Origin of the sequence: Haloarcula sp. JP-Z28 (assembly GCF_011440255.1) — an archaeon.
GTDB lineage: Archaea > Halobacteriota > Halobacteria > Halobacteriales > Haloarculaceae > Haloarcula > Haloarcula marismortui.
The window spans coordinates 1-227,794 of the sequence record NZ_JAAOHT010000001.1 but is presented as its reverse complement, the minus strand read 5'-3'; the positions used below and the strand labels follow the sequence as shown (position 1 = coordinate 227,794).

Below are 227,794 nucleotides of genomic sequence, written 5' to 3'. Positions count from 1 at the left end.
GGTTGAAGTCCCCGCTGACACCCGCGAAGTTGACCACGTCGGCCTCGGTGATGGTTCGTCCTGAGGTGGTGAAGCTATCGCCAACATCGACCGTGTCGAACTCGCCGGCCATCTTACCGGCTCCCGCAGGTGCTCGTGGGACAGCGCTTCGGTTGCTGGTCGAGTCGCCACTGCCGCGTTCGCACCCGCTGGCCCCGGGACTGCAGTCTGCTACTGTTGCTGGACATACACATTGTCACCGTGTCCCGCACCGGTGTTAATGCTATCGGGGCTCGCCGGTTACTCTCGGCACTGCCACAGGGAGACGTAGCGGTTACAGGCTGCTCTGACTGTTCAACTATATTCAACGGAACCCGGCAGAGAGCACGCAGGACGTAGCTTTATTGCGGATGCCCGAGATGTCTGATGCGATGTCAAAGCCACACACGGAGCGGTTTCGCCTGGAGAATCAGCGGGCGATTATCACGGGTGCATCGAGCGGCATCGGCCGGGCAATCGCAGAGGAGTTCGCGGCCGACGGGGCCGACGTGGTTGTCTGCTCGCGCGAGCAGGACAACGTCGGACCGGTGGCCGACGAAATCAACGATAGCGACCGGCCCGGTGAGGCGGTCGCTATCGAATGCGACGTGACAGACCGCGAGGCCGTCGAGGCGCTGGTGGAAGCGACCGTCGACGAGTTCGGCGGACTGGACGTGCTCGTGAACAACGCCGGCGCGAGCTTCATGTCTGGGTTCGACGACATCAGCGAGAACGGCTGGAAAACCATCGTCGACATCAACCTTCACGGGACCTACCACTGCACACAGGCGGCCGGGGACGCGCTGGCCGCGGACGGCGGTGGGACGGTCATCAATCTCTCCAGCGTCGCCGGGGAACAGGGCGCGCCGTATATGAGCCACTACGGGGCTGCCAAGGCCGGCGTCAGCAATCTCACGTCCACGCTGTCGGCGGAGTGGGCTGACCGAGACATCCGAATCAACTGCATCGCGCCGGGGTTCGTCGCCACGCCGGGCGTGGAGTCACAGATGGGCGTCAGCGCCGACAACATCGACCGTGAGGCCGTCGAGCGGCGTATCGGCCTCTCGGAGGAAATCGCCGACATCGCGCTGTTCCTTGCCAGCCCGGCGTCGTCGTACATCGTCGGTCAGACCATCACCGCCGCCGGCGTCCCACGGCTCGAAGAGACGCCTGACATCTGAGCGCGGGGAGTTCCAGTACCGACGGTCGAAGCCGCAGTTTCACTCCAAGACGCCAAGCCAGTCCGGCAGCTCTCGGAGGTCGTCGAAGGCGATATCCACGGCGGGTCCGTCCTCGGCCCCGTAGGCGACCGTCCACAACCCGGCCCGTGTCCCGCCGTCCATATCGTGCTCGTAGCGGTCACCGACCATCACGGCCTGTGCCGGTTCGACCCCGGCCTTCCCAAGCGCCGTTTCGAACATCGCCGGGTCAGGCTTGGTTCGACCGACGGCCTCCGAAGCGGTGTACGAATCCATCGCGTCCCAGACGCCGAAGGTCCGCAACAGTTCCTTGCCCTCGTCGTCGTCTACATCGCTGATGACGCCCTGATGGAGCGGCGCGTCTGCCAAGTCCTCGATGGCCGCGACGGCGTCGGGGTTGGGCTCGACCTGTTCGGTACGGATTTCCTGAAACAGTGCTTCCCACTCGGTTTTCTCGGGACTGACTGTCAGAATCTCATCGATTGCCCGCCGGTAGCCCTCGCGGGCTGGCCGGAACGCTGTCCCTTCGCGTTCACCGAAGTACGCTCCGAGGACATCCCGCCATTGTTCGAGGGCCGCGTCGGAATCCCCAGTCGCCGGGTACTCGGCACACAGGCGGTCGACAAACTCGCGGTGGGCCGCCCGGACGGACGCCATCCGAAGGATGACGCCCCCGATGTCCCAGAAGACGGCCTCAACGTCTGGACTCTCGCTCACGGCAGCGGCTTGGACTGGCCCGGGTATGAAACTACCGCCGACGCCCGGCGTCTCCCGGATGCGTCGCGGTGGGCGTGTCGGAGCACAGCGCCGGGAAATAAACAACCGACCACGCGTTCGCTGTGCTCCAACACTTATGATGTCGACGTGCGAGAACGAGAATGTGCCATGATATCGTTCACCGATTCCGAGGCCGCGACTGCGCTCGCCGAGCGTGCCCGAGCGTTGATCGACGAGGTCGTCATTCCGCGGGAGCGAGAACTCGCGGGCGGGACGGCCATCTCCGATGCAACAGTCCGTGACCTCCGCGCTGCCGCACGGGAGTACGACGTGTACGCCCCACAGATTCCTGAAGAGCACGGCGGGATGGGCTATGACTTCCGGGACGTGTTGCCGACGTTCGAAGAAGCCGGTCGGAGTCTGCTCGGTCCACTTGCGATGCGCGTCGACGCGCCCGACGAGGGGAATATGCACCTGCTGGAGATGCAAGGGACTGACCTCCAGAAATCGGAGTACCTCGACCCGCTCGTCGAGGGTGAGATTCAGTCGGGCTTTGCGATGACCGAGCCGATGCAGGGCGCGGGCTCTGACCCGAAGATGATACGCACCACGGCACAGAAGGAGGGTGACGAGTGGGTCATCGACGGCCACAAGTGGTGGACGACCGGTGGCGTCGACGCCGACATCCTGCTCGTCTTTGCCCGGACGGACGAGGACGTGCACCCGTATGAAGGGTGTTCAGTGTTCATCGTCCCGGCCGACGCCGACGGCGTGGACATCGTTCGGAACGTCCCGCATATGGGCAGCCAGGGTGACCCGAAGGGCCACGCCGAAATCGAGTTCAACGGCGTTCGCGTCCCCGAAGAACACCTGCTGGGCGAGGAAGGCAACGGCTTCCAGCACGTCCAGCAACGGCTCGGCCCGGCGCGACTCACCCACTGTATGCGTTTCTCGGGGATGGCCGAACGGGCGCTGTCCATCGCCAAGGCCTACACCACCGAACGGCAGGCCTTCGGCGACTCCGTGGCCGACAAACAGCACGTCCGCTTTGAAATCGCTGAACAGGAGACACAGATTCAGGCCGCGCGGGCGCTGGTCCGGGCCGCCGCAGACGCCATCGCCGCCGGCAATGAAGCCCGCGTCGAGGTGTCGATGAGCAAAGTGTTCGCCGCGCGGGCGACGCAGGACGCCATCGACACCGCCGTCCAGTTCTGTGGCGGCAACGGCATCGGCCGGGACCTCCCGCTGGCGGATTTCTACGAACTGGTCAGGACGTTCCGCATCGTCGACGGGGCCGACGAGGTCCATCTTCGGACCATCGCCCGCGAGGCGTTCGAGGACGTGGACAGCGAGGAACTGGAGCCGGTGCGTCGCTACCGCGAGTAGGGCAGAGCCGTCAGCGGCAACGGCCGCTACTCTCCCTCGAACTCCGGTTCGCGGTCGGCTGCAAAGGCCGCCGTCCCTTCCGCTGCGTCGTCAGTGGTCAACAGGAGCGCAAAGGCCTGGCTCTCCATTTCGAGGCCGGCGTCGAGATTCTCGTCGGCCCCCTCGTTCATCACGCGCTTGGCCTTCCGCAGGGCAATCGGCGGCCCTGAAACGAGGTCATCGACGAACTCCCCGACCACGTCATCGAACTCGTCGGCGTCGACGGTCCGGTTGATGAGTCCCCAGTCGGCCGCCCGCTCGGCGGAGATGTGCTCGCCGCGGAACACGAGTTCCTTCGCCCGGGCGTCGGTCAACATTCGGATCGCGCGCTGTGTCCCACCGCCGCCGGGAAGCAGGCCGAGCGTGATTTCGGGGAAACCGAACTCCGAGTTGGTTGTCGCTAACCGGAGGTCACAGGCAAGGGCGAGTTCCAGCCCCGCGCCGAGACAGTAGCCGTCGATGCGCGCCAGCGTCGGTCGGGGATACTCCGCGACGGTCGTGAACACTTCCGTCGGTTCCGAAGTCTGTGCGGGGTCGCGGTCCGCAAAGCCGGAGATGTCGGCCCCGGCAGAGAAGGCGCGGTCGCCGGCCCCTTCGAACACGACGGCCCGGACTTCGTCATCATCGACCGACGAGAGCAGGTCAACAACCTCGTCCGCGAGGGTTTCGCTGATAGCGTTCATCCGCGACGGGCGGTCGAGTTCCACTTCCAGCAGGCCATCGTCGTCGAGTTCCCAGTTGATGGTGTGGTAGTCGCCCGGCCGGTCGCCGGTGCTGTATTCGTGGAAGCCCCGGCCCGCTTCCGTGCCGGTGTGGCCGGCCTCGACGAGTTCGACGAGGTAGTCGGCCGGCTCGTAGCGGTCGTCACTGTGTTCGTCGGAGAGCGACCGGAGCTTTTCGAGGACGGTGTCGAGACCGATGTCGTCGGCCCGGCGGCAGGTCCCCTCCGGGAACCCGGCCCCGAGTCGCATCCCCGTGTCGATGGCCTCCGCCGTCGCCACGTCGTCGCCGACGAGCTTTGCGGCCTCGTTCGCCATCACTGCCTCGACGCGGCGGTGGTCGAACCCCTCGCTGTCTTCAGGGACGTAGTCCGAGCCGTCCCCGTCGTCGTAGTCGTAGTAGCCCTCGCCGGTCTTGCGGCCAAGGTTCCCGTTCTCGACTTTCTCCGCCATGATGGGCGGGACCGGCCTCCCGGCCTCCGTCCGGACGTGGTAGCCGATGTCGATGCCGGTCAGGTCGCCGAGTTCGAACGGGCCCATCGGGTAGCCCCGCTCGTGGACCATCGCGGCGTCGGCCTGCCGGATGGTCGCCTCGCCCGCCGAGACCATCCAGGCCGGCTCGCTCATGAACGGCCCGAGGACGGAGTTGACGACGAACCCACGCACGTCCTTGCGGACGTATATCGGCGTCTTGCCGAGCGATTCGATGAACTCGTAGCCGCGCTGGGCTGTCTCGTCGGTCGTTGCCTTGCCGTAGATGACTTCGACGAGGTCCATCTTCACCGGCGGATTGAAGAAGTGCAGTCCCAGCACCGAGTCCGGCCGTTCCGTCGCTGCGGCAATCTCTGTAATGGACAGCGAGGAGCTGTTCGTCGCCAACAGTGCATCCGCGGGCGCTGCGGCGTCGACGGATTCGAAGATGTCCTGTTTCACCGAGAGCTGTTCCGGGCCGGCCTCGATGACCAGATCCGCGTCGCTCACTGCCGCCTCAAGATCGGTCGTCGTCGCGACCCGCGCCGCCACGTCGTCGGGGTCCTCGTCGAGTCGTCCCTTCTCGGCGAGCTTTTCGAGCGACCACTCGATTTCGTCGTAGCCGTCTTCGACGATGGCCGCATCGATGTCACGCAGCACGACATCGTAGCCGGCGATTGCCGCGACCTCGGCGATGCCGTGGCCCATCGTTCCCGCACCGAGCACTGCAACTGTCGCTATCTCTGGCTGGTCAGCTCGCATACGTGTAGTGTCTGTTGCAACACATATCAATCATCCCCATAGTATCGACTGTGTCTCGTGGGACGACGAGGATTATTCCCAGCCAGAAAGCCCGGTGGGCTGTGTATGAGGACTCCGATGCCATCTACGGGGACTTCGACACGAAAATCGGCGCTTATTTTGTCTCTGTTAGAGCGGTTCGTCGCCCTCAATAATCCGAACCGCACGGTTGGCCAGCGCGGGGACGCGGTCCTCCATCAGCGGGTAGAACGGGTCGTCGGCGTTGCCCTCCAGATAGCGGCGGTAGAACATCTCACCAAGGGCGGCGAGCTTGTACACGGCGAGCGTCCGATAGAACCGCTCGTGTTCAAACGTCAGGCCGGTCTGGGCTTCCCAGCGGTCAACCAGGTCCGTCCGGGTCAGGTAGCCCGGTGCTTCGATGAACTCCATGGCGAGGTCGGGGATCTCCGGCTCGGGGTCCTTGGCGTCGCGCCAGTACGAGAGCAGCCAGCCGAGGTCGGCCCGTGGGTCACCCAGCGTCGCCATCTCCCAGTCGAAGACGGCGGCGAGCTCCGGGTCGTCACCGGGGCCGAACATCACGTTATCGAGCTTGTAATCGCCATGCACGAGTGTCTTGGGGTGGCCGTCAGGGCACTCGTCCTGTAACCACGAGCCAACCCGCTCCAGTTCAGGGATGGTGCGGGATTCGGCCGTCCGCTCGAACGCCCAGGCCAGCTGTTTCCCCCAGCGTGCGACCTGCCGCTTCGCATACCCGTCCGCACGGCCGAGGTCGGATAGGCCGACGGCTGTGGGATCTACCTCGTGGATGGCCGCGAGGGTGTCGACCAGCTCGGTGCCGACTGCCGCCCGGGCGTCGTCGCTCCCGAAGCGCGCCGGCTCGTCGTCTCGGATGACGGTCCCCTCGACGCGGGCCATGACGTAGAAATCGCTGCCGATGATCGTCTGGTCGTCACAGGCCGTCACCGTCGGCGGGACCGGGACGGCTGTGTCCTGCAGCGCGTCGATGACGCGATACTCCCGCAACACGTCGTGGGCTGTCTCGGCGGTCTGGCCCGGCGGGGGCCGCCTGACGACCAGCTCTCGGTCGCCCCAGGTGACAAACAGCGTCTCGTTGGAGTGGCCCTGCTCGTGGCGCGCAACGTCGAATGTCTCGGCCGGGCCTATTTCCCTTGTGAGAAATTCTTCGAGCGCACTTTCGTCGACCAGCCGCTGGTAGTAGTCGCTGCTGTGTTCAGTCATAGTGTCTGATTTGGCTCCGTGTCATGAAAAACTGCGGGTCGTGTCACCGTCCGACGAACTCCGGTCGGCGGTCGGTCAGGAACGCCTCGACACCCTCCTCATGGTCGGCCGTCTCGAAGACGATGCCCTGTGCCGTTGCCTCGTCGCGCTGGGCGCGGTCGAAGGACTTCTCCAGACCGTCCTGAAGCAGCCGCTTCGAGTGCCGGAGGGCAATGGTGGGCCCATTGGCGATACGGCTGACGGTCGCCTCGACTTCGGACTCGAACGACGCGGCATCGTAGACGTGGTTGAACAGGCCCAGTTCTGCGGCTCGCTCGGCATCCAGTATCTCGCCAGTGAATACGAGTTCCTTTGCGACGTTCGTCCCGACAATGCGGGGAAGCAGATACGATGTGCCGGCATCGACGCTGAGGCCGACCTGCCGGAACACGAAACCGATGCTGGCCGACTCGCTCGCCAGCTGGATGTCACAGGCGATAGCGAGGTTCGCGCCGGCCCCGACGGCCGACCCGTCGACCTTTGCGACGGTCGGGACCGGCAGTGCGACGACTCTGGCGATGGTGTCGCGGGTCCGACGAGCCAGTTCGCTGACGGCGTCGTCGGTCGGGTCGTCGTTCGTGAGCCGCTCGCTCATTCCCTCGATGTCGCCGCCGGCCGAGAACGACTCGCCGGTGCCCTCGATGACGACACACCGAACATCGGACGCAGTCTCGATGGTATCGAGGTGGCGCTCCAAGGCGTCGTATACGGGCTGTGTGAGTGCGTTCCGCGTTTCCGGTTCGTTCAGCGTCAGCGTGGCGATGCCGTCGGTGATGGAGAGCAGTACGGACTCGCTCACTGGATATCACTCCGTTGTCGCTGCATGGGGTCGCTTCACATGGTTCCGGTATAAATTTACCGCTGGTTCACAGTTTCAGACAGCGCTGGCCACGAACTGTGGGTGGCACGTCAAGAGTTACCACAGCGAGCAGGGCTAGTTTTAACATATCGGTGTGTGTTGACACGGAGTATGCCAGGTGGTGCACCACTCAACCTCCGGTCATTCCTGTGGCGTGGCGAAAACGTGTTCCCCGACAGCGAGATCGTCTCGCGGACACATCAGGGGATTCACCGATACACAATAGCGGAGTACGCCGAGCGCGTGCGGAAGCTGGCTTCGGCCCTCGAACAGGCAGGTATCGAACGTGGCGACAGGGTCGGGACGTTCGCCTGGAACAACCACTGGCATCAGGAGGCCTACTACGGCGTCGCCTGCATGGGCGCGCAGGTCCACATGATTAACCTCCTCCTGCCCGACGAGCACATCCAGCACATCGTGGCCGACGCCGAGGACGAGATTCTCATCGTCGACCCCGTCATGCTGGAAAAGCTGGAAGGGGCCTACGACGAGGAGGCCTTTGATTCCGTCGAGCAGTACATCGTGATGGGTGACACCGTCCCCGAAACGTCGCTGGAGCCGGTCGTCGACTACGAATCGTTCATCGCCGACGGCGACCCCGATTACTCCTTCCCGCAACTGCCCGAGGACCAGCCGGCGGGGATGTGCTACACGTCCGGGACAACAGGCAAGCCCAAAGGCGTCGAGTACACCCAGAAGATGTACTGGACGCAGGTCATGTCGCTGATGACCAGCGAGGCCGGTATCAAGACCGACGACGTGGAACTGACGTACGTCCCGATGTTCCACGTCAGCGGCTGGTGTCGCCCGTTCACGACTATCGCTGCCGGAGCCAAGACGGTCCTCCCCGGGCCGAACCCGTCGGCCGAGGACCTGGCGAAACTTATCGAGGAAGAGGACGTGACTGTCTCCGCAGCGGTCCCGACCGTCTTCATGGACCTGCTCGAGTACGCCCGCGAGAGCGACGTGGACTTCTCGTCGGTTCGGTACTTCACCAGCGGCGGGTCCGCGACGCCGCGGTCACTGATGGAGGATTACAAGCAGGAGTTCGACGTGGACCTCATCTCCGGCTACGGTATGACCGAAACGTCGCCGGTCACCCACGCCTACGAGCCAAAGCCCGGGCTGGCGGACCTTCCGGAGGAGGAGCTGTTCGACCTGCGGAGCCACTCCGCGGGGCTTCCGATTGCCGGACTGGAGTTCAAAGTCGTCAACACCGACGGCGAGGAAGTACCCTGGGACGGCGAGTCGCTGGGCGAACTCTGGATGCGTGGCCCGTGGGTCACACAGGAGTACTACAACGCCCCCGACGCGACCGAACAGGCCGTCACCGACGACGGCTGGTTCAAGACCGGTGACATTGTCCGGGTGAGTCCGGAGGGGTACGTCGACGTAGTCGACCGGATGGACGACCTCGTCAAGAGCGGCGGCGAGTGGATCGCCAGCGTCGAGGTCGAAAACGCGGTTATGGGTCACGACGAGGTCGTCGAAGCCGCCGTTGTCCCTGTCCCCCACGAACGGTGGGACGAACGCCCCGCCGCGTTCGTCGTTACACGCGATGCTGTGTCCGACGAAGCCGCGCTCCGGCAGGAAATTAAAGACCTCGTCGCCGAGTCGTATCCGTCGTGGTGGGTCCCCGACGCCATCCGTCTGGTCGACGGGATTCCCAAGGGTGCGACCGGGAAGTTCTCCAAGCAGACGCTCCGTGACGAGTACGTCGACGAGTCGGTCATCGAAACCGTCGCCGAGAACGCTCCGGCGACGTAACTCGGCCATACCGTGGCAGAGCGTTCTGGCTGTCAGGTATCGTTTCGACGGCGGCGTTCTCGATACCGTGCAGCCACCGCCACTGAGCCAGCCACAACAGGTCTGCCCGTGGATAGGTATTTATGATAGTCCTGTGACTATTGTGGTATGCGAGCAGCTGTCATCGAGGAGCACGGCGAACCGCTCACGATTCAGGATGTGCCCTATCCGGAGCCCCAGCCGGATCAGGTCGTCATCGAGACCGAAGCCTGTGGAGTCTGCCGGAGCGACTGGCACGCTTGGCAGGGGGACTGGGAATGGTTCGGCATCCAGACCGGTCCCGGGCAGATTCTGGGACACGAGCCGGCTGGGATCGTCGCCGACGTGGGCGCGGACGTCGAACAGTTCTCCGAGGGGGACCGCGTTACGGTCCCGTTCCACCTCGGCGACGGGTCGTGCCAGTACTGCCAGCGCGGGCACGCTAATATCTGCGAGACATCGATGCCGCTCGGATTCCTCGACGCCGCACCGGGAGCGTTCGCCGAGGCGTTCCCTGTCCGCGAAGCCGACTTCAACTGCGTCACGCTGCCGGACGCAGTCGACTTCACCGAGATGGCTGGGCTTGGCTGTCGGTTCATGACGGCATACCACGCGCTGACCGACCGGGCGGACCTCAGGCCGGGCGACGCCGTCGCGATCCACGGCTGTGGCGGCGTTGGGCTCTCGGCAGTCCATATCGCCGATGCGCTCGGGGCCGAACCGATTGCGGTCGACGTCCAGGACCGCAAACTCGACCGGGCGCGGGACCTCGGCGCGGCGGCGACAATCAACGCTGCCGAGGCGGACAACGTCCCCGGTGAGGTTCACGCAGTCACGGACGGCGGGGCCGATGTGGCAATCGACGCGCTGGGTATCCCGGAGACTTGTCGCAACGCTGTTGGCTCGCTGGGCAAGCAGGGCACCCACGTGCAGGTCGGGCTCACGACTGACGAGGAGGCCGGGGAAATCTCGCTTCCGGTGGATACGATGACCCTGCAGGAAATCGATTTCCACGGCTCCTACGGGATGCCGCCGGTTCGCTACGACGAACTGTTCCGGCTCATCGACGCCGGGACGCTCGACCCCTCTCAGATCGTCGGGGAGACGCTCGCACTCGAAGACGTGCCGGCCACTCTCTCGTCGATGGGTGAGTACGAGACGGTCGGCATCCCCGTTATCGACGAGTTCTGAGACACGCCGGCACTGCTCCGTGGTCGCTGATACCTACGAACGATTTGCTGTCAGCCACTCGACAGCGAAGTCCACCATCGGCTGTTGTGTGAGGAGTTTCGACTCGCCGACGCCGACAGTCCCCGTCTCGACGGCGCTGGGGTGTGCACGCTCGAACGCATCGCCGCAGGCCTGAAAATCCGTATCGGTGAGTTCGATGTCCGTCCACTGGCGCCATTCGCGCTCGCCCTCAGCAAGTACGGCACTGGCGTGTTTTGTCGTGTCGGCGTCGATATCGGCGCGGTACTCAGCGAGGTGCAGCGAGGTGTTTGTCGCATGTGAGGTTCCAAGAAACAGGACTCTCCCGGCACGGTCGTAGACCGCTGACAGCGGTGAGGCTTCCCCGAGCGAGTAGTCGTAGGCGTGCCCGCCAGCGATGGCCTCGGCGTCGGTCCCCCATGCGGCGAATGAATGCTGTGGGTGGTCGCTCCGGTGGACAGCTGGATACGTGCGAAAACACTCGGCGATTGCACCCATTCCCTGCGTTGGCGTCACTGCTGGTCGGTACGGTGGGAACTGCTCGCGAATTGTGTCGGCCCACGAGTCTGGGACTGGTGGGTTCCCCATATTATCGGGGTCCCTGTTGCCGGGTGAGTGCGTTGGCATCACTACCGTCCCGCTTTCGGTGACGACACGCTGCAGGGCGTCTACCACCGCTGGTGCGCCACCACAGACCCATCCCAGCTCGGACAGCGACCCGTGGACCAGTACTGTTTCCCCGCGTTCGAGACCCAGCGTCCGGAGGTCATGTGCTATCGAATCCACGGTGACCGGTTCCGCTGAACGGTCGCTTGGTCGCGGCGTATCCATAGGCGATGCTAGCCGAAAGCGGGCATAAGTTTCGTGTTCCCGGAGACACCGAGCCGCTGTTGTGGGTTACTGCCGTGGCCCCGAATCGACTGGCTTAGAGCAGCTGGTAGTCGCGCTCTTCGTGCTGGACGGAGATCCACTTGGTCTCGGTCAGTTCGTCCATGATCCACTCGCCGTTGTACCGGCCGAGGCCGGAGTTTTTCATCCCGCCGAACGGGGCGTTGGGTTCGTCCTGAATCGGGTGGTCGTTGACGTGGACCATCCCGGCGTCGATCTGGTCGGCGATGGACCGCCCGTGTTCGATATCGTCGCTGTACACGCCTGCAGCGAGGCCGTACTCGGTGTCGTTTGCGAGTTCGACAGCTTCCTCGTCGGACTCGAAGGGGATGACTGGAGCGACGGGGCCGAAGTGCTCGTTGCACGCCGCGGACATATCGTTGGTACACCCCGAGAGGACGGTCGGTTCGAGGAACAGGTCCTCGACCTCGCCGCCCGTTTCCAGCGTCGCGCCGGCATCGACAGTCTGTTCGATGAACGAGGTAAGCTGGTCGACCTGACTCTCGTTGATGATCGGACCGAACTCCACGTCCTCGTCCAGCGGGTTCCCGATAGTCAGTGACTCCGCGTGTTCGACGAGCTTCTCGACGTACTTATCGTAGACATCCTCGTGGACGAGGTGGCGGTTAATCGAGATACACACCTGTCCCTGATGGCCGAACGCGCCGACAGAGCCGGCCTTGGCGGCTGCCTCGATATCGGCGTCCTCGGTGACGACGAACGGTCCGTTCCCACCGAGTTCAAGCGCCGGGAGCGCGAGCGCGTCCCCGGCCTGACTGGCCACAGACCTGCCGACTGCCGTCGACCCGGTGAACGACATCACGCGGGCGGTCGGATGGCCGGCCATCCGGTCGCCGATGTCGGAGCCGTGGCCCGTGACGACGTTGACGACGCCGTCCGGGAGGCCGGCTTCCTCGGCAATGTCGGCCAGCAGGAGCCCGCCGGTAATCGGCGTGTCCGTTGCGGGCTTGATGACGACAGTGTTCCCCAGTGCGAGCGCGGGACCGAGCGCTCGCGTCGTGAGGTGCAGCGGGAAGTTCCACGGGGAAATAATCCCGACGACGCCAGCGGGCTCGCGGACGATGTGATGGTCCTTGTCCTCGTGATACATCGAATCGCGGACCTCCTCTTCCGGCGGGACCATCTCCAGAGCGCTCTGGAAGTCCGCCATGGCGAAGTTGGCCTCGGCAGTCGCTTTGGCCTGGACACTGCCTGACTCCGTCGCAAGTAGTTCGACGATTTCGTCGAGTCGGTCCTGCATCACCGCAATCATCGACTGGACGTACTCGTTGCGTTCCTCGCGCGACAGCGCCGCCCAGTCGGACTGGGCCGCCTCGGCGGCCTGATAGGCATCGTTGACATCGCCTTCCGTTCCGGCGGGTACCGCCGCGATTTCATCGCCTGTCGCGGGGTTAGTCACCGGAATCGTCTCAGATGTGCCAGCGTCTCTCCATTCACCGTCGATGTACAGTCGGTCCCACGCCGTCTGGCTATCTGGTTGTGACATTCCATAGTATCGACAGCGCCACGGACTTTTAGCACTTTGGCACCAGGCAAACGCTTAATTGAACCCCGGCCACAGGTCCTATATGATCGATTACCTCGGTCTCGAAGGCGACCTCGGCGAGGAAGAGCGGATGGTCCGTGACACAGCCCGGGACTTCGTCGAGAACGAAGTCAAGCCGGATGTCGGGCAGCACTGGATCGACGGCACGTTCCCGACGGACCTCATCACCGAGATGGGCGAACTCGGGTTCTACGCCCCGAACCTCGATGGGTACGGCCTCCCGGGGCTCAGTGAGACGGCGTACGGCCTTCTGCTGCAGGAACTGGAGGCTGGCGACAGCGGCCTGCGCTCGATGGCCAGCGTACAGGGTGCGCTCGTCATGTACCCGATTCACGCCTACGGTAGCGACGCCCAGAAGGAGGAATGGCTGCCGGCGCTCGGCAGCGGCGAGCGGGTGGGCTGTTTCGGTCTGACCGAGCCCGAACACGGATCGAACCCGTCGGCGATGGAGACGACGGCCGAGCGCGACGCTGACGGCTACGTCCTGAACGGCTCGAAGACATGGATCACGAACGCGCCTATCAGCGACCTCGCAGTGGTGTGGGCAAAAGTCACGTCCGCCGACGGCAACCCCGTACGGGGCTTCCTCGTCGAAACGGACCGTGACGGCGTGACGACGAACAAGATCGACGAGAAGCTCTCGTTGCGGGCATCGATTACCGGTGAGATCAGTCTGCAGAACGCCCGCGTCCCCGAGGAGAACGTTCTGCCGGGCGTCGAGGGAATGAAGGGGCCGCTGTCCTGTCTCACGCAGGCCCGCTACGGCATCGCCTGGGGGACGGTCGGGGCCGCGATGGACTGTTTCGAGACCGCCCACGAGTACGCCACCGACCGCGAGCAGTTCGGCAAACCGATCGCCGGCTATCAGCTCCAGCAGGAGAAGCTCGCGGAGATGGCGACCCAGATATCGCTGGGCCAGTTGCTCGCCCACCGGCTCGCCGACCTGAAGGAACGCGGTGACCTCCGCCCGGAACAGGTGTCGATGGCAAAACGCAACAACGCGCGGATGGCCCGCGAGCAGTCACGGGTGGCCCGCGAGATGCTTGGCGGCAACGGCATCACGGCTGATTACTCCCCGATGCGGCACCTGACGAACCTCGAAACCGTCTACACCTACGAGGGGACGCACGACATTCACTCGCTCATTATCGGGCACGATCTGACCGGCATCCCGGCCTTCGAGTAGGGACTGTCCGACATATTCCGGTATGCGGAACGACCGGGCCGGCGTGAACCAGCACTTCTCAATCGTACGTGAGGTCGATCTTCAACTCGCTGGCTTTCCGTTCCAGCAGATCGGGGTACGTCGATTCGATGTCGTCCTGGCTCACCCGGCCATTCGGCCCGAAGACGCTCAACGCGCCGATGAGGTCGTCCTCGTGGTTGTACACCGGCACGCCAGCCGCCCGCAGACCGTCCATGTGTTCTGACATGTTGGTCGCATAACCCCGCTCGCGGACCTGTTCGAGTTCCTCGAACAGCACGTCTCGGTCGGTGATCGTGTTCTCCGTCAGCCCGTCGAGCGCCGTGGTTTCGGCGAACTCCTCGATTCGTTCGTCAGACCACTCCGCGAGAATGGCTTTCCCTGCGGCGAGCGCGTGCAGTGGCCGGCGTTTGCCGATCATCGTGTCGCTCTGGAGCGGATTCCGGCCGCCGGCCCGGTGCAGGTACACGCCCTCGAACCCCTCCTCGACCAGAAACAGGGCTCGCTCGTCGGTCTCTATCGCCAGTTCGATGACTTTCTGTTTGGCGACGATATAGCCCGGCCGCCGTATCCGCGGCGGTTCGCTGAGTTGCAGAAACCGCAGCGAGAGTCGGTACTCCCCGTCCTCCTCGACGAGATAGTCCATGTCGTGCAGCGTCTTGAGGTGCCGATACACCGTGCTCTTGGCCAGGTCCGTCTCCGCCCGAATCTCCGCAATTGTCGCGCCTCCCGCGTCCCGAATCAGCGCCAGAATCTCGAACGACGTCCGGGTCGTCGATACCTCGGACGTTCCGTTCTTGTTTTCGAGCATACGGAGTTGTGACCGCTTAGTGACATCAACGTTTCGCATAATCGACCATAATGGTCTGACAACTCGAACGCAATCAGTAGCCGTCCGCTGCTCGATTCCGCGACCGAACAGAACCTAACTTCTATTATCTCGCCGGAGCCAAGACAAGGTATGCCACAACTCAGCGCAGACGCCATCGAACAGCTCCGGGCTCAGTTCGACCGACAACTCGAGGTCGGACTGCACCACGGCGCACAGCTGGCGGTGTACGTCGACGGCGACCTCGTCGTCGACTTCGCCGGCGGCTCTACGGGCCCCGACGGCGACGAAACGACGCCCGAGACACGCCATCTGCTGTTCTCCTGTACGAAGCCGTTCGCCGGCGTCGGCCTGCACCAACTTGTCGAACAGGGTGCACTCGACTACGACGACCGGGTCGTCGAACACTGGCCGGAGTTTGCCGACGACGGCACGCAGAAAGCAGCCATCACAGTGCGGCAGGTACTCAGCCACACCGCCGGCCTCCCCTTCGGTGAGTTCGACGACCAGCCCGAGCGATGGGGCGACTGGGACGCCGTCGTCGCGGCGATGGAGGACATCGAACCTGTGTTCGAGCCCGGAACGACGCCAGCGTATCACGTCATCAACTACGGCTGGCTGGTCGGCGAACTCATCCGCCGCTGTAGCGGCCAGCCGGTCGAGGAGTACGTCGCGGAGCACGTGTTCGAGCCGCTGGGGATGGACCACACCGGTATCGGTCTGCGGGATGACGAGTCCGACGACGTGGCGACTCTGGCCGGCTACGAAGCGTTCGAGCGGTGTCACGACGTCGAAGAAGGGCTCGAGGACCCTGCCGCATACGCCGGAGCGTTCAATCAGGAAGCGATGCGCCGGGCAGTGATCCCCGCGGCTAACGGCATCGGTACGGCACGGGACATGGCCCGGTTCTACGCCTGTCTCGCCAACGGCGGGTCACTGGACGGGACGCAACTGCTGACCGAAGCGACCGTCGACGAAGCGACCACGACTCACGCCGAAACCGAGTCCGACGGCACGCTGTCGCGCCCGGCCCGCTACGGCCTTGGCGTCTGGACCGGCGGGCTCGCCGCCGACATGTTTGGGGCCGCCAGCAAAGAGCGGATGTTCGGCCACGCCGGCCTCGGGAGTTCCTTCGGATGGGGCGACCCTGAACTGAACGTCGGGTTCGCGCTCGTCACGAACGGTATCCGCGACGAGTCCTTCGAACACGCCGCTCGCGTCGGCCAGCTTTCCGACGCCGTCCGGCTGTTGTTGCAGGACTGAACGCGGCACCCTCTGACACCTGTCGCTACCGGGATTTCCTGCCCTTCTGGAACGAGATTCGCACACCCAGCCACGGTAGCGACGGGTGACCCCGGTTTTTGTATGGCCCGCGGTTAACCCTCTGATATGAACTTCCCCGACCGAGGCGACGTGGACGCCCTCATTGACCCACAACCGCTGCCGGACTTCGCTCGTGTCCAGTACGAGCCAGAGACAGCCGCCGTTGACGACCCGTCTGCCGCGGCGCGGACCGAACTCGACCGCCTCGACTTTGACGGGCTGGAAGCGGGTGCGACTGTTGCCGTTGCCGTCGGCAGCCGTGGCATCCACCGTATCGACGACATCGTCGAGACTGTCGTTGCGGATATCCGTGATCGGGGCTTCGAGCCGGTCGTCGTCCCGGCGATGGGGAGCCACGGCGGGGCAACGCCCGAGGGCCAGCGCGAAGTGCTGGAGAGCCTGGGCATCACGGAGTCGCGCCTTGATGCCCCCATCGACGCCCGGATGGACACTGCACAGGTCGACACCGTTACTGTCGGTGACACCGAGTTTCCGGTCCACGTCTCGACGGCGGCGCAGGAAGCGGATGCCGTGGTCGTCGTGAACCGGGTGAAGCCCCACACCAACTACAGCGGCCGCATCGAGAGCGGCCTGACGAAGATGACCGTCGTCGGGCTGTGCAAGCAACACGGCGCGAAGGCGTTCCACTCGACAGCCATCAAGGAGGGGTACGTGGAGACGCTGGAAGCTGCACTCCCGGTTGTTGAGTCGGCACTGCCGCTGGTCGGCGGCGTGGCGCTGGTCGAGAACTTCCACGAGGAGACGGCCCACGTCGAGGCGATTCCAGCGGGCTCGTTCACCGACCGTGAGCCAGCGCTGCTGGAACAGGCCTACGACGAGATGGCGACGCTCCCGGTCGACGACATCGACCTGCTCGTCGTCGACGAGCTCGGCAAGGACGTCTCCGGCGCGGGAATGGACACGAACGTCATCGGCCGCTACCGCGTCCTCAACGCGCCGGACCCCGACGAGCCGTCGATCAAGCTGCTGTACGCCCGCGGGCTCACCGAGGCGACGAAGGGCAACGGCAACGGCATCGGGCTGGCCGACATCACCCGACAGGCTGCCCTCGACCAGCTGGACCTGCAGAAGACGTACGCGAATGCACTCACCAGCGGGTCGACGGCGAAGGCGAAGCTCCCCCTCGTTGCGCCGGACGACGAGTTTGCTATCCGGACGGCGCTGTCCGCGCTCGGCGGCTACGATCCTGACACTGTCCGCATCGTCTGGATACAGACCACACAGGACCTCTCGACGCTCCACGTCTCCGAGCCGCTTGTCGATGAGTTGCCAGCCGCCGCCGAAGTCACCGATCTCGAGTCGCTTGCGTTTAGCGACGGGACAGCGTCGTTTACCCGGGAGTGACCCATCGGTATCGGCGGCCCCGTCATGCCGCTGAAACAATTTCTAACAACTGTACATCCGTTTCTCTGACCGGCTGTGTCGCTGTGCTCCGCTGTGGCTCAGACCGGACTGCAATCCGTACCAGTGTGAGAGCTAAAGCAGGGATGGATACTGAATTTCCACGCCGATACTGTGTCATAACAAACTTTTATATACTATGTGTGTGTGCACATAGAACCTATATCTCAGTAAAAGCCGTCTTCTGAATACATTGGCGAGCGTTAAGATGCTAAAACTCAAAATAAAATTTCAAATCCCGAGAAAAGAGATGTATCTCCTATTGGTGTAAGCCTGGAAGTAGATACCCAGTCTGAAAACACGGTCGTCTCCGGCCGGCAGCCGGCGATATCATCGGAGTCCGCCCGCGACAGCGCAAGCAGTGCATCCGGTGTTTAGCTTATCGCTGCCGTTGTGCTCCAGCCGGCTTCCGGCAGGGAACGAACGTCCAGATTCCGCGTCCAGCCATCGCGATGTCCACCCCTGTTGCCGAGAGCGCTCAGCGAGTTCTCGCGTTGCCGCGAGATTATGATGTCGTCGTCTCCGGCACGCGCTCGGCGACGACTTCGATAGGATGGGGCGGAATCTCGTCGACGCCGTCGCGGTCACCCAGCTGCGAGCGGCAGGAGCCGCCCGGAGCAACGACACGGTCGCGATCGCTTTCTTCGACCTTGTCGAACAGCAGCCGCCCAATCGTTTTCGAGAGGTCGTAGTGCTCGTCGTGGTAGCCGAAGCTTCCGGCCATGCCACAGCACGTCGAGTCCAGCGGGTCAACCTCGTAGCCGACGCGGCGCATGACGCCGACGGCGTGGTGGTCCTTGTTGGTCCCCTTCTGGTTACAGTGGCCGTGGTAGCTGACCGCGCCGGCAGCTCCCAGTGAGCGGTCCTCGACCGGCAGCGCGTCGTCGAGTCGGAACGTGTCGAGGTATTCCAGCACGCCGTAGGCGCTGTCGGCCACCTGCGACACTGCCGACCCGTCGAGTAAGTCCAGATATTCGTCCTGGAACATCACGGCGTCGGAGGGCTCGACGAAGACGATGTCCCACCCCTCTGTGACGCGGTCCGCCAGCCGGTCCGTGTTCGTCTCGGCTCGGTCGCGGGCCACGTCCAGCATTCCGGTGGAGTACGCCGCTCGCCCGGACGGCGCGGTGTTGTCCGGAATGGTGACGTGGACGCCTGCGGCTTCCAGCGTTTCGACGGCGGCCTTGCCGGCCGTCGGGTACGAGTAGTTCGTGTACGTATCGGGGAACAGCAGGACTTTGCGGTCGGCTTCGGCCCGCGAGACAGTCGAGCCACCGCGTGCATCGAACCAGTCTTGGAGTGTCTCCCGGCTGAAGGTGGGGAGTTCGCGCTCCGGCGCGATGCCGAACAGTTTCTGCATAACGGCCCGCGCGCCCGGAATGTCTGTCGCCCAGTTCGAGACCGGTGCCAGCGCCGACCCGAGCTTCGAGGCAGTGTCGATGTTAGCAAACAGGCGTTCCCGGAGGCTGGCCCCCTCCGCTTCGTGGTGCTGGTGTTTCAGCTCGGTCTTGAGTTTCGCCATATCGACGCCGGTCGGGCAGTCGCTCTTGCAGCCCTTGCAGCCGACACAGAGGTCGAGCACTTCCTCCTGGAAGCGGTCGGAGTGAATCTCGTCTTCGTCTAGGTCGCCACTAATAGCCGACCGGAGGAGGTTCGCGCGGCCCCGCGTCGTCTGGACCTCCTCCTCCGAGGCGCGGTATGTCGGACACATCACGTCTCCGTCGGTCTGGCGGCAGGTCCCACAGCCGTTACACAGTTCGACGAGCTCCGAGAAGCCGCCTTCGTCCTCGAAGTCTAGCGTCGTCTGTGGCTCCAGAGACTGGTAGTCGGGCCCGTACCGGAGGTTCTCGCGCATGTCCGCACCGACCCCTCGGTCGGCATCAGGGCCGATATCCGCCGGCCCGTCGCGGTAGACGACGTTGCCCGGGTGCATCCACCACTGCGGATCGAAGGCCGTCTTGACCTGTTTGAACGCATCCCAGAGCGTCTCGCCGTACATCTTGGGCGTGAACTCCGTTCGGGCCATCCCGTCGCCGTGCTCACCGGAGAACGACCCATTGTGTTCGAGCACGAGGTCGGTCACGTCGTCGGTGATGGAGTGCATGTCTTCGATACCGGATTCCTCCTTCAGGTTGAGAATCGGGCGGATGTGGAGTGTTCCGGAGCCGGCGTGGGCGAAGTACGCGGCCGAGGTGTCGTGGTCGGCCAGCACCTCCTCGAACTTCTCGACGTACTCGGCCAGTTCGGCGGGCGGGACCGTCGCGTCCTCGATGAACGGGTACGGTTTGGGGTCGCCGTCCATGGACATCAGGAGCGGAATCGCGGCTTTGCGGAGCTTCCAGAGGTCAGCCTGGTCGGCGTCGGTGTAGGCTTCCACCACGTCAAAGGCCGCTCCGTTATCGAGGAACCGTTCGTTGGTCCGCGCGATGGCCGCCTCGAAGTCATCGTGCAATTCCGAGTCGTATTCGAGCATCAACGCCGCGGCCGCTCGGTCCGGAATCGGGTCGACGTACTCGGCGTAGCCGTCGGAGCCGGCTGCGAGCCTGAACATCTCGTCGTCCATCAACTCGACCGCGCTGACATCGTAGTCAAGCGCGACCGGGACAGCCCGCATCGCATCGGGAAGCGTGTCAAAGCAGTACAGCGCCAGCGCGGTCTCCTCGGGGACGGTCACCAGCGAAAGTTCGGCTTCGACAATGACCCCGAGGGTCCCCTCGCTCCCGACAAACAGCTTCGCGAGGTTCAGCACGCGCTCGCCGTCGTCGTTTTCGTAGATAACGCGGTCGAGGTTGTAGCCAGACACCCGGCGCTTGAGGTCAGGATAGCGGTCCTCGATTTCGTTGGCGTTCTCCTCGACGACTTCGCGGACCGTCTGATAGATGTCGGCCTCGCGGTCGTCCTTGCTCACGATGTCGTCCCACTCCGGTGAGTCGATAACGACCTCCCGGGCGTGGATGAGCGAGCCGTCAGAGAGGACAGCTTTCACTGCATCGGTGTAGGCATCGGTGATGCCGTACCTGACGGAGTGTGCGCCGGTAGAGTTGTTTCCGATGCCGCCGCCGACCGAGGCGCGGTTCGACGACGCCGGGTCCGGCGCGAACTTGAGACCGTAGTTGGCCAGCGTGTCGTCTAAGTCGTCCTGCACCACACCGGGCTGGATGTGCGCCGTCTGCTCGTCCGGCCGAATATCGAGGATATCGTCCATGTGCCGGGACATGTCCAGAACGACACAGCCCGGGCCGACGGTCTGCCCGGCGAGCGACGACCCGGTCCCGCGGGGCAGTATCGGAACGCCGTGGCTCGTCGCAACCTCGACAGCCGCCCGCACGTCGTCGATATCCGTCGGATACACGACCCCTGCCGGTTCGGCACGGTAGATGCTCCCGTCCGTTGCGTACAGAATCCGGGCGTATTCGTCGAACTCAACCCCACCTGTGACGCGTGCACGGAGCGCTTCCGCTAGATCCCGATACGCGTCGACATCCGGTCGATTCAGGTCCAGTTCCTGTGCTGACCAGGTGTCCTCGATATTTTCGATCGCCATACGAGCATTCAGGAGTAATAATCATTAAAGTCTGTGGCATGCGGTCACAATTCGCTTTACGTAGCCCGCCAGCTATTTGACGCAGGGCACTGGAAGCGATGTATGGGCAATGCAAGCATCCTTCATATGTGCCTGAACGTGGCCGACGCCACAGCATCGATCGCGTTCTACGAGCAGTTCGGCTTCGAGGAGTCCTGGCAGTTCACCACGCCCGACGGCGAGACGACGAACTACTACGTGGCCGACGACAGCGGCGTCGAACTGCAACTGGCAGAAACGGACGGGGAGACGAGCTTCGAGATGGGGTCCGGCTGGGACCATCTCGCTCTCGGCGTGGACGACGTCGACGCAACGGTCGACCGCATCGATCATCACGGCGTCGTCAAAGAGCCCGGCCCACAGCCGGAGGCCGGCGCGTACACGGCCTTCGTCGCGGACCCTGACGGCCATCACGTCGAACTCATCGAACCGCTGGAAGACTGAATCGCGCCCACGGCGTTTCGAGTGACGAAACGGTACGTATCCGTCAGTTCCCGACGGCCGTGGCGCGTTCGACGATGTCAGCGCCGTACATCTCCGCCAGTTCCTCGTGCTGGTCCGGCCGGTGCTCGTACACGTCCTGGAACAGCGTAATTGGCGTCTGGGCGGCCTGATAGGTCGCTTCGTCCCACATCCGGTCCTTGCTGATGTCGACTTCGACGCCGTTGATGACCAGCGTGGCGGCCTGAGTCATCGCGATGGCTCCCTTGCCGGCCTCCTTCGCGGCCTCGAACTCCTCCATCGAGTCGACGATGTCGGTCATGCTGGGGATGTACGCGGTGCGGTCGAGCAGTTCCTCGGTGAGTTCGTCCTCGTCCAGTTCCAGCCGGTCACCGCCCGCCTGCAGAACATAGCCGCCGTCGCTGACCTCCTCAAGCGAGAGGTCGTCGCCGTCGTACACCTGCTTGCCGTCCTGTGCCTCGAGCTCGACCTCCTGACCGCCGGCTTCGAGGAGCCAGCTCCCAGTCTTCGGCGGGAGCGGAGCAGTGTTCGCCTCCACGACTTGCCCCGGCGTCAGCGACCAGATGCCAGTCATCCCCTTCGCGCGGTTGTCCCTCATCCGCTCGCGGTACCCCTCGACGTCGCGGATATCGTCGTAGGGGCCGTCGACGGCGATGAGGCCGGCAGCGCTGGCACCGCGGGAGGTGTTGTGGCGCAGTTCCGGCCACGGCGGGAGTTCGCCGGTAGGCGTCATCGCGCGCATGTCCTTCGTGTAGTCGACCTCGCCGTCGACCAGCAGGAACATGCGTTCGAGGTTGTTCGAGGGCTTGCCCATCTCATCGCGGAGGTCGCCCATCGCCAGTTCGGCCTCGCCGCTCTCGACGATGACCGACATGGAGAGGCTACCCTCTTCCAGCCCGTGTTCGTGCTCGATGATGGTGAAGAACTCGTCGGCCTTCTTCCAGTCGTCGATGTCGCCGACTTCCGGGATGACGAAGCCGTCGATGTGTTCGACTGCGCCGTTCTCAGGGTCCGTGATCTCCAGCATCTGCTGGAAGCCTTGGTAGCGGGTCGCCGGGGACTCGCGGTGCCAGACGACGCGCGGGTGGATCTCACCGGGGAACTCAGCGCCCTGGTTGGCGACGACGTCGATGATGTTCTCGACACCCTCGGCGCGCATATTCGGTGCCGTCGCGTCCTCGTTATCCGGGACCCAGACATCCGGGGCCTGCAGGCCGCGGAGCTGGCCGGCGCTTCGCAGCATCTTCGCGGAATCCTCCTCACCGTCCACCGCTGTCGGCGAGGTAAAGAACGTTCTGACGAACTCGCGGTCGTAGTGTCGCGTCACACTCATAACTCATCTCAAAAAACCCAACGGAGCCGCTTAAATCTACCGTCCACCATCGACCGAATCATCAACGAGAGTGGTCGCTCCACCGTCTCTCAGCAGATTCGAAAATACGAAATACCTATGCTATGTTACCTTTCATTACTTCTCCGTTCGGACGACACAACGGTCAACGGCGTACACTGGTCTGTTGGTATCTCGTGGTCGTTCGGTCGCCACATTAGGGAGTCCCCGGCGACTTCAACCGGTGGTTTCGCGCCAATGACCCGATTTTCTGTTTCGTCTTTTCGAATACCTGTGCCGGTCGAAAAGCTCGATGACGCACACTTTGCCGTACGTGTCGCCCCGGAAGATACCGCAGAGCGGTTGTCACAGTCGATACGGCAATTTTATTCGAGCGGCGGCAGAACTGATGACTAATGACACGGGCAAAAACGGACTCGGTCCGGGCGACGCAGACTTCGCTGGCGGTACTCTCGGGTATCAAAGACCTCGGTGGGAGTGCGACGCTGGTCGAACTCGCTGACTCGCTGGAGCCGGCCAAGAGCACGATATACAAACACCTGGTGACGCTGGAAGACGAAGGACTTGTCGTCGAACGGGACGGCGAGTACCGAATCGGGCTCCGGTGGCTGGAGTTCGGCGGCATGGCACAGCGCTATGACGGTATCTACGAAGTCGCAAAGCCCGAGGTCAGACGGATGGCCGTCGAGACTGGCGAACTGGCGAACCTGATGATCGAAGAGCAGGGCTACGGCATCTACATCCACACGACCAGCGGCGACCAGGCAGTCGCGCTCGATACGCGCCTCGGGAAGCGCATCCACCTCCATAAGACCGCCATCGGCAAAGCGCTCCTGTCGAGTTTCGATGACGAGCGGGTCGCAGAAATCATCGAAACTCGCGGGCTGCCGGCCGAGACGGACAACACTATCACAGACCGCGAGACGCTGTTCGCGGAACTGGAGACGATCCGAGAACGCGGCGTCGCCGACGACACCGAGGAGCGGGTTGACGGCACCGGGTGTGTCGGGGTTCCTATCGATACCGGCGACCGCCGCGAGGCCGCCATCAGCATCACCGCGCCCATCAACCGGTTGCAATCGCCGGGCCGCAAGGCACAACTCATCGACACGGTACAACAGGCTGCTAACGTCATTGAGGTCAATCTGGCCCACGAGTAACCACTCTGTCTATCGTCAGGTCAACCGAGTTCCATTGCCGACACCTGGCCGATACCGGTCGAATCTAATACTCGTACAGCTGTTATTCGACAGCCGAGTACCCGTCCCGTGGTGGACAGGTCGGACTGCATCAGAGAAGGACACTCCGCTCCAGATGTCTCCATACAACCCCAGATTCTGACTATTATAATCCTGAGTAGTGTCTTGCAGCCTATTTTGTGGAGAGAAATTTACTAGATAAGAACAAATAGCTAAAAATAGACTTTTATAGGTGTAATATGGATACAGAAATAGAGTCAGACTGTAAATTGGCTATAAAACTCGAGTAAAGATTTTGAGCGCTGAAATGAGATGCATATCTGCCAGATCTATCTATCTATCAACACGCATCGGTGTCATTTGTCGCTACCCAGAGTCCTAAACAGAGTTGCTGGAAGACCACCGGCTGGTGTTGTGACTGGACTGTTCTTGTGAGGAGCGAACGATTATGGGTACCACAGACTCACGGCGAGGATACCGAAGTACGTTGTGAGCCCCCAGCACGCCGCAGCGACGACGATTGGTCCCAGAAGGACTGCGAACCCGCCAGCAATACCCAGAAGCGCGACAGCCGAAGCCGTCCGCACGCCGCGGCGCTCCCACAGCGACGCCACAGGTGTGTCGAGCACAAACAGCGCTTCGACACCTAGTGCGCCGATTACCCCGACAGCGACGGCGGATTCGGCCCAGAGCGTGTCGAGTGCGCCGGCCCGGCGCAGATACGCGACGAGCACCAGTCCACAGAGCAGCGTAAACCCGGCATCGCGTCGGTAGTCGGGCACAAAGGTGGTACACGCCGTAGTCAGAAAGCGGTGCTGCCGGCGGCGGGACGCTCGCGGCTACCCCAAGTACAAAGACACTGTCAATCGCAGTGAACCTATGCACCATCCTGGACCGCCGCGGTTCGTGGCGACGGGTGACGAGGTCGAACTCGCGCCCCGCGACCCGGACCCGTCGGCGACCTACACGTGGCGACTGACGCAGGCACCAAAGGAATCAACGGTATCGCTCGGCGACGACCCGGTCGAGCACCTCGTCCCCGACGCGCCGGGCAGATACGTCATCCGACTCACTGCACCCGACGGCGAACACGACCTCACCGTGCGCGCGTTTCCGGGGAGACTCCAGCCGAGTGGCACACACACGTCCGGCCGCTCTGGCGGTCACAGCGGCGTCTCCAGCGGTCGAAGTGGCTCAGGTCACAGCGGGAGCGGCGAGTACACCTCGGCAAGGGACAGCGGCGACGAAGACGGTGGCGGCGGGCAGCCCCGCCTGACGTTGCGACCGGAGATCGAGGGCGACGAAGCCGTCGTTCGAGCGGACTGCAGCCCCCACCCGGAGGGAACCGAGACGGCCGGCGACCTCACCGTCGAGTTCCTGCTGGATGACCGTGACGACATCGACGCCGACGCGGTGACCCGCGATGGAACGGCCCTCCGGATTCCGCTGGACGCGCTCCCGGACCGCGCTCGCATCCACGCCGTTGCCATCGGAGACCACGGCTACAGCGTGCCCGACGCCGTCGAGTTTAGCCGCAACGGGGGCGGCATCGAGACCGTGACGAGCGGCGACGGGGTCGCTGCCAGTCGACCGTACGACGCGCCGGCCTGGGCTGAGGACGCTGTCATCTACGAGATCTACGTCCGCACGTTCGCCGGCGAGAGCGACGCCTCGCCCTTCGACGCGATCATCGACCGGCTGGACTACCTCGACTCGCTCGGCGTCGACGCCATCTGGCTCACGCCGGTGTTACAGAACGACCACGCGCCCCACGGTTACAACATCACTGACTTCTTCGAAATCGCGTCGGATCTGGGCACCCGCGCGGATTACGAGCGGTTCATTGAGGCGGCCCACGACCGCGGGTTCAAGGTCCTGTTCGACCTCGTGTGTAACCACTCGGCGCGGACCCACCCCTACTTCGAGTCCGCCGTGGAAGGACCGGACGCCGACTACCGGGAGTGGTACGAGTGGCGAAGTGACACCGAACCGGAGACGTACTTCGAGTGGGAACACATCGCGAACTTCAATTTCGACCACCTGCCGGTCCGCCGACACCTGCTCGATGCGGTCGCCCAGTGGGCCGAACTGGTCGACGGGTTCCGCTGTGATATGGCCTGGGCCGTCCCGAACGGCTTCTGGCGTGAGATCCACGATTACTGCAAGGACCGCGACAGCGAGTTCTTGCTACTGGACGAGACCATCCCGTACATCCCCGACTTTCAGGCCGGGCTGTTTGACATGCACTTCGACTCGACGACCTACGCCGCGCTCCGGCAGGTCGGGGACGGCGGCGATGCTGAAGCCGTCCTCAGTGCCATCGAGGGGCGGGCGGAGATCGGCTTCCCGGAGCACGCGTCGTTCATGCTGTACGCGGAGAACCACGACGAGACGCGGTACATCGTCGACTACGGGCGGGACGCCGCCGAGGCCGCTGCGGGCGCGCTGTTCACGCTCCCTGGCGCACCGTTGCTATACGCCGGCCAGGAGTTCGGCCAGCGGGGCCGGCGCGACGACCTCGCGTGGGACCACGCCGACGAGACGCTCCAGTCGTTCGTCAGCGACCTTTCGGCAACCAGACACGACCAGCCGGCGTTGTCGGCGGATGCGGACCTCGTCCGAATCCCGTACGAGGTCCGGGACGGCCCGTCCGACCGTGTCGTCGCGTACGCACGGGCGACTGACGAGGACGCGGCCGTCGTAGTACTCAACTTCGGCAGCGAGCCGACGACGGTCAGGCTCCCGGCCGGGACTGACGATACCGACCTCGTCTCCGGGGAGCACCGTGGGGCTGCTGGTGACGGAGGCGCGACCGTGACCGTCGATAGTGTGAGCGTGTTTCCGGCTGACGAGAGTGACCTGAGCCAGTAGTCCGCGCTGGTGGGTCCGTTCAGCAGTAACAGCTTCGCTCTTCGGCGATATGCAGCCACGCCCTTCGAAGTATCACTAATTTGTCCGAACCACAGGAGTTTATAGAGATTGGTCTGCTTTGATGTGTATGCGGCTTTCGACAGCGCTCAACGAATACAAACGGACTCGTCATGAGCGCTTTCCAGAGGAGCGCAGGACTGTTTCAGGCTCTTTCTCCGGGCACGGTGACCGACTCGTACACGTCGGCGAAGACGGCACGCTGAAGGACTACTCCGATTCGCTCTCCGGGCTTTCCGGTATCGACCGCTCCCGACTCGGGGTTATGCTTGGGGACGAAACACGGTGGTTCAGTGACCTGGAGACGATCAGACAGCACTACTACCGCGAGACGCGGCTCGTCGAGACCGAATACGACGCAGGGTCGTTCACGGTCCACCAGTACGACCTGACGCTGGGGCGGGCACACGTCACACACGTCGCGATGCGCGGGGCTGTGCCTCAGAACGCCAAACTCGTAGCGTTCGTCACACTGGCCCCCGACAGTAGCGACAGCGGCGTCGGCTCGCTGATTCACGAGGACGCCGGACCCGACAACTCGCGGGTGCTTGAAGTGTACCACCGGCGAGAACACGATTACCTCGCCTCGTCGACCGGGCTGGACGCCGTCGCCGGACAGCGACCGGAACGCCTCGCCGAGATACTCGAGGACAGCCCGATCGAGTTCCCGCGGTCGGAGCCGGTCGAGCGACGCGACCAGACCCGACTCACCGGCGACTTCCTCGTGACTGCGCCGCTTGACCGGTCCGGGCGCAGCAAGGACACGACGCTCGTCAGTCAGCTCTCGAACCACGACGAGGTCGACCGGGAGACGGCACTGCTCGACCTCGCTGACTGCGTGACGGAGCATACGACGTCTGACGACCTCCGGCAGGCTGGACGGGAGCGAACGCGCATCGACGTGGCCGAATCCATGCCACGCTCGGACTTGATACGGATGGACCTGCGGGTGCTCGACTTGCTGTCCTCGCCGACCGGCGGCCGCATCGCTGCCCCGGAGTTCGACCCGTTCTACTCGAACTCCGGCGGCTACGGGTACGTCTGGTTCCGCGATGACGCCTCGGTCTCTCGGCATCTGCTCGAAGCCGGCGACCGACTTGATATCGATACCGTAGAGATGTTGACCGAGAGCGCGGCGTTCCTCTGTGACAGCCAGCTTTCCGACGGGCGGTGGCCCCACCGCGTCTGGGCCGACACCGGGGCTATCGCGCCGGGCTGGGCCAACGCCAGAGTCGAGCACAACGCCGAATCGCCGGAGTATCAGGCCGACCAGACTGCGACCGTCACCGCCTTCCTCGCGACACTGTTGCGAACACACCGCAGCAAGATGGACGCCGAACTGACGGCGATGGTTCGGGAAACTATCCAGACAGCCGTCGATACGCTCATCGAAGACATCGCGGCCAACGACCTGCCCGAGCCGTGTCAGAACGTCTGGGAGGACTCAATTGGACAGTTCACGCACACTACTGCGACGTTCATCGAGGCCTTCGCTGCGGTGGGCCGTGCCCCGATGCCCGAATCGGTCTGTGAGCAGAGTCTGGCGGCAGCCGACCGGCTGCTAGACGGGCTGGATACGCTCTGGGACAGTGATCTGGGCGTGTATGTGATGGGGCTGACAAACGGAACGCCGGACCACCGCATCGACGCTGCAGGGCTCCACCTCGCGGACGCGCTCCAGGAGTACGACAGCGTCGAGCGGACGGCGCTCTCTGACCAGCACCTCACACGTCTGGCCGACCATGTGAGCACGACGCTCGACACGCTCTTCCGGAACCCCACCGAGAGCCGGGTCGCGGGACTGGCCCGCTACGAGGGCGACCGCTGGCGGACCGGCCATCAGGACAGCGAGAAGGTCTGGACCGTCACGACGGCGATGGGAGCACTCGCCGCCGCTCGCGTCGGCGACATGCTGAACGACCGCGACGAGCGCGGCGACGCCTACCTCGACCGTGCGAGCGACCTGTACGAGCTGCTCGAGGAGGACGGACCGCTCACGACCGACGCCGGCTACCTCGCCGAACAGGCCTTCGACGACGGCGCTCTCGACAGCGCGACGCCGCTTGGCTGGTCCCACGCGCTGCGGCTCCACGCGACGGCCCGGCTGGGTGAGCTAAACGCGCTCCCGACGACGTCTGCCGGAACCGAGGGGCCGAGCGAGCGTCCGACGTGGACGACCGGAGAGAAGTATGGCATCGGCACCGTCGCCGACCACGACGAGCAGGACCCCTCGCGCGTCTGGTTCACGCTCACCGAGGGCGCGCTGACGGAGGCCCGCTATCCGCAAGTCGACATGATGAATCTGCGGACGCTGGATTTCCTGGTCCGGTGTACGGACGAGACGGATTATGCCGTCCGGACCCACCGCGAGAACCGACGGACCGACGACAGTGTCAGGCGACGTGTCGAGCCGGTCGACGACGAGGCGCTGCTCTACCGCCACGTTTTCACCGAGACCGGCGACGGCCAGGGTCACGAGTGGACGCTCACCGTCGACTACGCGACTGACCCCGAACACGACGCCATCGTCGCCGATGTGTCGTTCAGCTCAGCGGACGACAAATCCTACGACGTGTTCTCCGTCGCCGACATCGCGCTCACCAGCACGATTACCGAGGACCGCGCTATCAGATACGGCCAGCCCGGGAGCTACCACCTCGTCGGTCGGAACCCCCGCGCCTACACCGACCAGACCGACAACGACCTGCTCGTCGACGAGAACGGCGACGCCTACTCTATTGCCGTGGCGATGGCCGCGGCCGGGCGCTTCGACTGGGCCACCGTTGGTGCGGCCGGTAGCGACCGCCTCGATGGGCTGTACTCCGACGGCGACCTCCCGGACCCGGTCGAATCCATCGACGGGACGAACCTCGTCCTCATCGGTCGGCTGGATTCGGGAACCAGAGTCAGGGACACGGTCGCGCTCGGCTTCGCGCGACAGGCTGACACCGCCGCCGCGCTGGGCGAAGCCGACGGTGCGCTTGACCGCGGCTACGAGACGGTCAGTGCCGAGTACGCTGACAGCTGGGGCGACTTCCTTTCGGACAAACAGCTCCCGGACTCGGTTGCTGACGACGAAGCGCTGGCGAACCAGTACAGAACAGCGCTGATGACACTTCTAGCTGTGGAGGACAAGACCTACCACGGGGCGTCTATTGCCTCGCCGTCCGTGCCGTGGGGCGAAGCCGTCCACGCCGAGGAGCCAAAAGGCTACGGCTACAACTTCGTCTGGTCACGTGACCTGTATCAGGTGTTTAGCGTGTTCGACGCCATCGGGTCGCTGGACATCGCAGCGGACCAACTGGAGTACATCTACGAGTACCAGCAGGACGACGCCGGCTTCATCCCGCAGAACACCTACGTCAACGGGACGACCCGCTGGGGCGGCGAGCAGATGGACAACATCTCGTTCCCGCAGGTGATGGCCTATCGCCTCGCCGAGAGCGGCGTCGACTTCGAGGATGTCGAGTACAGCTACGAGAACGTCCGGCGGTCGGCCGAGTACGTCGTCCGCCACGGCCCCGAGACCGCACAGGAGCGCTGGGAAGAGGAGGCCGGCTTCTCGCCGTCCTCGATTGCGGCCGAAATCGCGGGGCTCGCGTGTGCGGCGAAGCTCGCACTCGATACCGGCCACGAGGCCGACGCGCTTGTCTGGCTGTCGCTGGCCGACCAGTGGGCGAACAACGTCGAGGCCTGGACCGCGACCGAGACCGGGACCGAGCGCCACACCAACACGCCCTACTACGCGCGGGTCACGCTCGATGGGAACCCCGAGATGGGGCACCTCCGGACACTCGCCAACGACGGCCCGACGCTGGACGAACGCAACATCATCGACGGCGGCTTCCTCGAACTTGTCCGGCTGGGCATCAAGCCCGACGACGACGAAACTATCCGGAACTCGCTCGTCGAAGTCGACGACACGATCAGCGTCGACACGGAGTACGCACCCGGGTTCTACCGGTACAACGGCGACGGCTACGGCGAACGCGGCCGGGACGACCAGGGCGCGCCGTGGACGGTCGAACACAAAGGGAAGGGCCGCCTCTGGCCGCTGCTCACCGGCGAGCGCGCCGAGTACGAACTCCACCGTGACGACCCGGACATCCCGCCGGAGAACGCCCTCCAGATGATGCAGGACGTGGCGAACTCGGGACGGATGATCGCCGAACAGATCTGGGACCGGGGCCACGCGACCGAGTACGACTGGGAGTTCGCCGAAGGGACCGGCTCGGCGACGCCGCTGGCGTGGTCGATGGCCCAGTACGTGCGGCTGGCCCACGGCATCAGCGCCGGTGAACCGGTCGAAACGCCCGCGTTCGTCGACGACCGCTACCGCAAGCGGCGGGCCCACACGCCCGACCGCAGCCCCGCGCTCCGCGTCGACACGCAGTTCCGCGGGAACGAACTGGTCGTCTCCGGCGAGACGACCGGCGTCTGTGTCGTTGTCAAGACGCCTGCCGACATCACGTACATCCCCGTCGATGACCGTGAATTCGAAGTCGCCGTCGACGTCGACCCCGGTGAGAATCAGGTAATCGTTGCCGCCGCGGACGACGAAGATCTCGTCACTGCCGGGACAACTGTCTGGCAGCTCAACCTCTAGAGCCGCCGACAATTAGTTACCACTTTATAATTCGGGTCTGACTGTGGGATATGGACGCAATAGTTCTAGCTGGCGGCTACGCGACACGGCTGTGGCCTATCACTCGGCGTCGGCCAAAGATGCTCCTCCCGGTCGGCGAAACGACCGTCATCGACGGCGTTCTCCAGTCACTGGAAGACGACGACCGGATCGGGACGACGTACCTCAGCACGAACGAGGCCTTCGCCGACGAGTTTGAGGCCCACATCGACGAGATGGGCTATGAAAAAGTCCAACTCTCCGTCGAGAGTACGGCTGACGAAGACGAGAAGTTCGGCGTCGTCGGCGCGCTCGCGCAACTGATCGACCGCGAAGGTATCGACGACGACCTGTTCGTCATCGGCGGCGACAACCTCATCGGCTTCGACCCCTCGGAGTTCCTCGACTTCTTCGAGGAGCACGACGGGCCGGCACTCGCTGCCTACGACGTGGGCTCGCGGGAGAAAGCCAAGTCCTACGGGCTAGTCGAACTCGACGGCGAGCGCGTCGTTGACTTTCAGGAGAAGCCCGATAACCCCAAGAGCACGCTCGTCTCGATTGCCTGCTACGCCTTCCCGGCCGACTCGCTCCGCTTCGAGGAGTACCTCTCGGGCGACAACAACCCCGACGAACCGGGCTGGTACATCGACTGGCTACAACAGCAGGAACCGGTGTCTGCATTCACCTTCGACGATGTCTGGTTCGACATCGGGACGCCCGATTCGTATTTCGAGACCGTCGAGTGGAAACTCGACGGCGGGTCGCTCATCCACCCCGACGCGACTGTCGAGAACTCTGCTATCGGTGACACCGTCCACGTGATGGCCGGGGCGGAAGTGACCGACAGCAGCCTCGACCGGGCCATCATCTTCCCGGACGCCGAGGTCCACGACTGCGATCTCGACGAAACGATTCTCGGCGAGGACGTCCACGTCGAGGGGTACAATATGTCGGGGTCGCTCATCATCAACCGCTGATGGTTCGTGACCGTGGACCCACCGCTCGAATGCAGGGCTCGCCACCAGCCACCGCACTGCTGGCGAAGGACTAAGTGACACAGCGCCGTCTACTCGCCGTACGAAAGTTATCTGACAACATGTCACAATCAAAAACGGAGCCAGTCACGTTCGAGATGACAATCGACGACGGCCGGACCAGAATCGATGTTTCAGGCGACCGCGACACGGCCGTCGTGGTCCGCTCGAAATCGGGCGAGAAAATATACCTGCCACCGGAGGATTTCGACCGCCCGCCGGAAGACAGACAGACGCCGTACGACAGCCCCTACCAGTCGGCTGACGGGACCGCTGACAGTCCCTATCGGACGCAAACGGATACGACGTCCGTGACAGGGCTGGAGCCGACCGCTGACGGCTATCTGATCGTCCACCCGGAGCCGGTCACGGACGTTCGCTTTCTCCGGTGAACGCACGGCCGCAGGTCAGGCTTCGTCCAGAACCTCGTGGTAGAACTCGACGTGTTCGTCAGCGACTTCGCCCCAGGTTCGGACGTCGTACTCGATCGGCGTCGACAGCGATAGCGCGTGCTCGATTCCCTCGGCGATGGAGTCCGAATCGGGTTCGACTTCGATGACGCAGTCCTCGTTGAGGAGTTCCGCCGCCCCGCTCTCGCAGGCGACGACGCGCGTCCCGACCGACAGCGCTTCGACGATGGTGATGCCGAACGGTTCCGCAAGCGACGGCGAGACGAACAGGTCGGCGCTGTTGTAGTAGTCCCCAAGTTCCGACTGAGGGAGATACCCCGGGAAGTAGACCCGGTCCTCGACGCCCAGTAGCTCCGCGAACCGTTCGAGCTGTTCGGTGAGGTGGCCTGAGCCGCCGAGTACAAGGCTCACGTCGTCCTGACCGAGCTTCGAGAGCGCGTACAGCAGGTACGACAGCCCCTTCTGGTCGGTGTGTCGACCGACGAAAAACAGCATTTTCCCGTCGATACCGAGCTCCGCTTTGATATCCCGACCCGTCGGCTCCACCGACGAGAACCCGTTGTAGATGACCGTCGAGTCGGCGTCGTACTGCTCGCGAATCCGCCGCTGTGTGAACTTGCTCACCGCGACGACGTGGTCCGAGCGGTTGGCGACCCGCTGCTCTGTTTCGACCTCACGCTGTGGTGGCGTCACGTTGCGGTCCGCCGATAGCGAGTGGAAGGTCGAAATCCACTCCACATCGTGGGACGATTTGGCCCGCGAGCCGGGGTTGTAGCCGAACCAGTCGTTCGTGTGGATGATGTCGGCGTCGGCCGCTTTGTCGGCGAACTCCCCAGCTAGCCGGCCAATACGGGTGATGATGTCACCGCTGCCCGTCGAGACGCCGTGGATGCCGTCGCGGTCCGGCGGCGCGTACTCCGCGGGCAACACCAGTTCGAACTCGATGTCGTCTCTCGGTTCGAGCTGTTCGAACAGCTCCCCGATAGCGGTATCAAGCCCGCCGGTGATGTTGGGTGGGAACCCCCAGCCAAGCATCAGAACGTTCGGTGGCATCTCTGTAACTGACTCTCTCGTCATAGCATCAAATGGATACAATATATATGTTTGCGTACCCCCGCCGCCGCGTCCTGACACGGATACGACGGCGCTCACTGCTCACGGGTCGTTCCTCCCCGCTCGCTTTGCCGAGGGCCGCTCACTTCGTCCGCGCCCCTCGCCCAGAAAAACCCCGCCCATTGAAATGCCTGTCAGGGCAACAGGTGCGTATGCAATTCGAACGGCAGAGTGGCGTGTTTCTCCACCTGACGTCGCTTCCGGGGCCACACGGCATCGGTGACCTCGGTGCTGGCGCGCGGGCGTTCGTCGATTTCCTCGACCGGGCTGACCAGTCGCTGTGGCAGTTCTGTCCGCTCGGTCCGACGGCGAGCATCCACGGGAACTCCCCGTATCAGTCCTCGTCCGCCTTCGCGGGGAACCCCTTGCTCATCGACCTGCGGGACCTCACCGACCGCGGCTATCTCACGGAGGCCGACACTGAACCGCCCGACGACTTCTCAGGACAGCAGGTCAACTACGACCGCGTAACCGAGTTCAAGGAAGCCCGGCTCCGGGACGCGTACGCCGCCTTCGAGGAGAGCGCAAGCGACGCGGACCAGCAGTCGTTTACCGAGTTCTGTGAGCGCGAGGCCGGCTGGCTCGACGACTACGCACTGTTCACGGCACTGAAAGCCGAGTTCGACGATGCCGGCTGGATGGACTGGCCGGACGATATCAGAACGCGCGAGCCAGCGGCCATGGAGCGATATCAGGACGACCTGGCCGACAACATTCGCTATCACAAGTTCGTCCAGTGGTGTTTCGACAGCCAGTGGCAGGCGCTGGCCGACTACGCGGCCGAGCGAGACATCGGCCTCGTGGGCGACCTGCCGATCTACGTCGGTCTCGACTCGGCGGATGTCTGGGCATATCCCGAGGTGTTCCGACTCGACGACGACCACCACCCTGCAGAGGTGGCCGGCGTGCCGCCCAACCCCGGCGACGACGGCCAGCGGTGGGGGAATCCCGTCTACGACTGGGACGCTCTCCGTGCGAACGACTACGGCTGGTGGGTCGACCGATTCGAGCGGCTGTTTGACCTCGTCGACATCGCCCGCATCGACCACTTCAAAGGCTTCGACGAGTTCTGGTCGATTCCGGCCGAAGCGGACGACCCGGCCGCCGGACAGTGGCGGGACGGCCCCGGCGCGCATTTCTTCGAGACGGTCAGAGACAGGCTCGGCGAACTCCCGTTTTTCGTCGAGGACCTGGGCTTTCTCGACGAGAGTATCGTCGCGCTCCGAGACGAGTTCGGCTTCCCCGGGATGCGCGTGCCGCAGTACGCCGACTGGTGCGAAGAGGGGCACATGTATCAACCGATGCACTACCCGGAGTCCGCCGTCGGCTACACGTCGACCCACGACACGGACACCATCGTCGGCTACTACCGCGACCTTGCGGACCGACAACGGGACTGTCTCCACTACAATCTCGGCACTGACGGAGATGAAATCAACTGGGACCTCATCGAGGCGGTGTGGAACTCGAACGCAATCGTTGCCATGACCACTATGCAGGACCTGCTCGGCCTCGGTAGTGACACCCGGTTCAACGTTCCCGGCACGGCGACCGGGAACTGGCAGTGGCGGGTGACCGATACGGCGCTTGATGCCGATATTGCCGAGCGACTTCGGCGCGTCACCGACAGAACAATCCGCTGAGTACCCTCAGAACTGCAGGATACCGTCCTCCGTGACGACCGTGTCGAGCAGGCTGGTCGGCGTCGCGTCGTAGCCCGGGTTCCCGATATCGAACCCCTCTGGCGGTTCGAGCATCACGTCAGAACCTTGCCGGAACGTGTTCCTGAAGGTGAAGCCGCTTCCGATGAACTTTGAGGAGGTTCCGACGACGGTCACGGGAACATCCATCTCGTTAGCCGTCGCGGCCAGCGGGAGCGTTCCGATACGGTTGTACACCACGTCGTCGATGAGGCAGTTCATACCGACGAAGACGCGGTCGGCCTCCGAGAGATAGTGGCCAACTGCGCCGTCGACGATGAGCGTCACGTCGGCCCCGTCCCGGTCGGCCAACTGGCGGGCGGTTCGACGGCCAAGGAAATGCGGCCGGGACTCGCTCGCGTACAGGTGGAACTCCTTGCCGTCGTCCAGTGCCGCCATGAGTGTCGCCATCACTGTCGAGGAGTTCTCGTGTGTTACCAGCACATCGCCGTCGTCGATGAGCGTCGCTGCTCGCTCCGCTGCGCGGTCCTTACTGGTCTCGATTTCCGTAACGACCTCGTCGATTGTGTCGAGCAATCGCTCTTTGGCCGCCGAGACAGAGTCGAGGTCAGCGTCTTTCAGGTCTGTGACGATACGTTGCTGTGTAGTGTAGAGCGGCGCGTGCGAGCGGTTCGCCCGCTGGAGTGCGCTGCTGTTGCGCTCGACAACGCGGCAGAAATCCTCAACCGTGTGGCACTCGCGGTCTGTCAGTTCGCGGAGCGCTTTGGCGGCTTTCACGGCGGCAATCGAGGAACTCTGTGTCTCCATTTCCTCGATCTGCCGAACGGTCTCGTTTATCATGAGAGCATGTGCGGCTGCCACCCTTATAACGGTACAGTCAGCCGATAGTCCTCTCTCCCGGTTTGAATCAGGGCAACGATGGGCGTGGTTACGCTGACCCGACCACGTCTTCGTCAGTCGGGCCCTGCCCGTCGAACTCGGCCACGAGCGCGTCCAACTGCGCCGGGTCGTCGACGCTCGGGAGCGTCTGGTCTGCAGTCCGGCAAGCGGCGTCGACGCCGAGGTCGTCACAGACGAGGTCGGCCGTCGCCTCGGCCATCTGCCGGTAAGTGGTCAGTTTGCCGCCGACGATGCTCGCCATGTTGTCGACGCCGTCATCGGCGTGGTCGAGCAAGAAGAAGCCCCGCGAGATGCCGCGGCCGCGCTCGGCCTCGTCGGGCGCGTACAGCGGCCGGACGCCCCACCAGGTCCGGACCTCGGGGGCGTCCGCGACTGAGGGTAGCATCGCCGCACATTCCTCGATGCTCTCTTCGACTTCCCACTGTTCGGTCTCGTACTCGTCCGGGTCACGGACGGGCACGCTTGTCGTTCCGAGGACGGCCTCGCTTTCGTGTGGCACGACGATATCGCCGTCGTCGGGGTCCCGACAGCGGTTGAGCACCGGCCCGAGGTCGTCGTACTCGACCGAGACCATCACACCCCGCGTGGGTTGCATCTCGACGTCGAGGTCGGCCATCGCGGCGAACTCGCCCGCCCAGGCACCGGTCGCGTTGACGACGTAGTCGGCTTCGATGGTGTCCTCGACCGTCCCGCCGACCTGCACGCCGGCCACGTGCCCGTCCTCAACGAGTACGTCTTCGACGGGCGCGTGTGGGTGTATCGTTGCGCCGTGGTCGCGGGCGTCTGCGGCGTTCGCGGCGACGAGCCGCGACGGATAGATGACGGCGTCGGGAACCTCGAACGCGCGCTCGACATCCGATGCGAGGTCAGGGACTCGCTCGCGGGCCGCGTCGGCGTCAAGTGTCTCTACCGGGATGCCGATCTCCTCACAGGCCGCCCGCTTGGTCTCGAAATAATCGGGGTCGTCCCCGGCGAGCTGGACGAACAACCCCCCGGTGTCGCGGATGCAGGCCCCGGCGATTTCCTTGAGTATCCGGTTTTCGGTGATGCACTCCTCGGCACCGACCCGGTCTGCCTCGGCGTAGCGGGCACCGCTGTGCAGCAGTCCGTGCGAGCGCCCGGAGGTGCCACTTGTCAGGCCGTCACGCTCGACGAGTGTCACGTCGATACCACGGAGTGCCAGGTCACGAGCGACGCCAGCGCCGGTCGCGCCACCACCGACGACGAGGACATCCGTCTCAATTGCCATGTGTACGGTTAGGGTAGCTGACGTAAGGGTCCTCCGATACCGGGGGTTTCGGCAACTGTGCGACCCGTTTCAGTGACAGTCCCCCCTCTCAAACGATGGCGACGCACACGGCTAACAGTGCTACTGTTTCGAGCAACTAACGGCCGGTCTCAGCGGTCAGTACGTCGGCCGTGCGCCCAGTAAAAACAGCAGGGACGGCGTTTCGACCCGACAATCGCTACGTCGTGTCCGACAAGAACAGCGCCCGTTTCAGATATCCTGGCCGGTCGGTCTGATCAGGAGTTCGTTCACGTCCACACGGGCGGGCTGGCTCGTTGCGTACACGATGCCGCGAGCGATGTCGTCGGGGTGGAGCATCGGGAGGTCCATCTCCGCGAACCGCTCCAGCACCTGCTCGTCCGGCACGTGTGTTGCGAGTTCCGTATCGACAGCGCCCGGTTCGATAACTGTCGTCCGGATGCCCTCTGACGTTACTTCCTGCCGAACGGCCTCAGTGAACGCGTTCACCCCGAATTTCGTCGCGTTGTAACCGCTCGAATCGGCCGATGCGCGGCGTCCCGCGACAGAAGAGACGTTGACGACGTGGCCGCTCTCCTGCTCTTGCATGACCGGGAGTACCGCGTGGGTGAGGTTCATCAGCCCGAGCAGGTTCACCTCGACCATCTGGCGGAGGTTCGAGCGGTCTGCCCGTTCCAGCGGTTCGAGAAGCATCACGCCGGCGTTGTTGACAAGAATGTCGATGCGACCGTACTCGTCGGTCGTTGCATCGACCAGCGAGTCGATGTCGTCCTCGTCGGTAACGTCGGTCGGTACAACCAGTGCATCCCCGCCGGCCGACTCGATTCGGTCCGCAAGGGCCTCCAGTTCGTCAGCGCGCCGGGCCGCGAGCGCGACACTTGCGCCCGCGTCAGCGAGCGCCTCGGCAGTTGCCTCACCGATTCCCGATGACGCGCCGGTGACAATCGCAACGTCGCCTGCTAGTCGCTGTGTGCTCTGGTCGTCGTCTGTCTCAGATTTATCTGCCATCGTCGTTCAGTAGCTGCGACAGCCACGAGCGTGCTTTGCTTACTGATAAGCCCATTTATATACCGACGGGGAGCCAAAGTCGAACAGGAGAATGGCTACCCCGGCGTTCACGCCGAGAAGGATGTCATTGTGCGAGTGCGTTCCGGAACTGGTCGGGGCCGACCGTCGAACTGATGAGCTGTTTTTCAGCTCGGCGCAGGAGATCGGACGCTGCGGCGGCCGACACATCGAGCTTGTCGGCGAGTTCCGCCGTCGAACACCGACGCGGGGAGTCGTAGTACCCCGCAGAGAGGGCGACGGATATCGCCCGATACTGCCTGTCCGTGAGTCCAAACTGATCGCGCTCGCCAGGATTTTCGGGGTCTGAAGCGATGTTCAGCAGTTCGAGCGGGATGTCGTTGACCGCACACCGGTCCCGTAGCGCACTGAACGCCTCGTAGTCGGAGAACACCTTCTGCTCCCGTATTCCGTCGCTGGTGACCGTCGCGTCCATCGCAACGCCCTCGAACTCTTCCGGGTCGTGTGACGCGATGAGATCCGGTGCGTTGTCGACAACAATCTTGTAGAACCAGCCATCGGCCGTCTGCCCGATCTCCGCCGCATCAGTGATCTGTGGCTGTGCGCCCAGTTCGCGCTCGAACGCGCCGCGGGAGTCAGCGTTGACACTAACTGTAAGCAGCAGTTTTCCGTCTTCGAGGCCGACAGCGTTCGAAATCGAAAGCTCACCGCTCGGAATCGAATCCGCCACGCCAACCAGCGGAAGGGTCTCGTCCGCGAGGAGGATTTCAGCAACGATGGCCATAGCGTCCCATCGGATTCGACGTATAAAGTCGCCAGCATAGCGATTACGACACGCGCTGATAGCACCGCTCCGAGTTCGAAGACGCTCAGTCAGCGCTGGACGCTGTCTCACCTCCCAGCAATCGCTGTAGTTGTTCGATCAGGCCGTTACCCCTTGGATGTCCACGATACACCCGCACGGAATCGAAGCCGGCATAGCCGTGGTCCCCGGATTGGTCTCGCTCCCAGTACAGCCATGCTGTCTCCTCGCCACCGTCGAACCCCATCTCATCGACTGGGAACGTGAGCACGAGTGACGACTGGCCGTCCGCAGCATCGTCGTCTGGCTCCCTGATCTCACCATCGTCGACGGGTCGAGCGCCCTCGCCGTCTTCCAGTGCGAGACGCGAGCCGAACCGATAGCGAACGGCCCGCTCAGTGGGGTCGAACGTCTCGCTGTTTCCGTCGTTGGTGACGAACTCCGACTGCTTGACTGCGACGGTGACGGTTTCGTGTTCCGACAGGTCGATGAAGTTCTCCGCGTTCTCGGGCTGGATGTCGATCGCGATCTCAATCGGGAAATGGGCTGCTGCGACGCCGCTCAGGCTCGGAACCGCCGCCGCGGTCACCCCTGCACCAAGTGCTCCTTTGAGGAGCTGTCGGCGCGTGGTGGGTGTCGATTCTGGACTAGCAGTGCTTGTCGCTGGCTGCGTTTCTTTCATCCAGATGACTGATTTGCGGGCACAATTATGATAATTCTGGTACATATCTCGAAAGTCCAAATTTAGGTAGATGACAAGCGGACGCATCCGCGTTTACCACTCTATCTTTGTGCTTTTTCGACACTATTTGGCAGTCGACTATATTGCTACTGTAATATGTTAGCAAAGAACCCTCCTTGATCTACACCGACAATCCATATCCTATTCCTCTGCCTCTTATATTTTGACTAAATTACGCAAAATCAAGTCTACAACTTTAAGTATAATGGGTAGTTTAAAAGCGCGTATGACCGCACAGGCTGACACGGAGACTGCACCGGTGGTCCCCACACCGACGCCACCGGATGCCACCGGCGCTTGGTACGCGCCGGACGTTCGCGAGCAAGACGAGGTGTATCCGGGCGTCGTCGTGACTGTTCGACGTGGACGGAGCGGGTTCCGGTACGACGTCCGTGATCCGGTGCTTTCAGCGTCAGAAACCGACGCACTGTCGACTGTCGAGTCACACTTCGCAGGCGCGAACATCGAGCGGCCACGGACGCGTGAGGGGGCCGTAGAGCGAATGAACGGGGGGTTCGACGCGAAACACCGCCGGGTCATCGATCGGTTGGTCGATGCGTCGCCAGCGAGCCGTCGTCGAGTCGAGTACCATGCGCTCTCGTCGCTGGCGTGTTTCGACGACCTGACCCCATACGCGCTGGATTCCCGCATCGACGTCGCCGACGTGACTGACGATGGCGTCGTCGTCCACACTGACGATTACGCTCCGGCGGAGACTGACCTCGGACCGGACCCGGCGTATCTTAACCGGTTCGCGAGCGAGCGTGTCGAGCGCCACACCGTCCGGTTCCAGGGGTTCGAGATTCCCGTCGTCGTCTACCGCGAGCATCTCCTTGGTGCTGACCCGTTCACGACGAAGTACGCGGTTCGAGAGCCTGACCTGCTCCCCGGCGACGAAGAACTTATCGAAGTGTGCAAAGAGCGCGTCTGGGAGACCGGCGTCGACGGCGTCGTTCAGGACCGCGTCGATTTCGTCCGGGAGCGCGCCCGCTCGCTACTGGCTCGGCAGCTAACTGTCCGCAACACGACCGAGTGGGTCGACGCCGCCCGCTACCGGCTACGGTCGGCGCTGGCCGAGCTCGATCTGGCTGTGCCACCGGTCGACCATCGGTTCGCCGACGACCGCCTCGATGACCTGTTGTACTACGTACTTCGGGACCTGGTCGGCTACGGGAAGCTCACTGTCCCGATCCGGGACCACACGCTTGAGGACATCGAGGCGAACCGGGTCGACGAACGCGTGAAGGTTCTCCCGCGCGCTGACCTCGGCCACGACGGCCGCGTCCCGACCAACCTCGCCTTCGATTCGGAGGCCGCGTTCGTCAACGTCGTCACGCAGTTGGCCGCCGACGATGGCGTTGAACTCAACGCCTCGAACCCGAGCGCGAAGGTCAACATCGACCCCGACGGCGATGGCCTCCACGACGCCGACGACACCATCCGCTGTGCCGTTGCCCTCCCGACTATCAGCGAAGGCGGTCCCCACATCTCTATCCGGAAACAGTCGGGTGATGCGATGACACCGGTCGACCTAGTCCAGCGTGATTCGCTGCCGACGGAACTCGTCGCGCTGCTGTGGCTCCTGTATGAATCTCACGGCGTCGTCCTCTTTTCGGGACCCACCGGAGCCGGCAAAACGACCCTGATGAACGCGCATATGCCCTTTATCCCATATCGGGACCGTCCCATCAGTATCGACGAAGGGTCGCGTGAGGTCCGAATCCCGCACGAGACAGGTGTCTCGCTCACTACTCGGGACCACGAGCGGGACCACCGCCGCGTGACGATGGCTGACCTGATGACGCAGTGCAATTATCTGAACCCAGATATCGAGGTCATCGCAGAGATCAACACCGCCGCGTCGTTCGAAACCTTCGCTGAAACGCTCAACACCGGCCACGGCGTTATCGGGACGACCCACGCCGGCGACATTGAGTCGCTGGTCAACCGCGTTATCGAAAAGGGCCTGCCGACCTACCTACTCGAAGAGATCGACCTCGTCGTGTTCCCCCGGCACGTTGATGGGGAGCGCTATGTCGGCGAAGTGGTCGAGTTCGTCGACGACCCGTCCGTCGTCGAGAGCGGCAACGACCGAAGCGGGACGATACACAAGGACGGGACGACCATCCACTGGAACAGCGTCTGCTGGCGGCGGCCCGACGGGAGCTTCGAACTCGCCTACGACCACCCGCAGTTCGGCGACGACCGGCGGCAGGTCGACACCGGTATCTTCGACCGACTCTCGGATCTCCGTGACGAGCCGGTGTCGGCTGTCGAGGACGCGTTCCACCGTCGCCACCGCTACGTACAGTACCTCGTTCAGGAAGGACTGACCGACTTCGACGACCTGTTCGGCGTTCTGGCCGACCTGGAGACCAACGAGGCAGCGACCGTCGAGCGGCTGCGGCGACAGGCCGGCACCCCCGACAGTCCACAACTGGAGGTCGGTACGGGTGACGACTGAGGGCGGCGGGACGCTCGGCTTGCTCGACCGGGGTCTGTACGCCCTGTTCGCCCACCACGCCGAGGATGACAGCCATGCAAGCACGCGTGACCGCTACCGGGCCGCCTATCCAAGTGCCGGCTTCGGCGTCTACGTTGCCAGGGTGTACGGGCTCTCGTGGCTGGCACTCGTTGTGGGCGTTGTCGGAACCGCCACGGCAGCGATGCTCGTGCCGCCGGAGACGTTCGACTCGTTCATCGCGGTGCTCCAGCAGAGCCTCCCGGTTATCAATCGGCTGGCGCTCCCAGCGGTCCCTCGCCTTCTCGTGGCCACTGTGCTTGGAACCGGCGCTGGACTCACGCTCAAACGGGGCGTGTTCGTCGCCGGAAATCGGTATCTCTCGTGGGTCGCCAGCGCGCGGCGCGCGGACATCGCAGCCACGCTTCCCGGCGCAGTCAGATACCTCAGAGTCCTCGCCTCCGGAACGCACGACCGGCGTGAGATGCTACGCGCCGTTGCCGAACAGGACGCCTACGGCGAGACGGCAGTCGCCTTCCGGCGCGCGCTCAATCAAGGTATTCTTACTGGCAGTCTCGACACCGGTATCGAGCGGGTCGCCAGCGAGACGCCTTCGCGGGACCTGCTTGCGCCGTTTCTGCTGAAGTTCCGGGAACACGCGAACCAGAGCGCCGAGGCCCTGGAAGGATATCTGGAGATGGAGGGGCGCTTGCTGTCACACGAGCAGAGCCGACAGCACGAACGGGCGACCGGCTATCTCGAATTGCTCGCGGAACTGTTCGTCGTGTTGCTGGTGTTGCCCGCGCTCGTGGTACTCATCGTCACCGTGATGGGCATTCTTGCGCCCGGCCTCTCCGACCCGGTCGTGACGCCGCTGGGCGAGACGACCGTCCGTGCCATCGTCGTCTACGGGAGTGCGGCGTTCGTGATGGCTGCCGGCCTGCTGGCAGCCTTCGTCGTTGCTACGCTCCGCCCGCGGAACACGGCCGCCCCGAGCTACAGCCTGCCGGACAGCCCCGTCGCGATACTCGCGACGATTCCATCGAACCCTGCGAGCGCGCTTCTCGCCTGCGCGCCGCTGGGTGCGGTCGTCGCGGCAGGCCTCTGGTCACTGGGCTACCGGCCGGTCAACGTCGCGCTCCTCTCGTATGCCACCGTCGGCGTCCCAGTCGGTGTGGTAACGGTCCGCCGGGCCAGAGCAGACGACGCGAAGGACCGGGAGATTCAGGACTTCGTTCACGCGGTGGCCGGCCACGTCGCGCTGGGCCGCCCGTTTCCCGAAGCGGTCCGACGCGTTGCCGACGATGTGGAACTCGGTGCGCTCGCTAGCGATGTCCAGTCACTCGCGTTCACGCTCTCGCTCGGTGATAGCCCCGGTGACGCCGCGGCCGACCGCCGTGCCGCGGCACTGGACCAGTTCGTCGACCGCGTCGGCACGCCGATGGCTGAACAGACCATCGGGCTGGTCGTCGGTGCGCTGGATACGGGGAGTGATGCGGAGGACGTGTTCGAAACGCTCCAGACAGAGATAGGACAACTCTACCATCTGCGCAAATCAATCCGCTCAGCCCTGCTCGTCTACGTTGCCGTCGGTTGGACGACGGCGCTGCTCGTCATCGGCATCACCGTCGCCGTCAACATATACGTCCTTGATAGCTTCGCGCAACTATCCGCCGTCTCGGGCGGCGCGAACATCGCCTTCGACCCGACTGCGATCAAGCCGGCCCGGGAGCAACACCGGTTCTACGTCGTCACGCAGGCGACGATGCTGGCCTGTGGCTGGTTCGCCGGTACGGCGAGTCGCGGTGTGTACGAAGCGCTGTTGCACTCCTCGGGGCTGGTACTCGTCGCTTACGTCGTCTTCGCGGGGGCTGGTCTGATTTGAATCCCGACACCAGCGCCCAGTCACACGTCGTCGGCGTGGTGCTGTTGCTGGGGCTGACCGTCGTCGCGCTCGGTGGGCTAACGGCTGTCGTCGGGAGTGTCGTCGACGGACACACGACGACTGCCGACGAGGCCCGCGTTGCCGACACGTTCGAGACGGCGTTCCGGCCAGTAGAGCAGACGGGCCACCAGACGGCCCGCGTTCGGTTTACTGAAGGGCGGCTGACCACAGTGGAGCGGGAACTGCGCGTTCTCAACGACTCCGGGGTTCGGCGAACGGTCCCTGTCGATGCGGTGGTGTACGAGTCCGGGGATACCCCCGTTCGGTTTCTCGCTGGCAGCGTTGTGCGCGGGACAGCGGGGAACGCGTGGCTCGAAACTGACCCGCCGGTGACGGCGACGCGGGACGACACAGCGGTCATCGTCGGCGCACCGCTGGTCAACGCCAGCGGCGGCACAGTGTCCGGAACCGGCGGTGTGTCTGCAGGCATCCGACAGAACGTCAGCCACGAGCGCGAACGGCTCCCGACCGACAACTACAGCGTGGCTATCGAGACGGAGACACCCCGGCCGTTCACTGAGTACTTCCAGCGTGTCGGTGCAACCACGCGAGTCAGGGATATTGACGGCGACGGCGTCCAGAGCGTCGTGGCGACCTTCCCCGGCCGGCGGACGCTGTATCTGGTCCGCCACGATATGCGGACAGAGGTGGGACATGGATAACCGCGCGCTCAGCACGGTCGTCGAGAAACTGCTGAGCATGGGGATAGTGCTGCTGTACCTCGGATTAGTGACGACCACGCTGTACGGTGGCACTGTCCCGGCGTACCAATCCGCCGTCGGGACAGAACTCGGCGACCGAACACTTGCCGAAGCGACGGCTCGCGTCGAGCAGGCTGTCCCGCCGGATGCTCGGGCCGTCTCTACAACTGTTCGGGTGTCGCTGCCGGCCACCATTGACGGTGCAGGATACAGCGTCCGGACTGACGGAGATGCTCTCGTCCTCGACCATCCTGACCCCGAAATCGGCGGCCGAACACAGCCGTTGTTGCCCGACAGAGTCGATACCCTCGAAGGTGAATGGCAGAGCGGTAGTCCGACCGTGGTCGCTGTCTCTGGAACACGGGGGAGCGTGACAGTGACGCTGGAGGCAGAGCGATGACCGAACGGCGTTGCGTCCCTGCCAACAGTCCGCGTGCCCAGACATCGCTCGCGGCGCTCGGCATCGCGCTCGTGCTGTTGACCGTTGTCACTAGTCTGGGGATTGCGATTGCCGACACGGCGATTGCTGGTGCGGACAGAACTCCTGACGAACGACGGGTCGCCGCCGCGACTGCCGACCAACTCGTTGCGGCGGACGGACCGCTAGCCGCCCGGAGCAACGTGCTCAATCAATCCCAGGTGGACAACTTCGACCGGGCGGCGCTGGAGCGGAGCGCACCGCCAGCCAGTGAGTATGCGGTCAGCGTCGAACTGGCTGACGAGGAGATTGCACGCAGCGGCACAGTGCAGGGCGGCACGCGGATCAGCCGTCTCGTCGTAGTCGAGGCTCGGGAACGACGAACACTCACCCCCGACCTGACGACGACCGACGCGGTAACGCTCCCTCGCCGGAGCGCACAGGCCACCGTAACTATCGACCCGCCGGCCGGCACGACAGTCTGGACGGTCCGCGCTAATGACCGGGTCGTCCTCCATAACAGAAGCGGGCTGCATGGCAGCTACGAGGTCCCGCTGGTGCCCTACGAGACGACGGAACTGCGCTTCCAGCGCGCCGGCCGACTCGAACCCGGGAACGTAACCATCGGCTACGATGCCCCGCGGTCGACGAAAAAAACGCTTGTGGTGACCGTCGATGTATAGGGCACAACTGCCGCTGTCGCTCGTGGAAGTTGCCCTCGGGACAGTGCTGATTCTCGGCGTCGCGCTCGGGTTTGCGCTGGGGACACCAGCGCCGGACCGGCAGGGGCCGCAACTTGATGCGTACGCCTCGGATACGGCAGCACTCCTCGCTAACGACCCGCCGCGACACAGCGGAGCGACGCGGCTGCAGGAGATCGTGTCGAGTCCGACGGCGTTCGACCGCGAACGGGACGCGCTTTCGAACCGGGTCACCCGCATCCTGCCTGACAATGTCCTCTTTCGGGTCGAAACACCGCACGGGGCGGTCGGTACGCCGACGCCACAGGGTGTCAGCACCGGGACCGCAACTGTGCCGACGGGCCACGGGAGTGTCCAAATTATCGTGTGGTACGCATGACCCGGCGCGGACAGCTAGTCCTCGTTGCGGCCACAGTCGTGGCTGTCGCACTTGTCCCGATTCTCTTTGCGTCCCTGCAACTGGGGTATCATGACGACGTTCGCGCGACAGCAGACTACGATGATGACCCGTCTGTTGACGCGCTTCGGGTCCTTGAGCGAGCCGTCGCAACCGAGAGCGCATCTATCCCGAGTCAGTACGCCTGGGCCGTGAACGATTCGGCAGTGACGGCCCTTCGCACTGGACTAGGACCTCGGCTTGACCGACTCCAGACGTCCCGCATCGAGGACGGCATCCACTATAACATAACCTACAACGGTACTGCGACACAGCAGTGGAAAGACGCGAATTGTCCGTCGGGGCCGGACCGCCAGTTCGGGGACTGCACCGCCGACCGCGGCGTCGTCGCACAGGACCGCGTGGGCCGCACGCACGTTCTCGCCGTCGGCTTCGACGTGACGACGACAACCGAACGCGGCGAAACCACTGTCACCGTGGTTCTGGAAACCAGCGGTCGGTCTTCGTGGTGAGAGTCCGGAACAAAACTGCACCTCTCGGCACAAACAACGAGACGGTCCGGAGTGTGCGTTACTCCGTCGCGCCCGGCGTTTCGGTTCGAACCTGCGACCGGATCTGTTCGAACGTTGCTTGCGGGAAGAGCCCAGTGACACTGTCGACTGAGAGGGTGTCGATGAGACCAGCCGGCGGACCAGTGACCAACAGCGCACCCGCCTGGGAAATGGAATCGTCGATAGTGAGGCCGAGGTCAGATGTCGCACGCTCTTCGAACGAGTTGATTGCGTCTTCGGCAAGATTCTCCTGTGCGGTGCGGTATTCCGCCTGTGCCTCGCTTTGTGTGAGATTCCCTGCCTGAATTTCGGACTGGATCTCCTGCTGTCGTTCCCGCAACTGTGTCTGGTCTGGTTCCACCCCGACCGTCACCGTCGCAGGCTCCGTGCCCGCACTCTGGCTTTGTGACCCTGTGCCCGTGTTCGCTCCGTCGCTGTCGCCTCCCTGAAGGGCGTTACAGCCAGCGAGCGACACTGTCGCGCTTACTCCGGCGAGTTCCATGAACCGGCGGCGTGTGGACTCGAATTCCATTATTGACTAGCGCGGGTCTCGCGGTGTAATCCTTCTGGTAGCCAGATACGGCTGTTCGGTTCTGGCAATCACGACTCCTGTCCCGAGCGGTGTGGCCCTGAAAGACGAAAGACAGTGGTGTCTGTGGTCCAATACTGAACTAATAGCGCGTATGGCGGGACTGGAATCGGAAAAGACGCTGGAGACACCACGGCAAGACGCGATTCCGACGCTTGCCGACGACGAAGCTGGGACGGTCGTCTGGCATCGCGAACACCTGCGAATCCGCGACCAGGCTGCAGTAGCGAGGGCTACAATATCCGAGTACGTGCTCCCGCTGTTCGTGTTCGACCCGGCGTTTTACGGCGCAGACGGCCTCGCCTGTGACAGCCGTATCCGGTTTCTGCACGACTGTCTGGCCGACCTCTCAGACCGGTATCATACCGCCACTGGTCGCGGACTCACCTACGCCCACGGGGACCCAGTAGATGTACTGGGGCGGTTCCGCGAGGCCGGCTGGGATATCGTGACGATGGCCGTTCCCACAGGCCGCTACGGCCGTGACCGGGACCGCCGCGTGCGAGAACAGTGCGATGTTACTTTCGTCGACGGCGACGGGCTGGTTCGCGACCGAACAGAGGCCCGAGAGGGGTGGCAGGACGACGTGTCAGCGTGGTTCTCCGCCGACCAGTACGAGTGGGACCCGGGGACCGTTACTTCTCGAAGCTTCGACAGCGGTCTCGGCGTCGACGCAATCAAGGAGTACTACGACATCAGGCCGTCGAAATCCGACGTTCCTCGCGGCGGGACCGGCCCCGCCCGCGAGCGACTGTCGGCGTTCGCCGAACAGATCGACGACTACCCGGGGAACATCTCTGCGCCGACGGACGCACGAGACGGGACCAGCGGGCTCTCGCCGTATCTCGCCTTTGGCTGTCTCTCTGTGCGGCAGGTCATCCAGTACATCGACGAGCACGCGCCCGACGGCCGCGGGAAAGAGATGTTCGTCTCGCGGTTGTTCTGGAACAAACACTACGAGCAGAAGCTCGAAGACTGGCCCGGCTGGCTTGAGACGGCGGTAAACCCGGTTCTCGAGGGGTTCAACGCGGAGCAGTACGACCCCGATCTGGTGGCTGCCTGGAAACACGGACAGACCGGGTTTCCGATGGTCGACGCCTCGATGCGGTGTCTCAGACAAACGGGTTGGCTCAACTTTCGGATGCGATCGATGTGCGCCTCAGTCTACTACCACCTCCTCCAGCAGCCGTGGCGGATCGGCGCGGACTGGTTTTACCACCATCTCATCGACGCCTCGGCGGCGATCAACTACACGCAGTGGCAGTCCCAGTGTGGGCTGGTCGGCAAACCGGCCCTTCGGCTGTACAACCCCCGCAAGCAGGTCCGCGACCAGGATCCGGACGGCGAGTTCATTCGCCAGTGGGTGCCCGAACTCGAGTCGCTCCCTGACGAGTACCTCGACCGGCCCGAGCAGACGCCAGTCCACGTACAGGCGTCCTGTGGCGTCGACATTGGCGATGATTATCCGCACCCAGTCGTCGACTATGACGCGGCCCGACAGGCGTTCCACAGGCGGTACGAGGCAGTACGTCCCGATGCGGCTGATGCCCTGCATGACCCAACGATTGCACGTCGCGCCTCGTTTTCCGGTGGTCGCGAAGCCGCTGCACGCATCGCCGCGGAACACGGGACGGATGCCTCCAACGCCCCGGAAAGCGGCGGGACTCAGGCCAGTCTCGACTCCTTCGGCGACGAGTAGGCCTACTGTTCGGGCAGTGTTGCCAAACGCCAAAGAGGCTAAGATGATTGCCCACACAGACGTATCCAATGGCGGAGGGTCCAGACGACACCGGTTTCGAGGACTGCCAGTTCCTTACTGGGTCACCACAGCGGTTCGCGGTGTTGGCCCAGCTCCGGGAGCGACCGGCACGGCCCACCGACCTGTGTGATACAGTGGATGCGACGCGAACCACAATTCAGCGGATACTCGCGGGCTGCACCGAGCGGCAGTGGGTCGTCAAGCGGGACGGCGAGTATCAACTCACGGTGACTGGGCAACGAGTGTTCGACCAGTATAGCACGCTTCTCAGCGAAATCGACCAGGCACGGACAGTCGGCCCGCTGGCTGCCCATCTCGGCGCTATCGCAGTAGACCTCCCGCCGGAGCTGCTAGACCCTGAGTGTCTCACGACGAGTTCCGAACAGAACCCCCTAGCCGCGATTGATCGGTTCACGGACTGGCTGCACGAGGTCAATGGCGACGTTCGAGCCATCTCGCCTATCGTAACGTCGGTGTTCAACGATGCCGCGGTGGAGCTGCTCGAAACGGGGACACATATCGAGTTCATTATTGACCACAGTGTCCTCGAACGGTCCGCGTCCGACTTCTCAGATGCACTGGATCGAGGCCTCGAACACGAGAACATCGACACGTACGTCCACGACACCACGCTCGATATCGGTCTCGCACTGGACCGCTCGCGGGTCTGTCTGGCGGCCTACGACGACCGGAACAACCTCCGGGCGATAGCGGAATCTGACGCTACAGCAGTGTATCACTGGGCTGAGACAGTGTTCGACCGATACCGGGAGCGTTCACAACCGCTCGCGGCAGTTCTGTCTGTACAGGAAAAGAACTGATAACGCGCTGGTATGGAAGGGCCGAAGGGAGCACTGGTCGCGCTCCAGCACTTACTGGAGGGCGGGATGGCGTATCCCCGGAATAGAATATAGCTGGGGGGTGTCTATACTTATTCGCTGTAACTGTTTCGGGAGCCAACATATGTTACAGGGCCTGTAACAGCCCTGATTTTCATGCCTCTGTGCTCTGACGTTCCTGAATCTTTTTCGACAACAATAGGCTGTGTTTCTATACTTTCACCCAGAATGAAATAATAGCCGACAGTATAAGTATGTGGCAATCGTTGACAGAAGTATGTCTCCGCCTGGACGAGAGATCCAGTACACTGAATCGGACGTTATCGAGGTGTTCAAACACCGAAACGATTACGCGGAGCCACTCACGGCGTCGGAGGTGGCGGACAGACTCGGCTGCTCGCGCCGAACCGCACTGAACAAACTCCACGACCTCGAATCAGAGACAGATATCACGAGCAAGAAAGTCGGCGGACGGTCGCGGGTGTGGTGGATCCCGGTCCGAGCAGACTGATCTCGACTGGTGTAGAGTACGGCCGGACAGTGCCGACCTCGGCGGGTGTATCGAACTCCAGCTAGGCGAACCCCTCAGAAATCCCACTCCTGAGCGCGTTCGCGGGCCTCCGAGCGCGCCTGCTGTTTGATCGCCTCGATTTTCTCCGCATCGTCAAGGAACGCTTCGACAGCGCTCTGTTCTCCGGGTCTGGACTCAGTTGCTGTCGCCTCGTCGTCCGTTGTCGACAGCCGCTCGTCGGGGGCCGCCCGCCGCGTGCTGTCGGCCAGCGCCGGGTCGCCACCAAGCCGTTCGGCGGGCATCCCGGGCGGGACTCGCAGGTCGGCTGCTTCGTGTGCCGATTCGAGGTCGGCGGCGTCGAGTGCGTACAGTGAGACGTGATACGGGCCGGGAATGGCGAGGTCTGCAAGCGCCGGCGGGCCACCGCGGTCCGTCCCAGTGTGGTAGGCTAACGCCGGGACGCCGTCGGTAAACGTGATGACGCCCCGGCCCTCGCCGTCGAGCAGGAGCGTCTTCTGGGACTCGAAGACGGCGTAGCCGGTCAGCTCTCGGTCGAGCACGTCCGCGAGTGTGTCCCGCGGGTCCGTGACGACGCGTGACTTGTCGAGTCGGCCGCGGGGTAACTTCATAGTGACTCGGGGATGACAGCGCTCTGGAACCGGTCGGCGGCGTCGGCGGCCGTCCCGTTCTGGACTGTGAGCGTCTCTGCGGCCGCTCGGTAGGCTGTTGCCGCCTCACATTCGGGGGCGTGAGCAAGGAGTGGCCGGCCAGCACGGCGTGCTTCGCGGGCGCGCTCGCTCTCGGGAACTGACGCGAGCGTCGGCCCGTCGAAGTACCGCTCGGTCTTCTCGGAGACTTGTTCGATAGACTCGGACTCGCGGACCTTGTTGAACAGGAGGCCAGCAACGTCCGTATCGTAAGTCGTCGCGTACTCCTGAACCTTCAGCCCGTCCGAGATGGCTGGAATCGTTGGCTGGAGGACAACAACGATGCGGTCGGCCAGCACGATTGGCAGGACTGCGGTCCGGCTGTCTAACGCCGGTGGCGAGTCCAGCAGAATGATATCCGTGTCTTCTGCAAGCGCCGCAACCACGTCTCGAAGCCGGCCCGGGTCGGCGTCCCTGAAGCCGTCCAGACTCGTTCCGCAGGGGACGACAGTCATCCCGAACCGGTCGTACGTGGCTGCCTCGACGGGCGCGTCAGCAGCCAGTACATCGTGCAGCGTCGTCTCCGCATCTGAGAGGCCGGCGTGAAAGAGGAGGTTCGCCATGCCCGTGTCAGCGTCGACGACTGTCACGTCGTAGCGGTCGGCAAGCGCCATCCCGAGAGCGACGGTGCTCGTCGTCTTGCCAGTTCCGCCCTTCCCACTGGCGACCGCGAACACTTCGACCATTGGAGAATATTGCGAGCTAGCTGCATATAAATTTCCGGTATCTAAGAAAGTATCAAACACTCACTGGTCGGACAGTCCGAGCGGCCCGAGGTCGACGTGGTCGGTGATGAGACCGGCCGCTCGTTCGTACGGGTCGCCGTCGGCTCGCCCGGTTGCCGCCGGGAGGACAGTACCAGCACTCTCGAATGTATTTCTCACGAAGGCATCTCTGGCAGTGTCGTTGATGAAGAGGTCATGGAGGTAGGTTCCAAGAACGGTATCGGTGGCCGCGCCGTCACCGTCGAAGGGACGGGCCGCCGCACCCGTCAGCTTCGAGTCGCCCATGTGAATCTCGTAGCCCTCGACGGTTCCGCTTGCCCCGGAGAGTGGGCCGACGCCATCGATATCTCGCTGGACGTGTTCCACGGTCTTCGATTCGCTGAATTCCGTCGTCACCGGGAGCAAGCCCAGTCCCTCGACACGGTCCGCATCGCCGGTCCCCTCTATTGTGGCGTTCGTGATCGCTTCGCCGAGCATCTGGTAGCCGCCACAGAGGCCGACGACGGGGCCGTCAAACGCCCGTAGTCGGTCACCGAATCCAGCGTCGGTAAGCGTCAGCAGGTCGTCGACAGTGTTCTTACTCCCCGGCAAGACCACCGCGTCGGCGTCGTCGAGGGCGGCATCAGGCGGGATGTACGCGACCCTGACGCCAGGCTCGTGGGCGAGCGGCTGGAGGTCGGTAAAGTTCGAGATGCGCGGGAGCCGCGGGACCGAGACGGTGACGCTCTCAGCGTCGGGAACGGCGTCATTGTCGCCGACGACAGACCGCTCGCCGACTGGCGGCAGCGCGACGCTGTCTTCCTCGGGAAGCCCGGGGTCGTCGTGTGGAAGCACGCCGAGGACGGGAACGCCGGTTCGGTCCTCGAACGCATCGATGCCCGGGTCAAGCAGCGACTGGTCGCCACGGAACTTCGTGATGACCGCGCCGGCCACCTGCTTGCGGATGTCGTCGGGGACCAGTTCCAGCGTCCCAACGAGCGACGCGAACACGCCGCCGCGCTCGATGTCCGCGACGAGCAGGATGTCGGCATCGGCAAAGCGCGCCGTCTCGATGTTTGCTAGGTCGCGGTCGTGGAGATTGATTTCGGCGATGGAACCCGCGCCCTCGGCGACAATCACGTCGTGGGATTGCGCGAGTCGGTCGTGGGCCGCACGAGCGGTCTCCAGCGCGTCCTCCCAGTGCTCGTCGTAGTAGCCTCGCGCCTCGAAGTGGCCGACCGCATCGCCGTCCAGAATGAGCTGTGATTCGCCGTCACCCCGCGGTTTCAGCAGCACTGGATTGTGGTCGGTCGACGGCGCTGCGCCGGCTGCGCGGGCCTGAACGTACTGCGAAACACCGACTTCGCCGCCCGGTGTCGCCCGGGCGTTGTTGCTCATATTCTGGGCTTTGAACGGCGCGACCGAGACACCACGGTCGGCCAGATAGCGACAGAGCCCGGCCGCGACGGTCGACTTGCCGACGTGGCTGGCCGTCCCGGCGACCAGCAGCGTGTTGGCCATTACGACGGTCTGGGGCCGCCTGAAACATCAGTGGTTCGGCGAGAGTTCTTTGTCTCGGCCTGCCGAAGTTTGTCCGTGACCGACGAACGACTCCAAGCCCTCCACGAACACCTCACGAAAACCGGGGAGCGGCCGGTCGAACGCACGGCCAGCCGCTGGCTCGGGGAGGCGGAGGCCGTCGCCGCCGACATTGCTGAGGGAGACCCCTCTGAGGACGTGCTAACCGAGCGGCTGGCGACGGTCGACCACATTCTATCACACGTCGACAGCACCGACGATGCCGTTGCCGACGACCACGTCGAAGCGGCTCGCGAGATTGTTGATGCCCTGCTGGCCGAGCGGTAAGTACCTCTCTTGGACGCCGGGACGCTCAGAACTCCGTGCCCTTCCGCGCGCCCTGACCGGCGTCGATTGGGTGTTTCTCCTTGCTGACTTCCGTGACAAGGTCCGCATGGTCGGTCAGGAACTCCGGCCGCTCGTGTCCGCCTGTGAGGACGAGTTCGAGGCCGTCGGGCTTGGCCGCAATAAGCTCAAGTACGTCCTCGGGGTCGACGAGGCCGCGGTTCGCGGCGTAGAGAACTTCGTCGAGGACGAGCATATTGACCCCCTCCTCTGGCGGACCGTCGGCGTCCTGTGGCGTCAAAAGGTCGGCGTCGGCGCTGGCCTGCACAATCTCTTGGGCGCGGTCGAGCGCGCCTTTCGCACGAGCCTCGTGTTCGTCGTCCTCGCTCCCGTCGAGGAAGCCGTGCCAGCCGTAGTGGCCGGCGTTCTCGTAGGAAAACCCTGGGAGCGCGGCGATGGCGTTGTACTCGCCGCGCACGTCTTCGACGGTGCTGGTCCCGCCTTTCATGAACTGCAGGAGGTGGACGCGGTAGCCGTGACCGACGGCACGGGTCGCCATCCCCAGCGCCGCCGTCGTCTTGCCCTTGCCGTCGCCCCACCAGACTTGCACCAGCCCGAACTCCTCGGGCACACTCGGACTGATGGGCTCGGCGGTCGGTCCGGCCGTGTTGTCGCTCATATCCGTTTGTTCGGTTGGATTCTGTTTAGCCGTTTGGACTCCGGGACCGTCGTGGGATACACTGTCCTCTCACGGCTCGAAAATCTCGGTATCCCGGTCGGTGACGACGCCGTACTCCGCGCCGTCGACGGTCGGCAGGGCGTCGCCCCCATAGCGGGCGGCCAGACTCGCTCTGATAGCATCGCGGACACAGACGCGGGTAGCGGCCCCAATTTCGGTCGCACTCCCGGCGAAAGAGGCGCGCTCGGCGCTCGGGACACAGCCGACGATGGCCGCGTCCGAGGTGGTTCCGGGGACGCTTGCCGCGTCTAGCAGCGTCGCAGCCTTCGCCTCGACGGCGGTGGCGAGCAGCGTCGCCAGCGCGCCCTCGTCCAGCGCCCGGTCGACACCGACGATGAGATTGACCGTCCCGGGCCGCCAGTCGGGGCTGTCCGCCGGATTCGACGCAGTCCCGTCGGAGCCGTCGGCTGTCTCCGCTGCCGACATCGGCAACGCGGCGGGGTTCGAGAGACCCGCTGTTGCCAGCACCGACACCGACCCGCTCCGGGCACAGCGGGCGTGTTCCATGTGAACACCAGTGAGCAACGTCGGGCCGACGGCGAAGCCGGCACCAGACAGCCGCTCGGCGCGGTAGGCGTCGAGGTCGGTCCGCTCGAACCCCTCGGGGACGGTGACGTTGTAGACGGCGTCCGCGGTCCGGTAGCCGCCGTCCCACGCTGTCGAGAGCCAGCGTGCTCCCTCGCGGCGAATCTGGCAGACGCTATCCCGAACGGTCGTCTCAAACATCCAGCGCATCCAGCAGCCGGTCGTTTTCTTCGGGAGCCCTGATAGCAACGCGGATGTGCGAGTCCAGCCCCCGGAAGGTGCGGGCATCCCGGAGTGCGATACCAGCCTCGCGGGCCGAGGCGAGGATATCGTCGACGGACTCGTCGGCCTCGCTGACTGACAGCAACAGGAACGGCGCATCGGAGGGGGACACGTCGAAGCGGTCGCCGAGACGCTCGCGCATCCGTGCCCGCTCGTCAACGATGCGGGCTTTCGTCTCCGCGACGAACTCGTGTTGTCCGTAGCAGTGTGCGCCCACCGCGGCCGCGGCAGCGCTCATCGACCAGGCACGTCGCGCGGTGGCGAGGCGGTCCCCGGCGTCGCCGGTCCCGACGGCATAGCCCATCCGGATGCCGGGGAGGCCGAATAGCTTCGTCAGCGAGCGTGCGACGATGACGCCCTCACAGCCCGCCAGCGACTGCTCGTCGGTGAACCCGAGAAAGGCCTCGTCAACCAGTAGCGTCGTCCCGGCGTCGAGACAGTCATCGGCGAAGGCCCGGAGCGCCGCCGGGTCCGCTGTCTCGCCGGTCGGATTGTTCGGGTTGCAGACGATGGCGAGCGCGTGACTGTCCGGGTCGGCGGTCAGCAGTTCGTCGTGTGGAACAAACTCCGGCGTCCCGCCCTGAAGCCGGACTTCGCGGGCATACTCGCCGAAGCTAGGGTACGGGACGAGGACGCTGTCACCCGCTCGAACCGTCGTCTGAATCGCCAGCCGTATGGCTTCGAGGCCGCCGGCCGTGGGTATCACCTGCGCCGGGTCGCAGTCGACAAAGGACGCCGCAGCCTCGCGGAACTCGGGGTAGTCATCCGCCGGATACGAGCGGGCTGTGTCGAACGCCTCCCGGTACGCTTCCGCGGTCTCCGTCGGAACGCGGGGGTTCGTGTTCGCGCTGAAATCCAGGAGGTCCGGGTCGTCGCTACTGCCGTGTGGCACGCGTCCGTCCGGACCGATGGCGTCTCCGGGTCCCTCGCCGCCACTTGCCCGCAAGCCCTCGACCGAATCAGGGTCCATTGACAGTGGCTACGGTGGGCGATGTGGAGAAAGTTTCGTGGCGGCTCGGTGTCCACTGCATATGGTTACAGCCACTGTTCCGCTACGCGCGCATCAGCGAGCGTGTTGACGTTGACTGCGACACGTCGGTCCCATGTGAGCCAGGCGTCGTCGGGGCCATCGCCGACGACGTTGATGCCCGTCGGCGCGACTTCTCGGTTGCCGCTTTCGAACGTCGTGTCGTCGCTGACGCCAAGCTCGCGCTTCAGCGAGGCCGGGACCAGAACTGACAGCGAGCCACCGCTATGCCTGTCGAGCACGCGGTCAACTATCTCGCCGTCAAGCAGCGGCAGGTCCGCCGCGACCGTCAGCACCGGCTGGGAGAGCCGGTCGTCATTCAGCGCCGCGTTGAGGTCTGCGACGTACCCCTCTCCCGGCGTCTCGATGCAGGGAACGTCCAGACAGGACTGCGTTTCCGGTGCGTTTGGCGACGTTGCGGCGATAATTCTCTCGACGGCACTATCTTCGAGTGCACCGACGACACGGCCGACCATCGGGACGCCGCCGATTCGAAAGAGCGGCTTCTCGACCTTGGTGTCGAGCCGCGTCCCGCGACCGCCACACATCACGAGAGCGTCCACGCGAGCACCCCCCAGTCGACGAGCGGTATCGACCAGACGCCACCGAACAGCGACCACACGGCGACGCCGACGTGGAGCGCGACGGCGCGCGTGAGTTCGTTGGCCGCGCCGAAGGCGTCGCCGCTGACGCCGCCCAGTCGCTGGTCGGCCCAGTTTGAGAGACCTAGCGCCAGCAGCGGGCCGGTAAGAACTACGACTGTGGCTGCCGGAACAGCGATAATGGCGGCCGGGAGTGAGACGGCGAGTGCGCCGACGAGGTGGCGCGGGCCGTTCCCGTCGATGACCGTCGCGCCGAACCCCTCGTGGCTCGGGCGGCCGATGCAGGCCAGCGTCGCCATCGCCAGCTTCGCCCCTACCTCGGCGGCGAGGACCAGCGAAACGGCGACCAGCGGCGGGAGCCGGGCGACAGCCAGCGCGGCCAGTGCGAGCGTGAGGAGGACGGTCCCCAGCGCGAGGACGGCCCCGACGCCGATGGTCGTGTCCCGCATCACGTCGCGGCGCGTCTCGGGGTCGCCATGGACAACGGCAGCGTCTCCGAGGTCAGCGAGGCCGTCGGCGTGGTTGACACCGGTGACGAGGACGACGCTCCCGAGGTACGCCGCGGCGACGACCGGGGCTGGGAGCAGGCCGGCAGCGAGAAACGGGAGTGCGACGAGGCCGCCGACGACGTAGCCGGCAAGCGGGAACGCTGCCGGCGTCCCGACGAAGGCGTCCCACGCCTGTTGGCTGTGGCCAACCGGGAGCCGTGAGAGGAACCCGAGCGCCCCCCGGACCGCAGTCAGAACCACGCGACCACCCCCAGAGCGGCCAGCACGTACGCCAGCACCCCGGCGACGCCGACCCGCGTCACGCTGCGCTGGGCCGTCGCCACGTCGGGGAGTCCTCTCGCAGGGTTCAGGACGTACACGCCCGGCTTCTCCAGCCGAACGTCGAGCGCCGCGGCGGCCGTCCCCATCGGCCACCCGGAGTTCGGCGAGGGGACGCCGTCCAGCCAAGCTCGGGCGCGGGTTACGGACCCCGGCGACCCACAGGCGAGGGCAAGCAGGAGCGCGCTCGCCCGAGCCGGGAGCCACATCACGGCGTCGTCGAGCCGCGCCGCAGGTGTCCCGACGCGTTTCAAGCGGTAGCCCAGCATCGAATCCATCGTGTTGACGGCCTTGACCCACGCCGCTGCACCGGCAGCGACGGGAAGCGCTGGCAGGCCGACGCCCGTAGCGACGAGTCCCCCTCCAACGAAGGCGGCCAGCGACGCGACGAGGCCGTCGGCGAGGTTCTCCGACGCGCTCTCGACGGCGGCGCTCCGGACCTCGCCCGCAGAGAGAGCGCTGGCGTCGCGACCGGCGAGTGCGAGTAGCCCGTCCCGAGCAGCCGGGAGGTCGGTGTCGGTGTCAGCGATGACGCCCCGTGCGGTCGAAAGGAGACTGCGGAGACTCGTGGTCAGGAATAGCGTGAGGCCGGCGAGCGTGACGGCAGCGAGGGGCGCGACACTGGCGGCGAGTGCGACGCCGCCACCGACGACGACAGCAACTCCAACAGGCAACAGCGCCGCGGCAAGTCCCCCGACCGCAAGCGGGTAGTCCCACTCACGGTCGACCGCTCCGACGAGCCGTCCGAACCACGCAACCGGATGCAAGCGGGTCGGCGGCTCACCGATTGCGAGTTCCAGCCCGCCGGCGACGGCCACTGCCAGCGCGCTCAACACAGTTCGTCCTCCCGGAGTTGTTCGGCTATCGCCGGGAGCGAGTCGTCCTCAAGCAGTATCGATTGTGCGCCCACGCGACCCGCGCCGCCGTCCGTCCGGGCGTCGTCACCGACGTGGACGAGGTCGGCAAGCGCCACGTCGAGTGCGTCGGCGGTCGACTCGAAGATATTTGGATGGGGTTTTCGCCAGCCGCAGTCGATGCTGGTGATGACGGCGTCGAACGAGTGGTCGCTCCGGGCTTCGATGGTTGCTCGTTCCAGCGTTCGCTCGACCAGCCCTGGGACGCTGCAGTTCGAGCAGACAGCGACCGGGCCTCGCTGTGCGGCGGCGTCCAGCGCGTCGATGGCCCCCTCACGGACCGTGACCGGGCTGTCGAACGCGTCGAGGACGGCTTCGGTCGCTGTTTCCTCGGTGACCTCGATTCCACGGCTGGCAAGCGCTAGTCGAACGTGCTCGTCAAGCGGCGCTTCCCGACCGCGGTCGTACTCACGATGGGCCGAACGGTAAGCGTCCTCCCAGTCGTTCGGGACCCGAACCGACCGGGCCGCAAGCGACTCCGCGACGGCGTCCCACGGCTCCGACGGCCGGTCTGCCGTAACGAGCGTCCCGAACAGGTCGAACGAGAGTGCCACACCTGTGTGGTTAGTGCAAGCTCACTTGAACTGTGGGGTAGCTGCGGGAACGGTCGGGGTACGCGGTGCTGCTGTCGGGCGTTCTGGACGTGTGTGACCTACATTTTAGGCGAACTCGGCTACAGAGCGGGAGTCACGACGGGTCTGGCTTGCGGCATTCCAAACCGTTTATACCCAAACAGGGGTAATCCGGCGGTATGGCAAGAGAGCAGACCGAAGTTCGAGAGCTCGACGAAGGAAGCTACGTCATGATTGAAGACACACCGTGTAAGATCAACTCCTACAGCACGGCCAAGCCGGGCAAACACGGCAGTGCCAAGGCCCGAATCGACGCCAAGGGCGTCTTCGACGGAAAGAAGCGCTCGCTGTCACAGCCCGTCGACGCGAAGGTCTGGGTCCCGATTGTCAACCGGAAGCAGGGGCAGGTCGTCTCCACTGACGGCAACGACGCCCAGGTAATGGACCTCGACACGTATGACACGTTCACGATGCGCGTTCCGGAGGACATCGACCTGCAGCCTGACGACGAGATCGAGTACCTCCAGTACGAAGAGCAGCGCAAGATCACACGCTCGTAACGATGCTGCCCGGTGCGGGGGCCGACCGCAGGGCGGCCGACTACGCGATCGTGGGCGCGCCGCTTGACGCATCGACATCGTTTCGCCCCGGCGCACGCTTTGGCCCCGACCGCATCCGCAAATTCGGCCAGCAGTTCGACGACTACGACCACCGCACCGACCAGCACTTCACTGATTGTTCCGTCTACGACCACGGCGACATCGGTCCCACGGCCGACGTTGCCGAGTACCTCACGTATCTTCAGGGTACCCTCTCGGATTTCAGCAGCGACAGGGCTGTCCCGCTCGTCGTCGGCGGCGAACACACTGTTTCGGTCGCTGGCGTGCGCGCGCTCGCTCCGGACGTGTTTGTCTGTCTGGACGCACACCTCGACTTGCGGGAATCCTACGCCGGCGACGAGTACTCTCATGCGACGGTGACCAACCACGCGCTCTCGGTGGCCGACGAAGCGGTCGTACTGGGCGCACGCACTGGCTCGGAAGCCGAATGGGACCGCGCGAGCGAAGCCGACGTGACCGTGGTTCCGCCCGAAGACGTTGCCGACTGGTCGCCCGCGTTCGACGACGAGCGGGTGTACCTCTCTGTGGACATCGACGCCGCCGACCCCGGGTTCGCGCCGGGCACCGGGACGCCGGAGCCGTTCGGCCTCGACCCACGCGAGATGCACGACGTGGTCCGGGCCGTCGCACCCCAGGCCGTCGGTTTCGACGTCGTCGAGGTCAACGACCGCGACGACGGGCAGGCGGCGACGCTGGCCGCGAAACTCCTTCGGGCGTTCGTGTTCGCCCACGCGGACCAGCGCTAATCGAAAAGATATCCGAGTCTCTTCCAGCCGTCGCGTTAGCAGATGACCCGGTCGATATCTAGCGGAGATGCCCGCCGGACAACTGCGTCAACTGGGTCAGCGACCGCCGAGAGGTTATCCGAGTCGCCATCGAGGACCAGTAGCGCGGCCCGGCGACCGGGTTCGATGACACCGCAATCGAGACCGACTGCTTCCGCTCCAGCGGTCGTCGCCATTCGAAGTACCGTCCGCGAAGAGAGGTCAAACGTTTTCGCGGTGTACTCCATCTCACGGAACATAGACGGGGCATTCAGCATCACGTTGTCCGTCCCAAGCGCTACGTCTGTGTACTCAAGCAGCGTCTCAATCGGTGGCCGGCCGACCCCGAGGACGCGGTTTGCACGGGGACAGACCGCGATGGGGACGTTCTGGTCGGCGACCCGTTCGAGGTGCTCCGCCTCGGCATGGACCATGTGGACCAGCAGGTCCGGGTCCAGATCCAGCGCCGGGTGGATATCGGTGGCGTCCGGTTCGCCGGCGTGGATAGCGAACGGAACCGCGCGCTCCTCGGCAGCGGCCCGCTCGGTGGTGAAATCGTCGTCGTTCGCGCCACTGGCACCGAACCCGTCAGCCACATCCAGCACCGCAGAGTCGTCGCTCCCGAAGATGAAGTCCTCAATATCGAGTCCCGAAGCGGCCTCGCGGAGCGCGGTTGCGCCGTCGACGCCGAACTCCCGGAAGTCGAGAAACGCTGCGGTACCGGTTCGCTGCATGAACCTGAGTGTGCGGTGCATCGCCGCAATCAGCGTCTCGTCGTCGGCCGCTTCGATTTGCTGGTGTTTCAGGCTGTCTGGCGGGACCACTGCTTCCTCCAACCCAAGCCCGACGGCTGCCTCCTTCGCAACAGAGTCGCCAATGTGGGTGTGTGCGTTCACGAACGCCGGCAGGACAATGCGGTCGTGGTCGCTCTCACGGGCCGGCGTCTCCTCGATGGCCGTTATGTACCCGTCTTCGACGACAACGTTGCCGTCGACCGGTTCGAACGACCGCCCGGCAAGGATGGTGCCCTCGATTCGCTCCATGCGATAGCGAGGGAGCGGAGCTATATGTGTCTCATGGAGACACAATCTGTTCTGTGCATCGTGAGCCACGGTACACTGATACGCCCGGCGCTGGACAGTCTACGTATGAGTGGCGGTACCACAGTTCCCGAGGACCGCGCGCTGTCGTCAGACGACTGGCCCCATCCAGCCGAGCGACGGTACGCGGACGCCCAGGCCCGCCTCGCCGACCACTACGACCTCGCCGTCGAGTCCAGAGTAACCGAGACAGACGCCGCGGGTCGCGTTCACTATCTCACCGGTGGGAACCCGGACGGCGACCCTGTCCTCCTCCTGCACGGCGTTGGGACGCCAGCAGCGACGTGGCTCCCCCTGTTCCCGGCGCTCACCAACGAGTATCGCGTGTACGCTCCCGACCGACCCGGTCTCGGCCTTTCGGCCGCTCCGAGCTACCAGGACCGGGACCTCCGGTCGTTTCTGGTGACGTACCTGCTGGAACTGCTCGATGACCTTGGGATTGACCGGCCCCACATGGTCGGCAACTCTCACGGCGGCCTCCAGTCGTTCCTGCTCGCAATCGACCACGACCGCGTGGACCGACTGCAACTGGTCGGTGCGCCGGGCGGCGTCTCGCGGGACCTCCCGCTCCTGTTTCGTCTGCTGACGGTTCGCGGTCTCAACCGCGTGTTGCTGTGGTTGCTCAACCGCGGCGACCCGGTCGAGAACGCGAGGCAGTCGATGCAGCGGGTCAATGTCGTCGACGCCTCGGCCATCCCTGAAGCGCTGTATGAACTGCTCGCAGTCGGGCAGGCCTTGCCCGGCCGGCCGGAGAGCCAGCGGTCGCTGGCGACGGCACAGGGGTCGTACGGCCGTGCCCACCCCCTCTTTGATATCCGGAACGAAATCGTGCGAATCGACCGCCCAACGCAGTTCGTCTGGGGGACGGAGGATGCTTTCTATCCGCCAGCTGTGGGCCGTTCCGTTACTGAAAAGATGTCACACGCCGAGTTTCACGAACTCCCGGGATACGGCCACACGCCGTGGCTGGAACCCAACGACGACGCCGTGACACTGGTCCGTGAATTTCTCGCCTGACTTGTATACAAAAAATTACAAAGTATACGACAGGTGAGTGAACAGCACTGGTCTGTTTTGTGTCTGTTGACATCTGGGTGGACCTCGGCTATCCCACCCACGGACGGCTTGCTCGGCGACGAGTACCCAGCCAAGCATTTCTAGCCGAACTTCGCCGTCTTCGAGCGTTACCAAGTCGTTCTCGATTAGTTCCTTGAGGAGGGCCGCCGGATCAGCTGATTCCTGTGACAGTACGCTTTTGGAATCTGTGCGCCCCCCCGTGTGTGTAAAGTCTCGTCAGGGTTCTGACGACCGGGGGCGGCGGGGCGAGTTCCCGAAGCTCCTGCCGCAGACGGCCGTAGCTGCGCCGAAGGTACCGCCCGAGCAGATTGAGCTTCCGCGGGGGGTTCAGCGACAGGTCGACACCCACGACGACTCCCTGTCTGACGTACTGAAGGTCGACAGCCAGTTCCCGACAGCCCAGTAGTTCCTTTTTACTGCGACTAACGCCCACGATGGTTTCGAGGTCGACGTTGAGCGGCTGTCTGATACCGGTGCACCCGACTTTTCCGGGGGTGACTCGGAGTTCTCCGATTTCAAAACGCCGGTCTGTCACGCGCCCGCCGATTGTCGCGGGGTGGCACACAGCTACCTCTGTGCCGTCAAGCAACTGTCGGAACAATAGCCCGCTGACCCGGTCTAATGTCGACTCTGACCCGCCTATGAATAGGGCGACGCGCTGTCCACCGCGTTCGAACCCGATTGTGAGTACCGTTCCCGAGAGCGCTTCCACCGCGGCCCGTGGTGGTTGTCCCAGCCTGATGTCGAAAATCTCGTCTAGTCCGGCTTCCTCCGCCAGCTGGTCGCCTTCGACAACGACACCTGCGTTGTCGAGACGGAACTGTGCCTGACTCGGCTCCGCGGAAACGGACGGACAGAACACAGTCGTCGAGAGCTCGACTGTCCGGGTCACGGTTGATTCTCTCCCGGAGCGTATTCTGTGGTCACACGGACAGCAAAGGGCCTGACTGGGGAGTCTCGACGCGTCCAATTTATCGCAGACAGTAACAGTACACCCGACGGGATGGCCACGGTGTATGTAGCAGCTATACCGGCATAAGCATTTTAGTAACCAGCATCTCCACGTAGCGGGTATGAACCAGCTATCGTCGTGTTACTTCTGTGGTGGCGCGCTCGATGTCTCGCTCTCCGAATATCCGATTATCCCGAAATCGCTGGACCCGGAAGCTGAGAAACAGGGGACTGTCGTTCTCTGCTCGACCTGCCGGGAGAAGCTCGCAACTATCGTCGAACCGGCCGTCGAGGCGGCGAAGGCGGACGCCCGCGAGACAGCGGAAACGGCTGGCGATGCCGGGACCACGGAGCCGCCGGGACTGCTGGACGAATCCGAGACGCCGACGACCGGCGGGCGGACGACCGATGAGCCGACGACCAGCGAGCAGACGACCGATGAGCCGACAACCACCGATAGCGTAGTCGAGCCGGCCGATGACGGCTCGCTGTTGGGCGACGATAGCGCGAGTGCAGCGGGACAGGAACAGTCGGCGCAGTCAGCGGAGACAGCGGACGCGGCTGCGGAGTCCGATTCGACGAACGTGGCAGCGGCGGACACCACGGACAGGCAAATGGCGGAGCCGACTGCGTCGAGTGGCTCAGCGGCCAAAACTGAGAGCGGAGACACCGAACGTGGTTCGGACAGCGACGACAACGATAGCAGCGATGACGGCCCGTCGCTGACGAAACTGGAGTACAACAAGGTGATGCGCTTGCTCCAGAACCGTGAGATGCCCGTTGACCGCGCGGAAATCCGCGAGGTTGCGGTCAACGCCTACGATATCGACGGCGAGCAGTTCGACGCCATCATCGACGCCGCGGTGGACCGGGGCCTCATCGGGCAGGCGAACGGCCAGTTAGTCGAATCGGACGGGTAGCCAGACGCCAGTAGAGAAAAGCATACCACCGGCCATCTCGAAGCCCGCGTTATGAATGCCGGAGACATTGCGGCACGTCTTGACGATAGACTCGACATCGAGGCTTACGCCGACATCGACGCCAGTCCGAACGGTCTACAGGTCGGGCCGGCGAGCCAACCGGTCGAACACGTCGCCTTCGCAGTCGATGCGGCCGTCGAGACCATCGACCGCGCCGACGAGGTGGGCGCTGACCTGCTCGTAACGCACCACGGCATCGTCTGGGGCGGGATGGAACGCGTGACCGGAACCAACTACCGCCGCGTCGCGCCGCTAATCGACAACGACCTCGCGCTGTACGTCGCTCACCTCCCGCTGGACGGCCACCAGTCGCTTGGTAACGCTGCCGGTGTTGCTGATCTGCTGGACCTCAACAACCGCGCGCCGTTCGGGGCGATGGGCGGCGAGTACATCGGCCAGCGTGGAACGCTCTCGGAGCCACAGACGGTCTCCGAACTCGCAGGTTCGCTTGAAGGCCTAGATACTGGCGGACAGCCAGTTCAGGTTCTGGACTTCGGCCCGTCGACTGTCGAGGACGTCGCCATCGTGACCGGGAGCGGCGTCGACTGGCTGCAAGAGGCGGTCGAGGCGGACGCTGACGTGCTCATCACCGGTGAGGGGAAACAGAAGGCCTTCCACGAGGCGCGCGAGCAGGGGATGCACGTCGTTCTCGCTGGCCACTACGCGACCGAAACGTTCGGCGTCCAGTCGCTCCAGACCGTCGTTGAGGACTGGGGGCTGGAGACGACCTACATCGACTGTCCGACCGGGCTCTGAGGCGATGGACGAGGGCGTTTCGTTCGAGGGCATCAACTCGGATGCGGACCTTATCGTCTGGTCACGACAGTACTGCAAGCGAGTCCGCCGCGAGCATGGCGTCTCGGTTCGGTTCGACCTCGTCGACTGGGAGGTGTCACACCGAGCCAAGCGACGGGCCGCCGCGGTCAAGCGGCCGAAACTGGACGCCGCCACTGTCGGCCAGCGGTACGACTGGGACAGTGTCGAGGGGAGCGACGGCCGCCCGCTTCCGTGTACGGTGTCGCTGACCTGGGACGCGTTTTCGGCCTTCGAGCGGGCGGTCTGGGAGGCGACGCTGCGCCACGAACTCATCCACGTTGAGCAGTACCAGCGCGACGGGACGACCGACCACGGCGAGGCTTTCCGGGAGCGGGCCGACCAGCTTGACACTGATATTCACTGTCCGGCCTTCACCGACCCGAAGCACGTCCTCACCTGCGGGGCGTGTGGCGACCTCGTCGCCCGTCGTTATCAGGACTGTCCGCTCGTCGAGCAACGCGAGCAGTACCGGTCGGACTGCTGTGGGGCCTCGCTGGAACTGGCTTGACTACAGCAGGAACCTGATAGCCCAGAGGACGCCCATTCCGGTCACCATCGTCGCGAATACGTCCTCGGTCCGCCAGGCGACACCTGCTGCGAGCGCGCCGGCGATGAACTTGTCTGGGGCGAAACTACTGGCGTCGAGGGTCACGAACGACGGGAGGACAAGCGCAGCAAGGACGGCGGCGGGGACGAACCGCAACACCCGCTTGACGACCGGCGGAATCTCGTCGAGCCGACCGAACAGCGCGATAAAGGAGAGCCGACAGGCGTACGTCAGCACGCCGATGACAGCGATGACACCGGCGATCTCAACTGGGCCGTAGTTAGTCGCCATCGGTGCCTCCCGTGGCGGACTCGGTGAGAACGCCAGCGGTGATGCCAACGCCGGCCGCGACGAGCAGCCCGAGGTTGAGCGGGAGCCCAGCGCCGACCACGGCGATGGCTCCACCGACGGCGGCGGCGACAGCGGTCGCTGCGTCCTCGATTGCAGGGACCAGAATCGCGAGGAAGACCAGCGGGATAGCGAATTCGAGACCCCAGGCGTCCGGGACGCCGGTCCCGAGTAGCGCCCCCGCGATAGTCGTGACCTGCCACACCGCCCAGAGCGTCACGGCGACGCCAAGGTAGTACCACTTCCGGTCGGTCTCGCTGTCGGACCGGTAGCTGGCGACCGACAGCGCGTACGCTTGATCGGTCAACACGTAGGCGAGCATCGCTTTCCACCGGCCGGTGAAATTTCGGAAGTACGGCGCGATTGATGCCGAGTACATCAGAAGCCGGAGGTTGATGACGACTGCCGTTGCAACGACAACCGTCAGCGGTGCGTTCTGCCCCAGCAACTCTAGCGCCGCGAGCTGTGATGCGCCGGCGAAGACAACCACCGACAATCCGACCGCGGCTGGCAGTCCCAGCCCGGCGTTAACCGTCGCGATGCCGGCAACGAGGCCAAACGGGATAATCCCCAGCAGAAGCGGCGCAACATCACGAACGCCGCGCCGAAACGAAGCGGTATCCATAGCTCTCCATCCAACGCAGGGGCGTCTAAGCCCTCCGTTTCAGTTGCGGTATGTGACGGCAAGTCGACACATGGTCCGTGCCCGTCGTGGCGAACCACGACGTTGAAACCCGCCCGCGCTCGACTGCACAGCAATGAGCGACCACACCGACGAGCGAGAGACGTTCCATCACGACCCCATCGGGCACGCGGAAGCTCGGGCCGGAATGACGGTCGGCGAACTGGCTAACAGCTACGGCGAGGCCGGCATCGGCGCGAGCGACATCCACGAGGCCGTCGATATCTACAGCGAGATGCTCGATGACGACGTGACGACCTTCTTCGGACTCGCCGGTGCGATGGTCCCGACCGGGATGCGGGCTATCGTCAGCGAACTCATCCGCGACGGCCACATCGATGTGCTCGTCACGACGGGGGCGAACTGCACCCACGACAGCATCGAGGCCATCGGCGGCAAGCACCACCACGGCGAGGTGACACCTGAAGGGCAAACGGAACGCGAACACGACGAGACGCTCCGGGATGAGGGCGTCGACCGTATCTACAACGTCTATCTCCCACAGGAGCATTTCGCCCTGTTCGAGAACCATCTCCGGGACGAAGTGTTCTCGACGCTGGAAGACGAGGGCACGGTCTCGATCCAGCGCATGACGGAGGAACTGGGCCGGGCCAACAGCGAGGTCAACGAGCGCGAGGACGTGCCTGAGGACGCCGGCGTGCTGGCGGCGGCCTACGAGAACGACGTGCCGGTGTACTGCCCGGCCTTCCAGGACTCCGTGCTGGGCCTGCAAGCGTGGATGTACTCTCAGACCAGCGAGTTCACGATCGACGCGCTGGCGGATATGACACAGATCACGGACATCGCGTACGAGGCTGACAGCGCCGGCGCGATGGTTGTCGGCGGCGGCGTCCCGAAGAACTACGTCCTCCAGACGATGCTCGTCTCGCCCGACGCCTACGACTACGCCGTCCAGTTGACGATGGACCCCTCGAACACCGGCGGTCTCTCCGGCGCGACGCTTGATGAGGCCCGCTCGTGGGGGAAACTTGAAAAGGACGCCCGGAATGTCTCGGTGTATGCCGACGCGACGATTACACTCCCACTGGTCGTGGCCGCGGCCCGCGAGCGCCACAGTACGGAAGCGTAATCACTTCGACGGAGGCGGCTACAGACCCGGCCGTTGTGGGACACATCTACTGAGAGACATATATTCCACATATAAACGGTCTTTCACGACCGCTCGGCAGCCGTATTTAGCATGTCAGAGTACATCGGTCGACGGACATTTGTCGAAGGGACGGCGGCGACGCTGGCGAGTTCCGGGATTGCGGGGAGCACAGCAGCACAGGAATCCAATGGTGGTGAGTCAGGCACCGATGACGCCACCGACACGGAGGGCGAGGGGATGACCGACGACACGACGCTCATCGCTCACCGCGGGTTTGCCGGCGTCTACCCGGAGAACACGGAACTGGCCGTCGAGGCCGCTTCGTTCGGCGGACCGGGAACGCAGACGGCCCACCGGCGCGCCGACATGGTCGAAGTCGATGTCGTACCGACCGCCGATGGCACGCTCGTCACCTTCCACGACAACGGGCTGGCCGAACGCGACGGCGGCGAGCGCGGGCTGACAGACACCGAGGGCCTCGTTTTCGAGACCGACACGGATACTGTGACCAACGCGACTGTCTTGGGGACCGAAGAAACGGTCCCGACGCTTGAGATCGTCATGGACGCGATTCCACCGAGCGTCGCTGTCAATCTAGAGTTCAAGAACCCCGGGAGCGACGACCTCGCGTTCGCCGAGTCGCTGTCGGACCAGACACTGTCGACGCAGCGAGAACTGTGGCGACCCTACACCGAACGCGCGCTCGACCTCGTCAGCGAGTACGACAACGATATTCTCGTCTCGTCGTTCTACGAAGCTGCGCTTGCGACTGTCCGTGATTACGACGACTCGGTCCCCGTCGCCTTCCTTTTCTGGGATAGCATCGAGGAGGGGCTGGAGGTCACCCGCCGCTACGACTGCGACGCGATGAACGTCCCCCGGCATATGGTTCAGGGAACGCCCTTCTTCAACGACAGCGAGTACATCGACTCCGACCTGAGCGACATCGACCTCGTCGACATCGCTGCCGACGAGGACCGAGCCCTGAACACCTGGACCGTCGGCACGTGGTATCAGGCCCGGGAACTGGTCCAGGCTGGCGTCGACGGACTCATTTCCGACTATCCCACTGTGCTCTCGATTCAGGACTGATGAACGCCGATGCCGAATGTTGAAGGGCCGACCGGCCGACACCAATAGTATGGAAGCACCGACCGGGGACGCAGGAATCTACGCCCGTGAGTCGTCGTATCTCGACCGGTACGTCCAGCTTGGAGAAGCCGGCGACCGGATCATCTCGTTGTCGTTTCCGTCCCAGCCAGAGGCCGACGCTGGCGAGGACCACGCGCTGCTTGACCGCATCGACGAGTATCTTCAGGGGGTCGAAGACGACTTCGCTGATGTGACGGTCGGCCTCACGGTCCCGACGGACCAGCGAATAGTGCTGGAAGCTGTCCAGGAGATTCCGTACGGCGAAGATGCATCCGTCGCGCAGGTCGCGCGGATGACGCCGGACCTGAATGATGACGAAGAGGACGACCTCGCACAGGTCCGGGAGGCACTGGCCGCAAACCCCGTGCCGCTGTTGATTCCGGACCATCGGGTTCGAGACGGACCAAGCGCCGCGCCGCCGCCTGTCGAGCAAAAGCTCCGGGCTATCGAGGGTCTCTAGGCCCAGAGCCGGTCGACGCCCAGCCCCTCGTGGACAAGTAGTTCGAGGGCGTTGACGAGGTAGTGGGCGACGACGACGGCGAGTAAGCTGTTTGTCGCGATGAACAGGCCAGCGAGCGCCAACCCCAGCGTGCCGGTGACGACGATACCCACCCGGCCCTGTGCGCCGTGGCCCAGCGCGAAGGCGACAGAGGCGACGATAGCCATCGCCCACGCCGGCGCGTTGAGGCCGGCCACGGGGACGCCGATAGCCGCTGCCCGGAAGAGCAGTTCCTCGACGATAGCGATGACCGGCAAGACACCGCCCAGCAGGATGACCCAGCCGCCGGGCGAGTCCGGGGCGAGCAGTTCCCGTAGCGACTCATCGAAGGTGACGCCGAAGCCGTCTGCCAGCGCAGCGGCCCCCTCGTTCCCGACCCAGAAGCCGATTCCAGCGCCGATACCGATTGCCACTGCCGGCAACCCTGTCGAAAGTGCGTCACTGGTGACTCCAAACGCACTGGCGGGGATTTCGAAATAAAACGCGCCGGCGACTAGCAGCACGCCGAACAGCCCCTGTGTGAACGCGACGTTGGCAAGCAACGCCCCTGTCGAGACATCGCTCGGGGCGAGCGTGTCGCGCATCTGTTGTCGCTGGGCCGCCGCCCGTTGCGTTTCGAACCGTGGGATGGTCGGGTCCCTGTCGGCCATTGAGACGCCGTCGACTGTGGATGAGACGCCGCCGTCGGACCGTACGGCTCCCTGCGAGAGCCGTGCGAGACCGAGAAGCGCGGTTAAAAGAAACCCCGTCAGGCCGACGAATGCGGCCCACTCGGGCATTTATTGCGGACTTGGACTGCCGCCCTGCCGGCCGACCTCGTGGTCGAGTGCCTTGCCCGTGATGGACTTGAGGCGGTCGACCAGCGAGTCCTTCTCGGCTTCGCCGGCGAGTGCGACCTCGAGGACCTCTGAGATGTGCGAGACGGGAATGATCTCGATCATGTCCTCGTACTCGTCCTCGATCATCACGTCCTGCGTGTTCGCCTCGGGGATGATGACCGTATCGAGGCCGGACTTGGCAGCCGCCTCGATCTTGTGCGTGACACCGCCGACCGGGAGTACGTCACCCCGGACCGACAGTGAGCCGGTCATGGCGAGGTTCTGCTTGATCGGAACGTCTTCTATCGCGGAGATAACCGCGGTAGCGACTGTGATAGAGGCGGAGTCGCCGTCGACGCCACCTTCACCGGCTTGGACGAACTGGATGTGAACGTCCTTTTCGGAGATGTCCTCGTCAGAGAACTTCTTGATGATCGCCGAGACGTTCTGGACAGCCTCTTCGGCCATCTCCTTGAGCTGTCCCGTGGCAATGACCTGACCGGGGCCCTGTGACGGGCTGACCTCGGCCATCACGGGGAGGACGATACCGCTGTCCTCACCCATGACGGCGAGCCCGTTGACGCGGCCGACCACGTCGCCCTGGTTGACGGTGAGCTCGTAGTCCTTGCGGCGCTCGATGTAGTTGTCCGCGAGCTGTTGCTCGATGGACCGGGAGCGCCGTTTGGCCTGCAGGACATCTGCGCGCTCGGTGCGGTCGCGGTCCTCGGCGCGGGCGATGTCGCCAGCGACGCGGACCAGTCCGCCAAGGTCACGGAACTTCAGGCTGAGGTGGCCTTTTCGGCCGGCGCGACGCCGGGCCTCCAGGATGAGCTCCTGAACGGCCTCCTCGGTGAAGTGCGGGAGCCGCCCGTCGTTTTCGACCTCCTGGGCGATGAACCGAGCATACTTCCGTCGCATCTCGGGGTCGTCCTCGATGGTGTCGTCCATGTACACCTCGTACCCGTACCCCTTGATACGGGAGCGCAGCGCGGGGTGCATATTCTCCATCGCGTCGAGGTTCCCCGCGGCGATCATGATGAAGTCACAGGGGACGGGCTCGGTCTGGACCATCGCACCCGAAGACCGCTCGGACTGGCCCGTAATGGAGAACTCGCCCTCCTGAATGGCTGTCATCAGCTTCTGCTGGCTGCGGATATCGAGCGTGTTGATCTCGTCGACGAACAGCACGCCCTTGTTGGCCTGGTGGATCGCGCCGGGCTCGACGCGGTCGTGGCTCGGCGTCTCCATCCCACCGGACTGGAACGGGTCGTGACGAACGTCGCCCAGCAGCGCACCGGCGTGGGCACCCGTGGCGTCCTCGAACGGCGCGGTCTTCTGGTTGGCGTTGTTGACGAGCAGGTTCGGAATCATCGCGTCGCTGCCGCGCGAACCGTAGCGGAATGCGAGATAGATGACACCGGCCGCGAGAATCCCCAGCAGGACCTGCTGGACGAGGATCAGGGCGTAGCCGATGACGATGGCGATGATGATCCACATGAGGAAGGTCCGCATCTGGTTGCGCTTACGGGCCTCCTCCTTGTGGGCCTCGACAATCTGTTCCCCTTTGCCGCCGGGGACAGTGCGTACTTTCGGTTCATTGCCGTCGTCGGGATTGTGATAGACAAGAACGTCCTGCAGTTCCTCTCGTGGGAGCAGCTGAGACATCGCCTTCGCCAGCATCGACTTCCCCGTTCCGGGGGAGCCAATCATCATCACGTGACGGCGCTGTTTGGCCGCCTTCTTGATCACGTCACGGGCGTGGTCCTGCCCGATGACCTGGTCGACGAGTCGGTCTGGCACTTCGATGTCGGCGGTCGATTCGATTTCGAGACCGCCAAGGAGATTCTCCTCATCTCCGTCCAGTTCAGACTCGCCGTCAACTTGGACATCGCTTCCGAGTGTCGTTTCGGACGTTTCTCCCTCGCCGGCCCATCGGTCCTCGGACGGGTCGGATGGCTCGTCTGCCGAGGGCTCAGAGGCGGGTTCGTTGGGGTCCTGTTTGGCCCCGTTGGTCGACGCCTCTTCCTCCCCAGCGTCGGATGCCTCCCGGTCAGGGTCGGGAGTCGCGTCGGTGTCGGTGTTGTCGCTCATACAAACGTTGCTAACATACTCACGGAAGGCCTGTCGACTGATATACTTTCTCCCCGTGTCGGTTGTTGCAACACCCCGAAAACCGCAGTACAGCGCCCGAATTAGGTGGGGTTGTATTCCGGCAGTACCGCGTCGTCGGGTTTATCAAACCACCACACCCACTGGGGAATATGCGTGGGTTCTACATCGGTCGCTTCCAGCCCTACCACAATGGCCATCACTCGATGGTCGAGCGGATCTCGGAGGAGGTCGACGAGCTTGTACTGGGTATCGGGAGCGCCGACGATTCACACACCACACACGACCCCTTTACGGCCGGTGAACGGATCATGATGATCACGAAGGCCGTCGCAGAGTACGACCTGACGACTTATGTCGTTCCCCTTGAGGACATCAACCGCAACGCCGTCTGGGTGAGCCACGTCGAGAGTATGTGCCCGGACTTCGACGTGGCGTACTCGAACAATCCGCTTGTCGTCCGCTTGTTCGAGGAGGCCGGTATCGAGGTCCGCCAGTCGCCGATGTTCGACCGCGACCGACTGGAGGGCAGCGAGATCCGCCAGCGGATGATCGACGACGAGTCCTGGCGTGACCGGGTCCCGGCATCTGTTGTGGAAGTCATTGAGGAGATCCACGGCATCAAGCGACTCCAGCACGTCTCAGACAGCGACTCGCTCGAACGGTACGCCGCCACGGGCGAATCGCTCCCCGAATCACTCGACGACCTTGACGACTGATGATAACCCTCAGTTCTGACTTCGGCTCGCCCTATCCGGCGGCGATGAAAGGCGTCATCTGTCAGGCGACCGACGCGCGTATCGAGGATATCGCTCACGATTTCCCACGGCAGGACGTGCGGGCAGCGGCGTTCTGGCTCACGCAAACGCTCCCGTACTTTCCGCCGGCAGTCCACTGTGTCGTCGTCGACCCGGGCGTCGGAACCGACAGAGACGCCATCGTCGTTCGTGCGGGCGACCACGCGCTCGTGGGGCCTGACAACGGCGTCCTCCTGCCAGTCGCCCGCGAACTGGCTGAAACCGAGAACGACGCCCCGGACGCGTTCGAGGTGTTCACCTGGGCCTACGACGACCCGGCGAGTACGACGTTCCACGGGCGGGACGTGTTTGCGCCCGCCGCGGCGGCCGTCCACGACACCGGCGTCGACACCGTCGAAACCCTTTCTGAAATCGACCCAACTGAGGACTACGCTGATCTCCGGTTCCCAGCGGCCACAGTCGATGGTGACGGAGCGACCGGTGAGGTGCTCGTCGTTGATGACTTCGGGAACGCCGTGACGAACATACCCGGCGAGGTCCTCGCGGATCGGTTCGGCGGGGTGGTCTCGGTCGACGGTGTTGAGGCCCCAGTCCATCGAGCCTACGCTGCCGTCGACAAGAGTCAGCGACTCGTCACCGTCGGCAGTCACGGGAACGTCGAACTCGCCGTTAACCGCGGCCGTGGCGACGAAGCGTTCGGGGTCAGCACCGGCGACACAGTTACCATCTCACTGTGTTGACGTGTAGCCACACAGCGGTTTAGGCTCGCCAAAACATCGGTGGTCTTAAGTCTTTTAGGCAACCCTAATCGAGCGTATGCCACAGAGACGTGACTTGCTGAAGACGGTGGGGATCGCTGCGACGGGACTGCTTGCTGGGTGTCCCAGTCAGGGGTCGACAGAATCGAACACGGCGTCGGCGGACACCGACACGACAGAACAGGAAGCGACTGCGGGAACAGACGAGGGCGGCGAAAGCGGTGTTTCGGTCGGGCCGATGACCGCTGTCGCGACCGAGTGGAACGTCTACCGGGCGCGGCTGTACGATGCCGTCGCGCTGGGTCGGGCCGGTGCGCCCGGTGCCGGAGCGACCGTCGCACAGAACATTTTTGCCCGGTTCGAAGGCGCATCCGGTGAGTACGGGGCCCACGAACAGCTTGAGTCCACGTCAGAGTCAGCGTACGAGGGCTTTGAGGATGCCCTCGGGACGGTCCAGTCGTCGCTGTCTGAGGGCAACGTATCGGAAGCCGCGTCGGCCGCGGACAAAGCGTCGGGCCACCTCCAGACAGCGCAGCAGGCCGCTGCCGGACAGCAGGCCACCAGAGTGCTGGACCTGCTCTTGCTGGGCAGTCGGGCGAGCAATGCCGCGATGGCTGGGACGCTGGGCGCTTTCGAGGGGGCCGCCACGATCGCGGAAGAGACGATGACCGCGTTCGAGGACGCGCTGGTGTACAGCAAAATAGAGGCTGCGGACGCAGAATCCTACGAGGCCTTTGAGAACGCACTGGCCGGCATCGGTTCCGCCGCAGGCAGTGAAGACGCGAGCGGCGTCACCGAACAGGCCCGCGCCGCACTGGATGCGACCGTTTCGGGCGCGTATGCGCTGGTCCAGCCGGCGTCGGTCGCCGGTGCGGGCCACCTCGCAACGATGCAGGCCCGCGGCTGGGACGCGGCCGCGCTCGCCGCAGGCGGTGGTGCCGGGGCTGACTACGCCCACGCGACGACGCTGAACACGTACCGGGCCCGCGTCCACGACGCTGGGTGGCTGGCCCGTGCCGGCGAGACAGCCACCGCGGCGACGATGGTCGAGGACGTTTTTGCCCACTTCGAAGGCGCGGCCGCTCACGACGCCCTCGAAGAGGCGGACAGCGAGGCCTACGAAGCGTTCGAGTCCGGTTTGTCGGACCTCTCCTCAGCAATCGAGAACGGGAACACCGAGGGGGTCGCGTCGGCCGTCGAGACGGTCGACACCAATCTGGTCGCCGGCATCGAGGCGCTGGCCGGCGGCAACGCGCCGGTTCTCCAGTCGGGCTTCTTCAAAGCCCGCTTCGCCGACGCGCGCGAGCTGTACCGCCAGGGTCAGGCGGGGCAGGCAGCGACGCTCGTTTCGGACCTGTTCGCCCGGTTCGAGGAGAACCAGCTCGACTTCCACGAGACGCTAGAGGAGACCAGCGAGGACCTCTATCACCGCTTCGAGGAGGAACACCTCGTGGGGCTCCAGTCAGCCTACGAGAACGGCGACGACGACGCGGTCGGGACTCACCACGACGGTGTTCTCGCGGCGCTGCTGGAGTTCGAATCGGCCCACAGTGCCGCCGTCGCCAGCGGGTCCGGCGCGACCTACATGGCCGGCCTCGCCTTCGACGCCGCGGCGACGAACGCCCTCGGGAACGCCGACCGCGCAGCGTCGACTGCTCAGGGGGCGCTGGCGTTCTTCGAGTCCGGGGCCGCCGGCTACCATGAGGCACTCGAAGAGGCGAACGAGGACCTGTATCACCGCTTCGAGGACGAAGCACTCGGGAGCGTCATCTCCGCCGCGAACGACGGCGGTGACGTATACGCGGCCGCGAAGACGTTCTACGGCGCAGCCATCGAATCCGTGACGGCCATCGTCGGGTCGAGCGGCGGTGGCGAGACCGGTGCCGGGGCCGCGAGTGTCGTCAGCGACGTGTTCGCTACCTTCGAGAACGCCGCGGTGCACGACAAACTCGAAAACGCGGACGCGGAGGCGTACGAAGCCTATGAGGCCGCACTGAACGACTATGTCGCCGACTTGGAGAGCGGGTCGACCGACGGCGCGACCGCGTTCGCAAACGCCGCCCGGACCGCTTCTTTCGCCGTCGTTGGCGCTGTCGACAGCGCCCCAAGTGGGTCCGGCGGCCACGGCGGCGAGGAGTCCGAGGCGACCGAGTCGTCACTGTCCGGCGGCCCGAATGTCGTCGAAGGCGTTCCCGAGGACGCCGACCACGTCGTCGACATGCAGGCTGTGGCGTTCGCGCCCGAGGAACTCACCGTCAGCGTCGGCGACACAGTCGCCTGGAAACATGCCGGTGGCGAGGCTCACAACGTCGTCGCGTATGAGGAGGAACTCCCGGACGACGCGACCTACTGGGCTTCCGGCGGGTTCGAAAGCGAGTCGGCCGCACGCGAGGGCTGGGAGAACGGTGAGGGGGCCGTTCAGTCCGGCCAGAGTTACGTTCACACGTTCGAGACGGCCGGCGAGCACGGATACTTCTGCGTTCCGCACGAGGCTGCGGGGATGGCTGGCACCGTTATCGTCGAGGAGTAATCACGCTCTCTTTTTTGGCCCGCCTAGAAACCGATGGCTTTTTGTGTTTTAGGGTAGCCTAAACAATTGTATGCCGGACGAACAGGCCACATCGAGACGGGACATCTGTCGCCGTAGCGAGTCGGGTGCTGCCGTCCCTGTCGTCCGCGCAAACGCCGCCCTACAGGAGGTGAGAGCCTGGACGTGACCGTACATTGACCTGTCAGCTTCGACCATCTTTCGCGGCGACGACCACCGTGGGCATAGCCCGTCGCCGCACGCCACGAGCTTTTCGTGTCTGTCCCGTGGGCGTCTGCCCCAAGGACGCCCCATTTCAGGTCCTTTACTGTGGACCACTCTGGAATCACCACTTTTGATTAGCCGCCGGTAGGCGCTGAGTCCGCACTGGTAGCTGTTTTTCGGGGCAGGCGTTTTGAGTCCGCCAGCCCTGCGACTGGCTATGACTGACGAGGAACCAGCGGAGAACATCAGCGGCGGAACTGCTGGCGGTGGCCAGTCGGCAACGTTCGACCCGGAAACAGCGGGGACGCGGGCAGAAACCGTCGTGGACCGTCTCGGCGAGATGTACTGGACGAAAACCTACGGCGGCCGGGACGCCTTCGAGTGTCTCGTCCGGACGATTCTCAGCCAGAACACATCCGACAAAGCGAGCCAGCCGGCCCACGACGACCTGATGGCTCGGTATGGCGGCGGGGAGGACGCGAACAGCGAGGGAGACATTGACAGCACTGACCTCGCCCGCGCGCTGGCCGACGCCGACCAGCCCGAACTCGCTGAAACCATCTCCTCGGCCGGGCTGTACAACCAGAAATCCGAGCGCATCATCGCACTGGCACAGCGCATCTGCGAGGAGTACGGCGGCGAAGCTGGCTTTGATGCGTTTGTTCGGGACAGCGACTCCGAGAAGGTGCGGTCGACGCTGCTTGACATGAACGGCGTCGGGCCAAAGACCGCTGATTGCGTCCTGCTGTTCGCGGGCGGTCGCGGCGGCGTGTTCCCCGTCGATACGCACGTCCACCGCATCGCCCGCCGGATGGGACTGGCCCCGGCCGACGCCGACCACGAGACCGTCCGTGCGTATCTGGAGCGCGACGTGCCCGCGGCGAAATGCGGCTTCGGCCATACGGCGATGATTCAGTTTGGCCGGGAGTACTGCTCGGCCAGAAAGCCGGCCTGTCTGGACGACCCCGATGCGTGCCCGCTGGCGGGTCACTGTGACCAGATCGGCGTGTACCCGGCCGCTGATGATGTTGTCGACCCATCCGAAACTGCCTGACGCATTCCACAGTACACTGTCGGTACTGTCGATGTGTGCTGGTATTGAACTCTTCCCGTCAGAAATTAAACTGAAGTGTGTTTCTGGAAGGACCTTAGTCCCCCGAAAGTGACAGCGTCCGTATGTTCCGACCGGCATCCGGCCGCGGGTTAGTGCGCCGGTACTATCTGTACCGTGCCACGATCGCTGTCGGATTTATCACTCCCATCTTCACCCTGTTTCTCTTGCGAACGCTGACCTTCACGCAGGTCGGTGCCCTCTCAGCAATCTACGCATCGCTATCTGTCGTCGGCGAGATTCCAACAGGCTACGTCGGTGATCGGCTCGGGCGGCGCGCAAGCCTCCTTCTCAGCGTGCTGTTCACCGTTGTCTCCCTCGCGGGCTTCGTTCTCGCTTCGGGATTCCGCTGGTACGGCTTCCTCTATGCGCTGTGGGCGCTGGCGCTGACGTTACGCTCAGGGAGCATGGATGCGTGGCTATACGATACGCTGACTGAACGACTCGATAGCGAGCAGTTCAGCCGTATCCGTGGCCGGGGCGACGCAGTGCAGAAGTGGACTGCAGCGGTTTCGATGGTTGCCGGTGGCCTGCTGTATGGGCTGCACCCAACCTATCCGTTCGTTGCTGCGGTCGGTTTCAACAGTCTCGGCTTCTTTGCCCTGCTCTCACTGCCGAAGAATCGGCAGTACGCCGACCGGGGCAGTGACAGTCGCTCCGCCGACCGTCTCGACCCACTGGAAACCGTCTCGGTCATCCGAACGTATCTGGCTCGACCGCCGCTCCGAGCACTGGTCCTGTACATTGGGTTGTTCTATGCCGTTTTGGGCGTTTCCCACACCTACATCCAGCCGATGGTGGTCGAGACGCTGGGGCCGTACGCCGCCGCTATCGGCGTTCAGGTTCCTGCTGGTGTTCCGACCGCGGCGGCACGAGTAGGCGAGGCCGGCGCGGCACTTGCGCTCGGACTGGGTGTGCTGTACGCTGCCCTGACAGCAGTGGCATCCGCTGGCGGCTACTACGCCGGCGCAGTTGAGGACCGTCTCGGCGTCCGCAGAGCCGTGGTTGTCGTGCCAGCCCTGACGGCTGTCGCACTCGTGGGACCGCTGTGGCTCGCGCTGGTCGTACTCCCGACGTTCACGACGATGCGAACCGCGAAGCCGCTGGTCCAGCCTATCGTCAACGGGTACATTAACGACCATGTCGAGTCGGTCGGACGGGCGACGTTGCTCTCCGCGGTATCGATGCTGCATATGATTCTTCGGACGCCGCTGGCACTTGCTGCTGGGATGGTGGCGGATGCAACCACGGCGACCACAGCAGTTGCGGCGCTTGGCGGCCTGTTTCTCGCCGCTGGCGGCGCAGTCTGGCTGTTCGGGGAGATTGCGCCTGAGACAGTGGCTGCTTCCGGTGACGGGGCCAGCAAATCAGCGTCATAGACCCATCAGCGGCCGGCCGGAAACCCGACCCGGCCACGATTAGACCGAACGCTTCCGGGGCGACAAGGGCGTGCCCCGACGACAGCGCGGTTCTGTCAGTTCGTCTCCCGATTACGCTCGGTGGCCCCAGCGCTCGCCGTCCTCGGCGTAGCGGGCGCTCACAATCCGGTTGAACTGGTCGTCGGACAGCGAGATGTCCGTCGCGCCGACGTTCTCGTCGAGCTGGTCGACAGTGCGAGCGCCGACGATGGGGACGCAGGTGAAGTCCGGCTGTTCGATGAGCCAGCGGAGCGCGACCTGTGCGGGCGTGGCGTCAAGTTCGTCCGCGACAGCGCGGAGTTCGTCAAGGACGTGCCAGCCGCGCTCGGAGAGGTAGAAATCCTCGAAGCGGTCGGACAGCGAGCCTCGGGAGCCTTCCGGCCCCTCGAAGGCCGTCGGGTCGTCGTCGTCCGTGCGCTCGTACTTGCCCGTGAGGAAGCCGCCGGCCAGCGGCGAGTACGGACAGACCGCGATGTCTTGGTCGGCACACACATCGAGATAGTCTTTCACGTCGTCGCGGTAGCCGGCGTGGAACAGCGGCTGGGTCACCTCGAAGCGCTCGTAGTCCTCGACGTCGCTCTTCCACAGGGCTTTGGTCAGCTGCCAGGCGGCCATCGTCGACGCGCCGAGGTGGTGGACCGTCCCTGAACGGACGAGGTCGTCAAGCGTCGACAGCGTCTCCTCGATATCGCTGTGCTCGTCCCAACGGTGGATGTAGTAGAGGTCGAGATAGTCCGTATCGAGACGGTCCAGTGTCCCCTCGATCTGGGCGCGGATGTGCTTGCGGCCCAGGCCGGCGTCGTTGGGACCGGGCTCGCCGCGACCGTCGAAGGGGAAGTACACCTTCGAGGCGATGACGAAGTCCTCGCGGTCGTAATCGTCGAGCCACTCGCCGATGTACGCTTCGCTGGTCCCGTTAGGATTGCCGTAGACGTTGGCAGTATCGATGAAGTTGATGCCGCGCTCCCACGCCGCATCGAGCAGGTCGTGGGCCTCCTCGCGGTCGGTCTCGACGACGCCGCCGGTCTCCCGGCCGAAGCGCCAGGTACCGAAACAGAGCTGTGAAACCGTTGTTCCGGTCGAACCAAGTCTGGTGTACTCCATATCGGGGGCACGACGGGCGACCGGAAAAAGGGGTGCGGTCCCGGCGAAGGCTGTCCGGTATCGGCCGCTCACTCGCTCTGTCGCACCCGCGAATCAGAACTGACTGCCAGACGCTCGGGCGGCCGCGACGACCAGCCCGGTCACCAGCACGAACGCCACCAGCGAGAGATTCGGCACGGTCAGGCCGACCACGCGGTACTGAATCTGCGCACAGCTGATCGCGCCGATGCCACAGGTCGTCTGGCTCACCTGCAGCCAGGAGTGGTAGGCCGCGATGGCCGCTCCCGGCACCGCAAGCGGCAGTGCTGTCCGGACGACGCCGAGACGGCGCTCGACAGCAGCGACGCCAAGAACGACCACTAATGGATACATCAGAATTCGCTGATACCAGCAGAGCCGACAGGGCGTCAGCCCGAGGCCCAGCGAGAGATAGAGGCTGCCGGCCGTCGCAACGGTGGCGACGGTAGTCGCCGCGGCCAACAGGAGCCGAGGTCGGTCGGAGACAGATCGGGAGTCGACCACAGGAAAGCCAGCGTCTGCCGGCCGAAAAAGCGTTCCGAGAGCCGCCCTCTTTCTCGGCTCCCGCCTGACCGGAGCGCCAGCGCTCGCTTTTTCAGGCCTGCCGCCGACAGCCAGCGTATGCCCGACGATTCGGACCCCGAGGCGAACCTCGAACAGTGGAAGTCCGCGATGCAGGAAGAGCACGCTGAGGCCATCGCAAACCCGGACCCCGACGAGTCCCACCAGATAGAGGGCGTGGCACAGGTCACATATCGGGTGACGTTCGACTACGACGCCGACGAGGACGCACTCGACCGGGCCAGCGCCGAGGAGGTCGACGACCTGACCGACCCCGACCTGCTCTCCTGTGCGTGTGGCGTTCGTGGGATGACCCCCGAAGAAGCCCGAAAGCACATGGCTGCCGCTGTCGAGCAGGGGTAAACAGGGGCCGCAGTCACTCTCAGTCGTGGATAGTCACGCCGTCCTGGTCGACCGAGATGTCGAGCAGGCTGGTCACATCGTAATCAGTGTCGTCAAGCGCCGACTCGCCCTGTTTCCGGAAGACGACGACGATATCAGAGATGTCCGCCCCGATGTCGTCAAGCGCCTCACAGATGGCGGCCATCGTTCCGCCGGTCGAGAGCAGGTCGTCAACGATGAGCAGGTCGTCGCCCGCCTCGATGTCATTGATGAACATCTCCGATTCGGAGTAGCCGGTGGTCTTGTGCAGCGGGACCTCGTCGTCGAGACCGTAGGAGCGCTTACGGATGACCACAAGCGGAATGTCCGTCTGCAGCGAGAGTGCGGTCGCGATGTGGATACCCATCGCCTCAGGCGCGACGATCTTGTCCACGTCGAGGTCGGCCGCCCGCGTCACACCGACGACGACCTCGCGGAGGAGTTCCGGCTCCAGCATCGGGACGCCGTTGCTGAGCGGGTGGACCAGATAGGAGTATCCGTCCTTATCGATTATCGGGGCCTCGTGCAGTGAATCGCGGAGCTTCTCCATGCCTCCGTTACCTGAAGGGGGACAATAAACCGTTCGAGGCTGGGCTGCGGTGTGCGTGTCACGCTATCGCGTCGTGATTTAGGCGGTTTGCGTGAACTGCCAATCGAGCACGGCAGCGTCAATCCGCCGTCGAAGCCGAGCGGCCCCTCTTCGTTTCGAACGGGCTGTCCTCAACGATGTCCCGGGCGGTGTGCTCGCCGCTGATAAGACACATCGGCATCCCGATGCCGGGCGTCGTGTAGGCCCCGGTGTAGTAGAGCCCCTCAAGCCCGGCGCGGTGGCTGGGACGGAGTGGCCCGGTCTGGAACAGGGTATGCGCCAGCCCGAGCGCCGTCCCCTGCGGGTCGCCATAGCGCTCGGCAAACTCGCTGACACACGCCGTCTCTTCAACGACGATGCGGTCACGGAGGTCCACGCCGGTTTGCTCGGCGAGGTCGTCCAGCACGAACGCTCTGTATTCCTCGCGAATCGCGGGGCCGTCGTCCAGCCCCGGCGCGATGGGGACAAGGACGACGATGGCGTGGTGGCCGTCGGGGGCGACCGTCTCGTCGGTCTTCGACGCCACCGAGAGGTAATATGCGGGGTCGTCGGGCCACCCCGGGCGGTCGAATATCTGCTCGAAATGGCCGTCCCAGTCCGTCGGCAGGACCAGCGAGTGATGCGCCAGCGGGTCCACGTCGCCCTCGACACCGAGATACAACATGAATGCCGACGGCGCGTAGGTCTGGTCGTCCCAGTGGTCCGGGTTGTGGTCGCGGGCAGCGGGGTCAAGCAGATGCTGCTCGGTGTAGGCGGGGTTGGCGTTGCTGACCACGACATCGGAGGCGACGACGCCGTCCTCGGTGGTCAGTTCGAACACCCCCGCCTCGCCGGCGATGTGCTGGACCTCGGTCCCGGTCTGAATGTCGACGCCGAGTTCCCGAGCCAGCGACCCGAGGCCGTCGACGACGCCGGCGATGCCGCCTTCGGGGTAGAACACGTTCATGTTCAGGTCGACGTGGCTCATGATGCTGTACAGCGCGGGAGTGTTGTGTGGCGCGCCGCCGAGAAACACCAGCGTGTATTCGAGCAACTGCCGGAGCTTCGGGTGGTCGATGTAGCGGCTGACGTAGTCGTCCATCGAGCCGAACAGTCGCGCCCGCGGTGCGAGCGGGAGCAGGTCGGGGTCGACGTAGTCCCGGAGCCGTTCGCGGCCCTCGTAGACGACCCGGTCCATCGCCAGGTCGTAGTTGCGCTCGGCCGTGTCGAGGTAGTCGACCAGCGCGTCGCCGGCCCCGTCCTCGTAGGACTCAAAGACCTCGTACGCGTTCTCGCGGTTTGGCCGCATCGTCACGCGGTCGCCGTCCTTCCAGAACACCCGGTACTGGGGGTCCAACCGTTCCAGTTCGTAGTAGTCCGCGGGCTCGCGGTCGAAGTGCTTGAAGAAGCGCTCGAACACATCGGGCATCAGGTACCACGACGGGCCGGTGTCAAAGCGGAAGCCGTCGCGTTCGAGGACGCCCGCGTGGCCGCCGAGGCGGTCGTAGCGTTCGAGCAATTGCACGTCGGCCCCGGCGTCAGCGAGATAGCACGCAGCCGAGAGGCCGCCGAAGCCGCCACCGACGACGGTCACCGTCCGGTCGCTTGGGAGGCCATCACGCATAGCCGTTGCTAACGACTACGCCTGAAAAAGGGTTCCTCGGATTCCCAGCGCTTCATAACAGACAGCTCATGATTCAAACCAGCGGTCTGTTCCCAGTTCGCTGGAATCGCTTGTTTCGTTTATTGTGAGTATTTCCCTAGCTCGCGATATGGCAACGACCGGCCTGGAGTCCCTCTGGCAGCGGCATCGGGATACAGACCGCCATCCGTCGCTCTTGCTCTCTCGGGCGAGCCTGCTGGTACTCGCTGTCACGTTCGGGCTCCTCGGCGCTGCCGAGGTCAGAGTTCCGCTCCGGGCCCAGATGGTGGTGTACCTCGTCGGGATGGTCGCGCTCAATCTCCCCCACGGCGGGTACGAGCACTTCGAGAACCTCCGCCGCCGCCGACACTCATTCCGCTGGCGCTACGTCGGGGTGTATCTGGCGGCTATCGGCGGGTTCGTCGGCCTGTTCCTCGCCGCGCCAGTCGCCGGCCTCGCGCTGGCGCTGACCGTCGCTATGGCGAAGGGCGGTCTCGGTGGCCTGCAAGTGCTGGAAGCTACGAGCGGTACCGACCACCTGCAGACCCGGTTCCAGCGCGGGCTGGCGGCGGCCGTCCGCGGCGGCGCGGTGATGCTCGTCCCAATCGTGTTCTGGCCGCAGACGTTCCACGCGTTTAGTTCGTTGATGGTCGGCCTCGTCGAACCCGGAGCCCTCTCGTCGTACGCGGGGTCGTTCGACACAACTCGGCTCGTCATCGGGTCGGGCTACGGGCTCGCCCTAACGGCGCATATCGTGCTGGGATACGTGCGCGGCGGCGGCCGTTCCTGGCTTATCGACGCCGGAGAATCGTTGCTCCTTGCGGTATTCTTCGCGTCTGTCCCGGTCCTCGTCGCCGTCGGCCTGTACTTCCCATTCTGGTACTCCGCCCGACAGGTGGCGCGGACGGCGGCCGTCGAGACGGAGCCGGTCGGCGACGAGCGCTGGGACCTGCTCGGCGGCGCGGACCCCTCGACTGTTGCACTCCGCGCCTGGGTCGTCCTCGTCGTTGGAGCGCTGGCCACCTTCGGCGTCTTCGTCGCCGTCTACTGTGCGTTCCCGAACCCGCTTGGAACGAGTGACCTGCTCCCCGGCGCGGTAGCGTTCTGGAGTATGTTTATTAGCATTGTTGCGCTCCCACACATCGTCGTCGGGTCACTCCTCGACCGGGACCGGGGTATCTGGTACGTGCCGTGACGCCCCACTCCCAGGAAGGACCGCGACGCCGACCCGCAGATGACTAGCTTTCTGTAGCTGGCGGACACCCGGGACAGTATGTCTGAATTCCGCCCCGTCCCGACGACTGACCGCGAAGCCTGCCAGCGGATACTTCAGTACGCGTTCGCGCCCGAAACAGGTCCGGTGCCGCCGGACCCGGACGGTGACTGGCCGCCGTCGCTGTTCGACCAGCGAGGCCTCTATGACGGTGACACCCTCCGGGCCGTCTGCAAGCTGTATTTCCTCGACACAACTGTTCGCGGCGCGGCGACGACGGTCGGCGGCCTCGGCGCGGTTGCAACACCACCCGAACACCGCGGACAGGGGCTCGCCGCCGACCTCTGCCGACACGCACTGTCTGCGTACCGCAAAGCCGATGTCGGGTTCGTCACCCTCTGGCCGTTCTCGACGCCGTTCTACCACCGTCTGGGCTGGGGGACGGCGAACACCTATCGCCGCTTCGACCTGCCGCCGTCGGCGCTCCCGGACGACGACACTGCCGGACAGCTGGTCCGCCTCGACGCCGACGACTGGGAGCGGCTCCGTCGGGTCGAGACGGCTGCAGCCGCCGGGACAGCGCTCTCGCTCCGGCGCTCGGAGGCGTGGTGGCGCGAGCGGACCCTCGCCGACTGGGACGACGACGGCGTCCCGTACTGCTACGGCTACGAACGCGACGGTGAACTTCAGGGGTACGTCGTGTACACCGTCGCGGACGATGCTAACAACACGCTCTCGGTTTCGAACTTCGCGGCTGTCGACGAGGAGGCCCGCCGCGCGCTGTTTGCGTTCTTCGGGCATCACGGCGCACAGATAGAGCGCGTCACGCTCCAGCTACCGCCTGATACTGACCTCTTCCATCGCGTCGACGACCCCGGGGCGGTCGACTGCACGGTCGAGGCCGGGCCGATGGTTCGGCTCACCGACGTGGACTACCTCGAACGCCTCGACTGGCCCGGGGGCGACCTCGACTGCACGCTCTCGGTGAACGATCCGCTGCTTGACCGCAACGACGGCCTGTTCCGGCTGTCAGTGAACGGCGGCACTGCGACGGTCGACCCGCTTCCAGCCAGCGACTCGAAAGCCGATGTGGCCGTCGACATTGCGACGCTCTCACAACTGGCCGTCGGGACGCACGGCGTCGACGCCGCTGAACGCCTGGCTGGGCTGGAGATACACGACGAGTCGGCCCGCAGTCCACTCGCTGACGTTTTCGAGCCCGAATCCGTCTACTTAGGCGAGTTCTTCTGAGACTGGTGGCTGTGACTGCGACGGGATACTCGCCATCCGTGATGGCGACATTCTCGAAAGACGGACAGCAGACCGTGTGAGAGTTACCCACTCGGCCGACAGTCCGAACGGTGCTCACTCAGCCGACGGCGAGTCGTCGATATCGCCCTCGCTGATCTGGACCGTTGAGATACGGGTGCCCTCGACGCTCGTCACCTCGAACACGTATCCGGCCGCTTCGGCGGTGTCGCCGACCTCCGGAGCGCGGTCGAGCTGACTCAGCACCAGCCCACCGATGGTTTCGACCGCGTCCCTGTCGAGGTCGACACCGAGCGCCTCGCCCGCTGTCGACAGCGGGACGCCGCCGTCGGCGTCGTAGCTCCCGTCGCTTTGCTTGCGGATGGCGTGTTCGCGGCCGTCGACATCGAACTCGTCGCGCAGGTCGCCGACGACGGCCTCGACCACGTCCTCGATCGTCGCGATGCCCTCCAGCGACCCCCACTCGTCGATGACCGCGGCCATCTGCCGGCGGTCCTGTCTGAACTGCAACAGGAGGTCGTTGATAGCTGTCGTCTCCGGGACGACCGGTATCTCGTGGGCGATATCGCCGGCAGTCGCGTCCTCGCTGCCTTCCTCGCCGGCCCGCAGCACGTCCTTGACATCGATGAACCCGACAATCTGACCGCTGTCGTCGGCATCGACCACCGGATAGCGGGTGTGTCCCTCGTCGAAAACGACTGCCCGGATATCCGACAGCGTGGCGTCGGCCGGCACGCTCACGACGTCGGGGCGCGGGACCATGACCTCCCGGACGACCGTATCGTCGAGGTCGAACACGCGCTCTATCATGTCGACCTCCGCCGCGTCGATGTTCCCCTCTTCGCCAGACCGGGCCAGTACTCGGCGTATCTCGCGCTCGCCGAGCGTCTCGTCCGTTTCCGAGGCCGGCGGGACGCCGAGCAGTTGCGTGAAGGCGTTCGCCGAGCCGTTGAAGACGACGATACCAGGATAGAACAGGTAGTAAAACAGCTTCATCGGCGGCGCAAGCAACAGCGAGAGCCGCTCAGTCCGAGCAATCGCAAACGTCTTCGGCGCGAGTTCGCCGAAGACGACGTGGAGGAACGTGATGATTGTGAAGCCGATTGCGAACGCCACGAGGTGGAGGAGGGTCTCGGGCAGTACCGGAGCGAGGACGGGTTCAAGCAGCGCTGCGACGGCGGGCTCACCGACCCACCCCAGTCCCAGCGAGGCAAGCGTAATCCCGAGCTGGGTCACCGCGAGATAGTTATCTAGGTCCGCCATCACTGCCTGGAGCGAGCCTGCGCCGGCCCGGCCTTCGTCAGCGAGCTGTTCGACCGATGTGCCGCGAACGCGAACGAACGCGAACTCAGCGGCAACGAAAAAGCCGTTCAGTCCGACGAGTATCAGCGCCACGAGAAGCTGCGCCGCCGAGAGCGCGAGATTTACCATCGTAACCTCCGGGCGGAGTGCGTCGATGTGTGCATACACACCCATCTCTGTCACCGTACTAAAGTGCTGGAATGTCCGCGCCCGTACCGCCGTCGACTCCCTCAGCGGTACGCGGCACGGACAGTGTCTGCGATGACACCCGGCTTCCGGTAGTGTTTGGTCACCGGGGGGACTTCCCGGTCGAGGTCGAGCATCTCGTAGACGGCTGTCATCGCCGACCGGACCGAGTACTCGACGGTGAACACGACATCCCGTGGCTGTTCGGCGTACTGTCCGAGGAACGCCAGATTGTTCGACCCGTCCGGAACGACATCGGGCCGGTCACCGGGTTCTCGGGGCTGGAAGTGCGCCGTGATGAACGGCATCATCGCCGGGATGCAGGTCACGTCGTCGAGTAGCTCCGGGAGCCGGTCCTCGCACTGCAGGTGGTAACACAGCTCCTGAAGAATCTCCCGGCCGGTACACTCGGACATCGGCTTCTCCACGTAGTTCCCTTCGCGGTCCGGGAACAGCGCGTAGCCCCAGAACACCTTCACGTCGTCCGGCTGGTTCGCGAAGTGGGGCTGTGCGGCGACGACCGTCGACAACAGCCAGTTCGACCCGAGGTAGGTGACGAGCCCGTTGCCCGGTTCCTCGTTCGTGAAATCGACGATGTGGTCGAACAAGTCGGTGTTGTGCAGGGTGACGGTGAACGACTCCCATTTCGTCTCCGTGACGTTGTCCGCGAACACCGACGGGTTGCCGAACTGTGGGTTGTCCTCGGCGATGGACTTCCACAGCTCCCACGACGCCCCGGTCTCGTTCAGTTCGGGGGCCTCGTCCATCCCGCCGATAGACGAGCCGTCGGTCATCGACCCGTTCGTCACGAACACGAGGTCGGACGGCTCAACTGGAACCGACTCGGTGCCGCTGTCGGTTTCACAGTAGAGCCGCTCGACGGTGCGCCCTGTCCGCGACGGGACGATATCCATATCGGTCACCTCGTGGCCGTACTCGAAGGAGACGCCCCTGTCTTCGAGCCAGCGTCGGAGCGGGAGGATCATCGAGTCGTACTGGTTGTACTTCGTCCGGTCGATACCCTCCATGGTGTGCAGTTGCGGGAACTCGTGGAGGAACCGGTACATGTATCGCCGGACCTCGGCGACGCTGTGCCACGGCTGGAACGCGAAGATGGTCGCCCAGACGTACCAGAAGTTCGTCTCCAGGAACGACTCGTCGAACCACTCCTCGATGCGCGTGTCACCGAGTCGCGGTTCGGGCGTGAGGAGCAACCGAACTATCGACTGCCGGTGCTGGCGCGTCAGTCCGTACTCGCCCGCGTCGATTCGTTCGCCCTCGTGCATCAGCCGTGTTTTCGCGTACGAGGGGTGCGTTTCGTTGAACTCGTCCATCACGTCTTTGACCGAGCGCGAGTCGTCTTCGAGCGACGGAATCGTCTCGAAGAGGTCCCACGTACATTCATACGCCGGGTAGTTGAACATCCGACCGCCCCGGATCAGGTACGCCTCGTCCGGGTCGCCAGCGCCGTCCATCGCGCCACCGACGACGTCCAGCTTTTCGTAGACATGGATGTTTTCGCCGGGCATATTGCCGTCCCGGACGAGGAACGCCGCGCCAGCCAGGGAGGCAATACCGCCCCCGACGAAGTGTGCGTCGCGGTCAGTGACGTGTGGGTGCTGGTGGATGGTCATATTGGGTCACCGTCATGTAGTGCTACGCAAGTCCCAGCCCTAACCGTTGCCAACATATGTACAGCAATTTATAAGAGGACGTCTCTTGCCGAAATAGCCGCGCTCTGGCTAGCCGGCTGTCACTGTTCGGAGCTGGCAATCGGGTGGTCGATCAGCCGGTCCGTGCCACGACGGAGCCGCTCCGAAATCGCGGACGTGGTCGTGTCGAGTTCCGCTGAAAGGTCCGTCAGGTCTGCCTCGCGAGGGACGGTGAAGTATCCCTGCCGATGGGCTGCTAGCAGTGCCTCTCGCTGTGGGGCGGAGAGTCCGTAGTCATCGCCGCCGTGTTCTGTCTCACAGAGCCGGTGCGGGCGGAACGTGACACTGCTGGACTGACAGGTGTCCCGGAACACTTCGAGGTCTGCCCGGTCGGCGAACTGCGTGCTCACCTTCCACCCGTGCTCGGTCACGAGCGCACCCATCGGATACGTCTGCCGGTCGACGAGCTGGGTGTACATTTCGACGTAGTCTGTATCGAGGACGACCCGATACCGTGATTCGACGATAGCAGAATCCATGGCGACGAACTCCACGACCGATTCGTCGCCGAGCAATGCTGATTCAAGTGCGTCCGGTTCGACGCCCGTCGCGGAGAACACGAGTGCCGGTTCGTCGGTCGTGCCAGAGACGACGGTGTCGACGATCAGTCGGGTGTTCAGTTCCGCAGCAACCGCACACAGCGGCATATCTGCGGACTGCAACTCAAATTCACAGATGACGCTCATGTGTGTTGCTCAGCCGAACAAAATAAAGGCATACTGGGAATTCTCACGCACCGAAACCGACCGGTGGCATCGGAGCCGCTCGACAGACACGCGTTGCTCCTTCCGTATCTGGCCGCCCGATGAGAACACGACCGAAACTCGTGCCGACTCTGGCCACAGCCAGATATAGTCAGAGCTGTGGTCTACTCTCAAAGATAGCGGCCTCGGCACTCACGACTCACCACATATCCATAGTGAATGCTTTAGGGCGGCTATAGACGCTTTTCAATCCGTAACCCGTTCACCCCCGCTTGCTACTCCTCTCGTATATGCTATGAGATTCGAGTGAACAACACCGCTGGCTCTGACCGAAGGTCGTGAAGCCGTCGTCTCTGGGTTCTGTTAGGACGTGCTGTGCAAGGTACAAGACGCATATCTTGCATTCACCCGTTTGTGGTGAGACCTGCTGTGTGAATCTGGGTGGCACCTTTTCGATGGTCAATTTGTACAGTTGCAAAGAGATGCCAAGCTTCGCACTCGTGCTTGTCTTGCCAGTCTCCAGCTCTCTTGATGCTATGGTACAGGGCTTGATAAAAAATATATAATCAGCTCTACAGATGCCAGCTGTGACCGACTTCCTTACTCCATCCCCTGTCGAACCTGGTGATCGGGTCGCGGTTGTCGCACCGGCATCAAACGCACCCGAGTCTGCACAGTTCATCTACGAACTCGGTCTTGAACGAATGCGCGAGGTTTTTGATCTTGATCCGGTTGCGTATCCGACCGCGACCGCCGACCCGGAGTGGCTTGCGGACAATCCAGAGGCGCGCGCCGAAGAGATTATGAAGGCCTTCCGCGACCCAGACATTTCAGCCGTGATCGCTAATATCGGGGGCCACGACCAGATCACGATGCTCCCGTTTCTCGATGGGGACGTACTCCGCGAACACCCGACTCGATTCTACGGATACTCAGACAACACGAATCTGGCTCTGTTCCTCTGGAATCACGGGATCGTTTCGTACTACGGCGGATCCACCCTGCTTGAATACGCGATGGATGGCGAGATGTTTGACTACACCAAAGAGTACCTGCGGCGTGCGCTTTTCGAGGATTCCGTCGGCGAGTGGACCGAAGCGGAAGTTTTCACTGATGAGTCCGGCAACTGGGAAGATCCGGAATCAGTCAAAACCACGCGCGAGATCGAACACTCTGATGGCCGACTCTGGCGTGGTGGTGAAGAGACTGTCTCGGGTCGAATCTGGGGCGGTTGCTATGCAGTCCTCGTTGAGCAGTTCCTCGCCGACCGCTACCTGCCTGATCCTGAGGCATTGAACGGCACTGTGCTTGCGTTGGAGACGAGCGAACTGATCCCTGACCCGGCTGTCGTCGGTGCGAACCTCCGGGCACTCGGCGAACGGGGTCTTCTCGAACGATTCGACGGTGTGCTTGTCGGACGCGCCTGTGCACGCTCACACGCTGAAGAAAACCCACAAGAATGGCGAGAGGAGTATCGAGAGCGCCAGCGCGACACGATTGCTGACATCCTCAAAACGTACAATCCGAACGCACCTGTTGTCTTCAATTGCGAGTTCGGACATACGTATCCGACGTGCCCCATTCCGATCGGTGGTGAGGTCGAAATAGAACCCGCAACCAAATCCATTCGCTTTCCTTGATTCACGGCGGTTAGAATCTCGTCGGCCGCTCGCTTGTTAGCAGTGAGTTTTTGATAGTTAACAGACACGAGATACCAACTGAGGTTAAATGCCAGATAGAGTCTCTATCCCTTGATTGGTTTCTCTGGCGTTCGTTCACTTCTCCTCGCAAATGTATGGATAGAACGCTGGCCTCGGTACTCATAGGGCTCGTCATCAACAGGGAGTCACCCCGGCTCGGCCCAGTGAGTCGTCGTCATCGGCCGGTAGATGCTACCGCTGCCGGCGACAAGACGGTTACTCATCGGGGCCACACAGTGGAACAAACGCTAAACCCACGCGGGCCAACCAGTCGTATATGAACAGACGACGCTTTCTCACACTTTCCGGGGTGGGTGTCGTCGGCGCAGTCGCAGGCTGCAGTAGCGAGGCGGACAGCGCTGAATCCGTCGACAACCACCCGGCAGCCGCCGACCTCGACGCCCAGCCCCGCCGCGGTGAGCTGGGTGGCCACGTCATTCTGGCGTTCGAAGACCCTTCCTGCCCCACATGCCGCCGCTTCCACGAGGAAACACTGCCGGATATCCGAGAGAACATCGTGGACGCAGGCAAAGGTGCGTATGTCGTCCGGACATACCCAGTCATCTACCCCTGGGGTGAGCCGGCGACACAGGCGCTGGAGTCGACGTTCGCCCGCGACAGCGAGGCGTACTGGGCGCTGTTTGAGCACTACTTCGCCGAGCAGTCGTCGTTCGACCCGGACAACGTCCTGGACCGGACGGCGATGTTTCTCACCGAGGAGACAGCGGTAGATGGCGAGGCGGTCGCACGCGACGCGCAAGAACAGGCACATAACGACGCTGTGCAGGCTGATATTCAGGCAGCCGAGGACGCCGGACTGGGCGAGACGACGCCGATTATTCTGCTGTTCGAGGACGGCGAGTTCGTGACAAAGGTCAACGGGAGCGTCAGTTACGACCTCATCGCGGAGGCGCTGGGAGAGCGCGACGGATGAGCATCGCACGCGGGCTCCGACTGCCGACGACGCGCGGCGACTGGCGACTCATGGGTCGGACGGTCAGGCTTGTGCTCACGCTGCCGGTCTATGCGGCGGTCGCCGTGATCGCTGCCATCGTTTCGCTGACGCTGTTCGTCGTCTCACTGAACGTCCCGCTGGTGCTTGACCTCGTGGTCGGCGGGTCGCTCCCGCTTGCTAGCCGCCTGCGCGTGCTCGCTGAACTGTACCCGTTCATCGGCACGTCGTTCAACCTTGCACAGGGAATCCTGCTACTCGTCGTCGCCGTCCTCACCGGCGTCGACATCGGTCTGGTGACGTACCACTTCCGCGAGCACGGCCTCGACCTCCAGCAGGGCGGTGCGGGCGTCGCGGGCGTTGTCCTTGGAACGCTCGGTGCGGGCTGTGCGGCCTGCGGGTCGGCGGTGCTGCTGGGGCTGCTGTCACTGCTCGGCGTCTCGACCTCGCTGCTGTTTCTGCCGCTGGACGGGCTGGAGTTCGCGCTGCTTGCGCTCGTGGTGTTGACCCTTTCCGTCTACTGGCTCGCCGAGGGGATGCGTGGCGGCGAAATCAACGGCTGTCCGGTCGACCTCTGACCGTGTCGTTGGCAGGCCCTCGTCTCGCTTCGGTCGTGGAGTGCCAACCATTCCAGCGGGAGAAAACGTATAGTGTCGTCAGCCGAACACTCCTGCCGAGAAGTATGCCCGAGACGGAGTCCCAGGTGACGGCCTCAACGGAGTCCCCCGCCGAGTACGAACACCTCCACCGGAAGCGGAAAGAGACGGCCGGCACGGTCGAACTGGCCGAAATCGTCGACGTGTGGGTCGGCGAGAGCGAACTCGTCTGTCGATTCCAGTTCGACTGGGCGACCGACGCGATACAGCGGCGCTACGACCTGAACAGCGACCGCGACATCGCCAAGGTCGAACGGCTCTGTGAAGCCAACGGCCTGCAGTTCGAGCAGGCCAGCCATCTAGAGGGGTCGCTGGTCGAACTCGAATACACGGGGTCACAATGGCTGCCACGGCCGGAAGCCGCCTACACCGACGGCGAGGGGTCGGCGGCCGAGACGTTCCGTGCGGAGTGGCGGTTACTGGTCGATGAACTGGCCCAATCGCCTGCATTCATCCGGCGGGGTATCGAACGCGTCCGGGCGCTCTCGACGACGCAACTGATTATCGGTGTTATTCTCGTCAAGAAAGTCGCCATCATTGCGTTGCTGGCACACCTCCTGTTGTAGCCCGGCTGTCGCTGGGTCGGAAAGCAGTGCCGACAGCGATCCGCTCAGTTCGTCGTCGTGATCTCGACCACGTCCCGATGGTCAAGTTCAGTGTCAGCACCGATCTGTCGCTCGGTGCGCACGTCGTGGGCGTGGAGGAATCCCTCGCCGATATCGGTGTGCAGGAAGTACGCGAAGTCCTCGGCGGTCGACCCGTCTGGGAGGACGAAACAGTCCTGCAGGAAGGTCCCGTCTTCCTGGGGCTTGCGAGCCCCGGGGAACACCGCGATAGCTCCCAGTTCCTCGAACAGCGCGGTTTCGAGGGCCTGCTGGACGCCCGTGCCGCCGAAGTCGGTGACGAACTTCCGGATCTGTTCGAGCCCTGCGGCCTTCTCTTCGGGCAGGTCTGCCGTCACGGTGAACTCCTCGTCGCCCGGCCGGTAGTCGAGTACCCCCTGCTCGTTGCCGTTTTTCAGTGCCTTCTCCGCGTGAGCTGAGACCGGGACAAATGTGAGATGCTCGTACTCCGGGTCCTCGGTGATTGGCTCCCAGTTTTCTTGCGCCGCTGGGGTGTCCATCTTGTTTGCCGCGATGAGCATCGGTTTCGTCCGGATGCGAATTTCCCGAGCGAGTGCCTCTCTGTCCTCGTCGTCCCAGGTGTCAGGGTCTAGTTCCAGGTCCAGCGCGAGGACGACCTGTTTGATCTCGTCAGCATTGATTTTGAACGCCGACATCTGCTCGGCGAGGTCGTCCTCAATGGCCTTGTCCTCGCCGTGATAGCCCGAGCGGTAGCGCTCGATACCCTTCTCTAAGATGTCGAGATACCACATATCCAGTTCGTCTTCGAGGAAGTCGATGCCCTCGCGCGGGTCGTGGTCCTCGGTGGGTTCACCCTCCAGATCAGTCTCACCGGTGAAGTCGACGACGTGGACGAGCACGTCGGCCTCGTTGAGGTCCGTGAGGAACTGGTTCCCCAGCCCCTTCCCTTCGTGTGCGCCGGGGACGAGGCCGGCCACGTCGACGAGTTTTGTCGGGACGAACCGGACGCCCTCCGTGCAGTAGCCGTGGTTGGGCGTGCAGGTGTGGTCGAACTCTGGAGCCGCACAGTCGACGCGGACGTAGGCTTCGCCCATCGACGGGTCGATTGTCGTGAACGGGTACGCGCCCTCCGGCACATCGTTCATCGTCGCCGCATTGAAAAACGTGGACTTGCCGACAGAGGGCTTGCCGACGAGTCCGATCTTGTAGCTCATTGCACCGACGAAGCGGTTTCAGCGGCTTAAACGCTGTTACACGAGCTACGAGAGCGTGTGAGTCACACACGTACTGTGGGCTGCGAATGCGAGCCGGCGTTTACAATCGCCGCTCGTACACGTTCACCGGATGCTCCTGTCCGCCGACCTCTGCGGTCCGCTGGCCGACTTTCTCGAAGTGAGCGCGGTAGAACGCGTTGCCGACCTCGTTTTCTGCCAGAACCTCGTCGCGGATTTTCCGAACGGACAGGTCGTGCAAGTGCTGTTCGCCGCGGTGTAGCAGCTCCGTCCCGATACCCTCTCCCCAGTAGTCCGGGTGGACGTACAGGTCGAGGTCGCCGAAGCCGGTCGCGTCCGTCATCCCACAGCTCATGTACGCCACTACGTCGTCGTCGGCTGTCGAGACGAACAGGCCGACCTCGTCGAGCTCGATCATCTGCTCCAACAGCGGCGGCGCATACCCCTCTTTGAGGTGTCCTTCTACTGTCTCTGCCCCGAGAATGTCGTCGTACACGGTATGCCACGTGGCTCTGGCGACCCGGCGGATATCCGCAATGTCCACCGACTCGGCTGGCCGGATGGCTGTCTGGAACGACATATGTGAACATGTAACGCGAGACATCATAGAACTGTGGCCTTATTGACAGCAAGCAGTATCCGCCGTGTCCCGCCCCTCTGAGAGAATAGGGCAACTCTTATGTACACTTCTGTACGTTAGTGTTCAGTAATGGACGACAGTGAGGAGATAGCACCAGCGGTTCAATCGATTCTCGACGCGGCGCGGGAGCGCGGTGGCGGCGGTGACCGGGTATCGGTGACGCCCCGTTCGCTGCCCGACGCCTTTGACGCGGCGGCAGACGCCGGACGGACACCAGTCGTCGCCGAAATCAAGCCGACGAGTCCAACCGCCGACGGCGAGCGGACCGACGACCCAGTCGACCTCGCACAACAGATGGTCGAGGGCGGTGCGGCAGCGCTCTCGGTGCTGACAGAGCCGGACCACTTCGGCGGGTCGACGGCGACCCTCGAACGGGTTCGTGAGGCTGTCGACGTGCCTGTCCTGCGGAAGGACTTCATCCTCCACGAGAACCAGCTGGATGTCGTCGAAGCGGACGTGATCCTGCTCATCGTCCGGTTTCTTGAAGCGGACGGGACCGACGACCTCGCGGATCTCCTCACGGCTGCGCGCGAGCGCGGCTTCCAGGTCCTCGTGGAGACTCACACCGCGGCAGAGGTCGAGAAGGCGCTCGACGCCGGCGCGGACATCATCGGCGTCAACAACCGCGACCTCGGCGAGCTAGCGGTTGACCTCGAAACGTTCGAAGCTGTCGCGCCAGATGTCCCGGAGGGCGTCACACTCATTGCTGAAAGTGGCATACAGACAGCGGACGACGTTACGCGGATGCGCGACGCCGGTGCGGACGCCCTGCTGATCGGCTCGGCTATCATGGACCACGACGCGGCGACGGACGTGGAAGCGAACACGCGGCGACTGACACGCGCGAACACTGATGCAGTTGAGACAACAACTACAGACACATGAGTACTGACGACGCATACGACCCCAAGTTCGGCGAGTACGGTGGACAGTACGTGCCCGAGGCGCTGATGCCAGCTATCGAAGAGCTGACCGACGCCTACCAGCGGTACGTGCTCGAAAACGAGGACGGCTTCATGGACGAATTCCGGGAACGGCTGGCCGACTTCGGTGGCCGACCGACGCCGCTGCAGTACGCGGACCAGCTCTCGGCCCGGTACGACACGGACGTCTACCTCAAGCGCGAGGACCTGCTTCACGGCGGCGCACACAAGCTCAACAACGCGCTCGGACAGGTCTTGCTGGCGAAGTACATGGGCAAGGAGCGGATTATCGCCGAGACCGGCGCGGGCCAGCACGGCACGGCGACGGCGATGGCGGCGGCCCACCTCGATATGCCCTGTGAGATCTACATGGGCGAGAGCGATATCGCGCGCCAGCGCCCCAACGTGTTCCGGATGCGCATCAACGGCTCCGAGGTCAACCCCGTCACGGTCGGCCGCGGCACGCTGAAGGAAGCTATCTCCGAGACGATGCGGGACTGGGCGACCACCGTCGAGAACACCCACTACGTCATCGGGAGCATCGTCGGTCCGCACCCGTTCCCGAAGATGGTGCGTGACTTCCACGCGGTCATTTCCGAAGAAGCCCGCAAACAGATACGTGAGACGACCGGTGGCCTGCCCGATTCCGTGATGGCCTGTGCTGGCGGCGGGTCGAACACTATGGGGATGTTCGCCGAGTTTATCGACGACCCCGAAGTCGACCTCTTCGCTGTCGAGGCCGGCGGCTCCTCGCTGCAGGTCGACGAGGAGAAGGGCGTCGCACCGAACTCCGCGACACTTTCAACTGGCGACGAAGGCGTGCTCCATGGCGCGCGCACGAAGCTCCTGCAGGATTCGGACGGCCAGATCATGGAATCCCACTCCGTTTCGTCGGGGCTGGACTACGCCGGTGTCGGCCCGGAACTCGCCCACCTTGTCGATGAGGAGCGCGTCACACCGGTCAACGTTGACGACGACGTCGCGCTGGAGGCGTTCCACCGCCTCTCACAGGACGAGGGTATCATCCCGGCCTTGGAGACAGCCCACGCCTTCGGTTACCTCGAAGAGCACCACGACGAAGTCGGTGACTCTGTCATCATCAACGTCTCCGGCCGCGGCGACAAGGACCTCGAAATCGCCATCGAGGAGACCGCGAAACGTGACCTCGATATCGCCCCGGACATGTCTATCTTCGAGCGCGTCGGCGGGGGTGGCCTCTGATGGGACTCGAACGCGCGTTCGCCGACGAGCCTGCTTTCGTCCCGTACCTTGCGGCCGGCGACCCGAACTACGAGGCGTCGCTAGAATACGTCGAGGCGCTAGCCCGCGGCGGCGCGGATGTCATCGAACTCGGCCTGCCGTTTTCCGAGCCGATTGCTGAGGGCAAAACTATCCAGAACGCTATCGTCCGCTCGCTGGAAGCCGGGATGACGCCTGACCGCTTCTTCCAGTTCGTCGAGGACCTCGACGTGGACGTGCCGCTGGTGTGTATGACCTACTACAACCTCATCTATCAGTACGGTGAGGGTGATAGCGAGTCGCGAAGCGACTCGGAAAACGCGAGCGGTGAAACCGCGAGCCAGGGACCCCGCCCCTTCGTCGAGAAGGCCGCCGCGGTCGGCATCGAGGGGCTCGTCGTCCCGGACCTCCCCGGAGAGGAAGCCGGCCCGCTCCGGACGGCCTGTGATGAATTCGACCTCGACCTGGTGTTCATTGTCGCACCAACGACGAAGGGTGACCGGCTCGAACGGATGCTCGAACAGGTGTCTGGCTACGTGTACGTGCAGGCCCGTCTGGGCGTCACCGGCGCGCGCGAGGACGTGGACGACGCCACCGAGGACTCGCTGGCCCGACTGTCCGATTGGGACGTGCCCAAGGCTGTCGGGTTCGGCATCAAGACCGGTGCCCACGCCGAACGAATCGTTTCTGCCGGCGCTGACGGTATCATCGTCGGCTCCGCGCTGGTCGATATCGTCGCCGAGGGCCACGAGAACGGCGATTCGACCGATGCTGTGGCCGACCGGCTCGAAGCGAAGGCTCGCGAACTCAAAGAGGGGGCGCTCCGGGGAGCGGCAGAACGACCGCAACCGGAACGCACATAATCGTACTTGCCACACTGTCTCATAACATGACTGCAGGAAAACGCGCACGACTCGAACGTATCGGGACAGACGACACATACGTCATCATCCCGATGGACCACGGCATCACAATGGGGGCTGTAAAGGGCCTCAAAGACATCGAAGCAACGATTGACGCGGTTACCAGCGGTGGCGCGGACGCCGTCCTTACCCAGCGTGGCATCGCCGGGCGGGTTCACCCCAACAAGAACGACGCGGGCTATATCACGCATCTCAATGGCTCTACTACTATCGGCCCGGACGAGCAGGACAAGCGGACCACGGGGACGGTGGAAGACGCCATCCGCGCCGGGGCCGACGCCGTCTCGTTCCATATCAACGTCGGCAGCCAGTACGAACCCGAACAGATCGAGGAACTCTCCGAGCTGACGACCGAAGCCAGCCAGTACGGCCTGCCGGTGCTGGCGATGGCCTACGCCCGCGGTCCCGACATCGACTCCGAGAACGAGGACTACAACGAATCCGTCGGCCACGCCGTCCGACTGGCCGAGGAACTGGGCGCGGACATCGTCAAAACCGGCTACACCGGCTCCGCCGAGACGTTCCAGCACGTTGTCGAGTCCACGTCGCTGCCGGTGGTCATCGCCGGCGGCTCGAAAGGGACTGACGAGGATACCGTCCGGATGGTCCGCGGGACGATGGACGCCGGAGCCTCTGGCGTTTCCATGGGCCGATCTATTTTCCAGCACGACGAACCGGAGAAGATTGCGCGCGCCGTCTCCGCCGTCGTCCACGACGACGCCACCACCGAGGAAGCGCTCCGCGAGGCCGGACTGGCTGTCGAGGCCTAAAGGCCAAACAGCGACCGCATTCTCTCGCCGAGACCAGCAGCGCCGCTGCCGCCGGCGTCGGCGTCATCGTTGCTTTGGGAGTCTGACGACGAGTCGATGGCCGGGTCGAGAGCAAACTCCGGTGCATCGTGGCCCGACCCGTCAGTTGTGGACTGCGATGTCTCAGCGGTCGAGTCCGACAGGGCAACATCTCGATCCGGCCTGTCGACCGGTCCCGGCTCGCTGTCGACGAGGTCAGTGCCGTCGATGACCGGCGCGGTTCCGGTGTTCTCCTTGGAGTCCGCTGGCTGCGGTCCCGAAACAGAAGCTGGCGATGTCGCTGTGTCGTCCGCCGGCCGGTCACCACCATCGTCGGCGATTCCATCCCGACGGCGAATCTTCCGCCCACCGTCGGTTGTTTCGACGGACTCAGTTGTGCGCCCATGTGCTTGGTCGTCCGTTCGATGAGAGGTTGGCACCGTGTCCCCCGGGGCCGCTTCCGTGGTTGCATCTGCTGTGGAATCAGTCGATGCTTTCGCTGTGTCGATGAGCTGTTCCGAGATCCGCTCGTAGGCTATCGCGGCGCCGCTGCTGGGCGCGTTCTGAACGACGGGCACACCGCTATCCTGAGAATGCGAGACCGCGTCGTCTTCCGGCACGTGGCCGAGCAGTTCGACGTCGAGGAACTCCGAAATCTCGTCGGCACCCGGCGATGCCCCTGTCCCGGATTTCGTGAGGATGAGGCCCCGAACCGGCGCTTCGACCCGCTCGGCGAGCTCTTTCGTGTTCGAAACGTTCCGGATCGACGCTACCCGCGGGGTCGAAACGAGCAACACGTCGTCGGCGAGCTTGAGCGGCTGAATCGTCTCCTCGCTCAGCCCCGCCGGTGTATCCAACAGGACGATGTCGTGGTGCCACCGAAGTGTTTCGACGAGACCGGGCAGCCGGTCGAGGTCGGTGTCCGCGTACCCTTCAAGCGTGGTCCCGCTCGGCACGATTGACAGGTCGGCGTCGGTTTCGTACATTGCCTCCGTGACCGACGCGTTGCCGGCGAGTACATCGTGAAACGTCGCGTCCTCGTCGGTGTCGATGTCGACATCGAGAAAGTCGACGATATTTGCCATCGCGAGGTCCATTTCCACGACGACGGTCGAGTATCCGGCTGCCGCCAGCAGTGTGCCGAGGTTGATGCTGGACGTCGTCTTTCCGACCCCCCCTTTCGCCCCGGCGATTGTGTAGACGTGGTTAGTAACCATCCGTAGCTGGACCGTAGTATTGACTACTTTGTTAGTGAGGTTCATTGATAAGTCTACTGGCTAACACTTAATTGCGATAACCTGGTGTGAATAAATAATAACTGTTGTATACTGCGCTTCTATGTTCAGGAAATCCAACCGGTGTCGCCTGCCGTACGGATATCCCTTCCCTGTCTGCCACTCAACAGACCCACCCGGGTTCCGCCACGTTCAAGCCCCGCCGTTGCGGACGTGGGCGTATGACTCGAAGCGTCTGGCTCAAAGCCGACAGCGAGGTCGGCGATTGGGAGACACGGAAACGCCGGATAACCGCCGGTATCGAGGCCGGCGTCGACTGGGTACTGGTCGACGAGGAAGACGTTGATCGCGTCTCCGAACTCGGCGAGATAAACATCGCCGCGTTCACCAACGGCGACGTCCACGTGATGGAGGCCGAGGCGGAGGATTCAGAGGCTGATGCGACCATCGTCGGGAAAGACGGTGAGGGCGACGGGACAGTCGACCTTCCGTCTGACTTTTCCGGCTCTGCGGACCTCTCGACGCTGCGGCAGAACGGGGCCGCCCCTGACGGCGGCTACGTCCGCATCTTCGACGAGGACTACGAGGCCTTCGCCGAAGCGGTCGCTGCCGAAGCCGACTTCACGATCGTCATCGGCGAGAACTGGCAGATCATTCCGCTCGAAAACCTCATCGCCCGTGTCGGCGAGGAGACGGACCTCATCGCCGGCGTCCGGACCGCTGAGGACGCCCGGACGGCCTACGAGACACTGGAACTGGGGGCTGACGGCGTCCTGCTGGACACCGACGAAGTCGACGAAATCCGCAAGACAGTGGAGGTCCGCGACGAGATGGGTCGGGAGTCACTCGACCTAGAGTACGCCGAGGTCACCGCTATCGAGCAGACCGGCTCCGCCGACCGCGTCTGTATCGACACGGGCAGCCTGATGGAACACGATGAGGGGATGCTCGTCGGGTCGATGGCTCGCGGCCTCTTTTTCGTCCACGCCGAGACGGCTGAGTCGCCGTACGTCGCCTCCCGGCCGTTCCGGGTCAACGCTGGCGCGGTCCACGCCTACGTCCGAACGCCTGACGGTGGGACGAAGTACCTCTCTGAACTCCAGTCCGGCGACGAGGTCCAGATAGTCGATGCGAACGGACGCACCCGCGAGGCCATCGTCGGCCGCGCGAAAATCGAGAAGCGCCCGATGTTCCGCGTTCAGGCTGAAACCGAAGACGGCGACCGAATCGAGACGCTGCTCCAGAACGCCGAGACGATCAAGGTTCACACTCAGGACGGCCGAACCGCCGTCACGGACCTCGAACCGGGCGACGAAATCCTCATTCACCACGAGGACACGGCGACGCACTTCGGCGAACGGATCGAAGAGAGCATCATCGAAAAGTAAGCTGACTTCGTTTGGGGCTGACCGCAACCCGCAGGTTACTGCTGGTCCGCCTCAACCGGTTCCAGTTGCGTCGTACACCAGTGACAGAAGTCGATGTCTTCGTCGAGTTCTTTGCCGCAGTTCGGACACGTCATGCCGGCTTCGACCTCCTGAGTCTGGTTCTCGTTGACTGCGAGCCAGTAGGCGTCGACAACGTTGAGCGTCGTAATCACGACCGAACCGATTGTCACCTCGGTGGGTCTGGACTGATACGACGACGAGATAGCCTCTAGGCTTAGCTGGGTGACAGGGTCGATAGCGCCAGTGACGACGAACACCACCGACAGCATGAACAGTAATCCGAGCCACAGCAGTCCCCGCACCCACTTACGGAGGTAGAAGTGTCCCAATCCAGGGAAGATGAACGCAAGCACCACGGCCAGCAACGGCCGCTTGCGTCCTGTGTCAGTCATACTCGGCGAATCTATCTCGCATACCCGTATATCTTCCGAAGGACCACTGTCCGGACGAAAGCCTCCTGACGGGCGGCTACCGGCTCAGGCGTCGCTCTGTAGCTGTCCGACCAGTGTCCGGAGCGTCGCGAGGTCGTACTGGCCCGGTGCGGTCGCGTCAGCAGGGTCGACCGGTGCGTAGCCGATGCGGGAGCCGTACACCGGGGCGACAGCCCTGGAGTGGCGGCCAGCCGCACCCATGCACATCGTGGCGACCTGTTCGCCTTCGGCGGTCAGTTCGCGGGTTGCCCCGAGCATCGCCAGCACGTCGTCCGGCGAGTGAGCTGTACTCGCCATCTTCCCAACGTCGCCGTGTGCACAGGCCCGTTCGAGCCGACTCACGATTGCCTCACGGTCGGGCGTCGACTCGAAGTTGTGTGTCGAGACGACGACGGATGCTCCGCGGTCGCGGGCAGCGTCGGCGACGCGGCCAGCGTCGTGGTCGCCAGCACCCTCCAGCGCTGCGAGTTCGAGGTCGACAGCCGTCACGGCGTCGTGTTCGAGCGCGGTTTCGAGCGCATCAAGACGACCCGCGGTGTCGGCGGCCTCGCCGCCCTCCCACGTCGGCCGGTTCGTGACGAGTATCGGGAGGTCGCCGTCGTAGGCGTCCAGCTGTGCCAGCGGTTCGTCGGCGAAATCCATCCGTAGCTCCAGTCCGTCGGCATCGGCGCGGGCGGCCGGTTCCACCCCGAGGTCGTCGGTGGCGGCGAGCAGGGTGAACGACTCGAAGTCCATAGGTCAGCTTCGGCGGAGCCGCACAAAAAGCCGCGCTTACTCGACCGGCTCGTGGACGGCCCGGAAGCCGTCATCGGTCGCCGTAACGGCGTCGACTGCGTAGAACTGAATCCGTTGTTCCTGTTTCGTGTTGACGGCGAAGTCGTACTGCTCGGCCTCGTATCCCGGTTCTTTCCCGTCGGCGCGCCGTTGTGCCACCCATGAGCGATGCTCAGCGAGACGCTCCTGAGCGATGGTTCGAGAACGCTCCGGGGCGGTGGCGACCCGTTCTTCGAGCGCCGACAACAGGTCCGGGTCGCGGTCCACACCTATCGAGTTCCGCCCGGCGACCATCGCCGCCAGCGTCGTCGTCCCGGTCCCGAGAAACGGGTCCAGCACCGTATCGCCGTACACCGAGAACATTGAGATAAGTCGGTACGGCACGGTCAGCGGGAAGGCTCCAGAGCGGTCCCGAAGCCCGTCGTCGAGGTCCTGCGTCTCGCCGGGGAGTTCCCAGAGGTCGGAGAACCACTCGTTGCGCTCCTCCCAGAAGTAGGCGCTCTCGTAGCGGCGGTCTGCGCCGGGTTCGAGGCGGCGGCGCTCCCCATTGCGGAACACGAGGATGTGTTCGTGCTCAAGCGTCGGATAGGCGTTCGGCGGGACCATCCCCGAGCCCATGAACTTCGCGCCGCTGTTGGTTGGCTTCCGCCACAGGATATCGGGCAACGCGCGAAGTCCGTGGTCGGTCAGCCGGTCGGTTATCTCCGCGTGGTTCGGGTAGGAACGGAACCCGTCCGAAAGCGACCGTGTCGCGTCCCCGACGTTGATGCAGGCGATGCCGCCGGGAACCAGCACACGCTCTATCTCGGCCCACACCGCATCAAGCACGTCGTGCATCAGCGTGAACGCGCGGTCGCCGTCGTCACTGTCCAGCGCCGTCCCGATGTCGGGGTCCAGTGCAGTGAAGATGTCGTCCCACATCTCGATCATCGGGTACGGTGGGGATGTGACCACCAGCTCGACGCTGTCGTCGGGGCACGCAAGCGTGCGGGCGTCACCGGTTCGAACCCGGTGTGTCGTCTCCATACCGGTCCCAGCAGATGAGACGACTCTAGTCTTGCGGTTATCGGTCGGTATCTGTGGCTATCGTCTGGTGTTGAACTACCGACCATAGACAGCCAGAAAGCCCCCGACACGCTCCGGTCCCGCGGCTCGTTGCGCTCCTCAGTTGCTGCACTCCCTGCGGTGCTTACGTCGTCGGGGTTCCCGGGGCGTGGGTGGTCGGCTCTGTCGACCACCGCATAACGTGGCGGCGATGCCGCCACGCTGTCGACCCCTTTCAGTCCACCCGTTTTCGGATGCCCAATCAGTTATGAGGTGGGACTGAAAGGGGCGGGCGGCTGAACGACAGCGGACGAAGCAAGGACCGCAGTGAGCAAAGCGAACGAGGACCACAGCGAGTCCCCCGAGTTCAGCCGGCCGGGGCTTTCTGGCTGTTCAGACTGTCCGCTGCAGGAGCGGACACTACGCTTGGAAACAGCAGTCAAAACCCGGTTCTCAGAGCAATACCAGACGAGAGTGGAGCTTACGCGACAGGCAGGTCCTGCTCGGCTTCCAGCAGTTCGTGATACCGGTTGCGGATAGTGACCTCGGAGATGTCGGCGACCTCAGACACGGCGGCCTGCGTCGTCTTCTCGTTGGTCAGCAGGGCGGCGGCGTACACTGCGGCGGCAGCGAGGCCGACCGGTGACTTGCCGGAGTGGACGCCCTGCTCTTTTGCGTTCTGGAGAAGTTGGCGGGCGCGGTGCTCGGCCTCGTCGGACAGTTCCAGCGAGGAAGCAAAGCGCGGAACGTAGCTCTCGGGGTCAGCAGGGCGCACTTCGAGCGAGAGTTCGCGGACGACGTAGCGGTACGTGCGGGCGATTTCGCTCTTTTCGACCCGGGAGACCTCCGTGATCTCGTCGAGCGAGCGTGGGACGCCAGCCTGTCGCGCGGCGGCGTAGACGGACGCCGTCGAAACGCCCTCGATGGAGCGGCCGGGGAGCAGGTCCTCGTCGAGCGCGCGGCGGTAGATGACGCTGGCCGTTTCGCGGACGTTTTCGGGGAGGCCGAGCGCAGAAGCCATCCGGTCAATCTCACCGAGGGCCTGCTTGAGGTTACGTTCCTTGGAGTCTCGCGTTCTAAAGCGCTCGTTCCACTTGCGCAGGCGCTGCATCTTCTGGCGCTGCTTGCCCGACAGGGAGTTGCCGTAGGCGTCCTTGTCGCGCCAGTCGATGTTGGTCGACAGCCCCTTGTCGTGCATCATGTTCGTCGTCGGCGCACCGACGCGGGACTTCTCGTCTTTCTCGCTGGAGTCGAACGCGCGCCACTCGGGGCCGCGGTCGATTTCGTCGGACTCGACGACCAGGCCACAGTCCTCACAGACCGTTTCGCCGTGTTCGTCGTCGATAACGAGCGAGCCACTACACTCCGGGCACGCTGTGCTCTCCGATTCCGTCGACTCTGTCGTCTGTTCCTCACGTTGCTGTCGCGTCCGTGTGTGTTCACTCATTGGTTGCGAAGGCGGGTGCTCACCGGGTGAGAGACATCACAGAACCCGGAGGCAGTCGGTAACACTGTATTCGAACGAAAGTTATTAAAATATTCCGGTATTGTAATGGAGACCGCCGATACACGTCACGAAACCCATGTTTGTTCATCAGTCTCATGACCATTCATATAACGACAGTGGCGACTCTTCCCGTCGCCTACCGGAAATCAGGTTATAATAGTGCGTAACAGCCGCTCTCACCACCCCACCTCCGTGGCTCAGAAACAGGTTACTGGAACGTCTCAACCACGGCAGGCATACAGCCCTCCTCTGGTTCGTAGTAGGAGTTGTGGTCCTCGACCGTTGCTGTTACCTCGTGGTCAGTGTAGTTCCCGGGTGCGTCAGATGGATTCTTGATGCCCTCTTCGCCGACCGCTTCGGCCCACTCGGCGGCACTGAAAGCGAGACTCAGAACGAGGTCGTCGTCCTTGTGGAAATTGTCGAAGGACGCCGCGGCGTACTCGATTGCGTCGCCGTAGGCTTCGTCTGTTTCGACGGCTGTTTCGCCGATTGCCCCACCAAGCAGCGTCGCGGATGTAACCGCATCATCGCGCTCACGTCCCTTTAGTGACGCCAGGGCTTCGACGACGACCCGCGCGCCCAGCGAGTGGCCAATGAGTCGGACTGGCAGGCCACCGCCGTCAACGTGGTCAATCACCCACTGTGCGAGTTTGGGGCCGTTCTGGGTGGCGATGTCGACTCCCGTCTCCCAGCCGATTCCCTCACCCTGGTCTGCATCCCAGGTAAATCCGACGGTGAACCCCTCGTACTCGTTCTCGTCAAGCCCGACCTCGCAGGTGTAGGCAGCATCCGTGGCGTCAGCCTCGTCGAGACTCCAGCCGTGGACGAAGACGACAATCGCCTGGTCGTCGTCACCGCGACTGGACTCCCAGTCACCGACCGTCTCGTACTCCGTCTCGGAATACTCATCCTTCAGTTCACCGTCGTCGGTGAACTGGTCTCGCGTCGATATTTCGGGAAACGACGGCGGGGCCGTGTAGTCGCCGTCATCACCACCTAGGTCGCCAGCCCGGGCGGAATCGCCCATCCCGATGCCAGCCGCTGCGGTTACAATGCCGGTCGAGACTTTCAGAAAACTCCGTCGCGTTCGTCGGTCCGATTCGTCGCAAGATGTGCTACGTTGTAACATAGCGAGCAGCGATAGAACTGTATCTTACAAAATGTTAATTATTATTGTTTACACTGTTGTTCGTACTGTCCCTTAAATATAATATTGTAAAATCCAGCGGTGATTTGTAAGGCCTGACACCCTTCGGCCAGACAGGAGACAAAGCGGCCAACACGCCAGACTGCTACAGAGTGCGCGACCCCCGCGCCTGAGATTCACAGAGCGTTAGTCGAAACTCAGTCGTTCGTCTCCGGCTCGATAGCGTCCGTCGACTGGGATTCCTCGACGGCCGTCGTCAGCGAGACGTTGAGCCAGCCCATCGACGCGACGCCACCGATGATAGTAACGACGTTCTTGACTGCGTGGTCGACGATAGCGACGCCGATAGCCGCAGCGACGCCAACCGGCGTTAGCGATGCGACGATGACGGTGAACGCACCCTCGTAGAGACCGACTCCGCCGGGCGTCAGTGGCAGAACTTTCGCGAGGTTTCCGACGCTGACCGCGAAGAAGCCAACAGCCACTAGCGACGGCGTCAGGCCGTAGCCGAACGCTTCGAAGACTATTAGAGCTGTTATGACGTCGAACGTCCAGATGAGAAGGCTTCCCAGACCGACACGGGTGAAGGCCGACCCATCGGCGGCCACCGTCTGTACGTCGCCGACGAACCCCTCGATGATGCCAGCGACGTAGTCAGCATAGGAGTCGCTGCTTAGCCGGCCGATGCCCGCTCGGACGAGGTTCCGGTCGCTCCGCGCACTGGCGACGATGGCCACCACTGCACCAATTGCTGCGAGGCCGACACCGCCTGCCACGGCCACGGCAGTCCGCCCGCTACTGGCCGCGTCGCCGCCGACGGCATCGCCCGTCAGCGCCGTCAGCAACTGTTCGGCCGACCCAGTCACGGCCAGCCCCATCATGACGACGCCAGCAAGGAGCGTTATCGTCAGCAGATCGAACACGCGCTCGACGGCCAGCGACGCGAATCCGGAGGGGTATGGAATCGAGCGACGGGCCTTGATAACGTACGCCCGGACCGCGTCACCAGCTCGCGCTGGGAACACGAGGTTCCCGGTCTGGCTGATGAATATCGCGCCCGTCAGGAAGCCCCACCGCTCACGATACCCCATCGAAACGAGGATGTCCCGGTAGCGGATGCCACGGAGCGGCCATGAAACAGCATAAAACACGGCACTCAGCGCGACGATTTCCGGTGCCGCCCCGGCCATCTCCGCGAGGACGCGGTCGGGGTCAAGATACTGTGTCATCAACAGAAGGGCAATAACGACGAGCATCGTGCCCGCGCCGAGCGACACCTCACGGGTAATCCGGGGGCTGACCGACAGTTCCCAGAACGTCCGGAGTATCTGGCTCCCCATGCCAAACACGTCCCGGACGATGTCGACCTTCGAATCGCCCTTGGGCGTCCAGTCGACAGGGAATTCCTGCACCCGGTAGCCGTTGCGCTGAGCCTTGACGAGCAGTTCCGTGTCCCAGAACCAGTGCTCGTCCTGAACGATGGGTAACAGCGTTTCCAGTGCCTGCCGGTCGAACGCCTTGAACCCGCACTGATGGTCCTTAAGATCCGAGCAGAGGACTGCTCTGACGAGCGTGTTATAGCCGAAGCTCGGAATGCCACGCTTTGCGGGCCGGTCGGCTCGGTTTTCAGGCATCCACCGTGACCCCGTCGCCACGTCGTAGCCGTCGATTCGGACGGCGTTGACGAGCTCTTCGAGATGCGACATATCCGTCGCCAGGTCCGTATCAAAATACACCAGTGTGTCGCCGTCGGCCTGGTCGAAGGCGTACTCTAACGCGCCGCCGCGTCCGAGGCGGTCGTCGCTGTGGACGTGTCGGATCCGGCTGTCCTCGTTCGCGAGTCGCGTCGCGATTTCGGGCGTGCGGTCCGAGCAGCCGTCCTCCGCGACGATGACCTCATACGTGTCGTCGGGGAGAAACGAGGCGAGCGTCTCGAGCGTTGTCGACACTGTCTGCTCGATGGTGTCTGCTTCGTTGTAAGCGGGGAGAACGACGCTCACCTCGACCGCAGTCATACGCTCTTGGTCATCCCCGGAGTGAAAAGTACTTTCCGTTCGGTATGCTTTCGGGACCAAACCGGCTGTTAGTCAGCGCCTTCCTGCGACTGGGTGGTTGCGAACCGCTCGATTGACGCGACGTCGATATCTCCGACCGATTCGTAGGGTCTGTTTACCACCACATCGCCGGCGGTGCTCCGGCCGATACCGGGAATCTCGGTGAGTTCGTTCATCGACGCGCTGTTGAGGTCCAGCGGGTAGGGGACGCCGGTGACCGACCGGTAGCCGTGGTCGGTGACCGCGATGTCGACGACACTGCCGAGTTCGCGTTCGCCCGGAATGCCCACAAGGAGCGGGTAGGTCCCCAGCTGCCGGCCGAACGTCTTGCCGTCCTGATGGTACTCTAGATGGACATCGGGCAGCACCGTTCCCGGCGGCGCGACCCGCTGGAGCATCGGGTTATCGATGGTTTCACGCACCTCCTGTTTGTACTGCTTGAACAGTTGTTTGTGGTCCTTAGCGATTTCTGCGCCGGTGTCGGCCATGTCGGTCCCCTCGAAGGCCATCACCTGCCGGATGTTCACCCGCCGGAGCATGAGCCCCTCGTCGTACACCCGCTGGAGGAACCGCTTGTTGTGCTCGAAGGTCTCCCGTGTCTCGCCTTTCAGCCCGTGGACGAGATTGATACCGGGCAGGAGTTTGGGGAGCCGCCGAGCGGCGTCGTCGCCAAAGTTGGGGGCAGTGTCTTTATCTCCTCCGGGTCGCCAGCCAGCCACCTCGTTGACGATTTTCACCGCCTCGAAACACTGGTCGGCGGTGACGTTGAGGTTGTTGTCGCTCATCACGTCCGGGTCGGCTGACTCCAGGCCGAAGGCGGCGGTATCGCCGGGCGTGTTGTGTTCGGCGATGATGCGAATCCCCTCGCGGGCCTTCTCGGGCCACTTCACAACCGTGATGGGATTCATATTGTCGAGATGCAGCGTCTCAAGGTCCGGCGCAACGTCGCGGATACCGCCGTAGAGCCGCCGCAGGGCGTCGGGATTCGGTGCTTCACCGTCACCGCCGTACGCGAGGATATCGGCCTGCCGGCCCAGCCGGAAGTGCTTCACGCCGCGGTCCGAGAGGGCATCGACTTCATCGACAACACTCTCGGGCGGCCGGAAGTCCGGGTTGCCGTACATCGGCTCCGTACAGAAGGAACACCGGTACGGACAGCCCCGGGAAGTCTCCATCTCGCAGATGAGGTAGTCAGGGTGGTTCGGATGCTGTTCGACAACGAACGCGCCGGCGCGGGCCCACCGTGTCTCCTCTTCGATGTCACGGTACCGGTCGTTGAACCCTTCCAAGCCGGAGTCCACGAGGTCGAACACTGCGGCCTCGACGTCCGCCATCGCCAGGAAGTCGAAATCGAGGTCATCGCGGGCCGTCTCGCTCGCTCCCTCGTTTGCCTCGCCGACGCCGAATCGGACCGGACCGCCCATGATGGAGGTCCCGTTGGCCGTCCAAGCCAGCTCGCGCACTTCGTCGGGTTCCGCCGGCGTCCCACCGACGTACTTGCCGGGAACGGTCATACCGCCAACGTATACCATGAGGTCGGCGTCCTCAACGTCTCGCCAGACCGCGTTGTCCTCTCGGAGTTCGTCGATGGTGTGATACGTTATCTGCTCGCGGGGGACGCCGGCATCGACGAGCGCGCCGGCGGCGTACCGCGGATACGTCGAGATGTACGGCGGCACCCCGAAGTGCGCGGGCTCGTCGACGTAGCCGTCGACGATGGTCACGTCGAGCGTCTCGGGGTCAGTCATACCCGTCGCTTGACGTTCGATACCTAAAACCGTGTCTGGTCGGCCGTGGAAACAGGAACGGTCATGTGCGAGCTAAAGAGGGCGTAGTCAGCACCACGGCCATCCATGGTACAAAATCACTTTCTCCCAGCCCGTGCCATGGATGTGTATGGAACGGGTCGAATTTACGGTCCGTGGCGAAGGGGCCAGCATGCTGCCCAGCGCGTTCCGCGATATCGCCGAAGATTCCCGCGAGCTGTATGACGGCAACGGGTTCGTTGTGGCGGTTACGGAGAACCACTACCGCATGGAACTCACTGAGGTACAGGCGACGACCGTGCTGGAGCTAATAGATGAGACAACTTGCGAGGTGACGATCATCGCTGGCGGCGGTGGATACGGACTGACAGCCGATGCGGGTGGCCGTGAATCCGAGGAGGCTCGAAAGGTCTGGCGTCGACTCGAAACGTTCTGTGAGGACCGCAATCTCACTGTCGAACGGATGTAGGCCAGCAGCGCTTCCGGAGGGGATGATGCAGTGACAGAATCACCCGGGGGCAGACGAACTCAGTCGTCGGCGACAGCGGACGACGTAGCTGAATCAGCCTGCTCGGACCCGTTATACCGTCCGCCAAACAGTGTTGTCGCAAACAGGATCAGCGGCGAGAGGAACGCGAAGAAGTAGTACGGGGCATAGGCAAGCGTTCCGACCCCGAAGACCGCAGACATGTAGACGGCACCGGCGTGCCACGGGAAGAGCGCGCCGGTCGGGGTTCCGGCGGACTCGATAGCCTGTGAGAGGTCGTCGCTGGCCAGACCGTACTCGTCATAGAGGTTCCGTAGTGTGAGTCCGGGGACGACGATGCTCATGTACTGCTGGGCCGAGAAGGCGTTGACGAAGATGGCCGAGACGCCGGTCCCGACGACTAAGCTGCGCGGGCCGCGGACAGCAGTTGCGAGATGGTGTGCGAGCACGGCGAGGACGCCGGTCCGCTCAAGGAGCCCACCGAGACTGAGAGCCGCGACGACGACGGCAATCGTCCAGGCCGACCCTGAGATACCACCGCTTGCCAGTAGGTCGTTCACGAGGGCTGTCCCCGTCTCAGGGGCCGTCCCATCGAGAAAGACAGTCCAGGCGGCAGTGAACGACCGGCCCTGCACGAAGATGGTCGTGAAGGCCCCGGCGAAGACTCCGGCGACGAGCGTCGGGAGCGCCGGGATGCCGTACAGTGCCAGCCCGAAGGTGACAATGAGTGGAAGGAGCACCAGCACTGAGAGGTCGTAGCTCCCAGCGAGTGCGCCCTGTATCTCGGCGACACGCCCGGTCGGGATTTCACCGACGGCACGCAGTCCCAGAACAGCGTAGAGCAGGACCGAGAGGCCAAACGCCAGCACAGTCCCGTTGCGCATCGCCCGGATGTGGTCGTAGAGGTCGGTGTTCGTCACGGCGGCCGCGAGGTTTGTCGTGTCTGAGAGGGGAGACTGCTTGTCGCCCGCGTAGGCACCCGAGAGGATAGCACCAGCGGTCATCGGTGTTGGCACGCCGAGACCGGAGCCGATGCCGATGAAGGCCACGCCAAGAGTGCCGGCTGTCGTCCACGACGACCCAATAGAAAAGGCGACGACCATCGCAAGCAGCGCCGTCGCCGGCAGGAACACGTCCGGCGTCAGTATCGAGAGGCCATAGTACATCAGCCCGGGGATAGTCCCCGCGCTCACCCACGTCGCGATGAGTCCGTAGATGATGAACAGGATGAGAATGGCCTGCAGCCCCATCAGCAGACTGTCCGCGAGGCCCTCGTAGAGGTCGTCCCACGAGTACCCTAACCAGTATTTGCCGACTGCGCCAGTCAGCACAATGCTCCAGAGCAGCGGCCCGTGTGGGGCCAGCTTCAGATATCCCGATCCGATGCCGAGGAACAGAACGACACCGAGTACGGGGACCAGCGCCTGCAGTACCCCCGGACGGCGCTCCGACGGGATGTCCTCGTACGTCAGCGGTTCGAGAGTGAGTGATGTCACGTCTACGCCGACCTAATAACTTGTGTGTATTAAAACGAGCGATAATATCTCTGTAGCGCATATGAGACACTGTCACTTTCAAGCCTATCGTTACCAAGCATCGATACAGCAGACCGGAAGCGGGGTTAACGTGCACCTGACTGGCGGCCATGCTGGCTGCTATCGAGGGACTTGAATGAGCAAATCAAGTATTTCTCGGCAGCAACTATTTCGAGACAGCGCAGTTGGTCGTGCCACTGGTACTACCTCCCTGCCGGAGACGTTTGGACAGCAGCAGTCTCAGTCGTCGGCGCTGACCGTTCGGTCGTCGGCTTGGGCGTGCCAGAGGTCGGCGTAATCGCCGTCCGCCGCGAGCAGGTCGGTGTGGCTACCGCGTTCGACGATTTTGCCGTCGTCCATCACGACGATGCGGTCCGCGTCCTGAATCGTTGAGAGGCGATGGGCGATGACGAAGGCGGTGCGATCCGCGACCAGTTGCTCGATACTCTCCTGAATGCGGTCTTCTGTCTCCGTGTCTACGTCGCTGGTCGCCTCATCGAAGATGATGATTTCGGGGTCGTTCAGCAGGGCCCGGGCGATGGCAACACGCTGGCGCTGGCCGCCGGAGAGTTTGATGCCGCGCTCGCCGATCTGCGTGTCGTACCCATCCGGCAGGTCCTCGATGAACTCGTGGGCCTGTGCGGCTTCCGCCGCGTCGCGGACGCGGTCGCGTGCGGTCTCCCAGCTACTCCCCCGCGCCTCGTCGTCCGACTGCTCAGCGTCAAGGACTTCGCGGTCGCCGTAGGCGATGTTCTCGGCGACGGTCCCCGAGAACAGGTACGGCTGCTGCTCGACGATTGCGATTTCGCTCCTGAGACTCTGGAGGCCGTATTCGCGCACGTCGACGCCATCCACTCGGACTGCACCGCTATCCACGTCGTGGAACCGCGGCACCAGTTTCAGCAGGGTTGATTTGCCGGCCCCGGTCGCCCCGGCGAGGCCGACGGTTGCGCCGTCTGGCACGTCCAGCGACACGTCGCGGACGACCGGCGGCTCGTCGCCGTAGCCGAAGGTCACGTCGTCGAACTCGACTAACCCGTCGATGCTATCGGGTTCGTAGGTGTCCTCGGGGTCGGTGACTTCGGGTTCTTGGCCCAGCAGGCCGAACACGCGCTCGGCGCTGGATTTGGCGAGCTGGTACTTGTTGGCCGACTTGCCGACCCGCCGCATCGGGGAGTAGAGCCGGCGGATGTAGAGGAAGAAAGCGGTAAACGCCCCTGCCGACAGCGCCGTTTCGCCCTGTGGATTCGTGATGAAGTCCATCCCGGCGACGTACAGAATCAGCACGAACACGATGCCGGTCAATAGCCGCAGGCCGGCGAAGAAGGCCCGGCGGATGCGGAGCGCGGCGACCTTCTCATCGTGGTACTCCTGGCTCTGGTCGGTCACTCGCTTGCGCTCGAAGTCGTACCGGTCGAATGCCTTGATGACCGGCGCGCCGCTGAGGTTGTTCTCCAGCCGCGTGTTGAGCCGCGACACCGTCTGGCGAATCGAGCGATACCGCGGCTCAATCCACGTAAGGAAGAAGCCGCTGGCGACGCCGATGATCGGGACCGGTGCGAGCGCGATGAGCGCTAGCTTCGGCGAGTAAGTGTAGAGGATGACGGCGATACCGCCGACGGTCGCCACCACCCGTATCATCTGGCGGAACTCCGTGTTCAGAAACGACTCCAGCCGGTTGATGTCGCTGTTGAGTATCGACATCATCCCGCCGGTCTGGTGGTTCGCAAAGAAAGACAGCGAGAGATGCTGGAGGTGGCCGTACGTCTCGTTTCGGAGGTCCCGCTGTATTTTCTGGGCGCTCGATTGCAAGAGGTATCTCGATGCGAAACGCGCTGCCGACCGGATGAGATACGCGATGGCCGCGATGACAACGAGTCGCTGGAGGAACGCGATACGGGCGGCTTCGCCCGTGATTTGGCCGGGCGGCAACAGACCGGCGTCGGTCAGCAACCCTGGTTCGCCGCTGTTGAGGACGACGCGGTCAATGGCCGCGGCGACGATTATCGGCGGCACGAGGCGGGCGAACCGGGTACAGAACGCCGCCAGAATGCCGACGAATAGCCGGAGCCAGTAGGGCGTAGCGTAGCCGACGAGGTTGACCATCGGGTGGCCGTCGACGTTCTCACGGACGCCTTCGAAGCCGCCCTGGTCGTCAGGCATAGACGGTAGTTGGGCCGGAAGCTGATATATGCCGGGCTTCGACCCAGAGACACTGCCGCCACTGCGTCGTCAAACGTAGATACAGCCTTCGCTCTGTGGGCCTGCCGCGGGCGGTCTTGCACCGTCGGCCAGTCGGCCCGCAGAGACGACAGCAGCCAACGAGTCCAGCGCGTCGTGGTTTCCGAGGTAGGTGTCGCGGTGGTCGCCGACGGTGACGCTACAGGCCTCAACCGCCGCGATGTTTGCTTCCCGACGCTGTCGGGGGTCGTCGACGTTCTTGTACCCCTCGCGGTAGCAGCCCAGCCAGCCGAACGTCGCAGCGGGGTACACCTCGGCGACGAGCGTCTCGGCGTCCCAGCCCTCCATCGGTACGACGGCTGTTTCCTCGTCGTCTCGCAGTTTTCCGAGCACGTCCCGGACGCCGTAGAAGGTCATACTGCGCGTCCGATTCGTGTAGGGACACAGCGCGCCGCGTCGGAAATCCGTCTCCCGGCGCAGGTCACGGCTGCCGGTTGCCATCTCGGCGGTGTGCCGACAGGCCTCCGAAAGCGACCCCGGGTCAGTCGGGCCGCTACCGCTCGCAAGCCAGTCGACGAAGCCGTCCCAGGTTCCGCCGCATTGTGCGTCAAGTAGCGCCTGTGGCAGACTGAACGGGAAATCCAGCCCGACCGTGCCGACATCATCGTCGGTAATGCGGTCGAGGAGGCCGGCGTGGGCCGCCTCGCGGTCCCGGCCCCATTCGTCCGTCCCGCGGTAGCACCGTTGAATCGTCAGTCCGTCTTCCGTCGGGATCGCCTCGGTAACCCAGAGCGCGTCACCAGCGCTTGCTGCGCCGCTGAAATCCGCCCCGAGGACGCGTTCACTCATACACCCGAGTACGCCGGTGACGGCATCAATGTTGGGACTGGCAGGACGGGGTAACCCCGGCCCCGTCCGTAAGGGGTTTGTCCCCGACGGACCAACGAAATAGTATGCCAGCCACTATGGAGGTCGTCTGCACGGACGACAGCTGCGAACTCGACATGTTCGAGATGCACTACACGTACGATATGCCGGACGATGTCGAACTCGCGGCGTTCTCCTGCCCGTACTGTGGCGGAACGGACTGCCTCGACGAAGTGGAACTATGATGCGAGACATCGGCTCCTCTATCAGCGACGCGATATTCGAGAACATCGGGCGGGCCGCCGGCCGGGTCCAGGAGAACAAGCCGCTGGCCTCGGACCTGCTGGAGTCAGACGATGCCTACCTCGTCGTCTTCGACGCGCCCGGCACGACGGCGTCGGACATCCAGGTCCGGTACGTCGACGACCGCGTGGAGGTCCGTATCGACCGCTTCCGCGATTTCTATGATGGATTCGAAATGCGCTACCCGGGCCGCGGGCTCGCACTCGACGGGAGCGTCACGCTGCCGAGCGATGCCGCTGTCGACCCGGAGACAGCGCAGGCGACGCTCAAGAGTAACGGCACGCTCCACGTCCGCGTCCCGAAAGCCGACACGGACCACGACGAGGACGAAGCAACGGATGTCGGCGTTGCAACCGATGATAGCGGGACTGCTGAGGTGACTGACGCGGATGCAGACAGCGAAACGGCTGATGTTGAAGACGTGACCGACGCAGCTGACGAGGGCGAAGACGACGACGCCTGATCCTTCTGTATACTCCTTCTCACAGCGTATTCAATCGTTCCAGTCACGCGTCGGGTCGTCCAGCGCGGCGAATTCTTCGGAGCCGTCGAACCGTGTCGGGTCGACGCGACCAGGCAAGTGTTCTGAAAGTGGGTTCGGGCGATTGAGAACGTCTGCGGCGAGATAGTTGCCCATCGCCGGCGCGCGCATGAGTCCGTGGCCCTGCCAGCCAGTGGCTACCCAGAGTCCGTCGGCGACCTGCCCGGCCAGCGGCGCGCCGTCGGGTGTCGCCGTACACAGGCCGGCCCAGGCTCGGTCACAGGCTGGCGTGAGCGCCGCCGTCTGCTCGACCCGGTCGAGGCTCCGAGTGACGAACTCGGCGTCCGCGTCCGGGTTCCAGTCCGTCGGGTCGACCTCGTGTGCGCCGTTACCGACCAGCAGTGCGTCGGCTTTCGGCCGCCAGTAGAACTCTCGTGTCGCGTCGTAGAACGAGGGCAGGGCGGCGTCGAACGGGTCCGTCACGATGGCCTGCGCCCGGTAGGCTTTCAGCGCGAGCGAGACGCCGACATCGGCGACGAGTGGCTTCGTTTGCGGGCCAGCCGCGACAATCACTGCATCGAACGCCCGGGCCTCGTTCGCTGTTTCGACGGTCGCCGGCGAATCGAGGGAGACCGGGGTACCAGTCTCGATGGTTGCACCCGCTTCGCGGGCTGTTTCGGCGAGCGTCGCCACCACCTCGTCTGGGTCGAGTACGCCGGCGTCGCGGGCGAGGCCAGCCACCTCGATGCCGCTGGTCTCGAGTGCGGGGTAGCGGTCGCCGAGTGCCGCCGGCGTGAGCGCCTCGACCCCGACGCCGTTTTCCTGCATCTGCGTGATCTGCTCGCGGACGGCCGTAGCGTCGCTTTCCGTGCGCGCGACCCAGACGTAGGGCTGGGCCTCGAACAGGCCCATGTCACGGTAGCGAGCGAGTGCGTCCGCGGCCACGGCGGCGTCCACGTCATCAGCGAACGCGTCGTAACAGAGGCCGGCCGCCCGGCCGCTCGCGCCGCTCCCGAGCGTATCACGTTCAAATACCGTGACCGATGCACCGCGGCGAACCAGTGCTAGCGCGGTCGACAGGCCAACGGCCCCACCGCCAACGACGGCGACGTTCATTTACGAGAGGAAGGGGTCGAGTCCACGCGCCGGGTAGCCGACAATCGTGTCGACACCGATGTCGTGGAGTCGCTTGGTTCGCTCGGCGACTGTCTCGACGGAGCCGACGAGCGCGTAATCGCGGATAGCCTGTTTGAGTACGTCTCTAGCCCGACCCGTCGCTCGGCTGTCCGTCGGCGCGCCGTCGGGCAGTGCGTTCCGAACCGGGCCGCGCCGGGCCGTGTAGTCGCCGACGGCGTCCAGCATCGCGTCCTCGCTGTTCGAGAGCACCAGCGGGGCGTACACGGCAATCGAACCGTCGAAGCCCGCCGTCCGGAGCGTCCGAACATCGCGGGCGGTCGTCCGCGAGAGAAGTTCGTACTGTGTGCCTCCGACTGCCAGCGCGAGTCGCTCGATGCCCTCGGTACCGACCCACGGATTGCTGGTATCGTCGACGGCCGCCCGTAACCGCGGTGCGACGGCCCGTGCGGCCTCATCATCTGAGAGATACGCGCTGTGGCCGGCAACCAGCACGTATCCCGCATCTGCCGGCAGCGTGTCGAACCCGCTGTCATCGCCCAGCGGGTCGAAGCCGTTGGCCCGGACCGGCGTGGTGACGCGTACGTTGGCAGTCGATGCAAGTCGCTCGATAACGTCCGTCTCTGGGACGTGGGCCGCTCCCTCGTAGTCGATTGCGAGCGTCTCAACATCGAGGGCTGTCGCCTGCGACACGTCCACTTCTGTCGGCTTGAGCGCCACCGCGTCGATGCCGGCGGCCGCCAGTGTCGCACCGGTAAGCGTGGTCATCCAGTACGCCACCAATGCCTCGGGGTTGGAAAATTCTGTCGCTCTCGGCCCCGCTCCAGCCGGCTCTGTGTTACTCAGCTTCGTCGCGCACGCTCGGCGGCAAATCGTCGTCTGGCTCCATGTACCGGTCCGGTTCGGGCGGCACCCGCCAGTCGGTCGCGAGTTCGAGCAACTGGACGAGCATCCGTGCCGTCGCACCCCAGACAGTGTAGCCGTCGACGTAGAAGAAGTGGAGCCGAATCTCGCCGTAGTGGGGGTGGTCGCGGTGCTCTGACTCGTAGTTGTCCAGATCAGTCAGCTCCGACACCGGGAGGGTGACTATTTCCGCAACCTCCTCGTCCGAGGGTAGGTAGTCGCGGTCTGGAATCCGCCCGACGAAGGGGCGAACGGAGTACCGCGTGATAGTTCTGATGTCGTCCAGCCGACCGACGACGTTGACCGCCAGCGGGTCGAGCCCGATTTCCTCGTTCGCTTCCCGGAGCGCAGTCCGCAGCAGGTCCTCGTCTTCGGGTTCGCGGCCGCCCCCGGGGAACGACATCTGTCCGGGGTGGTCCGACAGGTGGTCAGCACGTTTCGTGAACAGTATCGCCTCGCCCTCGGGTCGCGTGACGACCGGAGCGATGACGGCCGCCTCCTGTGGCTCGTCGTCCACGACGACTGGCTCGTGGGCCGCGACCCGGTCAAACTGCATAGCTTGTGATAGGTGATGGACTGTCTTAATTCGGGTGGCTCACTCGTGTGAACTAACTGATTTAATTATGTGGGATTTTGGAGCGTCGGGCTCACACGTCGTCCAGACGGTCGCGGAGGCCGTCCATTTCAACATTCTCCCAGGCTTCGATGTCGTAGCTCACGTCAAGCAGTGTCTCGACGCGGTCCTCGTCGCCGTTCTTGACGGCCATCACCGCATCCTCTCGGAAGCGGGCCTTGACGGCCTCAATGACGGCGTCGCGTGCGAGGTCGCGGGCCGGCACGTCCATAATGTGGGGGAGATCAGCCGCCCCGTCGGGCAGGGCCGGGAACGCGACCGGACCGACGACCAGCAGCGTCTCGTCGGTATCGGCGGCGTGGTCGTCAACGGCGACGAGGTGGTACGAGTCGATAGCGCCGTCGATGGCCGCAGCAACCGCGTCCGGGTCGGCGTCGATGCCCTGCTTGAAGGCGAGTTCGCCGCAGGCATCGACGAGCTCCGCGCTGGTGAGCGAACCGAAGAGGTCGACGACGCCAGCCAGCTCGTCCGGTGGCAGGTCCATACAGGTGACGCGGCACCGAGTGGCTTCAGCCTTTAGGCTCGGGCGGCACTCGGCAGCCGGCCATTGAGGTGTAGCGACACCATCGCGACGAGGACGACGAGCAACGCGACGCCCATGCCGCGAAGCAGCGTCGGAAACGTGACGCCGGCGTCAAGTAGCCGTCCGACAAGCGCACTCCCGGGGGCCTGCATCACCATCATCCCCGCGCCGTATGTGGCGTAGGCGCTCGCGCGGTGACGGTCCGGGAGCGAGCCGAGCAGGTACGCGTCCACCGCCGGGAAGATGCTGTGGATGACGTAGCCGACGATAACGCTGAACGCGGCCAGCGACCAGAACCCGGTCAGCGACGGCAACACCAGCACGCAGCCGGTAAGTGCCGCAAGTATCGTCAGCAGGTACGGAATCGACGGGAGCCGGTCGGCCAGCCGACCACTGACGTAGAAGGCCGGCACGCCGGCACCGAACGCGAGCAACAGGAGCGTCCGACCCGACCCCGCGGACAGGCCGACGCTCGTGGCGTATGTGACATAGAAATTGAACAGCCCGTTCCAGACCAATCCCGCGACGCCGATGGTAGCGACGCTGGTGACAATGATGTGCCACTGGGCACGCGCCGCGCCGAGGAGGTCGCGGTCTTTGCTCCCGGCGTCTGGAAGCTGGGCGCGTCTCGCGATGATAGTGAACGCGACGGTTACCACTCCCGCGGCGACAGCTATCCCTTGCAGCGCGGTTCGCCATGTCCCGACGACGAGCACGAACGAGATCAGCGCCGGCGCGCCGACGGCGGCGAGCTGGGCGGCGACGCCGTGTTGCCCGAGCGCGCGACCGGGCCGCTCCGGGAACAGCTCACTGACCAGCGTGTTCGCTGCGGTCAGGTAGACGCCGCTTGCAAGCCCCATAGTGAACGCGCCGACGAGCAACAACGTCGGGTCGAACGCGAACGCGGTGAACGTCGTTCCAAGCGTCAACACGACCCCGGAGCCGAAGATGACCTTCGCCCGCGATATCCGGGTCAGCAGGACGCCGGTGGGGAGCCGTGGGAGGGCGCTCCCGGCCCAGGCCATCGTTGCGAGCAGTCCGAGTGTCGCATCGGATGCTCCCGTTGTCGCCCGAATCGGCTCGATAAGCGGTGCAAAGACGACTCTGCCGAGGTTGATGCAGAACACCATCCCAAGCAGCGAGCCAAAGATGCGGCGACGTGACACGACCGGCGATAGAGCGGAAAACCTGAACAACGTTCCGGAACGCCGCCACGGGGTTTTTACACGCGGGTAGCACACTGGCAGGTATGGACTCAGTGAGGAAGGCCCTCCGGGCCGGCGATGTCGAGAAGGACAACTACGGACGGCTCTCCTGTACCAGCTGTGACGAGCCGCTTGCGACGGAGAACGACCCGGACGAGGTCGGGAAAGTGCGCGTCTGCCCCGAGTGCGACGGCAAGTGGAAGGAACTCAGCTAGCTACTCAAAGACGGCGTCGAACGCGTCAGCACCGAGTGGCTCGTATCGGCCCGCATCGACGTTCTCCCGGGCGTGTTCGACCGACCCCGTGCCGACCAGCGAGCAGGTCACGCCCGGCGCACTGCGTGCGAAGTTAATCGCGCGCTGCGCGCTCGTTTCACCCGAGAGCTTCGCCGCTACGTCGTCCGGGAGTTCCGCGGCTAGCTGTCCCTGCATGATGGAGGCGCTGGTGAACACGTCTAACCCGGCCTCGTGCGCGAACCAGAGCGCCGACTGTGGCCCCTCCGCGCCGTCGTGAGACTCGACCGTGAACGCGTCGGCCATCGCAACGTTGAACGGCAACTGAATCGCGCGGAGATGCGTCGCCGCGTTGCCGACCGTCTCTGCCGCGGCGCGGGCGCGCTCAACGATCTCTGGAAGCGAGAGGTGGCTGTCGTGGTCGGCGGGCACGCGGAACGCCTCCCACGTCGCGACGCCGTACTGGTTGATATCGCCGGCCGCCGCCCGTTCCTCCAACTGTTCGAAGGTCGCCTCCAGCTGGTCGTACACCGCTTCACGGGAGTTCACTTTCAGTTGCGTCTCCGGATTGTGGACGTAGTAGAGGTCGATGGTATCCAGTCCGAGATTCGTCAGCGACCGGTCGATCTGATCGTCAATGTAGTCGGGCGCAATGCAGTGCTGGCCGGCAACGAGGTCGTCGCGGTCGACGATGCCGGTGTCGAGGTACTCCGACCGGACGAACGCGCCGGGGTCAGCCGGGCGCGCCCCGTCAAATGGGATGAACCCCCCTTTCGTCGCAACAGCGATTGCCTTACGGTCCACGTCGGCGTCCGCGACAGCGTCGCCGACGACACGCTCGGAGCGCTGGTGGCGGTAGTTTATTGCTGTGTCGACGACGTTGATGCCGGATTCGAGCGCCGTGACGATGGCGTCGTGGTAGCTCGCGTCCCGCTCGTCGGTCGGGTCGCCGAGGTACGTGCCGATGCCGATGCTGGAGACGACGCCGTCGCCGAACCGGCGGTAGAACGTGCGTGCGAACTCGTCGTGGTCGTCCCGGTACGCCCAGGTCGCCTCCCGTGTAGCCATACCGGCTGTTGGTCGGGTAGTAACAAAAGGGCAGAGATTAACCCCGGTCGGCGACCGCGCACAGGTCGCCTGTTACAGTTCGCCGCTCATCGCATCGAACACCCGTTCGCGGAAGTCGTCACGGGAGACGCCATCGCTGGGACCGAGGCCGGCCATGTGCTTGACCGGGACTTTCCCGCCGCCCATCCGCGCGTGACCGCCGCCTTCGGCCATCGGGATATCGTTGACGACAGCCTCTATCGCCCGGCCGATGTGGACGCGGTCGTCCCGGGAGCGCCCGGCGATGCGCATGGTTCCCTCCTTCTCGCCGACGATGACAACTGCCGAGACGCCCTCTAACGTCTCCAGCTCGTCCGCCGCCTGTGGAATCGCATCCGTGTTTGACACCTCGCCCACATCGCTGAACGCGTAGGGCGCTCGCACCTCCCGTTTCCCGATGGCCCGGGATTTCACGTCGAGGACTTCGGCGTCGACCTGGGGGTTTGCGATGCGGTTGAGGAGGTCGCTGTCCATCCCATCGTAGAGGAACGCGGCAGCCGCGAAGTCCTCAGACTGACACCCGTTTGTCAGCGACCGGGTGTCCGACTGAATCCCGTACATCAGCCCCGTTGCCAGCGCACAGGGGACGGTTTCTGCCGGTGCTGCGTCGATATCGATACTCCCGGTCCCCTGTGTGTCGCTGAACTCAAATTCTAGCTGATTGAAGTAGCTTGCGAAGATGGTCGCACAGGCCCCGTAGTCGGACCGGATGTCGGTGAACTCGTCGCCGCTGCCGTTGCCGGGGTGATGGTCGATGACGGCGACAGGTTCGACCTCCTCGGCACCGGGGAAGCCGCGTGCCGTGTTGTGGTCGACGAGGACGACGGCCTCTCCGTCGATGTCTTCGACAGTTTCGATGTGGTCGAAATCAAGATCCAGCACCGTCTGGAAGGCCCGGTTCTCCGGGCGGCGTATCTCCCCGGGGTACAGCAGCGCCGCTGACGTCTCGGTGCCGGCGACGAGCTGGCTGACGGCCAGAGCAGAGGCCATCGCGTCCGGGTCCGGGTTCGGGTGCATCAACACTGCGATCCGGTCGTAGCCGGTCAGCGTCCGACGCAGTCGCTCGCCGGGCGTTCGGCTGAGATACCGACGCACCCAGATACCGGCACCGAGGAGGGCGAGGAGGACCACAGCGACACCAGCGATCAGCAGGGGGTTCTCGCTAGCGACCGCCGCGGCGGCGTCAACCTGGAGTCCGCCGACGGCAACGCGTGTCATACCACGCTGTTCGCCAGCCTATCAGTAATAAAGTTCGCCCCGATAGGGCTAATTTTGCCGGTATTCTCGGACGGCGTCGCGGTACCCTTCCCGGAATGTCGGGTACTCGAATTCATATCCCAGTTCGTGGAGCCGGTCGTTCGAGCATCGCTTGCTCGTCTGAATACGGCGCTTTGCGGTCTCTGAGAGGCTCTCGTCGGCGAGTCGTTCTTCGGTCGTCTGTTTCGGCGGGAACGAGACATCACACTGCTCGGCCAGCCAGTCGGCAAAGGCCCACTTTTCGACTGGTTTGTCGTCGACGACCAGCACGACTTCGTCACGGTGGTTCTCGGTCAGGAGGTGGCGCACGGCACCGGCTGCGTCGGCCCGGTGGACCATGTTCAGGTAGCCGGCCGTCACCGGCCCTTCCAGATACCGATCCAGTCGGTAGCGGTCCGGGCCATACAGGCCGGCGAAGCGAGCGACCGAGCCGTGGCCGCCGTATTCCACGGGACGCCCGCGGGCGACCCGCTCCGCTTCGGCCAGCACTTCGGTCTTCTCGGTCTGTGGGTCCAGCGACGTCTCCTCATCGACCCACGCGCCGCCGTGGTCGCCGTAGACACCGGTACTGGAAGTGTACACCAGTCGCTCGGGCGGGTCGGCCCGCGACCAGAAGTGGTCGATAGCTGTCCGGAGCCCCTCGACGTACACCTCGCGGGCGGCCTCGGCACCCCTGCCGCCGGAGCTTGCGGCGAAGACGAGCCAGTCGGTATCCGGCACCGCCGACAGCGACTCGGGATCGGTTACGTCGGCCCGGACCGCCTCGAAGCCGGCGTCCTCGATAGCCGCGATGCCGCCATCGGACCGGCGAACGCCAACGACCTCGTAGTCGCCTTGCAACTGCCGCCCGAGTTCGAGGCCGACGTAGCCACAACCCAGAATGGCGACGCGCTCCGTCACCGCTTTTCCCCCTCGATGTGACTGTGCAAGAGGGCATACTCGGCCAGTGTCACCGGGTAGCGCCCCTCGATTTTCTGCTGTATTTCCTTTGGCTCCAGTTCGTCGTCGATACCGGAGGCGAGAGACTCAACGTCCATGACAGCCGTCGTCATCCCCATAAGGAGGATATCCTGTGCTTCGGCCTGTAGTGCGTCCGCGTCCGGCCGGTTCGGCCCGGTCGCCAGCACAGCGACCGCCTCATCAAGCGTCCGGTCGGCGATATCGCCGTCGGCGAACGCTGTCACTGTCGCTTGGTCGAGACCGGTCTCGGCGACGATTTCCTCAACGCCGACTGTCTCGACTGTCTCGGCCAGCACGGTGCCGTAGGCCGTCAGTAACTCCTCGGGGGACTGCTCGCCAGCGTCCGGAAACTCGCCTCGAAGCATGGGCATCGGTATGGCCCCGGGGTATTTTACTTCGGTTATGCGGCCCGGGGTCAGGAGCCTGCGTCCGGCCACCCACTCGATTCTTCCACAGCGTTGCCGCCCTTGTCACCGACTCCGCGCGGTTTGGGTGGCACGACGACGACAACGCCCGTCTCGGCTTGGAACGAGACGCGGTCGGCGGTTCCCAATCGCTCGCCTGTGCCGTCGCCGTCCACGTCGAGCGTGACGTTGTGCCCATCACGCGCATAGGTGGTCTGTGCGCCGGGCTCGCTCGGCGGACCGTGACTCGCGGAGACGGCGAACCGTGCGTACTCGCCCTCCACAGTCACCCACCAGATGTTCGCCGTCGCGTACCAGGGGGTAACTGGCGGTGCCAGCGGGAGGCCCGCTGGGAGCCTGTCCGTTCCGAGCCGCTTCTTCGCGAGCTGCTGGACCTTCTGTTCGCCGGCATTCGCCAGAGCGCTGCTCAGTTCGTCTTTCGCAACGGACCGCACCGCCGAGGCCGTCCCGTTCGTCGACTCCAGCGTCGGTCTGGTCGCCGGCGTATCGACCGAAAGCAGTTGCAGGCGGAGGCGGTCGCGTTCGACCCGCGTGAGGTTCAGTCGGGCACCGGTGACGCGGGCGACCCGTTCCTGAGCGGAGCCGTTGGTCAGCGCCAGTGCTCTGGCCGCCGATGTTTCCCACGGCGACATCGCTTCAGTGACAATCGCCTTGCTCTCGTCCTGTTCAGCCTCAGTGTGCTGGGAGACTGCCAGCCAGAGCGTCGTCGTCATCTCCGTGTTAGCCGCCGCAACCTCCCGCTGGAGTGCGTCGCGTTCCGAAGCGAGCGTGGCGTTTGACCCCGCTTCGAGGGTTTCGTTTGCGGCCGCGAGTGTGTTCGCTGCCGTTGCGAGGCGTACCCTGTCACCACTCTCGAATGCACCGCCAACGACGGCGTCAGCGACGTCGCCGTACGGGACCGTGAACACGTTCACGTTCCGCGCTACCAGCGGGTGCTCTCGTCCGTCGAGAGCGCGATATTGGCTCTCGTTTAGTTCGGCCAGCGTCAGATACGGCGTCTGTGTATTGACCCGTGTTCTGACGGGGCCGGCCGGACCGACTGGCACCGGGCGTGACCGCGGAACGGGCGTCTCGCGTGCTGTTAACCCTTTCCGGAGATCACGCAGCGACCCGTCGGTGCGTTCCGTTAGCTGTGTGGCAACTCGTTCCCGGTTGCCGTCACGAGCCGTGGCCTGTCTGTCCAACTCCGCCGACACCGCATTCAGATAGGTCAGCCGGGCCGCGACGCGTGCCTTCTGGGCCGCGCTGTCGTAGGTGTCCGGCACGGCCGCAAGGGTAGCACGGCGTTGCGCGACCCGTTCTCGGAGTTCCTGCGGAGGATTCGTCTCGAAGGTCCCGACACGTCCGCGCTCAACGGTGACGGTCGTGTTACGGACTGACGCCCGCAGACTCATCAGGTCCCGATACACCCAGTTCCGCAGCTCTGGCGGTTGGTCAGCCGTCACTGTCGCCTCTGTCCGGCTGAGGCTGTCGTCGACGACTCGCTCGGCCACTCCGTCCCGACCCCCGGCGTGACTGACGAGCACGTCCATTGCTTTCGGCTCCACGTCGGCAAGGTTCGACCCGTTCAGCGGACTCGGGCTGGCATCGTGCGCGGTCCGAATCGAGCGGTTCGGTGCCGGTGAACGGCCGTGATGGCGGCCGACGACGGCGACGGTCACGCGATAGCGCATGGTGCTTGACGTCGTTGTGCGCTGGCGAACGGACCCGTTCTGCCAGACGGCGGTCCGTGTGTACTGGCGCTCGACAGTCCGGCTGAACGTCTCCAAAGTATGCCAGCTGTCCGGCGTTGCAACGCGACCGCTGGCGTTCCCGACTGTCTTTGTAGCGGTGGTCGTCCGGTCGGCGACCAGTGTCCAGTCGGTGCCCGGCGACGACGGCGTCCCCGGCGGCCCCCCGCCCAGTCGATGTTTGTCGGTTTCCAGCGCTACCTCGACCGTGTATGCGTCTTCGAGCGTCTCGTTGAGCGCTGACGGCTTGGTGACGGACCGGAACGCGGTGTCGGCCGTCTCGTTGACGCCAACGGTCATCGAATCGGTCGAGCTTGGACCCGTTGTGGATTTCGGACGCGGCGGTGTCTCACTGATCGGCTTGTACTGGGCTTGGCCGACCACGTCGCTGGAGACAGCGGTTCCCCTGCTGCCCCGAATGATGTCTTTGATTCCGGTCACCGCTGTTGCCTCTTTCAGCGCACGGCGACCCGCCGGGTCACTCCGGCCGAAGGTCGACCGCTGGACGCCGAGCAGTGCGCCGTTCGCCGCCAGCGAGACGTGCCGGTTTGCGACGACGTTTTCGATGCCAGCGCCGCCGTATTGCGCGTACCCCCTCGCCCACGCCATCGGGTACAGCCGCGCTGTCATCCGCTGGCTCAGGCCCGGCTTGTCCAGACCGTTGTTCAACCGCGTCTGGTAGGTTGACACCTGGTCGTGGAGCATGAGCGCCTGCGTCGGAACGACAACAGTCGGCGAAACGCGCCGCGTCGAAACCACTGCGCCGTTGCGCCGAACCGTCAGGACGACATCCTCGACCGTTGCCCGCATCGCGGTTTTGTTCGGTCCAGCACGTTCGACCGAGACGCGGTGTTTCGCCGCCCGGAGGTCGCTCGCGTTAGAAATCGCCGGCAGGCTGGCGGTCACGGTCACGTCACCGCTTCGGCCGGAGACGCGCTCCAGTCGGTCCGCGACCCGGAGATAGGCGCGGATTCTGAGCGCGTCCCGAAACGCTGTCGAGTCGTTCAGGACCCGACCAGCGGGTGTGTTGGCCGGCGTGATGACTGGGTTCGCCGCTGCCTGCTGGCCAGCCGTCGAGACGCCGTCCCGCACGGCGACCTGTGTCTCCGCCGTGGCCTCGTCAAGTGCCCGCTCAACGGCTGTTTCGCTTGGAGCCGGTTCGCTGACGAACGTTGGGGCCAGCGTGAGACTGCTCACCAGCAGGAGAACGCCGAGCAACGCGAAGGGGACGCGGCCGCGAGTGTCGTCTCTCACGGTGACCACGTCCTGACAGTCACGCGGAAACGACTCGTTCGGACGGCGCTGGCGGCGTCTGCTGGCGAGTCGTACCGCGACCGCATATCGGTCCGAAGCCGAGCGGCGAGGGCCGCGGTCAGGTCGCGGTTCATCTCGACCGTCGACTGTCGCTTAACGGCAATGTTCGTCCCTGTCAGGTCGGCCATGCGCTCGTACCGCGTGGCCATCAGCACGTCTGCGGGGTAATCGCCGCGGAGGGCGTACCGCGACTGTGTCGGCGGGAACAGGCCGTCGACAACACTCCGGGCCACGACCGTCGCTACGCCGTCGTAACCACCAGTCTTCGCCGCTTCCCGGGCCGGCTCCGAGACGTTCTCCATCCCGCTTGGGACCGTCACCGTCGCCGCTCGAACGTCTACAGTATCCGGCGGCCGGTTGCCGACGCGGTACTCCCCGCTGACTGGCGCACCGGGATACGGTGCCCAGGTGACGCGGGCGGACGTTCGATGCCCGCGGCTGTGGAGTCTGTCACGCGTCGCCGCAGCGACTCGTGACTCAAAGTCCATGCCGGCGCTCGATACCCGCTCGCCCCCCACGGTGACGCTGCTCATCGCCGCCTCACCGAGCAGTTCCGCGACGGTCCCGTGGCTCGTCCGTTGCCGTCGCGTGGCGTGGTCGGGCGGCCTGCGGTGCTCTGACGGTGGGACGAGCAAATCATACTCGACGCTCGCGGTACTCGTCGCCAGCGTCGACGCTTGCTCGGCCGCAGGGTTTGTGGTCGTCGCCGGGTTCTCGACCCCGACACCGCTCACAAGGGTCCCCGCGGCCGCACCGATGAGCAGGAGGAACACCGTCACGTCGGCGACGGCACTCATTGCTCGGGTCATCGCCACACTCGCACGGTGAGCGTTCCACGACGGACTGTCCCCGGCCCGACTTGTACGCTCACTGTTCTGGTTTCGGTGTCGGCGCTGGTCGGTGGCTCCCGGCCACCACTCCATCGCTCGCCGGTCATCGCCGTGATGGTCGCGTTCCCGTGGTAGTTCGCTGGCACCGCATTGAGCGCGTTGTCGAGCCCTTTGGGCCGAACGACACCGGCCGATGAGAGCCGTTGTTCCACAGCATCCGCGGTCGGCGTGGCGATGTTGCGGTCGTCGTCCAACGTTCCGAACGCATCGTCCAGCACGCCGGCATACAGCGATACGCCAAGCGTGACGGCGAAAACGGCAACGAGCACGGCGACAGGTTCGGTCGTCCCGCTATCCGACGATGGTGACATCGGTCCCTCCCCAGGCGACGTGCCTGACGGTCAGCCGGTCTGGAGCTGGTCGCCACCCGTCGTGCTTAGTCCGAGCCCGGCGGGTGTCCCGACGGAAAGCGTTGGGCGAATCGTACACCGCCTGTGGCCGCTCCCCGTTCACCACAGCCTGTAGTCGGTCGGTTCGCGCTGGGACAGCCGTTCGAATCAGTCGTGCGGTGGCTGTCCCGCCGTCGTTGCGAAGACGGACTTCACGGCCGTCGAACGCCCACTCCGTAGCGATGAGTCGTCGATGTGTGACGGACCCGGGCGGGCTAGTCGTGACTTCATCGATAGTTGCGGCCGCCGCCGTCGCGTCCGGCGGTGCGGTCGTCGGGAGACCGACAACGACCCCAAGGACGGCCACGCTTACCGTCCCCAGGCCGACCCAGAGGTACAGCGTATCGACGTGCGTCTCGAACATGGAACGGCTTGGCCGCGTTCTCCGATTTAAACACTCAGACCAGCAGCCCGGTGGCGACGACGGCGACAAAAAAAGTGGCTGTGGCCGACAGGAGCGCCAGGCCGGTTCGGTAGCCAACGAGCGCGCGGTCGAGACCCCGATGCAGGCCCGTCGATAGCGCCGTCAACAAAACAGCCAAAACGAGCACGTACCAGCCGATAACCGGGCCCAGCAACGCACTCGAAACGGTGGCGAACTGCTCGCCGCCGCCCATCGACCCAGCCAGCGCGACGGTCGCGCCGCCGACCAGTGGCCCGAACAACGCGGCGGTGTTCGATAGCGTCTCGGTAATCTGCGAAAGGTCGCGGCGCGTCTCACGCTCGATGGTCCGGAGTGCGTCCAGATGCTCACCCATCGTCGTCACGGACGCTCCCGCTGGTGGCCCGATTGCTGCGGCTGTATCCAGCAGCGTCGCCACCCGACAGGCTCGATGGCTCGGAACATCAGCGAGCGCGCCGCCGGAACCCAGAAACGCTCCCTCGACGCTGGTTCCGAGGTGCTCCTGTCGGGTGGCGGCGGCTTTGATGACGGCGCTGGTCGGTTTTGGAGTCTCGTCGACAGCCTCGACGAGCGCGGCTTCGACCGACTGGCCGCGGTCCAGCCGTCGACCGACAGCCGACAGCGCGTTCGGGAGGCCCGCTTCGATGTCGGTAATTCGATCACGGACCTCGGCGACGGGTCGGTAGTAGCTGACGAGCGCGCTCCCGACGCCGGCCCCGAGTGCCCCGATGGGAGACGCCCACGCAGCGACGAGCGCGCCGGCAAGGAGCCATCCCCCGATTCCGGCGACGATGCCGCCCGCGATTGACGGGAGCGCCGATGCCGGCACGTCCGGATGGCTCCGCGGGATTGTCGCCGGCGGGAACGCGACTGGTCGCTGTCCCAGGAGCCAGCAGCAAGCGACCAGCAGCGCGGCGGGCAAAATAACGCCGTAGGTCCCGACCAGCACGGGGGCGGTCACAGGCACACCCGCGGCAGCGGCGGCGGGCAACAGTGACGCCATCGCCAGCGGCAAGAGAACACCAAACGCGTACAGGCCAGTCGCCGGACCACGGAGTGAGGCCGCAAAGGCCGCCATCTCATCGCGCGTCCCATCAAGGATGCATCGTCGTGCGCGTTCGAGCACTTCGGGCCGCTCCTTGGCTGGAGCCGCTGTCGCGTTTTCGACCAGCCCGACCGAACGTTCCAGCGCCGGGAACCGGTCGCTCCATGACGCCGCGAACGTTCCCAGACCACTCTGTGGCGTACCTGCGGCTCGCTGTCGGTGGTAGTGCAGCCGTCTGGCAAGCAGGCTGTCTCCGGTCCGTCCAGCGAACGCCGCCGCCCGCTCAGCGCTGGGCCACAGCGTCGCGCCGAGCACTAAGGTCGTGACGAGCGACGGTGCGGCCCCCAGCGTTCGGATGCGCTTCGCCTCCGCGGCAAAGGGGACACCGTACCGTCCCAGCGCTCCGACACCCAGGGACAGGGCGAGGAACCCGAGACTGACAGTCGTCGCCAGCGGTCCGGTCACCGCCACAGCGACGAGCAATGCGAGCAGGGAGCCACACACCGCAACGGCGTAGCTCGCCGTCAGCAGTGTCTCAGGCGGAGCCGAAACCGAAAGCAACCGATACGCTCGTCGGTAGTCATCTGGCACCTCAACAGTGCCCGGGCAGGCCGCAACGAGCGCGGTTGTGAGCCGTGTGGCTGATGCCGTGTTCACGTCATCATGGGCGTCGTCTGAACCGCTGGCGTGGCTCACGGCTGGACCTCGTCTGTGTGTGGTTCGTTCCCACGAGTCTTGACAGCCACCGACTCCTCGAATTGTTCGGTTCGCGTCTCGATAGCGTCGAGCACCTCTGCGTAGGACTCACCGGGCGCGGCGAGTGACTCCACCAGACGGCTGTTACCCCGCTCCAGACGACCAGTTGCTGTCGCTGTCGACCCGTTACGCTCGTAGAGCATCTCAAAAGTGACATCGTCACTGTGAGAGACGATTTCCGCGATAGAAGCGATACCGCGGCCGTGTTCCGACGTGGGCGGAGCCAGCGTCACGACGAGGTCCGTCACGGCAAACGACTGGACAGGGACACCGAGGTCCGACACCAGTCGTTCCTGAACGGCGTTGGGGCCGTTGCCGTGAATCGTTCCGAGGACGGCCCCGTCGCCGCCACCGACACGCATCGCCTCGTAGAGAACGCTAGCCTCCTCACCGCGGACCTCCCCAACGGCGAGCGCGCCTTCGCCGAGTCGGAGCGCGGTCCGCAGGGCCTCTGTCGCATTGACTGACGGGCCGTCCCCGCTGGCGGTCCGAAGTGCCTGCACGTCCCGTCCGTCGGACTGCAGTGACGCCGCCGGAAGTTCGGGCGTGTCTTCGATCAGGATGGTCCGGACCTCGTGGGGAAGCTCCCAGAGCAACGCCCCGAGTGTCGTCGTCTTGCCCGCGCCGCGAGGGCCGGCGACGAGGCAAGCCCCGCCCCGCTCCGCGACGACAGAGAGCAATCCAGCGACGGCGGCTGGCATCGTCCCGTCGTCGACGAAGTCGGCCAGCCGCCATATGTCGCTGTCGTGGGCGCGAAAGGCGAAGGCAAGGCCGTCACTGACTGGTTCGCTCACACCGGCGACGCGAATCTGCCGGTCAGCCACCGTTGCTGTCGCATCGAGCGTCGGATTCGCTCGCGAGAACGCCCGGCCGCTCGACCGTCTGAACGTCGACGCCAGTGTGTTCGCGCCCGACGACGTCAGGCGGATATTCGTTCGCATGGTTTCACCGTCACAGCGCACTCGGAGCCGGGTGTCGCTCACCGGGGCTGTCGCGAACACGTCTGACACCCGCTGATCGGCGAAAATATCTTCGAGAATCCCGAGCCCGCCCGTGTGTTTCTCCAGTACTGCCCCGACAACGGTTGCCGTCGAGCCATCGTCGGCAACCGCGTTCGCTGCACTGTACGGGTGACAGCCGCCGTCGGCGGCAGCGGTCGCGACTCGCTCGTACGCCCTGACAAGCGTCTCCATCGTGTCCGCGTCGAACCGCTGTTCGCGGGGCTCGATATGATACATCGATAGTTGGTCACCGCCCGTGTTGTATCTCCGAACGACGGCCTCTGTCGGGAGCGTTTGCTGGTCCCGGAGAGTCGCATCGGCCGGCGGCGCTGCACCGACACGGGCGTCGCTAATCGTTGGCCCAGTGTAGGCAGTGAGTGCCTGTTCGCTGGTGTCGAAGCCTTCGGTGGCGACCGCCAGTCCAGTCTCCGCAGCCAGGTCAGCGACCGGTCCCGACCGACCGATTGCCTCCGACGCAGCAGCGACAGGGTCGCGGCGGGCGCGGTTTGCGAGGCGGTCGTCCAGCGAGGCAACTCTGGTTGCAAACCGGCCAGCCGCGGTGAGCACCGCCGCCGCCCGGTCGCTGTACATCCGCTCCTGTCCGGCTTGCTCCGTAACGACGGTATCGACACTAGCCGAAAAGAGCGAACCGATGACTGTCGCCCGGCAGTCAGCCGACGCGGCGAGGTCGCCACCGCCCGGACACTCGCCCGCTGTCATCACCAGCCGCCCGCCCTCGATAGCCGTTTCACAACGACACTCGGGCGCTGTCGATGATCCAAAGAGCCACTCACGCATGGCCACTCCTCGCCGCGGCTTCGGACTTAAACCGATGGACCATTACCACTCGCTGGCCATCCGACCGCGTCAGCACGAACACCAGCTGATGTGTGCCGGGTTCTTCCAGCCGGTCGGTCCCCGCTGTCGTTCGGATCGGGATACCGACCAGCTGTTCGGTCTGTTTCCGGGACTCAACTGTCCAGGTCGCGACGCCGACACCGGCCCGCTCTGTGAACTGCAGCCGCCTGACACCGGCGTTCGTGTAGGTACGTGCGGGGAGTCGTAACTCCACCGCGCGTCGGGCGTCGCCGTTCGGCGTCGCGTCGTCAGTCTCGACCAGCATCGTCAATTCGGCTCCTAGTTCGTCCAGTTGTCGCTCCATCGTACCGCTGGCTGCGTCCGCTCGGGCCGTCGACAGTGCCGGCGCTGTTGCACCGATAAGTGCTGTCATGACCGCGACAGCGAGGACCAGCCGGTATATCACAGCAGCGCACGGATACGTCCGATAACGCCCGCGTCCAAGTCCTCACTTTCGTCCGAGTCGCCGCCGTCAGTGATGGCAGAGAAATCAGTCTGTGCCTCCGCCGTGAGGCCAGTTGTGGCGCTCGTCTCTGTGTGGTCGTCGGCCGGCGAACTCGAAAGGGCCTGTGTGCTCCCCGTCCGTCGCTGGTCGGTCCCCGCCGCCGGGTCAGATACCGACGGCGATGCCAGTTCCTCGTCGAGTCGGACCTCCAGTCGGTCGGTCGCCGCCAGCGCCGCGTCAGCGCGCTGTTCGACATCTTCGTTGACCGAACGGATGTTCCCCACGTACCCGCGGAGGGCCTGCGTGGCTGCTTCGAGTTCCGCCGTCCGCTCGTCGATGTCGGCGAGACGCCCCTCGACGGTGTCCATGCGGTTCTCCAGTTCTGCGAGTTCCGTTACCTCCGGGAACTCCGTCGTTCCGTCCGTGACCGCGCGTTCGACCGTACGGAGCCGCTCCGCCAGCGTTTCGATATCTGTCATGCCCGGCGCTGGTCCCGTACTAGTATTTGAACGCTCGGACAGGGCACTACGGGAAACGCGTCGGCCACTGACTGACGGTACTCTTCCGCCTCACCCGCTCATGCCGAGGATGAACAGCGCGAGGACGACGGAGATGAGCAGGGTTGCAAGGATAAGCAACGCGACGACTGTGACTGACGAGAGCGCTTCCTCGTCGGAGCGGAATTTGCGCAGTGGCATGGTGGTGAAATCCGATAGTGGCTTTTCCTCAACTAGCACCGGCGCTGGGTCGGTAGCTGTATCAAACCAATCAGATTACTAAACTGTATGCGTTTTTACTCGGTTCGACTGAGTTGTGGTCTCGAACGCGCCAGTACCTGACCCGGAGCCAGTGAACGTTTATGTTGGATGCCGTGCCCACGCCGTCCTATGGCCGATAGCGACCAGGTGAAAGCGGCACTCTCGGCGCTCGCTGATGGAAATGGCGACAGCGACGACGGGGACAAATCGATCCGAGCGGCTGACCGAGAGGGCGATAGTAGCGCAGGCCGGATGGGGACCCACGAGACGGGCGGTAACGCTGACTACCGGACGGTCATTGAGCGAGCGACTCGGGCAACCGACGATCTAGACGAAGCGGTCGCCTTCGTCGAGACGCTCGGCGTCGGTCAACTCGAAGCGGCCGTCGCGCAGGCCGAACACGAGGTGAGCGGGTTGGCAGACGAGGGACGGGCGGCTTTGCGAGCGTTCCGGCGGTACCGGGACGCCGCGGCGGGACCCAGTGATGGGTCGTAGCCAGCGGATCGAACACAGCACAGTCAACCACTTTCACTCCGCTCACGATACCCCTTTAGGTGGCGCTGGCTTACGAGTGGGCAAATGACTCGGGTGATACACACCGGCGATACTCACGTCGGATATCAGCAGTACAACGTCCCCGACCGACGGGACGACTTCCTCGATGCGTTCCGGCAGGTGGTCCGGGACGCTATCGCGGACGACGCTGACGCCGTCGTCCACGCCGGTGACCTGTTCCACGACCGCCGCCCGGCCCTGACTGACATCATGGGTACGCTGACCGTTCTCGAAGAACTCTCTGAAGCCGGTATTCCATTCCTTGCTGTTGTGGGTAACCACGAAGCCAAGCGGGACGCCCAGTGGCTCGACCTGTACGAGTCACTCGGCCTGGCGACACGACTCGACGACGAACCGACCGTCATCGGCGATACTGCCTTCTACGGCCTCGACTTCGTCCCGCGCTCGCAACGCGACGACCTCGGATACGACTTCGGCCCCCACGATGCCGACAGCGCTGCGCTGGTCACTCACGGCCTGTTCCAGCCCTTCGACTACGGCGACTGGGATGCCGAAGAAATTCTGACCGAGTCGTCGGTCGAATTCGACGCGATGTTGCTCGGCGACAACCACGACCCCGGTAAACAGCAGGTCGAGGACGCCTGGGTCACCTACTGCGGGTCGACCGAGCGCGCGAGTGCAAGCGAGCGCGCGGACCGCGGCTACAACATCGTCACCTTCGACGACGAGGTCCAGATCACCCGCCGCGGTCTCGACACCCGCGAGTTCGTCTTTGTCGACGTAGACCTCGGGCCCAAGGAAGGTGTCGAGCGTGTCCGGAGCCGCGTCGGCCAGCACGACCTGGAGGATGCCGTCGTCATCGTCTCTATCAGCGGCGACGGCGACCCGGTCACCCCGGCCAGCGTCGAATCGTTCGCGCTCGATCGGGGGGCGCTCGTGGCTCGCGTCACTGACCACCGGGAAATCACGGCCGAGGAGCGAGAAACCGATATCAGCTTCGCCGACCCGGACGACGCCGTCACCGAACGTGTCCGCGACCTCGGACTGAGCGAGGCCGCCCACGACATCGACGAGACGATCCGGGCCTCGAAGGTCGCTGACGCGAACGTCAAAGACGAGGTCGAACGGCACGTTCGTGAGCTGCTCAGTGAGGATTCGGATGCGCTTGAATCCGACACGGATGCGGCTGCGAGCGGCGGGACGGCCGATACGGAAGCGAACACAGACACGGCTGAGGACGACACCGACGACGGAGCGGCAGTGAACGAGGCCGACGACAAGGCACCGGTAGACGGGGCCGATGACGACGGCCAAGCGAGCGTCGAGGAGTTCCTGTAATGGAGGGTCAACAATGAAATTCCAGCGCGTCAAGCTATCCAATTTCAAGTGTTACGACGATGCCGACCTGCGACTTGACAACGGCGTGACCGTCATCCACGGACTCAACGGGAGCGGGAAATCATCTTTGCTTGAAGCCTGCTTCTTCGCGCTGTACGGCTCGAAGGCACTGGATGAGAATCTCGGCGACGTGGTTACCATCGGAGCCGACGACTGTACCGTCGAACTGTGGTTCTCCCACGCCGGTGGCGACTATCATCTCACGCGCCGGGTCCGCGCGACCGGAGCACAACCGACGACGGCGAAGTGTGTGCTGGAGACACCTGAAGGAAACTATGAGGGGGCGCGCGACGTGCGCCGACGCATTACCGAACTCTTGCGGATGGACAGCGAGGCGTTCGTCAACTGCGCCTACGTCCGTCAGGGCGAGGTGAACAAGCTCATCAACGCCTCCCCCGGCGACCGTCAGGATATGCTCGACGACCTCCTGCAACTGGGGAAACTGGAGGCGTACCGCGAGCGGGCCAGCGACGCCCGCGTCGGCGTCGGTCGGGTACGCGACGACAAGCAGGGGGCACTCTCACAACTCGACGAGCAGATTCAGGAGAAAGAAGAAAAGGACCTCCACGAGCGCCTGAACGGCCTCGAAACGAAGGAATCAGAGCTGCAAGACGAGATCGAACACATTGAGGACCAGAAGGCCACCGCCGAGGAGACGCTCACGCAGGCCGAGTCCGTCCTCGAAGAGTACGAAGAGAAACGTGACGAACTGTCGACCCTCGAAGCCGACATCGAGGATCTGGAAGCGACTATCACCGAGACGGAGACGGAACGAACCGAGCTCAAAGAGCAGGTCAGCGACCTACAGGACCAGCGAGAGTCGTTGCGAGAGAAGCTCTCGGAAACAGTGGCCGAAACCGACCTCGACAGTTCGGAGCCGGACCCCGAAACCGTCGATGCGCGGCTTGACGAACTGCAGTCCCGCGATGACGAACTGCAGAGCCGCATCGAGGACCAGCGGGTCGATGCGAAGGATCACAGCAGCACCGCCGACGCGCTGGCCGAGAGCGCTGCCGACCTCGAATCCCGGGCCGAGGACAAGCGTGAAGAAGCCGTCGAACTGGAAACAGACATCGAAGCTGCGCGGGAGACTATCGCCGAGCGCCGGGAGCAGATCAGCGACATCGACGACCAGATCGCCGATCTCGAAGCCAGGTTCGAGAACGCGCCGACCGACCGTGACGGGTCGCAGTCGTACAAAGAATCCGTCGCCAGTGACCTCGATAACGCCCGACAGCAGGTGACCGAACTGGAGACGAAACTGGAGAGCGAGCGCGAGTCGCTCGCGGAGGCCGAGGCGCTGCTGGAGGCCGGCAAGTGCCCCGAGTGCGGGCAGGACGTGGCCGAGTCACCGCACGTCGACTCTATTGAGGACGACCGTGATCGGATTGCCGAGCTAGAGGAGTTGCTCGCGGACGCTCGTGAGGATGTCTCGGACCTGAAGTCTGAGCACGAGACCGCGACGGAACTGGTCGAGACAGCGGACGAGCTATCGACGCTTGAGAACAACCGTTCGAACATCGTCCAGCTCGTCGAAGAGAAAGAAGCGGGGCTGGATGCGGACCAGAAGCGCATCCAGACGCTCCGCGAAGAAGCAACAGAACATGAATCCGAGGCTGAGACGAAACGCGAGAAAGCCGCCGAAGCCCGCGAGCAGGCCGAGGACTGTCGCTCGGTCGTCGCCGAGTGTAATCAGGAGCGCCAGCAGGTCAAACAATCGATAGAGAACCTAGAGCGGGTCGAAGACCTGCTTGCGAAGATCGATGACTGCGACGACGACATCGAACGCCTGCGAGAGAAGCGCAGTCAGCAGGCCGAACTGAACGACCAGCGCCGCGACCAGCTCGCGGAGAAGCGCGAGCGCAAGCAGGATCTGGCTGAGTCGTTCGACGAGGACCGCATCGAAGCGGCTCGAAGCGAGAAGCAGCGGGCGAAAAAGTACATCGAACAGGCAGCGGAGGCACTGACGGAGAAACGCGAGAAACGCGACGAACTCCAGAACGCTATCGGTGGCGTCACGAACGAAATCGAGGAACTGGAGTCGCTGCGAGACCGGCGCGAAGACCTCGAAGCGACACTGGAGAGACTCGAAACGCTATACCAGGAAACCGAGGAGCTACAGGAGATGTACGGGACGCTCCGGGCAGAGCTGCGCCAGCGCAACGTCGAGACACTCGAACGGATGCTCAACCAGACGTTCGACCTGGTGTACCAGAACGACTCGTACTCCCACATCGAACTCGACGGGCAGTATCAGCTGACGGTGTACCAGAAGGACGGCGAGCCGCTGGAGCCCGAACAGCTCTCCGGCGGCGAACGGGCGCTATTCAACCTCAGCCTGCGGTGTGCCATCTACCGACTACTCGCCGAAGGCATCGAAGGGGCCGCGCCGATGCCGCCGCTCATCCTCGACGAACCGACAGTGTTCCTCGATTCAGGCCACGTCACGCAACTGCTTGACCTCGTGGAGTACATGCGCGATGAGGTCGGCGTTGAGCAGATTCTCGTGGTCAGTCACGACGAGGAACTGGTCGGTGCGGCGGACGACCTCGTCCGCGTCGAGAAAGACGCCACGACCAATCGCTCGCGGGTCGAACGGGTCGAAGCGACGGTCGCGGAACTGGCCTGACCGCAGTCACGACGCTGAACTGGCCTCAGTCGCGGAGATGTGCCAGTCCATCGCTGGCCGTTTCGGTCGTGTCGTAGCCTCGCTGGCCGTGGACCGTCGCCTCGGCGAGCAGGCCGGCGGCACGAAACTCGGCCAGCAGGCCGTGCAGGTCGCTCTCACAGAGGTCGTAGGCGGAAAGCAGCTCCGCCACGGAGAGCGGCCCGCGGTCGTCGAGTTCGACGAGCAGGCCCAGCGCACGCTCATCGTGAGCTGCTGTAATGACTTGGCGGGCGGCGTCAGGAACGCCCTCAGCGGCCGTGGCCAGCGGCGATTCGCCATCAACGGGTTCGAGATCAACGTTTGGGAGGTGTTGCTGTTCGCCGGTTTCGGGGTCACGGACCAGACTCGACTCGGTGGACTCCTTCAGCAATAAGTATCGCGTGCCGTCGTCATCCCGCACAGTACGCATATGGCTGTTTGTAGCCGACCGGGCCGGTTAGCCGTTGTGGTCGCTTGCCTCCGCGCCGTCTGGCTGGGTATCTGTTGTTTCGGTTGGTTCGTCCTCGTCGTCCGATTTGCGCTCCCGTTCGAACTGGACGTACCGAAACGTTCCGTAGCCGAAAGCGATGACGCCGACGAGGAAGATCCGGACCCCGAGGTCGACCTGTCCCTCGAAGTAGGCCAGCATCGGTCCGAGCGAGAGCGCCAGCAGCGCGACGTTGAAGACGATGACGAGTTTGACGAACAGTCCCGTGGCGTCACCGTCGTAAGCGCCGTCCGACGGCGATGGCACGTCCGGCCCGAGACTCTCCGGGTCGAACTCCTCGGGCTCGTACTCGCTCTTTTCCGAGAGGACGCCGCCGCTCTCGTTGGGGTCGTCCTCGCCGGGAATATCCATCACACTAGCTACGACGTGTGGACGCTAAAAGTACTTCCTGTCAGGCGATCTCCTGTAAGGTGAGTGCCGTATCAGTCTGTAGCCACGCGAGAGGGTTCTCTGCATCGTAAAACACTGTCCCCTCCTCGGTCTCGTAGGTCTCTGTCGTCTGGATGGCGTCCGGGAGCGCCGGCTCCGACCGCAGTTCTTCGGACCTATCCGCCTCGCCGTGGGGGGATGCGTGGTGCGACATTGGCCGTCAAACTTGGGTATGTTACTCGATGGCATATACTTTCTGCCTGTGGCAATACCCCGTCGACCGCCGGTGTTTTTATGCGGCATCTCGAAACAAGGCCAAGAATGAGTGACGGGACCCAGGGCACGCTGGGGGACTTCGAGCAAGATGCGGATGAGGATCGCCCGGTCGCCGACGAAGCGGCGGCCATCGCGGGCAACGGTGGGAGCGACGACGGTGACACGAGCGTCGTCGACCTCGACGAGCGCCAGTTCCCGCCGGTCGAGGAGACCGTCGAGTTCGTCGTCACGCAGGTCGACTACACCATCGAGGGGCAGGGCGATGATGAGTCACCGGTCGTCCACGTTTTCGGACGCACCGACGACAACGAGCCGGTCCACGCGCGAGTCTTCGACTTCCAGCCCTACTTCTACGCACCGACTGACAGCGTCACCGAGGACGGACTCCGCCAGTACGACAGCATCGCCGGCTGGGAAGAAGCCGACGCGGACGGCGACCCCTACGAATCGATTCGAGGCGAGCGTCTGACGAAGATATTCGGCCAGACGCCACGCGATGTGGGACAGATCCGTGACGACTTCGACCACTACGAGGCGGACATCCTCTTTCCCAACCGCCTGCTCATCGACAAGGACATCACGAGTGGCGTTCGCGTCCCCGCCCGCGAACTCGACGACGGGAGTCTGAAGGTCCATCACGAGGAAATAACGCCGGTTGAAGCTCACGCTGACCCGCGGGTCAACACCTTCGACATCGAGGTTGACGACAGACAGGGGTTCCCCGAGGACGGCGAGGAACCGATCATTTGTCTCACTTCCCACGACTCCTACCGCGACGAGTACGTCGTCTGGCTGTACGAATCCCCCGACGGCATCGACGGCCCCGAGGCGCTGGCTGGCTACGACCCGATTCGGGAGGACTTCGAGGCCGACGTGCGCGTCTTCGACGAAGAGGAGGCCATGCTGGAGGCGTTCGTCGACTACATCGTCGACACCGACCCAGACGTGCTGACTGGCTGGAATTTCGACGACTTCGACGCGCCGTACTTCCTTGACCGTCTGGAGGAACTCCAGAGTTACAACCACGACTTCGATCTCCAGATCGACCGACTCTCGCGGGTCGACGAGGTCTGGCGTTCGGGCTGGGGTGGCCCCGATATCAAAGGCCGTGTCGTCTTCGACCTCCTCTATGCCTACAAGCGAACGCAGTTCACTGAACTCGAATCCTACCGGCTTGACGCCGTCGGCGAGCAGGAACTTGGCGTCGGCAAGGAACGCTACACTGGCGACATCGGTGACCTCTGGGAGCAGGACCCCGAGCAGTTGCTGGAGTACAACCTCCGGGACGTGGAGCTCTGTGTCGAACTCGACCGCGAGCAGGACATCATCGACTTCTGGGACGAGGTCCGCACCTTCGTCGGCTGCAAACTGGAGGACGCGACGACGCCCGGCGACGCAGTGGACATGTACGTTCTCCACAAGCTCCACGGCGAGTTCGCGCTCCCCTCGAAAGGGCAACAGGAGAGCGAGGACTACGAGGGCGGCGCAGTGTTTGACCCCATCACTGGCGTCCGCGAGAACGTCACCGTGCTGGACCTGAAGTCGCTGTACCCGATGTGCATGGTGACGACCAACGCCAGCCCGGAGACGAAGGTCGACCCGGATATCTACGACGGCGACACCTACCGCGCGCCCAACGGGACCCACTTCCGGAAGGAACCGGACGGCGTCATCCGGGAGATGGTCGACGAACTCCTGTCAGAGCGCGAGGAGAAGAAGGCCGAACGAAACAGCTTCGACCCCGATAACCCGGAGTACGAGCGCTTTGACCGGCAGCAAGCGGCAGTTAAGGTCATCATGAACTGCTTCACGCCGGATACCGACGTGCTGACACCGGCAGGCGTTCAGAACATTCGCGACCTTGATATCGGCGACGAGGTGTATTCGCTGGACCCCGAGACGGAGGAGATGGAGGTCAAACCGGTGGTCGAGACACAGTCGTATCCGGACTACCGCGGCGACCTCGTGGATATAGAGACGAGCAAGATGGACTTCCGTGTGACGCCGAACCACCGGATGCTCGTCCAAAAGAACGAGACCAACGGAATCACTGAAGACGGGTACAGTTTCGTCGAAGCCGGTGACCTCGACGATGCCACGAACTACGAACTCCCCCACGACTGGGACGGACCGGACGGCGACCCGCTGGACACGGTGGATCTGACCGAGTACGTCGACGACTACGAGGTGTGGGTCCGGCCGTCGGTCCACGGCCACACGTTCGCCGCCGAGATTGGCCACTATCCGGACACAGTGTTGAAAAACGATATCGGCGAGGAAGGGTACGTCTTCGGCCCCAAGGAGTTCGAGGCCAACCGCGAGTATATCGAATCCGTCGCCGAACGGACGTATATCCACGCCGAATCGGGCCGGAAGTGGATACCGCGAACCTTCGACGGCGACGACTTCCTCGAACTGCTCGCGTGGTACATCACCGAAGGGAACGTCTACACCTCCGAGACGAAACAGTTCGGGGAGAAGACCCGCGGGGCATCGACCACGGTCAAAATCGCTCAGCAAGCCATCGCGGACGGCGGCGAGTCCGACCACGCGGCAATTGGTGACCTCCTCGACCGACTGGGGTTCGACTACTACGTCGACGACCGGAGTTACCAGTTCACGTCGGCGCTGCTGGGCGACCTGCTCTGTAACATCTGCGGCGAGGACAGTTTCGAGAAGCGGATTCCCGAGTTCGTCTTCGACCTGAGCCACCGACAGAAGCGGCGCTTCCTCGACACGCTTATCGCCGGTGACGGAGACCGACAGAAGAACTCCTGGCGGTACACCACCTCCAGTGACCAACTCCGCGACGACGTGCTCCGGCTCTGTGCGCATCTCGGACTGACTGCGAACTACAACCGTGACAGCGGCTCCTGGCGAATCTACGTCACGGAAGACAACAAGGACACGCTCCGGATGCATCGCAGCGGGTCACGGAGTACGGCCGACGACGGTGTCTACTGTGTCACCGTTGCGGACAACCACACGCTCATGGCCGGCCGCAACGGGAAATTCCAGTTCGTCGGTCAGTCGTTATACGGCGTTCTGGGGTGGGACCGGTTCCGTCTCTACGACAAGGAGATGGGCGCAGCGGTCACCGCCACCGGTCGCGAGGTCATCGACTACACCGACGAAGTCGTCGCAAACGAGGGGTACGAGGTCGTCTACGGGGACACCGACTCCGTCATGCTACAACTTGGTAATGTCGGTCCAGACGACGTCGAAGGCGACGTCGAAATCACCGACGAGATGCGCGAGAAACACCCCGAGATGGACGACGACGAGCTCGAACTCATCGCGACGACCATCCAGAAAGGGTTCGAACTGGAGGAGACGATTAACGCCTCCTACGACGAGTTCGCGATGGAGCGGCTTAACGCCCAGTTCCACCGCTTCGAAATCGAGTTCGAGAAGCTCTACCGCCGGTTCTTCCAGGCGGGCAAAAAGAAGCGCTACGCGGGCAACATCGTCTGGAAAGAGGGCAAGCACGTCGACGACATCGATATCACCGGGTTCGAATACCAGCGGTCCGATATCGCGCCCATCACCAAGCGGGTCCAGAAGGAGGTCATCGACCGCATCGTCCGCGGAGAGGACGCAGAGTCCATCAAGCAGTACGTCAGCGATGTCATCGAGGACTATCAGGACGGCAACGTCAACTACGACGACGTAGGTATTCCCGGTGGCATCGGGAAGAAACTCGACAACTACGACACCGACACTGCGCAGGTCCGGGGCGCGAAGTACGCCAACATGCTTCTGGGAACGAACTTCCAGAGCGGGTCCAAGCCCAAGCGACTGTATCTCGACCGGGTCCACTCGGACTTCTTCCAGCGTATCGAGGAGGAAGAAGGACTGGACCCCCAGCGGGACCCGCTGTACGGCGAGTTCCGGCGGGACCCTGACGTAATCTGTTTCGAGTACGCAGACCAGATCCCCGAGGAGTTCGAGATCGACTGGGACAAGATGCTCGATAAGACGCTGAAAGGGCCGATTGCCCGCATTCTGGAGGCAATGGACATCTCCTGGGAAGAGGTCAAATCCGGGCAGGAACAGACAGGACTCGGGAGTTTCATGTAACCAACAGAAGGCGGGCGCTTACTGCTGTGGGAAATATTATTTCTATATACTGAATTTGAGTTCACGGCAATGCGAAAGCTTCATGGGTGAAACGTACCTTCTTTCGGTTGACCTAAGAGATACCTATGGCGAAACTCGAAATCAACAATCTCCACGCAGAAGTCGCAGAAGAGGACGGTGAAACGATTCTTCGCGGTGTCGACCTCGAGGTCGAGTCCGGTGAGATCCACGCGCTGATGGGTCCCAACGGCTCGGGTAAGTCCACAACGGCGAAGATAATTGCCGGCCATCCCGCCTACGAAGTAACTGACGGGGAAGTACTCATCCACCTCGAAGAGGACGAGTTCGGTGACGAGGAGATCCCGGAGGACCTCCGCACCTGGAACCTGCTCGACCTCGAACCGAACGAGCGCGCCGCGCTCGGCATCTTCCTCGGCTTCCAGTACCCGGCCGAGATCGAAGGTGTCACGATGGTGAACTTCCTCCGCACCGCGCTCAACGCCAAGCTCGAAGAGCGCGAGGAACTCTTCGAGGACGACGAGGAAGAAGAAGCCGAGACAGAGGGCGGCGACACCAACGAGGACGCCGCCGGCTACGATACCTCCCCGATGGAGGGCAACGTCGAAGAGGGCGAAATCGGCGTCGCCGAGTTCCAGGAAATCCTCCAGGAGAAGATGGAGCAACTGGACATGGACGAGAAGTTCGCGTCCCGGTATCTCAACGCTGGCTTCTCCGGCGGCGAGAAGAAGCAAAACGAAGTCCTCCAGGCCGCGATCCTCGAGCCCTCCGTTGCCGTGCTCGACGAAATCGACTCCGGACTGGACATCGACCGACTGCAGGACGTCTCAAACGGTATCAACGCGCTCCGTGACGAGCAGGGCGCAGGTATCCTTCAGATCACGCACTACCAGCGCATCCTCGACTACGTCGAACCCGACCACGTCCACGTGATGCTTGACGGCCAGATCGCCACCTCCGGTGGCGCTGAACTCGCCGAAAAGCTCGAGGACGAAGGGTACGACTGGGTCCGAGAGGAAGCCTACGAGGCCGCGTAACGCCCTTCCGTATACAGCGATAACATAACACACACTATGAGTTCAGATCAAGACCACCTCAAGGAAACCGACACGGAGAAGCGCTTCGAGTTCAAGAAAGAGGAGAAGTCCGCCTTCGAAGCCGAGAAGGGCCTCACGGAGGAGACCATCCGGGTCATCTCCGAAGACAAGGACGAGCCGGAATGGATGCTCGAACGCCGCCTTCGCGCACTCGAGCAGTTCCACGAAATGCCGATGCCGGACGGCTGGCCGGGCGCACCCGACCTCTCCGAGGTCGACGTCGACGAGATCGTCCCGTACATCCGTCCCGACATCGAGACCCGCGGCGGGGTCGACGACTGGAACGACCTCCCCGAGGAGATTCAGGACACCTTCGACAAGCTCGGCATCCCGGAAGCCGAGAAGAACGCCCTCTCGGGCGTTGGCGCGCAGTACGAGTCCGAGATTGTCTACCAGAACATGCAGGAGCGCTGGGAAGACAAGGGTGTCATCTTCTGTGACATGGACAAGGCTGTCCAGGAACACGAAGACATCCTCAAGGAGTACTTCATGACCAAGGCCGTGCCGCCGAGCGACAACAAGTTCGCGGCGCTACACGGCGCTATCTGGTCCGGCGGGTCGTTCGTCTACGTCCCCGAGGACACCACGGTCGACATGCCCGTGCAGGCGTACTTCCGCATGAACTCCGACGGCATGGGCCAGTTCGAGCACACGCTCATCATCGCCGAGGAGAACTCCGAAGTCCACTACATCGAGGGCTGTTCCGCCCCGAAGTACTCTGAGTTCAATCTCCACTCCGGCGGCGTCGAAGTGTTCGTCAAGGAGAACGCCCACGTCCAGTACTCGACCGTCCAGAACTGGTCGAAGAACACGTACAACCTCAACACCAAGCGCGCCATCTGCGAGGCCGACGGCACGATGGAGTGGGTTTCAGGATCGATGGGCTCGAAGGCCACGATGCTGTACCCCTCGACCGTTCTCAAGGGGCCGGGCGCGACGGACAACCACATTACCATCGCCTTCGCCGGCGAGGGGCAGGACATCGACACGGGCGCGAAGGTCTATCATAACGCCCCCGAAACGAAGTCCACCATCGAATCCAAGTCCATCAGCAAGGACGGCGGCCGCACGAACTACCGTGGCCTCGTCCACATCGCTGACGGAGCCGAGGACTCTTCGACCTCCGTCGAGTGTGACGCCCTGATGTTCGACAACGAGTCGACGTCGGACACGATGCCGTACATGGAGATTCAGGAGTCCAAGGTCGACGTTGCCCACGAGGCGACTGTCGGCAAGATCGGCGATGAGGACGTCTTCTACCTCCAGTCCCGCGGACTGGACGACGACGACGCCAAGCAGATGATCGTCGCCGGCTTCATCGAGCCGATTACGGAGGAACTGCCGATTGAGTACGCCGTTGAGCTGAACCGCCTCATTGAGCTTGAGATGGAGGGGTCGCTCGGATAACCATGAGTACGCAGGTACACGCCAATCTCACAGAGGCCCAGGTAGAACAGATTTCAGACGACTTCGGCGAGCCCGAGTGGCTACTGGAGACGCGAAAGGACGCGCTCACGGCGCTCGAAGAGCTCGAAATGCCGGACGTTATCCGGACGCCGGGTCGGACGTGGACGAACCTCGACGCGCTCGAATACGAGTCGCTGGTCGACCCGCTCGACTACGCACAGGACAAGGACCGCGTCGATGCGGAGGGCGTCGAGGTCCTCTCTTGGAGCGAAGCGCTTGCGGACCACGAGGACCTCGTCAAGGAGCACTTCGGCAGTACCGTTGACCCGCAGCGGGACTACCTCACTGCGCTGTCGACGGCCCTGTTCTCTGCCGGAACGGTCGTCTACGTCCCCGAGGGCGTCGACGCCGAGGACGTGAAGATCCGGACGACGATGAACAGCCAGTCGCTGTTCAACTACACGCTCGTCCTCGCCGAGGAGTCCTCCTCGGTCACGATTCTGGAGCGCCAGCAGACGGGCGAGACGACCGACGCTGACCAGTACTACTCCGGCATCGTCGAGGTCGTCGCCGAAGAGAACGCCTACGTCCAGTACGGCGCGCTCCAGAACCTCTCGGAGGAGACCTACAACTTCCAGGTCAAGCGCGGCCACGCCGACACTTACGCCACGGTCAACTGGATCGACGGCAACATCGGCTCCCGCCTGACCAAGTCCAACGTCGAAACCCGACTGCTGGGTGACTCCTCCGAGTCACAGATTCTGGGGGCCTTCTTCGGCCACGAGGACCAGCACTTCGACATCGCGTCGCGTGTCTGGCACGAGGCCGAACACACCATCGCCGACCTCGTCACCCGTGGCGTCCTCGACGACGACGCCCGCTCGGTGTACGAAGGCGTTCAGGACGTCGGTCGCGAGGCCTGGGACACGTCGTCGTACCAGCGTGAGAACACGCTCATGCTCTCCGACGACTCCGAGGCCGACGCGTCGCCGAAGCTCATTATCAACAACCACGACACCGAGGCCTCCCACTCTGCGACGGTCGGGCAGGTCGACGCAGAGGACATGTTCTACATGACCTCTCGCGGTGTCGACCCCGAGAGCGCGAAGAACATGCTCGTCGAGGGCTTCTTCGTACCAGTGCTGGAGGAGGTTGAGGTGGACGAACTCCGCGAGGACCTCGACCAGCTGATCTACGAGCGGCTCAGGCAGTAACCGCCCCTGTCCGCAGTCTTTCCCGTCTACTGCTTCTTGCTACCGGCTCGTTTTCACCAGACAGCCGCTGTGAAACGTCTCACCGTCCATCAGGGTCAAACCGGACAAGACCGAAGAAGTCGCTGAGTTCCTCGAATCCGCACTTCCACAGGCTGAGGTCGAAGACCGACACGACGGCCACAGCCAATCGCAACAACAATGTCCGTATCGTGTGTTTCGGGGGTATGCCCTTCGAGACGCCGGACCTGCTCGGGCCGTCCGAACCCGTTCCGGACCAACTGTCGGCCAACGAATTCCTGCTCCGGCCGCTGACGCCCACCGACGCGGAAATAGATTACGAGGCCGTGACCGAGAGCGGTGACCGCCTCCACGGGATCTTCGGACCCGACGACGAGTGGCCGACGGGACTGACCCCCGAGCAGAACCGGATCGACGTGTGCTGGCACTATAAGGAACACCAGCGGCGTGACGCGTTCACATACGGTGTGTTCGACCCCGCCGAGACAACCGAACTGGGGTGTCTGTACGTCCAGCCGACACGGATAGAGGGGTACGACGCTGCGGTATATTACTGGACGGCGGCGGCCGCAGTCGAGCGTGGCCTTGCCGACGAGATCGAGACGGCCTGCAGGGAGTGGGTTGCGACCGAGTGGCCGTTCGGGCGGGTCGCCTATCCGGGGCGGGACGTGTCTTGGCAGGCGGTACTGGCGGCGGGGACCGAAGGCGACTGATAGTGACCTCTGTACGGTATCGACCGCAGTACGTCGGGCGGTCGTCTCGGGACGCAGGCACAGCAATCACGATACGTCGGAGCCGTCGGGTCGTTTCATACTGTCGGCTGTCCGCCCTGCAAGGCGCTTGCCATCACGGGGTGTATCGTGTCGCAGTGATAGCCGACAGTCTCAGTCCCAGTGGGGAAGCTGTCGCCGCGAAGCCAGACGCAGTCACACGGGTCCAACAGGAACGTGACGCCGCCGCTAGGGCGGCGACAGGGAACCGCTTAAGTCCGGCCCTCCCCGAACTACGTGTATGACTGCAGCACAGCGCCGAGTGGGGGTGTTACCGTGAGTCTTACACAGCCGGTGGCGTCTGACCATCAGCTCGCCCGGCTGCTACAGATCGGCATCGTCCTCGAAGAGGTCGTCGAGGCACGGTCGGCTAAGCACGCCGAAGAAACGAGCGGAGAGCACGAGCAGGCGGTCCTTGACCTCCTTGAGCACGCCGAGACAGAGTCTGCTGAGCACCGCCGGCAACTGGAGTCGCTCATCGACGACCTCGAAGCGGACACCGTCCCGTTCGAAGAAATCGAGATGCTGGTCGAAGCCCAGTACGAAGCCGACAAAGACTTCGATGGCGTGCTGTACGACCAGCTCTGTAACGAGGAGACGGCGTACAAGTTCTACGACGACCTCATCGAAGCGATCGAGGCGTCGGACGTGACATTCACAATCGACCGCGAGCGGTTGCTTGCCGTGCTATCGGACATCCGTGAGGACGAGGCGGAGGGCGTCGAAGACGTAACCGACCTGATGGAGGACTATCAATGAACACGCAGGCCCAGTATCTGAAAGCGATCTATCTCACGCAACAGCAAGAGGACGGTCCGGCATCTACCGGTGACGTGGCCGATATGCTCGACGTCAGCCCGGCGAGCGCAAACGAGATGATCGGGAAGCTCGAAAGCCGAGGACTGCTGAACCACGAGAAGTACAAAGGCGTCGACCTCACTGACGACGGCATCGCACAGGCTCGCGAGGCACTCCAGAACTACTGTATTATCGAGCGGTTCCTCATCGAAGTGCTTGAGGTCGAGGAGTTTCGGGCCGAGGCAAAGCAACTGGAGGGCGTTATCGACGAAACAGTCGCTGATCGCCTCGACACTATCATCAATCGCAAACCACAGTGTCCCGACTGTTTCGACTCCGAAGGAGATGTCTGTGGCCTGCTCGAAGTCGAGGCCGAAGTCACCAGCGACTGACCGCCCGCTCTCGAAGCGTTCAAGTGCGTTCCGTCGATTATTCCGAATACAGTGAGTGCAGTCCCGTGGTGGTGAGCAATTCCCCGGAATTGCGACTCTCACGGGTCAAGCGAACAGAGTGAGTGCAGTCCCGTGGTGTAGTGGCCAATCATAAGGGCCTTTGGAGCCCTTGACGGCGGTTCGAATCCGCCCGGGACTATTTTCGCGCCAACAAGTTTGTGAGCGCGAAATATCTCAGCGGTTCGAGCCCAGAGGACGAGAGGATTCGAGTCCTCGCGGTTCGAATCCGCCCGGGACTATCTTCTCGCGAACGTAGGTGAGCGAGAGATATCGCTGCGGATTCGAAGCAGGGAGTGGAGCAACGCGGAGCGACCGCGGTTCGAATCCGTCCGAAGTATGCTGTGACAGAGTCTGAACAGCGACTGCACTTCTATAGGGGAGCAACGATAGCAGTGGGTAGCGAGCAGACACGTCCCAGTCGAGGCCACAAATCGTACGTCCGCACATGAATAGCTCAACGAGTGTCCCAAATTCTGACACCGAACTGTAGATTTATGATGTTCCGTGCCAACTAGTGGCATATGAAAATCAGGGAGGCAGTGCTGTCGGACCGGCCGGCTATCCGTGACGTGGCGCGTCGCTCGCTCGAGGCGTCGTACTCGCTGGGGCCGAAGGCGATTACAAGCGCTATCGAGGAGTGGTACGACGAAGCGCGTATTAACGAAATACTCAGTGAAGAGAGTAATCGGTTGCTTCTCGTCGGCGAGCAGGACGGGCAGGTGGTCGGTCTCTCAGAGAGTGTCCTGTCAGGTGATAGTATCGGGACGATTCTCTGGCTGCACGTTGACCCGGCATACCGCGGCGAGGGGGTCGGGTCAGCGTTGTTTGACGAGACCCACGGAGAACTCCATGACCGCGGTGCCGAGACGCTTCAGGGACGCGTGCTGGCCGACAACGTCGAAGGCAACAGCTTCTACGAGGACCGCGGCTTCGAACGCGCCGGCACGGGTGAAGTCGATATCGCTGGACGGACCTACGTCGAGAACCTCTACACCGATGCTGACGAACTCGGCCGCGAACGGATAACTGACGACGGCCGGACAGTCTACGTCGATCACAACAACCACGAGTCCGGGTCAATGGCGCCGTTCCATGTGGTCCACGTCACAGAGGAGGGAAGCGATCGTTATGGCTACTTCTGCAGTAACTGTGAAACGCTGGCGAATGCGATGGACTCAATGGGTCGCATCGAATGTGACAACTGCGGGAACGTTCGAAAGCCGATGCGCTGGGACGCCGCCTACCTTTGACATCTCCTCCGCCCTGAAGGGCGGGCTTTCTGTTTGTATCTTCGTAATTACGGCGGCGACTGGCCCCCCGTGCGCTGTGACGATTCCTGTCTGTTCGCCGGGAGTAGTATCAGTTTGTAGTACAGTCCGAACAGACACAGGGCAATACCGACGCCAACGAGGACGTCAGTCACCGGGTGTTCGTTCATCGCGTGGGTAACGATCGACACGTCGCCGACGGGCGTATGCAGTGGCTGGAGAGACATATGTACCGATTTATCTATTAGATGTAAAAAGCCGGACTAATGTTCCCAGCCGCTGAGAACCAGTCTCGGCTGTCGCCCGACAGAGACCTCGCCTGACACGGAATCGGGGACAGCGATGGCGGTTGTCCGCTGCTCGGACAACTGCTCCGAAGACCGGTTTTGTGACGCTGTTTGCATCCAGAAACGCCGGGTGTGGCAGCCGTTCTCCCTGTCGTAACGCTAAAGAGTCGAACGTACGTCTATATGTGTAAGATGAATATCGAAATCCGTCTCCGGAGGTGGTGCTGTGGGCGTCGAGATTAGGGAGTCACCTGTCTCAGCCGACGCGTTTGAGGAAATGAAGGAATTCGTCCACGACTACCTCGCGGCGAGCGTCGAAAACGAAGAAGAGGGCGGTCGTATGCGCTGGTACCCGTGGCACTCCGCAGAGTACCGCTTCAACCACATCCTCAACGTCGTCGACATCGCGACAAAAATCGCCCGCAAGGAGGGGGCAAACGTAGACGTGACTCGCGTGGCAGCGTTGTTTCACGACATCGCAAAACTGGAAGCCGAGCAGGATCTCCACGCGGAAGCCGGCGCTCGGATCGCACGCGAGTATCTGCGGGCACACGGTGACTACCCCGAATCGTTTATCGAACAGGTCTGCTCTGCCGTCGAGGTCCACTCATACCAGGGGTCACTGGACGACCTGCCCCTCGAAGTCCAGTGTCTCATCGAGGCGGATATCCTGGATAAGGTCGGTGCGAACGGGACTGCCCTGATGCTGTTGCGTATGGGGTATGAGTCCCGGACACACATGGACGCGGCCGAGATGGTCGACCGTGTCATCGAGCGCGGCGAGGACGCGCGCGAGCGTGTTCAGAGCGACACCGCCGAGTCTCTCGTCCACCAGCGGCTCAAGCGGACCCGCTGGTTTCAGGAGTGGCTGACGATGGAGGTCGCCGAAATGGCTGTCGAGGACGACCTCGACGACGTGGCGACCGGGATGGGCGACTCATAGCGCTCGCAGCAGGAACAGGACGCCAGTCCCGGCGAGAACAGCGGCACTGACCCACGCGATTAGCGGTGCGAGCCGTTCGATACGCGCTCTTGCGGCGACAATCGCTGCCGGGAACCCTGTAATCCAGAGACCGATACCGCCGAAAAACCCACCCAGCAGGACCGGATGCCCGGTCTGTACGGTTAGCGCGTCAGTCCCGACCGCGGGCACGTACGACGCCACGTCGACCACGCCGGGTTCAAGGAGGCCCACGCCGACGGTGAGCCAGAAGGCGACCTGATAGGGGTTTGTCAGCGCCAGAACGAGGGCCTTGCGGAAGCCGCGGCTGTCTCCAGACGTGACTGACGAGTCTCCCTCTGTAACTGCTGTATTGGCCTCCTGAACTGCTCCGTACGCGAACCAGAGCATCAGGAGCCCGCCGGCGCCGACCATTATGCGGCGGACTCCCGGCGTTTGGGTGATTACTGTGGCGGCGCCGAGTACGGCGAGCACGAGGAAACAGGCGTCAGCGGTCATCGCGCCGAGGCCGGCAAAGAAGCCGGCCCGCCAGCCCCGTAGGGCGCTCTCCTCGGCAATAACGGCGTTCATCGGGCCCGGCGGCGCAGCGAGTGCGAGGCCAAACAGGACCCCGCCGAGGGCTGTCGGGACAAGCGAGAGCGCACCGAGCTGGAGCAGGCCGAGTGGGTGATGCATCTATGTTCAGTGAAAACAGAGAGAAAATCCTACAGACTTACAGCTTGCCGGCCTTCTGGAGCTTCATCAGGTCCTCGGTGTCGAGGGTCTCGCCTTCCTTGAACTTCTGATAAATCTCCTCTGCTTCCTCGCGAGCGGCTTCCTGCTTCTCCTCGCGCTGGGAGCGCTCCTGCTCTTCTTCCTTCTTGTCGAGTTCGCGGAGGCGCTTCTGGACGCGGACGAAGTCCTCGTGGTGCTGGTCGGCCGCTTCCTGAGCATCCACGAACTCCTCGTGCTTCTCGTCGGCCTCGTCACGGATCTCGTCGGCCTCGCGGTAGGCCTCGATCATCTCGTTGTGGTGCTTCTGGGCCTCGTCGGCCAGTTCCGTGACCTTCTGGTGGTGCTTTGAGGCTTCAGAGCGGACCTCTTCTGCTTCCTCTTTGAGCTCTTCGAGGTCGCCGCCCTGATCGAGCTTCTCCTGTTTCTCCTGGAGCTTTTCGCGCTTGGTCTCGATCTTCTCGATGAGCTCCTTCTCGTCTTCCGAGGAGAGCACTTCGGTCTGTTGCTTGAACTCGAGGTCCTCGATTTCCTCTTTGAGTTGTTCGACTGACGTCCCCTCATCGAGTTCGAGGTCGTTTTTCAGGTTGTCGACCTTGTCGAACAGCTCGTTTGCTTCCGCATTGAGCTCGTTACGCTGGTCTTTGTGTTCTTGGACCTGCTCGTTGAGTTCGTCGCGCTTCTCGCGGTGTTCCTGCGCTTCGTCGACCTTCTCGCGAGTCTTCGCGTTCAGGTCGTCTCGGGCGGAGGCCCGCTCGGACGCCATCTGGTTCAGCTCGTTCCGTCGGTCACGAAGCTGGCCGGCGAGTTTGATAAGCTCGCCTTTCGATTTGTTTTCAAGATCCTCTTCTGTTACTGTAACGTTCTTTGATTCGTCTATCGAGTCTGCCATTGTTGAATCCTCTATGCCATCACCGCTTCAGCACAGACAGTTGACCCACTACTGAGGGGCTGACACCAATAACAAGGGTTCCCTCTCATGTTGGGCTGAAAGCGATACTGCCTGAACGCGGAAGCGTTCTGGTGTCTACAAATAGAGGTGGATATTGTTTAAACATTCCGGTGCATTGAATACCGCGTCAACGTCTCACACGCCATAATTCAGGGGGTGTGACGGTCACTATCGCACCGAGCTTCCATGGTATATCACGCACCTGTATTACTCGCTAATACGGTACTCATTCTTGACGACAGTCTGGCCGTCGGTGGCTGCAAGCGTCACATCGTCACCGGCTGAAAGGGTGAGTGTGTCGACGGTGACGCGGGCAAACGGGCCGACAGTGTGTTCGGCCTGTTCGCGGTCCCCGTTGCAGTCCCACTCCACAGTGAGGTCCGCTTTTTCTGGACGGTCGTGGAGGACAACAATATCTTGCTCGCCGAGCGCTGCATCCGAGAGTATCACCTGTGTGGGCTCGTAGCTGTCGGCAAGAACACTGAACGCCGCCTTTTCGGTCCCATCAGCGGTGAGCAGGCCCATGCCCGCATCACCGACATCTCGAAGGCTGTCAACGACAATGAGCGGCGCGTTGCGTCGCCGGAGCGACTCGGCAACCTCGCGGACGACACCAGCCTGATACGCCTGCGATGCTTCGACTCCGCCGTCGACGTGGCGGTCGTGGCAGGCACTATCGAACCCAGGACTATCGCCTGAGCCCGGCGTTCCCAGCGCACCGGCGCCAAAGCCGGCAACGGCATCGCTGACGTTGAATCTGGAATAGAGCCACGGGAGGTCGGCTGCGTCGCCGTACCGCCACCCTGGGTACAGCGTGGTCGCGTCGGGGTCGATTCCGGGCGGGCCGACTACCGGGAACGTTGGGACGGAGTCAACAGCCGACGCCACCGATTCGGCGTCCGCGCTGTCGTAGCCGGCTCGCCAGGCACGCCACCGGAATCGAAGCCTGTCGAGGAACCCAGAGCCCAGTCCGTCAGCATACGGCGACACTGGCTCGTCGTGAACACCGACCGCTGCGAAACTGGGATGCTGTGCGTAGGTCGCAGTGAGCCGCGCTGCGAGGGCAGTTCCTCGTTCGGTGTCGAACGAACCGGGGCCCGACAGGGGAAGGTCCTGCCAGAGCAGGACGCCGTGGTCGTCACAGGCGCGAGCCACCTCTGGCGACGTTCCCTGTGCTCGAACCCGGACGAGATTCGCGTTAGCGTCAACGGCCCGTGCGACATCCTCGACGGTCGGATCGCGCAGCGTCACACCGCGAACCGGCACGCTTTCGCCGTTGACCCGCAGGCCACCGTCGTACGAAACCGTCCGCAGTCCCGTCGTCACCGAGTGCTCGTCGTCTCCGAGCTTCGCCCTGAGAACGTAACGGGACTGCTCGCCGCGGTCGTGGGGCCACCACAGCGACGGGTCGCGCACGTCCATCGTGTAGGTCACTGTCGCCGTCTCCTCGTCGGTCGAGACGCGGGCTCGGTCCATCATCCCGCCCCCACGAACGTCGCCCTCCGGCCGAAGCGAGAGCGTAATCCGGTCGTCGAGTGGCTCTTCAGTCAGGATGGTCGCTGACACGTCCACCGACGCGTCGGTTACGTCTGCTTCGGATAGCTGTGGCTGGACCGAGAGTTCGCTCACACACGGGTCCGGTCGGGTTTCGAGGGTCGCGTCCCACCAGATGCCCGGGACACAGCGCTCCGACGGAAGCTGGTCAGTCGCGTGCAACCCGCCGAAGCGGTCCTCGGGTGCGCGACACTCCACGACGATCCGGTACTCTTCGCTCTCGGGGAGTCGGACCCGGAGCGGTTCGAAGTAGGCGTCGTGGCTGGTGAGCAACTCACCGTTGCACCACACGCGTGTGTGCGCGTAGGTTCCACTCAGTACAAGCAGGGTGTGTGCGTCGCTCTCGTCCCGTGGGTCCGAGAACGTCGTTTCGTAGGCCACGGCCTCGGCACCGGCGAACTGTCCGGGCCGGCTGGGAACCGATACTGGTTCCCACGCCTCCGGGGACGGCATCTCGTCGTCCGGCGCAACCGCCGCGCCGCGCCACTCCAGCGACATACCTTGTGGCCCGTTCCGTGGGGGCATATCCTTTGCCCCACGCCTTCACTTTCACTTTCACTCCGGGGATGGCTCGCTTTGACATAGGTAGCCACCTACTATCCAGATATGTTCACCGAATTGCACGAGGCGGCGACACCGACCTGTGAGGCCCAGCACTGCGAGCGCTCGCTCGGAGAGCCGGCGCTGGTGTTCGAGACCGAGGCCGGCCGCCGCGAAGCCCACGAGTGTGCCTGCGGTGCGGTGACGGTTACCGTCGTCAGGCCGGAGTCGTCCCGCTGAAGTACGCCCGGCAGTGACCGGGAAGTATGACACTCGAGGAAGTGGTCCGTGCACAGGGCCACGAGAACGTCTCCGGCGAGCACGCCAGCACGCTGGAAGTGACGAGCGACGACTTTCTAACCCCTGCAGGTGACTGCATCCTCGCTATCGAAGCCGACCGTGTTCCTGCCGACTTCGACAGCGAGTTCGTAACGGCCTGCCAAGACGCCGACGCGACGATTACAGCGACTATCGAAGCCGGCGAGCAGACCGTTACTGTGACCGGAACCGGCCATCCCGACCTGTCCTTCGAGAACGACCGGAGCCACGTCCTGCGGACGAGCGACTACGTCGATGACCGGACCGTGATGGTGAACGCCGACGCGGCAGCCGGCGACGTGGACCGGGACCTCGTCGAAGCGCTCGCTGACGGCCACGATGCGACGCTGACGCTTTCTGTCGAACCCAGCGGCGACTGAGCGGTAGTTTCTACAGCGGTCGCGCCGCTCTCTGGCGCAGTCAAAAGAAAACAGATTGTGAACACTCGCGGCGATGCCGCTCGTGTCGAGGTCGCGTTGCGACCTCGCTTAGCTCGACGAGATAACGTCGTCGATACGGACGATCATCGTCGCCGCCTCGGTGGCGGAGTCGACCGCTTCGCGCTTGACCGCGGCGGGGTCGAGGATACCGTACTCGACTGGGTCACCGACGACGCCAGTCTGGCCTTCGCTGATGATGCCAGCGATGCCCTCGCTCTCGTGTTCTGCGCGGAGGTCGACGAGCGCGTCGATGGCGTCGAGGCCCGTGTTCTCCGCGAGGGTTCGGGGCAGCACGTCGACGGCGTCGGCGAACGCTTCGACGGCGAGCTGCTTGCGGCCCTCGATGGACGCCGCTTCGGAGCGGATGTGGTCGGCGATGGCGATTTCCGTCGCGCCTGCGCCGGGGACCACACCGCCGGCGTCGAGCGCGGCGATGACGGTGTCGAGCGCGTCGTTGAGCGCGCGTTCGAGTTCGTCGACGACGTGTTCGGTGGAGCCGCGGGCGATGACCGTGACGGACTCGGCGGTCGCGCCGCCGGTGATGAACGTCACGTCGTCGTCGCCCTGCTTCTCGACGTCGACGCTGTCGGCGTGGCCGAGCGAGTCCTCGTCGAGGGCTTCCAGCGAGCCGACGCGCTTCGCGCCGGTGGCCTCGACGATGTCCTTGGCGGTCGAGGAGCCGATGCTGTCGGCGACGAAGACGCCTTCCTTGGCGAGCTGGGAGGCGACGCGGTCGGCGACATCCTCGGTGACGAACGCGACGTCAGCGCCGCTTTCGAGGACATCCTCGGCGTAGCCCTGCAGTTCGCCCTCTTCGGCGTCGAGCGCGGCGTTGAGCTGGTCGACGCTAGAGACGTTGTACTCGGCGTCGATGTTGCTCTCGCGGACGTCGAGTTCGGTGTCGATGACCGCGATGGACGCGTCCTCGACCGAGGTCGGCATGTTGTCGTGGACGGCCGTCTCGTCGACGATGACGCCCTCGACAAGCTTGGTCGCGGAGGAAGCCGCACCCGTCTGGGTGTGGACTTCGATGTTGTCCCGGCGGACGCCGTTGTCGCTCTTGGCGTGGCGGACAGCGTCGACGACGACTTCGGCGAGTTTCTCGGCCTCGACGTCACCGGTGCCCTTACCGGTCATCGAGGACTCGGCGACTTCGACGAGTGTCTCGTCGTCGAGGTCGACATCAAGGACGAGCTCGTTGATGGCGTCCTGTGCGAGTTCAGCCGCGGCAGAGTACCCCTCGACGATTGTTGTCGGGTGGACGTCGTCGTCGAGCAGGTCCTCGCCTTTCGTCAGCAGTTCCCCGGCCAGCACGGACGCCGTCGTCGTTCCGTCGCCCACTTCGTCCTCCTGAGTCTGGGCGACTTCGACGATCATCTGGGCCGCAGGGTGTTCGATGTCCATCTCGGAGAGGATGGTCGCCCCGTCGTTGGTGATGACCACATCACCGTCGTCGGAGACGAGCATCTTGTCCATGCCGCGGGGACCGAGCGTGGTCCGTACAGACTCGCTTACGGCCTTTCCGGCGGAGATGTTCGATGACTGTGCGTCCTTCCCGTGTGTGCGCTGGGCGTCCTCATCAAGGATGAAAAGAGGCTGGCCGCCCATGCGTCGCTGGCCAGATGACATATGTGTTGAACCTCACTTAAGACAAGGCAAGCGGTTCTATATAAACCTTTCTAACACTGCGGACCGCTTGTCGGGCGACAGCGCCGTGCTGTCCCCGTAATCCGAGCCGGACCTGCACACCTTTTAATATGGGAGTATACACACCGTATAGTAGATGTTGGAGCTGGAGCACGGGTTTCGGGTCGTTGACGTGCACGCACGGTTGGAGCCCGACGAGCATCGCCGGCCCCGAGACGGCATGGGTGACCCAGAGCAACTGGAGCGGGAAATGCACCAGGCCGGTGTCGTCCGCTCCGTCGTCTTTCCCGGTGAGCGGGACGGTTCATATCTGAAAGCGAACAACGCTGTCGCCCGGATGACCGTCGAGCGACCGATGGTCGCCTTCGCCAGAGTCAACGGCGCTCGGGACCCGGGAAGCGGCCCCGGGTCGACCCTTCGCAACCTCGCAAGTAGTCGCACGGACGACCACACGTCCCCGGAAGACATCGAGCAGTACGCATACGACGACCGGTTCTACGGCTTCAAACTCCATCCGCCGACCGACGGGCTGCCAGACGAGGACGTGCTCGCAGAACTAGAGTCGGTGTCGCTGCCTGTCATCGTCCACGGTGGCGAAGGGTTCCGACCCGAAGCTGTCGCTGAGTCGCTGCTGGCGTATGACTTCCCGGTTATCCTCTCACATTTCGGCGCGCACCCGCTCCGGAAGGACCTGATGGAACGGGCCATCGACCTGCTGGAGACCCACGATAATCTGTATCTCGACACCAGCGCGGTCCGCTACCGCGGGCCGATGGAACGGGCGGTGTTAGAACATCCCGACCGCGTTCTCTTCGGGAGCGGCGTCCCTGGCGTCCACCCGAACGTGGCCGTGATGGAGATTCTGACACTGGACGTTCCCGAAGACGCGATGCGAAAGGTGTTCTCGAACAATCCCAACCGCGTCATTGAGGCGCTGGCCCCCTGACCACCGTACTCCTGCCCAGTCGAACGGTTGCGACCAGTACCAGTTATCGCCAGTCGTACACAGTCACCGCGCGGTTTGTGCGCGCAGAGCGACCGTTCGGATTCCGGCGAGCCGTCCGGTCGGTCACGCGTGCCCGGACGCCGTCGACGATTCCTGACCCGACGCCGCCGAACACGTCCTGCCCAGTGCCGAGCCACTGCGACGGCGTCGTCTCCCCCCGCACGACATCAAATAGCGCGTCCTTCGCGTCACCGACCGCGTGGCTGAGGATTCGCCGCACCACGGTCGGCCGGACGTTGTAGTTCTTCACCAGTCGGTAAGCGAGCGAGCGGTACTTCCAGTTCCAGTCGGTCTCTGCGATACCGCCGTCGGCCTCGAACTCGCGGCTGACGCACATTTCCGTGCTCCAGTCGACGCCGTACTCACCGGCGGCCATCCGGTGTGCGAAGTCCCGGGCGCTGCCGACGTTCAGGTACTCGTCGAACCCGTCGAGCGCTTCCACCACCTCGGCATCGAACGCGACGTTGCCGGGGTTGAAGTACGTCACGTCGCGGCCGGCGATTGTCCGCGTTTCCTCTGTTTCGGTCGTCATCCCGGCCCACAGTTGCTGGTGTGTGGGCCCGGTGATAGCCTGGGCAGCCCCAGAGAGCCCGTCTTTCACGGCGTCAGCCCAGCCGGACTCGACTGAGAGTGACTGATGAACGAGCGCGATAACGTCCCCTGTTGCCCGGTCGATCCCTGCGTTGCGGGCGACCGTAACGGAGCGGTCGGCGATTTCGACGAGAAGAGAAACGTCGTCCCGGTCGCGGACCATGCCAGTCGTGCCGTCAGCTGACGGGCCGTTGACGACAATCACTTCGGCATCGGGAACTTGCTCGGTGAGTGCGTCCAGACAGCCGGTCAGCTCTTCCCGGCCGTTCAACGTCGGGACCACTACCGAGATATCCATACCTCTGGGTAGGACGGCGAAGGCGCTTAAAAGTCGCGGGAGACGGACGGCGACGTTCCGATACAAGAAACGGGTCGTTCGAACAGCGCCACGCTAGACGTGAGTGTTCCAGTACGACACTGAGGCCAGCTTTTCGCCAAGTGGCGTGCCGCCAAGCGCCGTATCGAGCGACCGGAACGAGGCGGCCAGTTCGTTCGGAATCTTCCGGTAGAAGCCGTACGGAAGCAGCCAGTCGTGGTTCGCGTCAGTCAGTTCTAGTCCGGCTCCGTCTAACAGCCGGTCGATTTCCCAGCGCGAATAGAGCCGCGACCCCATCGGGAGCGCCCAGTTGTATATCGACCGGGTCGAAAACCGGTTGAACGTATCGAAGAAGACCTGTTCCTTCGAGACGCGGCGCATCTCCGCGAGAAACGCCGCCGGCGTGTCCGCCAGATGGAAAAAGCGCATCGCAAACACGGTGTCGAAATGGTCGTCCGGGAACGGGAGCCGGGCGGCGTCGCCCCGCATGAACTCGACGCGGTCGTCGACACCAGTCGCCTGTGCCTTCTCACGGCCCTGCTGGAGCATCGGTCCTGAGATGTCCAGCCCGGTGATGTTCGCGCCGCGCTCAGCCAGCATCACAGTGAACCGTCCAGTCCCGCAAGCTACCTCTAACACGTCTTTATCGGCCACAGGGCCGATTGCATTGAGGACGGCCTGTTTCTCACGTCGGTCGATCAGCCGCCCGCCACGGGAGAACCGCTTGGCCTCGTACTCTTCGGCCACGGTGTCGGCCTGATACCACTCCTGCCCTTTCACGGTCTATTGCTCACCCCGCGGGGGATAAAACGATACTGGAATCCCCTTTCGTCGGTCGGACTGTTTTCCCTACCAGACCGACTCCGGTCACGCTCGCTGCCCTGATAGGTCTGGGCGTGACTTCGTGATAGAGACGAGAACCACACGATGACGGCCATGTATAAGGTCACATTAAACACTTCATAGAATCTGTATTGTTTGGTCATGCATATAGCCAAGTTTTACCAGTAAGTCTTGAATATCAGCCACTATGAGCGCATTAACTGAAAACGCTGCACCAGCACCTTTCACTGACGAGGAGTTCCGCGACACCCTGCGTGAACTCCCGCCGAGCGCGAAGCTCGTCGCGAAGGTACTGGAAGACGATGCCCCGTTGTCACAGGGCGACTTAGCCGAGAGTTCACTGCTCCCGGACCGCACTGTCAGATATGCACTGAACCGGCTGGAGGAGTCCGGTCTGGTCGATTCGCGGTACAGTTTCACCGACGCACGCAAACAGGTTTATTTCCTCACGGTCTGACCCATCGGCATGGACTGGCACCGGGCCGACGTGTCCGTCCCGACACGGGCACCGACCGGCAGCACGGCAGCATACGTTTGCGGCGATGAGGCCGCTCTTCTTGTGGACCCTCCGGACGCCGGGGATGCGCTCGATTCGCTTCTCAGCGACCGTTCCCTCGCTCACATTGCACTCACGCACCACCACCCTGACCACGCTGGTGCTGTTGCACACTACGCCAGAGAGACAGGCGCGACGGTCTGGGCGCGCCGCGGTCGGGCGAGCGCGTTCGAAGCCGCGACCGGCATTACCCCGGATAGACTGTTCAGCGGCGGGACGACGATTCCGACCGATGCCGGCCCAGTGACTGTCATCGATACACCGGGGCACGCGCCGGAACACGTCGCCTTCGCCACGGATGGGGTCGTTGTCTCCGGTGACCTCGCCGTTGCTGAGGGTAGCGTCGTCGTCGGCGCACCCGAGGGCGACGTTCGGGCCTATCTCGCGTCACTGCGGCGACTCCACGCCAGAAACCCCGATGTGCTGTTACCGGGCCATGGCCCGCGTATCGAGACGCCGCGGGAGACCTGTGCGCGCCTCATCAATCACCGACTGGCGCGCGAGCGGCGTGTTCGGGACGCTGTCCACGATGGGGCCGCCACGCTGGATGAAATCCTTGAGGCCGCCTACGAGAAGGACCTCACCGGCGTGCGCGATTTGGCCCGTGGGACAGTGCTGACCCATCTTGAAAAACTGGCTGTCGAGGGCGCTATTTCATGGGACAGCGAGCGGGCCGCACCGAATCCGGCGGAGTGACGCCTTTTTGCCCATCCGCCTGCTATCAGGGCTGTGGACTCTCTGGAAACCGAACTCGAACGGGCCCGTGCCCTTGAGGAGTCGGAACTGGCCGACGCAATCGAGACTATCGGGTTCGAATGCACCCGCTGTGGGGCCTGCTGCAAGGCCGAGTCGGCATGTGGCGAAGGCGAAGAGAGTGCTGACGAGGCCGTCGATGCGCCCGACGAGAACGCTGACTCGGCCGAAACCGATGCCGAACCCCACACTGCAACGGTGTTTCCTGACGAGATTCGGCAGCTACAGGCGGCCGGGGAGTACGACTTCCGCGATGTCGCCCGGCCGATGCCGTACGGACTGGCCGACGGCCCTGAGGGCCCCGAAGGAGAGACCTTCGAGTGGGCGCTCCAGACCGACGACTGCGGCGACTGCACATTCTACGCTGAGGGCGATGACGGTACGGGTGCCTGCACGGTCCACGGCGACCGTCCGCTCATCTGTCAGACTTACCCCTTCAGCGTCGCGCTCGGCGGGACGAGCCAGCCGATGGGTGAAGCTGTCGACGAGGAAGGAGTCGTTCGGGCCCACGAGTGTGAGGGGCTCGGCCGGGATATCTCCAGAGCCGACGCCGAGGAGTTGGCTGCAGCGCTCAAAGAACGCGCCGTTCGAGAACTGACGGAAGCAATCGGCGTCCGCGACACCTATCGACCTGTCGACCCATCAGCCGGACAGGTCGTCGTCCACGACTCTGAAGGGGCAAAGCGCCCCGACGGCAGTCCCTATGAGTAGCGTCACACGTCGTCGATGATTTCGCCGACCGCGAAGTTCGACTTGACCTCTGTGACTTCGATCTTGACTCGTTCGTCGATTTCGGCTCCTGGGACAATAATGACGTAGCCGCGCTCGACCCGAGCGATGCCGTCACCCTGCTTCCCGATGTCTTCGATCTCGACGTAGCGCGTCTCACCCGGTTCGACCGGCGGCTGTGGCTGGTCCGGCGGCGTGTCTGACACCGTCTCCTTGCCCGTCTCTGTCTCCTCATCTGCGGAGATGAGCGCAACGCGATAGGTACTGCCTGAGTCGACTGCGCCCGTCTTGACCTCTCGACGCGGGACCTCCACGACGTACCGGTCCCCCTCGTCGCGGATATCGGCACTGAACAGACACAGCAGTTGATCCGAGATTTCCAATGTGATAGACCTCCGTTCGGCCACAAAACGGCCCATTATTAAAGAACTGCCGGAGCGAGCGATCGCTGTCGTTCAAACTGCGAGGCGACGACGAGCAGCGACGGTGTTTCCCGCCTGTACCAACCGGGCTCCGCGTGGCCCAACTCGCGGCAGTATCCCCGCTTCGAGTGAGGGAAAACCGCTAGAGGGCGGGCCGTTAACCGTCTGTACCAAATCCAATAAGGGTGTCTCGGTACTGTTGATAACTGTACAATGAGCGCCACCGCACAAACCCCCAACAGTCCGCTCTCGGACAAGCAGCGACGTATTCTGGAGTATCTCCGTTCCAATGCCGACGACCAGACGTATTTCAAATCGCGACTCATCGGCGACGAACTCGGCCTTTCGGCCAAAGAAGTGGGCACGAACATGACCGCCATCGCCGACGGCGACCACGATCTGGCCGTCGAGAAGTGGGGCTACTCTTCCTCGACGACATGGATGGTCGAGGCCTGAACCGGCGCTGACTCCGACGCGGATATATCGGGACTCCCACCTGACCGTCCCCACGGGCCCGTGATGTAGGGCTACGTAGAGAACAGTCGGTGTCGTCGCTCACTCTTCGTTTCAGCCCCTTCGCGTTGATTTTTCAGGATGTATTGGAAAACCCGAATGTCTATATTGATAACCGTTGAGGCCATAGTCAATCGCATCAATGGGCGAGGCTGGTTCCGCCATCCGGGTGCTTCACGTCGACGACGACCGGCAGTACGCAGAGACGACAGCGGCGTTCCTCAAGCGAGAGCGGGTTGCGTTCGATATCGAGATCGCAACGAGTGCCCGAAAGGGCTTGCGTCTGCTTGAAACGGCAGCAGTCGACTGTATCGTTTCTGACTACGAAATGCCCGGCCAGAACGGTATCGACTTCCTCGAATCTGTCCGCGAAGACTATCCTGACCTCCCGTTTATCCTGTACACAGGCCGTGGTAGCGAAGCTGTCGCCAGTGATGCTATCTCCGCAGGTGTCACTGACTATCTACAGAAAGCGCCCGACACCAGCCACTACGCCCTTCTTTCGAACCGAATCGTCAACGCCGTCAAACAGTACCGGTCACAGCGCGCCCTCGAAGCGAGTAAAGACCGGCTCTCGCTGTTTATCGACCAGTCGCCGCTCGGGTTCGTCGAATATAATCAGGACTTCGAGATCGTCCGCGTCAACGAAACTCTCACAGAGATATTCGGCTACACCGAAACGGAACTGCTCGGGGAAACGTGGGAGATATTCGTGAGCTCGGAGAGCTACGACGATGTCGATGCGGTTACGTCCGCCCTCAGCGAGGCCAGTGGCGGCTACCACAGCGTCAATGAGAACGTCCGGAAAGACGGCGAGCGCATCGTGGTCGAGTGGCACAACCGCCTCGTTACCGACGATTCGGGCGATGTTGTCACCATCTTCTCACACTGTCAGGACGTTACGGAGCGCATTGAGCACGAACAGAACCTTGCCCAGTTACGGGATTTCTTCGCCGAGGCGGAGGAACTCGGCGCCCTCGGCGCTTGGGAGTACGACGAGAGCGGAATGTCGACCTGGACAGCGGGTACCCGCCGCATCCACGAGGTCGACGACGACTTTGACCCGACAGTCGAGGACGGGCTGTCGTTCTACCATCCAGAGGACAGAGAGACAGTTTCGGACGCCGTCGACGCGGCCCTCAATGATGGAGATCCGTACGACCTCGAGGTCAGGCTCATCACCGCCAGAGGAAACCACCGGTGGGTCCGGACCCGCGGCAAACGCGTCGAGGGCGCGGAGAAGCCGACCGTTCGGGGGTTCATTCAGGACATCACCGAACAGAAGGAGCGTGAACGCAGGCTCCGCGTTCAGAACGAGCGGCTGGATTCCTTCGCCAGTGTCGTCAGCCACGACCTGCAGGGACCACTGACAGTCGCACAGGGGCATCTGGAACTGGCCCAGCAGGACGTGGCCAACGACCACCTCGACAGTATCGATGCCGCTCACGAGCGGATGCAGACGCTCATTGACGATATCCTGACGCTGGCACGAGAGGGACGCGAGGCAACGACTACCGAGCCTGTCACCCTCCAAACTGCCGCAACTGCGTGCTGGGAGACTATCGAGACGGAGAGTGCGGCTCTAGAGACTGATACCGACAGCGTCGTTCTTGCTGACCCCGGCCGGTTGCAGCGCCTGTTTTCGAACCTGTTTCGGAACTGCGTGGCACACGGGTCAGAATCTTCGCCCTCTCAGGTGCAGCAAGACAGCATGGAGCATGGCCAGATGGGGCAGCCGGGACAGTCCGACGAGGCTGTCGAGAACGGCGGCGGGGTAACGGTCACTCTCGGAGATATCGACGACGCAAGCGGCTTCTACGTCGCTGATGACGGTCCGGGCATCCCCGAAGACGAACGAAACACAGTGTTCGAAGCGGGCTACTCGACCGCATCTGAAGGCACCGGCTTCGGCCTCGCAATCGTGGCCGATATCGCCGCCGTCCACGGCTGGGATGTCAGTGTGACCGACAGCGAATCGGGTGGTGCCAGGTTTGAAATCACCGGTGTCGACAAAGAAATGTAACGGCGACACAGACGCAAGCGGACCAATAGCGAGCGATCACCGGCGCAAGCGTCACGGATCGTATCGCAGCAGCGAATCGGCCTCGCCAGCCAGCGCGGCAACATCGTCACCGAACGAGTCGGCATACCGAATAAGCAGCGTCAGCACTGTCTCTGGCTCAGTAACTGCGTACCCGTTTTCTCTTGACAGGAGCCCGGCTGACTCCAGGTCAGCGGCGTAGTTGCTCACTGTCGGTCGTGAAACATCAAGTTCGCTTGCCAGTTCCGACGCCGTCACGTCCGGGCGGCGGAGGAGGGTGACGAGCATCCCGCGGGCCGTCGAGCGCCGCAGGTAACCAAGCGCCACCTGTTCGAACTCGGAGAACTGGTCGGCCGGGAAGTACCGTCGGTAGTCGCCGTCTTTCTGTGACGTGACGACGGCCTCGTTTTCCAGTCGGTGGAGGTGGTGCTGGGCCTCACCGGTCCCGAGTTTGAGGTCGTCACGAAGCTTCGAGAAGTGCGTTCCGGGGTGTGCCGAGACGTACCCGGCGATGGCATCGGGTGCATCGCTCTCGCTCCCGCTGTCGCCGAAGCGGGCAAACGGGCTCGCTGCACCGAGGGCGGCAAAGCGACGGAGCGTCGCTCGCTTGTCCTCGTCCACGTCGCCCTCACGTGTCATTGCTACCGAAAAGGTGGGTTGGTAATAAAACGTCTTCGCCTGATTCTCAGTTAATTGTCCTTGTCGACTTCCGACGTTCGCGTCGTGTCGTCCGGACCGCCGGCCACGTCAGTCGTGCCCGGGTCGTCGTCTATCTCGGCGTCCATCTCTTCGATGACGTCGTCAGCGTTGTCGAGACCACTGTCCTGCCCCTGTTTGATTTTCTGGGCCTCCTCTTCCATCGCCTCGACATCGACCTCAGCTTCCTCATCGATCTGTCCGAGAATCTTCTCAATGTCGTCCAGACCGAGCATTTCGCGGGTCTCGTCGTCGAAGTCAAGCGCTTCCAGCGAGTGGCCGTTCTCCTTGACGTCCGACCCCTGGAGGTGCTTGCCGTAGCGGCCCACCAGCGAGGTGAGTTCCTGCGGGAGGATGAACTTCGTCGACTCGCCCTGCCCGATCTCGGCGAGCGTCTCCATTCCTTTGTCGATAACGGCGCGTTCACCCATCGATTCGGCGGATTTCGCACGCAGGACGGTCGAGATAGCGTCACCCTGTGCTTCCAGGATCTGGCTCTGCTTCTCACCCTGTGCGCGGATGATGTTCGATTGCTTGTCACCTTCCGCCGTCTCGATGGCGGAGCGCCGCTCACCCTGGGCTTCCAGAATCATGGCACGGCGTTTCCGCTCGGCGGAGGTCTGTTGCTCCATGGCCTGCTGGACGTCCTTGGACGGGTTGACCTCGCGGACCTCCACGCTCTCGACGCGGACGCCCCACTCGTCGGTGGGTTCGTCGAGTTCTTTCCGGATTCGGGCGTTGATTTCGCCCCGCTTGTTCAGCGTGTCGTCCAGCTCCATGTCACCCAGCACGGCACGGAGGGTCGTCTGAGCGAGGTTGGAGACGGCACGCTCGTAGTTGTCGACTTCAAGGAACGCCTTCTTCGGGTCCATCACCTTGATGTAGACGACGGCGTCGGCGGTCACCGGCGAGTTGTCGCGGGTGATAGCCTCTTGCCGCGGCACGTCAAGCGTCTGGGTACGCATATCGAACCGCGTCACGTCGGAGACGAAGGGATAGATGAAATGAATCCCCTGGTCGAGGACGCCGCGATAGGTACCGAGGACCGTGTAGGCACCTTTCTGGTACGGGCGGATGATCACGACGCTGGAATACACCAGCGCGATGGCGATCAGGAGGAAGATGACGGTAACGAAACCGACGAGTCCTCCCAGACCTTGCAGCGGTGCTGTCGCGGGGAACATGACAATGAGAACTCCGGAGCGCGCAAAGAAAAGGCTTCGGTGTCCCTGTCACAAACTACCGAATTACACACCTACGCCCGCTCGGACTCTCGTTCTGGTTCAGTGTCCGCATCGCTCCGGTTTCGGTCACGTTCGAGCGCGCGGTCGATTTCGTCAGCACCCGACTCAACCGCTTCGACTTCCAGAACGTTCCCACCGCCGGGGTCGATGACGATGACCTCCGCTCCCTCTTCGATGGGGTCGCCGGAACTGCGAGCCTGATAGTACGGATTGAACCCGCCGTCTTCCAGTTTGACCTCGCCGTCGCTCCGGGTCACGCGCTCGGTAACGGTTCCGAACTGGCCCGTAAGCGAGTCAGAACTGAGCGTCTGGCCGCGGCCCGGCGCAGCGAAATCGAGCTTTCGATATCCCCAGAGCGTGACCGCTGTCGTTGCAAGCACGACGACAGTAAGGATGAGTGGCGCGAGGATACCCAGGCTTGCAGGGATGAACAGCCCGACTAGCCCCGCCGTCAGCAGGGCCACGCCGAGCACGAAAAAGTGGGTCCCGGGAGCGAGCGCTTCGCCCACGATGAGGCCCGCGCCGGCCAGAAACAGCAGGATGGAGAGCGACATACCTAACAGTGGTTCGGCCTGCAGTGGGGCAACCGTCGCCAGCGGGTTTACCATGCACGGACTTAGTGTCGGAGCAGGATTAAGTGTCGGGGTGGAGAGCGCACCGCTTCCGTCATCGGTACAGCCTCACACGTCGCTCGTCCGGACGAAGAACCCATACAGAACTGCGGTGCCGAGCGCAACGGACAGGACCACGCCGCCGAGTGTAGACGGCGTGTACATCTCCGCCCCAAGGAACATCCGCCCGAGCGCGAGAATCGCGATACAGACTCCCAGCGCAACGAAAATCACATTTTCGGGCTTTGGCGCGTCGGGTGTCACCTCAAGATCCGGAGCAAAGGAGCCGGCGACTGCGCCCTCCTCGTCGGCAGCCACGTCACCGTCGGGGTCGTCTTCGACCTGAATCACGTCGGCGTCCGTCGCCAGTTCGTACTCCTCAGTGAACGTATTACCCGTAGCGGCCGCATCGTCCTGTGCGGCCCCGTCGTCATCCATGTTTCGCAGTACGTGCCGTGACTACAAAAGCGCTGGCGACTGTGGTTACTTGATTCGCGTCCCCAGCGGAGCGTCCTCGTGGGTCGTCAGCAGGTCCGCCTCGTCGCCGGCGGCCAGCACCATCCCGTTGGATTCGATGCCGAACAGCTCGGCTTTCTCCATGTTTGCAAGGAGGATAACGCGCGTTCCGGGAAGCTTCTCGGCGTCGTGGAGCTGTCGCAGGCCGGCGACGACCTGTCGGACCTCGTGGCCGATATCGACTTCCAGGCGCAGGAGCTTGTCCGCGCCCTCGACCGGCTCGGCGCTGCGGATCTCGCCGACGCGCATGTCGACGCCCTCGAAGTCCTCGAAGCTGATGCGGTCCTCGACGAGCGGCTGGAGGTCGGCGGTCTCCGCATCCTCGTCGTCCCCGTCATCTCCGGCGGCTTCGCCGCCTTCATTCGAGGCTTCTGCCGAAGCCTCGCTGGCCTCCTCGACCCGTTCCTGCAGTTCCTCGTTCAGCGCCTCGATGTGGTCGTCTTCGACCTGTTCGAATAGCTCCGCGGGCTCGCCGAACTCGGCCGGCGGCGCTTCGAGCGCGCTGTCGAGGGTCACGTCAGCGACGGAGCCCTGTTCGCCGAGCTGGCCCCAGAGGCGCTCGGCCTTGCCCGGCAGGACGGGCTGCATGAGCACCGCAACGGCCTTGGTCAACTGAACGCAGTCGCGGATGACCTGTTCGGCGCGGTCGGGGTCGTCGTCGACGAGGTTCCACGGCTCGTTGCGCTGGATGTACTCGTTGCCGTAGTTCGAAAGCTCGATAGCGATTTCGGCCAGTTCGCGGATGTCGTACTCTCGGACGGCTGCCTCGAAGTCCGCAATCGCGTCCTCGATTCGCCCGCGCACGTCGTCGCTGACGGCAGCGTCGGGCGTCCCGTCGTAGTTGCGCTCGGCGAACAGCAGCGATCGGTAGATGAAGTTCCCGACGTTACCGACGAGTTCGCCGTTGACCCGCTCTTGGAAGCGGTCCCAGGAGAAGTCCACGTCGGTGTCGATCTGTGCGCCGGTGGCGATGTAGTATCGGAACAGGTCGGGATGGAACCCGGCGTCGAGGTACTCGTCGGCCCAGACGGCGCGGTTACGCGAGGTCGACAGCGCGTTGCCGTCGATGCCGACGAACCCGGTGGCCAGAATCGACCGGGGCTCGTTGTACCCCGCGCCACGAAGCATCGCGGGCCAGAACACCGCGTGGTGCTGGATGATATCCCGGCCGATGACGTGGATTATCTCGCCGCTGTCGTCGGCCCACTCGTCGTCCCACTCGGTGCCGTGGCGCTCCTCTCTGTCGATCTTCCAGACCGCTTCCCAGTCGTACTCGTCGTCACCGACGCGCTCGGTGTACTGTTTCGTCGAGGCGACGTACTCGATTGGCGCGTCGACCCAGACGTACAGCACCAGCTCGTCGCCGCCGTCAACGTCTTCGGGATAGTCCACGCCCCAGTCCATGTCCCGCGTGATACAGAGGTCCTGCAGTTCGCCCTCGATCCACTCGCGGGGCTGATTCTGGGCGTTGTCGGTCCCTTCTAGACGGTCAAGGAAGCCCTGAAGGTACTCCTGGAAGTCAGCAAGCCGGAGGAACTTGTGTTCGCGGGTGCGGTACTCGGCGGGGTTCCCGGTCAGCGTCGACACCGGGTCCTCGATTTCGCCGGGTTCGAGGTGGCGCTGGCACCCTTCGTCGCACTCGTCGCCGCGGGCCTGTTCCCCGCAGTAGGGACAGGTCCCTTCGACGTAGCGGTCGGGGAGGGGCTGGTCCTCCTCGGTGTCCCAGGCGACCTCGATCTCCTTCTCGTGGACGTGGTCGTTTTCGACCCACGAGCGGACGAACTCCTGGGTGAGTTCGACGTTGGTCTCGTCGTCGGTATGCCCGTAGTTGTCGAACTCGATGTTGAACTGCGGGAACGTCTCGGCGTAGGTTTCGTGGAAGTCGAGTGCGAACTCCCGCGGTGCGACGCCCTCTTCGGCGGCGTTGACCGCGACTGGCGTGCCGTGCATGTCCGACCCCGAAACGAACGCCGTCTGCTGGCCGATTCGTCGGAGGGCGCGCGACAGCGCGTCCCCGTCGACGTACGTCCGGAGGTGGCCGACGTGCAAGTCACCGTTCGCGTAGGGCAACCCACAGGTCACGACCGCCGGCTGGTCCGTCGGAAACTCGTCGTTGCTCATACCTGTTCGTGTGCCACCGACGGGTCAAAAGGGGGTTGGTTTCGGCGCGCTCCGGGTTACAGCAATGCCAGCGTGCCACCGGCAAGCCCGAGTGTCACGACAAGCCGCCCGGCACTGCCGAAGAACGTCGCTGCGCCGAACCGATAGTAGTCGCGTTCGAGAACGGTAAACGCGTAAATAGAGATGGTGTCGGGGAAGAAGGGCACACAGAGCGCAAGCGCCAGTCCAACGTAGCCGTACTTCCGTGCAAGCTGTACCGTCTTTCTTTCAGACCACTCGATGAGATTGAACCGTGAGCGCTTGATCCAGCGCACGAGCGGGCCGTACTCCTTTGCCTCCTGACCGATATGGAAGGCAACGAGACTGCCGAACGCCTTCCCGAGACCACTGACGAGGATAATCGCCACCAGATTTCCGTTCGTTGATAGCCCGAGTCGAAGGGTTTCGGCCGGAACCAGTACGACTTCGCTCGGGAGCGGGAGAATAAACGCGATCAAAAACGAGTACACCGCGATAATACCCAGCCCGGTGGGACCGGTGGCCGTACAGACCCCCTCTTCCAGTGGTGACAGTGGTGTGCCGGCGGTTGTACAGTCGCCGAGGAAGGCAATGAACGATGCGGTCGGTACTACCAAGTCCACGCCTGCCTGTAGCAAACAGGCACTTCTAAACCTTCGTATGTCTTCTCGGGAGCGCTCAATACCAGTATGTTCGAGAGCGGAGACCGTGATTCAGTACTAACCGATATCTGCGACTCAGCGCCTGCCGAGGGCAGCGACTCAGTACCAGTCGAGATCCGCGACGAACGACCGTAGCATCGACCGCGTGACGTGGGGCATACACACGACGCGCATCTCGCCAGCACCGGTCTTTGAGACTCGCCAGCCGCGGTCCCTGAGTTCGTCTGTCATCGGCATCGAGAGGTCAGCCGCAACGAGGGGGAGTTCCGGGCCAACAACGTCGTGGCCCCGCGCAGATAGCTGGTCGGCCAGCCAGTCGGCGTTGGCCATCGACGTTTCGTACTGCTGTCTGTAGCCCGCCGGCCACAGCGACTCCATCGCCGCGACAGCCGAGGCCACGCCGGCACCCGACCGCGTGCCTGTCAGCGTAAGCTGGTCCGTCGATTCCAGATACGGCGTTTCGACAGCGAGCTCATCGAGCAGCGTGCGGTCACGAGCGAGTAGTCCGCCGGCAGGAACCGCCGCCTGCCCGACCTTGTGGGGGTCAATGGTCATCGTGTCGATGTCCGCGTGGCCGAAGTGCCAGTCGTGGTCGGTGAACGGGAGGTAGAAGCCGCCCCACGCGGCGTCGACGTGGCAGAGGGCATCGACCGTCTCGGCGAGGTCGGCGATGGCCGGAATCGGGTCGACGTAGCCGTACTCGGTCGAACCAGCGACGCCGACGACACACACCGTGTCCTCGTCGACGAGTTCCGCCATCGCCGCCATGTTGACGCGGTAATCCGCCGCCGGCGCGGTCCGGAGTTCCACGCCAAGCACGTCGGCGGCCTTGGTAAAGGAGAAATGCGCGTGAACGGGCGCAACCACGTTCGGGTCGTCCGTGTCGGCGCGGTTCCGGGCGATGCGTATCGCCTGTAAATTAGCCTCCGTCCCGCCCGAGGCGACGTAGCCCGCGGGGTCCGAGAGCCCGGTGATGTCGCCGAGATACTCGACGGCCTCACGTTCCAGACCGGCGATGGTCTCGTAGGTGCCCGGGTCTCCGGGGTTCGTCGCGAGGAAGCGTTCTGCCGCTTCGCGTGCCGATGGATGCGGCACGGTACACATCGACGAGAGGACGCGCTCGAAATCCTGTGGCTCTGCCCGCTGAAGCATCTATCGGGTGTATAGCGGGGGAGTGGTTTAGCCGTTGTGCTCGTGCGTATCGTTGTCTGCTGTTTATTCGCTCCAGTGGCAGAAGACTGGCCAGGACGGGCTAGCTATCCGTACGCAGTCCGTTCACGTGCTCACCGACCGAATTACCAGTTCGATGGCCCGATCTTCTTCGTCGCTTTCGCACGAAAGCCCGTGGGACCGATCAGCGACTCGAAGACGGTCTGGCGCTCAGTGTCGAGCGCGCCGCCGAAGGAGCCGACCCGCATCGTTCGATACGTCTCGAACCCCTTGTCGTTGGAGTAGAAGTAGACGCTGCCGTGCAACAGGCCGTGGATGAGCTCGTCCGACCGCACGTCGCTCGCCGGGCGGTTGAGTTTGACGAAGGCCACGTTCCCCCAGTTGACGACTGCCTCTCGGAGCCCCATGAGGAATGCCACCTCGTGGTTCTGGGGTAGCCCGAACTCCGTCGCCCGTTCGAGATCGGTCAACGAATCGACGACGATGAGCGTCGCTGCGGCGTCGCTCACCCGGTCGCTGATGTCGGTAAGCAACTTTTCGAACGTCTCTTCGGGGGCCTCTCGCTCCGGTGGCTCCGCGTCGGGCTGTTCGATTTCGGTGTCGCTCCGTCGAGCATCGAACAGCGGCTCGGGGACGGGCAACAGCTCCATGAATCGCTGGGAGAAATCCGCGACGGTCATATGCTCCGTGAGTGCCTCGAACTGGTAGCCGTCGAGGACGGCGTCGAGTTCGCTGTAGACGTGCTCGCGGTCGTGCGAGAGCGTGATATAGGTCACCGAATCCGGAATTGCCTCGCTACGCCGGGCGATGCTGTTTGGGACCATCTCGGGGCGGTGTTTCGCAAGCATCAGCGTGGCGAGGCTGGTATAGGTGAAGGCGTCGCCCCCCGCGTCGGAGGCCCCGGCCAGCAGGACTGTGCTCCCGGTTGGAATCCCCCGAACCTGTCCGTCCAGTCCGGGGATGCCGAAGGGGATGTACGACACACCGGAGCTGATACTCTTGGCTTCCGGTGTCGATTCGGGTGCCATACCGCAACGAGGCGAACAGCGCAAAAAAGCCTGCTGGCTACGTCAATCGGCCGCGGTCTCAGCGGACCGATTCCAGCAGCAGCCGCTGTTCGACGCGCTTGACCTCGTGTTGCACGTCACGCACGGCGTCGATGTTCGGCGAGATGGAGGTGACTCCTTCGTCGACGAGGAAGTCCACCATCTGTGGCTTCGAGGCGGCCTGCCCGCAGATACTCGTGGCGACGTCGTGCTCGCGGCAGGTCCCGATGACCTGGCGCATGAGTTCGAGAACGGCCGGGTGGAGTTCGTCGAAGCGGTCGGCGACGTTCCCGTTGTTGCGGTCGACGGCCAGCGTGTACTGGGTGAGGTCGTTCGTCCCGAAGGAGACGAAGTCGATGCCGGCTTCGCAGATGCCCTCGATGGACAGCGCGCTCGCCGGCGTCTCGACCATGACACCCCAGTCGCGCTTCTCGGGGTCGATGCCGACCTCCTGCATCAGCGCCTTCGCCCGCAGGATGTCCTCGGCGTCGGTGACAAGCGGGAGCATCAGCTCGACGTTGTCATAGCCCAGGTCGTACAGGCGCTCGAACGCGCGGAGTTCGAGCTTGAACTCGCCGGGGCGGTCGAGCGACCGTCGGATGCCCCGGTAGCCCAGCATCGGATTGTGCTCGCTGGGCTCGTCTTCGCCACCCTGCAGCTGGCGGAACTCGTCGGAGGGAGCATCGAGTGTCCGGACGCGGACCGGGCGCGGGTAGAACGCCTCGGCCACCGAGCGGACGCCCTCGACAATTTCGTCGACGTACGCGCGCTCGCCGTGGTCTTCGACATAGCGCGAGGGCGTCTTGTCCGTCGAGAGAATCATGTGCTCGATGCGCAGCAGGCCGACGCCGTCGGCCCCCGTTGCGGCGGCCCGCTCGGCGGCTTCCGGGATGGAGACGTTGACCTTGACCTCCGTTCCGGTCATCGGCTTCACCGCCGAGTGTGTCTCGACTGGCCCGGCGTCCTTGTCTTCCTCAGTCGTCTCGGGGACATTGGCCCCTTTCTCGACTGTGCCCTTGTCGCCGTCCAGCGTTATCGTCTCGCCGTCCCGGAGCTTCTGTGTCGCGTCCTCGGCTCCGACAACAGCCGGGACGCCGAGTTCCCGGGAGACGATGGCGGCGTGACTGGTCATCCCACCCTCGTCGGTGATGATGCCGTTTGCGCGTTTCATCGCTGGTACCATATCCGGGGTGGTCATTTCGGCGACGATGATGTCGCCGTCCTCGACCTTATCGAGATTGTCGAGTTTGTCGACGATGCGGACGACGCCGGTGACCCGGCCCGGTGCGGAGCCGATTCCGGAGAGCCGAACCGCCTCGGACTGGCTCTCCATCGCCCCGCCGTCGGCGACACCCGATTTGGCTCCCGGCGGCTGACTCTCGGCTTCGTTGGCCGAGCCGGCGCTTCCTTCGGGGTCGTCGATAGTCGTAATCGGGCGGGACTGGAGCAGATACACCTCGTCCTCGTAGACCGCCCACTCCACGTCCTGTGGCGTGTCGTAGTGGTCCTCAACGCGTTCGCCGACCTCCAGAAGTCGGTGAATCTCCTCGTCGGAGAGGACACGCTCGTTGCGCTTCTCTTCGGGGACGGAGCGCTCGATTGTCTCTCCGTCTTCACCCCGAACGCACATCACCTTCTTGTCGGCGACGGTCACCTCGTCGATGGTCTCCGTCTCGCGGTCGATAATGTAGTTATCGGGCGAGACTGCGCCGGAGACGACCGCTTCACCCAGCCCCCACGCGGCCTCGATGATGGCTGTCGGGCCACCGGTCGAGGGATGGCTGGTGAACATGACGCCGGATTTCTCCGCGTCGACCATCTGCTGGACGACAACGGCGATATCCACCGCGTCGTGGGCGAAGTCGTTCTCGTTGCGGTAGTAGATGGCCCGCTGGGTGAACAGTGACGCCCAGCACTCCTTGACCCGCTGCAGGAGGTCCGTACGCGAAACGTTCAGGTACGTGTCCTGTTGGCCGGCGAAGGAGGCGTCCGGGAGGTCCTCGGCGGTCGCTGAGGACCGCACCGCAACGTCCTCGTCGCCCATCTCGTCGTAGGCGGCCAGCAGGTCCTCGCGGACCGACGGCGGGGTGTCCGTTTCCAGGATCAACTCCTGGGCGCGTTCGGCCGCCTCGGCCAGCGCCTGCGAATCATCGCTGTCGACATCGACGGCCTCGAACAGCGGCTCGTCGATTCCAGTTGCTTCGATGAACGACCGATACGTGTCGGCGGTAACGACGAACGCCGACGGAACGGGCAGGCCCGCTCCGGTCAGTTCTCCGAGAGACGCCGCCTTGCCGCCGACCCGCGCCAGGTCGTCGGCACCGATTTCGTCGAGCCACAGTGTTGGCATGGACTCATTCGTACCATCTTCAACGACAATTAAGGAAGTTCCGGTTGCCATCAGTGAAAAACCGCTCTTCACTCGATTTCGAGTGAATTAGGCAGTCACGCCGCCGGTGCTGTTGTGTGGTCACGCCTCGATGATGTCGTCGTCGTCGACAGCAGGGACGGTCACTGTACCGTCCAGTGCAGTGACGGCGCGCCCGCCGACCCACACCTCGGTCCCGTCGGTATCAACTGACACCGTCCCGGGCCGGTCGCGGAAGTGCCCACCCTCGGCGATGATCTGTTCGATAGTGTCATCGAGCGCCCCGTAGCGACGAACGAACGCCGCGCAGGCCCCCGACGCCGTTGCTGTTACCGGCTCTTCTGCCCGACTCCCCACTCGGAAGGCTCGGCCGTGGAACGTCGACCGGCGCGTCGCGTCGGCACCGACGGTATCGAACGTGAACGGATATACGCCGGCCGCGTCCACGCGGTCACAGAGCGAGTCGACGGCAGCTACGTCCATGGTCAGCGCGCTCAGATGCTCGAAGTAGTTGACCGGGACCATGAGCCACGACTCGCCCACGCCGGCCGTCACGAGCGGGAGGTCAGAACCCACGTCTTTGAGCGTGGCCGCGTTGAGTCCGAGTGCGTCCGCAACATCGCTGTATGGGATATCTACTTCGGTGATGTCGGCCCGTCCTTGCTCGACCCAGACCATCCCGTTCTGTTTCGTCTCGACAGCGACGTCGCCCCTAGCGGTGGCGACCGTCCACTCGCTGTCGTCGATTTCACCACGCTCGTAGAGCGCCGCATGAGCCGCGACCGCGGCCGTCTCCGCCTGTGCCAGTTCCTTTGTTGGCGAGAAACAGCGAAGCCGGCGGTCGGCGTCTTCTGCCGGCAGGACGAACGCCGTCTCGGTGGCCCCCAGTTCGCTGGCGACAGCCTGCATCTGGTCGTCGGTCAGTCCGTCGGCTTCGGGCACGACGCCGGTCGGTGTGCCCGTCGTCGGCTCTGCGGCGAACGCGTCGACAAGCAACGCCTGTCGGGTATCCATGGCACGGAGTTGTGCTGACCCGCAGATAATCTTTTCCGGAGTCGTCGGTGGTGCCCGACGACGAGCTCCGATGAGATACGTGACGTTGACCGGGACACGCCCCTGACGGACGACTTTAGTACAGGGAGGTATCACTGGAACGTATGAGTGAGGACGTCGACCTCCCTGAAAGCCACCCCCGCTACGAGTCGCTTCTGACCCGCCACCGTATCGAAGCGGGCGTCGACCGCGGTATCACCTCCCGGCAGGGCCTCATCGCCCAGGGCCGCGGTGAGGCCTTCGACTACCTGCTGGGTGAGTGTACTATCGACAGCGCCGACGACGCCGAGCGCGCCGCTGCGGCACACCTTCTGTCCGCCGACCACGCCGTTGTCTCGGTCAACGGCAACGCTGCAGCCCTCGTCCCCAGGGAACTCGTCGAACTCGCCGAGGTGACCGGCGCAGACCTCGAAGTGAACCTGTTCAACCGGACCGAGGAGCGCATCGAGGCCATCGCCGACTACCTCCGCGAACACGGCGCGACAGACGTGAGAGGGCTGACTGCTGACGGCCGCATTCCCGGCCTTGACCACGAGCGCGCGAAGGTCGACGCCGACGGCATCGGCGCAGCGGACGTGGTGCTGGTGCCGCTGGAGGACGGTGACCGCGCCGAGGCGCTCGGCGAGATGGGCAAGACGGAACTCGTCATCGACCTCAACCCTCGAAGCCGCTCGGCTGAGGTGGCAACAGTGCCCATCATCGACAACATCATTCGCGCGATACCGAACATTACCGAGCACGCCCGCGACCTCCGTGGCGACCCGGACGCCCAGCAGGATGCCATCGACACGTTCGACGCCGACAGCGCCCTGACCGCCGCCGAGCGGACGATTCGGGAGGGGGACCTCGAATGAGTCTGCCGCCGTACATCTACGCCGACCGCCGGGTACCCGACGAGGAAACCGTCAGAGAAACCCTTGACCAGCGGACGATGACGGCCTTCGGCGACACCGAGCAACTGGAACGCCTCCATCGGGTGTTCTATCCGGTGTTCAAGGTCGACTACGAGTACGAGACCGGGAAGGGGAAGCTGCTCGGGACGACGACGAAGTCTGAGACAGCGTTTCTCGACGGACTCTGGGCGGACAACGACCGGGCCGTCTCGCAGTACGTCGACGACACCGACGCGGTGGTTCGACGAGCGACCAGCGACTACGATTTCGGCCGCAGCGACCCGGTGCTTGGCCGCTCTGTCCTGCTGCAGTTTCAGGTCACTGACGACGACGCCCGGTCGCTACTGCCCCAGCGCGTTGCGGAGTACCGCGACCAGCAACAGGACGCCGCCTCTGGCACGGCCAACGTATTCCTCCGGAAACTGCGTGAGTCCTACGGCCTGCCCGGTGATTTCGACCCCGACGGGTTCGACGGCGTGACCGGTGTCGACCGCCTGTATCTCCCCTTCTGGCTCGCCGAGTACCACTCGCCCGACAGCACGGACGTCAAGCTCGTCACGTTCCGGGACCCAGACGCCTCGACCGAGGAGCTACAGCGCCACGGCTGGCTCGCGGAGTTTTTGAGCGCCGAACCCCGCCGGCTGGCCGAGTACGGCTACGAGGTCAACCCGGACCGCCTCGAACGGAACATCCGGGAGCGGATCGACCAGTCCGACGAATCCGGCACGGCCGGGATGGGCGGCGATTCTGGCGCCGACAGCACCGACGGCGCGCCCTCGATAAACCGCGAGCGCCCCTCTGATGACGGGACGGTGGTCCAGCCCGACGGCGTCGACATGGAAGCCGACGGTCTGGTCGACCCGGACCCGTCCCGGAGCTTCGCCGACGTGGGCGGGATGTCCGAGCTACTGGAGACGCTCAACCACAAGGTCGTCCGGCCGTTGCAGGACCCGAGCGCCTTCGAGGAGTACGGCATCGGCGTCGTCAACGGCGTCCTGTTGCACGGCCCGCCCGGCTGTGGGAAGACCCACGTCGCCGGCGCGCTCGCGGGTGAGGTCGACCACGCCTTCATCGAGGTCACGCCCGCCGACGTGACGAGCAAGTACATGGGCGAACCCGCCCAGAAAGTCGAGGAGCTGTTCGAAATTGCCCGCGCGAACGCGCCGTGTATCCTCTTTATCGACGAAATCGACGGCATCGCCGGCGCACGCGACGGTGACAGCAACATGAACAGCAGCGAGCAGCAGTTGGTCAATCAGTTGCTCACCGAACTCGAAGGCATCGCAGACGAGGACGTGGTGGTGCTGGGCGCGACGAACCTCGTCGAGGACGTGGACGACGCCATCCGCCGCTCTGGCCGGTTCGACGAACGAGTCGAGGTCCCGCCACCGGACCCCCAAGCTCGCAAGCAGATTCTGGAGATTCACCTCGCTGGCCGACCCACTGCGGACGACATCAACCTTGACCCCGTCGTCGAGGAGACGGCCGGCTTCGCGGCCAGCGACATCGAACTTCTCGCCGAGGACGCCGCCCGAAAGGCGTTGCGGGCGGATGCCCCGATCGGGACGGACCATCTGCTGCAGGCTGCCACAGAGACCGACACCAGCATCCCGGACTGGGTGGACCCCGAGATGGTCGCCGAGAATGGCGTCGTCCAGCCCGACGGCGTCGACCTGCAGGCCAGTTCGCTGGTCGAGACTGACCCGGGACGCGACTTCGCCGACGTGGGCGGGATGTGCCAACTGAAGGACCGACTCGAAGACACGGTCCTCGACCCACTGGAGAACGCCGACGCCTACGCCGAGTACGGTATCGACGTGCTCTCCGGGCTGTTGCTGTATGGCCCGCCCGGCTGTGGGAAGACCCATCTCGCCGGCGCGCTCGCCGGCGAACTCGGGCATAGCTTCGTCGAAATCAGCCCCGCGGACGTGACGAGCAAGTGGATGGGCGAGCCGGCCCGCAACGTCGCCGAGGTGTTCGAGGTGGCCCGCGCGAACGCCCCCTGCGTGCTGTTCATCGACGAGATCGACGGTATCGCCGGCTCTCGGCGCGGCTCGATGAACACAAGCGAGCAACAGTTGGTCAATCAGCTGCTCACCGAACTCGAAGGCGCGGCGGCCGACGACATCGTCGTGGTTGCGGCGACGAACTTCGTCGAGGACATCGACACGGCGCTACGGCGCTCGGGCCGCTTCGACGAGCGCGTGGAGGTCCCGCCGCCGGATGCCAAGGCTCGCAGGCAGATACTAGAGATCCACCTGCAGGACCGGCCCGTCGCCGGCGACATCGACTGGGATGCCATCGTCGAGCCGACGGCTGGCTACGCCGCCAGCGACCTCGAACTCGTCGCCGAGGACGCGGCTCGCCACGCCTTGCGAGACGGCTCGGAAATCACGCAGGAGCACCTCGAAATCGCCGTCCGGGAGACCCATTCGAGCATTGCCAACTGGGACGACCGCGACCGCTATCAGGGGGCTGAGGGCACCGCGGACCTGGGGCTCGGGCCCTGAGGACGGCTCACTCTAGCTCCTCGTCGAGGGCCACAGCAACCCGCTCGGTGAAGGCCGGTGATTCGACAAGCGCGCCCGCGGCCTCTATGTCCTCGTGGACCGGGCGGTCAGCCGTCAGCTTTGGGACCACCGCGCGGACAGCGTCGTAGGCCTCGGCCGACCCGACGCCCAGTTCGAGGTCGTTGTCGACGAAGTCGGCGGCCTGCGCCCCACAGCACAGCTCGACGCCGAGAATCGCGGCGGCGTTTCGCGCCGTTTTCCGGGCCAGATAGGCCGACTGCGCGCTCATGCTGACGTGGTCCTCCTGATTGCCACTGACAGGGGTGTTGTCCATCGAGGGCCGGCCGAAGGACCGACATTCGTTCAACAGCGCCGCAGCGGTATACTGGGCAATCATGTAGCCCGAGCGGACGCCGCTTCGCTCGGTGAGAAACGGTGGGAGGTGTGGCTCCTGCAGAGTGGGGTTGAGCATCCGGTCGGTCCGGCGCTCCGAGATGGCTGCGAGTTCGGTGAGCGCGTTCGTCAGATAGTCGAGACGCATAGCGAGTACCGCGCCGTGAAAGTTCCCACCGGACAGCACGCCCGCGCTATCGGAGCCGGAGGCCCGGTCGTCGACGCTCACAACGCCTGCCTCGCGGCCCGCCTCTCGTCGGTTGCTCCCGCTCGCTTGGTTCGAGGACTCACTACGCTCGGCCTCGCGGGGGAACACCAGCGGATTGTCGGTCGCGCTGTTGAGTTCCACCTCGACGGCCTCCCGGAGATGGGCGACGGCGTCACGGACTGCGCCGTGGACCTGCGGCAGGCAGCGTATCGCATAGGCGTCTTGCACGCGGTCGCAGTTGCGGTGGGACTCGACCACATCGGAGTCGGCCGTCAGCCGCCGGATGTTTCGCGCGCTCGCGGCCTGGCCGGCGTGGGGCCGGACGGCGGTGATAGCTTCGTGGGATGGTACTGTTGAGGAGAGGGTCACCTCCGTCGTGAGCGCGCCAGCGATGTCGGCGGCAGTGACCAGTCGCTCAGCGTCGTCGAGCAGGAGCGCGGCGACGCCGACGGTCAGTTGCGTCCCGTTGATGAGCGCTAGCCCCTCCTTTGCCCGGAGCGTCACCGGTTCGAGGCCGACTGCGTCGAGCGCCTCGTCGCCGGGGAGTCGGTCCCCTTCGACCTCGGCTTCCCCCTCCCCGATGAGCACCAGCGACATATGTGCGAGCGGGGCGAGGTCACCGCTCGCACCGAGGCTGCCCCGCGACGGGACGACCGGGTGGACACCCGCGTCGAGCATCGCCACCAGCAGATTGACGACGGACTCACGGATGCCTGAATACCCCTTCGCCAGCGTGTTCGCCCGGGTGACCATCATCGCCCGGACTTCCTCGGTCGTCAACTCCCGTCCGACCGCGGCGGCGTGGCTCCGGAGGAGGTTCCGCTGGAGGGCATCGAGGTCCTCGCGCGGGATGCGCTCGTCGACGAGGTCGCCGAAACCGGTGGTGACGCCGTACACCGCCTCGCCGCTGTCCAGCACGCTCTCGACGCGCTCGCGGGACTCGCGGATTCGCTCGCGGGCGGTGTCGGCAACGGTGACGGTCGCGCCGTTCCGGGCGACGGCGACCACGTCGGCGGGTGTGAGAGATTCGCCGTTGAGGACGACTTCGGCGGTCATGGTTGCACCTCCCGGTCGTATGACTCATGTGTTGGGGTGCTGACGACCGAGCCGTCTTTCAGGACGGCGTCGACGACGTTGGTCCCATACTGGTAGGGAATGTGGACGTGACTCGGCGCGGCAAGGACTACGGCGTCACCGGGCGCACCCTCGCGGAGCGTCCCCAGCCCATCGGCCCTGTCCAGCGCGAGCGCGGCGTGTTTCGTTCCAGCGACCAGCGCTTCGGCCGGTGTCAGTCCCATCTCGACGCAGGCCAGCGACAGCGCAAAGCCCATGCTGTGACTGTGGCAGTTCGGATTGAAATCCGTCGCTACCGCGACAGACGCACCCCGGTCGCGGAACGCCGTCGCGTCCGCGTACGCTGCGCCGAGACCGAACGCCGTTCCGGGGAGCAACACCGGCGTTACGGCAGCGTCGACAAGCGCGTCAATGTCTTCGCCGGTCGCGTGCAGGAGGTGGTCGGCACTGGCCGCGTCCACGTCCGCCGCCAGCTGCGTCCCGCCGATGTGGGCCAGTTCTTCGGCGTGGACCTTCGGCGTCAGCCCGGCGGCTGCGCCTGCTTCGAGGACCCGTCGGGACTGCGCGACCGAGAAGACGCCCTCCTCACAGAACACGTCGCAGAACTCGGCGATGCCCTGTGACTCGACCGCTGGAACCTGCTCGTCGACGACCGCCGCGGTGTAGTCGTCGGTGTCCCACCCCTTGGGGACCGCGTGTGCGCCCATGAATGTCGGGACCACGTCGACGGGATGGACCGCGTCAGCGCTGTCGATAACTCGGAGCATCTGTAGCTCTGTCTCCGTGTCGAGCCCGTAGCCGGACTTCACCTCGACTGTCGTCGTCCCGTGGGCGAGCATGGTGTCGAGATGGGCCAGCAGGTTCGACAGCAGCGTTTCCTCGTCGGCTTCCCTGACCGCTCGGACCGTTCGGAGGATGCCGCCGCCTTCGGCGAGGATGTCCTGATAGGACTTCCCGCGCAGTTTGGCGGCGAACTCGTCAGCGCGGTCGCCGGCGAACAGCGCGTGGGTGTGAGGGTCGACGAAGCCCGGAACGACGGCCTGACCGTCGGCGTCGACAGCGTGGTTGGCGCTCTCCGGCGGGTACTCGGCGGTTACGTCCGCCGTCGGACCGACAGCGGCGACAGTGCCGTCCACGATGGCGACTGCGCCATCCTCGTAGGTCTCCAGACTGCGGCCGTCCGCCGCCGGGGCGGCGACGAGTTCGGCCGCGCCGTAGACCACGGCATCGGGGGCTGTCATCGGTCACCTCCCAGGCCGCTGAGGAAGTGCGCGATGGCGCGGGCCCCGGCGCGGGCGGTCCGGTCCCCAGCGTCAAGCGGTGGCGCGCACTCGACCACCTCGAAGCCGGCGATACGGTCGTCGGACGCGATGCGGCCCAGCATCCGGAACAGTTCTCGCGTCGAGAGGCCGCCCGGCGTCGGCGCGCTCACGCCCGGCGCGGCTGCGGCGTCGAGCACGTCGAGGTCCAGACTGACATAGACGGCGTCCACGTCGCCGAGCGCGGCGAGCGCGTCGTCCACCGCGTCGGCGGGGTCACCGGCCACCGACGCCGGCGGCAGGACTGTCCCGCCCTGCTCGGCGAGGTAGTCGTGGTACGCTGTCGAGGTTTCGAAGTGGCGCGCGCCGACAACGGCCAGTGCGTCGAGGCCTGCATCGTGGAGCTGTCGGTACGGCGTCCCGCTCGTCGGCTCGTCCCGAACGGCGCGGCAATCGAGGTGGGCGTCGAAGCTGACTGCGCCGACCGTTTCGTGGGCCAACAGCGGCGCGGCGTTCGGGAACGTCAGTGAGTTGTCGCCACCGAGAAACACCGGCACCGCGCTCGTTGCATGGACCCGCGCTGTTACCGAACGGACGGCACGCTGAACCTGCTCGACACCCCCGGCCGGAATCTCGATGTCACCGAGGTCGGCGACTGCGTGGACCGGTCCGCGTTCGATGTGATGGGTCTTCGTTCCGCCGAGTTCGCGCCGAAGGGCCGTCGGGCCGGCACGCGCGCCCGGCCGTCCGATGACGGCTCCGTCGTACGGCTCGCCCACCAGCACAGCGTCGTACTCGCCAGCGGTCGCGAGCGTGGCCGTCTCGACGATGTCACCGAACTGCTCGTCGTTCGGGTCGTCGGACGGCCCGGTCCACGGCGACGGGTCTGTCAGGTCGGTCATTGGTTGCGGTTGCGGTCACGCATCGGGACCGCGACATCGTTCTCGTCGGCCATCTCCTGTGCGATTTCGTAACCGGCGTCGGCGTGGCGAATGACGCCCATCCCGGGGTCGGTCGTGAACACGCGTCGGGCCTTCTCAGCCGCGAGGTCCGACCCGTCGAGGACGACGTGGTTGTTCGTGTGGAGAGAGTTGCCGATGCCGACGCCGCCGCCGTCATGGACGCTGACGATATCCGCGCCAGCCGCACAGTTCAGCAGGGCGTTCAGAATCGGCCAGTCGGCGACGGCGTCAGTCCCGTCTTTCATCGCCTCCGTTTCGCGGTGTGGCGAGGCGACGCTCCCGGCGTCTAGGTGGTCTCGCGTGACGACGACCGGCGCGGAAATCTCTCCGTCGGCGATAAGCTCGTTTATACGGAGCGCGAGGCGAGTGCGCTCGGTCAGCCCATCCTCGGTCGCGTACCCCAGCCAGCACACTCGCGAGGGCAGGCCCTGGAAAGACACCTGCTCTTGGGCGAGGTCTATCCAGCGATGGAGGTCGTCTTTCTCCGGGAACAGCTCCTTGACCGCGTCGTCTGTCCGGTGGATGTCCGCGGGGTCGCCCGAGAGCGCGGCCCAGCGGAACGGTCCTTTGCCCTCACAGAACAGCGGGCGGATGTACGCGGGAACGAACCCCGGGAAGTCGAATGCTGTGTCGAGGTCGCGCTGGTCCTCGACCTGCCCCCGGATGTTGTTGCCGTACTCGAAGGCGATGGCTCCCCTGTCCTGCAGTTCGAGAATGCCTTCGACGTGGCGCTTCATCGTATCGAGACTCTCCGCGACGTACGTCTCGGGGTCGCGTTCGCGGAGCCGGTCGGCTTCCTCGACAGTGTAGCCAGCGGGGTAGTACCCTTCGAGTTCGTCGTGCGCGCTCGTCTGGTCGGTCACTACATCGGGGACGAACCCCGTCTCTAACATCTCAGCGAGCATGTCAGCGGCGTTCATGTGGACGCCGACGCTGTAGGGCTCACCGTTCGCCGCGGCCGCCTGTGCGCGTTCGATGGCCGTCGCGAGGTCGTCGGTTTTCTCCTGGCAGTACCTCGTTTCGATGCGCCGGTCGATACGGTCTTCGTCGACTTCGGCCGCGATACAGACGCCGTGGTTCATCGTCACCGCGAGCGGTTGCGCACCGCTCATTCCGCCGAGGCCGCCGGTAACGACAATCTTCCCGCGGAGCCCGTCGTTGTCCGGGTAGTGTTCCCGGGCGAGCGCGGCCAGCGTCTCGTAGGTCCCCTGGATGATGCCCTGTGTGCCGATGTAGGCCCACGAGCCGGCAGTCATCTGGCCGTACATAATCTTCCCTTTCGCTTCGAGTTCGTGAAAGTGCTCCCAGGTATCCCACTTGCCGACGAGGTTCGAGTTCGCGATGAGGACGCGCGGGGCGTTCTCGTGGGTCTCGAACCGACCGACCGGCTTGCCGCTCTGGACGAGGAGGGTTTCGGTGTCGCCGAGTTCACGGAGTTCGTCGACGATGGTGTCGTAAGCGTCCCACGACCGGGCCGCACGTCCGGTCCCGCCGTACACGACCAACTCTTCCGGCTTTTCGGCGACTTCGGGGTCGAGGTTGTTGTTCAACATTCGGAGCGCGGCCTCCTGTCGCCACCCTTCACATTCGATGTCGGTGCCGGTGGGCGAACCCTGGTACTCGCGCCACTGCTCCGAGGGCGTCCCGACGTCGTGGTCGGTGTCTGGGGCAGACTGCTGTGCCATACCCTCCTGTTCGCCCCCCGGCGTGATAGCGGAGACTTTCCGTGCGGAACTGTTTTTATATGTGCATGTGAATTGGTTGCTATGTACGAGGCGGTGTTCCGGGTGGCCGGTGGCGGGGCCTATGAGGTGGCGACCGACGGAACCGGCACGCGCATCGAACTGTGGTGTACCGACCACAGCGACCTCCTCCACCTCCGCGGTGGGGATGTCGAGCCGGTCGTCAAACAGGTCTGCGGGACTGTCGGCGTCGCCGAGCGCCTCGAAACGAATGACGGGCAGGTTCTGGTCACCGAGGCGTGTCTGAAGGCCCACATAGCGGACACCGTCGAGCGCTATTTGGCCGACGAGGGGTGTCTGCTCGTGCCGCCACTTCGGTACGCGGAGGGGCACAAACTCGTTCGGGCGCTGGGGCTCAGTTCCGACGCGCTGTCGGCAGTGTACCGGTCGTTAGCGTCGGATTTCGACGTCACTGTCGAGTCGAAACGCGAGGTCGGGTCAGTGACGCCCGACGCGCCGCTGGTGACTGTTGGAGACGTGGTACCGTCTCTCTCGCCACGCCAGCGCGAGGTGTTCCTGACAGCGCACGAGGAAGGGTACTACGAACTGCCGCGCGGGACGACGACGGCGGCTATCGCGGACCGCGTTGGTGTCCAGCGCCGAACCGCGGAGGACCACCTGCGGCGCGCCGAAAAGAAACTGGCTGACGCGCTGGTAGCGTACCTGTAGCTGCGGTGGTCGTGACTGGTACGCTGCCCTAACAGCACCCAGTTCGGGGCTGGTGTCGATGCCCGCAGTCCGGACACGTCGCACTGAACGCCGTCGCATCGTACTCGAACCCGGTGTCACACTGCTGGCAGACGAGTAGCTGTGCCATAGCGAGGACACAGGACTGCGCCCATATGAGTGTCCCGCCGCCGCTGGCGGGGTGTACTTCCGTGTCCGGGCTAAGGGCCGGGTATGGACCTCGACCGCTTTACCGACGACACACCGGCCGACGACGCACCCGGTGGGGCCCGGGTCTGTGTCGTCGCCGCACAGACGGAGACGTTTGAACGCTGTCGACAGGGCTTCTATCCGTCGCCGGAGTCGTATGACCGAACGACAGAACCGTTCGACTACATGGCGTTCTACCGGACTGCGCCGGTGTCGGCAGTCACGCACTACGCCCCGGTGACCGCCCGAACGGACCAGACCCGTGGCGGTCCGGGGCCGATGGACGCGGATGACTGGGCGGCCCTCATTGACCCGTTCTCGGAGACAGACAACGTCGTGGTGTTCGAACTGGACGACCTCGTGCCGCTCGAAGCTCCTGTCGAAAACGACCAGCACGGCCTCCGAGGCGCGTGGTACTGCACTATCGACGACCTTCGGACCGCCGATACGCTCTCGGCACTGGCCGCGACCGCGACTACCTGAACGGGGGCCGATAGCCCACGCAGCGTCCCGGTATCGGTGCCGAGGGTTCAAACGGGAAGCGCCCGTACAGATGACGAATGCCGATCTACCCCTCGGTCCGAGATCACGGCGTCTCGCTGTGCGAGCGGGCCGGCTACGATGTGGCGGTACATGACGACAGCGGCGGACCGTCTGCGCTCGCGACGCCGAACGACGACGCGGTCGGCCTCGTAGATGCGACAGACCCGCGGCCAGTCGCTGTCGAACCGCTGACCGAAGCCAACGTCGGCCCCGATGGACTCATCCCCCGGTTTGTCAATGCGGTTCGAGAGGGACGGGACTGCCTGTTCGTGGTCCCGTCGACGGAGGCGATGGGAACGACACTGACCCAGATGGTCGCCACCGTTCTGGGTGAGCCCGCCTGTCTGGCCGCCGACGGCCCCGACGGGCGACAGTTCTACAACGGCCCCGACCGCGTCCCGCTCTCTGATGGTACATACGCCTGTGCGCGAGCACCGGCAAGTGACCTCCAGTGGCGCGAGGTCAGAGTCGACCAGGGCCGACCCAGACTCGAACTCGGTGTCGGGACGGAGGTGGTCGCCGTTCTCGAACACGTCGACTCGCTCGCCGATGCCGGCCGCCACGCCTTCCAGCACGCCTATCGCCGAGCGGATAACGGGCAGTTCGAGGTGACAGCCGGCGGCGACGTAATCGAACGGTTCCCCGGCCCGACGGCCATGCGGCGCGGCGGCTACCCACCTGTGCCGATGCCGCTGGTCCCTGAGCACCTGTTTCCCGAAGACGCGGACCACTCGCGGTGGGCTGTCTGCCAACCCGATGGCGGCACGGACGTACTGACCGCCGATGGACTGAGCGCCTGGGGCTGACGGCCGTCATTTCTCCGTGATACTGTGCGAACAGCGACTGGTCTCTGCATCAGAACGACTATGTACCACCAAGAGATATTACTAGGTGGTATGAGCGATTCCGATTCATTCGAACAGTTCAGTGATGTCGGCGAAGCAGAGGTCACACGCGCAATTGGACAGGAATGGACCGAGGAGTTCATGGATTTCTCGGACTCCGATGTCATCATCGTCGGCGGTGGCCCATCGGGGCTGATGGCTGCGAAGGAACTCGCCGAGCGCGGTGTGCAGGTGATGGTCGTCGAGAAGAACAACTACCTCGGCGGCGGCTTCTGGCTTGGTGGCTTCCTGATGAACAAGGTTACCGTCCGCGACCCAGCACAGCAGGTGCTGGACGAACTTGAAGTCGACCACAAGCGGTCCAAAGACAGCGAGGGCCTTTACGTCGCTAACGGGCCGGAGGCCTGTTCCGGGCTCATCAAGGCTGCCTGCGACGCCGGCGCGAAGATGCAGAACATGACCGAGTTCACGGACATCGTCATCCGCGAGGACCACCGCGTCGGCGGCATCGTCATGAACTGGACGCCGGTCCATGCGCTACCCCGCGAAATCACCTGCGTCGACCCGATTGCCGTCGAGGCCGACCTCGTCATCGACGCGACGGGCCACGACGCGATGGCGGTCAAGAAACTCGACGAGCGCGGCGTTCTCAATGCGCCGGGCCTCGAAGACGAAGCCAGCGGCATGGACCAGACCGACGACGACACCTACGGCGCGCCCGGCCACGACTCGCCCGGCCACGACTCCATGTGGGTCGGCGAGAGCGAGGACGCTGTCGTCGAACACACCGGTCTCGCCCACAACGGCCTCGTCGTCACCGGCATGGCGACGGCGACCACCTACGGCCTCCCGCGCATGGGCCCGACGTTCGGTGCCATGCTCGTCTCCGGCAAGCGCGCCGCGCAGGTCGCGCTGGATGAACTCGAGGTCGACGCCGAGCCGGTCGACGTCACGAGTCGCGACGCAACCCCCGCTGACGACTGAACTCCTCCCTACATCCCTCTGGTTTTAGTCGACCGCTTTTTACCGCTTTAGCTGCTCATTCAGGCTAGAATATCGCGCTAATACAAACAATTATACAAGAGTATGGTGGATATGTTAGTGATTGCCAACCAATGTCCGAAGAGATGCAGCGGAGCGACAACCACAGGTCCGACGAGTCAGTTGGCGGTGAAATTGCGGTCCACCTCTGGAGTCGGCGGCCGGTCTGTGGCCCCCGAACAACAGCCATTGACCGGTTCACTGAACTCGCCGCAACGGGCGTTATCGATGACTTTGATATCCAGACGTGGCCCGAGGAAATTCCCGTGTCCCAGCGAAGCGAGCACGGCGAGGTGCTGGCGACTGTCGACCGGTACGAACAGTGGGCAACGGAGCGCGGGCTGAGTCTCCGACCGCCGTTCGAGACGCGGACCTCGTCGCTACTCGTCGGCGGCAGTACGGAGGTGCTGCGACTCCCGATGATAGCCGTCGCCGTCTACGCGGACGACGACTTGGTCGGGGTGTACCCGTGTACAGACGGCACCACGACGTGGTCCGTCACCGATTGTATCGACGCACTCACGACGGAACCGGCTGGGCTTCCCCACCAGTCCGAGCCCTGACACACCCCTTCGGAAAACACACTCTGTCGCCGATGGCAGCCGATATCGCACTGCTTTGCCGATACCGTCCCTGATTCTGGAGCGCCAGATTGACCCGTCTGTTTTGGTTCTCTACTCCGGCGACCTCTCAACAGGGAAGAGTCCCTGAGACACAAATTGTATTACCTGCCGATACCACTGGCGAATACAATGGAGTCCGTGACGCTGTACCGCGCTCCGACAGCGGTCGCCGATACCGACGCCATCGCCGACTGGCTCGACGCGCGGATTGAGGCTACCGTCTCCGTCCGGGACCGGTTTCTCTCGCTGCACGGCGACTCGGAACTGGCGGAGTCGTTCGCCGAAGCGCGGGTACTCTCGCCGTACGACCGCGAGACCGGGAACACGATGCTGGGTATCGTTCGCTACGAAGAGCGAGCACTGGAGTCTCCCGAGCGGGCCGGCGGCGTCATCTACGACGGGCTGTCGGTCCAGCAGGCGCTCCACGAGCGAATCCCCGAATCCGAGCGGTCACTGGACCACCTTCACGTCCCACTGCTGGACCGCGTCGTCGGAACCTGGGGCGACCACGACGGCCGCTGGCACAAGCGCGTGAACGTCCTCGGCCAGCCCGCTATCGTCTCGGTCCCGGGGCTGTACGAAGCGCCTGCAAAGCCCGAACAGTACTACAAGGAACAGCAGAAACACGCCCTGCTCGGCGGCGGCGCACCGCCCCGGGAAGTGCTAGAAAACGAGGTCGAAGGCGAGTTCCTCGTTGAGGACGACCCGCGGACGACCGAGGCTATCAAGGGGTATGTCCTGCAGGCCTACCACTACCTCGACACCGGCGAGGCGTTCTGCGACGAGGACACCTGTAGGCTCCACAATCCGCACCGCCAGCCCGGCGTGGTCGCCGCGCAGCTACGAGCGCCCGAATTCTGTCCTGAGCACGCCGAACGGTATTGCCCATAGCAGCCCGACGCACCACTCCCGTTACCGCACAGTTCCACTCAGCAGGCCGACGAACCCGCCGGCTATCGTCTCGTAGCGCCGCGCGACCGTCCGCTCGGTAAGTCGCTCGCGGGCCGCCCGTACCCGCCGCTCGAACGCGCTGGCGTGTGACCGTCTGGACAGGCGCGCTCCCGGCGCGGAAAGGCGGACGAACCCCTCGAACGCGAGGTTCAGCGGCGCGGCGAGGGCGCTGGGACTCCGCTGGAAGTTCAGCAGGGCGACACGGCCGCCGGGGGTGACGCTGTCACACCACGCGTCGACGGCCGCCGCGGGGTCCTCGAAGATGCCAGCGACGAACGTCGCCAGGACGGCATCGGCCGCTCGAATCGGCGGGCGGGCGGCGTCAGCCTGTACGTAGTGGACGGTCCCGCCCGTTCGCGCGGGTCGCTCGCGTGCGCGGTCGAGCATCTCTCGTGTCAGGTCGATGCCGACGACTCGACCCGGCGGGCCGACTCGTTCCCGAAGGTAGGGTACGTTCGCGCCCGTGCCACAGCCCATCTCGACGACGGTGTCGCCGGGTGCAAGCGCCAGCGAGTCCACCGTTCGGTCGCGCCAGGACGCCACACCGGGCGCATTCGCTACCCAGTCGTACACCCGCGCCCACCGGCCGTAGAATGATTGCGCGTCGGTCACAGGATTTCGCGCGCCGTTTCAGCGACTGCGACGGCGTCGTCCCCGAGCAAGTACACCACTGGCTCGATCCCCATCGCGCCGGTGTGATAGAGCACGTCGGCCCCCGGGTCGTCAGCCAGCGCGGCCGCAACGGCCGGCTCGACGCTCTCCTCGGCGTCGAACTCGACCACAGTCCGACCGGCATCTCGAAGTGCGGTCACGACGCCGTCGTCGTAGCGGACGTTCAACACTGCGCGGGCGTCGCTCCCGGCGGCCCGCGCCGCCAGCAACAGCGACGCGACGTGCTCGCTGACGCCGAACTCCGGGTCCGCCGGAATCGTTGCCCGTCCTTTCACGTCGAGAATCCGCCCCGGGACGGCGGCCACGTCCTCGATGCTATCGGCCTCGGGGAGACACTGGACGAGGTTCGACCCGACCGCCGGAATGAGCGTCGCGAACCCACTAGTGTTTTCCAGCACGCTGAGTCCGCGCCGCACCGACGCGAGCGTCCGTTCGGCCGACCGGAGCTGTGAGTCCGGGTCGTGGACAGCGAACTCGTCGTCGTAGTCGCCCAGCTCTGGGACCGCGTCCTCGTGTAACTGCGCGAGGACGCCGCCCTGTTCGAGTTCGCGGATGAACACTTCTGTTTCGACCAGCGCCTGAACGGAACTCATATCGCCGTCGGCCAGCCCGTCAGCCAGTCGCTCGACCAGTTCCTCCAGCCCGCGGTGGGCCAGCAGGTCCTCGTGGCGCGCCACGTCGCCGTGGACGTACTTCGACACCGCGCTCTGGCTGATACCGAGCAAGTCGGCGACCTCGGACTGTGTCAGCCCGCGCTCCCTGAGGGCGTCGGCCAGCAGCGAGCGAAACGTCGGCAGGAAGTCGTCGACGACGATTTCCTCGATGAACCGCATCTATTGGTCGCCTCCAAATTCTCTGTCTCCCTGTATCTTGCTCGCCTGCGGCCCGGACTGACCCTGGTACTTCGAGCCGCGCTCGGCCCCGTACGGGCGGTCAGCAGGTGTCTTGAGTTCCGTGAACGTAAGCTGTGAGATTCGCATTCCGGGTGTGAGTGCAACGGGTGCGGTGCCGAGGTTCGACAGTTCGAGCGTGATCTGCCCCTCGTAACCGGGGTCACACAGGCCGGCTGTCGCGTGTACCACAATCGCCAGGCGGCCCAGCGATGAGCGGCCTTCGACGTGGGCGATGAGGTCGTCGGGGATGGCGACGCGCTCGTGGGTCGTCCCCAGCACGAAGTCGCCGGGGTGGAGGATGAACTCCCCGCCTTCCTCGATGACCGTCTCCTCAACGTAGTCAGAGACTTCGTCCTCGGAGTTCGGATGAATACAGGGGATGTTGGCGTGCTGGAACTCTAGGAACTCATGTCCGAGGCGGAGGTCGACGCTGGCGGGCTGAATCTGGATGTCCGGGTCGTCGAGCGGTTCGACGACGAGGTCACCCTGCTCCAGTCGTCGGAGAATATCCGCATCTGAGAGTATCATGAGAGTGGCGTGTGCGGCCGGAAGCCTAAACTCCCCGATTCTCATGCTGCTGGCTGTAACTGTTTTAAGATATTCGCGGTGGCGCAATTCCTTACAGACAGACAGCCGACAGCGTCAGGCGGCTATCACAGGGAGCGTCGCGGCGATAACAGCGATGGCGACCGCCGCATACCTGCTAATCTCGTGGACGACCCGGAGGCCGCCAGCCCAGACGTACGCCTGCCAGGCTGCGGTTCCGACCTGTATTGCGAGAAAGACGAATCCTGAAAGCCCATTCTGTAGACGCCGAACCTGTTCGAGCAGCAGTTCCGGAGAGGACGCGGAGAGGTCTGTGCTGGCCGCGAAAAAGACGAGCGCAGCACCGCCGGCGACAACGCCGACAACAGACGGGAGCAGTCCCCAGGCGGTGATCTCCGCTGTCTCGCCGAACCGGCCAGATCCACCGGCTAGCTTCGCACCCACGTACAGACCGAGCATCAATCCGACCCAGACGATGATGAAGCCGATAAACAGCCCTGGAAGGATCTCAGTCGCATAGCCCCAGATGAGCGAGCTGACTTCGACAGTTCTCGTCGCCGGTTCGTCACAGCCGGAGACGGTTATGCCGCCGACACCGCCGTCTTCGCACATCTGTTCCGAGGGTCGAGCGGGATTGTCTCTCTCAACAGTGCCGGTGAACTGCACGGCGAACAGCCGGAGCGCGAGTCCGAGAACCACTGTGACGACGATGGCGATGCCGAAAGCGAGGCCACTGCCACGGAAGCCGTTTAGCTGGTCGCGCCGTTGCTCGAAGAACGCGCCCGGTCGCAGGAGAAACGTTCGGATGGTGGAGGGCATCTCCGGGGTGTGCTCGGCCACGGCGTATGTACTCTGTGGTATGTGCAACCGTGGAGGGAGTCCGACGGGAGTTTAAGTACGGGTGGCCATGTAATCGTATGAAGCAGGCTATCGTCGCGCGGGCCGACATCGGTATGGGAGAGGGCAAACTCGCCGCCCAGGTTGCCCACGCCTCGCTGTCGGCCTACGAGGACGCCGGCCCGAAACCCCGCAAAGCCTGGAAGGGTGCGGGGCAGAAGAAAGTCGTCCTGAAGGCCACCAGCGAGTCCGAGCTGTTCGAACTCGCGGACGTGGCCGAGCGCGAAGGCCTGCCGCATGCGGTCGTCCGAGACGCCGGCCACACACAGCTCGACCCGGGAACCGTCACGGCCCTCGCCGTCGGCCCCGCCGAGGACGAGCTGGTGGACCGCGTCACCGGCGACCTGCCGCTGTTCTGAGGGCAGCGGCCCGCGATACGGTTATATAAGAGCAACCCTAACCTCAGGTGAACAACAACACGATACATCATGCAAGGAAACGAACAACAGGCCTACGACCGCGGGATTACCATCTTCTCCCCGGACGGACGCCTCTATCAGGTTGAGTACGCACGAGAAGCCGTCAAGCGCGGAACCGCCAGCGTGGGGGTCCGCACCGAGGACGGCGTGGTCATCGCCGCTGACCGCCACGCCCGGTCGCCGCTCATCGAGCGCGACAGCATCGAGAAGATCCACGAGATCGACTCTCACGTCGGCGTCGCCAGTGCGGGTCACGTGGCCGACGCGCGCCAGCTTATCGACGTGGCGCGCCGGCAGTCACAGGTCAACCGCCTGCGCTACGACGAGCCGGCCTCCGTCGAGTCCCTGACAAAGGAGATCACGGACTACATCCAGCAGTACACGCAGACCGGCGGCGCACGCCCGTTCGGTGTCGCGCTGCTGGTCGCCGGTATCGAGGACGGCGAACCGCGCCTCTTCGAGACGGACCCCTCGGGGACGCCCTACGAGTGGCAGGCAGTCGCCATCGGCGGCTCCCGCGAGGACATCCAGTCGTTCCTCGAAGAGGAGTACGCCGAGGGGATGGACCTCGAAGGCGGCATCGAACTCGCGCTCCGGGCGCTGGCCTCGGTCAACGAGGACGGCCTCGACGCGACTGGTGTCGACATCGCCACCATCGACGTGGAAAGCGAGCAATTCGAAAAGCTCGCCGAGGACGACATCGCCGAGCGACTTGAAGAGTTCGAACTCGGAGGTGAGGAATAATGCACGACCCTGATAACCGACTGACTGACGCGTATGAGCCCGAGGTCGGCAACCTGCCGAACGAGGACAGCGGCCGCGACGAGGAGAACGTCGTCAAGACCGGCACGACGACCGTCGGCCTCTCGACGGAGGACGGCGTCATCATCGCGACAGACCGGCGCGCCTCCCTCGGTGGCCGCTTCGTCTCGAATAAGCAGGTCCAGAAGGTTGAGCAGATTCACCCGACGGCCGCGATGACGCTGGTCGGCAGCGTCGGCGGGGCGCAGTCGTTCATCCGCTCGCTACGCGCCGAGGCTGACCTCTACGAGGTCCGCCGCGACGAACCGCTCTCGATTCACGCGCTGGCGACGCTTGCGGGCAACTTCGCCCGCGGCGGCCCGTACTTCGCGATCAACCCCATCGTGGGCGGCGTCGACGAAGAGGGCAGCCACGTCTACAGCGTCGACCCCGCTGGCGGCGTGCTTGAAGACGACTACACCGTCACCGGCTCCGGGACGATGGTCGCAACAGGGACCATCGAAGGCCAGTACGACCACGGGATGAGCCTCTCCGAGGCCCGTGACCTGGCGATCCGCGCGGTCAACGCCGCGGCCGAACGCGACACCGGGTCCGGTAACGGCGTCGTGCTCGCCGAAATCACTGACGAGGGCGTCGAAATCGACGCCTTCGACGACTACGAGTCGGCCGAATAACCCGGCTGTCTCGGTTTTCGCTTTCTTTGCGGTTTGTTGTCCCCGGTCAGTTGCTGCTCAGTCTCGCGGCACGACCCGCATCGGATAGTCGGACTGCCGCATGATATCTTGGGCGACGCTGCCGAAGATGAGCCGGTCGGTCTGGCTCCGCTTGCGGACGCCGATGACCAGTTCGTCGGCGTCGACTTCCGCGGCGATGTCGAAGATATCGTCCGCCGGCCTGTTCCCCCGGATTATCTGGTAGGTCTCGACGGACACCTGGTCGCCCAGACGGTCCGAGACGATTTCGAGCGCGGCCTTCCCGTCGGCGACCGCGTCCGGTGGTGTTCTGTCTCCACCCGGCTGTGAATTAACTGCGTACACACTGTCTTCCGGGTCGAGGACTCCTTCGAGGTACGAACACAGTATCTGGCTGACAGTCTCGGAGTTCGTCGCAAGCACGAAGGTCTGCATGTGCGATGCTCCGCACCCCATCATGATAAGTATGTGTCTTGTTACCATGAAAACCTCATCTTCAGGCTTTCACCGTGGTCGGGCTACTCGGTCAGAACAAGCCAGCCGACGGCGAGGAAGACGGCGAGCACGAGCAGAATCGACCCCCAGGCCAGCGCCGCGAACGCGGTTGACCCGAGCGCGGCGAGGGGGAGGACGGCTGGTAGAGTCATTGCTCGGACCCCCCGTCAGCCACCGGATCGTCAAGCGCGCGGACCTCCCGCCCGAGGCTGTCGAGGTCGGCGTCGGCTCCACCGAGAACGGTCGCCGCGACGGTGAGAGCGGCCGAGACGAGCGTCGCGCCGGCGAAGGCGAGCAGGAACGACGGGGTCGGCAACAGACTCCCGACGCCTGGCACGGCGGCGACGAGCCCACGCAGCGACGGGAAGTAGGCGAACCCGACGAGGAGCCCTGCAATGCCCGAGACTACCGCGCCCGGACCGGTGAGGCGCTCAGTGTAGAGACCGGCGAGGAAGGGCACGAAGACGCCAGCGGCCAGCAGGTCGGCAGTCAGGAACAACTGGAGGACGCTGTACCCCTGCGCGCCGATGAACATCGCGGCGAGCGCGACAGCGACTGTCAGCCCGCGGCCACCGAGCCACAGGGTCCGCTGGTCGGGGTCATCGAGCAGTCGAGCGAGGTCGGCGGTGACGACGCTGGCGATGGCGTTGAACATCGTGTCGGCCGAACTCATCACCAGCAGGACGGCGAGGACGACGACGGCCAGAGTCACCCACGTCGGGAACGCCTCTGCCAGTACGAGGAAGAAGGCAATACTTGCGGACCCAGACTCAGTGAGTCCTAGCCCCGCGGCGGCGATGCCGAACAGGCCTGACAGCAGAAGCATTGGGACGACGACGAGGGCAGCGATGCCCATTCCGCGACGGAGAGCGCCCTCGCCGTCGGCGGCGTACACCCGCTGCCAGACGCCCTGATTCAGCATATTCGCGCCCAGAAGCGCGAAGGCGACGTACAGCCCGAACTGCAGGCCGGGACCGAACGTCGGGTCGAGCAGCGTCGGGTCGGCCGACACCACTGTCGCGTGGAACTCGCTCGTGCCACCAAGCGAGAGGAGTGCGCCGCCGAAGCCGACGGCTAGCAGTGGGAGGATGACCAGCGTCTGGACGGTGTCGGTGACGATGCTGGCGAGCAGCCCACCGTAGGTCGTGTAGACGAGGACGAAGCCGCCGATGAGCAGCGAGGTCTGCCAGAGCGGCACGTCCGCGACGAGGGCGAGCGCGCCGGCGATGCCAGTCATCTCCGCAGCGAGGAAGATGAACATGTAAAACACTGAGACTAGCAGGACGAGCAGGTACATCCCGGAGCCAAAGCGAGCGTAGGCGAACTCCGTCAGCGAGTGGCCGGCGGGCATCACCTCGCGGATGCGAGCGCCGACCGGGATAAAGAGGAGGAGCGGAATCGCGCTGCCGATGGCGTAGCCCAGCACGGCGGGCAGCCCACCGAAGGCGGCCCCGGCCTCGGCGGGGCTCAGCAGAATCCAGACGCCCATCATCGACGCGATGACCGTCGCGGCGAGGGTCCCACTACCGGCCGAGTCGCGGGCCGAGATGTACGTCTCCACCGAGTCGATGCGACCGCGCGCGGCGAAGAGGCCAATGCCGGTGAACACGAGCACGGTCGCCGCGGTCAGGCCGAGGACCACAGCCGAAGAAGCCATTTACGGGCTCACCTCGCTGTCGACTGGTGCTCGGGGGTTCTCGTAGGCCGTCTCGAAGAACTGCCGTTCGAGCGTGACCGTCCGGTCGAACAGCGACGCGACGCGGGCTTCCCGGCGGGGCGAGAGCGACGGCCCGATGGCGTCGAGTTCGCCCCGGAGCCAGTCGACGAACGCGACGAAGGAGTCGACGGCGTGGAGGTCGACCCACTCGGCGAAGTAGAACGGCAGGCCCATCCCCGCGCTGGGAAGCCCCTCGCTGTCCGGGTCGCCGTGGGCCGCCGCGGCCGCCGTCGCCCACGACTCGTATATCCACTCTGCCGGAACGAGGACCGCCAGCGTTTCGGCATACCCCCCTCTCGGGCGGCACGACCCAGCAGGTCGACGAACGCCGCCGTCGCGTCCGTCGGCTCGGGGTCTTGCCAGCGTGAATCTTCGACGCCGAGTGCGGCAAAGGAGCGCTCGAAGTAGTCGTCTTCCTCGTCGGTCACGGTATCGAGGAACTCCACAAGCCGTCGTTTGGCGGCCATATCCGGTGCCTGTCCGACCGCGTGGCCGAACGTCCCGACGAGTTCGTCGACGAACGCGTAGTCCTGTACCAGATACTCGGCGAACGCGTCTTCGTCGAGCGTGCCGGCCCCGAGTTCCTCGACGAATCGGTGTTCGACGGCGGCGTCCCAGTCCGGCTGACTCTGGTCGCGGAGCCACTCGGTGAATCGGGGTTCGTCGGTGCGCTCGGCGTACGCCGAGTATGTTTCGGCCGTCGTCATAGCTCCCACCCCTCCTGCGTGTAGGCCATCTCCCAGAACCGGTGTTCGAGCTTCGCGCTCGTGCGGAACGCGTCTTCCATGGCGTCGTGCTGGCCGGGATAGCGCTCGCCACAGCGGTCGACGTACGCCCGACACCAGCCTGTCGCCTCGCGGAAGTCGTCGCTGGTGTACATCTCGATAAAGGGCGTGTACCGGTGTTCGCCGTCGGCCAAGTCAGCCATGTGTTCGGCCACGTCGAGATAGCCCTGCATACAGGGGTACAGCGCCGCGGCAATCTCGGCCTCATGTCCCTCGTAGGCCGTCCGAACGAGGAAGTTCGTGTACGCCAGACACGTCGGTGCCTTCTCGGTCGACTCCAGCTCACGCTCTGAGATGCCGTAGTCCGATGCGAACTCCCGATGCAGGTCCATCTCGGTGTCGAGCACCTGGTGGGCGACCCCGAGCAGGTGCGTCATCGTCGACTCGTCGCCGGCCGTCGCCCCAGCGAGCGCGAACAACCGTGCGTAGTCTTGCAGGTATCGGTAGTCCTGTTTCACCCAGTGTTTGAACGCCGCCTCATCGAGCGTCCCGTCGGCCAGTTCGCGGACGAACGGGTGGTCCTTCTGTGCGTCCCAGATATCCTCGCCGATGTCGAGCAGGTGGTCACTGAACGCCATTGATAGCCCATACAACAAACTCCGAAGTAATATATCCTGCTAATACAACTAAGTTGTATATGTGCAAGTGAATAGCGCGTGCAGTGAGCTGTGGGTTCTGAGCGTCTCGGTGATGTTCTGGCCGTCTGCACCAACAGCTACGCAGTCGACCGACACCGTTCGTAGTCCCAACTGCTAAGCGAACCACGGCCCTCACCCCTGGCAATGACACTGCAGTTACCGAGCGAAATCGTGGTCGAGCGGTTCCTCCCGACGGCCCGGGCGATGCTTGCCACGAAACTCGACGAGAAGGGATGGACTCAGCAGGAAATCGCCGACCAGCTCGGCGTGACACAGGCTGCAGTAAGCAAGTACGGCAGCGGCTCGGTTACCACCGAGGAGCGGTTCCGGACGGATACCCGGATGCAACAGACCATCGAGCGGATCGCCGACGGGCTGGCTTCGGGTGAGATGGACGAGTACGCGGTGCTGGACGAACTGCTCGCTCTGGTGCGGGAATTCGAGGACCGGGGGCCCATCTGTGCGGTCCACGAGGAGGAAATGCCGGCGCTACAGGGGATGGGCTGTGACCTCTGTGTTCGGGGGACAGACACCGCGGTCCAGGCGGAACGGACCGTCCTGTCGTCGGTCCGGAGAGCCACGCGACTCCTGGCCGACAGCGACTTCGTCGCCGACGCCATCCCGAACGTGGGGATGAACGTCGGCATGGCACTGCCGGACGCCGAAGACGCGCTCGACGTGGCCGCAGTCCCCGGCCGGATTCACGACCTGCGGGGGCGGGTCAACGTCCCGTCGAACCCCGAGTTCGGCGCGTCGGAACACGTCGCGGGGACGATACTGGCTGCGATAGCGGTCGATTCCTCGCGCCGAGCGGCGCTCAACCTGACGACCGACGAGGCATTTCTCGATGCTGCTCAGGAACAGGGTATCGAGCTGCTGGAGTTCGACGCCGGCTACGAGGACCGGGACGAACGGCTCGAAGCCACCTTCCGCGAACGCGGCGATGTCCCCCGAGTCAGCTACCACAGCGGCGCGTTCGGTATCGAACCGATAACCTACGTTTTCGGTGAATCGGCGGTCGAAGCTGCTGACCTCGCGATCGAACTCCTCGACGCAGCCGACACGTAAGGCCTCTCGGCCGCCGAGACCGTCAGAACCAGCCGGTCTCGGGGTCGATGGGATTCTCGGGCTGCTCGCCCCGCAGTACCCGGATGACATCTTCGGCCACGGTCTGTGTCAGCTCGACCCGGGACTCCTCGGAATACCACGCGACGTGGGGACTACAGACAACGCTGTCGAGGTCGTGTAGCGGTGAGTCTCCCGGCGGCTCTGGCTTGCGCACGTCCAGCCCGGCCCCGCCGAGATCGCCGCTGATGAGCGCGTCGTACAGCGCTGCTTCGTCGACGAGCCCGCCCCGGCCCGTGTTCACGAGCAGTGCGTCGTCGTGCATTCGGTCAAGCGCGTCGGCGTCGATCATCCCCCGTGTCTCATCGGTCAACGGGGCGTGCAGCGAGACGATATCGGAATCGCCCAGCAGCGTCTCGAGCGTGACCGATTCGACGCCGAGGTCACCCATCCGGTACTCGGGCGCGTACGGGTCGTAGGCGATAACATCGATATCGAACCCACGAAGCTTCGCGGCGAACCGGCTGGCGAGCTTGCCGAAGGCGACGAGGCCGACGGTGCTGCCGGCGAGGCGACGGATCGGCTGTCCGACAGCCCACTTCCACTCGCCACGCTTGACCGAGCGGTCGAACGTGGGTATCCTCCGCAGGCAAGCGAGCATGAGTGCGAACGTGTGGGTCGACACCTCCTCGACAGAGTAGTCCGGAACGTTGACGGCCGTTACGCCGGCCGCAACCGCCGCCCGAACGGCGATGTTGTCCATACCGATGCCGGCCCGGCCCACCACTTTGAGCGAGTCGGCGGCCTCGATGACCTCGGCCGTGACCTGCGTGCCGGCGTCGACGATCAATGCGTCCGCACCGTCTACTGCGCGTGCGACGGCCTCCGGCTCTTTCGCCGCTATCGTTTCGACGGTCGCATCAACCGCATCCAACACCGCCGCCCGTGTCTCCCCGTCCATCACTTTGGTGTCAGAGACGACGACTTTGTATGACATACGCTGGCTTGCCTCGGGCTCGAAATAAAATCATCCGTCAGGGTCGGTGCAGTCATCGGAACCGCGTCACAGGACCGTGGCTGTGTAACGGTGACCGGCACAGAACTGACAAAATAATGGCAAACTTTTATGATATATTCGCGAGGAGGTGGCAACAGCATGTCAGATAATAACACAGGCGAAACTGCCCTCGAACGTATCGGCTATCGACTCTCTGCATGGGTGGAACGGTGGATGCCAAGCCCGTTCCTGTTCGCGCTCATCCTCAGTTACGTCGTATTTCTGGCCGGCGTCGGCCTCACCGGGGCCGGTCCCGTGGAGATGGTCGGGTTCTGGTACGACGGCTTCTGGGCCTTCCTGACGTTCTCGATGCAGATGGTCCTCATCCTGATGACGGGCTTCGTCGTGGCGTACCACCCCCGTGTCAACGCCGGTATCCGCCGGCTGACGGAGCTTCCCAACACCGGGAAACAGGCAGTCGTTCTCGTCGGCCTGCTGACGATGCTGCTCGGCTGGGTTCACTGGGGACTGAGCCTCATCCTCGGCGCGATTTTCGCCCGGGAGATGGGCAAGACCGCCCACGAGAACGGTATCGATGTCCACTATCCGGTCCTCTGTGTGGCGGGCTATCTCGGCCTCGGTCTCACCTGGCACTGGGGGCTGTCCGGGTCCGCGCCGCTCCTGCTTGCGACAGAGGGCAACGAGTTCATCCAGCAGGGCGTTATCGACGTCGTCGTCTCCGCCTCGGAGACCATCTTCCACCCCTACGGCCTCATTCTGACCGGCCTGTCGATAGCCTACGCGCTCGTCGTCCTCTACGTCATCACGCCGACTGGTGACCAGACGCGGGGCATCACGCACTACATCCCCGAAGACGATTTGTTCGAGTCCGCGAGTGACGGCGGTGTTGAGACGACTGCGACCACCAAGCAGGTCCCGGCCGAGCGTCTCAACCACAGCCGCGTTCTCGGCGGGATTATCGGTCTGACCGGTATCGCGCTGGTCGCCTCGCAGTTCGTTCAGTCCGGCATCGACGCGCTCGGACTGAACATCGTCAATTTCGGCTTCCTGACGATTGGGATCTTCATCTACATGGACCCACAGACCTACCGGGAGAAGTTCGGCGAGGCGGCGACCGCCGCGTCGGGCATCGTGTTGCTCTTTCCGTTCTTCGCTGGCATTCAGGGGATGATGGCTACCTCCGGGCTGGCGCAGCTGATGGCCAACGCGCTCATCTCGGTCTCGACACCACAGACGTTCCCGGTCATCGCCTGGCTCACTGGTGCCACGGTCAACATTTTCGCACCGTCCGGCGGCGGTGAGTGGATCATTCTCGGGCCGCCGATTCTCGAAGCCGCGCAGAACCTCGGCGTCCCGGCTGGGCAGGCGACGATGGCCTACGCCGTCGGTGACGCCCACACGAACCTCCTGAACCCCTTCTGGGCGCTGCCGCTGCTCGCCATCACCCGCATCAAGGCCCGGGAGATGTTCGGCTACGCCATCGCAATGTTGCTCGCGCTCACGCCATTCCTGGCTGTCGTGCTGTTCGTCCTGCCGTACTGAACAGGGACTCCGGCGAGACAGTACGGCCGATTGCCCCTTCTTCGAGCGTTAAGTTGGTGGGGAAACTGCACTTCGATAATGGCAACTGAGACAGGGGCCGACGAGGACGTTGACCTGCTCGATTCCTTCCGGCAGTTCTTCGCGCTGGAGCGGGACGTACTCGTCCTGTCGCTGTCGATGTTGGCGTTCAGCCTCGCGTTCCAGATGACCAGCCGATATATTCCCGAGTATATGCGGATTCTGGGGGCCAGCGCCGGTGTTATCGGTCTCTACGGGAGTGTCGGGAACCTCATCAGCGCGGTGTACCCCTATCCCGGCGGCGCGGTGTCGGACCGCATCGGCTCGCGGCTGGCGCTGACCGCTTTCGCGACGCTGGCGACGGTCGGCTTCGGCATCTGGTATCTCGCCTCGGTCATCGGCGATGTCACACTCGGCGCGACGACGCTGCCGGCCTGGACGCTCGTGTTCGTCGGGCTCTTTCTCGCACAGGCCTGGAAGTCCTTCGGGCTTGGCGCGACCTTCGCCATCGTCAAGCAGAGCGTCCCGCCACAGCGGCTGGCGATGGGGTTCGCCAGCACGGAGATGTTCCGCCGCATCGGCTTCCTACTCGGGCCCCTCGCCGCCGCGGCGTTGCTCGCGACGACCGCGACCTTCGTCGACGGCTTCGGGCGCGTGCTGCTGGTCGCGCTGGCCTGTGGCGTCGTCGCCACCGTCGCCCAGCACTTCCTCTACGACGCCAGCGAGGACACGCTCGGAAAGTCCTTCGAGGGCATCGACCAGATACTCGCCGACCTGCGGACGATGCCGGCGACACTCCGCCCCCTTCTGGTCGCCGATACGTTCGTCCGCTTCGCCAACGGCATGGTGTACGTCTTCTTCGTCATCGTCGTCACCGAGTTCCTCTCTGTGGGGTTCACCGGCTTCGGTTTGCAACTGCGGCCCGACGCCTTCTTCGGCGTCCTGCTCGGCGTCGAGATGGTCGTCGCTATCCTTTCGATGGCTCCCGTCGCAAAGCTCACCGAGTGGGCCGGCCTCAAGCCCGCCGTCGCGCTCGGCTTTCTCGTCTACGCCGTGTTTCCGCTCTTGCTCATCTTCGCGCCGGGCAACCAGTGGGTGCTGGTGCTCCTGTTCGCGTTCTCCGGCCTGCGCTTTGCCGGCCTGCCCGCCCACAAGGCGCTCATCGTCGGCCCGGCAGAACAGGACGCTGGCGGCCGCGTCACCGGGACGTACTACCTGCTTCGGAACACGCTCGTCATCCCGAGCGCCGCGCTCGGTGGCTGGCTCTATGGCAGCGAGTGGGCAGTGGCTATCGGCGATGTCGTCATACAGGCCGGTCCGGAACTGGCCTTCGGCGTCGCGACGGTGGTCGGCCTCATCGGCGTCGTTTACTTCATCGTCTTCGGCCGGGAGTTCGAGGCGTACGAATGAACCGCTGTGCCGGCCTACCACTCCTCGCGTGGCGGGAACTCTTCGCCACAGCGCGGGCAGTACCGCATCGGTGCGCGGGACTCCTGGCCGTCCCTGTCGAACGTAATCTCTCGTCCGCAGCTCTTACATGCTAGCTTTGGCATCGTGGTGCTCTCCGGTCGCCTGCATAGCCACGACCTGTGGCTAGATAGAGTATGTCCCGTGATAACACTAGGTATCGGCTGAGAGACGGACCCACGCCGAGTCCGCAAACGCCAATCATAAGCGCCGAGCCGCGAACAGTCGACCAATGCAAGCGGCCCACCCAATCGAGCAGGCGGTCGGTATGGAGTATTACGTCAGCGACGCCGACGGGGTGGGCGGCCGCCTCCGCTCGTCGCCCGCGGACTTCCGCGTCCGGGAACTGGAGGCGTTCGACACCGAACCGGTCGACGCCGACACCGGCGCGTACCCGCATCTCGTCTTCCGGGCGGAGCTACGGAACTGGGAAACCAACGACTTCGCCAGCAAGCTCTCCGACCGCCTGGGCATCTCCCGCGAACGGGTGTCGTGGGCGGGGACGAAAGACAAGCGCGCGGTCACGACCCAGCTATTCTCGGTGAAAGGGGTCGCAGCCGGGGACCTGCCGGAAATCGGCGGCACGGACGTCGAGGTCATCGGTCGCGCCGGCCGCCCGATTCTCTTCGGCGACCTGGCGGGCAACGCCTTCGAGATAGTCGTCAGAGACACGGAAAACACCGACAATGCCGCCAGCGTGGTGGCTGACCTGCGTGCGTTCGCCAGCGGGGACGACCCGCTATCGGACGAAGACCGCTCTAGCGATCCCACACTGCCGGACGGCGACACGACGGTCGGCGTGCCCAACTACTTCGGCCAGCAGCGGTTCGGGTCGCGCCGACCGGTCACCCACGAGGTCGGGCTGGCCATCGCCCGCGGCGAGTGGAAAGACGCGGTTCTCGCCTACGTTGGAAACCCGAACGAGCGCGAACCAGAGTCAACGCAGGAGGCGCGGGGATACGTCGACGAAACCCACGACTGGGCCGGCGCGCTGGACAGGCTGCCCGGCGCGCTGGGTTACGAGCGCTCTATCTGTCACCGGCTGGTCGAGAACGGGGCCAGCGAGCCGGCGGACTTCCGCGAGGCACTGGAGGCGCTGCCGTCGAACCTCCAGTCGCTGTTCGTCAACGCCGCCCAGTCGTACGTCTTCAACCGCATCCTTTCCGAGCGGCTGGAACGGGGCCTCCCCTTCGACCGGCCCGTGGAAGGCGACGTAGTCTGTTTCCGTGACAGCGACGCGCCCGAGGACTTCCCGATTCCGGACGCCGACCGCACCCAGGAAGTCACTGCCAAGCGGTTGTCGACCGTTGAGCGCCACTGCGAGCGCGGGAGAGCGTTTGTCACCGCGCCGCTGGTCGGGACCGATACCGAGCTGGGCAGTGGCGAACCGGGCGATATCGCTCGTGAAGTCCTTGACGACGTGGGCCTCGAACAGGGCGACTTCGACCTTCCCGGCGCGTTCGACAGCGACGGGACGCGGCGGGCCATCCTGCTTCGGACTGAACTCGGTGTTGAGCGCGATAGCGCCGACCTGACGTTCTCGTTCTCCCTGCCAAAGGGGAGCTACGCGACGGTCCTCCTCCGGGAGTTCCGGAAAGGCGACCCGGACGCGTAGCGGTTCAACCGTGCTCGGCAACTGATGCGGAATATGCAACGGTTAAGTCCGGCCACACACGCCATCTCGTATGGGCGAGCTACCGGATGAGTTCTCGTGTACCATCACCGACTGGGAATACATCTACGGCCTCTGTCGAGACGTGGCTGACGACGTGAAGGCCGCCGAGTTCGAACCCGATGTGGTCGTCGCGCTGGCACGGGGCGGCTGGTTCGGCGGGCGCTGTCTCTGTGACTTCCTCGGGCTGGACGACCTGGCGAGCCTGAAAGTCGAACACTATGTCGGGACCGCGGCGAAAGGCGAGGAGGCACAGGTGAAATATCCGCTGGCCGACGGCGCGGTCGAGGGGAAGGACGTGCTGGTCGTCGACGACATCGCCGACACCGGCCAGTCCATTGAGACGGCTGCCGAGTGCGTGCGTGACCGAAACCCCAGCAGCGTCCGAACGGCGACGCTCCAGTTACTCCAGACCAGCGACCACGAACCGGAGTTCGTCGGCGAGTCCCTCGATGAGTGGACCTGGGTCGTCTACCCCTGGAACTTCGTCGAGGACATGGTCGAACTTGTGGCGGGCGTGATGGCAAAGAGCGACCAGCAGACCCACACTGAGGACGACATCCGCCGTTTGCTCCGGGAGTACCACGGCGTCAGCCGCACGAACCTAGAAATTGCTCAGCCGAACCGACTGGGCGAGGTCACGACCGAGATGGAACGGCGGGGTGTCGTTGAATCGGCCGGCGACGGGTGGCAACTCACTGACGACTAAGCAGGTCAACGGGAGTGCTCAACAGGTATCGCACAAATCCGCTAGTCTCGCCGCTCACCATCGCTAGACCCAGTACGTTCAGCCGCTAGCCACGATAAAAATGGGGTTAGCGACGCGTGCGACCGTCGTCCCGGACGTACTCTAACGCGCTGACGAACAGCTCTGTGTCGACCCGGTCCTCTGACTCTTCGAGTCGTTCACGAATTTTCGTTGGAGTCATGTGTATTGGTAACATTGTCCTACACCGATATAACTCTTTCTCACCTGCTAACAGGTTCGGTGTGGGGTGGGTCTGAAATGAGCGGTAGGCTGCCCAGTAGACCGTTCAAACCGCTGTACCGGAGCGACACCCCCGTCGAGGGAATATATTTAAAACCCTGCTTACCCAATAGAAACTATGGCCGCTTACGGCCGGCCGTCACTTCGAGACCTGTTCGATGAATCACCGACGCCGCACATCGCGCATCCGCCGCGGAGTCACCATCGAGACTTCTACATCGCCACAGACGGGTCGTTCAGACCCCACAACGGCACGACATCACCCGGCAGCGAGTCGGATAGCCCGACGGGCGGGCTGGGTGTCGTCGTCGAAACGCTCGACGGTGAGCGCGTTGTCAGGCTCTCAGTCCCAGACACCTGCCCCGACAACAACGTCGCGGAGTATCGGGCGCTCCATCTGGGACTCGACGTGCTTGCGAGACGGGCCCCGCCCAACGCTCGCGTCGGCTTACTCATCGACCACGACCAGCTCGCTGAGAACGTGAACGCGGAGGTCCTTGCCTCCCATGGCTCCGCCTACGACCCGCCACACTCTGTGTCGGTTCCGGCGGCGACAGGGCTGCACTGGCGCGGGATTCAGGCACGCATCAATGGGTTCGGCGAGGTCCGTGCCGCGCGGATCTCCGGCGACCGCAACCCCGCTCACCCACTGGCAAACGCCCCTGACCAGTACGCACACGTCAACGGCGAGCCGGACCGGTGCGTTCTCCCTGACGCGCCGACCGTAAACGAACGCGTTCCACCGCCGTCACGCGCAGAGCGTGGCGGGGCGTCGGACTGACGGAACCCGTCCAGCAATCGGCGACCGGCGACATCGTATTCTTTCACATCGCTGTCAGCAGTGGCACGTAGCTGTTGTAACGCCTTGCTCAGTACACGGCTATCGTGCTTGAAATATCACATACGACTGCGGTTCTGAGAGAATACTTGACTACAGATAGAAATACCTGTAGCCGGGGGCTACAAGGTTCTCCGTCAGTCGTCTTTCACAGGTAATAATCTTCATAAGTTATGAAAATAGTTGCACCTGTTATCACGTACGTTTGGGCAACGTCACACAGACCAAATTTTATGTATTAGAAATAGGATAGTATATAGTGGGAGGTGAGCTACGTTGAGTACCAGAACTGACGGACCGGACGGTTTCAGCGGACAGTACGCCGAGCAACTGTTGCCGCATCAGTCGCCGACGCGGTACGACCTCGTACTCGCCGTCATCCCCGCGGTGTTCATCTTCACACTCGCCGCCGCGGTTGTTCTGGGCCTCTCGCTTCAGGCGGCAATCGCTGGCGGCGCACTCGTCGGCGCTGTGGCGGTCATCGATGCGCTCTTTATCCACCCACCGACTCGTGGTCGACGGCGAGACGGTACGTGACATCGCGTTCCGGCGACGGGCCCGAACGCTGGTTTTTCGAACTGGTTTCAGTGCGAAGCGCGCTCTCCGCGTTCCGCAGTAAACGCGTAAAAAAGACAGCTATATCGGTTACTCTTGCTGTGCGTCGACGACGGCGACGCCCGCAAGGTTCACGATATCTTTGACCTCGTCGCCACGCTGGAGAACGTGGACCGGTTTATCCATGCCGACGAGCATCGGTCCGATGGCCTCAGCGCCGCCCAGTCGCTGGAGGAGCTTGTAGCCGATGTTCCCGGCTTCGAGGTTGGGGAACACGAGGACGTTCGCGGGGTCATCGAGTTCGGAAAACTCGTAGGTGTCTTGCAGGATATCCTCGACGACGGCGGTGTCGGCCTGCATCTCGCCGTCGACCGGGAAGTCCACACGGTCGTCGTTCTGTAGACGGGATACCGCCCGGCGGATCTTCTGTGTGCCGCTGGTGTCGACGCTGCCGAAGTTCGAGTACGACAGCATCGCCGCGCGCGGTTCGACGTTGAACCGACGGGCCAGTTCCCCGGTGTGCCGGGTAACCTCCTCCAGCACGTCCGTGTCGGGGTCCTGATTAACCGTGGTGTCCGCACAGAAGATGACGCGGTTCTTGAACGTCAGCATGTACACACCGGCCGCGTAGTCGGCGTCGTCGGCCGTCCCGATGACCTGCAGCGGCGGGCGCAGGGCCGAAGGGTAGTGATGGGTCAGGCCGGTCAGCATCGCGTCGGCATCGCCCATTTCGACCATCACGCTGCCGAGATAGTTCCCGTCCCGAATGAGTTCGTCGGCCTCGCGGCGTGTGACGCCTTTCCGCTGGCGGAGTTCGTACAACCGGTCGGCGTAGTCGGCCACGTCGGCTGTCTCGGGATCGACGACGACGGGGTCGAATTCCAGCCCGAACTTCCGACGCGTGGACTCGATGCGGTCGGCGTCGCCGATGAGTATTGGCTCGGCGATGCCCTGTTCAACCAGCTGGTAGGCCGCGCGGATCATCTTCTCGTCGTGACCCTCGGCGAGCACGACCCGCTGGGGGTCGCTCTTGGCCTTGTTGAGCACGACACGCATCATCTCGCGGGACTTGCCCAGCCGCGCTTCGAGTTCTTCGACGTAGGCCGCCGTGTCGAGTTCCGTCCGTGCCGCGCCGCTCTCGATGGCGGCTTCGGCGACTGCAGGCGTCACCTCGAACAGGACCCGCGGGTCTAGCGGTTTCGGAATGATGTAGTTGGGGCCGAACTGCAGCGGCTGGTCGCCGTAGGCTTTGACGACCTCGTCGGGCACGTCCTGCCTTGCGAGGTCGGCCAGTGCGCGGGCCGCTGCCACTTTCATCTCTTCGTTGATTTCGGTCGCCCGCACGTCGAGCGCACCACGGAAGATGAACGGGAACCCGAGGACGTTGTTGACCTGATTCGGATAGTCCGAACGGCCGGTCGCCATAATCACCGTGTCGTCGCGGGCGGCCTTGGCGTCCTCGTATGCGATTTCGGGGTCCGGGTTCGCCATCGCGAAGATGATGGGGTCGCTGGCCATCGACCGCACCATCTCCTGGTCGACGATGCCGCCGACTGAAAGGCCGACGAACACGTCCGCCCCGTCCATCGCGTCGGCGAGGCCACCCTCCGGGATGTCTCGGGCGAACTCCTGTTTGAATCGGTTGAGTTCCTCGTGGTTGGCTCGTTCCTCGGTGATAATGCCCGAGGAGTCACACATTGTGATGTTGTCCTTCGAGACGCCAAGGGAGACGTAGAACTTCGCCGAGGCGATAGCTGAGGCCCCGGCCCCGGAAAAGACAACCTCCAGTTCATCCAGCTCCTTGTCGGCGATGTCGGCCGCGTTGACGAGCGCCGCACCGGAGATTATTGCGGTCCCGTGTTGGTCATCGTGGAACACCGGGATATCGAGTTTCTCGCTGAGTCGGCGCTCGACCTCGAAACACTCCGGAGCGGCGATATCTTCGAGGTTGATACCGCCGAAGGTCGGCTCCATCGCCTCCACTGTCTGTATCATCGCCTCGGCGTTGTCCGTGTCCAGTTCCACGTCGAACACGTCGATGTCGGCGAACCGCTTGAACAGCACGCCTTTTCCTTCCATGACCGGCTTCCCGGCTTCCGGACCGATGTCGCCGAGGCCGAGCACGGCGGACCCGTCGGAGACGACGCCCACGAGATTCCCTTTCGCGGTGTACTCGAAGGCCTTCTCAGGGTCTTTGTCGATCTCCTCACACGGCGCGGCCACGCCGGGCGAATACGCCAGCGAAAGGTCCCGCTGTGTGTTTGTCGGCTTCGTTGTCGCAATCTCTATCTTCCCCGGCGGCTTGCTCCGGTGGTACTCCAGTGCATCCTCGTCAAGTCCCATATCCGGATGTCGAACCCTACTGTAAAAAAGACAAGTTTACCGTCAACGGACGAGCGGTACAACGACGGTTGTCGAATGTCGGCTTGTTGCAGCGGTTTTTGCCCCGGTCGTGTCTCATCAATTGGAAAACAGCCGCCGCCGGGGACCCGCCCGATGGACCGGCCGCGGACCTCAGTTCGTGTTGGTGAGTTCGCCGACCCGGTCGGTCAGTTCGGTGACCGCGTCTTCCTGTCGGTCGGTGGCCTTGACAATTTCCTTCGTTGCCGTTTCAGCCTCTTGGGCATGGTTCTGTGCGTCTTCGACCATCGAAGTCACGTTCTCGATAGCGCTCGCTTGGTCGTCGTTGGCGTCGGCGACCTCCTGGATGCCCCGTGTCGCTTCCTCAACGGCGTCGGAAATCTCGTCCAGTGCATCCAGCGCATCTGCGATCTCGGTCTCCGCACGCTCGACCTGTTCGTGGGAGGTTTCGACCATCTCGGCCGTCTCGGTCGCCTGATCCTGAATCGTAGTGATGCTCGTCGAGATCTCGGAGGCGTACTCGCTTGTCTCGTTAGCGAGTGTCTTCACCTCGTCGGCCACGACAGCGAACCCGCTCCCGCTTTCGCCGGCTCTGGCCGCCTCGATGTTGGCGTTCAGCGCGAGCATATTCGTCTGCTCCGCCACGTCAGCGATTATCTCAACGATCTCGCTCACCTCGTCCATCTGGTTGTCAAGGTCAGTGACGGTGTCCACGAGGTCGTCGCTCGTCTCGGCGAGCCCGTCGGTAACGTCCATAACTGCTTCACCGGCGTCTGACCCATCTTCTGCGGCCGCCTTCGCGCGTTGGGCCGCCGACGCCACTTCGCTAGACGTCGCGGCGACCTCCTCCATCCCGGCCCCGATTTCTTGGATGTTGTCGGCCGCCTCTGTGAGGGAGTCCGTCTGCTCGGTGACCCGGGTCTCGACATCCTCTGCGGACGAATTCGCTTGCTCGATAGTGACTGCGAGTTGCTGTGCCTGCTCGTCCACCTGATCCGCCAACTGCTCGACCTGTTCGGCCATAGCGTTGAGCGAGCCGACGACCTCGTACAGCTGGTCATCAACGTACTGGCCACCGTCGGTCCGGTCGAACGACGCCCGGGCATCGAGGCGCCCGTTCTTGAGTGCAGCCATAGTCGATTTAACCTCATCAACTAGGCTCGTCACGGCCTCGTGACGGTTGGCCTCGTCAGTTCGGTCCTGAACCATTTCGACAACCGCGATGAGTTCGCCGTCGTCATCGTAAATCGGGGCAGCGCTGAACGAGATGTGGCGTTCGTTCCCGTGCTGGTCGGCCATCACGCTCGTGTCGCGATACAGTGTGAAGTCCTCGTCCTCGACTTTCGGCACATCGTACTCTGTGTGGGTCGTCTCAGGGGCGTCGAGAACCTTGTCAGCGAGCGTCTGTCCGCGCCGGCCGTCCGGATAGAACGCCATGCTCGCCATCTCCATCTCCTTTGCTTCGGCCTCGGAGACGCCCGTGAGATTTTCGATAGAACTGTTCCAGCTGAGGATATCGCCGTCCGGATCCAGAACAAAGAGCGGCGTTCCAATATGCTGCAGTATGTCGTGATAATCGAATCCACCGCTGGAGTTGCTATCTGCCGTAGAATCGGTGAATGCGCTGACGCCAGCCTGAGAGACAGACTGCGTCGTTTGCAGCCCGTCGTGAAGCTCCGCCTCGACAGCGTCGATAGCGGCCTGTGCGTCCGGGCCGAGTTCGTCCCGGAGCTGGTCGAACGCACCTTCGACGAGTGATTCGGTAACAAAGCTCTGTGTTGCGACGAACTCGCGTTGGCTGATCCCGGCGGCTTCGTAGTCGCCGATCAGCGCCTGAACTTCGTCAGGGCCGAGTTCGAACTGCCGCTCGACGTGCTGGGTCCCAATAGCGGCCTTATCTGGGTCCTCAAAGCAATCGTCGAGATGTGGCGAGTCTGGGTCAATGGCGTCGGTCAAAAAGCGAGTCCGTCCGTCACTCGCGACGAATCCCCCGTCCGCCCGCCGGGCCGTAGCGTCCGAAGAACGGGACCCCTGGCCGTAGATGTAGGTGCGGATCTGTTCGAACATAAGCTAGCTATGTTCCATTCCAACACACCTGTAGATAAAGATGACTCCGGGAGTATCAGCAAAGATAATTCTACTCGTGGGTAGAGCGGGAAAAGAGAGCATAAGTACGTGCAACCGAAGTGCTAGATATGACCACCCGTTTCCGCCGACTGGTGGCGACGACGACGGTGCTGACGTTCGCACTCATCCTGCTCGGCGTGTACACCGGCGCTATTGGTGCCGGGCTGACCTGTGAGGCACGCTGGCCGTTCTGTGACGGCTGGATGGGGCTGTTCCCCGCAAACTGGGCGAGTTTCGTCGAGTGGTTCCACCGTTTAGTCGCAATGGTTACCGGTTTCGGCATTCTCGGTTCGACGGTCGCCGCGTGGCGTGGTGAGTACAGCCGGCGGATCAAGCTCGCAACAGGCGTCGCCACGGTCGTGCTTCCGATGCAGATTCTCCTCGGCGCAAACACCATCTTCAACTTCGGTGCCACGGCGCAGGTGCTCCACCACGGTGCTGCACAGCTCATCTTCGGCGCGATGGTCGCGGCGACGGCGTGGGCCTACACCGATACGGCGGAGTCGCCGTCGGTGCAATCGGCCGATACCCAGCACACAGCACGCGCTGACGATTGAATACGAGTACCACCCCCGTGGTTAACACGTAAGATATATTCCGGTCTGTCGTGTGGTGAGGACTATGTCAGACGACGGCCTTTCACGACGCCAGTATCTCTCCACGGTCGGTGGAACCGCAGTAACCGTCTCACTTGCCGGCTGTTTCGGCGGCGGTGGCGGTAACGGCGGCGACGGCAGTACCGAAATCACTGCCGGAACTGCACCGGGGTTCCCCCCGTTCGAGATGAAGCAGGACGGCGAACTCGTCGGATTCGACATCGACCTGCTCGAAGCGGTCATCGACGAGACCGACTACACCCTGGCCGGCTGGGAAGAGTTCGAGTTCAAGTCCCTGATTCCGGCGCTGACGAACGAGAACATCGACGTAGTCGCCGCAGGGATGACGATCAACGACGAGCGCGACGAGACCATCGACTTCACTGACCCGTACTACAGCTCGAATCAGGCGATTGTCGTCCGCGAGGACGGCGACTTCTCGCCGGCGTCCCTGTCGGACCTCTCCGGACGCCCTATCGGCGCACAGAAGGGGACAACTGGCGAGACGACGGTACAGGACGAACTCATCTCGCCGGGGAACCTTGATGAGTCGAACTACAACTCCTATGGCAACTACGTGCTGGCTGTCGAGGACCTCCAGAACGGCAACATCGACGCCGTCGTCATCGACGAGCCGGTCGCACAGACATTCGCCGCCCAGCGCCCGGTCACCATCGCCTTCACCTACGAGACGGGCGAGAACTTCGGCTTTGGCGTCCGCGATGGCGACGACGAGTTCACGCAGGCACTCAACGACGGCCTGTCCACCGTCAGGGATGGCAGCACCTACCAGGACCTGACGAACAAGTGGTTCGGCCAGCAGTAACCGATGCCACCCCTCCCGTTGCAGAGTGACTGGGCGTTCGTCATCGGGAACCTCGACCTGCTACTCGTCGGCACGGGTGTCACGGTCGCCCTGACAGCGACGAGCATCCTGCTTGGCTTTCTGCTCGGGTTTCCGGCGGGAGCCGTTGAGGTCTACGGGCGCGGCCCGCTCAAACGCGCCGTCGAGACGGCCGGCGTCGTCCTCCGCGGGACGCCGCTGCTCGTCATCATCATCCTGCTGTTCTTCGGCCTCTCGGTGTCGAGTAGCGCCTTCGTGACGGCGACTATCGCGCTCGGCCTCCGGAGCGCCGCCTATCAGTCACAGATATTCCGTGGCGCGCTCCAGAGCGTCGACGAGGGACAGCTGGAAGCCGCTCGTGCCGTCGGCATGGGCCGGCTTCAGGCGATCCGCAGCGTTGTTGTCCCGCAGGCGCTCCGCCGAAGCGTGCCCGGCTTCCAGAACGAGTTCACGATCGTCCTGAAAGACACGAGTATCGCCATCGTCATCGGCCTCGGCGAACTGCTGACCATCGGCCAGAACCTCTACCAGGGCGGCCAGAGCACGGCCGCGCTTGAGATTTTCCTGACTGTGAGCCTCATCTACTTCGTTCTCACGTTCGTGACGAACCGTTCGCTCGACTACGTCGACGACCACTTCAGCATTCCCGGTGGTGAGCGAGCGTGAGCGACCCGCTGCTGGAACTCGACGACGTGTACAAGTCATACGGTGAAGAGCAGGTGCTCTCCGGCGTCAGTTTCGAGATGGACGCCGGGGACGTGGACGTGGTTATCGGCCCCAGCGGGAGCGGCAAGTCAACGATGCTGCGCTGTGTGAACCGCCTCACCGAGATCAACGGCGGCGACATCTACCTCGACGGCGACTGTGTTACCGACGCCGACACCGACGTGAACGAACTCCGAAAACAGGTCGGGATGGTGTTCCAGGATTTCAACCTCTTTGCCCATCTCACGGCACTCGGAAACATCACGCTCGGCCTGCGGAAAGTCCGTGGCATGGACAAAGCGGCGGCACAGGAGAAGGGGTACGAACACCTCGAACAGGTCGGGCTTCTGGACCAGGCTGACTCTTACCCCGCCGAACTCTCGGGCGGCCAGAAACAGCGGGTCGGTATCGCTCGCGCGCTCGCCATGGACCCGAAACTCCTCCTGTTCGACGAGCCGACCAGCGCGCTTGACCCCGAACTCGTCGGCGAGGTCGTCGAGGTGATGCGCGACCTCGCCGCCGAGGGCATCACGATGCTCGTGGTTAGCCACGAGATGGGGTTCGCGCGGTCGGCGGCATCGGACATCATTTTCCTCGACGATGGGCGTATCGTCGAACACGGCCCGCCGGAACAGCTGTTCGAGAACCCTCAGGCGGCCCGGACCGGGGAATTCCTCAGCCGCCTCGAGACGGCCCACGAGGAGGAGTGACCGATGGGGACGCCGGAGTCCACGACCGCCGGGCGAACGCTCCGTGCCCGTGCCGCCGGGCTGACCGACCAGCCGCTGACGCTGCTGACTGTCGGGGCCTTCTGGACGTGGCTCGTCGTGCGCTGGACGAACGACTTCCTGCTAGACGGCGCGCTCATCGAGCGCAACACGTCGTTCTTCCCGACTGCCCCATTCGAGGCGGCCGCGTCAACGATTGGCGGTCTCGCGGTGAGTCTCGGTCCGGTCGGGGTCCCCGTCGGCTGGGTCGCCGGCTTCTTCGAGTTTCTGGCGGCATCGATCCCGTACTTGCCGCCACTGGCGACCGGCGTGTGGGCGACCATACTGCTGACGCTGCTGGGTATCGCGCTCGGGTTCTTTATCGCCGTCCCACTCAGTGTGGCTCGGGTGTACGGCGGGACGCTCACCCGCTCGCTTGCACTGGGATACACCGAACTGTTCCGCGGGACGCCGCTGCTCGCCCAGTTATTCGTCCTCTACTTCGCGACGCCGCTGACGACGATTATCCGTGAACTGCCCACGGTCGGGGCTGGATTCATTCCCGCACAGGCGTTCTGGGTGGCCGTCATCGCGTTCACGCTTAACAGCGCCGCCTACCAGTCGGAGTACATTCGGTCAGCGCTGAACTCCGTCCCGGAAGGACAACTCACCGCCGCCCGTTCAATTGGGCTCTCGAAAGTCGATGGGATACGGCACGTGGTCCTGCCGCAGGGCCTGCGCTACGCGATTCCGGGCTGGTCGAACGAACTGGTGTACCTCATCAAGTACTCGTCGCTGGCGAGTTTCATCACCGTCCGCGAACTGTTCGAGCGAACCGACGCGATCGCTAGCGAGACCTACCGGTACACGGAACTGTTCGTCCTCGCCGGCCTGTTGTACCTTGCGCTTGTTATCTCGGCGTCACTGGTGATGGAATACGTCGAAGACCGGGTCGCGATTCCCGGTCTCGGCACGACCAGCCGATGACTACATAAAGTCAGAAAGACCGGACTGCTGGTCGTCGTCTTCGGCGGCTTCGCTCGCTGTTTCCGTCTCGTCGTCGGTAGTGGTGCCGTCACTGGTGGCGTCGGATTCAGCGCCATCGTCCGCCGCAAGGGTCACCTGCTGGTCACCGCTCTCCTCGCCAGCATCGGTATCTGGAGCATCGCCATCTGCATCGCTGTCCCCGTCGCCGCCGTTGGCACTCGCACCCTCGAAAACCCCGCCGGAGTGTTCGACGGCGGCTTCCTCCTTGAGTGCCTCTGCGTCGGCGACGATGTCCTGTACCTTGTTCGTGTCCTTGCCCGACCCGGTGACAAAAGAAACGTGCTCGGCCTCCATATCGTAGGTCGCTGCCATTGCCACCGTTAGCTCCCGGTTTCGGCAGTGGTGCGTCATCGTTGCGAGGAACGGCATGATCTCCCGGCGGGCGGTCCGCATCGAGACGCCATCGATAGCGGCTATCTGCTGGGCGACGTAGTCTCGTGTGTTCCGGGTCCCTTTCGACCGGCCGAGTTTCGACCAGTAGCTCGGCGGGCCGTAGCGGGTCCAGCCGCCCTTCGTTCCGTCTCGGGCCGCAGCGACGCCAGCGGTCATGTTGTCGCCAGCGTACCGCCAGAAGGAGTAGTTCTGCGTCTCGCGCACGCGGCCGAGCCATTGGTCAGCGTTCGAGAGGAACTCGTAGGCACGGACCAGTTCGGTCCCCTCGTAGTCCTTGGGCATATTGTCCTCGATCCAGTTGATGAGGTCGTCCGGCGTCTCGTCCACGTCGTAGCTGGCCTCAAGCGCGTCCTGCGCGCCGGCCTCCTTGAGCACCACGTCGAGGTACTCGAAGATGCCCTCTGTCGTATCCCGTTCGCCGGTCACCACGTCGTCGGCGGTCAGGCGCTCCGTCGTCTCGGCGATGGCCTGGAGGTCCTTGACCGCGCCCCGCAGGTCGCCGCTGTTTTGCTCGGCGAGTTCCTGTAGCGCGTCGGACTCGTACTCGACGCCTTCCTGGCGACAGAGGTCACGCAGGACGGGGACGATAGAGCGGGGCGAGACATCCCGGAACTCGATGTCCTGGCAGTTGTTCCGCAGGCCGTTTGACATCTCGTAGTACTCGTTGGCGATGAGAATCATCGGCTGGCTGGCCTCCTTCACGAGGGCCGTTATCGCTCGTGCGCCCCCGCGGTCGGCGTTGCCGTGGATGTTGTCCGCCTCGTCCATGATGACGAGGCGACGGCCACCACCGCCAGCGGTCAGCGTCCCGGATTTGGCGGCTTCGCCGGCCACCCGATTGATTACGTCCTTGGTCCGGGAGTCGCTGGCGTTGAGTTCGATGGTCGGCCACTCCATGTCGTTTGCCAGCGCGTGGGCGGCCGAGGTCTTCCCGATGCCCGGGGACCCATAGAGGATGACCGCCTCGCGGTGGTCGTCCCACGTCTCCGCCCACTTTTTGAGTGCGTCGCGGGCCTTGTCGTTGCCCCGCACCTCCGACAGCGTCGTCGGGCGGTACTTCTCCGTCCAATCCATTTGATTGTGGTTGGCGCGACCGGCGTTTAGTGATTGCGGAGCAGTACCGGTCTACTGCTGAGGTTTTTATCGGAAGCAACGGGCAGCGTGTTCCACCAGTGGCCGGACGAAACCTCTCTCGTGACCCTCGTGGCGTCAGTCCCGTCATCGGCGTGGTCCTCATGCTCTCGATTACTGTCTTTCTGGCCGCGGCAGTCGGCGGATTTGTGGTCACTGCGAGCAACGACCTGAACAAACGGACACCCACCATCGCCCGCTCAACCGGAGAGTTCGTGACTGGTCCATCGGGTGGATGCGGCGTCAACACGGTGTCGATTCGACACGCCGGCGGTGATCCGGTTCCGGCCGACGAACTGGAAGTCGCTGTTGCACTCCCCGACAGCGACGCTCGCATCGTCGACCTGCCAGTCTCCGGGACGGCGCTGGCAGCGAGCAACACTGACGACCCGGACAACCTCATCTACGACTACTGTGTCGGCGGTGTCATCGCCAATGGCGGTCAGCGGTGGTCAGCGGGCCGGGCCATCACGTTCCAGTTGAACGCCGGTGGCGGGACTGTCGGACCGGGCGACACCATCGAGGTACGCGTCGTTCACGTCCCCACAAACGGTGTCCTTGCTACGGTTGAACTGACCGCCCGCCGGTAAGCGCCCGTGGTTCCGATACCCTTTTATTCGCGACCCTCCAGCGTGTGAACTAATGGCAGGGGGCGCACGCGATGACCTCGCGGAAAAAATGGCGGGTGAGGTGGCACTGAGCGACGACCCAGGGGCGACCCTGCGGAAGTGGCGCACTGACTTCGACGTTGCACAGACCGAACTCGCCGACGAACTCGACGTATCCCCGTCCGTGGTCTCGGACTACGAGAGCGGCCGGCGTGACAACCCCGGTATCGGCGTGGTCCGACGACTCGTCGTCGCACTGCTTGATATCGACGAGAACCGCGGCGGTGACCACATCCGCCAGCACGCCCGCGTGCTCTCGGCCGGGTTCGACAGCGACGTGGTCCACGACCTCCGTGAATACTCCGCGAATGTGGGCGTCGAGCGCGTCTACGACGCCATCGACGCTGAAGAACTGTTCCGGGGCAGTCAAGACACCGTCGCCGGCCACACCGTTATCAACTCCATCGCCGCCATCACGCGCCTCTCCTCGGACGAGTTCTACCAGCTGTACGGCCAGTCGACGAACCGCGCGCTCGTGTTCACGAACGTGACCCGCGGCGAGTCCCCGCTGGTCGCGCTCCGGGTCGTCTCGCCGACGCCCAACGCGGTTATACTCCACGGGCTTGAGGACGAGGCTGTCTGGGAGCACGCACAGGACCTCGCCCGCATTGATGACTTTTCGCTTGCAATCACTGATATCGAACTGGAAGACCTGCTGGGCGGCCTGCGAGAGCTTCCCTGAGCGCGTCGGCTCTGGCCGTGCTGGTTCGCGCCTGTCGACACACATTCTGGAAAACGACTGTTGTCGTGAATGCGATCTCTCTGTTCACCACGCAGCGTGACAATTACTCTGTAGGGCTGTGAAGTTGTCAATGGGTACTACTTTGATATCGGGGGAGTCATGTCTGTGCATGGTGCAATTTGGCTTCCTTCTCGTATTGGCGCTCGCCAGTTTCGGATTTGTTGTTGCTGCCTCGTTTGTCGGTACGATGCTTGCGCTTCATTACTACGACAGTGGTGGGACTCTCTCTGTTTCTCTCGATAGCATCATCAGCCGCCTCAACAACGATACCCGATAGTAGGCTGCCAGATACTGTTCACCACGGCATCAATAGGACTCTGCGTATTCACGACACCTGACAGCGCGCTTTTTATTACTCCCTGCGGTCGTGCCCCTCGCTAGTCTCCACGGCCCCTCTCGCCGCTCCGATTCGAGGGCCGCGCTTCCTGCGCCCCTCGCTTACTCCACGTACCGATATTTCCGCTCACCCATCCGGCCCCAGCCGTCGAAGGCGAATTCCTTTTCGGGCGCGGTGAACTCCTCGACATCGGCCTCGGTATCGTGATTGTGGACGTCGTGGACCTGTTCGTACTCCGCAAAGGTGAGCTCGTGGCGGTTCTGGATCTGCTCGTCGATATCGAGCGCGCCGATCTCCTCCTCCCAGCCGGGGACAACGGTTTCAGCGTGGACTTCCGCCTGTGCGCCGGACCCGTAGGAGGCAACTAACAATTTCGCCTCGTCCAGATCCAGTCCGCTCTCGCGGGCGTGTTTCAGCCCAGAGGCACGGGCGATGTGGACAGAACCGGTGTACCAGTTCCCGACCTCTCGGGAAATTTCGAGCGTCGGCTCGATGGTATTGGCGTACCAGTCCTGATAGCGCTCGGTTTCGGTGAGTGCGTCCGTGTACTCCTTGATCGCCGCGTGGAACTCGTCGTCGGTCTCGAAGTCCGAACGCATGGGCTGGTGGCCGATTTCCTCGGCGAGCAGGTCGCCGACGTCTGTGCCGCGAACGATGTGTCGGTAGCCAAGCGCTGCGGCCTTCCGGACCATCCCCGGGAACGGCGTATGGAAGGGAATCATCTCGTAGTCGCCCGGGTGGATGTCGCCGGCTACCTCAGCGAAGTCCTCCAGCGCCTCGCGCATACGGGCGAGGTAGACGTTCACCGAGCGCTTTCCGTCGACGGACGGGAACTGCTGATTTGGTTTGAGGAAGTCGGTTTCGTCGGCGCTGCCGTACCCCTGTTCGGTCGAGAGTTCGACCAGATTGGGGTCTTCGTCGACGAGCATCGCCACCGCGCCGGCCCCCTGTGTGGCCTCGCCGGGGTCGTCGCGGGCATACAGTGCAGTGTCAGTTGCGATGACGAGTGCGGCCCGACCGCGGTTCCGTCCGGCGCGGATCCAGTTGTAGGCGTCGTCGAGGCTTTGTGTCCCGGAGATACAGGCGAACTTCCGTTCACCCTTGTTGGCGTGGTGGAAGTTTTCGTCGTACACCTGTTCGAGACAGCCTGCGATGTACGTCGAAACGGGCTTCGAGTTGTCGAAGGCGCTCTCGGTCGCCACATCGATACGGCCGATATCCTCGGGCGTCAGCCCCTTGCGCTCCATCAGACGATGGGCCGCGTTCGCCCCCATTGTGACAATATCCTCGTACACATCTGGGAACGATGATGCACGCAGGCCGAGCCCCTTCGTATACTTCCCCGGATCGTCCCCCTGAGCCGGCGCGAACGTCTCAGCGAGGTCGAGTTTGAGCTTTCCGGTCCAGATCTCCATGGCGTCGATACCGACTGCAGTCATGAGTCTAACGTCAGCGTGGATGTATATGGGCTTGTCGACTGGTATTTCGACGGTTGACTAGTATTGCGCCGATAGGACGCGAACCTGCTGTGAGACAGTTATCCGCTGGTTGCTGGTTCCGTGCTGAAAGCGAAATCGACGATGCATTCGCCTTCAAGAACGTCGTACGGCTCATCCGGTGACGGAACAGCACGCGACCAGTCGGTGTTGTTGACCACGAGCCGATACGTTCCCGGCCCGATGGTAATCTGGTTGTCGCGGATGTTCGTCTGATGAAACCGCGACACTTCACCGGCGTACCGGGCCCGGTAGCGGCTCTGGAACGCCCGATATTCTTCTTCGGTGAACAGAATGACATCCACGGCCGGGCCACGCCGAACGATGAGGTCGTAGGTGAGCGTTGTCTGGTCAGTCGCTTCGACCGTGTAGTCCTGGTATTCGTTTTCCTCCAGCCGGAACGACGTATCGACAGACCGGTGGTTCGGTTCGGGTGTCGGCGTCGGCGTCTCGGTTTCGACCTGGAGACGTGCCGACGTTTCCGTAGAGTTGTTCGTCTGCGACGCCTCGGCGCGCTGTGCTGTTGACGTGTTTGCCGGAGCAGCACTATTCGCCGCTGGCGTCGAAGCAGTCCCGACGCGATCAGTTGTAACAGTCTGCTGTGACGCTGCCGGCTCCGGGACGGGCGTCGTCTCGGACTCTTGATCAGGTCGACTCCCAAGACAGCCAGCGGAGAGCGCGGCGAGCACCGAGGCTCCGAAGCCGCGCCGCGACAGGTCACCCATACCTCAGGACACTCACCCACAGTAAAGATGTTTACGGGCGGGTTTTCGCCGCTGGTAATCGGAGCGTCGATACTGTCCAAACATATTTGTGGAGAGAGAGCCGAATCTACGCCGTTCGAGCCGGTTCCGAGATAACTGTATTGCAGATATCATTTCTCGGAACGGTACAGGAACGTATCATATGAACAGATCGGTCATCACATTTGGTTTGGTAGTTCTGGCGGCACTCAGTGTCTCGGGACTCACAGGAATAGCGGTCGAGGGGACGCTTGGTCCAGACGCGACCCAATCAGCGCCGACGGAGTCCACGGACGCGCCGCCGGCAGCGACTCCCCAGACGAGCAGTTCGCCGTCGGCGACGCCGAGTCGTGTCGGGGCTGCAAGCGCCATGACGCAGTCCGAAGAGCCCACTTCAACGCCGGATGCGGCACAGACCACATCAGCAGATACACAGACGCCCATCGATACAGACCGCCTCGAAAACCGGCTCATAGCGGCAATCAACAATCGACGTAGCAACCCGATTGCTAACGACGCCGTTGACGGCTCCCTCTCGGATGAGAGCAAAACCGGCCAGACGCTGTCAGCCATGGCCGGCAACCACAGTGAGCGAATGGCTGCACAGGGGTTGGCCTCCCCGATTGCGAACGGGTCAGACACGACAGACCGGTATGCGGCCGCCGGACTGTCCGAGCAGTGTCGCCTCCGCCACGAAGGCAATGCGTATATCCGCCCGGTGACCGACCTCGAACTGGTCACGAGCATCGACCCGAACGGGGCGAACGCGACCCGGACGGCGAACGCCGTCGCCGACCACTGGTTCGACCTCTCGGGCCCCCGTGACACACTGTACGTGGCGAATGCAAACCACATCGGCGTCGGCGCGGCGACTGCTGACGGTGTTGTCTATATTACCGTGAATCTCTGCTGAACTATAGCGGGGCTGGCTCACCCAGAACTGTTCATCAGGGGGTGCGACAGCGCAGTCCTCTCTCGTCTATCAGGTCTGCGTCGGCGGTCGTAATTGTCCCTTCACAGATGTGTGTGTTTCTGTTCGGGCTGCTGTCGACTATCGTTATTGTCACGTCTATCACCTTTCCGCCGTTGAAATTGCGGTCCATTCCCAAATCAAGCGCGTAATCGATCGACGACCCACTCGACGGGTTTCGGGTTTCAGAGTATTCGGTGTTCCCGTTAGATGGCACTGCAGTTAACTCTACGCTGTCGATACCCGATTTGTCTGCGATGCGGAAATTGAACTGGATTTCGTCGTTGTTGCCCCCGTTGTCGTTGTGTTTCACTGACCCAAAATCGGCTATCGGCGGTCTAATATCGGGGTCCGACTCGGTGTAGTTGCCGGTCACTGTGAATGCGGTGGCTCGCGTCTCGCCGCCCGGGAACGTGTACGTGATGGTCTGTGTGACGTTTTTACCGCTCATGTTGACTGCGTTGCTGGAACCGTCCGGTCTGAACTCATAGAGATACACAGTCCCATCGAACTGTCCAGATACCTCTGGGTTGCCGTCTTGCTCATCCCCACTAAAGTCTATATTTATGTCGGCCGGAATCTCAGCGCCGGGATTGTAGAAATCTGTATACCCATCGCTGATATCGCCGTCAATGTACAGCTCAGTACTCTCCGGCTGGTTGTTAGGCGTATCCTGGTCTGAGAGGCGGTCAACGTTTGCACTCTGGCTCGTCAAACTGATATCTGTAATCTCGACTTGCTGATCGTGCGTATTCGTGAACGTGTACTTGATTCCTCCGGGAATTTCATCACGATCATCGTTATCTAGTGCTAAGGCATTGTTGTTGTACGCTAGCCCAATCTCCTCGTTGTTACCGCTGTTCCCCCCATTCCCGGATCCGGCATTCACCTCTACACTGACGCTCACGTTCTCCGGCGTCTCCCCGTCGAAAGACGAGTCAAGGCCCTGTAAGCTGAAGTTCACCTGGTTCGTAGCGACCGGCGTGTTTGAATCGGCTTGATACTCAAACGTTACACGACCGTCACTGTCGGAGGACTCCGTTCCCGTCGTGAGCGACCCCGCACTGGCCGAGCCATTGACCGTGACACCGCTTACGGGGTTGTTATACGCGTCCCGGACCTCCAGCACGATCTCCTTGCTGTTACCTCTCGCGACAGTAATCTCCTCGCTGCCGACAGTCGTGAGGTACGCTTCACTTTCGTCGGTGTCGCCCGATCCGACGCCCGCTTTCGCCATCTTCAGGCGATACGTGGTGTCTCGTTCGAAAACGATAGTGATGTTATAGAGCGAGCCCGGTCCCTCGGCTCCGGTGACGCTTGCGACGTACTGTTCATTGCCCTTGTCGCCTGGATTCGAGTCGATTTCGTTGTCGAGAAGCGCTCTCCATTCCGACGCCGGAAGCCGAGAAAGGAACGATACCGAGACGTTCGATGTCGACGTCGTATTTGTTACGCGGACCGTCCGGGAGGACTGGGACTTTGGCTCTACGTCGACCGT

The 227,794-nt window shown here is 63.9% G+C and carries 214 protein-coding genes, 1 tRNA gene and 1 pseudogene (1 of these 216 cut by a window edge); 102 read left to right on the top strand and 114 right to left on the bottom strand.

What is annotated here, in order from left to right:
• Positions 1–112 carry the beginning of a MaoC/PaaZ C-terminal domain-containing protein gene (locus tag G9463_RS01065; protein WP_011223968.1) on the bottom strand. The gene continues 332 nt to the left of window position 1, outside the view, so only the first 112 of its 444 coding nucleotides appear in the window; it begins with the start codon at positions 110–112; its stop codon lies off the left edge, out of view.
• Positions 113–389: 277 nt separating this feature from the next.
• On the opposite strand from G9463_RS01065, the gene G9463_RS01060 reads away from it, so the two are divergent.
• A complete protein-coding gene (locus G9463_RS01060) occupies positions 390–1,199 on the top strand; it encodes an SDR family NAD(P)-dependent oxidoreductase (RefSeq protein ID WP_007188709.1) in 810 nt (269 codons plus the stop codon).
• A 39-nt stretch (positions 1,200–1,238) separates the two neighbouring features.
• Here the strand turns inward: G9463_RS01060 and G9463_RS01055 are convergent, their stop codons facing one another.
• Positions 1,239–1,934 carry an HAD family hydrolase gene (locus tag G9463_RS01055; protein ID WP_165895737.1) on the bottom strand — a complete coding sequence of 232 codons (696 nt, stop codon included), beginning with the start codon at positions 1,932–1,934 and terminating at the stop codon, positions 1,239–1,241.
• A gap of 168 nt (positions 1,935–2,102) precedes the next feature.
• On the opposite strand from G9463_RS01055, the gene G9463_RS01050 reads away from it, so the two are divergent.
• Positions 2,103–3,320: an acyl-CoA dehydrogenase family protein gene (locus G9463_RS01050; protein WP_165895736.1), complete on the top strand. Its 1,218-nt coding sequence runs from the start codon at positions 2,103–2,105 to the stop codon at positions 3,318–3,320.
• A 26-nt stretch (positions 3,321–3,346) separates the two neighbouring features.
• Here G9463_RS01050 and G9463_RS01045 read toward each other — a convergent pair whose 3' ends face one another.
• From G9463_RS01045 to G9463_RS01035, 3 genes are all read right to left on the bottom strand, one after another.
• Positions 3,347–5,311, bottom strand: coding sequence for a 3-hydroxyacyl-CoA dehydrogenase/enoyl-CoA hydratase family protein (locus tag G9463_RS01045; RefSeq protein WP_165895735.1), 1,965 nt, complete (start codon positions 5,309–5,311; stop codon positions 3,347–3,349).
• 168 nt (positions 5,312–5,479) lie between these two features.
• The gene (locus G9463_RS01040) at positions 5,480–6,550 is read right to left on the bottom strand and encodes a phosphotransferase family protein (protein WP_165895734.1); all 1,071 of its coding nucleotides are present in this window, start codon (positions 6,548–6,550) and stop codon (positions 5,480–5,482) included.
• A gap of 43 nt (positions 6,551–6,593) precedes the next feature.
• On the bottom strand, positions 6,594–7,388 hold the full coding sequence (locus G9463_RS01035) for an enoyl-CoA hydratase/isomerase family protein (RefSeq protein ID WP_127014252.1): 795 nt from the start codon (positions 7,386–7,388) through the stop codon (positions 6,594–6,596).
• 171 nt (positions 7,389–7,559) lie between these two features.
• Between G9463_RS01035 and G9463_RS01030 the strand changes: the two genes are divergently transcribed.
• Both G9463_RS01030 and G9463_RS01025 read left to right on the top strand, forming a co-directional pair.
• A complete protein-coding gene (locus G9463_RS01030) occupies positions 7,560–9,215 on the top strand; it encodes a long-chain-fatty-acid--CoA ligase (protein ID WP_165895733.1) in 1,656 nt (551 codons plus the stop codon).
• A gap of 147 nt (positions 9,216–9,362) precedes the next feature.
• A complete protein-coding gene (locus G9463_RS01025) occupies positions 9,363–10,424 on the top strand; it encodes a zinc-dependent alcohol dehydrogenase family protein (RefSeq protein ID WP_127014254.1) in 1,062 nt (353 codons plus the stop codon).
• Between the two features lie 33 nt (positions 10,425–10,457).
• On the opposite strand, the gene G9463_RS01020 is transcribed toward G9463_RS01025, so the two are convergent.
• Together G9463_RS01020 and G9463_RS01015 are read right to left on the bottom strand one after the other, a co-directional pair.
• A complete protein-coding gene (locus G9463_RS01020; protein ID WP_165895732.1) occupies positions 10,458–11,273 on the bottom strand; it encodes an aminoglycoside N(3)-acetyltransferase in 816 nt (271 codons plus the stop codon).
• Between the two features lie 94 nt (positions 11,274–11,367).
• The gene (locus G9463_RS01015) at positions 11,368–12,837 is read right to left on the bottom strand and encodes an aldehyde dehydrogenase family protein (protein ID WP_165895731.1); all 1,470 of its coding nucleotides are present in this window, start codon (positions 12,835–12,837) and stop codon (positions 11,368–11,370) included.
• Positions 12,838–12,919: 82 nt separating this feature from the next.
• Here G9463_RS01015 and G9463_RS01010 point away from each other — a divergent pair, with 82 nt between their 5' ends.
• Positions 12,920–14,083 carry an acyl-CoA dehydrogenase family protein gene (locus G9463_RS01010; protein WP_004958220.1) on the top strand — a complete coding sequence of 388 codons (1,164 nt, stop codon included), beginning with the start codon at positions 12,920–12,922 and terminating at the stop codon, positions 14,081–14,083.
• Positions 14,084–14,141: 58 nt separating this feature from the next.
• On the opposite strand, the gene G9463_RS01005 is transcribed toward G9463_RS01010, so the two are convergent.
• Entirely contained in the window at positions 14,142–14,912 is a 771-nt protein-coding gene (locus tag G9463_RS01005; RefSeq protein ID WP_165895730.1) for an IclR family transcriptional regulator, read from the bottom strand.
• A gap of 150 nt (positions 14,913–15,062) precedes the next feature.
• Here G9463_RS01005 and G9463_RS01000 point away from each other — a divergent pair, with 150 nt between their 5' ends.
• Both G9463_RS01000 and G9463_RS00995 read left to right on the top strand, forming a co-directional pair.
• Positions 15,063–16,193: a serine hydrolase gene (locus tag G9463_RS01000; protein ID WP_165895729.1), complete on the top strand. Its 1,131-nt coding sequence runs from the start codon at positions 15,063–15,065 to the stop codon at positions 16,191–16,193.
• Between the two features lie 126 nt (positions 16,194–16,319).
• The gene (locus G9463_RS00995; RefSeq protein WP_165895728.1) at positions 16,320–17,618 is read left to right on the top strand and encodes a DUF362 domain-containing protein; all 1,299 of its coding nucleotides are present in this window, start codon (positions 16,320–16,322) and stop codon (positions 17,616–17,618) included.
• A 562-nt stretch (positions 17,619–18,180) separates the two neighbouring features.
• On the opposite strand, the gene G9463_RS00990 is transcribed toward G9463_RS00995, so the two are convergent.
• Entirely contained in the window at positions 18,181–21,219 is a 3,039-nt protein-coding gene (locus G9463_RS00990) for an FAD-binding and (Fe-S)-binding domain-containing protein (RefSeq protein WP_165895727.1), read from the bottom strand.
• Positions 21,220–21,321: 102 nt separating this feature from the next.
• On the opposite strand from G9463_RS00990, the gene G9463_RS00985 reads away from it, so the two are divergent.
• A complete protein-coding gene (locus tag G9463_RS00985; protein ID WP_011223955.1) occupies positions 21,322–21,702 on the top strand; it encodes a VOC family protein in 381 nt (126 codons plus the stop codon).
• Between the two features lie 43 nt (positions 21,703–21,745).
• Here G9463_RS00985 and aceB read toward each other — a convergent pair whose 3' ends face one another.
• A complete protein-coding gene (gene aceB, locus G9463_RS00980) occupies positions 21,746–23,053 on the bottom strand; it encodes a malate synthase AceB (protein WP_165895726.1) in 1,308 nt (435 codons plus the stop codon).
• Between the two features lie 413 nt (positions 23,054–23,466).
• Here aceB and G9463_RS00975 point away from each other — a divergent pair, with 413 nt between their 5' ends.
• Positions 23,467–24,231, top strand: a complete 765-nt coding sequence (locus tag G9463_RS00975; RefSeq protein WP_004958206.1) for an IclR family transcriptional regulator — start codon at positions 23,467–23,469, stop codon at positions 24,229–24,231.
• 485 nt (positions 24,232–24,716) lie between these two features.
• On the opposite strand, the gene G9463_RS00970 is transcribed toward G9463_RS00975, so the two are convergent.
• Positions 24,717–25,052 (bottom strand): hypothetical protein, encoded by a 336-nt coding sequence (locus G9463_RS00970; protein WP_165895725.1) that lies wholly within the window; start codon positions 25,050–25,052, stop codon positions 24,717–24,719.
• Positions 25,053–25,149: 97 nt separating this feature from the next.
• On the opposite strand from G9463_RS00970, the gene malA reads away from it, so the two are divergent.
• From malA to G9463_RS00950, 4 genes are all read left to right on the top strand, one after another.
• Entirely contained in the window at positions 25,150–27,141 is a 1,992-nt protein-coding gene (gene malA / locus G9463_RS00965; protein WP_165895724.1) for an alpha-amylase MalA, read from the top strand.
• A 127-nt stretch (positions 27,142–27,268) separates the two neighbouring features.
• A complete protein-coding gene (locus tag G9463_RS00960; RefSeq protein WP_165895723.1) occupies positions 27,269–31,804 on the top strand; it encodes a glycoside hydrolase family 15 protein in 4,536 nt (1,511 codons plus the stop codon).
• Between the two features lie 50 nt (positions 31,805–31,854).
• Positions 31,855–32,799: a sugar phosphate nucleotidyltransferase gene (locus G9463_RS00955; protein WP_004958196.1), complete on the top strand. Its 945-nt coding sequence runs from the start codon at positions 31,855–31,857 to the stop codon at positions 32,797–32,799.
• A gap of 119 nt (positions 32,800–32,918) precedes the next feature.
• The gene (locus tag G9463_RS00950; RefSeq protein WP_004958193.1) at positions 32,919–33,248 is read left to right on the top strand and encodes a hypothetical protein; all 330 of its coding nucleotides are present in this window, start codon (positions 32,919–32,921) and stop codon (positions 33,246–33,248) included.
• A 15-nt stretch (positions 33,249–33,263) separates the two neighbouring features.
• Here the strand turns inward: G9463_RS00950 and G9463_RS00945 are convergent, their stop codons facing one another.
• Positions 33,264–34,319: a glycosyltransferase family 4 protein gene (locus tag G9463_RS00945; protein ID WP_165895773.1), complete on the bottom strand. Its 1,056-nt coding sequence runs from the start codon at positions 34,317–34,319 to the stop codon at positions 33,264–33,266.
• 212 nt (positions 34,320–34,531) lie between these two features.
• Here G9463_RS00945 and malQ point away from each other — a divergent pair, with 212 nt between their 5' ends.
• Positions 34,532–36,022: a 4-alpha-glucanotransferase gene (malQ, locus tag G9463_RS00940; RefSeq protein WP_165895722.1), complete on the top strand. Its 1,491-nt coding sequence runs from the start codon at positions 34,532–34,534 to the stop codon at positions 36,020–36,022.
• A 6-nt stretch (positions 36,023–36,028) separates the two neighbouring features.
• On the opposite strand, the gene G9463_RS00935 is transcribed toward malQ, so the two are convergent.
• From G9463_RS00935 to G9463_RS00915, 5 genes are all read right to left on the bottom strand, one after another.
• Entirely contained in the window at positions 36,029–36,880 is an 852-nt protein-coding gene (locus tag G9463_RS00935; protein WP_165895721.1) for a translation initiation factor eIF-2B, read from the bottom strand.
• 88 nt (positions 36,881–36,968) lie between these two features.
• Positions 36,969–38,189 carry an FAD-dependent oxidoreductase gene (locus G9463_RS00930; protein ID WP_004958186.1) on the bottom strand — a complete coding sequence of 407 codons (1,221 nt, stop codon included), beginning with the start codon at positions 38,187–38,189 and terminating at the stop codon, positions 36,969–36,971.
• Between the two features lie 249 nt (positions 38,190–38,438).
• Positions 38,439–39,215 carry an SDR family oxidoreductase gene (locus G9463_RS00925; protein WP_004958183.1) on the bottom strand — a complete coding sequence of 259 codons (777 nt, stop codon included), beginning with the start codon at positions 39,213–39,215 and terminating at the stop codon, positions 38,439–38,441.
• A 124-nt stretch (positions 39,216–39,339) separates the two neighbouring features.
• Positions 39,340–40,017: a helix-turn-helix domain-containing protein gene (locus tag G9463_RS00920; RefSeq protein WP_165895720.1), complete on the bottom strand. Its 678-nt coding sequence runs from the start codon at positions 40,015–40,017 to the stop codon at positions 39,340–39,342.
• Positions 40,018–40,102: 85 nt separating this feature from the next.
• On the bottom strand, positions 40,103–40,624 hold the full coding sequence (locus tag G9463_RS00915; protein WP_165895772.1) for a hypothetical protein: 522 nt from the start codon (positions 40,622–40,624) through the stop codon (positions 40,103–40,105).
• Between the two features lie 379 nt (positions 40,625–41,003).
• Here G9463_RS00915 and G9463_RS00910 point away from each other — a divergent pair, with 379 nt between their 5' ends.
• From G9463_RS00910 to G9463_RS00880, 7 genes are read left to right on the top strand one after another with little or no spacing between them, the layout of a single operon-like run.
• Complete coding sequence (locus tag G9463_RS00910) at positions 41,004–43,241, top strand: type II/IV secretion system ATPase subunit (protein ID WP_165895719.1); 2,238 nt, start codon at positions 41,004–41,006, stop codon at positions 43,239–43,241.
• Positions 43,231–45,123 (top strand): type II secretion system F family protein, encoded by a 1,893-nt coding sequence (locus tag G9463_RS00905; RefSeq protein ID WP_165895718.1) that lies wholly within the window; start codon positions 43,231–43,233, stop codon positions 45,121–45,123. Before G9463_RS00910 ends, G9463_RS00905 begins: the two co-directional genes overlap by 11 nt.
• Entirely contained in the window at positions 45,120–45,845 is a 726-nt protein-coding gene (locus tag G9463_RS00900) for a type IV pilin (protein WP_165895717.1), read from the top strand. Before G9463_RS00905 ends, G9463_RS00900 begins: the two co-directional genes overlap by 4 nt.
• Positions 45,838–46,284 carry a hypothetical protein gene (locus G9463_RS00895; RefSeq protein WP_007188735.1) on the top strand — a complete coding sequence of 149 codons (447 nt, stop codon included), beginning with the start codon at positions 45,838–45,840 and terminating at the stop codon, positions 46,282–46,284. The genes G9463_RS00900 and G9463_RS00895 overlap by 8 nt, the downstream gene beginning before the upstream one ends.
• Complete coding sequence (locus tag G9463_RS00890; RefSeq protein WP_165895716.1) at positions 46,281–46,985, top strand: hypothetical protein; 705 nt, start codon at positions 46,281–46,283, stop codon at positions 46,983–46,985. Before G9463_RS00895 ends, G9463_RS00890 begins: the two co-directional genes overlap by 4 nt.
• Positions 46,978–47,382, top strand: a complete 405-nt coding sequence (locus G9463_RS00885; protein WP_165895715.1) for a hypothetical protein — start codon at positions 46,978–46,980, stop codon at positions 47,380–47,382. The genes G9463_RS00890 and G9463_RS00885 overlap by 8 nt, the downstream gene beginning before the upstream one ends.
• Positions 47,379–47,912, top strand: coding sequence for a hypothetical protein (locus tag G9463_RS00880; protein WP_004958139.1), 534 nt, complete (start codon positions 47,379–47,381; stop codon positions 47,910–47,912). Before G9463_RS00885 ends, G9463_RS00880 begins: the two co-directional genes overlap by 4 nt.
• 58 nt (positions 47,913–47,970) lie before the next feature.
• Here G9463_RS00880 and G9463_RS00875 read toward each other — a convergent pair whose 3' ends face one another.
• Positions 47,971–48,483 (bottom strand): hypothetical protein, encoded by a 513-nt coding sequence (locus tag G9463_RS00875; RefSeq protein ID WP_165895714.1) that lies wholly within the window; start codon positions 48,481–48,483, stop codon positions 47,971–47,973.
• 151 nt (positions 48,484–48,634) lie between these two features.
• On the opposite strand from G9463_RS00875, the gene G9463_RS00870 reads away from it, so the two are divergent.
• The 3 genes from G9463_RS00870 to G9463_RS00860 all read left to right on the top strand — a co-directional run bounded on the left by G9463_RS00870 (position 48,635) and on the right by G9463_RS00860 (position 51,649).
• On the top strand, positions 48,635–50,239 hold the full coding sequence (locus G9463_RS00870; protein ID WP_165895713.1) for a cryptochrome/deoxyribodipyrimidine photo-lyase family protein: 1,605 nt from the start codon (positions 48,635–48,637) through the stop codon (positions 50,237–50,239).
• Between the two features lie 68 nt (positions 50,240–50,307).
• On the top strand, positions 50,308–51,120 hold the full coding sequence (locus tag G9463_RS00865; protein WP_121302562.1) for a winged helix-turn-helix domain-containing protein: 813 nt from the start codon (positions 50,308–50,310) through the stop codon (positions 51,118–51,120).
• 295 nt (positions 51,121–51,415) lie between these two features.
• Positions 51,416–51,649, top strand: coding sequence for an HTH domain-containing protein (locus G9463_RS00860; protein ID WP_004515058.1), 234 nt, complete (start codon positions 51,416–51,418; stop codon positions 51,647–51,649).
• A gap of 74 nt (positions 51,650–51,723) precedes the next feature.
• On the opposite strand, the gene G9463_RS00855 is transcribed toward G9463_RS00860, so the two are convergent.
• The 3 genes from G9463_RS00855 to G9463_RS00845 are packed head-to-tail and all read right to left on the bottom strand — an operon-like array spanning position 51,724 to position 54,581.
• Entirely contained in the window at positions 51,724–52,278 is a 555-nt protein-coding gene (locus tag G9463_RS00855) for a hypothetical protein (protein WP_004958130.1), read from the bottom strand.
• On the bottom strand, positions 52,275–53,042 hold the full coding sequence (locus G9463_RS00850) for a P-loop NTPase (RefSeq protein WP_121302564.1): 768 nt from the start codon (positions 53,040–53,042) through the stop codon (positions 52,275–52,277). The genes G9463_RS00855 and G9463_RS00850 overlap by 4 nt, the downstream gene beginning before the upstream one ends.
• Positions 53,043–53,102: 60 nt before the next feature.
• A complete protein-coding gene (locus G9463_RS00845; protein ID WP_165895712.1) occupies positions 53,103–54,581 on the bottom strand; it encodes a cobyric acid synthase in 1,479 nt (492 codons plus the stop codon).
• 75 nt (positions 54,582–54,656) lie between these two features.
• Here G9463_RS00845 and G9463_RS00840 point away from each other — a divergent pair, with 75 nt between their 5' ends.
• The gene (locus G9463_RS00840; protein WP_004958126.1) at positions 54,657–54,926 is read left to right on the top strand and encodes a hypothetical protein; all 270 of its coding nucleotides are present in this window, start codon (positions 54,657–54,659) and stop codon (positions 54,924–54,926) included.
• A gap of 25 nt (positions 54,927–54,951) precedes the next feature.
• Here the strand turns inward: G9463_RS00840 and G9463_RS00835 are convergent, their stop codons facing one another.
• The 7 genes from G9463_RS00835 to G9463_RS00805 all read right to left on the bottom strand — a co-directional run bounded on the left by G9463_RS00835 (position 54,952) and on the right by G9463_RS00805 (position 60,393).
• A complete protein-coding gene (locus G9463_RS00835) occupies positions 54,952–55,602 on the bottom strand; it encodes a cob(I)yrinic acid a,c-diamide adenosyltransferase (protein ID WP_165895711.1) in 651 nt (216 codons plus the stop codon).
• Between the two features lie 69 nt (positions 55,603–55,671).
• Entirely contained in the window at positions 55,672–56,388 is a 717-nt protein-coding gene (locus tag G9463_RS00830; protein WP_049919100.1) for an adenosylcobinamide amidohydrolase, read from the bottom strand.
• On the bottom strand, positions 56,381–57,439 hold the full coding sequence (locus tag G9463_RS00825; RefSeq protein ID WP_165895710.1) for a threonine-phosphate decarboxylase: 1,059 nt from the start codon (positions 57,437–57,439) through the stop codon (positions 56,381–56,383). The genes G9463_RS00830 and G9463_RS00825 overlap by 8 nt, the downstream gene beginning before the upstream one ends.
• Positions 57,440–57,504: 65 nt before the next feature.
• Positions 57,505–58,044: an NTP transferase domain-containing protein gene (locus G9463_RS00820; protein WP_165895771.1), complete on the bottom strand. Its 540-nt coding sequence runs from the start codon at positions 58,042–58,044 to the stop codon at positions 57,505–57,507.
• The gene (cobS, locus tag G9463_RS00815; RefSeq protein WP_165895709.1) at positions 58,044–58,847 is read right to left on the bottom strand and encodes an adenosylcobinamide-GDP ribazoletransferase; all 804 of its coding nucleotides are present in this window, start codon (positions 58,845–58,847) and stop codon (positions 58,044–58,046) included. The genes G9463_RS00820 and cobS overlap by 1 nt, the downstream gene beginning before the upstream one ends.
• On the bottom strand, positions 58,838–59,761 hold the full coding sequence (locus G9463_RS00810) for a CobD/CbiB family cobalamin biosynthesis protein (protein WP_165895708.1): 924 nt from the start codon (positions 59,759–59,761) through the stop codon (positions 58,838–58,840). The genes cobS and G9463_RS00810 overlap by 10 nt, the downstream gene beginning before the upstream one ends.
• Positions 59,755–60,393: an HAD family hydrolase gene (locus G9463_RS00805; RefSeq protein ID WP_165895707.1), complete on the bottom strand. Its 639-nt coding sequence runs from the start codon at positions 60,391–60,393 to the stop codon at positions 59,755–59,757. Before G9463_RS00805 ends, G9463_RS00810 begins: the two co-directional genes overlap by 7 nt.
• A gap of 197 nt (positions 60,394–60,590) precedes the next feature.
• Here G9463_RS00805 and G9463_RS00800 point away from each other — a divergent pair, with 197 nt between their 5' ends.
• Entirely contained in the window at positions 60,591–60,971 is a 381-nt protein-coding gene (locus G9463_RS00800; protein WP_004515075.1) for a translation initiation factor IF-5A, read from the top strand.
• Between the two features lie 2 nt (positions 60,972–60,973).
• Positions 60,974–61,777: an agmatinase gene (gene speB, locus G9463_RS00795; RefSeq protein WP_165895706.1), complete on the top strand. Its 804-nt coding sequence runs from the start codon at positions 60,974–60,976 to the stop codon at positions 61,775–61,777.
• Between the two features lie 35 nt (positions 61,778–61,812).
• Here the strand turns inward: speB and G9463_RS00790 are convergent, their stop codons facing one another.
• Positions 61,813–62,838 (bottom strand): amidohydrolase family protein, encoded by a 1,026-nt coding sequence (locus G9463_RS00790; RefSeq protein WP_121302576.1) that lies wholly within the window; start codon positions 62,836–62,838, stop codon positions 61,813–61,815.
• Positions 62,839–62,943: 105 nt separating this feature from the next.
• On the opposite strand from G9463_RS00790, the gene G9463_RS00785 reads away from it, so the two are divergent.
• A complete protein-coding gene (locus G9463_RS00785) occupies positions 62,944–63,912 on the top strand; it encodes an alpha/beta fold hydrolase (RefSeq protein ID WP_165895705.1) in 969 nt (322 codons plus the stop codon).
• 211 nt (positions 63,913–64,123) lie between these two features.
• Here G9463_RS00785 and G9463_RS00780 read toward each other — a convergent pair whose 3' ends face one another.
• Positions 64,124–64,864, bottom strand: coding sequence for a CheF family chemotaxis protein (locus G9463_RS00780; RefSeq protein ID WP_370457886.1), 741 nt, complete (start codon positions 64,862–64,864; stop codon positions 64,124–64,126).
• Positions 64,865–65,045: 181 nt separating this feature from the next.
• Between G9463_RS00780 and G9463_RS00775 the strand changes: the two genes are divergently transcribed.
• The 3 genes from G9463_RS00775 to G9463_RS00765 are packed head-to-tail and all read left to right on the top strand — an operon-like array spanning position 65,046 to position 67,227.
• Positions 65,046–65,843 carry a hypothetical protein gene (locus G9463_RS00775; protein WP_007188752.1) on the top strand — a complete coding sequence of 266 codons (798 nt, stop codon included), beginning with the start codon at positions 65,046–65,048 and terminating at the stop codon, positions 65,841–65,843.
• A gap of 51 nt (positions 65,844–65,894) precedes the next feature.
• Positions 65,895–66,659 (top strand): Nif3-like dinuclear metal center hexameric protein, encoded by a 765-nt coding sequence (locus G9463_RS00770; protein WP_165895704.1) that lies wholly within the window; start codon positions 65,895–65,897, stop codon positions 66,657–66,659.
• A 4-nt stretch (positions 66,660–66,663) separates the two neighbouring features.
• Positions 66,664–67,227 (top strand): transcription elongation protein SprT, encoded by a 564-nt coding sequence (locus tag G9463_RS00765; RefSeq protein WP_127014288.1) that lies wholly within the window; start codon positions 66,664–66,666, stop codon positions 67,225–67,227.
• On the opposite strand, the gene G9463_RS00760 is transcribed toward G9463_RS00765, so the two are convergent.
• Positions 67,228–67,557, bottom strand: coding sequence for an AzlD domain-containing protein (locus G9463_RS00760; protein ID WP_004958093.1), 330 nt, complete (start codon positions 67,555–67,557; stop codon positions 67,228–67,230).
• Positions 67,547–68,239 (bottom strand): AzlC family ABC transporter permease, encoded by a 693-nt coding sequence (locus G9463_RS00755; RefSeq protein WP_004958091.1) that lies wholly within the window; start codon positions 68,237–68,239, stop codon positions 67,547–67,549. Before G9463_RS00755 ends, G9463_RS00760 begins: the two co-directional genes overlap by 11 nt.
• Positions 68,240–68,372: 133 nt before the next feature.
• Here G9463_RS00755 and G9463_RS00750 point away from each other — a divergent pair, with 133 nt between their 5' ends.
• From G9463_RS00750 to G9463_RS00740, 3 genes are all read left to right on the top strand, one after another.
• Entirely contained in the window at positions 68,373–69,386 is a 1,014-nt protein-coding gene (locus tag G9463_RS00750) for a deoxyhypusine synthase (RefSeq protein ID WP_165895703.1), read from the top strand.
• Positions 69,387–69,497: 111 nt separating this feature from the next.
• Entirely contained in the window at positions 69,498–70,499 is a 1,002-nt protein-coding gene (locus tag G9463_RS00745) for a glycerophosphodiester phosphodiesterase (RefSeq protein WP_165895702.1), read from the top strand.
• 16 nt (positions 70,500–70,515) lie between these two features.
• On the top strand, positions 70,516–71,019 hold the full coding sequence (locus G9463_RS00740) for an MGMT family protein (protein ID WP_007188756.1): 504 nt from the start codon (positions 70,516–70,518) through the stop codon (positions 71,017–71,019).
• Here G9463_RS00740 and G9463_RS00735 read toward each other — a convergent pair.
• Both G9463_RS00735 and lonB read right to left on the bottom strand, forming a co-directional pair.
• The gene (locus G9463_RS00735) at positions 71,016–71,837 is read right to left on the bottom strand and encodes a CPBP family intramembrane glutamic endopeptidase (RefSeq protein ID WP_007188757.1); all 822 of its coding nucleotides are present in this window, start codon (positions 71,835–71,837) and stop codon (positions 71,016–71,018) included. The genes G9463_RS00740 and G9463_RS00735 overlap by 4 nt on opposite strands.
• Positions 71,838–73,967 (bottom strand): ATP-dependent protease LonB, encoded by a 2,130-nt coding sequence (lonB, locus tag G9463_RS00730; protein WP_004958081.1) that lies wholly within the window; start codon positions 73,965–73,967, stop codon positions 71,838–71,840.
• Positions 73,968–74,137: 170 nt separating this feature from the next.
• On the opposite strand from lonB, the gene G9463_RS00725 reads away from it, so the two are divergent.
• The 5 genes from G9463_RS00725 (at position 74,138) to G9463_RS00705 (ending at position 80,743) form a co-directional block, all read left to right on the top strand.
• The gene (locus G9463_RS00725) at positions 74,138–74,704 is read left to right on the top strand and encodes a nicotinamide-nucleotide adenylyltransferase (RefSeq protein ID WP_004958079.1); all 567 of its coding nucleotides are present in this window, start codon (positions 74,138–74,140) and stop codon (positions 74,702–74,704) included.
• Positions 74,704–75,483, top strand: coding sequence for an S-adenosyl-l-methionine hydroxide adenosyltransferase family protein (locus G9463_RS00720; protein WP_004958077.1), 780 nt, complete (start codon positions 74,704–74,706; stop codon positions 75,481–75,483). Before G9463_RS00725 ends, G9463_RS00720 begins: the two co-directional genes overlap by 1 nt.
• Positions 75,484–75,559: 76 nt before the next feature.
• The gene (locus tag G9463_RS00715; protein WP_165895701.1) at positions 75,560–78,031 is read left to right on the top strand and encodes a DUF5059 domain-containing protein; all 2,472 of its coding nucleotides are present in this window, start codon (positions 75,560–75,562) and stop codon (positions 78,029–78,031) included.
• A 439-nt stretch (positions 78,032–78,470) separates the two neighbouring features.
• The gene (gene nth, locus G9463_RS00710; RefSeq protein ID WP_165895700.1) at positions 78,471–79,307 is read left to right on the top strand and encodes an endonuclease III; all 837 of its coding nucleotides are present in this window, start codon (positions 78,471–78,473) and stop codon (positions 79,305–79,307) included.
• 122 nt (positions 79,308–79,429) lie between these two features.
• On the top strand, positions 79,430–80,743 hold the full coding sequence (locus G9463_RS00705) for an MFS transporter (protein ID WP_165895699.1): 1,314 nt from the start codon (positions 79,430–79,432) through the stop codon (positions 80,741–80,743).
• Positions 80,744–80,854: 111 nt separating this feature from the next.
• Here G9463_RS00705 and G9463_RS00700 read toward each other — a convergent pair whose 3' ends face one another.
• Entirely contained in the window at positions 80,855–81,886 is a 1,032-nt protein-coding gene (locus G9463_RS00700) for an aldo/keto reductase (RefSeq protein ID WP_165895698.1), read from the bottom strand.
• Between the two features lie 93 nt (positions 81,887–81,979).
• A complete protein-coding gene (locus G9463_RS00695; protein WP_165895697.1) occupies positions 81,980–82,408 on the bottom strand; it encodes a disulfide bond formation protein B in 429 nt (142 codons plus the stop codon).
• A gap of 117 nt (positions 82,409–82,525) precedes the next feature.
• Between G9463_RS00695 and G9463_RS00690 the strand changes: the two genes are divergently transcribed.
• Positions 82,526–82,828, top strand: coding sequence for a hypothetical protein (locus tag G9463_RS00690; protein ID WP_121302604.1), 303 nt, complete (start codon positions 82,526–82,528; stop codon positions 82,826–82,828).
• Between the two features lie 19 nt (positions 82,829–82,847).
• Here G9463_RS00690 and hpt read toward each other — a convergent pair whose 3' ends face one another.
• Together hpt and G9463_RS00680 are read right to left on the bottom strand one after the other, a co-directional pair.
• Positions 82,848–83,396, bottom strand: coding sequence for a hypoxanthine/guanine phosphoribosyltransferase (hpt, locus tag G9463_RS00685; protein ID WP_165895696.1), 549 nt, complete (start codon positions 83,394–83,396; stop codon positions 82,848–82,850).
• 118 nt (positions 83,397–83,514) lie between these two features.
• Positions 83,515–85,038 (bottom strand): NAD(P)/FAD-dependent oxidoreductase, encoded by a 1,524-nt coding sequence (locus tag G9463_RS00680; protein WP_165895695.1) that lies wholly within the window; start codon positions 85,036–85,038, stop codon positions 83,515–83,517.
• Between the two features lie 148 nt (positions 85,039–85,186).
• Between G9463_RS00680 and G9463_RS00675 the strand changes: the two genes are divergently transcribed.
• Both G9463_RS00675 and eis read left to right on the top strand, forming a co-directional pair.
• Positions 85,187–86,251, top strand: a complete 1,065-nt coding sequence (locus tag G9463_RS00675; RefSeq protein ID WP_165895694.1) for a Brp/Blh family beta-carotene 15,15'-dioxygenase — start codon at positions 85,187–85,189, stop codon at positions 86,249–86,251.
• 78 nt (positions 86,252–86,329) lie between these two features.
• Positions 86,330–87,520: an enhanced intracellular survival protein Eis gene (gene eis, locus G9463_RS00670; RefSeq protein WP_165895693.1), complete on the top strand. Its 1,191-nt coding sequence runs from the start codon at positions 86,330–86,332 to the stop codon at positions 87,518–87,520.
• 114 nt (positions 87,521–87,634) lie between these two features.
• Here the strand turns inward: eis and G9463_RS00665 are convergent, their stop codons facing one another.
• The 3 genes from G9463_RS00665 to G9463_RS00655 form a co-directional block, all read right to left on the bottom strand.
• Positions 87,635–89,014, bottom strand: coding sequence for a hemolysin family protein (locus tag G9463_RS00665; RefSeq protein WP_165895692.1), 1,380 nt, complete (start codon positions 89,012–89,014; stop codon positions 87,635–87,637).
• A gap of 56 nt (positions 89,015–89,070) precedes the next feature.
• On the bottom strand, positions 89,071–90,660 hold the full coding sequence (locus G9463_RS00660) for an oleate hydratase (RefSeq protein ID WP_165895691.1): 1,590 nt from the start codon (positions 90,658–90,660) through the stop codon (positions 89,071–89,073).
• 119 nt (positions 90,661–90,779) lie between these two features.
• A complete protein-coding gene (locus G9463_RS00655) occupies positions 90,780–91,424 on the bottom strand; it encodes a helix-turn-helix domain-containing protein (protein WP_165895690.1) in 645 nt (214 codons plus the stop codon).
• A 596-nt stretch (positions 91,425–92,020) separates the two neighbouring features.
• On the opposite strand from G9463_RS00655, the gene G9463_RS00650 reads away from it, so the two are divergent.
• From G9463_RS00650 to G9463_RS00635, 4 genes are all read left to right on the top strand, one after another.
• On the top strand, positions 92,021–93,082 hold the full coding sequence (locus tag G9463_RS00650) for a S66 peptidase family protein (protein ID WP_193569490.1): 1,062 nt from the start codon (positions 92,021–92,023) through the stop codon (positions 93,080–93,082).
• A gap of 337 nt (positions 93,083–93,419) precedes the next feature.
• On the top strand, positions 93,420–94,076 hold the full coding sequence (locus G9463_RS00645) for a thioredoxin domain-containing protein (RefSeq protein WP_011223908.1): 657 nt from the start codon (positions 93,420–93,422) through the stop codon (positions 94,074–94,076).
• A complete protein-coding gene (locus tag G9463_RS00640; protein ID WP_004958045.1) occupies positions 94,073–94,672 on the top strand; it encodes a hypothetical protein in 600 nt (199 codons plus the stop codon). Before G9463_RS00645 ends, G9463_RS00640 begins: the two co-directional genes overlap by 4 nt.
• 104 nt (positions 94,673–94,776) lie before the next feature.
• Complete coding sequence (locus G9463_RS00635) at positions 94,777–95,316, top strand: hypothetical protein (RefSeq protein ID WP_004958043.1); 540 nt, start codon at positions 94,777–94,779, stop codon at positions 95,314–95,316.
• Between the two features lie 44 nt (positions 95,317–95,360).
• On the opposite strand, the gene G9463_RS00630 is transcribed toward G9463_RS00635, so the two are convergent.
• Entirely contained in the window at positions 95,361–96,548 is a 1,188-nt protein-coding gene (locus G9463_RS00630) for a redox-regulated ATPase YchF (protein ID WP_165895689.1), read from the bottom strand.
• Between the two features lie 100 nt (positions 96,549–96,648).
• Positions 96,649–97,146, bottom strand: coding sequence for a GNAT family N-acetyltransferase (locus tag G9463_RS00625; protein WP_165895688.1), 498 nt, complete (start codon positions 97,144–97,146; stop codon positions 96,649–96,651).
• Positions 97,147–97,275: 129 nt separating this feature from the next.
• Here G9463_RS00625 and trpC point away from each other — a divergent pair, with 129 nt between their 5' ends.
• From trpC to G9463_RS00605, 4 genes are read left to right on the top strand one after another with little or no spacing between them, the layout of a single operon-like run.
• Positions 97,276–98,091: an indole-3-glycerol phosphate synthase gene (trpC, locus tag G9463_RS00620; protein WP_165895687.1), complete on the top strand. Its 816-nt coding sequence runs from the start codon at positions 97,276–97,278 to the stop codon at positions 98,089–98,091.
• The gene (gene trpB / locus G9463_RS00615) at positions 98,088–99,350 is read left to right on the top strand and encodes a tryptophan synthase subunit beta (protein ID WP_004958030.1); all 1,263 of its coding nucleotides are present in this window, start codon (positions 98,088–98,090) and stop codon (positions 99,348–99,350) included. Before trpC ends, trpB begins: the two co-directional genes overlap by 4 nt.
• Positions 99,350–100,231, top strand: a complete 882-nt coding sequence (trpA, locus tag G9463_RS00610; RefSeq protein WP_004958029.1) for a tryptophan synthase subunit alpha — start codon at positions 99,350–99,352, stop codon at positions 100,229–100,231. The genes trpB and trpA overlap by 1 nt, the downstream gene beginning before the upstream one ends.
• 26 nt (positions 100,232–100,257) lie before the next feature.
• Positions 100,258–101,061: a 2-amino-3,7-dideoxy-D-threo-hept-6-ulosonate synthase gene (locus tag G9463_RS00605; RefSeq protein ID WP_004958027.1), complete on the top strand. Its 804-nt coding sequence runs from the start codon at positions 100,258–100,260 to the stop codon at positions 101,059–101,061.
• Here G9463_RS00605 and G9463_RS00600 read toward each other — a convergent pair.
• Positions 101,058–102,296 carry a P-loop NTPase gene (locus G9463_RS00600; RefSeq protein WP_165895686.1) on the bottom strand — a complete coding sequence of 413 codons (1,239 nt, stop codon included), beginning with the start codon at positions 102,294–102,296 and terminating at the stop codon, positions 101,058–101,060. The two genes, G9463_RS00605 and G9463_RS00600, sit on opposite strands and share 4 nt — an antisense overlap.
• Before the next feature lie 239 nt (positions 102,297–102,535).
• Here G9463_RS00600 and G9463_RS00595 point away from each other — a divergent pair, with 239 nt between their 5' ends.
• Positions 102,536–103,702, top strand: coding sequence for a 3-dehydroquinate synthase II (locus G9463_RS00595; protein WP_004958021.1), 1,167 nt, complete (start codon positions 102,536–102,538; stop codon positions 103,700–103,702).
• A gap of 35 nt (positions 103,703–103,737) precedes the next feature.
• Here the strand turns inward: G9463_RS00595 and G9463_RS00590 are convergent, their stop codons facing one another.
• The 7 genes from G9463_RS00590 to G9463_RS00560 form a co-directional block, all read right to left on the bottom strand.
• Positions 103,738–104,154 (bottom strand): DUF6677 family protein, encoded by a 417-nt coding sequence (locus G9463_RS00590; protein WP_004958019.1) that lies wholly within the window; start codon positions 104,152–104,154, stop codon positions 103,738–103,740.
• Between the two features lie 84 nt (positions 104,155–104,238).
• Positions 104,239–104,928 (bottom strand): type I 3-dehydroquinate dehydratase, encoded by a 690-nt coding sequence (locus tag G9463_RS00585; RefSeq protein ID WP_007188778.1) that lies wholly within the window; start codon positions 104,926–104,928, stop codon positions 104,239–104,241.
• 36 nt (positions 104,929–104,964) lie between these two features.
• Positions 104,965–105,993, bottom strand: coding sequence for a site-specific DNA-methyltransferase (locus G9463_RS00580; RefSeq protein WP_165895685.1), 1,029 nt, complete (start codon positions 105,991–105,993; stop codon positions 104,965–104,967).
• A 499-nt stretch (positions 105,994–106,492) separates the two neighbouring features.
• Positions 106,493–107,458: a transcription initiation factor IIB family protein gene (locus G9463_RS00575; protein ID WP_004591241.1), complete on the bottom strand. Its 966-nt coding sequence runs from the start codon at positions 107,456–107,458 to the stop codon at positions 106,493–106,495.
• 268 nt (positions 107,459–107,726) lie between these two features.
• Entirely contained in the window at positions 107,727–108,647 is a 921-nt protein-coding gene (locus tag G9463_RS00570) for a DUF726 domain-containing protein (RefSeq protein ID WP_240149904.1), read from the bottom strand.
• A 215-nt stretch (positions 108,648–108,862) separates the two neighbouring features.
• Positions 108,863–110,680 carry a flippase-like domain-containing protein gene (locus G9463_RS00565; protein WP_165895684.1) on the bottom strand — a complete coding sequence of 606 codons (1,818 nt, stop codon included), beginning with the start codon at positions 110,678–110,680 and terminating at the stop codon, positions 108,863–108,865.
• A 68-nt stretch (positions 110,681–110,748) separates the two neighbouring features.
• Positions 110,749–112,467, bottom strand: a complete 1,719-nt coding sequence (locus tag G9463_RS00560; RefSeq protein WP_165895683.1) for a radical SAM protein — start codon at positions 112,465–112,467, stop codon at positions 110,749–110,751.
• 148 nt (positions 112,468–112,615) lie between these two features.
• Here G9463_RS00560 and G9463_RS00555 point away from each other — a divergent pair, with 148 nt between their 5' ends.
• Positions 112,616–112,954: a hypothetical protein gene (locus G9463_RS00555; protein ID WP_165895682.1), complete on the top strand. Its 339-nt coding sequence runs from the start codon at positions 112,616–112,618 to the stop codon at positions 112,952–112,954.
• Between the two features lie 59 nt (positions 112,955–113,013).
• Here G9463_RS00555 and nhaC read toward each other — a convergent pair whose 3' ends face one another.
• The 3 genes from nhaC to G9463_RS00540 form a co-directional block, all read right to left on the bottom strand.
• Complete coding sequence (nhaC, locus tag G9463_RS00550; RefSeq protein ID WP_165895681.1) at positions 113,014–114,468, bottom strand: Na+/H+ antiporter NhaC; 1,455 nt, start codon at positions 114,466–114,468, stop codon at positions 113,014–113,016.
• Positions 114,469–114,747: 279 nt separating this feature from the next.
• Positions 114,748–116,670 (bottom strand): ABC transporter ATP-binding protein, encoded by a 1,923-nt coding sequence (locus tag G9463_RS00545; protein ID WP_165895680.1) that lies wholly within the window; start codon positions 116,668–116,670, stop codon positions 114,748–114,750.
• 69 nt (positions 116,671–116,739) lie between these two features.
• On the bottom strand, positions 116,740–117,537 hold the full coding sequence (locus G9463_RS00540) for a DUF429 domain-containing protein (RefSeq protein WP_165895679.1): 798 nt from the start codon (positions 117,535–117,537) through the stop codon (positions 116,740–116,742).
• A gap of 104 nt (positions 117,538–117,641) precedes the next feature.
• On the opposite strand from G9463_RS00540, the gene G9463_RS00535 reads away from it, so the two are divergent.
• Positions 117,642–117,800 carry a hypothetical protein gene (locus G9463_RS00535; protein WP_004517194.1) on the top strand — a complete coding sequence of 53 codons (159 nt, stop codon included), beginning with the start codon at positions 117,642–117,644 and terminating at the stop codon, positions 117,798–117,800.
• Positions 117,797–118,321 (top strand): Hsp20/alpha crystallin family protein, encoded by a 525-nt coding sequence (locus G9463_RS00530; RefSeq protein WP_004957992.1) that lies wholly within the window; start codon positions 117,797–117,799, stop codon positions 118,319–118,321. Before G9463_RS00535 ends, G9463_RS00530 begins: the two co-directional genes overlap by 4 nt.
• 30 nt (positions 118,322–118,351) lie before the next feature.
• On the opposite strand, the gene G9463_RS00525 is transcribed toward G9463_RS00530, so the two are convergent.
• The 5 genes from G9463_RS00525 to G9463_RS00505 all read right to left on the bottom strand — a co-directional run bounded on the left by G9463_RS00525 (position 118,352) and on the right by G9463_RS00505 (position 122,663).
• Positions 118,352–119,455, bottom strand: a complete 1,104-nt coding sequence (locus tag G9463_RS00525; RefSeq protein ID WP_165895678.1) for an FAD-binding oxidoreductase — start codon at positions 119,453–119,455, stop codon at positions 118,352–118,354.
• On the bottom strand, positions 119,456–120,241 hold the full coding sequence (locus G9463_RS00520; RefSeq protein ID WP_049944613.1) for a luciferase: 786 nt from the start codon (positions 120,239–120,241) through the stop codon (positions 119,456–119,458).
• A gap of 70 nt (positions 120,242–120,311) precedes the next feature.
• Positions 120,312–120,932 carry a CoA pyrophosphatase gene (locus G9463_RS00515; RefSeq protein WP_127014320.1) on the bottom strand — a complete coding sequence of 207 codons (621 nt, stop codon included), beginning with the start codon at positions 120,930–120,932 and terminating at the stop codon, positions 120,312–120,314.
• A 91-nt stretch (positions 120,933–121,023) separates the two neighbouring features.
• Complete coding sequence (locus tag G9463_RS00510) at positions 121,024–121,494, bottom strand: hypothetical protein (RefSeq protein ID WP_011223891.1); 471 nt, start codon at positions 121,492–121,494, stop codon at positions 121,024–121,026.
• A gap of 32 nt (positions 121,495–121,526) precedes the next feature.
• Entirely contained in the window at positions 121,527–122,663 is a 1,137-nt protein-coding gene (locus G9463_RS00505; RefSeq protein WP_165895768.1) for an MFS transporter, read from the bottom strand.
• 119 nt (positions 122,664–122,782) lie between these two features.
• Between G9463_RS00505 and G9463_RS00500 the strand changes: the two genes are divergently transcribed.
• A complete protein-coding gene (locus G9463_RS00500; RefSeq protein ID WP_004517187.1) occupies positions 122,783–122,953 on the top strand; it encodes an HVO_0758 family zinc finger protein in 171 nt (56 codons plus the stop codon).
• Here G9463_RS00500 and G9463_RS00495 read toward each other — a convergent pair whose 3' ends face one another.
• The 13 genes from G9463_RS00495 to G9463_RS24235 all read right to left on the bottom strand — a co-directional run bounded on the left by G9463_RS00495 (position 122,954) and on the right by G9463_RS24235 (position 136,249).
• Entirely contained in the window at positions 122,954–124,039 is a 1,086-nt protein-coding gene (locus tag G9463_RS00495) for an aldo/keto reductase (protein WP_011223890.1), read from the bottom strand.
• A 72-nt stretch (positions 124,040–124,111) separates the two neighbouring features.
• Positions 124,112–125,296: a bifunctional oligoribonuclease/PAP phosphatase NrnA gene (locus G9463_RS00490; RefSeq protein ID WP_165895677.1), complete on the bottom strand. Its 1,185-nt coding sequence runs from the start codon at positions 125,294–125,296 to the stop codon at positions 124,112–124,114.
• A gap of 48 nt (positions 125,297–125,344) precedes the next feature.
• Positions 125,345–126,235: an SDR family oxidoreductase gene (locus tag G9463_RS00485; RefSeq protein WP_165895676.1), complete on the bottom strand. Its 891-nt coding sequence runs from the start codon at positions 126,233–126,235 to the stop codon at positions 125,345–125,347.
• Entirely contained in the window at positions 126,232–126,660 is a 429-nt protein-coding gene (locus G9463_RS00480; RefSeq protein WP_007188794.1) for a DUF5791 family protein, read from the bottom strand. Before G9463_RS00480 ends, G9463_RS00485 begins: the two co-directional genes overlap by 4 nt.
• Before the next feature lie 50 nt (positions 126,661–126,710).
• Positions 126,711–129,713: a hypothetical protein gene (locus tag G9463_RS00475; protein WP_165895675.1), complete on the bottom strand. Its 3,003-nt coding sequence runs from the start codon at positions 129,711–129,713 to the stop codon at positions 126,711–126,713.
• Positions 129,701–130,561, bottom strand: a complete 861-nt coding sequence (locus G9463_RS00470) for a hypothetical protein (RefSeq protein ID WP_165895674.1) — start codon at positions 130,559–130,561, stop codon at positions 129,701–129,703. The genes G9463_RS00475 and G9463_RS00470 overlap by 13 nt, the downstream gene beginning before the upstream one ends.
• Positions 130,562–130,569: 8 nt before the next feature.
• Positions 130,570–130,965, bottom strand: coding sequence for a hypothetical protein (locus G9463_RS00465; RefSeq protein WP_127014326.1), 396 nt, complete (start codon positions 130,963–130,965; stop codon positions 130,570–130,572).
• Entirely contained in the window at positions 130,946–131,407 is a 462-nt protein-coding gene (locus tag G9463_RS00460) for a hypothetical protein (RefSeq protein WP_127014327.1), read from the bottom strand. Before G9463_RS00460 ends, G9463_RS00465 begins: the two co-directional genes overlap by 20 nt.
• 34 nt (positions 131,408–131,441) lie before the next feature.
• Positions 131,442–133,187, bottom strand: a complete 1,746-nt coding sequence (locus G9463_RS00455; RefSeq protein ID WP_165895673.1) for a type II secretion system F family protein — start codon at positions 133,185–133,187, stop codon at positions 131,442–131,444.
• Positions 133,184–135,046: an ATPase, T2SS/T4P/T4SS family gene (locus tag G9463_RS00450; RefSeq protein ID WP_165895672.1), complete on the bottom strand. Its 1,863-nt coding sequence runs from the start codon at positions 135,044–135,046 to the stop codon at positions 133,184–133,186. Before G9463_RS00450 ends, G9463_RS00455 begins: the two co-directional genes overlap by 4 nt.
• Entirely contained in the window at positions 135,039–135,512 is a 474-nt protein-coding gene (locus G9463_RS00445; protein ID WP_004957958.1) for a hypothetical protein, read from the bottom strand. Before G9463_RS00445 ends, G9463_RS00450 begins: the two co-directional genes overlap by 8 nt.
• Positions 135,509–136,030 carry a hypothetical protein gene (locus tag G9463_RS00440; protein ID WP_004957956.1) on the bottom strand — a complete coding sequence of 174 codons (522 nt, stop codon included), beginning with the start codon at positions 136,028–136,030 and terminating at the stop codon, positions 135,509–135,511. The genes G9463_RS00445 and G9463_RS00440 overlap by 4 nt, the downstream gene beginning before the upstream one ends.
• Positions 136,031–136,120: 90 nt before the next feature.
• Positions 136,121–136,249 carry a hypothetical protein gene (locus G9463_RS24235; RefSeq protein ID WP_004957955.1) on the bottom strand — a complete coding sequence of 43 codons (129 nt, stop codon included), beginning with the start codon at positions 136,247–136,249 and terminating at the stop codon, positions 136,121–136,123.
• Between the two features lie 189 nt (positions 136,250–136,438).
• On the opposite strand from G9463_RS24235, the gene G9463_RS00435 reads away from it, so the two are divergent.
• The 3 genes from G9463_RS00435 to rad50 all read left to right on the top strand — a co-directional run bounded on the left by G9463_RS00435 (position 136,439) and on the right by rad50 (position 140,852).
• Positions 136,439–136,804, top strand: coding sequence for a hypothetical protein (locus tag G9463_RS00435; RefSeq protein ID WP_127014332.1), 366 nt, complete (start codon positions 136,439–136,441; stop codon positions 136,802–136,804).
• A gap of 84 nt (positions 136,805–136,888) precedes the next feature.
• Entirely contained in the window at positions 136,889–138,163 is a 1,275-nt protein-coding gene (mre11, locus tag G9463_RS00430; RefSeq protein WP_165895671.1) for a DNA double-strand break repair protein Mre11, read from the top strand.
• Positions 138,164–138,176: 13 nt separating this feature from the next.
• Positions 138,177–140,852, top strand: a complete 2,676-nt coding sequence (gene rad50 / locus G9463_RS00425; protein ID WP_165895670.1) for a DNA double-strand break repair ATPase Rad50 — start codon at positions 138,177–138,179, stop codon at positions 140,850–140,852.
• Between the two features lie 25 nt (positions 140,853–140,877).
• Here rad50 and G9463_RS00420 read toward each other — a convergent pair whose 3' ends face one another.
• From G9463_RS00420 to G9463_RS00410, 3 genes are read right to left on the bottom strand one after another with little or no spacing between them, the layout of a single operon-like run.
• Positions 140,878–141,300, bottom strand: a complete 423-nt coding sequence (locus G9463_RS00420) for a hypothetical protein (RefSeq protein ID WP_165895669.1) — start codon at positions 141,298–141,300, stop codon at positions 140,878–140,880.
• 27 nt (positions 141,301–141,327) lie between these two features.
• Positions 141,328–141,729 (bottom strand): hypothetical protein, encoded by a 402-nt coding sequence (locus G9463_RS00415; RefSeq protein WP_011223875.1) that lies wholly within the window; start codon positions 141,727–141,729, stop codon positions 141,328–141,330.
• 40 nt (positions 141,730–141,769) lie between these two features.
• The gene (locus tag G9463_RS00410; protein ID WP_004517169.1) at positions 141,770–141,961 is read right to left on the bottom strand and encodes a hypothetical protein; all 192 of its coding nucleotides are present in this window, start codon (positions 141,959–141,961) and stop codon (positions 141,770–141,772) included.
• A gap of 107 nt (positions 141,962–142,068) precedes the next feature.
• On the opposite strand from G9463_RS00410, the gene G9463_RS00405 reads away from it, so the two are divergent.
• From G9463_RS00405 to G9463_RS00365, 9 genes are all read left to right on the top strand, one after another.
• On the top strand, positions 142,069–146,103 hold the full coding sequence (locus G9463_RS00405; protein WP_165895668.1) for a DNA polymerase domain-containing protein: 4,035 nt from the start codon (positions 142,069–142,071) through the stop codon (positions 146,101–146,103).
• A gap of 125 nt (positions 146,104–146,228) precedes the next feature.
• Positions 146,229–147,158 (top strand): ABC transporter ATP-binding protein, encoded by a 930-nt coding sequence (locus G9463_RS00400; protein ID WP_011223869.1) that lies wholly within the window; start codon positions 146,229–146,231, stop codon positions 147,156–147,158.
• Between the two features lie 36 nt (positions 147,159–147,194).
• On the top strand, positions 147,195–148,625 hold the full coding sequence (gene sufB, locus G9463_RS00395) for a Fe-S cluster assembly protein SufB (protein WP_005537802.1): 1,431 nt from the start codon (positions 147,195–147,197) through the stop codon (positions 148,623–148,625).
• Positions 148,626–148,627: 2 nt separating this feature from the next.
• Complete coding sequence (sufD, locus tag G9463_RS00390; protein WP_165895667.1) at positions 148,628–149,839, top strand: Fe-S cluster assembly protein SufD; 1,212 nt, start codon at positions 148,628–148,630, stop codon at positions 149,837–149,839.
• 224 nt (positions 149,840–150,063) lie between these two features.
• On the top strand, positions 150,064–150,570 hold the full coding sequence (locus tag G9463_RS00385) for a hypothetical protein (protein ID WP_165895666.1): 507 nt from the start codon (positions 150,064–150,066) through the stop codon (positions 150,568–150,570).
• Between the two features lie 333 nt (positions 150,571–150,903).
• Entirely contained in the window at positions 150,904–151,386 is a 483-nt protein-coding gene (locus G9463_RS00380; protein ID WP_004957923.1) for a hypothetical protein, read from the top strand.
• Positions 151,383–151,817, top strand: coding sequence for a metal-dependent transcriptional regulator (locus G9463_RS00375; RefSeq protein WP_004957922.1), 435 nt, complete (start codon positions 151,383–151,385; stop codon positions 151,815–151,817). The genes G9463_RS00380 and G9463_RS00375 overlap by 4 nt, the downstream gene beginning before the upstream one ends.
• 126 nt (positions 151,818–151,943) lie before the next feature.
• A tRNA-Gln gene (locus G9463_RS00370) sits at positions 151,944–152,016 on the top strand.
• 382 nt (positions 152,017–152,398) lie between these two features.
• Positions 152,399–153,127, top strand: coding sequence for a GNAT family N-acetyltransferase (locus tag G9463_RS00365; RefSeq protein ID WP_165895665.1), 729 nt, complete (start codon positions 152,399–152,401; stop codon positions 153,125–153,127).
• A gap of 47 nt (positions 153,128–153,174) precedes the next feature.
• On the opposite strand, the gene G9463_RS00360 is transcribed toward G9463_RS00365, so the two are convergent.
• Positions 153,175–153,372: a hypothetical protein gene (locus G9463_RS00360; RefSeq protein ID WP_007188809.1), complete on the bottom strand. Its 198-nt coding sequence runs from the start codon at positions 153,370–153,372 to the stop codon at positions 153,175–153,177.
• Between the two features lie 286 nt (positions 153,373–153,658).
• On the opposite strand from G9463_RS00360, the gene G9463_RS00355 reads away from it, so the two are divergent.
• The gene (locus G9463_RS00355) at positions 153,659–154,375 is read left to right on the top strand and encodes an HD domain-containing protein (RefSeq protein ID WP_004957917.1); all 717 of its coding nucleotides are present in this window, start codon (positions 153,659–153,661) and stop codon (positions 154,373–154,375) included.
• Here the strand turns inward: G9463_RS00355 and G9463_RS00350 are convergent.
• The 3 genes from G9463_RS00350 to G9463_RS00340 all read right to left on the bottom strand — a co-directional run bounded on the left by G9463_RS00350 (position 154,370) and on the right by G9463_RS00340 (position 158,108).
• Positions 154,370–155,068: a LysE family translocator gene (locus tag G9463_RS00350; protein WP_165895664.1), complete on the bottom strand. Its 699-nt coding sequence runs from the start codon at positions 155,066–155,068 to the stop codon at positions 154,370–154,372. The genes G9463_RS00355 and G9463_RS00350 overlap by 6 nt on opposite strands.
• Before the next feature lie 37 nt (positions 155,069–155,105).
• Positions 155,106–155,996, bottom strand: coding sequence for a coiled-coil protein (locus tag G9463_RS00345; RefSeq protein ID WP_004957913.1), 891 nt, complete (start codon positions 155,994–155,996; stop codon positions 155,106–155,108).
• A gap of 267 nt (positions 155,997–156,263) precedes the next feature.
• Entirely contained in the window at positions 156,264–158,108 is a 1,845-nt protein-coding gene (locus G9463_RS00340) for a hydrolase (RefSeq protein WP_165895663.1), read from the bottom strand.
• Positions 158,109–158,216: 108 nt separating this feature from the next.
• Here G9463_RS00340 and G9463_RS00335 point away from each other — a divergent pair, with 108 nt between their 5' ends.
• Both G9463_RS00335 and G9463_RS00330 read left to right on the top strand, forming a co-directional pair.
• Positions 158,217–158,390 carry a hypothetical protein gene (locus G9463_RS00335; protein ID WP_004957909.1) on the top strand — a complete coding sequence of 58 codons (174 nt, stop codon included), beginning with the start codon at positions 158,217–158,219 and terminating at the stop codon, positions 158,388–158,390.
• 26 nt (positions 158,391–158,416) lie between these two features.
• Positions 158,417–158,848 (top strand): DUF371 domain-containing protein, encoded by a 432-nt coding sequence (locus G9463_RS00330; RefSeq protein WP_121303548.1) that lies wholly within the window; start codon positions 158,417–158,419, stop codon positions 158,846–158,848.
• 108 nt (positions 158,849–158,956) lie between these two features.
• On the opposite strand, the gene thsA is transcribed toward G9463_RS00330, so the two are convergent.
• Positions 158,957–160,516: a thermosome subunit alpha gene (gene thsA, locus G9463_RS00325; protein ID WP_004957905.1), complete on the bottom strand. Its 1,560-nt coding sequence runs from the start codon at positions 160,514–160,516 to the stop codon at positions 158,957–158,959.
• Between the two features lie 175 nt (positions 160,517–160,691).
• Between thsA and G9463_RS00320 the strand changes: the two genes are divergently transcribed.
• Positions 160,692–161,501, top strand: a complete 810-nt coding sequence (locus G9463_RS00320) for an amidohydrolase family protein (protein ID WP_004957903.1) — start codon at positions 160,692–160,694, stop codon at positions 161,499–161,501.
• Between the two features lie 43 nt (positions 161,502–161,544).
• Here G9463_RS00320 and G9463_RS00315 read toward each other — a convergent pair whose 3' ends face one another.
• A complete protein-coding gene (locus G9463_RS00315) occupies positions 161,545–162,450 on the bottom strand; it encodes a glycosyltransferase family 2 protein (protein ID WP_011223858.1) in 906 nt (301 codons plus the stop codon).
• Positions 162,451–162,543: 93 nt separating this feature from the next.
• A complete protein-coding gene (locus tag G9463_RS00310; RefSeq protein ID WP_004957898.1) occupies positions 162,544–163,248 on the bottom strand; it encodes a class I SAM-dependent methyltransferase in 705 nt (234 codons plus the stop codon).
• A gap of 250 nt (positions 163,249–163,498) precedes the next feature.
• On the opposite strand from G9463_RS00310, the gene G9463_RS00305 reads away from it, so the two are divergent.
• The 3 genes from G9463_RS00305 to G9463_RS00295 are packed head-to-tail and all read left to right on the top strand — an operon-like array spanning position 163,499 to position 165,331.
• Positions 163,499–163,768 carry a helix-turn-helix domain-containing protein gene (locus G9463_RS00305; RefSeq protein ID WP_007188815.1) on the top strand — a complete coding sequence of 90 codons (270 nt, stop codon included), beginning with the start codon at positions 163,499–163,501 and terminating at the stop codon, positions 163,766–163,768.
• Positions 163,769–163,777: 9 nt separating this feature from the next.
• A complete protein-coding gene (locus G9463_RS00300; RefSeq protein ID WP_165895662.1) occupies positions 163,778–164,563 on the top strand; it encodes an MBL fold metallo-hydrolase in 786 nt (261 codons plus the stop codon).
• A gap of 33 nt (positions 164,564–164,596) precedes the next feature.
• Entirely contained in the window at positions 164,597–165,331 is a 735-nt protein-coding gene (locus G9463_RS00295; RefSeq protein ID WP_165895661.1) for a YkgJ family cysteine cluster protein, read from the top strand.
• A 2-nt stretch (positions 165,332–165,333) separates the two neighbouring features.
• Here the strand turns inward: G9463_RS00295 and G9463_RS00290 are convergent, their stop codons facing one another.
• Positions 165,334–165,732 carry a TRAM domain-containing protein gene (locus G9463_RS00290; RefSeq protein WP_165895660.1) on the bottom strand — a complete coding sequence of 133 codons (399 nt, stop codon included), beginning with the start codon at positions 165,730–165,732 and terminating at the stop codon, positions 165,334–165,336.
• 252 nt (positions 165,733–165,984) lie between these two features.
• On the opposite strand from G9463_RS00290, the gene G9463_RS00285 reads away from it, so the two are divergent.
• Both G9463_RS00285 and G9463_RS00280 read left to right on the top strand, forming a co-directional pair.
• A complete protein-coding gene (locus G9463_RS00285; protein WP_004957888.1) occupies positions 165,985–166,227 on the top strand; it encodes a hypothetical protein in 243 nt (80 codons plus the stop codon).
• A 199-nt stretch (positions 166,228–166,426) separates the two neighbouring features.
• On the top strand, positions 166,427–168,307 hold the full coding sequence (locus tag G9463_RS00280) for a PAS domain S-box protein (protein WP_165895659.1): 1,881 nt from the start codon (positions 166,427–166,429) through the stop codon (positions 168,305–168,307).
• 51 nt (positions 168,308–168,358) lie between these two features.
• Here the strand turns inward: G9463_RS00280 and G9463_RS00275 are convergent, their stop codons facing one another.
• From G9463_RS00275 to G9463_RS00230, 10 genes are all read right to left on the bottom strand, one after another.
• Entirely contained in the window at positions 168,359–168,964 is a 606-nt protein-coding gene (locus tag G9463_RS00275) for a MarR family transcriptional regulator (RefSeq protein WP_004957885.1), read from the bottom strand.
• 50 nt (positions 168,965–169,014) lie between these two features.
• Complete coding sequence (locus tag G9463_RS00270) at positions 169,015–170,205, bottom strand: SPFH domain-containing protein (protein ID WP_007188820.1); 1,191 nt, start codon at positions 170,203–170,205, stop codon at positions 169,015–169,017.
• A 71-nt stretch (positions 170,206–170,276) separates the two neighbouring features.
• Positions 170,277–170,873 carry an NfeD family protein gene (locus G9463_RS00265; protein ID WP_004957882.1) on the bottom strand — a complete coding sequence of 199 codons (597 nt, stop codon included), beginning with the start codon at positions 170,871–170,873 and terminating at the stop codon, positions 170,277–170,279.
• Positions 170,874–170,945: 72 nt separating this feature from the next.
• A complete protein-coding gene (locus G9463_RS00260) occupies positions 170,946–171,314 on the bottom strand; it encodes a hypothetical protein (RefSeq protein WP_007188821.1) in 369 nt (122 codons plus the stop codon).
• Between the two features lie 45 nt (positions 171,315–171,359).
• Positions 171,360–173,513, bottom strand: a complete 2,154-nt coding sequence (metG, locus tag G9463_RS00255; protein ID WP_165895658.1) for a methionine--tRNA ligase — start codon at positions 173,511–173,513, stop codon at positions 171,360–171,362.
• A gap of 56 nt (positions 173,514–173,569) precedes the next feature.
• A complete protein-coding gene (locus G9463_RS00250; protein WP_004957875.1) occupies positions 173,570–174,154 on the bottom strand; it encodes a YqaA family protein in 585 nt (194 codons plus the stop codon).
• A gap of 138 nt (positions 174,155–174,292) precedes the next feature.
• A complete protein-coding gene (gene mfnA, locus G9463_RS00245; RefSeq protein ID WP_007188823.1) occupies positions 174,293–175,345 on the bottom strand; it encodes a tyrosine decarboxylase MfnA in 1,053 nt (350 codons plus the stop codon).
• A 143-nt stretch (positions 175,346–175,488) separates the two neighbouring features.
• On the bottom strand, positions 175,489–176,391 hold the full coding sequence (locus G9463_RS00240) for a hypothetical protein (protein WP_004957871.1): 903 nt from the start codon (positions 176,389–176,391) through the stop codon (positions 175,489–175,491).
• Positions 176,392–176,449: 58 nt separating this feature from the next.
• Positions 176,450–178,759, bottom strand: a complete 2,310-nt coding sequence (gene ppsA, locus G9463_RS00235; RefSeq protein ID WP_165895657.1) for a phosphoenolpyruvate synthase — start codon at positions 178,757–178,759, stop codon at positions 176,450–176,452.
• A 120-nt stretch (positions 178,760–178,879) separates the two neighbouring features.
• Positions 178,880–179,791 carry a PhzF family phenazine biosynthesis protein gene (locus G9463_RS00230; RefSeq protein WP_165895656.1) on the bottom strand — a complete coding sequence of 304 codons (912 nt, stop codon included), beginning with the start codon at positions 179,789–179,791 and terminating at the stop codon, positions 178,880–178,882.
• A gap of 143 nt (positions 179,792–179,934) precedes the next feature.
• Between G9463_RS00230 and G9463_RS00225 the strand changes: the two genes are divergently transcribed.
• Complete coding sequence (locus G9463_RS00225) at positions 179,935–180,684, top strand: 4-phosphopantoate--beta-alanine ligase (protein WP_165895655.1); 750 nt, start codon at positions 179,935–179,937, stop codon at positions 180,682–180,684.
• Positions 180,681–183,233, top strand: coding sequence for an AAA family ATPase (locus G9463_RS00220; RefSeq protein WP_165895654.1), 2,553 nt, complete (start codon positions 180,681–180,683; stop codon positions 183,231–183,233). The genes G9463_RS00225 and G9463_RS00220 overlap by 4 nt, the downstream gene beginning before the upstream one ends.
• A 7-nt stretch (positions 183,234–183,240) precedes the next feature.
• Here the strand turns inward: G9463_RS00220 and hutH are convergent, their stop codons facing one another.
• Genes hutH through hutU form a run of 4 tightly spaced genes read right to left on the bottom strand, consistent with a single transcriptional unit; the run spans position 183,241 to position 188,814 of the window.
• Positions 183,241–184,890: a histidine ammonia-lyase gene (hutH, locus tag G9463_RS00215; RefSeq protein ID WP_165895653.1), complete on the bottom strand. Its 1,650-nt coding sequence runs from the start codon at positions 184,888–184,890 to the stop codon at positions 183,241–183,243.
• The gene (gene hutI, locus G9463_RS00210; RefSeq protein WP_165895652.1) at positions 184,887–186,149 is read right to left on the bottom strand and encodes an imidazolonepropionase; all 1,263 of its coding nucleotides are present in this window, start codon (positions 186,147–186,149) and stop codon (positions 184,887–184,889) included. The genes hutH and hutI overlap by 4 nt, the downstream gene beginning before the upstream one ends.
• Positions 186,146–187,069, bottom strand: a complete 924-nt coding sequence (gene hutG / locus G9463_RS00205; RefSeq protein ID WP_165895651.1) for a formimidoylglutamase — start codon at positions 187,067–187,069, stop codon at positions 186,146–186,148. The genes hutI and hutG overlap by 4 nt, the downstream gene beginning before the upstream one ends.
• Complete coding sequence (gene hutU / locus G9463_RS00200; protein WP_165895650.1) at positions 187,066–188,814, bottom strand: urocanate hydratase; 1,749 nt, start codon at positions 188,812–188,814, stop codon at positions 187,066–187,068. Before hutU ends, hutG begins: the two co-directional genes overlap by 4 nt.
• A gap of 81 nt (positions 188,815–188,895) precedes the next feature.
• On the opposite strand from hutU, the gene G9463_RS00195 reads away from it, so the two are divergent.
• The 6 genes from G9463_RS00195 (at position 188,896) to G9463_RS00170 (ending at position 193,690) form a co-directional block, all read left to right on the top strand.
• Positions 188,896–189,540 (top strand): helix-turn-helix domain-containing protein, encoded by a 645-nt coding sequence (locus tag G9463_RS00195; RefSeq protein WP_165895649.1) that lies wholly within the window; start codon positions 188,896–188,898, stop codon positions 189,538–189,540.
• A 231-nt stretch (positions 189,541–189,771) separates the two neighbouring features.
• Positions 189,772–190,230, top strand: coding sequence for a hypothetical protein (locus G9463_RS00190; RefSeq protein ID WP_011223841.1), 459 nt, complete (start codon positions 189,772–189,774; stop codon positions 190,228–190,230).
• 77 nt (positions 190,231–190,307) lie between these two features.
• Positions 190,308–191,096, top strand: a complete 789-nt coding sequence (locus G9463_RS00185; protein WP_004957850.1) for a hypothetical protein — start codon at positions 190,308–190,310, stop codon at positions 191,094–191,096.
• 90 nt (positions 191,097–191,186) lie between these two features.
• A complete protein-coding gene (locus G9463_RS00180) occupies positions 191,187–192,119 on the top strand; it encodes a sulfide-dependent adenosine diphosphate thiazole synthase (protein WP_165895648.1) in 933 nt (310 codons plus the stop codon).
• A 131-nt stretch (positions 192,120–192,250) separates the two neighbouring features.
• Entirely contained in the window at positions 192,251–192,739 is a 489-nt protein-coding gene (locus G9463_RS00175) for an HTH domain-containing protein (RefSeq protein WP_165895647.1), read from the top strand.
• 189 nt (positions 192,740–192,928) lie between these two features.
• A complete protein-coding gene (locus tag G9463_RS00170; protein WP_165895646.1) occupies positions 192,929–193,690 on the top strand; it encodes a DUF7001 family protein in 762 nt (253 codons plus the stop codon).
• Positions 193,691–193,711: 21 nt separating this feature from the next.
• On the opposite strand, the gene G9463_RS00165 is transcribed toward G9463_RS00170, so the two are convergent.
• The 4 genes from G9463_RS00165 to G9463_RS00150 all read right to left on the bottom strand — a co-directional run bounded on the left by G9463_RS00165 (position 193,712) and on the right by G9463_RS00150 (position 196,701).
• Positions 193,712–194,362 carry a methyltransferase domain-containing protein gene (locus G9463_RS00165; protein WP_165895645.1) on the bottom strand — a complete coding sequence of 217 codons (651 nt, stop codon included), beginning with the start codon at positions 194,360–194,362 and terminating at the stop codon, positions 193,712–193,714.
• Complete coding sequence (locus tag G9463_RS00160) at positions 194,359–195,255, bottom strand: thiamine-phosphate synthase family protein (RefSeq protein ID WP_011223836.1); 897 nt, start codon at positions 195,253–195,255, stop codon at positions 194,359–194,361. Before G9463_RS00160 ends, G9463_RS00165 begins: the two co-directional genes overlap by 4 nt.
• Positions 195,256–195,843 carry a dCTP deaminase gene (dcd, locus tag G9463_RS00155; protein ID WP_011223835.1) on the bottom strand — a complete coding sequence of 196 codons (588 nt, stop codon included), beginning with the start codon at positions 195,841–195,843 and terminating at the stop codon, positions 195,256–195,258.
• Positions 195,844–195,957: 114 nt separating this feature from the next.
• Positions 195,958–196,701, bottom strand: a complete 744-nt coding sequence (locus G9463_RS00150) for a Yip1 family protein (protein WP_165895644.1) — start codon at positions 196,699–196,701, stop codon at positions 195,958–195,960.
• 77 nt (positions 196,702–196,778) lie between these two features.
• On the opposite strand from G9463_RS00150, the gene pth2 reads away from it, so the two are divergent.
• From pth2 to psmB, 3 genes are all read left to right on the top strand, one after another.
• Complete coding sequence (gene pth2, locus G9463_RS00145; protein WP_004591375.1) at positions 196,779–197,117, top strand: peptidyl-tRNA hydrolase Pth2; 339 nt, start codon at positions 196,779–196,781, stop codon at positions 197,115–197,117.
• A gap of 69 nt (positions 197,118–197,186) precedes the next feature.
• Positions 197,187–197,921: an archaeal proteasome endopeptidase complex subunit alpha gene (gene psmA, locus G9463_RS00140; RefSeq protein WP_004957832.1), complete on the top strand. Its 735-nt coding sequence runs from the start codon at positions 197,187–197,189 to the stop codon at positions 197,919–197,921.
• A complete protein-coding gene (gene psmB, locus G9463_RS00135) occupies positions 197,921–198,613 on the top strand; it encodes an archaeal proteasome endopeptidase complex subunit beta (protein ID WP_004957830.1) in 693 nt (230 codons plus the stop codon). Before psmA ends, psmB begins: the two co-directional genes overlap by 1 nt.
• Before the next feature lie 57 nt (positions 198,614–198,670).
• On the opposite strand, the gene G9463_RS00130 is transcribed toward psmB, so the two are convergent.
• The 5 genes and pseudogenes from G9463_RS00130 to tenA all read right to left on the bottom strand — a co-directional run bounded on the left by G9463_RS00130 (position 198,671) and on the right by tenA (position 202,206).
• Entirely contained in the window at positions 198,671–199,066 is a 396-nt protein-coding gene (locus tag G9463_RS00130) for a universal stress protein (protein ID WP_165895643.1), read from the bottom strand.
• Positions 199,067–199,149: 83 nt separating this feature from the next.
• Positions 199,150–199,278 (bottom strand): hypothetical protein, encoded by a 129-nt coding sequence (locus G9463_RS24230; RefSeq protein WP_004957827.1) that lies wholly within the window; start codon positions 199,276–199,278, stop codon positions 199,150–199,152.
• Positions 199,275–200,783, bottom strand: a complete 1,509-nt coding sequence (locus G9463_RS00125) for a sodium:proline symporter (protein WP_165895642.1) — start codon at positions 200,781–200,783, stop codon at positions 199,275–199,277. The genes G9463_RS24230 and G9463_RS00125 overlap by 4 nt, the downstream gene beginning before the upstream one ends.
• Positions 200,784–201,550 (bottom strand): annotated as a pseudogene (locus G9463_RS00120) (TenA family protein). It abuts the gene before it with no gap.
• Complete coding sequence (gene tenA, locus G9463_RS00115) at positions 201,547–202,206, bottom strand: thiaminase II (protein ID WP_050007033.1); 660 nt, start codon at positions 202,204–202,206, stop codon at positions 201,547–201,549. Before tenA ends, G9463_RS00120 begins: the two are co-directional and overlap by 4 nt.
• A gap of 204 nt (positions 202,207–202,410) precedes the next feature.
• Between tenA and G9463_RS00110 the strand changes: the two genes are divergently transcribed.
• On the top strand, positions 202,411–203,334 hold the full coding sequence (locus G9463_RS00110; protein WP_165895641.1) for a thiamine-phosphate synthase family protein: 924 nt from the start codon (positions 202,411–202,413) through the stop codon (positions 203,332–203,334).
• A 22-nt stretch (positions 203,335–203,356) separates the two neighbouring features.
• On the opposite strand, the gene G9463_RS00105 is transcribed toward G9463_RS00110, so the two are convergent.
• Positions 203,357–204,328, bottom strand: coding sequence for a C-terminal binding protein (locus tag G9463_RS00105; protein ID WP_165895640.1), 972 nt, complete (start codon positions 204,326–204,328; stop codon positions 203,357–203,359).
• 159 nt (positions 204,329–204,487) lie between these two features.
• On the opposite strand from G9463_RS00105, the gene G9463_RS00100 reads away from it, so the two are divergent.
• Positions 204,488–205,891: a short-chain fatty acid transporter gene (locus G9463_RS00100; RefSeq protein ID WP_165895639.1), complete on the top strand. Its 1,404-nt coding sequence runs from the start codon at positions 204,488–204,490 to the stop codon at positions 205,889–205,891.
• A gap of 78 nt (positions 205,892–205,969) precedes the next feature.
• Positions 205,970–207,319 (top strand): MFS transporter, encoded by a 1,350-nt coding sequence (locus tag G9463_RS00095; protein WP_165895638.1) that lies wholly within the window; start codon positions 205,970–205,972, stop codon positions 207,317–207,319.
• 14 nt (positions 207,320–207,333) lie between these two features.
• On the opposite strand, the gene G9463_RS24225 is transcribed toward G9463_RS00095, so the two are convergent.
• Positions 207,334–207,462 carry a hypothetical protein gene (locus G9463_RS24225; protein WP_255458621.1) on the bottom strand — a complete coding sequence of 43 codons (129 nt, stop codon included), beginning with the start codon at positions 207,460–207,462 and terminating at the stop codon, positions 207,334–207,336.
• A gap of 146 nt (positions 207,463–207,608) precedes the next feature.
• Between G9463_RS24225 and truD the strand changes: the two genes are divergently transcribed.
• The 4 genes from truD (at position 207,609) to G9463_RS00075 (ending at position 211,411) form a co-directional block, all read left to right on the top strand.
• Positions 207,609–208,991 (top strand): tRNA pseudouridine(13) synthase TruD, encoded by a 1,383-nt coding sequence (truD, locus tag G9463_RS00090; protein WP_165895637.1) that lies wholly within the window; start codon positions 207,609–207,611, stop codon positions 208,989–208,991.
• Between the two features lie 70 nt (positions 208,992–209,061).
• Positions 209,062–209,757: a phosphoribosyltransferase gene (locus tag G9463_RS00085; protein ID WP_004957808.1), complete on the top strand. Its 696-nt coding sequence runs from the start codon at positions 209,062–209,064 to the stop codon at positions 209,755–209,757.
• Between the two features lie 397 nt (positions 209,758–210,154).
• Positions 210,155–210,817 (top strand): hypothetical protein, encoded by a 663-nt coding sequence (locus G9463_RS00080; RefSeq protein WP_004957803.1) that lies wholly within the window; start codon positions 210,155–210,157, stop codon positions 210,815–210,817.
• A gap of 333 nt (positions 210,818–211,150) precedes the next feature.
• Complete coding sequence (locus G9463_RS00075) at positions 211,151–211,411, top strand: hypothetical protein (protein WP_165895636.1); 261 nt, start codon at positions 211,151–211,153, stop codon at positions 211,409–211,411.
• 108 nt (positions 211,412–211,519) lie between these two features.
• Here G9463_RS00075 and G9463_RS00070 read toward each other — a convergent pair whose 3' ends face one another.
• Positions 211,520–213,772 (bottom strand): NADP-dependent malic enzyme, encoded by a 2,253-nt coding sequence (locus tag G9463_RS00070; RefSeq protein ID WP_165895635.1) that lies wholly within the window; start codon positions 213,770–213,772, stop codon positions 211,520–211,522.
• Between the two features lie 171 nt (positions 213,773–213,943).
• A complete protein-coding gene (locus G9463_RS00065) occupies positions 213,944–215,857 on the bottom strand; it encodes a methyl-accepting chemotaxis protein (protein ID WP_165895634.1) in 1,914 nt (637 codons plus the stop codon).
• Positions 215,858–215,985: 128 nt separating this feature from the next.
• Here G9463_RS00065 and G9463_RS00060 point away from each other — a divergent pair, with 128 nt between their 5' ends.
• From G9463_RS00060 to G9463_RS00040, 5 genes are all read left to right on the top strand, one after another.
• Entirely contained in the window at positions 215,986–216,474 is a 489-nt protein-coding gene (locus tag G9463_RS00060) for a COX15/CtaA family protein (protein ID WP_004957792.1), read from the top strand.
• A 64-nt stretch (positions 216,475–216,538) separates the two neighbouring features.
• Positions 216,539–217,339 (top strand): basic amino acid ABC transporter substrate-binding protein, encoded by an 801-nt coding sequence (locus tag G9463_RS00055; protein ID WP_004957786.1) that lies wholly within the window; start codon positions 216,539–216,541, stop codon positions 217,337–217,339.
• Positions 217,340–217,342: 3 nt separating this feature from the next.
• Positions 217,343–218,023: an amino acid ABC transporter permease gene (locus G9463_RS00050; RefSeq protein ID WP_011223817.1), complete on the top strand. Its 681-nt coding sequence runs from the start codon at positions 217,343–217,345 to the stop codon at positions 218,021–218,023.
• Positions 218,020–218,772 carry an amino acid ABC transporter ATP-binding protein gene (locus tag G9463_RS00045; RefSeq protein WP_007188855.1) on the top strand — a complete coding sequence of 251 codons (753 nt, stop codon included), beginning with the start codon at positions 218,020–218,022 and terminating at the stop codon, positions 218,770–218,772. Before G9463_RS00050 ends, G9463_RS00045 begins: the two co-directional genes overlap by 4 nt.
• A 3-nt stretch (positions 218,773–218,775) precedes the next feature.
• A complete protein-coding gene (locus G9463_RS00040; protein WP_165895633.1) occupies positions 218,776–219,756 on the top strand; it encodes an amino acid ABC transporter permease in 981 nt (326 codons plus the stop codon).
• Here G9463_RS00040 and G9463_RS00035 read toward each other — a convergent pair whose 3' ends face one another.
• Positions 219,757–221,283: a replication factor C large subunit gene (locus G9463_RS00035; protein WP_004957773.1), complete on the bottom strand. Its 1,527-nt coding sequence runs from the start codon at positions 221,281–221,283 to the stop codon at positions 219,757–219,759.
• Between the two features lie 98 nt (positions 221,284–221,381).
• Here G9463_RS00035 and G9463_RS00030 point away from each other — a divergent pair, with 98 nt between their 5' ends.
• Entirely contained in the window at positions 221,382–221,930 is a 549-nt protein-coding gene (locus tag G9463_RS00030) for a type IV pilin (protein WP_082229891.1), read from the top strand.
• Positions 221,931–221,982: 52 nt separating this feature from the next.
• A complete protein-coding gene (locus tag G9463_RS00025) occupies positions 221,983–222,690 on the top strand; it encodes a helix-turn-helix domain-containing protein (RefSeq protein WP_004957768.1) in 708 nt (235 codons plus the stop codon).
• 498 nt (positions 222,691–223,188) lie between these two features.
• Here the strand turns inward: G9463_RS00025 and hmgB are convergent, their stop codons facing one another.
• Positions 223,189–224,526, bottom strand: coding sequence for a hydroxymethylglutaryl-CoA synthase (gene hmgB / locus G9463_RS00020; protein WP_007188858.1), 1,338 nt, complete (start codon positions 224,524–224,526; stop codon positions 223,189–223,191).
• A gap of 98 nt (positions 224,527–224,624) precedes the next feature.
• Entirely contained in the window at positions 224,625–225,308 is a 684-nt protein-coding gene (locus G9463_RS00015; RefSeq protein WP_121303493.1) for a hypothetical protein, read from the bottom strand.
• Positions 225,309–225,489: 181 nt separating this feature from the next.
• Here G9463_RS00015 and G9463_RS00010 point away from each other — a divergent pair, with 181 nt between their 5' ends.
• On the top strand, positions 225,490–226,239 hold the full coding sequence (locus tag G9463_RS00010) for a CAP domain-containing protein (RefSeq protein WP_165895632.1): 750 nt from the start codon (positions 225,490–225,492) through the stop codon (positions 226,237–226,239).
• A gap of 34 nt (positions 226,240–226,273) precedes the next feature.
• On the opposite strand, the gene G9463_RS00005 is transcribed toward G9463_RS00010, so the two are convergent.
• Positions 226,274–227,794: Ig-like domain-containing protein (locus G9463_RS00005; RefSeq protein WP_165895631.1), on the bottom strand; the 1,521-nt coding region annotated here is incomplete at its 5' end.

Excerpts from the sequence above, each read along its gene's own strand:
- G9463_RS00315 (WP_011223858.1), bottom strand. The coding sequence starts at position 162,450 with ATGGATATCTCGGTAGTGGTCCCGACGTTGAACGGCCGGGAAGAGCTG.
- G9463_RS00625 (WP_165895688.1), bottom strand. The coding sequence starts at position 97,146 with ATGTCGTTCCAGACAGCCATCCGGCCAGCCGAGTCGGTGGACATTGCG.
- ppsA (WP_165895657.1), bottom strand. The coding sequence starts at position 178,759 with ATGCCAACACTGTGGCTCGACGAAATCGGTGCCGACGACCTGGCGCGG.
- trpC (WP_165895687.1), top strand. The coding sequence starts at position 97,276 with ATGGACGACAGTGAGGAGATAGCACCAGCGGTTCAATCGATTCTCGAC.
- G9463_RS00800 (WP_004515075.1), top strand. The coding sequence starts at position 60,591 with ATGGCAAGAGAGCAGACCGAAGTTCGAGAGCTCGACGAAGGAAGCTAC.
- G9463_RS00130 (WP_165895643.1), bottom strand. The coding sequence starts at position 199,066 with ATGCAGACCTTCGTGCTTGCGACGAACTCCGAGACTGTCAGCCAGATA.
- metG (WP_165895658.1), bottom strand. The coding sequence starts at position 173,513 with ATGAGCAACGACGAGTTTCCGACGGACCAGCCGGCGGTCGTGACCTGT.
- G9463_RS00300 (WP_165895662.1), top strand. The coding sequence starts at position 163,778 with ATGGACTGGCACCGGGCCGACGTGTCCGTCCCGACACGGGCACCGACC.
- G9463_RS00790 (WP_121302576.1), bottom strand. The coding sequence starts at position 62,838 with ATGGAGCGAATCGAGGGCACCATCCTTGCCGGGCGGTCGTTCGAACCG.
- G9463_RS00820 (WP_165895771.1), bottom strand. The coding sequence starts at position 58,044 with ATGTGTGGCGGTCGCGGGACGCGGCTCGACACCAAGGTCGAGAAGCCG.
- G9463_RS00870 (WP_165895713.1), top strand. The coding sequence starts at position 48,635 with ATGGCGGGACTGGAATCGGAAAAGACGCTGGAGACACCACGGCAAGAC.
- G9463_RS00845 (WP_165895712.1), bottom strand. The coding sequence starts at position 54,581 with ATGGCCAACACGCTGCTGGTCGCCGGGACGGCCAGCCACGTCGGCAAG.
- G9463_RS01050 (WP_165895736.1), top strand. The coding sequence starts at position 2,103 with ATGATATCGTTCACCGATTCCGAGGCCGCGACTGCGCTCGCCGAGCGT.
- G9463_RS00410 (WP_004517169.1), bottom strand. The coding sequence starts at position 141,961 with ATGTCGCACCACGCATCCCCCCACGGCGAGGCGGATAGGTCCGAAGAA.
- G9463_RS00860 (WP_004515058.1), top strand. The coding sequence starts at position 51,416 with ATGTCTCCGCCTGGACGAGAGATCCAGTACACTGAATCGGACGTTATC.
- G9463_RS00920 (WP_165895720.1), bottom strand. The coding sequence starts at position 40,017 with ATGGCCATCGTTGCTGAAATCCTCCTCGCGGACGAGACCCTTCCGCTG.
- G9463_RS00990 (WP_165895727.1), bottom strand. The coding sequence starts at position 21,219 with ATGGCGATCGAAAATATCGAGGACACCTGGTCAGCACAGGAACTGGAC.
- G9463_RS00765 (WP_127014288.1), top strand. The coding sequence starts at position 66,664 with ATGGACGAGGGCGTTTCGTTCGAGGGCATCAACTCGGATGCGGACCTT.
- G9463_RS00635 (WP_004958043.1), top strand. The coding sequence starts at position 94,777 with ATGCCCGAGACGGAGTCCCAGGTGACGGCCTCAACGGAGTCCCCCGCC.
- G9463_RS00600 (WP_165895686.1), bottom strand. The coding sequence starts at position 102,296 with ATGGTTACTAACCACGTCTACACAATCGCCGGGGCGAAAGGGGGGGTC.
- G9463_RS00170 (WP_165895646.1), top strand. The coding sequence starts at position 192,929 with ATGGAGTCCGTGACGCTGTACCGCGCTCCGACAGCGGTCGCCGATACC.
- G9463_RS00705 (WP_165895699.1), top strand. The coding sequence starts at position 79,430 with ATGTTCCGACCGGCATCCGGCCGCGGGTTAGTGCGCCGGTACTATCTG.
- G9463_RS24225 (WP_255458621.1), bottom strand. The coding sequence starts at position 207,462 with ATGCCAAAGCTAGCATGTAAGAGCTGCGGACGAGAGATTACGTTCGAC.
- G9463_RS00745 (WP_165895702.1), top strand. The coding sequence starts at position 69,498 with ATGTCAGAGTACATCGGTCGACGGACATTTGTCGAAGGGACGGCGGCG.
- G9463_RS00080 (WP_004957803.1), top strand. The coding sequence starts at position 210,155 with ATGGCCGCTTACGGCCGGCCGTCACTTCGAGACCTGTTCGATGAATCA.
- G9463_RS01060 (WP_007188709.1), top strand. The coding sequence starts at position 390 with ATGCCCGAGATGTCTGATGCGATGTCAAAGCCACACACGGAGCGGTTT.
- pth2 (WP_004591375.1), top strand. The coding sequence starts at position 196,779 with ATGAAGCAGGCTATCGTCGCGCGGGCCGACATCGGTATGGGAGAGGGC.
- G9463_RS00480 (WP_007188794.1), bottom strand. The coding sequence starts at position 126,660 with ATGCTTCGAGGCGAGTTTCCGGACGCTGGCGAGCAGTCCCCCGAGGAG.
- G9463_RS00925 (WP_004958183.1), bottom strand. The coding sequence starts at position 39,215 with ATGGCAGATAAATCTGAGACAGACGACGACCAGAGCACACAGCGACTA.
- G9463_RS00540 (WP_165895679.1), bottom strand. The coding sequence starts at position 117,537 with ATGAGTGAACGCGTCCTCGGGGCGGATTTCAGCGGCGCAGCAAGCGCT.
- G9463_RS00385 (WP_165895666.1), top strand. The coding sequence starts at position 150,064 with ATGCCCTTCGAGACGCCGGACCTGCTCGGGCCGTCCGAACCCGTTCCG.
- G9463_RS00675 (WP_165895694.1), top strand. The coding sequence starts at position 85,187 with ATGGCAACGACCGGCCTGGAGTCCCTCTGGCAGCGGCATCGGGATACA.
- G9463_RS00265 (WP_004957882.1), bottom strand. The coding sequence starts at position 170,873 with ATGGTAAACCCGCTGGCGACGGTTGCCCCACTGCAGGCCGAACCACTG.
- G9463_RS00360 (WP_007188809.1), bottom strand. The coding sequence starts at position 153,372 with ATGTCTCTCCAGCCACTGCATACGCCCGTCGGCGACGTGTCGATCGTT.
- G9463_RS00505 (WP_165895768.1), bottom strand. The coding sequence starts at position 122,663 with ATGGTGTTCTGCATCAACCTCGGCAGAGTCGTCTTTGCACCGCTTATC.
- G9463_RS00520 (WP_049944613.1), bottom strand. The coding sequence starts at position 120,241 with ATGACCACGCTTACCGGTGCGACACTGGCGGCCGCCGGCATCGACGCG.
- G9463_RS00435 (WP_127014332.1), top strand. The coding sequence starts at position 136,439 with ATGGCCGATAGCGACCAGGTGAAAGCGGCACTCTCGGCGCTCGCTGAT.
- G9463_RS00690 (WP_121302604.1), top strand. The coding sequence starts at position 82,526 with ATGCCCGACGATTCGGACCCCGAGGCGAACCTCGAACAGTGGAAGTCC.
- G9463_RS00350 (WP_165895664.1), bottom strand. The coding sequence starts at position 155,068 with ATGCATCACCCACTCGGCCTGCTCCAGCTCGGTGCGCTCTCGCTTGTC.
- G9463_RS00530 (WP_004957992.1), top strand. The coding sequence starts at position 117,797 with ATGATGCGAGACATCGGCTCCTCTATCAGCGACGCGATATTCGAGAAC.
- G9463_RS00490 (WP_165895677.1), bottom strand. The coding sequence starts at position 125,296 with ATGACACGCGTTGCCGTCGGCGGACTCCAGGTTGACGCCGCCGCGGCG.
- G9463_RS00280 (WP_165895659.1), top strand. The coding sequence starts at position 166,427 with ATGGGCGAGGCTGGTTCCGCCATCCGGGTGCTTCACGTCGACGACGAC.
- G9463_RS00535 (WP_004517194.1), top strand. The coding sequence starts at position 117,642 with ATGCCAGCCACTATGGAGGTCGTCTGCACGGACGACAGCTGCGAACTC.
- hutI (WP_165895652.1), bottom strand. The coding sequence starts at position 186,149 with ATGACAGCCCCCGATGCCGTGGTCTACGGCGCGGCCGAACTCGTCGCC.
- hutG (WP_165895651.1), bottom strand. The coding sequence starts at position 187,069 with ATGACCGACCTGACAGACCCGTCGCCGTGGACCGGGCCGTCCGACGAC.
- G9463_RS00085 (WP_004957808.1), top strand. The coding sequence starts at position 209,062 with ATGGGCGAGCTACCGGATGAGTTCTCGTGTACCATCACCGACTGGGAA.
- G9463_RS00185 (WP_004957850.1), top strand. The coding sequence starts at position 190,308 with ATGCCGATCTACCCCTCGGTCCGAGATCACGGCGTCTCGCTGTGCGAG.
- G9463_RS00575 (WP_004591241.1), bottom strand. The coding sequence starts at position 107,458 with ATGAGTGAACACACACGGACGCGACAGCAACGTGAGGAACAGACGACA.
- G9463_RS00230 (WP_165895656.1), bottom strand. The coding sequence starts at position 179,791 with ATGGATACCCGACAGGCGTTGCTTGTCGACGCGTTCGCCGCAGAGCCG.
- G9463_RS00590 (WP_004958019.1), bottom strand. The coding sequence starts at position 104,154 with ATGACTGACACAGGACGCAAGCGGCCGTTGCTGGCCGTGGTGCTTGCG.
- G9463_RS01045 (WP_165895735.1), bottom strand. The coding sequence starts at position 5,311 with ATGCGAGCTGACCAGCCAGAGATAGCGACAGTTGCAGTGCTCGGTGCG.
- G9463_RS01030 (WP_165895733.1), top strand. The coding sequence starts at position 7,560 with ATGCCAGGTGGTGCACCACTCAACCTCCGGTCATTCCTGTGGCGTGGC.
- G9463_RS00985 (WP_011223955.1), top strand. The coding sequence starts at position 21,322 with ATGGGCAATGCAAGCATCCTTCATATGTGCCTGAACGTGGCCGACGCC.
- psmB (WP_004957830.1), top strand. The coding sequence starts at position 197,921 with ATGCACGACCCTGATAACCGACTGACTGACGCGTATGAGCCCGAGGTC.
- mre11 (WP_165895671.1), top strand. The coding sequence starts at position 136,889 with ATGACTCGGGTGATACACACCGGCGATACTCACGTCGGATATCAGCAG.
- G9463_RS00630 (WP_165895689.1), bottom strand. The coding sequence starts at position 96,548 with ATGAGCTACAAGATCGGACTCGTCGGCAAGCCCTCTGTCGGCAAGTCC.
- G9463_RS00560 (WP_165895683.1), bottom strand. The coding sequence starts at position 112,467 with ATGACTGACCCCGAGACGCTCGACGTGACCATCGTCGACGGCTACGTC.
- sufD (WP_165895667.1), top strand. The coding sequence starts at position 148,628 with ATGAGTACGCAGGTACACGCCAATCTCACAGAGGCCCAGGTAGAACAG.
- G9463_RS00025 (WP_004957768.1), top strand. The coding sequence starts at position 221,983 with ATGGCAGGGGGCGCACGCGATGACCTCGCGGAAAAAATGGCGGGTGAG.
- G9463_RS00570 (WP_240149904.1), bottom strand. The coding sequence starts at position 108,647 with ATGTTACAACGTAGCACATCTTGCGACGAATCGGACCGACGAACGCGA.
- truD (WP_165895637.1), top strand. The coding sequence starts at position 207,609 with ATGCAAGCGGCCCACCCAATCGAGCAGGCGGTCGGTATGGAGTATTAC.
- G9463_RS00195 (WP_165895649.1), top strand. The coding sequence starts at position 188,896 with ATGTACGAGGCGGTGTTCCGGGTGGCCGGTGGCGGGGCCTATGAGGTG.
- mfnA (WP_007188823.1), bottom strand. The coding sequence starts at position 175,345 with ATGCTTCAGCGGGCAGAGCCACAGGATTTCGAGCGCGTCCTCTCGTCG.
- G9463_RS00955 (WP_004958196.1), top strand. The coding sequence starts at position 31,855 with ATGGACGCAATAGTTCTAGCTGGCGGCTACGCGACACGGCTGTGGCCT.
- G9463_RS00065 (WP_165895634.1), bottom strand. The coding sequence starts at position 215,857 with ATGTTCGAACAGATCCGCACCTACATCTACGGCCAGGGGTCCCGTTCT.
- G9463_RS01005 (WP_165895730.1), bottom strand. The coding sequence starts at position 14,912 with ATGCTCGAAAACAAGAACGGAACGTCCGAGGTATCGACGACCCGGACG.
- G9463_RS00010 (WP_165895632.1), top strand. The coding sequence starts at position 225,490 with ATGAACAGATCGGTCATCACATTTGGTTTGGTAGTTCTGGCGGCACTC.
- G9463_RS00830 (WP_049919100.1), bottom strand. The coding sequence starts at position 56,388 with ATGTTTGAGACGACCGTTCGGGATAGCGTCTGCCAGATTCGCCGCGAG.
- G9463_RS00015 (WP_121303493.1), bottom strand. The coding sequence starts at position 225,308 with ATGGGTGACCTGTCGCGGCGCGGCTTCGGAGCCTCGGTGCTCGCCGCG.
- G9463_RS00260 (WP_007188821.1), bottom strand. The coding sequence starts at position 171,314 with ATGGATGACGACGGGGCCGCACAGGACGATGCGGCCGCTACGGGTAAT.
- G9463_RS00740 (WP_007188756.1), top strand. The coding sequence starts at position 70,516 with ATGTTGAAGGGCCGACCGGCCGACACCAATAGTATGGAAGCACCGACC.
- G9463_RS00285 (WP_004957888.1), top strand. The coding sequence starts at position 165,985 with ATGAGCGCCACCGCACAAACCCCCAACAGTCCGCTCTCGGACAAGCAG.
- G9463_RS00190 (WP_011223841.1), top strand. The coding sequence starts at position 189,772 with ATGGACCTCGACCGCTTTACCGACGACACACCGGCCGACGACGCACCC.
- aceB (WP_165895726.1), bottom strand. The coding sequence starts at position 23,053 with ATGAGTGTGACGCGACACTACGACCGCGAGTTCGTCAGAACGTTCTTT.
- hutU (WP_165895650.1), bottom strand. The coding sequence starts at position 188,814 with ATGGCACAGCAGTCTGCCCCAGACACCGACCACGACGTCGGGACGCCC.
- G9463_RS00885 (WP_165895715.1), top strand. The coding sequence starts at position 46,978 with ATGTATAGGGCACAACTGCCGCTGTCGCTCGTGGAAGTTGCCCTCGGG.
- G9463_RS00305 (WP_007188815.1), top strand. The coding sequence starts at position 163,499 with ATGAGCGCATTAACTGAAAACGCTGCACCAGCACCTTTCACTGACGAG.
- G9463_RS00320 (WP_004957903.1), top strand. The coding sequence starts at position 160,692 with ATGTTGGAGCTGGAGCACGGGTTTCGGGTCGTTGACGTGCACGCACGG.
- G9463_RS00775 (WP_007188752.1), top strand. The coding sequence starts at position 65,046 with ATGAACCAGCTATCGTCGTGTTACTTCTGTGGTGGCGCGCTCGATGTC.
- G9463_RS00525 (WP_165895678.1), bottom strand. The coding sequence starts at position 119,455 with ATGAACGTCGCCGTCGTTGGCGGTGGGGCCGTTGGCCTGTCGACCGCG.
- G9463_RS00875 (WP_165895714.1), bottom strand. The coding sequence starts at position 48,483 with ATGGAATTCGAGTCCACACGCCGCCGGTTCATGGAACTCGCCGGAGTA.
- G9463_RS00585 (WP_007188778.1), bottom strand. The coding sequence starts at position 104,928 with ATGGACTTCGAGTCGTTCACCCTGCTCGCCGCCACCGACGACCTCGGG.
- speB (WP_165895706.1), top strand. The coding sequence starts at position 60,974 with ATGCTGCCCGGTGCGGGGGCCGACCGCAGGGCGGCCGACTACGCGATC.
- G9463_RS00720 (WP_004958077.1), top strand. The coding sequence starts at position 74,704 with ATGATAACCCTCAGTTCTGACTTCGGCTCGCCCTATCCGGCGGCGATG.
- G9463_RS00450 (WP_165895672.1), bottom strand. The coding sequence starts at position 135,046 with ATGCGTGAGTGGCTCTTTGGATCATCGACAGCGCCCGAGTGTCGTTGT.
- G9463_RS00605 (WP_004958027.1), top strand. The coding sequence starts at position 100,258 with ATGACTGCAGGAAAACGCGCACGACTCGAACGTATCGGGACAGACGAC.
- G9463_RS24235 (WP_004957955.1), bottom strand. The coding sequence starts at position 136,249 with ATGCCACTGCGCAAATTCCGCTCCGACGAGGAAGCGCTCTCGTCAGTC.
- G9463_RS00465 (WP_127014326.1), bottom strand. The coding sequence starts at position 130,965 with ATGTCACCATCGTCGGATAGCGGGACGACCGAACCTGTCGCCGTGCTC.
- hpt (WP_165895696.1), bottom strand. The coding sequence starts at position 83,396 with ATGGAGAAGCTCCGCGATTCACTGCACGAGGCCCCGATAATCGATAAG.
- G9463_RS00110 (WP_165895641.1), top strand. The coding sequence starts at position 202,411 with ATGACACTGCAGTTACCGAGCGAAATCGTGGTCGAGCGGTTCCTCCCG.
- G9463_RS00405 (WP_165895668.1), top strand. The coding sequence starts at position 142,069 with ATGAGTGACGGGACCCAGGGCACGCTGGGGGACTTCGAGCAAGATGCG.
- G9463_RS00515 (WP_127014320.1), bottom strand. The coding sequence starts at position 120,932 with ATGCAGTTTGACCGGGTCGCGGCCCACGAGCCAGTCGTCGTGGACGAC.
- G9463_RS00105 (WP_165895640.1), bottom strand. The coding sequence starts at position 204,328 with ATGTCATACAAAGTCGTCGTCTCTGACACCAAAGTGATGGACGGGGAG.
- G9463_RS01000 (WP_165895729.1), top strand. The coding sequence starts at position 15,063 with ATGCCACAACTCAGCGCAGACGCCATCGAACAGCTCCGGGCTCAGTTC.
- G9463_RS01010 (WP_004958220.1), top strand. The coding sequence starts at position 12,920 with ATGATCGATTACCTCGGTCTCGAAGGCGACCTCGGCGAGGAAGAGCGG.
- G9463_RS00910 (WP_165895719.1), top strand. The coding sequence starts at position 41,004 with ATGACCGCACAGGCTGACACGGAGACTGCACCGGTGGTCCCCACACCG.
- nth (WP_165895700.1), top strand. The coding sequence starts at position 78,471 with ATGACTGACGAGGAACCAGCGGAGAACATCAGCGGCGGAACTGCTGGC.
- G9463_RS00555 (WP_165895682.1), top strand. The coding sequence starts at position 112,616 with ATGGAACGGGTCGAATTTACGGTCCGTGGCGAAGGGGCCAGCATGCTG.
- G9463_RS00580 (WP_165895685.1), bottom strand. The coding sequence starts at position 105,993 with ATGGAGACGACACACCGGGTTCGAACCGGTGACGCCCGCACGCTTGCG.
- G9463_RS00895 (WP_007188735.1), top strand. The coding sequence starts at position 45,838 with ATGGATAACCGCGCGCTCAGCACGGTCGTCGAGAAACTGCTGAGCATG.
- G9463_RS00330 (WP_121303548.1), top strand. The coding sequence starts at position 158,417 with ATGACACTCGAGGAAGTGGTCCGTGCACAGGGCCACGAGAACGTCTCC.
- G9463_RS00270 (WP_007188820.1), bottom strand. The coding sequence starts at position 170,205 with ATGTTCCCCGCGACAGCACCGCTGCAAGGTCTGGGAGGACTCGTCGGT.
- G9463_RS00725 (WP_004958079.1), top strand. The coding sequence starts at position 74,138 with ATGCGTGGGTTCTACATCGGTCGCTTCCAGCCCTACCACAATGGCCAT.
- G9463_RS00050 (WP_011223817.1), top strand. The coding sequence starts at position 217,343 with ATGCCACCCCTCCCGTTGCAGAGTGACTGGGCGTTCGTCATCGGGAAC.
- G9463_RS00420 (WP_165895669.1), bottom strand. The coding sequence starts at position 141,300 with ATGCGTACTGTGCGGGATGACGACGGCACGCGATACTTATTGCTGAAG.
- G9463_RS00960 (WP_165895723.1), top strand. The coding sequence starts at position 27,269 with ATGCGGCTTTCGACAGCGCTCAACGAATACAAACGGACTCGTCATGAG.
- G9463_RS00035 (WP_004957773.1), bottom strand. The coding sequence starts at position 221,283 with ATGGATTGGACGGAGAAGTACCGCCCGACGACGCTGTCGGAGGTGCGG.
- G9463_RS01040 (WP_165895734.1), bottom strand. The coding sequence starts at position 6,550 with ATGACTGAACACAGCAGCGACTACTACCAGCGGCTGGTCGACGAAAGT.
- G9463_RS00095 (WP_165895638.1), top strand. The coding sequence starts at position 205,970 with ATGGCAACTGAGACAGGGGCCGACGAGGACGTTGACCTGCTCGATTCC.
- G9463_RS00440 (WP_004957956.1), bottom strand. The coding sequence starts at position 136,030 with ATGACAGATATCGAAACGCTGGCGGAGCGGCTCCGTACGGTCGAACGC.
- G9463_RS00125 (WP_165895642.1), bottom strand. The coding sequence starts at position 200,783 with ATGGCTTCTTCGGCTGTGGTCCTCGGCCTGACCGCGGCGACCGTGCTC.
- G9463_RS00930 (WP_004958186.1), bottom strand. The coding sequence starts at position 38,189 with ATGGCAATTGAGACGGATGTCCTCGTCGTCGGTGGTGGCGCGACCGGC.
- G9463_RS00545 (WP_165895680.1), bottom strand. The coding sequence starts at position 116,670 with ATGCCTGACGACCAGGGCGGCTTCGAAGGCGTCCGTGAGAACGTCGAC.
- G9463_RS00180 (WP_165895648.1), top strand. The coding sequence starts at position 191,187 with ATGAGCGATTCCGATTCATTCGAACAGTTCAGTGATGTCGGCGAAGCA.
- G9463_RS00950 (WP_004958193.1), top strand. The coding sequence starts at position 32,919 with ATGTCACAATCAAAAACGGAGCCAGTCACGTTCGAGATGACAATCGAC.
- malA (WP_165895724.1), top strand. The coding sequence starts at position 25,150 with ATGCACCATCCTGGACCGCCGCGGTTCGTGGCGACGGGTGACGAGGTC.
- G9463_RS00225 (WP_165895655.1), top strand. The coding sequence starts at position 179,935 with ATGAGTGAGGACGTCGACCTCCCTGAAAGCCACCCCCGCTACGAGTCG.
- G9463_RS00220 (WP_165895654.1), top strand. The coding sequence starts at position 180,681 with ATGAGTCTGCCGCCGTACATCTACGCCGACCGCCGGGTACCCGACGAG.
- G9463_RS00640 (WP_004958045.1), top strand. The coding sequence starts at position 94,073 with ATGAGCATCGCACGCGGGCTCCGACTGCCGACGACGCGCGGCGACTGG.
- G9463_RS00865 (WP_121302562.1), top strand. The coding sequence starts at position 50,308 with ATGGCGGAGGGTCCAGACGACACCGGTTTCGAGGACTGCCAGTTCCTT.
- G9463_RS00750 (WP_165895703.1), top strand. The coding sequence starts at position 68,373 with ATGAGCGACCACACCGACGAGCGAGAGACGTTCCATCACGACCCCATC.
- G9463_RS00340 (WP_165895663.1), bottom strand. The coding sequence starts at position 158,108 with ATGTCGCTGGAGTGGCGCGGCGCGGCGGTTGCGCCGGACGACGAGATG.
- G9463_RS00700 (WP_165895698.1), bottom strand. The coding sequence starts at position 81,886 with ATGGAGTACACCAGACTTGGTTCGACCGGAACAACGGTTTCACAGCTC.
- G9463_RS00335 (WP_004957909.1), top strand. The coding sequence starts at position 158,217 with ATGTTCACCGAATTGCACGAGGCGGCGACACCGACCTGTGAGGCCCAG.
- G9463_RS00975 (WP_004958206.1), top strand. The coding sequence starts at position 23,467 with ATGACACGGGCAAAAACGGACTCGGTCCGGGCGACGCAGACTTCGCTG.
- G9463_RS00055 (WP_004957786.1), top strand. The coding sequence starts at position 216,539 with ATGTCAGACGACGGCCTTTCACGACGCCAGTATCTCTCCACGGTCGGT.
- G9463_RS00785 (WP_165895705.1), top strand. The coding sequence starts at position 62,944 with ATGAGTGGCGGTACCACAGTTCCCGAGGACCGCGCGCTGTCGTCAGAC.
- G9463_RS00275 (WP_004957885.1), bottom strand. The coding sequence starts at position 168,964 with ATGACACGTGAGGGCGACGTGGACGAGGACAAGCGAGCGACGCTCCGT.
- G9463_RS00070 (WP_165895635.1), bottom strand. The coding sequence starts at position 213,772 with ATGGGACTTGACGAGGATGCACTGGAGTACCACCGGAGCAAGCCGCCG.
- G9463_RS01025 (WP_127014254.1), top strand. The coding sequence starts at position 9,363 with ATGCGAGCAGCTGTCATCGAGGAGCACGGCGAACCGCTCACGATTCAG.
- G9463_RS00665 (WP_165895692.1), bottom strand. The coding sequence starts at position 89,014 with ATGGGTGTGTATGCACACATCGACGCACTCCGCCCGGAGGTTACGATG.
- G9463_RS00415 (WP_011223875.1), bottom strand. The coding sequence starts at position 141,729 with ATGGATATTCCCGGCGAGGACGACCCCAACGAGAGCGGCGGCGTCCTC.
- G9463_RS24230 (WP_004957827.1), bottom strand. The coding sequence starts at position 199,278 with ATGACTCTACCAGCCGTCCTCCCCCTCGCCGCGCTCGGGTCAACCGCG.
- G9463_RS00495 (WP_011223890.1), bottom strand. The coding sequence starts at position 124,039 with ATGGCTACACGGGAGGCGACCTGGGCGTACCGGGACGACCACGACGAG.
- rad50 (WP_165895670.1), top strand. The coding sequence starts at position 138,177 with ATGAAATTCCAGCGCGTCAAGCTATCCAATTTCAAGTGTTACGACGAT.
- G9463_RS00890 (WP_165895716.1), top strand. The coding sequence starts at position 46,281 with ATGACCGAACGGCGTTGCGTCCCTGCCAACAGTCCGCGTGCCCAGACA.
- G9463_RS00935 (WP_165895721.1), bottom strand. The coding sequence starts at position 36,880 with ATGATAAACGAGACCGTTCGGCAGATCGAGGAAATGGAGACACAGAGT.
- G9463_RS00175 (WP_165895647.1), top strand. The coding sequence starts at position 192,251 with ATGTCCGAAGAGATGCAGCGGAGCGACAACCACAGGTCCGACGAGTCA.
- G9463_RS00460 (WP_127014327.1), bottom strand. The coding sequence starts at position 131,407 with ATGTTCGAGACGCACGTCGATACGCTGTACCTCTGGGTCGGCCTGGGG.
- dcd (WP_011223835.1), bottom strand. The coding sequence starts at position 195,843 with ATGATACTCTCAGATGCGGATATTCTCCGACGACTGGAGCAGGGTGAC.
- G9463_RS00825 (WP_165895710.1), bottom strand. The coding sequence starts at position 57,439 with ATGGACCCTGATTCGGTCGAGGGCTTGCGGGCAAGTGGCGGCGAGGGA.
- G9463_RS00760 (WP_004958093.1), bottom strand. The coding sequence starts at position 67,557 with ATGGCGACTAACTACGGCCCAGTTGAGATCGCCGGTGTCATCGCTGTC.
- psmA (WP_004957832.1), top strand. The coding sequence starts at position 197,187 with ATGCAAGGAAACGAACAACAGGCCTACGACCGCGGGATTACCATCTTC.
- G9463_RS00470 (WP_165895674.1), bottom strand. The coding sequence starts at position 130,561 with ATGAGTGCCGTCGCCGACGTGACGGTGTTCCTCCTGCTCATCGGTGCG.
- G9463_RS00755 (WP_004958091.1), bottom strand. The coding sequence starts at position 68,239 with ATGGATACCGCTTCGTTTCGGCGCGGCGTTCGTGATGTTGCGCCGCTT.
- G9463_RS00650 (WP_193569490.1), top strand. The coding sequence starts at position 92,021 with ATGCCAGCTGTGACCGACTTCCTTACTCCATCCCCTGTCGAACCTGGT.
- G9463_RS00855 (WP_004958130.1), bottom strand. The coding sequence starts at position 52,278 with ATGAAGTTACCCCGCGGCCGACTCGACAAGTCACGCGTCGTCACGGAC.
- sufB (WP_005537802.1), top strand. The coding sequence starts at position 147,195 with ATGAGTTCAGATCAAGACCACCTCAAGGAAACCGACACGGAGAAGCGC.
- G9463_RS00240 (WP_004957871.1), bottom strand. The coding sequence starts at position 176,391 with ATGGCACCCGAATCGACACCGGAAGCCAAGAGTATCAGCTCCGGTGTG.
- G9463_RS00400 (WP_011223869.1), top strand. The coding sequence starts at position 146,229 with ATGGCGAAACTCGAAATCAACAATCTCCACGCAGAAGTCGCAGAAGAG.
- G9463_RS00880 (WP_004958139.1), top strand. The coding sequence starts at position 47,379 with ATGACCCGGCGCGGACAGCTAGTCCTCGTTGCGGCCACAGTCGTGGCT.
- G9463_RS00375 (WP_004957922.1), top strand. The coding sequence starts at position 151,383 with ATGAACACGCAGGCCCAGTATCTGAAAGCGATCTATCTCACGCAACAG.
- G9463_RS00100 (WP_165895639.1), top strand. The coding sequence starts at position 204,488 with ATGTCAGATAATAACACAGGCGAAACTGCCCTCGAACGTATCGGCTAT.
- G9463_RS00995 (WP_165895728.1), top strand. The coding sequence starts at position 16,320 with ATGAACTTCCCCGACCGAGGCGACGTGGACGCCCTCATTGACCCACAA.
- G9463_RS00060 (WP_004957792.1), top strand. The coding sequence starts at position 215,986 with ATGACCACCCGTTTCCGCCGACTGGTGGCGACGACGACGGTGCTGACG.
- G9463_RS01020 (WP_165895732.1), bottom strand. The coding sequence starts at position 11,273 with ATGGATACGCCGCGACCAAGCGACCGTTCAGCGGAACCGGTCACCGTG.
- G9463_RS00735 (WP_007188757.1), bottom strand. The coding sequence starts at position 71,837 with ATGCCCGAGTGGGCCGCATTCGTCGGCCTGACGGGGTTTCTTTTAACC.
- G9463_RS00500 (WP_004517187.1), top strand. The coding sequence starts at position 122,783 with ATGGACTCAGTGAGGAAGGCCCTCCGGGCCGGCGATGTCGAGAAGGAC.
- trpB (WP_004958030.1), top strand. The coding sequence starts at position 98,088 with ATGAGTACTGACGACGCATACGACCCCAAGTTCGGCGAGTACGGTGGA.
- trpA (WP_004958029.1), top strand. The coding sequence starts at position 99,350 with ATGGGACTCGAACGCGCGTTCGCCGACGAGCCTGCTTTCGTCCCGTAC.
- G9463_RS00645 (WP_011223908.1), top strand. The coding sequence starts at position 93,420 with ATGAACAGACGACGCTTTCTCACACTTTCCGGGGTGGGTGTCGTCGGC.
- tenA (WP_050007033.1), bottom strand. The coding sequence starts at position 202,206 with ATGGCGTTCAGTGACCACCTGCTCGACATCGGCGAGGATATCTGGGAC.
- eis (WP_165895693.1), top strand. The coding sequence starts at position 86,330 with ATGTCTGAATTCCGCCCCGTCCCGACGACTGACCGCGAAGCCTGCCAG.
- G9463_RS01015 (WP_165895731.1), bottom strand. The coding sequence starts at position 12,837 with ATGTCACAACCAGATAGCCAGACGGCGTGGGACCGACTGTACATCGAC.
- G9463_RS00945 (WP_165895773.1), bottom strand. The coding sequence starts at position 34,319 with ATGCCACCGAACGTTCTGATGCTTGGCTGGGGGTTCCCACCCAACATC.
- hmgB (WP_007188858.1), bottom strand. The coding sequence starts at position 224,526 with ATGACTGCAGTCGGTATCGACGCCATGGAGATCTGGACCGGAAAGCTC.
- G9463_RS00660 (WP_165895691.1), bottom strand. The coding sequence starts at position 90,660 with ATGACCATCCACCAGCACCCACACGTCACTGACCGCGACGCACACTTC.
- G9463_RS00365 (WP_165895665.1), top strand. The coding sequence starts at position 152,399 with ATGAAAATCAGGGAGGCAGTGCTGTCGGACCGGCCGGCTATCCGTGAC.
- G9463_RS00595 (WP_004958021.1), top strand. The coding sequence starts at position 102,536 with ATGACTCGAAGCGTCTGGCTCAAAGCCGACAGCGAGGTCGGCGATTGG.
- thsA (WP_004957905.1), bottom strand. The coding sequence starts at position 160,516 with ATGGGCGGCCAGCCTCTTTTCATCCTTGATGAGGACGCCCAGCGCACA.
- G9463_RS00680 (WP_165895695.1), bottom strand. The coding sequence starts at position 85,038 with ATGCGTGATGGCCTCCCAAGCGACCGGACGGTGACCGTCGTCGGTGGC.
- G9463_RS00770 (WP_165895704.1), top strand. The coding sequence starts at position 65,895 with ATGAATGCCGGAGACATTGCGGCACGTCTTGACGATAGACTCGACATC.
- G9463_RS00160 (WP_011223836.1), bottom strand. The coding sequence starts at position 195,255 with ATGCGGTTCATCGAGGAAATCGTCGTCGACGACTTCCTGCCGACGTTT.
- malQ (WP_165895722.1), top strand. The coding sequence starts at position 34,532 with ATGCAATTCGAACGGCAGAGTGGCGTGTTTCTCCACCTGACGTCGCTT.
- G9463_RS00345 (WP_004957913.1), bottom strand. The coding sequence starts at position 155,996 with ATGGCAGACTCGATAGACGAATCAAAGAACGTTACAGTAACAGAAGAG.
- G9463_RS00510 (WP_011223891.1), bottom strand. The coding sequence starts at position 121,494 with ATGGACCTGCCACCGGACGAGCTGGCTGGCGTCGTCGACCTCTTCGGT.
- G9463_RS00565 (WP_165895684.1), bottom strand. The coding sequence starts at position 110,680 with ATGACTGCGGTCGAGGTGAGCGTCGTTCTCCCCGCTTACAACGAAGCA.
- G9463_RS00040 (WP_165895633.1), top strand. The coding sequence starts at position 218,776 with ATGGGGACGCCGGAGTCCACGACCGCCGGGCGAACGCTCCGTGCCCGT.
- hutH (WP_165895653.1), bottom strand. The coding sequence starts at position 184,890 with ATGACCGCCGAAGTCGTCCTCAACGGCGAATCTCTCACACCCGCCGAC.
- G9463_RS00655 (WP_165895690.1), bottom strand. The coding sequence starts at position 91,424 with ATGAGCGTCATCTGTGAATTTGAGTTGCAGTCCGCAGATATGCCGCTG.
- lonB (WP_004958081.1), bottom strand. The coding sequence starts at position 73,967 with ATGAGCGACAACACCGACACCGACGCGACTCCCGACCCTGACCGGGAG.
- G9463_RS00835 (WP_165895711.1), bottom strand. The coding sequence starts at position 55,602 with ATGAGCGACAACACGGCCGGACCGACCGCCGAGCCCATCAGTCCGAGT.
- G9463_RS00715 (WP_165895701.1), top strand. The coding sequence starts at position 75,560 with ATGCCACAGAGACGTGACTTGCTGAAGACGGTGGGGATCGCTGCGACG.
- G9463_RS00850 (WP_121302564.1), bottom strand. The coding sequence starts at position 53,042 with ATGGTCGAAGTGTTCGCGGTCGCCAGTGGGAAGGGCGGAACTGGCAAG.